Consider the following 230,686-nt stretch of genomic DNA (forward strand, 5'->3'; position numbering starts at 1 on the left):
AGATAGTGAAAAAGGCCGAGAATTACAAATTTTAGCAATTAAAATAAGGAGTATGTTTATATTGAATTTATTACAAAATGGTCACGACTGGGAAAAAGTGAACCAAGTCGGAAAGAAAAACCGTAGGGGGATCTACGATGAATTTAGGTGTAAGCACTGTGGGCTTAGAGGCAAAAGTTATACGCTCGGTTTGTTGGAGATAGCTGAGCGCGACAGGAAGAAAGCGGCTATGTGTAAAGGGGCTCGAAAGTGTGCTAAAAGTTATGTGAAGGTGATTCGATGCGATGCTTGTGGTAAAGCTTTCGCGAATTTGACCCCTGGTAGTATTCACAAGGTTGTTCCATCCCCAAACGGTAAAGATAATAGCCGGGGTGAATGGGTCATGGGTGTAGGAGAACCAGTATTGTTGTTGTTCGGCGAATTTAGCTATACGGATGAGATAGCCGAGGGTAAGAAGATTGAAGGATAACAAATGGAAGCCCCAGAGGCTGCACTGGATAGTCAGCCGCCGCACTGGATAGTCGGCAGGGTCGGCCTCGGATGACGGCGGGAAAGACCGCAGGAGTGGCAGGTTTGCCATGCGCTGGATAGCCATGTGGGGTTCGACTCCCCTACACTCCACGAACAAAAGTAATAACGAACTAAAAACAGCGGACAATGAAAAGAGTGATAACAGTAACCCGCTCCCAGCGGGAATTTTTGGCAAAGGCCTTCGGCGTGACGAAGGAGATGGTGAGCTACGCATTGAACTTTCACCCGGTGAAGGGTCAGAGCGACCTGGCAAAGAAGATACGCTGCCTTGCCGTTCAGCGTGGCGGTTTTGAGCTTGTTACGGCTCCTGCGAGCGAGGTGGTGCATGACGCGGACAACATGATGCGCCAGCACTTCGAGAACGGCTGGATGTGGGAAGGCGACAAGAACACGGGCGTACTGGAGTTGAAGGACGAGAAAGGCGACGTGGTGGAACGCATCGAGCACGCCTGGTTTACAGACATCAAGACCGTGCAGGAGAAGGTGGAAGCCATGTGCTGCGCCACTATGTAAGGAGAGAACCGCAAGAAGGAAAACAAAGACAAAAGGAAATGGAGTACTACAACAAGATATTGTGCGTGACGTTTGCCGAGCTGACCGGTGGTGTTGAGCCGGTGATGAAGGCGAGCACCTTGCGTCAAAACGTATGCAGGAGCAACATTGCTTGTGCGAGGCGTGGCGGCGGCGAGGGGACTCAGGCACTGTATGTGTGGAGCAGTATTCCGGAGAAGTACAGACGGCGGTTTGTGGCGACATACGGCGACCCAGAAGAAAAGATGCGAGAGGCTATGACGAAGGCAAGCATAAAGATAGATGCGAAGGCGCGTGAGTATTACGAAGCCTACACCTATATGGACAAGGACGGGCAAGAGCGTCACCTGACGGAGAAGATGATAGAGGAATATACCATCAACGCCTCGGTGCTTGGCGAGCTGGAGAAGATGGTGGCAAGACGCCAGGCCATCCGCAGCAGTCTGAACGCTCCGATGTCGGGTGCGTGGGACTTGATACTTGACAGTTCGGAACGTATGCGCGAGAGCTACGGCCACACGCTCCCGGGCACATTGGCGCGACTGAAGACGCGACTGAAGGCTTGGAAGGCCGATGGCTACCAGAGCGTGGTGAGCGGCAAGCTGGGCAACTCTTCGGCACTGAAGATAACCGGTGACTTTCTGAAACTGATTGTGGCTTTGAAGCGTAGCAAGGTTCCTGTGTACACCGACGCGCAGCTGTTTGAGAAGGCAAACGAGATAGCCGAGGAAAGAGGCTGGAAGCCGATAAGAAGCCTAAGCGGTATGAAGAAATGGCTGAACAGCCCGTCGGTTGAGCCTTTATGGTATGACGCCGTATATGGCGAGCAGGCAGCCCGTCAGCGTTACGGCAGAAAGCACAAGACGGCACTTCCGACCCGCAGGGACACGCTATGGTATGGTGACGGCACGAAGCTGAACCTTTACTATAGGGACGAACAGGGCAAGGTGCGGACGACCCAGGTGTATGAAGTGATCGACGCAATGAGCGAGGTGCTTCTGGGCTACTGCATCAGCGACACAGAGGACTATGAGGCTCAATATCACGCCTACCGCATGGCAATCCAGAAGAGCGGACACAAGCCTTATGAGATTGTTTATGACAACCAGGGCGGCCACAAGAAGCTGGACTCGGACGGCTTTATCGGGAAGATCTGCCGCGTACACAGACCGACACAGCCCTACAACGGCGAGTCGAAGACGATAGAGAGCGTGTTCGGACGGTTTCAGGCTCAGGTGCTGCACAAGGACTGGCGCTTCACGGGTCAGAACGTGACGGCGAAGAAGGCGTCGAGCAGGCCGAACGTGGAGTTTATCGAAGCCAACAAGGACAGTCTGTACACTCTGGAAGAGCTGAAAGATGCTTATGCCGCAGCCCGTAAGGAATGGAACGAGGGTGTGCACCCTGCGACGGGCGAGCGCAGGATAGACATGTATGAGAAGAGCGTGAACGAGGAGACCCAGGAAGTGACGCTGCACGACATGGTGGACATGTTCTGGGTGTTTACGAAACGCATGGCGACGTTCACGGACCAGGGTCTGCAGGTGACGATCAAAGGCGAGAAGCGCCAGTACGAAGTGTGCTCTTCGCCTGGCGTACCCGACCACGAGTGGCGAAGGAAGCACACCTACGAGCGTTTCATCGTGGCTTACGACCCTTACGACTTTGCAAGCATCAGACTCTATACAAAAGGCACAGACGGCTCGCTGCGCTTTGAGCGGACGGCAGAACCCTACATACTGATACACCGCGCCCTGCAAGACCAGCAGGGGACGGACGATGCGAAGTTCATCCGCCAGGAGCAGGAAGCCAACCTTCAGGACCGCATAGAGCGGACGGTGGCCGGCCGGACGATAGCCGCCGAGCATGGCACGGACGCGGAGCAGCAGGGTCTGCACAGTCCGAAGCTGAAGGGCACGACGGCAGCCGTGCAGCGGCAGATAGACCACCGCATGGAGCGTTACTCGCAGCCTCCTGAGCAGTACCAGCTGGGAAGACACACGAAATCGCTGAGCCTTGACGACTGGCTGGACGTGATGGAGGGCGGTGATGATGGCGACACGCCAAGAATACCGCTTCCGATGGAGAAGAAGATTGCATCAAAACTGTAGAATCAATAAAAACAAACGATATGAACGAGAAACAGAAAGAACAGATACGCGAGGCCCTGCGCCTCTATGTGATGAAATATCCGAGCCAAAACAAGGCAGCAGCCAGTCTGGACGGTACGAGTGCGGGCACGGTAAGCTCGGTGCTGAGCGGCAAGTGGGAGAACATCAGCGACGACATGTGGAGAAAGATAGCCTCGCAGGTGGGAACCGCCACCCCTGGTGCCTGGCAGATGGTGGAGACCACGGCAGCAAAGGAGATGGCCTATGCGATGACTGACGCCCAGGAATGGAAGAACGTGACCTGGGTGGTGGGCGAAGCCGGATGCGGCAAGACCACGGCAGCGCGGCTTTACGAGCGTGAGCACAGCGGTGCCTACTACGTTCTGTGCTCGGAAGACATGAAGCGCAGCGACTTTATCCGCGACATTGCGAAGAAGATAGGCTTGAGGACTGACGGCATGACGATAAGAGACATGCTTGACGCGATCATCGGCGCGCTGATACAGACGGAGAACCCGGTGCTGCTGTTCGATGAAGCTGACAAGCTGACGGAAAGGGTGTTCCACTACTTCATAGACCTGTATAACAGGCTTGAGGACAAATGCGGCATCGTGTTCTTCTCGACCTCTTATATCAAGCGCAGGATGAAGATGGGACTGCGTTATGACAAGAAAGGCTATAACGAGATACACTCCAGGATAGGACGCAAGTTCTTCGAGCTGGAGCAGACAAGTCCGAACGACGTTTATGCGATCTGCGTGGCTAACGGACTGACCGACCGCAAGAAGATAGCTGAGGTGGTGAAGGACGCCGAGCAGTATGACTTCGACCTGCGGAGGGTGAAGAAAGGTGTACACAGAGTGAAGCAGATGGACGCTTGAACGGTGTTCAAATAACATTCAAACGATATGAAAAGAGCGATAAGCGTGAGCGAGCTGCTTGCGATGAAGAAGCAGACCTACAAGCTGAGCGACGAGTGGCGCGAGGCTTTCGGCGAGCCTGAGCGGAACGGAGTGTGGTTCGTGTGGGGTCGAAGCGGAAGCGGCAAGACGAGTTTCGTGCTGAAGCTGTGCAAGGAGCTATGCCGATTCGGGCGAGTGGCTTATGACAGTCTGGAGGAAGGTTCGAGCCTGACGATGAAGAACGCCTTTATACGAGCCGGGATGCAGGACGTGGCGCGCCGAATGGTGCTGCTGGATGCCGAGAGCATGGAGGACCTTGACAAGCGGCTGTCGAAAAGGAAAAGCCCCGACACGGTGGTGATAGACTCCTACCAGTATACGGGCATGAGCTTTGAGGACTATCTGGCCTTCAAGTCCCGGCATCCGAACAAACTACTCGTCATCATCAGCCAAGCCGAGGGCACACGCCCGAAGGGGCGTACAGCGGTGAGCGTGATGTTTGATGCCTCGCTGAAGATATGGGTGGAGGGATATAGAGCCATATCGAAGGGGCGATATTTCGGGGACAAGGGCTACTACACCATCTGGGCGGAGCGAGCTGAAGAATATTGGGCTAAGGATTAGCCCGATTTTCGGCGGCACTCGGCAAAACCAAACGAGTTTGGCTTTGCACTCGCTTGCACGAAAATTGGACCAATAACGACAAGAAGCAATGAGTAAGGACATGAACGACTACCGGCAGGGTGACACGATATACATCCTGCTGAAGAAAAGCCAGGCGGAGAGCGTGATGGACGAATGGCTGGAGGGTAACTGGCAATGTGACCTGACGGCACACCGCAGCCAGAAGAACAAAGGGTGTGTGGTGCTGGAAACTACCGACCTGATGTTTGCGGCACGGATTATCCAGTGGCACACTTATGAGAGAGTAACATATAAACGCGAGAAACAATGAGCAGTAAGCATCGAATGATATGGCTGACGCCACCAGTTTACGGCAGCAAGGAAGAACGTATCGAGAGCCGAGGATATACTTGCGAATACTGTCATGGTCAGGGCGGTTTTTTAGGCGACCGGAGCAGCCCGAACGACAGCGAATGGAAAATCTGCCCCGTGTGTGAGGGCAGCGGCAAGATGGACGCCGAAGTGACTATAAAGTGGAAACCCAACAAACGAGAAAATGACAAACAAAGAACCCATAAATATTGACACAATGAAAGTTTTAGACGAGTTGAAAGCGTGGCTGAACGCAGAGCGCAAGGCCCGCAACGAGAAAAAGGCTGCGAAGAAAGCAGCAGCCTTGGTTAGAGAGAGCGAAGCGATAGTTCAGGCTCGCGAGTTTAGCGGTGAGGTGTATGTGTGTTTCAACAACGTGCCTATACTGCCAGCCGACGGGCTGACCTGGGACGTGCCGACGACACTTGCCGTGGCGAGAGAGGCGTGGCTGAAATGGAAAGAAAAGGAGGCGGAGCATGAACCACGTCGATAACTACGGGAAGTTCTACAAGCTGCTGAAGCTGCTTCCCGGCGCAGACAAGGAGACCTTGGTGCGGCAGTTTACCAACGAGAGAACAGAGCACCTGCGGCAGATGACCCAGACAGAGTATGAGCTGATGTGCAAGGAAATGGAACGTGTGGCGGGCTACGACGAACGTCGTGCCGCTCTGCTGAAGGCGAAGCGCAAGGCGCGTAGTGGCGTGCTACACCAGATGCAGCTGTGGGGTGTGAACACGGCAGACTGGAAAGCCGTGGACCGCTTCTGCGAGGACAAACGGATAGCGGGCAAGGCTTTCCGCTTCCTAAACAGCGAGGAACTGGCAACCCTGAACACTAAACTACGTGCCATGAACCGCAAGAAGAAAGAAAACGAGTAATGAACCCATAAAAAGAAAAGACAATGGAAACAAAGAACGAGACAGTGGACCCCTTGAAGGGTATGACAAAGGAGCAGCGTGCCGAGCTGTTAGCACGGCTGCAGACCGAGGCCAAGAACGACCGCATGGCGAAGCGCGAGAGCTACGAGGCACTGCGTGGGCAGTTTATGCATGACGTGCTGGGCAGAGTGGAGAACTTGGAGAGTGAGGTTTCGGGCTTCAAGAAATGGCTTGACGACGAGGTGACGGCTTTCACGAAACTCATGCGCGAGTATGGCGCTGTGAAGAACGAGAGCCAGCAGAGCTACACGATCACTGACGGGGACTTCAAGCTTGAGGTGAAGTTTAACAAGGTGAAGGGTTTTGACGAGCGTGCAGACCTTGCGGCCGAGCGTCTTGTGGACTACCTGAAGCGCTACATGGAGGCGAGCGAGAAGGGTGTGGAGGACCCGATGTACCAGATGGCGATGACGCTTCTGGAACGCAACAAGACGGGCGACCTGGACTACAAGAGCATCTCGAAGCTTTATGAGCTGGAGGACCGCTTTGACGAGGAGTATGCAGAAATCATGCGTCTGTTCAAGGAAGCCAATGTGGTTCAGACCACGGCGACGAACTACTACTTCTCTAAGCGCAATCCGGAGAACGGCGTGTGGAGCCGCATAGAGCCGAGCTTCTGCAGGTTGTGATGATGTGCTGGGCCTTTTTGAGCCTTTCTGAGCCTTTGGAGGGCGCAAGATGAATAAAGCCACCTAAATATGAGCGATTTAGGTGGCTTTTTGCTTGCGGTTTAAGGGGAAAAGTTTATTTTTGCAGACTATGAAAAAAGGAAGGAATAAAGAGCTGATAAAGCTGAGGGACGAGGCTCTGTACCGCCGTTACTATTACTGGACGGAGGTGCAGCGCCTACGTTTTGATGATGCCCTGAAGCTTCTTTCAGAACGTGAGTTCTTTATTTCGGAAGAGCGCATCATGAGCATCATCAGACGTAAGTGCAGGGAGGGCGGTATGGTAAACGTGAAGCCACTGCCGAAGGTGAAGGTCCCTCGGCTTACCGCGAGCCAGCTGGAGCTATTCCCGACGCTGTGAGAGAAGAGCAGACTCGTCGTGGATGGTGAACGAAAAGATGTACTCATAGACCTTTATGCCACCGGGCATAGAATAGAAACGCGACTTGGTGCGTATCATCGGCGACATATATCCGAATGGGCGGAAACACTGCAATGCGGTGTAGAGGCTGTTTGCCATTTGCAAACGCTCTGCCACCTTTGACTCGGTTCCCGATCCGTAGTGCGTGTCGTCATAGCAATCGACGGCGAGACGTACAGAGAACTGCACCTGCCCCTTCTGGGCTCCCATGCCGACATTGGTCCAATCGGCTTCGAGATTGCCGATGAGGACGCACGGAAAGGTGACCGGGTAGGCATCTTCCTCAATGCCTGCCTCCAACTGACCACAGTCTTCGTCAACGAGTGAGAGACCGGTCATTTTGTTAGTGATGAGTTCGATAATGAGTTTGAACAATTCTTCCATAATGATTTTATTTTTCAGAGTTTAATATCTTGATAATTTCCTGTTTAGTGCGTTCGTGTATCATGTCCTGCAGCTCGCGGCTATCTCCGAGGAACTGTCGCTGTGGGATATGTACGGAGAGTTTCTTCTTTTTTGTGAGAGCGAGGGCACGCCACTTCTGTGCGCGTGGATTTGCAGCAGCCTCGTCGGTACGTTTCTTTTTGCTTTTCTTGGAGGCGTTGCGCTTGATGCCCGCCTCGCGATAGAACATGGCCCATGCGAAGCGTCGCATCTTAGGCGTGACAGAGGGGTGGAGTGTTCCTCCCCAGTTGTGTATGGGAGCATATAGCAGGTCGTTTGCCACCTTGACGCGATAGTCTGACGGCGTGTATTTTATGGACGCGAACAGATGGTTGCGTGAGGAAAGTAGCGGTCCATAGCGCGATGCTGCCGTCTTGCCTCCTGCGAGCTGCCTCCCGGTAGTTTGCCAATGGTGGACCCCACCATTGACAAAGGCACTGATGCGGAAACTGTTCTGGAAGAAGTCCTTTGCCATACGCCCTGCAATGACGGGGAGGCGCCTTCGCATAAGATGGTCGATTTGCTTACTATGCGATTTTAGTTGTTTTGAGAAATCCTTTAATTCCATACCATTGGGAATAAGACGTAAAACATGAGTGCTGCGATGATGCCGCCGAGAACGGTGCAGAGCCAGTCTGTCCAGTCCCAGAGGTTGCCATTTAGGCGGTCTTTGAGTTCGAGGCACGATGCAGCGACGGCTGCGGCATATATGGCAGCATAGAAAGAACCGGCAAGTGTGGCGACGATGAAGCCACCGATGAGATGCTTGTATCGGTTAGACGCTGCGAAAAAAGAGAAAAATTTGTTCATAACGCTTGTTTATTAAATTATTATTATTAACTTTGCGACAGCTTCGATGAGAAGTTAGCATGTGCTACGGCACGTTGCATCGCGGGGAGGTCTGCAAAGGCTTCCCCGTAGTTATTTTTAGTTGTAGTAGAATTTACGGTCTTTATAGAACAATCTGACATTGCCTTTTTCGTAAATCCAAACCTCGTTGACTTCCTGTCCTGGCAAATGTATTCTTGCCATGACCGCTTTTCGTATGAAGCGGTCGGAGCATCCCTTTGTATTATTGATAACAACACGTGAGGACTGCTGTAGTCCATGGGATAGCATGTGTCCGACTTTCTTTTTGTTCCACGGCTTGACAAAGCCCTCATACTCGTAGAATACGCCATCGACAGAGAAGTCGGGGCATTTGTTTTCGTATTTTGTACCAATGAGCGAACCATAAATTTGTTTGTATTCCTCGGACTTGCAGTGTAATCGCGGAGTCATACGAACCTCGTGTCCCATTTTTGCGAGCTGTAGGCAGATGCGCTTCATGTCCTTGTAGTCGGCTTTGTCCTTGTCGATGTCGGGATGCACATATAGTTTGCCCCCATTTTTGAAATTATGCTCCAACTTAAAACCGTCCGATGACATACGACTTATGCAGGCGTTGATGTACGGGCAGTTATAGCAGTCCTTTGCCCTATTGGTAAAGACGCTGCGCAGTGTGTCCTTGAATCCCGGCTTGTAGAAACTACATGAGGCGCATGATTTTGGGAAGTAGGGATGCGACTGTGCGAACACAGCCCCGTCAGTTCCTGGATTGGAATCGAGTCCGGGCTGCGGATTGCTTGCCTTGTCGGAAGAAGGCGTAGCGGTGCATGGTTCGTCGGTGGATGTAAGCGAGCACTTGCAGTTCCATCGGTCGCCCGGTCGGTGTTCGTTCCAGAACGGGTCGTTGATGGGTCGGACCGTGTTCCAAAAGAGCTGATGGTCGGCGCCCGGATTGGGCGATGTGGATGGCATCCATTTGAGGTTGGGCAGTACGTCTGCCTCCCGTAGGAACTGCTGCCAGTCGGCTGCCTGGTGTGCCCGAATAACCGCCGTGTCGTATTCGGTGCGCAGCCATGCCCCACACTGATGCGAGGCGATGGGCAGAACATCGTTTGCCCACTGATTGAGCGGCTTTAAATCGCCGTTTGAATCGGTGAGAAGTCTTGCCATATCAGATTGCATACGGTGGACCTTGAAGGCAGAGAAGACCTCGTTGGAATGGCGGAGCGCCTGACGGAAGTCGTCATCCAGGTCGGGCACATCGGCTGCAGCCATGCCCTGGGTTGTAGCCTCATTGAATCTGCGCAGGATGGCACGGAACAGTTCGGGCGAAAGGTCGGCGTGAGACTGAGTCTTGCCCCGACGGTAGATGTCGTGGAGAACCTGCGCGATGAAATCGTCTGAGAACTCCATGGACGCAGCCACATCATCGGCCTTGGCCTGGTAGAGATTGTTGACTACCACTCTAAATCCGCCCCGCCCTGCTGCGGGGCTTTTGCGAAAAAAGAGCGCAGCCAGTTTTTGAAAGACCTTTTTTGTTTTGGCGACGGTTGGGAGTTGTTTTTGTCGTCGCTGTTTTCGGGTTCGTCATCATCATCGGCAGGGAACTGCTGCTTGGCAATGGAGGCAAGCGCCTCCTTTTTTTGTTGCTGTTCGGCTTTCAGTTTGTCGTAATCGGCAGGTTTTTCGACACCGAACTCCTCATAGAGATAGTCGTCGGAGACAGGCAGCTGAAAGTTGGCGCGCAGCTGCGTGAGTATGTTCATCTTTGTGGAAGGGTCGATGTCCTTCTGCTCGGGGAAACAGAACTCTCCGCCAAAGGTATTGATGCCCATGCGCTGGAATATGTCCGTCATGTCATAATTGAGCACATCGAGGATGTATCGTCTGTCGGCCTGCGCCACTCGGTCCTCCACCTTCTTATGTACCGTGCCGAGCGCCTGCGTTCCGTTTTCTGAGGACTCGGTGGTGAGCGTGTTTCCGAGTATGAGCTTTGAAATCTCGTTGTTGCAGCGCTCGCAGAGTCTCTCATAGACATCTGCCGACCCCGTCTTGTTGCCCGCCTCAACGAGGTTTAGCGTGGTGTCCTTGCCATGCACGAAAACTGCGAGCGAGCCGGCATTGTATGCATCGTCGATGGCTCGCTGTCGTGAGTCTTCGTCATCGGTCTCGTAAGTGTACTCCTGAATGGGCATGCCAAAGACCTCGGAGAACTGTGACCAGTCGCCCGTGGTGTTGCGCTTGTATATGACCCATGGTGCAGCCTTGGCGAGGAGTCCGAGGTCAGATGGCGATCCGATGAAAAGCAGGTCGGGGTATTCGTCCCATGAGGTGCCGGTGATGTCGGTCTGGTGTCGCAGTATGAGTCGGCGCACAGGGTCGGCGTGCTTTCTTGGGATGAGGTCGTAATCGACCCATTCGCCCTGGCGATAGAACTGGCAGAGGGAAAAGCCCCACATCTTTGCATCTATAATGTCGGTGACGAGTCGTGAGAACCATGGTGACTTTATCTGCTCGTTGACAGAGTCGTCAGGCTTTCCGTCTCTCCAGAACTCGATATCGGAACAGAGCACGGCATTGCGTCGCTTCTCGATGACGCAGGAGAGGTGTGTGTCCATGAGTATGTCAGAGTAAAGGTCGTAGAGTTTGTATCGTCGCGAGAAATCGACATCCTCTGCCGCCCGGACAGCCGAAGTGAAGTCGGCGATGTCGATGCCGAAGCGCTTTGGCTGCGTGAGCACAATGACATTGGGGCGCTGCTGTCCCTGCTGCGGAATGTTTCCGCCAATGGTGATTTTGCCCTTTGGGGCTTTGCTATACTTTCGTTTTGTCATAATCAGAATTTTTAATTGTCAGTTACCAGTGATTGACCCGTTTGGGGTTGCTTTTCAAGCGGAATGGCGCATGTGCAGCACGCACCTCCTCGGGCAGTAGCGGTGCCCCCTGGATGGAGATGTCCTCTGCGGCGACCGCCTTCATCCACTCGACTGCCCGGTCGTAGCGGTCCTTGCGCAACTGTGAGAGTTTCTGCGGGTTGTGAATACAGAAGATGTGGTATACGGCGATGTCTATGACCATCATGAGTACGAGCTGGAGTCGATCGGCCCCAGTGGCCGCGAAGATACGGTCGCAGTCGTATCGTTTGGAGAGATAGCACCTCATTTCGGCGATGGCCCGATCCTCACAAATCTCGATGACCGATTCGTCGGCTCTGGTGAGCGCATCGAGAATCTCTCGGTGAATGGAGGCATCGTAGTCGGAAAGTTGTACGAATTGGCTCATATATACATTGTTTAGAATTTATAATCTTCGTTTGTTGCGTGTGCGTATGTCGGCACGCGAGCGTGTGACCGGTGGTTCGGCCCTGTGCTGAATCTCGTCGATGATGCGATTGCCGCCCTCTACGGCATCAGGACCGTCGGCCGGATAGCGTAGGGAGAGGGTGAAGAGCGTGAACTGGTCGAGGAGTTCCTTCATGTGGGGATTGTCGCGTTCCGCCTCGTTGAGTATGAGATTACCGGCACGGTTCATCGGTTCCAGATTGGCCTCGATGCGTGTTGCCTTGTCGGTTTTCTTCTCCTCGTCTCCTCGTATGTAGAGCTGTACGCCCTGCTCGCGTCGCACCTTGGCGACGAGCGGCTTAAATACCTGCTGAAAGAACGGGTCCTGAAGTTTGTTGTTCTCCATGTAGCAATAGACAGGAGCACGCCCTCCGACAAATGCGAGCAGCTGCACATACCAGTCGATGAACTCGGCATTGAGCGCCTGAGCCAAAAACGTCTTTATGACGTACAGCTTGCCTGAGAGCTTGCCGAGGAGTGAGACCGTCTTGAACGACTTGCCTTTTTTGCCCTTGCCTTCGCCCGGAGCGGGGTCGCCGTAAGCCACGAGGAACTTGAACTTGGAGAGCGGCGGCACCTTTCCGAACGCCATCTCGGAGAATATCTCGCCCTCTGAGATGGGGTTGTTGAAGTACTCGCCCTGCGCTGACTTCTTGGAAATCTTGGCGAGAACACGGTCGATGTGCTCCTCAGAGTTTTTCTCGGGCCATGTGGAGTGTCCGTCCTTGTCGCGGATATTAACGATGTCCCAATGGTCGGCCATTGCTCCTGCGCGTACGACACAGCAGTCCTTGGCGATGATGTTGCCGCAGAAGAGCACCAGTGTAGGCTCAGAGACGGAGCGCGTTGGGTAAAGCGCCTTCTCCCACCAGTCCCATCGTTTCTGTATGATGTCGGGATTGAGCGTGTCCTGGTCGGTATCGAAGTCATCGACAATCAACACATCCGGGCGTACGGCATCCTTTCGGGAGCCACGTGGTGACTGTCCTGCACCGAGTGCCCGGAAAGCCACGCCCTGCTTGGTGATGAACTCGTCCTCCGTCCATGAGCCGAGCGACTGCTGCTTTCCGTAGTAGGCGATGATGCGCCCGTTGGCTTCGAGGTTGGCCCGGAACGGGTCGAGCAGTCGGACGGCATTGTCGAATGAATTGGATGTGAGTATGACATTTCGTTTAAGCCCTGTGAGTGTGAGGTACATGATGCAGAACATGGCACAAGTGGACTTGGCGAGCTCTCGGCTCCATGAGATTACCTCGAACCACTCGGGATTGGAGAGAATGCGTCGTATGGCCCTTTTCTGAAAAGGTGCGAACTCATACTGTGCGAAGTTCGGGAAAAAGAATTTTATCCATTCGAGCGGGCGTGCTTCAAGCCATGCACGGTGCTTCTGTATTTCGGCCTGTGACATGGATCGATCTACTGGCGTTGCGCGCGCGATGTTGTCCTTGAACTTTTCCCAGTTTTGTAGTGCTATACGGTCAGTCTGTTTCATACGCTGTTAGAGTTTGTCCTTGATGTAAGCGTCGAAAAGCGAGGTTAGCTCCTTTGCCTTGTCGAGGTCGGATGGTCGCATCCACTCGATGACATCAGTGAGCACAGCGATGCGGTCGGCGATGCCCACCTCTTGCTCCATGTTTCGTATTGCTGATGTGAGCTTCACGATAGTGTCAGCCTGCTTAGCATCAGGGTATCGTTGTCCCTCTGGTTTGAGCTGTATTGCGTTGTTGACTTCGGCTACCTGACGATAGAGGCTTTGTACCTGCTCACGTCGTGTTAGCGTGAGTCCGACCTTCTGTTCCTCCCATTTGCCGCCGCGGCACCAGTTTGAGACTGTGACGCGTGACACTCCCACACGGTCGGCAATCTCCTGCTGTGTGAGGTTTTCTCGGAGATAAAGCGTGCGAGCCCACTCTTTTTTCTGTGTATTGGTTAAATCTGCCATTGAAAAATCTGTTTATAATGTGAATAAATGCAGTGCAAAATTACCGTGAAAAGGAGTGAATCCGAGCGAGTGAAAAGCATGATGACAAGTTGCGGCGTTATGATGCCGGCATAACGTTTCATGATAAAACAGGGGGTATGGAATGAGGTTGGAAAGCCATTAACTTTGCAACCGCAACATGGGCAAACTGCCCGACAAAGAAGGAGACAATGAGCAAATATTTCAATATCAAGAAAGCGGCGAGCGTGAGCACCATCTACATGTATGGCGACATCGGCTACGAGGTGGCGAGCGGGCAGATAGCCGCCGAGCTGGCAGCCTGCGCCGAGGAGAGTGAGCGTATAGACATCCGCATCAACTCGAACGGCGGCGACGTGTTCAGCGGTATAGCCATCTACAACGCCATCCGCCAGAGCAATGCAGACATACGTCTTTACGTGGACGGTGTGGCGGCGAGCATGGCGAGCGTGATAGCGCTGTGCGGCAAGCCAGTGGAGATGAGCCGGTATGCGCGTCTGATGCTTCACAGCGTGAGCGGTGGCTGCTACGGCAACAAGCAAGAGATGGCGAAGTGCATCGCGGAGATAGAGAGCCTGGAGGACAGTCTGGGCGAGATGTACGCCCAACGCATGGGCATGAGCAAAGAAGAAGTGAAAGCCCAATACTTTGACGGGACAGACCACTGGCTGACGGCGCAGGAGGCCCTGCAGATGGGTCTGATAGACGGCATTTATGATGCGGACCCCGTGGCTGAGGACAGCACTCCAGAGGAGATATACACAACATTCAACAACCGGCTCAGGAACGAGCCACAAAAAGCGAACGATATGACATTAGAAGAACTGAAGAAACAGGCGCAGTTTAAGGACTGCAAGAGTGATGAAGAAGTGGTGGCGAGGGCTCAGCACTATGCGACCCTTGCCGGCAAGGCACAGACCTTGGAGGACGAGAACAAAGAGCTGAAGACGAAGCTGAAGGGCTTTGAGGACAAAGCCGAGGCAGACGCAGAGGCTGAGCGCAAGGAACTGTTGGACGCAGCTGAGCAGGACGGCCGCATCAATGCTGAAAGCCGCCCGACCTTCGAGAACATTCTGAAGGGAAACATGGCCGAGGGCAAGAAGGTGCTTTCCGCACTGACCCCGAAGCGCAAGGTGATGAACGACCTTCATGTGCAGCCCGGCGTGAGCGACGGCCCATGGGAGCAGCGCCAGAAGCAAATCAGGGAAGCGCGCATGAAGCGCCAGTTCCAGTAAAGGACGAGAGACAGAAGAACCATAAAAAGGAAAACAAATGGCAATAGTAGTAAAGAACACGAACTACAACGGCGAGGTGCTGGAGCGCATCCTGACCGTTGCGACCACGGGCAACGAGCTTGTGGACAAGGGACTCATCATGGTGATTCCCGGTGTGGAAAAGAAAATCAGCGTGCCACGCCTAAAGGCGGGCAAGATGCTGCAGAAGCGCAAGGAAGACCCTCAGAAGAGCGATGCCCAGGGCGACTTCAATTACAGCGAGCAGACCTTGGAGCCCCACGACTTCATGGCGTTCACGGTGTTTAACCCACGAGCTTTTGAGCAGATATGGAGAAAGTGGCAGCCTAAGGGCAACCTGGTGTTTGCGGAACTTCCTCCCGAGGCCCAGAACGCTCTTCTGGAGGCGCTGTCGAAGCAGGTGCAGTTTGAGCTTGGCAACCTGTTTGTGAACGGCGAGTATGTGAGCGGCGGCACCGACGACCAGCTGATGGACGGCATATTGACGCAAGCAGCCAAGGCAAGCGACGTAATTGTGGTGAACCCTGAGGGCCCCACCTCGATGATAGACCGCTTGTATGCTGTGCGCAACGCCATCCCCAAGGCGATGCGCGAGAACCCGAACCTGCGCATTCTGATGAGCGTTGACGACTTTGACCAGTACGACAAGGAACTGACAGAGCGCGAGCACAAGAACTCTAACGAGAGCGAGGTGAACAGCAAGCGCTTCAAGGGCATCGCCATCGAGACTGTGGCCGCCTGGCCTGACTCGCTCATCATGGCGACGCTGTGCTCGCCCGATGCGGACGGCAACTTCTTCGCTGCGGTGAACCTTCAGGACGACGAGAACGTGATCCAGATAGACAAGCTGAGCAACCCATCGGAGCTGTACTTCTTCAAGCTGCTGATGAAGGCCGACACGAACGTTGGCTTCGGCGAGGAGATTGTGGTGATGGACTGGAGAAAGACCAAGAAGTTCAATTACGTGCCCGAGGGATAGAAACTGGGAACGGCGGAGTGCGTGGAACCGCCTCCGCCCAGGTAACAAATACAACTAAAATAAAAAAAAGATTATGGCAGAGAAAAAGACAGTGAGTGTGAATGTCGTGGCAAAGTTTCGCGACAAGGAAGACCTGAGCGTGGTGCACGAGGCAGGTGAGGTGCTTGAATTTGAGCTGGATCGTGCCCATGACGTTGTGGAACGCGGTTTAGCAGAGTATGCTGACCCCATCGGCTAGGCTATGGCAAGGATGAAATATCTGGTGCTGCACTGCACAGCCACGCCAGAAGGTCGTGAGGTAAGCTCTAAAGAGATACGCCACTGGCACACTGACCCGGTGAAGAAGGGTGGCAGGGGCTGGAAGCAGGTGGGGTACACCGATTTGTTCCATCTGGACGGAACAGTGGAGCGTCTGGTGAAGAACAACGAGGATGCGGAGGTGGACCCCTGGGAGGTGACGAACGGTGCTGCGGGCTATAACTCGGTGAGCCGCCATGTGGTGTATGCCGGCGGTCTGGCAAAGGACGGCAAGACGGCCAAGGACACGCGCACGGCGGCACAGCTGAAGGCTATGACTGACTACGTGAGGAACTTTCATGAAAGGTTCCCACAGATCAAGATTGTGGGTCACCGTGACCTGCCAGGCGTGACTAAAGCCTGCCCGAGTTTTGACGTGAAGGCATGGTTAGAGAGCATCGGCATCAGGCAGTAAGGAGAGTGTGAAAACAGAGTAAATAACGAATAAAGAGAAAACAAGGATGGCGGACACAGTAATCATGCAAATCCTGCAGTGGGCTATACCCTCGGGCGGCATAGGTGCCGCCATCGCTTGGGTTGCGAACCGCAAGGTGAAGGAGGCCGAGACGGCGAAGAGCGTGCATGACACCTACAAGGTGATGTACGAAGACGTATCGACGCTGCTTGTTGAAACTCAGAAGAAATATGAAGAGACGACAAAGATCACTGAGAAACTGGTGGCAGAAAACAACCTCACGCGGCGTGCTGTCAACCGTCTGTCGCGTGCCATTGAGGCTATTCAGCTATGTCCTCACAGGGCTGCTTGTCCTGTCAGCAGCGAGCTGCAGCTCGACGAGACAGACGGTGAGGTCGGAAAACAAAGTGTCGGCAAGCGCAGTGCGAAAGGACAGCGCAAGCGCCGCAACGAGCGTGATGAAGGCGTGGTGGACGGCACCGGTGAAGGCGGACACGGCATTGCTGGAGATAGCGCTTGACTCCGGTCTGTGGCGACTGCCTGAAGGAGCGAGCTATGCTGCGAGCTCTGGCCGTGCGCACGTGAAGGCGAGTGTGAAGCAGAACACGGGCGGCAAGCCTCCTACCCTGGTGATAGAGAGCGGCTGCGACAGTTTGGCGCGTCTGTGTGCGTATTATGAGGCGGAGAACGAGCGCCTGAGCGTGAAGAACGCTCATCTTCAGGACAGTGCTCAAACGGCGGTTGAAGAACGTTCGAAAGAGCGAGGGCTGTGGTGGGTGGACTGGTGTGTATTTATTGCAGGCGGAATAGTCTGCACGGTAATAACAATTTTAACAATGAAGATTTATGAACGATTTTATGTACGGCCTGGCGGTCGTTAAGGTAGGCGAAAAAAAGCTTGGCTACATCGAGGAAAACAGCTTCAAGCTGAACGGTGCGAAGGGCGAGGTGACGAAGATCAACGCTGCCCAGAAGCATGGCGGCCCTGTGCTTGTGATTCCGAAGTCGAACGGCACGATAGCCCCGAGCTTTGACTTGATCCAGATGGACTACGAGAACATGGCAGCTCTGATGGGCGGTGTGGTGAAGAAGACGGCGGAGAAAGCGACGGGCTGGGAAGCTCCATCGGACCTGGTGCAGATAACGAGTCCACTAACGATACAGACGGACTCGTCGCACGAGATAAACATCCGGAAGGCTTTCATCTCGGCATACATTGACGGCGACCTGAACTTGGACAGTGTGTCGAAGGTGAAGGTTGAGGTTGAGGTGATGATTCCGGACGACGGTAGCAAGCCTTACAGCATTGATGATGTGGCTGGATAGATAAACACCGAGAGCGATGAAGGACAGCCATATTGAGAAGGAGGCAGCGGAGGCACTTTTGGACGTGGGTGTCTCCGTTCCTTTTAAGGAGTTGAAGCTGCCGTGGCGCAAGGAGGCGATACGTCTGCGTTTCAGGATGGGCCGTCCGCGTCTTGGCGGTCAGATACGTATAGCTCGTCTGTTTGCGGGCCTGAACGTGACTCACGCGGAGCTGGAGGCGATGACAGAGGCTGAGCGTCTGGCTTGGCTTGGGGAGCACGGGGGCACTGTGAGCCGGATTGTTGCTCTGACGATATGCAGGGGGAAGTGGAGCGGGCTGCTGCTGTCGGGCGTGGTGGCATGGTTGCTACGCTGGTGGGTGGATGACGTTTGGCTTGAGGCTGCTTTCCGACGTTGGACGCTTCTGCTGGGCACGCGGGGTTTCGAGAGTATTATCGCATTGTCGGCGGCGACGAATCCGCTGAAGCCGACGATAGCGAGCCATTAAAGGAAGGGGAGTTAAGAACTAAGTATGAGGGTTCACATAGCCTCTTCGGTATGCTTTGGCAGGTGGCTCAGGCGACAGGCTGGAGCGTGGACTATATGCTGTGGGGTGTGAACTGGGAGACTCTGGTGCTGATGCTTGCCGATGCTCCGCGTTATGTGAAGGTGAAGGGCAAGGAAGATTCTGGGCCGTCGCGTAAAGTGAAAGGGAAGCGTACCGCTCAGGAGATCCTGGAGTGTTTTCAAACAAGACTGAAGAAATGACATGAAAGCTGTAGAAGTAGAATTATTGATGAAAGGGAACCTTAGCCAGGGCATGTTAGATGCCCAGACTAAGGCTAATTTGCTTGATGAGTCCTTGAAACGAGTCGGCATGACCATTGGCGGTGTGTTCACGGCACAGAAGGCTGTGGAATTTGTGAAAACAATGATCGATGTGCGCCAGGAAGTGGAAAACCTCAGTATCTCGTTTGAAACATTGTTAGGCAGCAAGGACAAAGCTACGCAGTTCTTCGGTGAATTGCGTGAATATGCCGTGAACACACCGCTTATGCTCAATGATCTTGCAGGAGGAGCGCAAACTATGCTCGGATTCAACATCGAGGCGGAGAAGGTCATCCCGACACTAAAGCAGATTGGTGACATCTCCATGGGCGACCGTGACCGCTTCAACTCGCTTGTACTTGCATTTTCGCAAATGTCGGCTACGGGAAAACTGATGGGGCAAGATTTGCTCCAGATGATAAATGCCGGTTTCAATCCACTCGCTACCATATCGGAAAAAACTGGCAAAAGCATAGGACAACTCAAAGACGAAATGTCCGCTGGTGCTATCAGCTCTGAAATGGTGGCGCAAGCATTTGCAGACGCAACCGCAGAGGGTGGCAAATTTCATGGTATGCTGGATAAGCAAAGCAAAGGTTTGAAGGGACAAATCTCAAATTTGGAAGGTGCTATTGACAACATGTTCAATGCCATGGGCGAAAAGAGTGAGGGTATTTTAACTGGTAGCGTTGAAGTGGCTTCTGAACTTGTAAAGAACTATGAAGCGGTAGGAAAAGCCCTTATGTCGCTTGTTGCGGTATATGGCAGTTATAAAACAGCTTTGATTGCAACACTGGCAGTACAGAAGGCTGCTTCTTTTGTTGAAAACATTCGCCTTGTGGCTATGTTCCGTAAAGAATTGGGACTTGCAACAGCTGCACAGCAAGCCTTCAATATAACAGCAAATGCCAATCCTTATGTGTTACTTGCAACTGTTATTTTGTCTGCTGCCGCTGCGCTGGTTATATATTCAAAGAATTGCTCTGCTGCCGCTGACGAGGCTCAACGTGCGGCTGACCGTGAGAAAGAACAGACAGATGCAATCAATGACAAAAAAGAAGCGATTGAAAAATGTATAAGCACCATAACAGATGAGAATCTAGCGGAACAAGACAAACTAGAAGCTCTAGAAAAACTAAAGAAATTGATGCCGTCAGTCTTTGAGAAATACAGGACCGAAAAGGAACTTATTGGCAAACTGACGGAGGCGCGCCGGGAATATAACGAGGAACTTCGTGAAGAACGTAATCTTAAAGGCGAAGGTAATTTAAAGGCAGATCAACAACGAGTGGCTGACTTAAAAAAATACCTCGAACTACGCAAAGAATATTATAAGACGGGACGCTTGACTATGTCAGATTCTGATTATAATCTCTATCAGAACCTTGACAAGAAATATAATAAAGAAGTAAGGAACGTGCGTGGCACGTTTCAGACGTTCAACTCCGCTATAGAATCGTTGATTAAAGCTTCAGAGGGTACGGTGTGGAAAGATGTGCAGCAAGTGCGAACAGATAACCATAACAAGTTTATGGCAAAGTTGAATAGTATGAACGCAGAGACCGCTCAAAAGACTATCAACTTCTACAAAAATTGTATCTCCTCTGCGAACAAGCAAGGCAAGAAACTTGTAAAACTTCCAGGAGAGAGTGTTGCAACTAGTGTAGACGAATTGCAAAACCGCATCAAATCGGCCACTGCTCGTATGAAAAGCATACACGAGAATGCCTCTAAAGACTTCATGAAAGATGCAAAAACCGCATGGACTAATGCACAGAATGAAGTAAATAAAGTCATAAAGAATCGCAACAATCGTTCCCTTTATCCTGATGAAGCGTCCTATCTTGCAGCATTGCGCAAGGCACGCGATGAAGAAAAGAAGGCAAAGGCAAACTATGAGGCTGCAGGTGGTGACACATCAAAGAAAACAAAAAAGACAACAAAAAAGACAAAGAACACAGGTCTTACACCTCAAGAAAAAGCTAATATAAAGGCTGCAGAGCAAGAAGAGAAAGGGCGTCAGGTAGAAGCGGCACAACGTAAACAAGAAGCGTCAGAAAAGCAAACCGAATTTGATTTGAAACAAGCGGAGATTGACGGCTTGCAAGAGGGTTTTGACAAGGAACTTGAAACGATAAATCTCAATTACGATAAACTTATCGAAGCGAACCGTTTGCGCCAGCAAGAATGGGTTGATGAACTTCAGAATATATCAGACCTCTCATTTGAACAGGCTCATCCTGACTGGAAGAAACAAGGGTTGAAGCGCCCAACTGTTACTGTGGATGATTTGAGTGCTGACCAAAAAAACTATCTGAAACAATATACTGAAGCCGCAAACGCATACAAGCAAAATTCCGAAGCAAAGCTCTATCAGAATTTGCTCGCCAAGTACCAAGACTACGAGGAGCAGCGCAAGAGCATCCGCGAGAAGTTTGCTAAGGATCGTGCTCATATAGAGAAGGCTGTGGACGCAGAGGGGCGTCCTATAGGCGAGGATGTGAAGGAGCGTGCGTTGGCAGAGCTGGCGAAGCAGGAGCGTGCTGCGCTGAAGTCTGTGGACGAGGCTCAGCTGACGGAGCTGGGCAAGGAGAACAAGGTGCTTGTGGACTTGTTTGCTGACACTTCGGAGAAGAGTGTGGCTGAGGTGCAGAAGATAATAGACAGGACAAAGGTGCTGATGGACTATCTGCGTGGGACGAAGGACGCTGAGGGCACGGTTGTGATAAAGGACGGGAACGGAAAGACGGAGCGGAGGATTACGCAGAAGGATATGGCGGAGCTTGGTTTTTCGCCGGCTGAGCTGAAGGCTCTGGAGAAGAGCCCTGAGAAGCTGAAGGCTCTGACGGAGCAGTATGAGAAGCTGAAGAAGGAGGTGCTCGGTAAGAATCCGTTCAGGGCTCTGGCTGATGCGGTTGGGGAGCTGTTCAAGCACGGCGAGGATGGTGAGGAGAAGGGCCTTGAGGCTAAGCTGAAGCGCCTTGGTGAGTCTGCTGCGGCTTCTGCTGAGATGGTGGGCGACCTGGCCGGGAGGTTGAGCGAGATGTTTGAGGCGGCGGGTAACGATGGCATGGCTGAGGCGATGGATGCTGTGCAGGGTGTGATGACGAGTGTGAGCAACATAGGCCGTGGCTTTGCTGAGGGCGGCGTCGTTGGCGGCATAGCTGCTGCCGCGGGCGAGGCTATCGGCTGGGTGACGAAGGCTTTTCAGGCGAGTGCGCGTCATAAGGCTGCTTTGGAGAAAGTCATGGAGGAGGTGACGGCTCAGCAGCGTGAGTATAACCTGCTGCTGATGGAGCAGAACCTGGAGATGGAGAAGGCTCAGACGATATTCGGCACGGACACTTACGGGAAGGCTGCGAACGCTGTGAGGGTGATGAAGGATGCCTACGCTGGCCTGAAGGCGGAGATTGCGGGCACGGCTGAGCAGCAGCAGAAGTTCGGATACCTTGATACTGGGAATGCCTTCTGGAACAAGATTGTGAACAAGGGCTACTCGGAGCTGAAAGATGCTTACTCGGGACTGGCTGACATTGAGATAAAGACGGGACATAAGAAGACGGGGCTGTTCGGCTGGGGCAAGGGCAAGGATACGTACAGCAGCATACTGGACGTTTATCCTGAGCTGATAGACAGTGCGGGGAACTTTAACCGCGAGCTGGCTGAGAGCATCATGAACAGCCGTGAGTTTGCGAAGAATGACAAGGAGGCCCTGCAATATATCATAGACCTATATGACCAGGCTGAGGAGGCCTGGGAGTCTGTGAAGGACTACTTTGAGGGTGTGTTCGGCGACCTTGGGCAGACGCTGACGGACGCGCTGGTGGATGCCTTCAAGAACGGTACTGATGCGGGGAAGGCTTTTGCGGACTCGCTGACGGGTATGCTGGAGAAGCTGGCGGAGCAGATGATATACACGGTGACGATAGCCCCACTGCTGGAGAAGGCTCAGGAGGAGATGCTGGACGTGATGAAGCGCGAGGACCTGACGGACGAGGAGAAGTTTGGCAACTATGTGCGGATTCTGGACGACATGACGGACAATGCTCTGAGCCAGCAGGGTACCTTCAACGCGCTGCTGGAGAAGTATCGTCAGATGGCGAAGGAGAAGGGGTTGGACTTGTGGCAGGGGGACAGCACGACGCAGACGGGAAAGAGCGGTGCATACACGACGGCCTCGCAGGAGAGCATAACGAAACTGGAGGGTCTGTACACGGCGATGCTGGTGCACGAGACGAACATAGACACGAACGTGGAGAATGTGGCGGGGAGCATGCAGACGGCTCTGGGGCACCTGAAACGTATAGATACGAACACGGGCGAGTGCAGCGAGACGCTGAAACTGATGCGCAAGGACATGTGTGACATGAAGGACGACCTGACTACGCTACGTAGGGACGGCATTAAAACAAGGTAAGAAAAAAGGAGGAAAGAGCATGGAGATAACGAAAGGTCTGCTGTACATAAACGACAAGGATGCAGCCCAGGAATGGGGCGTGTTCCTGACGGAGAAGAAGGAGGGAGAATGGACTAACTATGAGGCTCTGCTGAAGCCGAGCACGACGAAGGAGCTGACGGTGGTGGACAACCCTGACGCTGACGGAGAGGAGCTGCCGGAAGAAATAGAGCTGCACCTTCAGGCGCGTGACGTGGAGCTGTACTTCTGCCTATGGGCTGAGTCGGCGCAGGCGTACTTCGTGAACTACGGCAGGTTCTTCACGATGCTGCGGACGGGCAAGGACGGATGGCTGGAGGTGAGGCTGCCGGAGATAGACCGCACGTTCAGACTGCGGTATCTGGGGGCAACGGAGACGGAGCAACTGACGCCGATAGGCGAAGGCGGCGTGTGCAGCAGGATGCGGCTGAAATTCAGGGAGCCTAAGCCTCTGTACTGAAACGGCGTTTGCAAGGTATTCAAACAACGATAAAACAACGATAAAAAGGACATCAAAGGACATGGAGCTGAAGATATATGACAAACGGAACCGGCTGAGGACAACGCTGGTGCCCGACAGTAGCAGCACTCACCACGAGGAGGTGGGCGGTGACGACTACCTGAGCGTGTCGCTGGACAGCCAGGAGTGCGTGACACTGGAGCTGAACGACTGGACGGTGTGGGAAGGGCGGAAGTTCTGGTGTGTGGAGACGTACACGCCGAAGCAGACGGGGCGCAGGAAATGGACGTACTCGGTGAAACTGTACGGTGCGGCGAGCCTTATCAAACAGGCGCTGATGCTGAACACGGAGGACTCGCCTGTATTCAGCTACACGGCGACGGCGCGTGAGCATGTGGCCCTGGTGGTGAAGAACCTGAACCGCTGGATGGGCGGCATAACGGACTGGAAGGTGGGCAAGGTGGAGGCTACGGGCAACATCGTGGTGGACTACTCGGAGGGTCTGTACGGGAACGACGCTCTGAAGAAGATAGCCGACGAGGCCGGGACGGAATGGTGGATAGAGGGCATGACGGTGAACGTGTGCCGCTGCGAGAGGGGCGACGAGGAGACGCTGGGCTACGGCAACGGTCTGTTGAGCATAGAGCGTGACTCGGCTGACAACGTGAAGTTCTTCACCCGACTGTTCCCGATAGGCAGCAGCCGCAACATAGACGCTGAGAAATACGGCAGCAGCCGACTGCTGCTGCCGAGCCGTGCGACGTATGTGGAACGGAACACGGAGCTGGGCATTGTGGAGCACTTCGAGCAGACGGCGTTCCAGGAGATATACCCGCGGCGCACGGGCAAGGTGAGCTCGGTGAGGAAGGAGACGAAAAAGGGCGATGACGGCAAGCCTTTCGACATATACTACTTCACGGACGGCGAGATGAACTTCGATCCGAACGAATATGAGATAGGAGGTCTGGTGAAGCGCGTGACGTTCCAGACGGGGCAGTTGGCCGGTCTGGGCAACGACGAGGACGGGGAGCACTACTTTGAGGTGAACTATAACAGTGCGACGCGGGAGTTTGAGCTGATAACGATATGGCCATACGATGACGACACGCAGGTGCCGGGCGGAGTGCTGGAGCCGAAAGCGGAGGACACCTATATACTGTGGAACGTGAGGATGCCGGACGAGTATTACCCGATAGCGGAGGAGGAGTATGCGACGGCGGTGGAAAAATACATGGACGAGCACTGCCTGGACAAAAGCGTGTACAAATGCTCGACTGACTATGTGGCGCTGAAGAAGCGCGGCGTTGTGCCGTGCATGGGGCAAAGGGTGCGGCTGGAGAGTGACCGCTTTTTTGCGAGCGGCTACCGTGAGAGCCGCATAACGGTGGTGGACCAGAAGCTGGCGCGCCCGACGGAGGCTGACATCGAGATAAGCGACGTGCTGTCGCAAACGACGCAGAGCCGCATGGCGGACGAGATAGAGAACGTGCGGAGCGAGGTGAAGGCGAACACTGTGGAGCTACCTGACGTGATACGCTCTTGGGACACGACTCTACCTACGGACAACAATCTGTTTTCGGCAAGAAGGAGCGAGCAGGAATTTCTGAGCAGGAAACGCAATGACCGCACGAAGGGGCGGATAACCTTTGAGCAGGGCGTGGTGTTCGGCGAGGAGGAGAACGGCTTTGTTGACGGCAAGGGCAACGCGGAGCTGCTGACGGCTGTGGTGAAGGAGCTGCTCAGCAGCGGGGACTATACCGGCGGGGGCTTGACGGACAGGGGCTGGAAACTGGGTATGGATGAGGACCGATTGTCGCACCTGATTGTGGACAAACTGACGGTGCGTCAGGTGATGAACGTGTTTGAGCTGCTGATAAACAAGGTGCGGAGCGTGGGCGGCCAGATATGCGTGAGCGCTGCGAACGGGAAGATAAAGGCTGTGGAGGAACAGGGCGACTACTACCTCATCAGCTTCGAGCAGGAGAACATGTTCGTGCGACATGACCTGGTGCGCTGCCAGACGTTCACGGGTACAGACCTGCGGAGCTACTGGGTGGAAGTGGCCGATGTTACGGAGGCCGGTATCGTGGTGGCGAAGGAGGAGTTTGAGGGCGTGGAACCGAAGGAGGGCGATGAGTGCGTGCTGATGGGCAACACGGCAAACACGGACCGCCAAAATATGGTGCTCATATCGGCCACCGAGGACGGCCAGCCGAGAGTGGATGTGATGGACGGCGTGAGTGGCAAGACCTTTGACAATGCTTTGCGTGCAAGGTTCGGTAACCTGGACGGCATCATGGACGACAAGTTTCCGGCAGATCGCCAGCCAAAGGGAAACGGACTATATGCGGACAATGCCTTTATGAAGGGAACTTTCGTGCTGGAGACTGGAGAAGACGTGAAGACTCGGTTTGAGATAACGGAGGGTAAGGTACAGAGTGCCATTGACAGTGTGAGGAACGATATCGTGAGTGATAAGAGCTACCTTAATAACCCGACGTTTGCATCGGGGCTGGCGAAGTGGGACTCGGTGGATGAGACGGTGTTCTTTCTCGTTGGCAACAAATGGGTGTGGGCCAACGGTGGGGCACTGAGCAAGAAGGGTGACGGGGCAAGCGTGGTGACTGACATGGGGCGCAAGGTGGTGCGGATACGCAACAAGTATATCCGCCAGAAGCATGAGAATCTGCGCTTTGTGCCGACCTTTCCGACAAACAGCGCCGGAAAGAAGGAAGCCTTGCCAGTGTATCTGAGTTTCTTTTATCGCTGTGCAAAGGCAGGCACGCTGAAGATAGGTTTTGAGAATGTTGACAAGACGGGGTTTGCGGACTTCAACAGTATGGAGGTAAGCGAGGAAATCGCTGCTACCGACGGCTATGTGCAATACACCTGCAGCGGACTGTGGAACGGCACGGGCGACTTCAAGCTGGCGTTTGGCGGAGACATCTATCTGTATATGCTTGTGCTGAGCACAGACAAGATTGAGGCGCTGACGTACAAGTACAAAACGCTGTTTGAGCAGTCGGAGCGACTGGTGAAAATATCGGCAGCCGTGTATGACAAGGATGAGCGGGCATTGGAAGAGACGGGACTGATGGTTCAACCCGAAGGTACGGGAATCTATATTAAGGATGCAAACGGCAAACTGGCTCTGATAGGAGTGGGCGTAGAGGAAACGGATGCAGGGGGCAATAAGAAAACCGTCATCAAGCTGACGGCTGACAATATCAAGCTGGAGGGACTGGTGACGGCCAACGGTAACTTTAAGATACTGGGGGACGGTAGCATGGAGGCTGTGAACGGAAAGTTCAGTGGCGAAATAAATGCAGCGAAGGGTAATATAGGAAAATTCGTAATCGATAATGGTAACATCATCACCAATGGAAAAGGTTCTTTGCAGATAGGTACAGATGACTTCAAGAATGTATTTTCCACAAACAGCGAAGAGCGTAAGCTGAAAGTACAAGCAGGTATAGGCGGATCGATAGTCGGGGAATATGCATTCAATTATAGGCAGAACAATCATTTTACCTTGAAGAATGAAACGAATAAGAAATATGACTGGCTGAATATTGCCGTAGCCAATGTGATGGATATGGATTATTTCAGTAGCACCAGTTCCACTATGAAAACTACCAATAGTTACGGCTTCCAGTTTGCTATGCTCGGCAGTGGACATGTGTGTCAAGACGGAATAGTGGAAGGTATGTGTCTTGATGTTGTCGATGATTTTAATGAAAATAATCAGGTACAATTAATTCAGCCGCCTTTATGGGGCAATAGGATATGTGTAAAGAGCAATTATGATGGATGCGCGATTATCCTGCCAGACAAGTATTCACTACTATCGTGCATTGGGTGTGGTATCATCAGGAAAGAAGAGCAGAGAAAGTTTTCGTTCCGTTTTGATGTGGTCAATTTCGGAAGCAAGCCAATTTATGTTGGCGGATATAGCACTGTGGTGTTTGACAACAATAAACAGCCTTTGAAAAATGATAGCTTTCCGCATATTTACCAGGGGGGAGCAGAAAAGACTGGAATACATGATGTAGGAATAGGAATCAATAGAAATCTTAGTTTCCTTTTAGTATATGATGGTAAAGACTATAAGGCCATTGTAATGAATTCTTAAATAATAAGGAGAATAATTATGACAGCAGAAGAAAAGAAAGAAATCAAGCGAGCCGTGCTTGATGAAATCAAGACCGAGAGCAACGATATTACGGAGATTGAGACCGTCTCCACTCTCGATGGTCTTACGGGTTTGCCTGCCATGCAGGGTAAAAAGCTCGTAACAGCTCCTTTGTCGCTTCTCTCAAAGCCTGCAACTGACGCAGCAGTTACGGCAAATTCAGCAGCAGTTACGGCAAATTCAGCAGCGGACACGGCAAACAAAGCAGCAAGCAAAGCCAATACGGCAGCTTCGATGATATCGCCCTATGCCGATTGTATCAACTTGGCAATGAATGGTTCTTCAGCTCGCTTTGATGGTTTTGTCGAAGGAGTTATAATAGAGTACTTATCCGTAATGTCGATTGATGGCGTATATTATGACATCAAGAACAAGCGTTTTTGCGCTAAGAAAGACGGTCACTACTATAATAATTGGGCTATAGGCGATAACACGCACGCTGCATCAATGTACCTTGATGATGGTCGTAAAATTCCACGTAAGGATAAAATATATGTATGTGGAACTAATCTCTATGTGTGGAGTGACGAAGAGGGTAATTTGGTTGTATATGGTGCCACAGCCCAAAATGGAGTTCAAGGCACAAGTAAGAATTATGTGTACTCATCGCCATCAGATAAGACTCGCACGGTATTGAGTGGCAAACTGTGGATATATCAGCACGGCGACTATAACCAGTTTCTCCGCTTCAAGCACTGGGGCGCTGCCAACGACACGGCCGAGACCGACTACAGTCAGGTGCAGCTGCCAAACGCATGGACGGGGGGCACAGGGCTGCTCCGCTATGACATATACCGCAGGCTTGACGGATTCAAACTGCGCGAGCAGAACTCTACCGCCACAGAGGTTAAGATTGTAACCCCGATTTTTACCACAGGCGGCACGAGAGAGCTAATTATATCACAAGCAACAACTGCTAAGGCAGGTGTGATGACGGCAGCTGACAAGACGAAGTTAGATGGATTAAGTGATATTTCTGCCGAGGGCGCACGCACTGCAAGAGCCTTGTACGCGGCCGCAGGAGACACAAAACTATTTGGTCCAAATAATATCTTCGATACAAATAACCTCACGTTAGGTGGCGCTGTTAATAAAGGTCTATATGACAGTTCGATTCCAACAGAGTACACAAAAGGGAGACCTTTTGAAGTGTTTTGCACGCAAGGCATAAAGTCTGGTGCAGACAGTAAGAAGTATATGATATGGTTCGGATTGCGCAAAAGTATGACCAACATAGAACGATATAGTTGTCAGCAAGTTATAGGGCAAACCGAGGAAGAGTTTTACGCGTATGGAACTCCTGTAGCATTTCGTCTGAACGATGGGAAAGTATATACCCCTTATAAAGGCAGTGGTGGGTTGGATATAGGTACATCTACACAATATATAGTGTCGCGAGAATGTGTTATTCCTTCGTATAGTGATTTGCACGATGCTGCAACAAGTGAAAAAGATGGGTTGATGTCTGCCTCCGATAAGGCACAGCTCGATGTGATTGCTGCTTCAATAGATTCCTTTGGCAATAGTATTACAGAACAGGCTAAGCGTATATATGACTTGGAGCAGTGTAAGCCTTTGGCTACGAAGAGTAGAAATGGCTTCATGAGTTCTGAAGACAAGACTCAACTACAGGGTGCGTTTGCTGATTTCAATGCCCGACGACAGGCACATGGCGTGGAAGGCTATATTGGCAAGTGTAATGTAATTAGTGTTCCAGGAACTGTTGGAAACACACAAATTGCTGCTGATCTTTATCGGAATGCTGAGGAACGTGATTACACCCCAGGTGCTTCTTTTGACGTGTATGTTTCGGCTGGGTATGATGAAAATAATCCAAACAAACAATGCGTTTGGTTTGGCTTATATATCGAACCGACCTTATTTGTGCGATATCGTCTTGATTATTGGCTGCATGGTACTGCCGATACACTTGTCGGCAAGTACTTATGCGACACAAGCGATAAATACTATGAGGTTCGTGAGGGTGCTGTTGGTGAATATATATATGAAGCCTCAGATGATACTCCTTGCATTATGACCATTGCCGATAGGCGCCTTCTTAATAAAATCAAACAGAAGTTGGGTTTATAATTTTGTAATTTGTGATAATTGTGAGGACGCAGGACTTGGCAGCGTGTATATTCTGCCTGAGGGCATCAGTTTCGGGCTGCGCAGCTCGCAAGGGGCGGGGAATCTGTTATTGTCTGTTTTCTTAGACCATTATCTGAAAGACAAGTGCGGCGTACGTTATTTTTACAGATATTGTGATGACGGCGTGGTACTCGGTAAAACGAAAGCGGAACTATGGATGATTCGTGACATCATACATGAACAGCTGCAGGAAAATGGCTGGAAGAATAAAGATGCAATAGATTTGAGCAAGTACAACGCTTAAAAAATCCTTTCGGGGGAGGATGTAAAAAAGCCCCCGGCCTGTTAATATAGACGCCAATCATTTATTAACACAACACCACGAGAGTGCACAACCGGGGGCTGATGTCTCCTGCTGCACTCTCGTGTTTTTTGTGTTATAAATGATTGGCGATACAAAGGTATATAAATTAGTTGAAAATGAAGGTATTTGAGATTTTGAATTTTAACCGCGAGCCGTTAAAAAGGCTACAACAGGCAGGGATACGCATCGAAGATGTGGAATATATAGACTTGTACAACGACTATCGCGTGATGCTCGGTGGTGGCGAAAAGGTCTCATACATTGTGGCGACACTTGCAGATCGCTATCATGTGAGCGAGCGCAAGGTGTACACGCTCATCAAGCGATATGGTCGAGAGTGTAGCACTCAGGTGCTCGAGGGATAAAGCATAAGGATTTTGAAAACGTGCTGTAAAAGGCTTGCAGTGTGATTTGCTCGTGGTGTTACTTTTTGATGCGGAAGCGTGGTAACTTTGCCGTATCGAAAGTAAAATACGATGAACAAATACTATTTATTATTGGGGAAGGTGCTTGCTGAAGGCAAGACCCAACAGAACAAAAAAGGCAAGATAAAATACTTGCTCAACGAGCAGCTGATGCTCACACCGGCTGACCTGCTCGACATATTTGAGAGCCACGGCATAGCGAGGAAGAAACTGAAAGAAGAGCTGAAACTGTTTATGCAAGGAGAGCGCAATGTGGAACGATACCGTGAGGCAGGCATAGCATGGTGGGACTACTGCGGCCAGACATTGGTAAACAGCTACCCGACCTACATGGAGAAACTGCCACCACTTATTGAGCGCATCAACAAGGAGAAACGCAACAGCAAAAACTATGTATTGTTTCTCGGAGCAACGGATGCAGAGAGCAACCAGGCACCGTGCCTGAGCCTTGTGCAGTTTCAAATAGAGGACGATGCATTGGTTGTGTCGGCATATCAGCGCAGCTCCGATGCAAACCTCGGACTGCCTTCAGACATTTACCACCTTTATCTGATGGCTCGACAGATAGACTTGCCGCTAAAGTCTATCACGCTGAACCTGGCGAATGTACACATCTATGAAAACAACATAAAGCCCACTGAACGACTTCTCGCTGGTGAGGATAATATAAAATTTGAACTGAACGTATGAGAGGGAAAATGCACATGGCAGCACCTCTGCCTTTTGTCGGACAGAAGCGCATGTTTGCAAAGGAGTATATCAAGATTCTGCCCCAGTTCAACGACAAAACAGTGTTTGTGGATTTGTTCGGTGGCAGCGGTTTGCTGTCCCATATAACGAAGCATTTGCGCCCAGAGGCAACTGTGGTATATAACGACTACGACAACTACCGCGAGAGATTGGCACATATACGTCCGACAAATACGCTGCTCGCTGATTTGCGAGAGATAGTTGGCAATACGCCAAAGCACAAGCGGATAGATGGTGTGATGCGTGAGAAGATGTTTGAACGTTTGAGACATGAGGAGCAAACGGTGGGCTATATTGATTTTATAACCATCTCGGCATCGGTGATGTTCTCGATGAAGTACGAACTGAGCATCGAGGAAATGGAGAAGCAGACATTATACAATAATATCCGAAAGAACGACTACCCGACAAGTGAGGACTATCTGGAAGGTTTGACGATTGAATCATGTGACTATCGTGAACTATACGAAAAATATAAAGACGAGCCGAATGTGGTGTTTATAGTGGACCCTCCTTATTTGTCCACAGAGGTCGGAACATACAAAATGTACTGGCATTTGTCTGACTATCTCGATGTGTTGAATGTGCTCAAAGGAAAGCCGTTTGTTTATTTTACATCAGATAAGTCGTCTATCATTGAGCTTTGTGAATGGTTAGGCAAGAATAAAACGCTCGGCAATCCGTTCGAAGGTTGTAAGCGTTTCGAGTTCAATGCGCATGTGAACTATGACGCAGATTACAAAGATATGATGCTCGTGAAGTCTAATGCCGCATAATTTGAACCTCGTTTGAACACTGTTTGTCCGCCGTTCAAAAACTATAAAAGCAGCCCGTTTTGGACTGCTTTTTTGTTGTTTTAAAGTGTCGTGTGCGCGAATTTTTTTGCACGTTTCGTTTTTCCCGATTTTTGCACGTTTCGTTTTTCAAATCGAGCACATTTCGTTTTGCCGGATTTACGTGGTGCTAAAGCACGCTGCACGAGCAAAAAAATCCGTGCGATCGGTGTGATCCGTGAGTATAATATCAGAATGGTTTATAAGATAGGCTGCACCTCAGCAGTGTAAAATGAAAAAAAGTATTCTTTCATTTTGCGCTGCATTCGGTTTGCACTATCTTTTGATAAGATAGGCTGCACCTCAGCAGTGTAAAATGAAAAAAAGTATTCTTTCATTTTGCACTGCATTCGGTTTGCACTATCTTTTGATAAGATAGGCTGCACCTCAGCAGTGTAAAATGAAAAAAAGTATTCTTTCATTTTGCACTGCATTCGGTTTGCACTATCTTTTGATAAGATAGGCTGCACCTCAGCAGTGCAAAATGAAAAAAAACTTTCTTTCATTTTGCACTGCATTCGGTTTGCACTATCTTTGTACACAAACAAAATATACGTATATGAAGAAATTGTTTATCATGCTCGCACTGGCTGTGGGCACACTGTCGGCTCATGCACAATTTGCAAAAGGTACAAAGTATGTGGGCGCCTCAATATCGGGTATTGGTTTGTCTTACAGTTCAAACCAAAAGTTCCGATTCGGACTTGATGCAACGGCAGGCTATTTCTTGGCAGACTGCTTTATGCTGCGTGGCAATGTGAGCTATGACCACACCAAGGAAATTAACGATGTGAGTGTGGGCGCTGGTGCACGTTACTACTTTGACCAATGTGGTGTGTTCCTTGGTGCCGGAGCAGAATATGTGCACTATACACCAAGTTCTAACGATGTGCAAATTCCGGTGGAGATTGGCTATGCCTTCTTTGTCAACCGCTATATTACCATCGAGCCTTCGGTGTACTATAAAATGTCGCTCGACTCTTTCTCAGAAAAGAGCACCGTGGGCGCACGCATAGGATTGGGTTTCTACTTTTAAGGAACAGTAAAGCAAGACGTTTAACTAAATTATGTTTTGGATCCAGCCCGCCCAGGTTAAATCCGAAACTTCAGTGACTAATATAATTGTTGGCGTAATAGGGAGCTGACTTGTCAGCTATTCTTGCCAACATGTTGATATTATATATAATGACAGAAATAGCAACTTTGGGAGAGTTTGGCCTGATAGACCACTTGACCGAAGGACTTAAAATGCAGAATGCCTCGACACTGCGCGGTGTGGGCGATGACTGTGCTGTGTTGCAGTATAGCACCGACCCCGCCGACAACCGACGTGTGCTCGTGACTACGGACATGCTGATGGAGGGCATTCATTTTGATTTGACTTACACCCCGCTCAAGCATCTGGGTTATAAGGCTGCTATGGTGAACCTGTCGGACGTGTATGCCATGAACGGCACACCGCGGCAGTTGCTGGTGAGCCTGGCTGTAGGTCGGCGCTTCAAGTTGGAGCACGTTGAGGAACTGTATGCCGGCATTCGTTTGGCATGCGAGCGTCATGGCGTGGATATTGTGGGGGGCGACACGACGTCTTCTCTCACAGGACTGGCCATCAGCATTACTTGTATTGGTGAGGCCAAGGCCGAGGATATCGTGTATCGCTCGGGAGCAAAGGACACTGATTTGCTCTGTGTGAGCGGTAACTTGGGTGCAGCTTACCTCGGATTGCAGTTGATGGAGCGCGAAAAACGCATATTCGAGTCGCAGAAAGGTAATGCCGAAACGGCTGCACAACCCGACTTTGCAGGACGTGAGTATTTGATAGAGCGCTTTTTGAAGCCTGAGGCTCGTCGCGATGTGATTGAACACTTGCGTGAGGCTGGCATACATCCCACGTCGATGATGGACATAAGTGACGGCCTGTCATCTGAGGCCATGCACATTTGCAAGCAGAGTCATACGGGATGCCGCATTTACGAGGAACGCATACCTATCGACTATCAAACTGCCGTGGCTGCCGAGGAGTTTAACATGAATGTGTACACGGCCGCATTGAATGGTGGCGAGGATTATGAATTGCTGTTTACTGTGCCATTGACCGGACACGAGCGCGTCTCGCAAATTGAGGGCGTGAAGGTTATCGGACACATGACAAAGCCCGAACTGGGTAACAAACTCGTGACACGCGACGGCAATGAGTTTGACCTCAAAGCACAAGGGTGGAACCCCTTGGCAGAATAAAAGGCTGACGGGGTGGCCAGACAGCTTGTCAACTGACTCCGACAATATATCTGTAATTCAACTTTCAGACCATACCCGTCTAAATCCGAAACTCGAATTTGTAACTTACTAAATACTAAATAAAGAATTATGAAGAGATTATTATATGTTATTCCTGCCACCATGCTGCTGTTGGCATCGTGCGCCACACAAAAGTCAACGTATGCCATCGGAGGCGAATGGAGTGTGACAAATATCGGCGGGCGCGCTATTACGCCCAGCGATGAAACGCCTTTCCTGGGTTTTGACCTTAACGAGGGAAATATTTATGGCTTTACGGGCTGCAACCGACTTACGGGTTCAATGAATTTGAAAAAGTTTGCGGCTGGCAAACCCGACTTCTCGCACATGGGCATGACGCGTATGCTCTGCCCCGACGATACCTACGAAAGCGACTTTATGGCTGCACTCGACAAGGTGCGCACATCGGAGGTGAACGGCAATGAAATGCTGCTCAAAGATGCCCACGGCAAGACGCTTATCACGCTCACGAAAAAGAAATAAAACAACGCCTAAACCCCTACAACATAGTGGCTACAGTAGACGATAAAAAAATCATTTTCTCGATGGTCGGTTTGTCAAAGACCATCAAGCAGAACAACAAACAGGTACTTAAAAACATTTACCTCAGTTTCTTTTATGGTGCCAAAATTGGTATCATAGGTCTTAATGGTGCCGGTAAGTCAACCCTTATGAAGATTATTGCCGGACTGGACAACGACTACCAGGGCGAGGTGGTATTCTCGCCGGGCTATTCGGTTGGCTATTTGCCGCAGGACCCCCATCTTGACGATAACAAGACGGTGAAGGAAATTGTACAGGAAGGTGTGCAGAATGTGGTAGACGCCTTGGCCGAGTATGAGGAGATTAACCAAAAGTTTGGTTTGCCCGAGTACTACGAGAATGAGGACAAGATGAATGCTTTGTTTGCCCGTCAGGGCGAGTTGCAGGACATTCTTGACGCCACCGATGCGTGGAACCTCGACAGCCGTTTGGAACGTGCCATGGACGCATTGCGCCTGCCGCCTGCTGACTGGAAGGCTGAACACCTGTCGGGAGGTGAACGCCGCCGCGTGGCATTGTGCCGCCTCTTGTTGCAAAAGCCTGATGTGCTGTTGCTCGATGAACCGACCAACCACCTTGACGCGGAGAGCATCGACTGGTTGGAACAGCACTTGAACCAGTATGAGGGCACGGTGATAGCCGTTACACACGACCGCTACTTCCTTGACGATGTGGCTGGCTGGATTTTGGAACTTGACCGTGGTGAGGGCATACCCTGGAAGGGCAACTACTCGTCGTGGCTCGAGCAAAAGAGCAAGCGCATGGAGCAGGAGGAGAAGGTGGCAAGCAAGCGCCGCAAAACGTTGGAACGCGAACTTGAATGGGTGCGCATGGCCCCCAAGGCACGTCAGGCTAAGGGTAAAGCGCGTTTGAACTCTTACGACAAACTGCTGAATGAAGACGTAAAGGAGAAGGAACAGAAGTTGGAGATATTCATACCTAACGGACCGCGACTTGGCAACAAGGTGATTGAGGCGCATGGTGTGTCGAAGGCTTTTGGCGACAAGGTGCTTTACAAAAACCTTGACTTTACGCTTCCTCCCGCTGGCATTGTGGGCGTGATTGGTCCTAATGGTGTGGGTAAAACTACGCTGTTCCGCCTTATCATGGGCTTGGACACCCCCGACAGCGGTACATTTGAAATGGGCGAGACCGTAAAATTGGCATACGTTGACCAGCAGCACACCGACATTGATCCCGACAAGAGTGTGTATGAGGTGATAAGCGGTGGCAGCGAACTGATGCGTATGGGCGGTCGCGACATCAACGCGCGTGCTTACCTGAGCCGTTTCAACTTTGCTGGAGCCGACCAGGAGAAGAAGTGTGGCGTGCTTTCGGGCGGTGAGCGTAACCGTTTGCAACTGGCCCTTGCCCTGAAGCAAGAGGGCAATGTGTTGTTGCTCGATGAGCCAACCAACGACATTGATGTCAACACGCTGCGTGCCCTGGAGGAGGGCTTGGAAGCCTTTGCCGGTTGTGCGGTGGTTATCAGCCACGACCGTTGGTTCCTCGACCGTATTTGTACGCACATATTGGCCTTTGAGGGTGATGGCAATGTGTTCTTCTTCGAAGGTTCGTACACAGACTATGAGGTGAACAAGGCCAAACGCCTTGGACTTGAAGAACCCAAGCGCATTCGCTACCGCAAGCTCGATGATTGACGGCATGGCGCTTTGTTGATATATAAATTGCAATAAAAGAAAGGACAGGATAGACGCATGTACAGCAAGCGTTAATCCTGTCCTTCTTTTGTCCTGACTTCGCCACTTTTCTGCGCCATTGAATGACGCGTATTGATATTGGGTGACGCATTAACGAAGTCTGAAAAAACGCTACCACTAAACGCAAGCACTAATGGGGGCGACGCGTCCCGCGTCGGGATTTTTAAGGCAAAGGCTCACAGACATGAGTGTAATTCGTGCTGTCTGTGAGCCTTTGTTTAGTATATAAGCATTGCATTTTCACGCGGGATGAGGCTGCTGAAAAAACCGACGCGGGACGCGTCGCCCCCATTAGTGATAGCGTTTGGTGCTTGCGTTTGGTGGCAGCGTCTTGTGCTTGCGTTTTGTGGTAGCATTTTGTGGTAGCGGTACCTTTACCATACTACAAAAACTTTACTTGCCGAGTATCTTACATCTTACACTAATACATCGTAAATTATTGATTATCAGCACTTTGACTAGTGTAAGATGATGTCAATGCCACCTACACGCAACCTACACACCCCACACGCTGCCACACGGCACAAGTACGGGAGGGTGATATCACAACATAGGGGAACAGAAAAGTCTGTTGCTCCGACAGATTTTCCTACGTCCCTGTGGCGTAAACCCCACCGCATACGACAAAACCGGCTGCGAGGCGGCGGGGTGGGGTGTGTAAGATGTATGCAAGGGAGTGTAAGATACTTTGAAATCATCTTACACTCTTGAAACCTCTGTGTGTCAACTTGTTATGTGTAAAAAGTGTAAGATGGCAGTAAAAACACACGCACTCATTTATAAGTAGGTAGACGGGGAGGGAGCAAATATTTGTGTACAAATTGTACACTTTTTTTGTTGGGTGCAATGCCTCGGTGTTACCTTTGCAGCACTTTAATTCAACTTTACTTTTGTACTAAACCAAATTGTATGATCATGAAACGAATGCTTAACAGAATGCTGCGCTATGCCGATGCCATTGTGAAACGTGGCGTTAACAAACTGATAGACGCTATCGGGCAAAGCGCGGAACCACAAACTAAAAACACTGAAACGCCCCAGCAAAAAAGCATGGGCAATGATATTAATTGCGCACCGCAAGCGACAGCCAGCACCACGAACTGCGGTCTGACCGAACAGGCCATCAGTCTTATGGACGAACTGTGCGACATGCGCTATAATGTGCTTGACCGCACGCCCGAAGTGCAACGGCGCGACCAGGCGGACAAAGGGCTTGTGCCCGTGAGCAAACTGGTGCGCAACACGATGGTGATTGACTTGCACAAACGGGGCTGCATGGTGTGGAACAATGATGTGGACCGCATTGTGGAGTCGGCCTACATGCCGCAGTATCACCCATTCAGCGCTTATTTGCAGTCACTGCCCCAATGGGACGGTACCGACCGCGTGGGTCCACTGGCCGAACGGGTGAGCACCGACGCGCTGTGGCGCATGGTGTTTGGGCGCTGGCTGCGCTGCATGGTGGCTGGTTGGGTGCAGGCCGCAGCGGGCGGCGCAAGCACCTGCGGCAATGCCATGATACCGCTGTTGGTGAGTGAGGAGCAGGGTGTGCGCAAAAGTACGTTTTGCCGCATGTTGCTGCCTCCCGAACTGCGCAATTACTATACTGACAAGTTTGAGCTGGCCGGCGACGAGCGTCTTGAACTGGCGCTGTCGCGCTTTGCGCTTGTCAATCTTGACGAGTTTGACCGCTACAACAAGTTGCACAACGCCAAACTTAAGAATTTGGTGCAGCTTGGCACCATGCAGGCGCGCCGCCCCTATGCTGCCGGGTTCAGCAAAATGGCACGTGTGGCCTCGTTTATAGGTACCAGCAACAGGTTCGACCTGCTGACCGACCCTACGGGCAGCCGCCGTTTTTACTGCCAGGAGGTGAAGCACGTCATAGACTGTGACACGCCGCTCGACTATGCGCAACTTTATGCACAGTTGCTGCACGAGGTGCAAAGTGGTGAGATTACGTACTCAAGTTCTGAACCTTTTCGTTAAGCCAGATGAGCAAAAGAGAGCTTGCTTTCATTTTGCCATGTCGAGAAAAGGTGCGCGAAAGCGAACGAAATACTGTACCAATTCATATCAACTAATTTTTAACACCTACTTATGTGCAAATCCCCAACAGAAGAATAGGGAGGTTACAAGAGCAAATGGTATCAGGTATTTTCGTGTTACGATTGATTTCATTGTTTGTTGAGACTTTGTTTATACCAATTAAAAAGTCGTTGTACGCCTTCTTCAATCTCGACTTTGTGTGTCCAGCCTAATGAATGGAGTTTACTTACGTCGATGAGTTTACGCATAGTGCCATCGGGCTTGGTGTTGTCAAACTCTATGGTGCCTTCAAATCCTACGGCTTTTGCAACTAATTCGGAGAGTTGACGGATGGTGAGTTCTATGCCTGTACCTACGTTGATGTGGCAATTACGTATCTCGCCTAACGTGGGTATGGCGCCTCCGCGACCTTCAGAGTTGTTGCGGTCTACTGTGCCATCGGTTTTGGCTCCATAAAACACGCTGCTGTATTTTTCTATTCCTATAATATCTTTGAAGTCAACGTTTAGGAGTATGTGTACACTGGCATCCGCCATGTCTTCGCTCCAAAGAAATTCGCGAAGTGGCGTTCCTGTTCCCCAAAGCACTACTTTATTGTCGTAGATGCCATAGAAGGCTAAGGCTTTTAAGATGCGGTCATGAGGGTTTGTGCCATCTACATTGCCTTCACCAATGAGCGCACGGAGTTTATCTGTGGGATTGATGGGGCGTTTGTTCATGTCTTCTTCTATGCTGTGCCAATCGCCTTCGTGTAGGAGTTTTGCCAAATAGATTTTGCGCATCATGGCGGGCATGACATGGCTGTTCTCTAAATGGAAATTATCGTTGGGACCATAGAGGTTGGTGGGCATTACGGCTATATAATTGGTGCCGTATTGCAGATTGTACGATTCGCACATCTTTAATCCTGCTATCTTGGCTATGGCATATTCCTCGTTGGTATATTCTAAGGGGGAGGTGAGCAGGCTGTATTCTTTCATGGGTTGGGGTGCGTTCTTGGGATAGATGCACGTTGAACCTAAAAAGAGGAGTTTTTTGACACCATGTTTGTAGGCATTTTCTATTACATTGCACTGCATCTTCATGTTTTGCATGATGAAGTCGGCACGATAGAGGGAGTTTGCCATGATGCCACCAACAAAGGCTGCTGCAAGAACTACGGCTTCGGGACGTTCTTCATCGAAGAAGCGTGTTACGGCTTGCTGGTCGGTTAGGTCTAACTCTTTATGGCTGCGACCTATTAAATTGTTATAGCCTCGTGCCTTTAGATTGTTCCAAATGGCTGAGCCTACAAGTCCGTGATGTCCTGCTATATAGATTTTACTATCTTTACTTAACATGGTGTTCTTTTATTTTACAATTCCCTTTTCAAGATATTCTGCCAAATTGGTACGTACTTGGGCTGCGGCTCCTTCTGCTGCTACTTTTGCCATGTCATGGTCTACCATGATTTTTACGAGTTGCTCGAAGGAGGTAGTATTGGGATCCCAACCGAGTTTTGCCTTGGCTTTGGTTGGGTCGCCCCAAAGGTTTACTACATCTGTGGGACGATAGAAGTCTGGGGAAACTTCTACTATTGTTTTTCCTTTTAAATGTTCGGGACCGCTTATGCAGATGCCTTTTTCGTTTTCTGCCTTGCCTTCCCATTTTAGTTCGATGCCTACATGATGAAAGGCGAGTTGGGCAAACTCACGTACGCTATGTTGTACACCTGTTGCGATGACGTAGTCTTCGGGTTTAGGGGCTTGAAGAATGAGCCACATGCACTCTACATAGTCTTTTGCATAGCCCCAATCGCGTAATGAATCAAGGTTGCCAAGGTAGAGTTTGTCTTGCAAGCCCTGTGCTATACGTGCAGCAGCAAGAGTAATCTTACGTGTCACGAAAGTCTCGCCACGACGCTCGCTTTCGTGATTGAAGAGGATGCCATTGCAGCAAAACATATTGTAGGCATCGCGATATTCTTTGATTATCCAATATCCATAGAGTTTGGCTACTGCATAGGGGCTGAATGGATGGAAGGGGGTGTTTTCGTTTTGTGGCACTTCTTCAGCTTTGCCATAGAGTTCGGAGGTTGATGCTTGGTAGATTTTACAACTGTGGGTAAGTCCTACTTTGCGTACTGCCTCAATTATACGTAGAACACCCACGGCATCAACGTCAGCGGTAAACTCAGGAGAGTCGAAGCTAACCTGCACATGGCTCTGTGCAGCAAGGTTGTAAATCTCAGTAGGTCGCACTTCTGACACCACGCCTACTATAGACATGGAGTCACCAAGGTCGGCATAGTGTAAATGGAAATGGGGTTTGCCTTCGAGATGTGCGATACGCTCGCGATAGTCTACGGATGAACGGCGAATGATGCCGTGTACATCATATCCTTTTTCAAGGAGCAATTCTGCTAAGTATGATCCATCTTGTCCTGTTACACCCGTTATTAGGGCTATGTTTTGTTTACTCATAATTGATATGTTTTTGTTCTTTAATTAAGGAAATTCCTTTTTACCATTCATACTCAAATCTTTCAATATATTCCTCCACGAGCGGATTACTTAATTGTACCTCAATAAAAGTCAAATCCGTTGTGGCCTTTATGGCATGATAATGTTCGACAGGAATATTCATGACGTCTCCACGTTTAACTAGTCTTCGTTCACCATCTAAAACAAAGATGCCTTCGCCATCAACACAAGTCCATATTTCACTACGATGATGATGCAACTGATAACTAATGTGTTTTCCTGCTTTCAAACGTATTGTTTTGAGTTTCTAAAATAAATGTCCTTTATGAGCCATTCAGTATGCTACTTTGTCGCCATTCTGACGCCAGGCGTTGAAAGGGGCGTCGGCCTCGTCGTGCATCATGGCTTCGGTGGGCAAGTGGCGTTCGTTGATGGGCAGTGGCAGTTCCTGGTATATAAAGGCGTCGTCAAATCCGGCCTCGGCAGCGTCAGTTTTTGTGCCGGCAAAGTATAGGTGGCTGAGGTGTGCCCAATAGATGGCCCCCAAACACATGGGGCAAGGTTCGCACGACGAGTAAATGTCGCAGCCGCTGAGGTCGAAAGTGCCCAGCTTGGTGCAAGCATTGCGAATGGCCTGCACCTCGGCATGGGCTGTAGGGTCGTGTTGCAAGGTAACGCGGTTGACGCCTTCGGCCACAATTTCGCCGTTGCGCGCTATGACGGCACCAAAGGGGCCGCCCCCTTGTCTTACGTTTTCGACGGCCAAAGCTATGGCGCGTCGCATCAGTTCTTGTTTTGTCATATTGTTGTCACGATTTATGGTTTTGTCTTACACAAAGGTAATCACTGGCACGCTTTTGTGCAATATTTAGTGGTCTGTTTTGTATGAAATGCTGGTAAAGTAGACTTTAACGCGTTGACGGAATTAGTAAACAAGTTGACAAGTTAACCTGAAATTCCGCCAACGCGTAGACGTTATTACTCGTGTCGCGTTGTTTTGGCGCACCCGACAAACCCTGTGGAGGGCTGTGCAGATGCTAACCCAAAAACTGAGTTGCCAAACGATACATGATTGCCCAAAAGTAGTACCTTTGCACTATGAATCAGAATGGCAATAAAAATATGTATGAGGGCCTCGCCTCATATTTCCTCCCCGAAGGAGTTCTTAAATATTTCGAGGTGACAGACTTTGCAACACAGCGTACTCTGGACAAGGATGTTCTTTACACAACAGAGCTTCACATCTATCTGGATGAGCGCGACAATCGCACACCAGACATGAAGGATTCCGTGAGCAATGGTTTTGGGGAAGAATCATGTTTACTTGACTATCCAGCCCGAGACAAGAAGGCGGTACTTCACATACGAAGAAGGCGTTGGACAATGCCGGATGGCACAACAAGAAGTGTTGACCTTGACAAGGAGTTTGAACTGAAGCATAAGGGCACTCGATACGCGAAGGACTTCGCGCTTTTTTTAAAGAGGGCGAATGGACTCTGAGACGATAACCGCTCGTCAGATTGGTTATACGTACATGATTAACAGCTCCACGTTTGCCAAAAGATACAAGGACGCCCTGAGTAACTTCGAGACGTGGGAGCAGAAGGATCACGCATCCAAGTGGATTCTTATTCCGCAAAACGTAGGTAAGGAGCAAGGCATAGACGAGACCTCCCTCCAGGGCGAACTGTACACTATCGTTCACAACAAGGATGCCCATGGTCGCAAGGGTGCAATCATAGCAGTAGTCAAGGGAACGAATCCTGCTGACGTACTGAAGGTTCTCATGCAACTACCTGCAGATAAGCGTGAAATGGTTGAGAATATCACGATGGATCTCTCAGATTGCATGCGTGTCATAGCCCGAGAGGCATTCCCTAAAGCCACAGTCATACGTGACTGCTTCCATGTCGTAAAACGCGGTGGAGAGGGCTGCGAAGAGATACGCCTGCGCCTGAAACGAAAAGCCGTAAAGGAGGCGAACAGACAGAAGGCAGAGTTTCGCAAATACCTCGAAAATCTGGCAGCGCAGAGAAAGGCTTACCGCGAGCGAATGAGGAAAAGGCATGGGAAGAACTGGAAGAAGAGCAAGCGCGGAAGAAAGCCTATGAGGCTGAACACTCGCTTTGAACCCAAAAGGCTTGAAAATGGCGAGACTCTTGTAGAGGCACAGACACGATGTCGCAAGCAATTGTCCATGAGCCGAGAGAAGTGGAGCGCAACGCAGAAAAAGCGTGCGAAGATACTTTTCGCACTCTACCCAAAACTTGAAGAAGCATACAATCTGATCAACTCCCTTAGAGCCATATTCAGAAACAAGAAACTCACAAAGGAGACTGCCAAACAGAATTTCAAGGGGTGGTATGAGAAAGTGGCTTCCTGCACTCTGCGTGAAATCAAGTCCGTACGCGATACCATCAGATTCTATGAGGATGAAATCCTGAACTACTTTGACGGACGTAAGACTAACGCTTCAGCTGAATCGTTGAACTCAAAGATCAAATGCTTTCGTGCACAAGTAAAAGGAGTCATAGACATACCATTCTTCATGTATCGTTTAGCAACAGTTTTGGGTTAGCATCTGCACGGCCTACTCCACAGGGTTTGTCGGGTGCGCCNNNNTGGCGCACCCGACAAACCCTGTGGAGGGCTGTGCAGATGCTAACCCAAAAACTGAGTTGCCAAACGATACATGATTGCCCAAAAGTAGTACCTTTGCACTATGAATCAGAATGGCAATAAAAATATGTATGAGGGCCTCGCCTCATATTTCCTCCCCGAAGGAGTTCTTAAATATTTCGAGGTGACAGACTTTGCAACACAGCGTACTCTGGACAAGGATGTTCTTTACACAACAGAGCTTCACATCTATCTGGATGAGCGCGACAATCGCACACCAGACATGAAGGATTCCGTGAGCAATGGTTTTGGGGAAGAATCATGTTTACTTGACTATCCAGCCCGAGACAAGAAGGCGGTACTTCACATACGAAGAAGGCGTTGGACAATGCCGGATGGCACAACAAGAAGTGTTGACCTTGACAAGGAGTTTGAACTGAAGCATAAGGGCACTCGATACGCGAAGGACTTCGCGCTTTTTTTAAAGAGGGCGAATGGACTCTGAGACGATAACCGCTCGTCAGATTGGTTATACGTACATGATTAACAGCTCCACGTTTGCCAAAAGATACAAGGACGCCCTGAGTAACTTCGAGACGTGGGAGCAGAAGGATCACGCATCCAAGTGGATTCTTATTCCGCAAAACGTAGGTAAGGAGCAAGGCATAGACGAGACCTCCCTCCAGGGCGAACTGTACACTATCGTTCACAACAAGGATGCCCATGGTCGCAAGGGTGCAATCATAGCAGTAGTCAAGGGAACGAATCCTGCTGACGTACTGAAGGTTCTCATGCAACTACCTGCAGATAAGCGTGAAATGGTTGAGAATATCACGATGGATCTCTCAGATTGCATGCGTGTCATAGCCCGAGAGGCATTCCCTAAAGCCACAGTCATACGTGACTGCTTCCATGTCGTAAAACGCGGTGGAGAGGGCTGCGAAGAGATACGCCTGCGCCTGAAACGAAAAGCCGTAAAGGAGGCGAACAGACAGAAGGCAGAGTTTCGCAAATACCTCGAAAATCTGGCAGCGCAGAGAAAGGCTTACCGCGAGCGAATGAGGAAAAGGCATGGGAAGAACTGGAAGAAGAGCAAGCGCGGAAGAAAGCCTATGAGGCTGAACACTCGCTTTGAACCCAAAAGGCTTGAAAATGGCGAGACTCTTGTAGAGGCACAGACACGATGTCGCAAGCAATTGTCCATGAGCCGAGAGAAGTGGAGCGCAACGCAGAAAAAGCGTGCGAAGATACTTTTCGCACTCTACCCAAAACTTGAAGAAGCATACAATCTGATCAACTCCCTTAGAGCCATATTCAGAAACAAGAAACTCACAAAGGAGACTGCCAAACAGAATTTCAAGGGGTGGTATGAGAAAGTGGCTTCCTGCACTCTGCGTGAAATCAAGTCCGTACGCGATACCATCAGATTCTATGAGGATGAAATCCTGAACTACTTTGACGGACGTAAGACTAACGCTTCAGCTGAATCGTTGAACTCAAAGATCAAATGCTTTCGTGCACAAGTAAAAGGAGTCATAGACATACCATTCTTCATGTATCGTTTAGCAACAGTTTTGGGTTAGCATCTGCACGGCCTACTCCACAGGGTTTGTCGGGTGCGCCGTTGTTTTGTGCATTTTGTTTCAGAAGTTTAGGTTTCCAGCAGCGGTAGTTGGGAAAAATATATGACACGGTTTTCATGTTTATGTGCAAACCAGAGAGCGAGATTGAAGCTGTGGAATGACGCACGTGCTTAAAAAATGCGAAATCTTTTGTGCAGTCAACTTTAATGCCTAACTTGCACCGCGAAATGCATGCCATTGAGGTGTGTATGCCTAACATGATTATAAATACGAAACAACCTGACAAATGAAAAATCTTAAACTATTTGTGCCGGCATTGGCGGTGTTGCTGATGACTGGCTGTGTGAGCAAAAAGAAACTTGCTGAGGTGCAAGGTAATTATGACAACCTGAAGACGGAGCATGCCGCTTTGCAAAAGGATTACAATGAGGCACAGGTGCGCATTGCCGAATACACTGCCGACTCAAAGAGCTTGGCTGCCCGCCTCAAAGAGGAGCAGGAACGCAATAAGGAGATGCGAGAGGCTTACAGCAAATTGCAATCGTCTTATCAGAGCAATGTGCAGCAAGGTAATGTGAATATATCGAAGTTGGTTGATGAAATCAATGCTTCAAACAAGTTTATCAAGCAATTGGTTGATGCCAAAACAAAGAGTGACTCTTTGAACCAGGCTCTGACCAACAAACTGACTCGTTCGCTCACTCGTCAGGAAATGAACGATGTGGACGTACAAGTGCTTAAAGGCGTGGTTTATATTTCGTTGGCCGACAACATGCTTTACAAGAGCGGTAGTTACGAAATTGGCGATCGTGCAGGCGAAACGCTTTCTAAGATTGCCAAAATCATTACCGATTACAAGGACTACGATGTGTTGGTTGAGGGTAACACCGACAATGTGCCTATTTCGCAAAAGAATATTCGCAACAACTGGGACCTCTCGGCGCTTCGTGCTTCTTCAGTAGTGCAGGCATTGCAAAACCAGTATGGCGTAGACCCCAAGCGCCTTTCAGCAGCTGGTCGAGGCGAGTATAACCCCGTGGCATCAAATGCTACCGCTGTGGGCAAGCAGCGCAACCGCCGCACACAAATCATCATCACGCCTAAGCTCGACCAGTTTATGGACTTGATTGATGAGGCTCCTGAGCAGCAGAATGATTAAGGCCTTCACGCATGTGACGAACTAATATATATGGGTGGTTCTAAAAACAGAATGATTAGAACCACCCATACGACTTAAGCAGCCCGACAAGTTACTCAACTTGTCGGGCTGCTTCAGTTATATTGATTATGTTTATCCGCACTGGCTTGCACCGCAGTGTTTGCATATCAGGCAGCCTTCTTCCTGACTTCATCACTTTTTTGCACCATTATATAGTGCGTATTGAAAATCAACGAGTTACGTAATTAAATTGGGTGACGCAAGCAAAGAAGCGAACCTTGTTTTGCTCTTTTAAGGGCTGTTCGCCCTTGTACCGCTTACCGCGAAGACATAAGTACATAAGCTACATAAGTAACATAAGGCTGACGCCGTGTTTTTTTACATAAGCTGAGGCAGGGCTTTCCGCCCTGCTTGTAAGAGACATAAGGCTGGCGCCGTGTCGTTGGCTCTAATGTAGTTTGTCGTGATAACAGAATGGAACACAATTAAAGCGTTCTCTTTATCAGGTGTCAGCCCTTATGTATCTTACAGGCTGGGCGGAAAGCCCTGCCTCAGCTTATGTAAAAACCACGGCGTCAGCCTTATGTTACTTATGTACTTATGTACCCCGCGGTAAGCGGCACAAGGGCGAACAGCCCTTAAAGCAAAGAACAAGGCTCGTTGCTCTCAATGTAGGATAAGACATATTCTACCTTGTCAGCTCGCTATAATTGATTTGGGTGACGCATTGACGAAGTCAGGACAGAATTATTAGAACCAGCCATACGACTAAAGCAGCCCGATAAGTTACTCAACTTGTCGGGCTGCTTCAGTTATATTGATTATGTTTATCCGCACCGGCTTGCACCGCAGTGTTTGCATATCAGGCAGCCTTCTTGGTAAACCAAAGTTTCGTGGCCGCAGTTCGGACATTTCTGTCCTTTGGCTTCAGTGCCGTCGATGACGTATTTTTTCAGCGCGCGGCTCACGCCCACTTTCCAGGTGTTGATGTTCTCGCTCTCAAGTTGCAGTGAGTTGACAAGCTTAATCACGTTCTCAATAGGCATGCGGTAGCGCAATACGCCAGAGATGAGTTTGGCATAGTTCCAATACTCCTTGTTAAACTTCTCCGACAAACCCTCGACCGTCATTTTATAGCCGCGCTTGTTTTGGAACTGGAAGTCATAACGCTTGGTGCCATCAGGCAAGACAGTCTTGATTATGCGTCCTTTCGTTACCGTCTTAGGCAGCACGATGCCCTCTTCGTCGTCTTGCAGACCGGTGAATATCTCGTAGGGGTGTCCGTCAAGCAACCCTACAAAAGCCACCCATTTCTCTTTGTTGTTTTGGAAGCGTACCACGTCGCATTCCAGCACGTCGGGCCGGCGTTCGGTCACCTCGGGCAGTTTCATGCCCTTAGTCAGCAAGTCCTCTTCTTGTTTCTTCTTCTTTTTGTCAGTCTTTTGCGTACTTACCAGCACCCCTGCACGTGAACCGTCGCGGTAGATCGTACAACCCTTGCAGCCACTCTTCCATGCTTCGACGTAGAGGCGGTTAACGAGTTCTTCGTCCACAGAGTTCGGCAAGTTCACTGTCACACTGATGCTGTGGTCTACCCACTTTTGTATGGCGCCCTGCATGCGCACCTTCATCAGCCAGTCTACATCGTTGGCAGTCGCTTTGTAGTAAGGCGAGCGTGCCACCAGTTCGTCAATCTCCTCTTGCGTATAACGCTTCTCTGTGTCAAGCCCCTGGGCCTTCATCCATGTAATAAACTTGGGGTGATATACAATATATTCCTCAAAAGAGTCCCCCGTCTCGTCCACAAAGTCAACGTGCACATTTGTGTCGTTAGGGTTCACCTTACGACGGCGTTTGTACACGGGCATGAACACAGGCTCAATGCCCGATGTTGTTTGCGTCATCAAGCTTGTGGTGCCTGTTGGTGCAATGGTCAGGCAGGCAATGTTGCGGCGGCCGTACTTAACCATGTCGTCATACAGGGCAGCATCGTGCTCCTTAATGCGCAAGACGAAGGGATTGTTCTCCTCGCGTTTGGCATCATATACGGGGAACGCGCCACGCTCTTTAGCCATGTTCACGCTCGAGGCGTATGCCGAAAGTGCTAAAGTCTGTTGCACTTTAACTGCCATTTCGGTAGCCTCTTCCGTACCATAGCGCAGGCCGAGGGCTGCCAACATGTCGCCTTCGGCTGTAATGCCCACTCCGGTGCGTCGGCCCTGGGCCGTTTTATGCTTAATCTTCTCCCAAAGGTGGCGTTCTGTATATTTCACCTCGTCACTCTGCGGGTCGTTTGCTACTTTGTTAAGAATGGCATCAATCTTCTCCTGCTCCAAGTCAATGATATCGTCCATAAAGCGTTGCGCCATGGCCACGTGCTTTTTGAACAGTTCGAAGTTGAACGTAGCTTGTGGCGTGAAGGGATTTTCAACGTAGCTATAAAGGTTTATGGCCAGCAATCGACAGCTGTCATAGGGGCAAAGCGGGATTTCGCCACAAGGGTTTGTGCTCACCGTGCGGAAGCCCAGGTCGGCATAACAGTCGGGAATGCTTTCGCGCAGAATGGTGTCCCAAAACAGCACGCCGGGCTCGGCACTCTTCCAGGCGTTGTGTACAATTTTATGCCAAAGGGCCGTAGCGTCAATGTCCTTTTCAACCAACGGACTGTTGCTGCTGATGGGAAACTGCTGGTGGTAGGGGCGTCCCTCGGTGGCGCAACGCATAAATTCATCGTCAACCTTCACACTCACATTAGCCCCTGTAATTTTGCCTTCAGTCATTTTAGCGTCAATAAAGGCCTCAGCTTCGGGGTGTCGTATGGCAATAGACAACATCAGTGCACCGCGTCGGCCGTCCTGTGCCACCTCGCGTGTAGAGTTGCTGTAACGCTCCATAAATGGCACAATGCCGGTCGAGGTTAATGCCGAGTTCTTAACAGGCGACCCTTTGGGGCGAATGCCCGACAAATCATGGCCCACACCGCCGCGCCGCTTCATCAGCTGCACTTGTTCCTCGTCCAGTTTCATGATGGAACCGTATGAGTCGGCATTGCCATCAATGCCAATGACAAAGCAGTTAGAGAGCGAAGCTATTTGGTGATGGTTACCAATCCCCGTCATGGGTGAGCCTGCAGGCACAAGGTAGCGAAAGTGGTCGAGTAGTGCAAAAACATCCTCTTCGCTCACCGGGTTGTTATATTTCTTCTCGATTCGTGCAATTTCGGCTGCAATGCGGTGGTGCATGTCACGTGGCGAACGTTCAAATATGTGCCCAAAGGAGTCCTTCATGGCATATTTGTTAACCCAAACACGTGCGGCCAGTTCATCGCCGCCAAAGTATTCAAGCGAGGCCTTGAAAGCCTCGTCGTATGTATAAGTGTTCTCCATTTATATGGTTTAATATGTTTATGGGTGTTTCTAATAATTCTGAAATAGGGATTTGTGCACTATCGGAAGTGTATTTTTGAAAGTTTGTGAGGGAGCATAGCGGGCTATGTGACCGAACAAACTTTCAAAAAGACACTTTCGAGAGTGTGCAAATCACATTTCAGAATAGCAGAACTCTAAAAACAGAATTTTTAGAACCACCCGATATAGGTCAAAGTCAGATTTTCAAGCTGCTGATGGCAGCACCATCAAGTGTGCGCACAGCCAGCATGCCGTCAGCATACGTGGCAAAGGTAGGCAGGTTGCCCCCTTTGGGAAATGTGGGCGACCCCGTGTTCAGTATTACAGGCCCGCCAGTTTCCTCCGCTGGTTTGAGCACCTGTCGGTGTGTGTGTCCATATACAAACACATCGCAGGCCGGTGCCTTGGGCATGTGGTCCTCGTTGTAGATGTGCCCGTGCGTCAGAAAGAAACGCTTGCCCTCGTCCACCAACATCATGTAAGTGCTTTGAATGGGGAAGTTGAGCAACATTTGGTCCACCTCTGAGTCGCAGTTGCCGCGCACCGCCACAATGTTGGCGGCCCGTTTGTTCAGCTCGTCGGCAATAGCTTGCGGGTCAAGTCCGTCGCACAAGCCATTGCGTGGGCCATAGTTCAGAATGTCGCCAAGCAACACCAGCAAATCATAGTGATGTGCATCGTAGTAGTTGAGCACCATGCGTAGCGTTGTGATGGAGCCATGTATGTCTGATAAAAATAAAATGCGCATAATCAGTGATTTAATAGCAATATAGAAATCAAGTTGGTGCTCAAAATAACTTCGAGCCCCAACTTAGCGGCAGTCGCCGCCTCGCAAAGTTAAAAAGATTATTGCATACAACCTCACTAACTAACGATAAAAAATGTACATTTGTACCTCAATACAAGTACTGTCTTATGAAGTTTTCTACACCTGTCGATTTGCCCGAAAAGACGGTGCAAATCACCCCGCATTCGCGTGTCATGTTCATTGGTTCATGCTTTGCCGACCACATTGGCGGGCGCATGTCCGACTGCTTGCCACAGGAGCAGGTCTGCATCAATCCGCATGGCACACTATACAATCCCGTCAGCATACGCAATACCCTCGTCACCTATTTGCCCGACACCATTGACCCGCCATATTCCCAAAAAGGCCTGTTCAAGACACCCGACGGACAATGGCGTCATTGGGACTATTCCACAAAGTTCTCGGCTCCGACACAGCAGGCGCTCGAGGCCGAACTGACGCAAGGGTGGGAGCGTGCCAATGCCCTGTTTGCCCAGCTCGATGTGCTGTTCATCACCCTGAGCACCGACCATGTGTATTGGCTAAACGAAGGGCCTTATGTGCACCATTGCGTGGCAAACTGTCACAAGCAGCCGGCCAGCATGTTCAGTGAGGAGGCTGTGCCGTGGCGCGACCTTGAGAGTTGGTGGCATTATTTCCTCTCGCACTTGTTGCAAGTAATGCCCCATCTGCGTGTAGTGTTCACCATCAGCCCCTATCGTTATGCCAAATATGGCATGCATGGCAATGCGCTCAGCAAGGCCCAGTTGCTGTTGCTCACCGACCATTTGTGTCGTGAGTTTGAGCGCGCATACTATTTCCCGGCCTACGAAATTGTGACAGACGAGTTGCGCGACTACCGCTTTTATGCCCCCGACATGTTGCACCCCTCAGAGCAAGCCATCGATTATGTGTGGGAGCGTTTTACCGAGTGGGCTTTTACTCCCGCCATGCACGATTATGCCCGTGAGCGTACAGCCCTGTTGCGTGCCATGGCCCACCGGCCTATCAATCCCGATACCGAGGCACACCGCAAATTTTTGCAAAAGCTCGATATGCGCAAGCAGGCATTCCGACAAAAGTGGGGAACCGATGCCTTAATAGGCTGATGTTTGAAAACTTGAAGAACTCTATAGATGCTCAATTAGAGTTAGATATAAACCGGTGGATTCTAATTATAGGCATATTGGTTCTCTTTATTTTGCATTTTGTACGAAGCTACTGAAGCAACAAGTATCTTGGTTAACAACAACTTTTATTATTGATATGTTATGAGCGTAGATTTGTCATTGATAATACCGAACAATTGCCAGTCATTGCGAGACACACAAAACGCCAAGAAATGTTTTGATGACACGATAGATTCTGTCATCAAGCATTTTCATGGACGTAAGCAGTTCGTCACAGATATTATTATAAGCACTAATGAAGAGGATCCCAATTATATAAAATATAGTTTTGAGATACCTCTTCTGAGTATAACAGCAGAGATGCATTCTGGATTTTGGGATATATGGCCGGTGGCAAGTTATAATCATTATTTTATCCCTTTCAATACGGATATTTTAGGGAAACCAAGAATATGGGCCAGAGAGGTTTGTTTTAATACACTGCTGGCATTTGGCCATACCGAAGGTTGGATTTGCGATGAATTCCATAGCTGGAACTGCGGACTCGATGACTATGACTCGACCTTTGAGGATTGGAAGGCTTATGGGAAAAACGATGAAGACAGCATCATACATGAATTTGATATTATGCGTTTTGCAGATGTTGATCCCCGAAAAGGAATATGGCCGGACTATGATCTAAAGTATCATGATTCTTATAAGGAATGTCATGACGTTTTGAATGCAATTCGTAGCCGTTTCCCTGAGTATGACATACTTTCTATTAGTAATCCACTTCCCAATTGTGCTTTCGCAGCTAAGAATGATGAACTGTTTATATTGGATTATAAAACTGGAAGTTGTCTGACAGGAAAACCCATAGACAACTGTCGAACGGATTTTTGTGGTGCAGGCATTCAAGTGTTTAAGGGAGAAAAGAGTGCATTTTTTAATATGGAAGGTAAGCAATTGACTGATTTCCGTGTCGGGAATTTCTCTTGGAAATGGGATACTCGTTGTATATATGCTTTCAGACAGATAATTATTGACGAGGCAACAGGTCGGAAATTTCTATCAGATGGCACTTCGTACGAGGAGTGAAGTGTGTAAGGCGTTGTGGTGTTAAACAAGAGATATGGAGCAATATTAAAGTTATGACACTGCCAATAATTTATGGTGTTACATAATGCTGCTCTCTTAACGCAATCCCAATCTCTAATGGGGGCGACATGTCCTGCGTACGGTGAAAAATGAAATGTTCAGATGCCGTTACTGCTGCCAGAAAAAATGTGGACACCATAAACGGCCACCTCGACAAGGTGATAAAGGAAGCCCCGACCAAGTTGGAGGTATCCGTGGAAGTTTCAGATACCGACTGGCAGAAGATGCAGCAGATGTTTGACGAGCACAACAAGCAGATGTTGGCCAAGATGCAGAAGTACTTGAAGGAAGTCAATGACATGTTTGCCAATGAGCGCAGGAAGGTCAACGAGCGTTACAAGGAATACGATGGAGTCTATCTCGGTCGCTACGCCCAGTGGTTCTTCTGGCTCTTCTTCGTCCTTGGTTTTTCGGCTTTTGTGGTGTTATTGCCGTAATGATAGCGCAGCACTATGGAAAGTGAAATCGCCTGACCTTAGGCTGAGGGCTTAAAGTCAGGCGGTTGACCTTTTTGTATTAAATAAAATCTGGGAAAAGGTAAAGTTGCGGTTGTGGTTTCCTAACTCCGTCCAAGACTTCTAATGCCTCTCTCACACTTTGAGCAATCTTTTTAGCAAACGCAACTGGAACAGCATTACCTATCTGCAATTGTATCTCACGTTGATTATGACCATAAAACACCCAATCATCAGGAAAGGTTTGTAAACGTGCATATTCTCGATGAGTGAATGCCCTTAGCTTACTTGCGGAAATCCTCCACAATTTTGCTTTTGATTCAGGATTTCGAACATATAATGCTCCTTCTCGCTCCTTGTCAATTCTTGTGGCTTTAACATTCCCTAGAGCCCAGCCCCATACTGTTGCAGTGTCAATTGCAGGAAAAGGAGCATCAAAAGTACGAATGGGATTACCTTCAGATGCGGTTCTACTAAACCGTACAGGTATAGCTATTTCTGTGTCATCAAAAGGTTCGCCTGTTTCCGTGTGTGCATAGCTCTTAAATCCCCAAGACGGATTATGATTTGGAAGTTTTATGGACAAGTCTTGTCCTAACTCATAGATGAAATCTCTGATACCCGTTTCTTTTGAGGATGGTTCGGGATATTGAAAATGACTAAGAGTATTATCTTTGTAAGCAATAAATATAAATCGCCGTCTAGTTTGTGGTGCTCCAAATTGTGATACCTTAAAGTACTGAAATACTGTTGTGTAGCCAATCGCTCGCATTTCTTCAGCAATTTGTATGGCAAAAGGTTTCTGTGTTTCAGGATGAACCATAGTCCTAAGATTTAACACATTCTCCATAACTACTACACGAGGTTTCATGATATTAGCTATTCTAACGACTTCTTTGTATAAGGAATTACGCTTGTCATTTGCGTCTCGATTACCCCCTAAAGAGAATCCTTGGCATGGGAATCCGGCTAACAACACATCAAGTCCTTCTCTAAAGTCTGGAGTGTATTCGCGTACATCACAATTTACGACATCCCATGTAGGTCTATTCATACGCATAGTCTGGACGGCATAATCTAATATGTCGCTTGACTGTGTATGAATAAAACCGGCTTTTTCAAAGCCAATATCCAACCCCCCTGCACCTGAGAATAGGCTAAGGAAAGTGTATGGGGACAATTTTTCTTGTTCGACAGTATACATTTATGCAGGAATTACTGGTATATATGCAACACGCTCCTTTACCTCCCTCAGTTTGCATGCATCAAAAATATTACTTAATGTGATGAGTTCTGCACCAGAATTACATGGCGCAATTTCATCTAGTAAGAAATAGTAGAAAGAGTTACCATATTTGTCTTCTCTTACTATCTGCTCATTTATATTCAAAGTTTCCCCTAACTGCTCAATGTCTTGTTTTTTCAACACAAGAACCATTCTTAAGTAAAATTCTTCCAACTTGGAATTTAAAGGATTAGGGTAAGTATACATTCTACGATGTCTTACCGAGCCTTCTCCATATGGTCCATGATTGTATTCGGAAGTATTTGCATATTTAGCTTCTTTATACAACTCGAAGTCGTAATTCAAGAAATCTCCATCTACAAGTATTAATGATACAATCTTTGTACTTGCCGGATTGAGTAATGCAAATAAGTAGAAACAAGGAATGATTCTTGTCTCAGCACCGACTTTAACAAAAGCTTTTCCACAGGGTAGGCAACTATTGTAATCAATAGTCATTCCACGAGGGTCTTTTCCATTGGTTTTCTGGATAAGTTTTTTAACCTCAATACCAATAATCAAACCTGACTTCTTATCTCTAACGACCAAGTCAGGCGTAGTTAAAGTGCCGGAGTGAAAGACTTCGAAATCTTTGGATGAGCTCTTTTGAATAACTTCTTCCACCCAACAATCAAATGGGTCATCTTGCACAGTCCCAACGACTGCTGCTGGCCGCAAGTGTACAGGAATTCCTTCTCCTTTCTTTAAGGAGATAAGTCCCCGGTATATCCTTAATATAATATCAGTTTCTGTCATTTCTTATATTTCTTAGAGTTTACGTATTCTTCTACCTTTTGCAGAACATCATCAAGATATTGAATTGTCTTATTCTTAATCTCTATCAATTCCCTAATAGTATAATCCTTGCCTATGTCTGAAAAAGTAAATTCGCCATGTGCCAAACTATTGCGTTTGTTTTTTACTGTCGCTAAATCACGTCCATCTTTTGTTCGTTCCCAACCGATTTGTTTTGCTATTTTTCTTATTTCCTGAGCATCAATATTGCCACTAATATGAACGCTACCAACAGTGATAGCAATAAACTCTTTTTTAAGAATACTATCAGTTAGTTTTGTGATAATATTAACAGTTTGGCTTATATCCTTTATGGTCTTTGCCTCTTGCCGTATCCATAGACGTTTAATTTCATCTGAAAATTGCTCGAAAGTAAGTTTTTCGCTCTCAATTGAATTGGTTATGGCCTTTATCGAATTGACTATTGTAGATTCTATCAAATTATATAAGAGTATAAAACAGTTCGCTTTTAATATCTTAGATAATTCATCATCAATAGACATAGATGAGTCATTTCCTAATATATCGGTACAAACAATTTTACATTCCCCTTTATCAAGATATCCTACAGCGTCTAAATACCTAGAGACTTCATGTTTGCGTTTGTTATATTCTACTTTAGTTGTGATCATAGGTTAAATCTTGTTGAACTCCTAGAAGGCAATCTCTTACGAATTCAATACGAGATTTTAGTCTTCCAGGGTTATTGCTTGCATCCGATGTTGTTTCCTTTTTGAATTCAACCGAATCTAACCAATCCATAGACCTCGGTTGTACGTCAGGATTTTCTTTTAAAGCAAGATAAACGCCAACTGAAATAGCCTCAAATCTCACTCTTGGTGTAACACTGTCATTCGGCTTTCTCGCAAAGAACTGTGGTGCAAAGTGGGTTTCGACAAAATTGCACATTGAAGTAAACTTAGAGAGCATGGCTTCCCTATCAAAACTTTTTTGGCATCGTTTTACGTATTCGTCCAAAAACGGAGCAACGTCGTGCTTAAATTTTAGATATCCTTCTGAAAATGCAAAAAAGCGTAACACAAGTTCTTCGTACTCTCCTCTGTCCTTTTTACTTTCAGACATAGGACAAAGCTCTTGGAACAACTCGTTATTAGAACACTCTATGATAAAGTTATAGAATTGCCCTTGGTATGCGCCCTTTCGTGTTTCACTATCAGTAAGTTTGTTAGAACTAGTATTGATTCTTTTAAATATGTCAGCCCGAACGTCTGCCGTTGCTTTTTCTGTTACTACGTGGAATCTAAAATCTCTTAGCATGAACTTATTCTGACGACTTGTTGACAAATCTGAGAATTTAGTTCCATTTAAAGACTTTAATTTTTCAAGTCCGTTGAGTTTCAATTCATCAGAACAATACTGAACAAGAGTTCGTATACGTTGTGAGCCATCTATTATCTCCAACTCAGCTTCTTCTCCTGAAATGGATACGAGGAAAGGCATAATTGGTACACCTAGAAAAACCGATTCGATGAATTTTGCTTGCTGTTTTTTCTTCCAAACAAAGTTCCGCTGATAATGCGGAACAAATAGTTGATCCTTCTTGTATTTCTGCACAATAACCTCAACAGGATATTCTTTTGTATCATAATCGTATGGAATGCTGGCTTGATTGATTTCCAATTCCATATTTTCGATATCCTGTGACGTGAATTTTATCTTTTTTGTCATTTGAATCTACTTTAAATCGTTTAAATGTTTAATAATGCTATCTGCTACCACTTCACCTAATTTGGGCGGTACTGCATTCCCTATATACCTAGAAACTTTTCCGAGCGAAACGTCTTTCTCTTTCTCAAAGAATCTATAATTCATTGGGAATGTTTGTAATAAGGCGGCTTCTCGTGCAGATATAGCCCTGTCTTGTTCGGGGTGCCCAAAACGTCCGCTTCCAAAGCCAGTGCATTGAGTAGTCATTGTCGGTGAAGGCAAATCCCACGACATTCTACCGTAGACGCTTCCATAAGTTTTGCCAGTTTCTGCCTTATGGCATTTTAATCTTAACGATTCTGGCCAGTCTTTCCAACTTCCTCCCATAGGGGTTGACTTTATCCTTTGCAAATTTATAGGGGTCAAACCAGCAGCTCTGTGAAGAGCGTCTGTAGCACTTGTTTCTCCTGCTTTTATTGGCGGTAATTTGCCAATAGTATCTCTTACTGTAACATAATGGTCAGGAGTGCAAGTTGCAGGGATGAGATTTATCTCTCCAAATTTCGAAGCTAGCAAGACTAGCCTTTTTCTTGTTTGAGGGATGCCATAGTCAGGACAGTATACGATTTTTACAGAGACGTAGTAATGTAAGTCCTCTAACAGCTTGACAAAGTCTTGAAGCACATTTTTGAGTTTAAATGTCAAAATTGCAGGAACATTTTCCATTGTTACAATATCAGGGCGAACAGTCTTTATTAATCTGCCGAATTCATACAGCAAGTCGTATTTGCTCTGGTCTTTCGTCTTGTTCTTAAATGCGTATGAGGAGAATGGTTGGCAAGGTGCACATCCTGCAAGCACTCTGATGCAATCGTTGCTATATAGCTTTACAACATCTTCCATTGTTACATCAAATATATTCTTATGAAAGAAATTTGCTTGATTATTGAATTTATAAGCGTATTCGCATGTTCCATCTATATCAAATCCCCCCCTTATATCTAACCCCTTGCACTTCATGCCATAGCTTAAGCCTCCTATTCCGCAGAACAGGTCAACTACTTCTATTGTCTTATATGTTTTCTTTATCTTGCGCATGGGTAAAATCTGCTTCAAAGTTACAAAAATATATCCGGATTTATGGCGCTTTGGTGGGTTTTTAAGAAAAACACACAAAATATTTGCTGACAATATTCATTTTTTTGCATAGGTGATAATTGCTTACAAAGAGAGTGTAAGCATTGTTGGGATAAGATTATTTCTATGATGCTATCGGATGTAAGTTTTTCAGATACACACATCGTTAAAATAGTTTCTAAATTAAGCTTTCTTTATATAGCAAGCCAATATATAGTTGCACACATTCTCTTACGCATCCCAAAATCGGAAAAATGCCTTTTATTTCCGTGTTAATTTATGTTTAGCAATGCTTTCGGATTGTGGCTTAGTAGTTTTCTTGTTTCTCGTTTGTTTCTTATGTCCTGTGACTATAAATATTGCAGTCCGCTAAAAGTTTTACCAAATCGCAATAAAAAAGTTTACGGGTTAACAAGTAAACGGGGAAGTACAAAGCAGATATGCTTGTCAACCTGTTAACTTGTTAACCCGTAATTTATAATTACACCCAAGGGTGAATGGCATGCCAAACTTCGGTTAAATTGAACTTCAGTCAAAGCAAACCTTTGTCAAACTAAAGTTTGGCGCAGAATTACTTCACCATCACCTTGGTACCGTTCACCACATAGATGCCGGCAGGAATGCCGTTGATGGTGGTTACGCCACTGCCCACCTGTGCATTGCGCACGAGCTGTCCGGCAATGTTGTAGATGCGTACCGATTGCGCCTTTCCAGTATTGACGGAGATACAGCCCACACCACCGAGTGCTGCGAAGTAAGCCTCGGCCTTGGCCTCGTTGATAGCTGTCACAGCAGCGTCAAATCCGTACTTTTGGTCAAGCCAGTTTACGCGGCGGCGTATCCAGCTTTCGGCGTATGTGGCACCGCCCTGAATGTCCTTGTGGCGCGAATGGTATGCTTTGCTCCACATGTCTTGTTCGCGCTGGTCGGCCAGACTGGCTTCAAAGAGGCTGGCGTAGTTGGCAAAGCGGTTGGCTATGCCGTCGCCCGAAATGACACCCTTTATGCGCAATTCGGCATAGCGGTCCTTTAGGTCTTGCTGCCATTCCGACCTGCTCTTAATGAGGTCAAATATGGCAAATTGTCCGTGCTCATAGTTCTTGATATAGGTGTCAAAGTCAAGCGTTACATCTTTGGTGTTTGTAATCACACCGTCCCAGTCCTGTCCAAAGGTGCCGTCCAAATCCCACGGTGCGAGGCTCAGTTTGTCGCCTTCGGGGCCTTGGGTGTCGTAAGCATACCAAAACAAGTTCTTGCCATGGTTGTCGGTGGCGAGCAGCAGGTCGATAAACAGGTAGTAGTCGCGCAGCATGGGGTAGTCAAAGCGGCTCTTCACACTGTCGATGTTCAGAATGAATGATGTTGCCACCATGTTGGCAGCGTCGTGCAGCGGACGCCATTCTACGGCTTCGTCCTCGTAGTCGGGGTATTTGAACTCGTATTCACACCATGTTTCCTGGCCCAAGATGTTCTTGTAGTCAGACACCTTTTTGTGAGGGTAGATAACTTGTTTGTAGTCATTATCGTCGTTGCTCTCGTGTCCCATAAACACTTCGTATGTCCATTGGTTCGACTTGTAGAGCACGCCATGCACCTCGTTCTCACCAGTAGTAGATTGGGCTGCCGGCACAAACTTTTTCAGTTTGAGCTGCTTGCGGTCCATCTTTTCAGTCATGCAGTACAAGCCCCACCATTGTCCGTTGAGTATCACCTCTACAAATTTGCCACGTGTGCCAGTGCGCACCTTCTTTTCGCGGTCGGCATAGTAAGGTTTGCATTCAAAGGCGTTCCACAAGTCGGTGGCCACGCGGTTGCGCATACATGCCAGGTCAATGTACATGGCATCGAGTATCCAGTTGTTGTCTGAGCGGTAGCCAAGCAGTTTGCGGTCAACCGAGTTGCCGTTCTCATCACGCAGTTTAATGGCGTATGAGCGTTTGGGGTAGTTGCTCGACGAGGCACCGCGATACTTGAATGCGGCAATCATCAGCGAGTCGTAGCCCAAAGAGGCCGGGTCGGTCACGCGCAGCGAACCAGTAGTATATGCCTTGCTGTTCACACTGCTGCAGTTAAGTTCGACAATGGGCAAGAAGGTAAACCGTATTTTGGCGCTGAGGTCTACGTTCTCGCTGGCATTGGTCAGTTCGATGGGGTAGAGTGTTTCGCAGTCCACATTATCAAATGTCACATAGCCATCAGCATCGAGTTCTTGTCCGTTCACCTTCAGTGTGTAGCCCTCGGCGTTGGTGGCCTTCAGTTTGTAGGTCACTTTGGCTGTGTAGTCGCCACCATTGCGCATGCCTTCGGGCAGTGTGGCAAAGTAGGCGTTGCCCTTGCCGTCGTACACCAATTGTTTGTCGTTAATGCGCAGTGAATCGAAGGCTTCGGCAAAGGCCTTTGGTGTTACATCAAGTCCAAAGTCGATGTCTTTGTTCTGCAAGTATTTAGCATGGCGCAAGTCGGCTGATGTAAACACAAACGACGAACCAGCATCGTCACCTTCGTAGAGTCCTACTTCGTGCACATTGCTACTGCCTGTGTTATTGTCCAGACTATAGTCGTTCCATGAGTTATATTTATATTGTGTGGCGTCGGTTGCGCTCAGATTATCAAGTTTTGTGATGGTATAACCCGGGTAGGTGTTGGTAGTCCAACCAAAGCCCCAAAGGTTGCCGTTGGGTGTGCCGTTCACCACACTGAGTCCTGCACGTTTGTCAGACACGCTGTTGTCGGGCGTGGGATAGTTGGTCGAAACGTACTGACCATCTTTTGTAAATATCTGCACGCCAGTGCCACTTTGCACAAAATAGAATTGCGTACGGTCTGATGCTGAGTACACCTCGGTCAGGCAAGTCGTCTTTGTATTCATGCTTGTGCCTACGCCCACATAACGTCCGGTGCGCAAATTGGCAATGCTGTAGAGCACAGGGTCTGCCACAGAGGTGGTATATACTATGGGCTGCTTCAGTTGAGTACGTTCCCAATATTCGCCATAGCTTGTTTTGCCGTATGTGGTTGCGTTAAAGTCGTCTGTGCCCTCACCGCCAGTTTCGCCACCGCTTCCGCCGCCAGTTTCGCCGCTGCTGCCACTGTTGTCGAGCAACACATTGTTGCCCTGCTCGTCATAGATTTTGAACAACTCATTTTCATCGTAGTAGTTCGCACGGTAGGCGCCAAACAAATTTGTGCCGTCAATGCGCACATTAAAGTGGTAGCCCGAACCATTGCCCTCGCTGGCACTGGCAATGCCTGCATAGCCGTCCTCGTTGATGTCGAAAATCCACTGGCTCTCGTTTCCCGACGCGGCGTTGGTCAGGGTGACATACTTGGTTCTGTAGTTTTTGGTTGTAGTAAAGGTCAGATACTGGCCGCTCTTTGCATTGACAATAACATAGCCGTTGCCACTTTTGTTGATGTACCACCAGCTGTCGTCGCTGTAAGAGTTGCCACTGTCGTAATACAATTCAACCAGTTTGCTATGGTTGCTGCCAATAACTACCGAACCATAACTATTGCTGCTGTTAAACTTTTTGCAACTGATGCGGTACTTTGTGTTGGCTTTGAAATTAGGGGCGGCTTGTGCCGTGCCGATAGCCAACAAGGAAAGGAAAAAGAGTAAAAACTTTTTCATGTAGAAAGGGTATGTAGTTGTAACTTATTGTCGTATTTTAATTGCAAAGGGGTAAACCAACCAATTTGACAGGCGAACCCTTTTGGGTATTTGGCTTGCATTGCTGACAAGAGAGAATAACGTATGCAGGGATTAACGTCAAGCCCGACCCGCTTTAATCTGTCAGTTTGTCAAGTTGTCAGTCAATTCCGCCAATGCGTAAGTATTTTTGTTTTTCAATAAAGCGCGGTAAAGTTACGAATAATTGTCAACTCCTTTTTGCAAAGCGCACTCTTTTTATACCAACAGCCAGTTTTTTTATGTCAATTCGTAATGTGTATAGATGTATCGGTATTTTCGACAATCGTGCAGATTCTCGCGCGCACGCGTCCGGCATTTTGAATGCGAAGTGTATGCACTCTACACTTTCTGCGTGTAACGCTTTGATTGTCAGTGCGTTAAGTAGTGTAGATGGTCAGCTCAAGAACCTACACGACCGTGTGCACTTGTCTGCACACCACACACCGCTTGACTTTCGTTATGTGCAAGCACATTTCGTGTGCCACCACCCGCGTTTTACGGCAATGGGGGAGCGGAATTTCTGTTGTTCCGACAGGAAAAACGCTCTCCCGTTGTGCGTTTGACGCCCTGCCGCAGGTGCAAAACGAGGCCCCCGTGTAGTCGGAGTGCAGATGGTAGTGCATACGGAATGTAGACGTGTCTACACGCTGCAATATGCTGATAATCAATATGAAAATAAGCATTAGTGCAGAGTGTAGACAGTTTTGTGGAAAAACCTTTTAGTGTAGAAAAACCGCTGCGAGCATGTTGGCTAAAAATCGATATGCGACATACTTCAGCCCTCATGGTGCCAATTTTGACTGTTGGAGGCCAGTTATTCGGCAAAAAATGGCATTCTTCGGCAGATTTGTCGTATCTTCGCTCTAAAATAACGCGTGTGCGGAATTAGCTGACATATTGGCGAGTAGGGGGCGGCCGGGTGGTGCTGCCATTTGGCCATCGTACCTTTCAGCTGACATATTGGCGAGTAGGGGGCGGCCGGGTGGTGCTGCCATTTGGCCATCGTGCCTTTCGTTCTGCTTTTACATGACAGGAAAACGGCGTGCTTGCCAACTTGTAACGTCGTCAGCTTATAATTCCGCCAACGGGTTAGAACAAGACATGTTTGTACAACAAAATCGAACCATAGCACATGACAGCATTAAAGGACCGATACATACGATTTGACTGGGCCATAAAGCGGCTGCTGCGGCAAAAGGCCAATTTTGATGTGCTCGAGGGCTTCCTCACCGTATTCATTGGCGAGAAGGTGAAAATTGTGGACATACTTGAGAGCGAGGGCAACCAGCAGGCACAGGACGACAAGTTTAACCGCGTCGACATAAAGGCCAAAAACTCCAAAGGCGAGATTATCATAGTTGAAATTCAGAATACAAGCGAACTTTATTACCTTGAACGCATACTCTACGGAGTGGCCAAGGCCATAACCGAGCACATCAACTTGGGTAATACCTATCAGGAGGTGAAGAAAGTCTACTCCATCAGCATACTCTATTTCGACCTCGGACAAGGGGCTGACTACTTGTATGTGGGGCAGAACGACTTTGTGGGCGTACACACCAAGGACCATCTTAAAATCAGCCGTAAGGAGGAGGGTGCCATTGTGCAGCGTTTCCCCTCGGAGATATTCCCTACTTACTATCTGGTAAGGGTCAACAACTTTAACGAGGTGGCCAAGTCGCCGCTCGAGGAGTGGATAAAGTATCTGAAAGATGGTGTGATAAGTGCCGAAACAACTGCTCCAGGATTGCGTGAGGCACGCCAAAAGTTGCAATATTACTCAATGGACGACGCTGAGCGCCATGCTTACGACGAGCACATCAATGCGGTAATGATACAGAACGATGTGCTTGGCAATGCACGACAAGAAGGACTTGAAGAGGGACTTGCCAAGGGGCTTGCCAAGGGTCGTGATGAGCGCTCGCTCGAAATAGCCAAGAGTCTGTTGGACATGGGGGTGGCAATAGACAAAATTATGAATGCCACCGGCCTTGATGAAGAGCAGATAAGAAGTTTGAAGTAGACTGAGAGGTGGTTAGGTTATTCGTTAACCTGTCAGTTCATTAACCTGCCAGCCCGTTAATCCAGAAAATAAAAGGCAGCCCGATAAACCAAGGTGCCTTTTTAACCTCCTAACCCCTTAACCCCCTAACCCCCTAACCCCTTAACCCCTTAACCCCCATCCCCCCGTCAACTAAACACAATGCTATTAGACTATACTTTTTTTCAGAACGCACTGTTAGGTGCATTGTTAGCGTCTGTGTTGTGCGCCATAGTGGGCACCTATGTTGTGACGCGACGCATGGTGATAGCCGGTGGCGGCATGGCACACGCCTCGTTAGGCGGAGTGGGCATGGCTGCCTATTGGGGCTTTCCGCCATTGCTTGGTGCGGCGGTGTTTGCCGTATTGTCCGGATTTGGCATAAAATGGCTCAGCAGCAAGCGCACCGTGCGTGAAGACTCAGCCATAGCCATGCTCTGGACCTTTGGCATGGCGCTTGGCATCATGTTTGCCTATCTTACGCCGGGATTTATGACCGACCTGCCGTCATATCTGTTTGGCGACATATTGAGCATATCGCACGCCGACATTGTCATGCTCGGCATACTCACGTTTATGGCTGTGCTGTTGTATGTATTGCTGCGGCGCTCCGTGATAAGTGTGGCTTGCGACCGCGGTTTTGCCCGCACACAGGGCTTGCCCGTTGGGGCCATTGAGGGGGCCATGACCCTGCTTATGGCGCTTGCTATTGTGGGGTGCCTGCACATGGTGGGCATTGTCATGGTCATATCGTTGCTCAGTGTGCCACAAATGACGGCCGCGCTCTTTGCATCAACCTATCAGCGCATGGTGTGGCTGTCGGCCGTGTTTGCCTATGCTGGCTGCGTGGGCGGACTGTTGCTGTCGTATTATGCCGATGTGCCGGGCGGCGCCTCCATCATATTGACCAGTATAGGCATTTATGCCGTGTGCCGTATAATAAAAAGCGTGTTGCGCCGTTCTTAAAATGTTAAGCAGACAAGTTGACGACGGGTTAACGAGTTGACAGATAAGTAAGTATGTCAAGCTTCTTACCATTCTGACTTTAACGTAATAAGTGGCGTATGGCAAACTTACTTGTAACCCGTCAACTCGTCAACCTGTCAACCAAGAAACCCGCCAACGGGTTATATAAACTAATTTCGAACACCTACTTATATACCAAACAAGAGTTCAATGTACATCAAACGCGCACTCTACATACTATTGGCTCTGACGGTTTGCGTCATGGCCTCAGTGTCGTGTTCAACTAAGAAGAACACGGCTGCCTCACGTTTTTGGCAGTCGTTCAACACTCGCTACAATGTGTATTATAACGGGTCGCAAGCATACATCGAAGGCGAGAAGTCAAAGGTACAAGGACATAAGGATAATTACACCGAATTTTTGCCCGTGTTCCTTGTGGGCAACGAAAAGTCGCGCACGTCAGGCAAGAGCAGTTTTGAAACTGCCATTACCAAATGTCAAAAGGCCATTGCTTTGCACAGCATCAAACGGCGGCCGGTGGTGAGTGCCAGCAAGCGTAAAACGCCCAAAATGAAAGCTTACTTGCAGCGCAAGGAGTATAACCCTTTTTTGAAGAATGCGTGGCTCATGATGGGACGTGCACAATTTGAAAAAGGAGATTTCCTTGAGGCTGCAGCCACCTTCTCGTACATAGCCCGCCTTTATGCGGCCGAACCCGCCGTGGCTGCCGAGGCCAACCAGTGGCTGGCGCGTTGTTACACACAAGTGAAATGGTATTATGACGCCGAGGACGCCTTGAAGCGCATGCGGCGCGACACCATTCAGCGTGCCACATTGCGTGAGGCCGATGCCACGCAGGCCGATTTGCTGCTGCGTCAGGAGCGTTTTGAAGAGGCCCTTCCTTATCTTGAACGTGCGGCACGCTATGCCAAGGGCAGTTTCAGACAAGCACGCTTGTACTATTTGTTAGGACAGGTGCAGCATCATTTGGGGCAGTCGCAGCAGGCTTACAAATCGTTGCAGAAGTGCATACGCAAGAGTCCGCCATTTGAACTGTCGTTTAATGCACGCATCTTGCAAACAGAGGTGCTGGCCGACCAGAAAGGCATGGGCAAAAAGATGATTGGCAAATTGCGCCGTATGGCCCGCTCGGACAATAATAAGGAGTATCTGGACCAAGTGTATTATGCCATAGGCAACATATATTTGACACAAGGTGACACAGCTGCCGCTATTGCTGCCTACGAAAAGGGACGTGCAGGCAGTACACGCAATGGCATAGAAAAGGGGGTGCTCTTGTCACGCTTGGGACAGGTGTATTGGGACCAGCGACGTTTTGACAAAGCACAGCCTTGTTACACCGAGGCTATCGGACTTTTAGACAAGACACGTGAGGATTATGAGGAGATAACGCGCCGCTCAAAGGTGCTCGACAAACTGGTGCCTTACACCTCGGCCGTATATCTTCAGGATAGTTTGCAGGCCCTTTCGCGTATGAGTGAGGCCGACCGCAATGCGGCAATCGACCGTGTGATAGAGGCTCTCAAAAAGAAAGAGGCTGAGGAACGCAAGGCGCGCCGTGACTCTGCGGCACAAGCACGGGCCGAGGAGAACGGACAGGCTGCCGGTGGTGGCAATATGAACAAGCCCAACAACAGCAACGCGCAGCAGGCTGCTACTGGCAACAAGGCATGGTATTTTTACAATCCCATGGTTGTGACACAAGGCAAGCAGGACTTTGTGCGGCTTTGGGGCAAACGTAAGAACGAGGATAACTGGCGGCGCTCAAACCACACGGTGGTGAAAATGGACGATCATGAGGGCTTTGACTATGCTGCCGACGATTCGCTGCAGAACGTAAGTGACTCGTTGCGCAACGCCGAGACAGATGAGTTGCAGACTGAGGCGGCCGATTCGCTGCAAGATGACCCGCATCAGCGTGAATATTACCTTAAGCAAATTCCGTTTACCGATGAGGCCCGGGCTGCGTCTGATGCCATCATTATGGACGGCCTTTACAATGCTGGTGTCATAGAGAAGGACGACCTTGAGGATTTCCCGTTGGCAGCAAGCACGCTCGAACGCCTTACCACGCATTATCCAACATACGAGCACATGGCTGATGCCTGGTATCAGTTGTTCTTGCTTTATTCGCGCTGGGGACGTACTGATAAGGCTGAGGAGGCTAAGGCATATATGGCACAACACTTTGCTGATGATGAGCGGACTAAGCTGATAAACGATCCCGACTTTGAATACAATGCACGTTATGGCAAACTCATAGAGGATTCGCTTTATACGGCTACTTACAATGCTTACCGGCAGCGCAACGTGCAAATGGTTGACCACAACTATGCGGTGTCGACCGACAAGTATCCTAACGGCATCAACCGCCCCAAGTTTATGTTTGTACATGTGCTGGCACATCTCAACACGTCTGCCACCAAGGACTTGACTGATGAGTTGCGACAGTTGCTGCAAAAGTACCCCGACAGCGATGTGAGCGAAATGGCTGGTATGATAGTCAAGGGGCTGGAGAGCGGGCGTAAGCCTGGCACTGGCACTTTTGACCTTGGTTCGCTTTGGGACCGTCGTACTGCTTCGGCCGACTCTGTGGCTACTGATGCGGCCAAGGCGCGCAAGTTCACGCCAGAACGTAACACGCCGTTTGTGTTTGTGCTGGCTTATCCTACCGATTCGGTGCAGACCAATGCGCTGCTTTACGAAATGGCGCACTTTAACTTTACCACTTTTGTGGTGCGTGGCTTCGACATGGAGGTGAGTCATGAAAAGGGGCTTAGCCAGCTTTGCATATCGGGCTTCAATTCGTTTGACGAGGCGCACGCATACGCCAGCCGTGTGTTTAAGGACAAAAATTTGGTGCCGTATTTGCGTAAGGGACGTGTGATGCTTATTTCAAAGCAGAACCTTGAGCTCATAGGCACAACCTTTAGCATAAACGACTATCAGAAGTTCTACGACAGCACATTTGCCCCTGTCAAGTTGCCTGCAGATTTGCCTCTCGAAACGGCGCCTGTTGAGCAGCACTATGAGGACGAGTATACGCCTGAACAACTTGAGCGTATCAACAGTGGCTCGGGTTCTGACGACAATACTACCGACGATGGCGGTGAATGGTATTGATGAGGGTGGTCCTGATAATTCTGATGGGGCGCAAGATTATAAACTGTTGTCCGGTAAAACGTAGCCCTGCGAACGGACTCAAGCATCAAACTCAAGCACCAAACGCAAGCACTAATGGGGGCGACGCGTCTCGCGTCGGGGCATTAAATAATAGCTGCATCTTTTCCCGACGCGGGACGCGTCGCCCCCATTAGAGGTAGCGTTTGGTGCTTGCGCCCGTTTGCATGTTTACGTTTTAATGGACAACGATAAATTAGAAACGCTCTTGAAGCTAAACGCAATTAAGGCCTTTAACAGCCAGGCGGACGTACAACGTCCAGCGGCTGTCAAAGGCCTTAATTGCGTTAGTTTGTTTGTATGATGCTATGCGGGTGGGGTGTTTACACACGCACAGCTTCGGTCACGTTTTCTATTTGCTTGAGTTGTGCGCACACGTTCTCTACATCTTCGGTGTCGTAGACAGATATGGTGAGCCGTCCCTCAAATATGCCGTCGTCGGTGTCGAGCGTTATGCGCTTGACTATAAAGTGGGTGAGTTTGTGCAGCACATCAGCAATGGCATAAAGCACGCCTTGTGAGTCGACACCGCGAATTTCAAGTTGCACGTCGAACAGCAGCACTTTGTGCGTGTCCCAGCGGCAGGCTATGATGTTGTTGCCATAGCGTGTCTTTAGCTTTACGGCCTCCTCGCAGCTGCGTTTGTGCAGTTGCAGCACGCCATCGTCGGTGATGTATCCCAACACATCGTCGCCAGGTATGGGCGAACAGCATGGCTCGATGGTGCATTTGCGCAACACTTCCTCGTCGAGCACCAGTATCTCCTTGCGGTTGAGGTTCTTAACCCAGTTGGGGTCTGCCACATTTGATGTGCCTTCCTTGGTGTTGGCCGCATCGTCGGCCTTTCCCATGAATGATGGCAGAAATCTGCGCCAGCCCCGGTTTTGGTTGCGTCCTTGCAGGAAGTTGATGGTGTCGTCGTTAAGCGTGATTTTGTCGTCGCCAATGTTGAAGAGCAACTCGTCATTTGACAGTGCGTGGTAGTGGCGGCGCAACTTGTCGATGATGCCACCCGAAAGTTTCATGTCGTTGTTGGCCAGGAAGTTGCGCAGCACTTCTTCGCCCCGTTTTTGCTTGTCGCGGCTTTCGCGGCGCAGATAGGCCTGTATTTTGGCACGTGCCTTGGCAGTTGTGGCAAAATTGAGCCATTCGGGCTGTACGTGCTGGTTGCGTGAGGTGAGCACTTCAACTTGGTCGCCACTACGCAGTACGTAGCTAAGCGGTACAAGACGGTGGTTAACCTTGGCACCGAGGCAGTGTGAGCCCAGGAAGGAGTGTATGGAGTAGGCAAAGTCGAGCGCGGTGGCACCCTTTGGCATGGTTTTCAAATCGCCCTTTGGGGTGAACACCATGATTTCGGACGCATACAGGTTGAGCTTGATGTTGTCGAGCAGGTCAAGTGTGTCGGGCTGCGGGTCGTCGAGTATTTCTTTAATCGAATCAAGCCACTTGTCGAGCTCATTCTCATCGTAGGCCGCATCTTTGTCCTTATACTTCCAATGTGCAGCAAAACCCACTTCGGCAATGTCGTCCATGCGGTCGGAGCGTATTTGCACTTCAATCCATTTGCCTTGTTTTGACATGAAGGTGTTGTGCAGTGCCTGATAGCCGTTTGTCTTGGGGTTTGAAAGCCAGTCGCGGAAGCGGGTGGGGTGGGGCTTGTATATTTCGGTCAGTGCCGAGTATATGCGGAAGCACTCGTCCTTTTCGTGTGTGCGGTCGGCCGGGGTAAACACTATGCGGATAGCCAGAATGTCGAACACCTCCTCAAATGGTATGTGCTTTTTCTGCATTTTGCACCAAATGGAATAGGGACTTTTGATGCGTGCCTTGATGGTGTATTTCACGCCCATTCTGTCAAGTTTCTCGCGTATGGCGGGGGTGAAATGGGCTATCACATCATCGCGCTCGACGTGGCTCTCGTCAAGTTTCTGCAATATGGTTTTGTAGTCGTCGGGGTGTTCGTATTTGAAACTGAGGTCTTCAAGTTCAGTCTTAATCTTGTTCAGTCCGAGACGGTCGGCAATGGGGGCGAATATGTAGAGCGTTTCGCCGGCTATTTTGTACTGCTTTGACGGCAACATGCTCGACAGAGTGCGCATGTTGTGCAGGCGGTCGGATATTTTTATGAGAATGACACGTATGTCATCGCTCATCATGAGCAACAACTTTTTGAAGGTTTCGGCCTGTAACGAAGCGCGGTCGCCAAATATGCCCCCCGATATTTTGGTGACGCCCTCGACGATGTTGGCAATTTTGGGCCCGAAGAGGTTGCTGAGGTCCTCGTTGGTATAGTCGGTATCCTCCTCAAAATCGTGTAGCAAGGCTGCACAGATTGATGTAGATCCAAGGCCAATTTCGCCACAGGCTATTTGTGCCACTGCTATGGGGTGTAAAATATAGGGTTCACCCGAGCGGCGGCGCACGCCCTTGTGTGCTTCTTTAGCAAAGTTGAATGCTTTGGTTATTAGTTCCACCTTACGGCGGTGGTTTGATGCCAGATAGGTGTCGAGCAAATGCTGGAAGGCAGCGTTGATCATAGCCTCATCTTGCTGCTCTTGCTGGCTCTTGGCGTTTGTCGTAGGTATATTGGGGGTATTCATAGGTCGTGTTTTATTGGGGGTTAGTCCCCACAAATATACAAATTATTCTGTAGATTGCTCCAGACTTCATCACTTTTTTGTGTTATGGAATAGCGCGTATTGAAATCAATGAGTTACGTCATTTGATAGGGTGACGCATTGACGAAGTCAGGAGGAGATAAGGCACAAAACGCAAGCACAAAACGCAAGCACCAAACGCTACCACTAATGGGGGCGACGCGTCCCGCGTCGGGATTTTTATGACAAAGGCTCACAGACATGAGTGTAATTCGTGCTGTCTATGAGCCTTTGCTTATAGTGTATGAGCATTGTATTTTCCCCGACGCGAGACGCGTCGCCCCCATTAGTGCTTGCGTTTTGTGCTTGCGTTTTGTGCTTGCATTTGACGGTAACGGTATCTTTACCATACTACAAAAGCTTTACTTACCGAGTATCTTACATCTTACACTAACACGTCGAAACTCATTGATTATCAATACTCTATTTAGTGTAAGATGCTACAAATTTCACCTACACGCAACCTACACAACCCTCACGCTGCCACACGGTACAAGCACGGGAGAACAGTATCACGGCATAGGGGAGCAGAAAAGTCTGTTGCTCCGACAGATTGTTCTACGTCCCTATGCCGTATAATCCACCGCATACGTCCAAACCGACTGTGCGGCAGCGAGGTGAGGTGTGTAAGATGTATGCAGGGGTGTGTAAGATACTTTGGAATCATCTTACACACTTGAAACCTCTGTGTATCAACTTGTTACGTGCAGAAAGTGTAAGATGGCAGTAAAAACACACGCACTCTTTTACATGAGGGATGACGGGGAGGAAACAAATATTTGTGTACAAATTGTACACTTTTTTTGATGGGTACAATGCCTTGGTGTTACCTTTGCAGCACTTTACTTTTGTACTAAACCAAATTGTATTGACTACCATGAAACGAATGCTTAACAGAATGCTGCGCTATGCTGATGCCATTGTGAAACGTGGCGTTGACAAACTGATAGACGCTATCGGACATAGTCCGGAGCCACAAAGTGGAAATACTGAAACGCCCCAACCGCAAAAACGCATGGGCAACGACACTGACTGCGCACCGCAAGCGACTGGCAGCACCACAAACTGCGGTCTGACAGAACAAACCATCACCCTGATGGACGAACTGTGCGACATGCGCTATAATGTGCTTGACCGCACGCCCGAAGTGCAACGGCGCGACCAGACGGACAAAGGAGAAGTTCACTGCCGTGGTTCTGGGGCGTGAACTGGTGCAGCTGCAAGTGCCGCGTCGACGTAGCAGCAAGGCTACATTGTACTGCGTGAGGTGCAAAATAATATATTGTTGTCTGGTAAAACCACTCTGATATTATAGCACACGGATCGCACCGATTGTACGGATTCTGTCACTCACGCAACGTGCTTTAGCACCACGGAGATGACGGATTTTACGGATTTTGTGAGCATTGCATGCTCACTTCGCTATTGGCCCGTAACGTACCCGTGGCGAAATATGTTAGCACAGATTATGTAGTAAGGGACCTGGTCGCGGCAACGAGCTAATGGCGAAGTGAGCATGCAATGCTCACAAAATCCGTAAAATCCGTCATCTCCGTGGTGCTAAAGCACGTTGCGTGAGCGAAAGAATCCGTGCAATCGGTGCGATCCGTGAGTGCTATAGTAATATATAGAAGCAATAAATATAATATTGGCGGCGCCAGGACGTGTGGTGTTTCACTTCTTGGCGCCGCCTTTCATAACGGTTGTATTTATTTGCTTGATTTGCAGATTGTGCTGGGCGTTGGGTGATTTCAGCAATATGTTTCGAGCGCTTTGAACCCGTGTGCCCCTGGCTCTATACGCACAAATGTGGTGGAGGCAGGGAACAGTATGGTATGGCCTGCACTGAGGTGTATGTCACCCTCATCATAATGCAGCAGGGCGTCGCCCTCGTAGGCTATGTATATGATGAACGAGTCAGTGGTTGCATAGTCCACATTGAGTGTGTGTTCAATCTCGTAAAGACGTACTACAAATTCGGGAATGTCAACCAGCAGCGAGGCTGTGTCTGGCTTGTGGTCGTAATGCACACGATGGGTGGGATATGCGTGGAAGTCGAGTGCCTCGCGTGCTTGTGCAATGTGCAGTTCGCGGCGTTGGCCTTGTGCATCGCGCCGGTCGAAGTCGTAGGCACGGAAGGTGTCGTTGCTCGACTGCTGAATTTCAATTAAGAAATTGCCCGAGCCTATGCAGTGAATGTGTCCTGCGGGAATGAGGAAACAGTCGCCGGCATGTGTGGCATGGCATTTGAGGTGTGCCATCAAGGAACCGTCTTGTACACTTTGGCTGTAGCCGTCGGCAGAAAAGTCGGCATTAAAGCCGGCATAGAAGCGTGACTCCGGCTGGGCGTGCAGTATGTACTGCATTTCGCTCTTGCCAAAGGGGTGACCCATGCGTTGCGCCATGGCGTCGTCGGGGTGTACCTGTATGCTGAGGTCCTTGGCCGTTGACATGAACTTGACGAGGAGCGGAAAGTTTGTGCCGTACTGCTCGTAATTGTGCTTGCCAACCAGACTGGCTCCGTGGGTTGCAATGAGTTGCGACAATGTCTGTCCCTTAAACTCTCCATCACTCACAAGTGTCTCGTCGCCAGGAAGTCCTGAAATTTCCCAACTTTCGCCTACTTGCAACGGGGCTTGCGACAGATGTTTGAGTTCTGTCACTTCCTCGCCGCCCCAAATGGTGGTCTTTAAGAGTGCATCAAATCGTATTGCTTTCATATATGTATGAGAGTCAGCCTTCGATATATTTGTTGTTATGGGAGCATGGGTGGCTTTTGACAAGTAGCGCATCTGCTCTCATTACGGCTCATGATGAGACAAGTTGTTTCTATTTAAGTGCTTGCAGCATTTGCTCGGCCATGTGTTCTTGTGTCTGGCCAAGGTTCATGAATTTGACGAGTGCTTTGCCGGCTGCACGTCCGACCATGCTTTGCGGTTGGTGCATGGCGGTTGCTGCCTGGTCTATAAACTCTTGGGCATCGCGATTGTTGGGCACGGAACCTTGCATGAACAGTCGCGAGAGTAGTAAGTAACCACAGAGTTGAAACATCTCGCTGTCGGAAGCAATCCACTCATAAGCCTTGACCGAAGCCCAAGCTTCGTGGCTGAACAAGTGGAGTACGGTGCATTCGGCCTCTTCGGCATATTGCATCTGCTCAACCCACAATGTGGCCAAGTCAGCGTCCATGCGCTCTGCTGGCATGAGCATGCCCGCCAACAGCCGGCATTCGCGTATGTTTTCCTTCCACAGAGCGGCTGCAAGTTCGTAGGTGTGTGGCAGGTCGGCAGCCATTTGCTGCAACCGTGGCAGTTCTACACCAAATATAACCTTGTAGGCTAAGCCCTTGTCGCGCATCGAGGCGCTGACAGGACCGTTCATCACACCGCGCAGAGAACGCTTGATGTGGCGCAACTGTTCGGCTAATTCGGTATCTTGAGTCATTATTTTGATAGTCTGAAAAAGGTAATGATTGTGCAAAGGTATGAATTTATAGCTTAACATTAGCCTTTGCAACGGACAGATATAACTTGCAATGGCGTTATTTCTCCTTTTTTACCTCTGCATCAATGCGCAATGTGGTGTATAGTTCTAAAAATACGGCTATGAGCAATGCTATTTTCCATTCGCCGCCACGAAATGGGGGCCAATGGTAGGCAGACATAAACATAAGTGCGGCCGTGATTACAAGCAACAGGGCACCCATCACCTGCTGACGGCGCAAACGGCGAATTATGATATTTCGCCCTTCATAGCGGTCGGCAATTTGTGCTGGTGCAAAAAGTAGTGCGCCTAAGGCAAACAAATAGGGGGCAACAGTTGGCAGGAACAAGGGCAGCAAGGCACCCGCTACGAGCAGTATGCCACCGGCGTATAATGCAAATTGTTTCATTCGTCAGTGTTTGTGTTGTCACTTTCGATGACGTAGACGTCTTCGTTGGCGGTTTTCATATAAAGGTTTACGCGTGCCACGCGCTCCACAGCCTCGGGGTTGTGCTCGAGTTCGTTAAGTTCGTGTGTGTCGGCATTGTAGCGGTCTTCAAAGTCCTTGATTTCGGCACGCAACTCTTCGTTCTGCTGGTGCATCTCATAGCGGTGCCAAAAGCTATTGGGATCGACAAATCCCACTACTACTATGAAGAAGAGTATTGTCCACAAGTACTTCTTATGTATCAGGCTCCAACAAAAGTTTTTCAGTCGTTGTCCCATAAAGCGATAGTTAAAAGTGTGAAGTGCAGCTGTGTCAGCTGGCGGATATATACGTGCAAAAGTACACAAAAAAATGGTTCTGCTGCCATTATTTGCCACAGAACCATTTAGTTGGTGCAACCTTTGCCGCAACTTTGCCATTACAGGTCGTGTTGCTGCAAACGGTATTCGGCCAGCTTCTCATATTTTGTGCCGGGGCGGCCGTAGTTGGCATAGGGGTAAATGCTGATGCCGCCACGAGGGGTGAACAAGCCTGTCACTTCAATGTATTTGGGGTTCATCAGTTTGATGAGATCCTTCATGATGATGTTCACGCAGTCCTCATGGAAGTCGCCATGATTGCGGAAACTGAACAAGTAAAGCTTGAGGCTTTTGCTTTCAACCATGAGTTCGTCGGGCAGGTATGAAATACGTATTTCGGCAAAATCGGGCTGTCCGGTGATGGGGCAGAGACTGGTAAATTCGGGACAGTTAAACCGCACCCAATAGTCGTTGCCAGGGTGTTTGTTTACAAATGTTTCAAGCACCTCGGGAGCGTAATCACTTTTATATTCTGTTTTGCGGCCAAGGGCGTTGAGTTGTAAGTCGTCGCGCATGATAAGTAGGTGTTCAAAATTATTTTATACAATCAGTAGGTGCCATTTTCACATTGAAAGCACGTTCTCGAGGCGCATCTGTCTCCTTCGTCCTCGGTCACATAGCCCGCTATGACCCCCTTCGGTTCCCCCGTTATCGGGGGACAGAAACCCTCAAACGAAGGAGACATCTGCGTCCCGATAACGCACTTTCAATGTAAAAATAATTTTGAACACCTACTTATGTGATTGTAGTGTGAGTTGTTAGTCTTTTGTAGAGTTGTTCTTTATGGCCAGATACTGCTCAAGACCTTCTCGGCGCAGTTTGCAGGCGGGGCAATGTCCGCAACCATCGCCTGGCACCCCGTTGTAGCATGTGAGGGTGCGGTGGCGCACGAGGTCGAGCACTCCCAGCTCATCGGCCAAGGCCCATGTCTCGCACTTGTCAATCCACATGAGCGGGGTGTGAATGACAAACTGCTCCTCCATGGCCAGGTTGATTGTGACGTTTAGCGAACGAATGAAGGCGTCGCGGCAGTCGGGGTAGCCCGAAAAGTCGGTTTGTGACACACCGGTCACAATGTGTCTGATGCCGTGCTCACGGGCGTAAACGGCAGCAATGCTCAGAAAGAAAAGGTTACGCCCCGGCACGAAAGTGTTGGGAGGGCCGTCGGCAGGTTTTACCTGGTCCATCACAATCGAACTGTCGGTGAGCGAATTGTGTGCGAGCGAACTGATAAAGCTGACGTTCATCTTGTCGAAATGTACACCTGCCTCATGTGCTATATCTTCGGCCATTTCTACTTCGTGGGCATGTTTCTGTCCGTAAACGAAACTAAGCGCATACACTTTGCTGAAGTGTTTTTTAGCCCAAAACAAACAGGTTGTTGAATCTTGCCCGCCGCTGAACACGACCAGGGCAGGCTCATGTGTTACACCGCCATCAACCGGCAAGTGTATTTGGTGTTTGCTATTCATTATGCTATGATAAGTAGGAGTTAAATATCAAATATTTTCCATACGCTGTACGATATACCCTTGTCGTAGGTGTCTTCGCCCTCATGCCTTTTGAGTGCTCGCACCACGCGTATGGTGATGGGCAGTACAACGATTTCGTAAGCGGTTTTAAGCACCACTTGGTTAAGCATTAGCAGGGGAATGACTGGCCAGGGCACTACACCACCGAGGGCAAGAGGGAAAAATACCAAAGAGTCGCCGGTTTCGCCCACAACTGTGGAGGCTATGGCACGATACGAAAAATGCTTGCCGCCATCGGAGCGCAGTTTCATGCGGCTCATGACATAAGCGTTCAAGAAAGAACCTACAAGGAACGCCACAAACGAGGCTGCGCAAATGCGCGGTGCCAAGCCAAAAATAGCGTGAAAGCCTTCTTCGCCATGCCAGTAAGGCGCTCCTGGCAACCAGTCGGCCAACATGCCGAACAGTACAAACAGAAAGTTCATGGCAAAGCCCAACCATATAACAAGGCGTGCGCGGCGGTAGCCCCACACCTCGACCATGCAGTCGTTGATGATATATGATACGGGAAATACGATCAGACCTGCTGTCAGGTCGATAGGGCCAAAAGCTATTTGTTTGGTTTCTAACAAATTGGCGGCTATCAAGCAAACGCAAAATAGCACACCGAGCATCATAAACGCGATGCTTACTGCCGGGCGCTGCTTGCGCTCCGGGGCACATGTAGTGTTGTTGTATGACATAAATCTTGTTTTTTACGAGGTTTATCAAGCACTCGGGGCAACAAAGGTTGTCCAGCTGTTATGAATATGAAAGATATGCTGCTTGCTGCCACTCTTAGCAGCTAAGCAACCGCAAAGTTACTATTTTACAATCATTTGGCGCAACTTTATCCGGTCTTATTTGAAAGAGATGTAGGGTGCAAGCCGTTTGAAGTCGTTCTGCGTAAACTCTTTGTAGAGTTGTAAGTCGCGCCATGAGCGTATGGCGCCATATTGGCGTATATGTGTAACGATGATTTTGGTCTGCTCATAGCTCAGATACGGGTGGCGCACCAGTTGCTTGAATGTGGCGTGGTTAATACGCAGTTGTCTGGGTTTGTCAGTCTTGTCAAGCACAAACCAACGTGTAATGCCGGCTGGCAAATCCTCAATTTCGCCAATTTGGCTGGTGCTCACAAAGCCGCCCAGACGTTCGCGGTAGTTCACAATCTTGCGTGCATAATACGAGCCAATGCCCGGTATGTGTTTCAAGGCCGTTGTGTCGGCAGTGTTGGCAGGCAAAGTTGCGCCTTCGGCAAATTTCTCAGTCTTTGGTCGCGGCTCGTGTTCATAGTTGCTTTGCCACTCAGCACGTTCATATACCTTGCGCTTGTCAGCTTCGGCTATGCGTACATACGGGCGTAACTGTTCAAATTGAGATTTTGACAGACCATAGAGCCTTTGCAGGTCGTCGGCTGAGCGCCAACGTCCCCCTTTGCGCCTGTACTTAAGCATGTTGCTCACTTGCCACGGTTTCAGGCCGAGACGGCATAATGTGGCCGAATCGGCATGGTTCGGGTCAAATGGAAAGGGAGTAAGTTCTATTTCATTGCCCCTTCGGTCGTGTGAGGTATGGGCGTTCCATTGGTGCTGAAGGGTTGTGAGAGCTTCGTTGTCGGCCTCGGGTAGCTCATCTTTGTCGTCGTGGCATCGTAATACCACGAGTGATATACACACACCGATGGCCAGCATCAGTGTACACAGAACCATGACACGTGCCTCCTCCTTGGATATAGACATACACAGAACTTACAAAGTTAAACAAACGGCCGGTCACTTGTGGCTGCCTCCGTAGCTGTACCACCACCAATAGGTTTCGCCATACGAGTAGCGCAGCATGTTAGTGCGAACGGTGCGGTCGGGTATAGAGTCGGCCATATCGGTATAATCGCGATAGTTCGCCTCAATGTTGCTGTCGGTATAGAACACCTTGGGCTGTGTGCGCGTGCGTTGGTACAGTATGAGCGCTTGTGCAAAATAGCGTGGCAGTTTGCTCTGCGCCACCTCGGTGGGGTAATAGTAGACAATCTCTTTGGCAAACAGGTCAAGTTTGCGTTCGAGCAATAAAGCACACAGGTAGTAGTCAGCAGCAGCGGTGTGCTTGCCATCTCCCATGAATGCTGACAGCCAGGCACAGCGGTGCAAATAGGCAAGGGCACCCTCGTTAGCATGGCGCCGGCTGCCCAATAGCCTTTCAAGTTTCGATGCGGGCAGCAACAGTTGTTGGTAATTGTCAGTTGGCAGCAGTAGCAGACTGGCGGCACCACCGGCTGGCACCATTTGGCTGAACACCTCGTCGCCCAACCCCTTTTTGTGTGTGGTGGCCATCAGGTAACAACGCATGGCAAACAAGCGGTGTGAGGTGGCATACGACTTGTCGCCCACCTTGTAAGCGCGTTTGGGGTGCTTGGATTGTAGCGCTTGTGCTGTACGCAATTCGTAATGCTGCAAGTCGGTCACGCCGTTGCCCACCCCCACATACAGGCAAAGCAGCAACATTTGCACTGCAAAGAATTGAAAGTTGACGCCGAACGTCTGTGGGGTGATGCGTGAACGGTGGCGCAGATGCTTGTCGGTTATCATCAGCAGCCATGCCAGCACAAGGCCCCCGGCAGCCAGCAGTAATTGATGCCATACTGTAGTAAAAGCCATACCAACCCCAGCTGTGGCCAGCCATGCCACGATGGCGTATGCCACGATGACAGGTTTGTGCCAGTGTGCCAACAGTTTTTCAGTCAAGCACAACACCAGCAACAGCACACCAGTTGCAACCAGGGCCATAGTCCAGGGCCATGGTTCGACAAAATGTCCGGCGACGAGGCTGAGCCAGTAGCCGCTGACGTCATACTGCGCAAATCTGAAGTAAAGCAGCAGATATATAGTAAATAGCAAGCGTTTCACAATCAAGCTGTTTAATTTGCAAAAAGAATTATGAGGTTATAAGCCCCCTTTGTGTAGAGAATAGGAAGGACATTATAACCTCATAGATTTATTTGTGCGTTCAGCAACTGTCAAGTAGTACACGTTACTGTGCAGGAGCAGCAGGTGTGCTGGCCGGAGCCTGTGCAGGAGCAGCAGGAGCGGCAGGTGTGGTGGTTGCGGCAGGAGCAGCAGATGTTACAACAGAGTCAACATCAGACTGACGCGGTGCAAAGAAAATGGTTGCTACTGAGATTACTACCAATAGGCCGGCAAGAGTCCAAGTGGCCTTTTCGATAACGTCGGTAGTTTTGCGCACACCCATAATTTGGTTAGAGGCTGCAAAGTTCGAAGCCAAACCACCGCCTTTTGATTCCTGAATAACAACGATGAACGTAAGCAAGATGGCTACTAACACAGCCAGGATTACGAGTACTGAATACATTGTCTTATTATTTTGTTTTGTTTTTATTGATTACTTGTTTCGTAGTCACCCACGTGTGCAGAACGTCCTGCGCATGTGCGGTGTACGTGTTACACCAGTTTGCGCAAATGCGTAGCCACAAGGCTGCATATAATGATAAATACAACAAACATACGCAACGGAGTTATGCTTTTTCGTGATTTTTATTGACTATCAGCTTCTGCAAGAATCTGATTTGGTCTGCAAAGTAACTATTTTTTTTCGGATTATTCAAGTTTACCTTGCGTATAATTTCGAGCGCCTTCTCATATCTCTGTTGTTTAATGTATATTTTGGCCAAAGTCATGGTCAGATAGCCGTCTTCTGACGCATTGTCGGTGTCGGCATTGTCGGCAGTTTGCTCGGGTGTGTATTCAGGCTCGTCTTGCAGTTGTATGCGTTCGGGCTTTTTGTCAATAAAGTCGTCAATGAGTTCGGCGCTGCGGTCGGTCGGTTTGCTTTCGTCAGCTGCATCAGGCACGGCATCGTCGAGCTGAAGCAGAAAGGCCGCATAGTCGCCCGTGGCATCGGCAGCAGTAGGCTGGTGGTGTGGTGCGCCCGTTGGCTTATCGTCACTTGTTGCGCTCGTCGTTCGCAGAAAGTTGTCAATGAGCGAAGCAGTGCGGTCGCCTTGTTGGGCTTGCCCCTCCTCGTCCTTGTGCAAGGGGGTAGGTTGAATTTCGTAGTTGCCGCCTTCAATCATCTTAAACAATACGCGTCTGTCGGGCAGGTACAAGGCAGCCCTGCGTAGTTCCTCGCCAAATTGAGGGTCGTGCAGTAAGAACAGATTTTTCAGGAACAAGAGCCGTGCAGCCTGATAGTACGGATATTTGGCCACGAGCTCGCGGAGCGCGTAGAGAGTATCCTTGTTCAGTTGTTCAGGGTGAGCTATGAGTTCGGCTATAGTTTCCATTGATGTGTAAAAAGAAGTGGTTCGTGAGGTGTGGAAATCCTTCGGGGGCGGTGGGGGTATCAAACATTGGCGTCAACAATGTGCGAGCCTGTTAAACAGCCAGTTTGTACCACTTGTTGGTTCGTGAGCCTGTTTACCAGTCAGCCACGGTGGCATTAAATATTTGGTCGCACAAGTCCTTAACCATTTCGGTTACAAGAGTTTCTTGCACTGCGGTCAACTGTTGCGTCGAGTCGTATTGGCTGGTGGCCGTAAACTGCTTTTCCCACTTTTGGTTCGTCTTGGCATTTTCAAAGCGGATATTCACCGTAATGCGCAGTTGCACTTGCGAGGCATAACCATCGGCCGATATGCCTTTGTTAAACTGGTCGTAGTTTACAATCTCGCCAGCCACGTGCAAGTCGCCTCCGCGTTTAACCAGTTTCAAGCGTGTTTGGTTGGCATAGACGTCCTGCAACTTGTTGTTGAGAATAGCCTCCATTGGTGCCCAACCATAAGGTGCACGATTGACTATTTTGTCAATCTGTATAGTCTTTATCACGTCGTAGTTGATGCTCGTCCCCGTAAACTTGTAACTGATGCTACAAGCCGTCAGTGCGCAAAGCAGCAACATCGGCACAATAATTTGCAGCGTTTTGCGTATCATTCTAATCCGTATTCCTTTATTTTGCGATAGAGTGTGCGTTCCGATATGCCCAGTTGGTCGGCAGCCACTTTGCGTCGGCCGTTGCTCATGTCGAGGGCGCGTTTTATCATGTCGCGTTCCAAGTCGTCGAGCGACTGCGGCATTTTAGCTTTGCCCGTATCAGTTTCGGCGGCAGGCACATTGCCATCGGCTGGTTTTGCCGGTTCGTCGTCTTTCACCTCCTCGGCCTCCCAATACGCTAAATCTTGTGCGCCGTCCTCAGCAAATTTTACAGTGTGGTCCTGGTCTTCAAGAATCAGGTTGTTAGGCTTAGCCACACAGTCCGCTGCAGCATGGTCACTTCCGTTGCGTTGTTCGCTGACGTAACGTTTGAGTTCGTTCACTTCGCGTCGCAGGTCAAACAATATTTGGTACAATATTTCGCGTTCGGCCTCAAAGCTGTGCGTGTCCTTAGCGGGCTCGCCCACCATGACTATTTGTTTGCTGTGTGACTCAGATGGCAAGTAGCGGCTCAGCACCTCAGGGGTTATTTCGCGTTCTTCGGCCGTTACGCTCATGTTCTCGGCCAGATTTTTGAGCTGTCGCACATTGCCGGGCCACGAGTAGCTAACGAGCATGCGTTGAGCCTCGGGCGTCAGTCGTACGGCGGGCATCTTATACCTTTCGCTCATGTCGAGCGCAAACTTTCTGAAGAGCAGTGCGGCATCGTCGCCACGTTCGCGCAGTGCGGGCACCGCAATCGACACCGTGTTAAGTCGGTAGTAAAGGTCTTCGCGGAATTTGCCTTCGGCTATGGCTTTCTCCATATTTACGTTTGTAGCCGCCACAATGCGCACATCAGTTTTGCGCACCTCGCTCGAGCCTACGCGTATGTATTCGCCTGTTTCGAGCACACGCAGCAAACGTGCTTGTGTTTGCAAGGGCAGTTCGCCCACTTCGTCAAGAAAGAGCGTACCGCCGTTTGCTGCGGCAAAATAACCTTCGCGTTGGTCCACAGCTCCGGTGAAAGCCCCCTTTTCGTGTCCGAACAACTCCGAGTCGATAGTACCTTCGGGTATGGCGCCACAGTTTACGGCAAAGTACTTCTTGTTCTTGCGCAAACTGTGGTCGTGAATGATGCGAGGAAAGGACTCTTTGCCCACACCATTCTCGCCCACCACCAACACCGAGAGGTCGACAGGGGCTATTTTCAGCGCTATTTCTATGGCACGGTTCAGTGCCTCACAGTTCCCCACTATGCCATAACGCTGTTTGACGCGTTGAACTGCAGAATTGTCCATTGTTGTTTTTAGTAAAAAATGAAATGCGGCCTATTTTGTGCAAAGATAGTGCAAACCGAGAGCAGAGATACAAGTTTACTTGTAATCTTTGCCGAGGTGCCGCCTATCTTATGCAAAGATAGTGCAAACCGAGCGAAGAAAGTCAAGCTTGCTTGAACTTTCTTCCGAGGTGCCGCCTATCTTATCTAAAGATAGTGCAAACTGAGCGAAGAAAGTCAAGCTTGCTTGAACTTTCTTCCGAGGTGCCGCCTATCTTGCAGCTAAAAAGTTGAAAAACGTTCACATCAGGTTACTCAGCGCAGTTCGTCAGCGCTGATACCCATGGCCGACATAAGCGAGTAACCCAAAATTTCAGTCTTAAAGCCCTGTCCCATTACGGGTTCCATGGCAAAGAGTGTGATATCTTTGCCATCGGTGTTTTGGCAGATGTCCACCATGCCTTTACCATACGACTGCGTGTCGCCAACCACTAAGAGCTTTTCAACCTCAGCAGCATCGGCTAGCATGGTGAGCGATTGCAGGAAAAACTCGTCGCTGCGCACCACATCCTCCACAGGAAATGCAAACAAGCTAAAATGCCCGAGATTGTCGTCGAACGAAAGGCCGTTCAAGTCCTCGTCAAAGCGCGAAGGCTGAAAATGCTCCAAAGCCGCTTTTTGTTTGGCGTGCAGCATGTGCACCTGCACCTCGTTATGCCCAGGGCGCAAAGCACCATCGAGCAACACGCAGTCAAGCCAGTGGCAAAGGTCGGCCTTGGCTATGCTGCGGCCAATCATGCGGCCAAAATTCAATGTCAAGTCAGCCGCCACCCGGTCAAGGTAGTCGGCGTCAACCAGCACCACCACAGGTGCCCATTTACTATTTTGCATAAGTGTGTAAAGTGTCAGTCTTCGTCAAAATCAAAATCATCGTCCATAAAGACAGGCGTGTCCTCGGCAAATTCGTCGAGTGCGCGGCGGTCTTTTTTGGTTGGGCGTCCGGTACCGCGTGCGCGGCCCACAAATCCGCTGATACGGCTCATCTCAAGCAGTTCGTACTGCTCGGGCTTTGTGATGTTTTCGAGCACATCGGGCAGGAGTTTTGCCCCCACACGCTTCTCAATGGCCTGCTTTACGCGGAAAGTGTAGGTAATGGGCGACTTCTTGACCGCCACCTCGTCGCCAGCCTTAACTGTGCGCGAGGGTTTGGCCTGAGCGCCATTGATGCTGACGCGCCCGTTCTTGCAGGCGTCGGCAGCCAGAGTGCGTGTTTTGTAAATGCGTGCGGCCCACAGCCATTTGTCCAATCGGGCTTCCATTGTCATTTGTTGTTAAACTGGTTCATGGCTATGTTGATGCCCGCCAGGCAGAAAGTCTTTACCGCCTCGCCAGCCACCTTCAAGCGCTCGTCCATGGTCTTCAAGTCGTCCTCGCCGAACTCGCCGAGCACGTAATCCACCTGTCCACCACGCGGAAACTCATTGCCTATGCCAAAACGCAGGCGTGCATACTTTTGGGTGCCGAGCACTGAGGCAATGTGTTTCAAACCGTTGTGGCCGCCATCGCTGCCGCTTGGCTTGAGACGCAAGTGCCCAAAGGGCAGTGAAAGGTCGTCCACCACCACGAGCACGCGCTCAACGGGCACTTTCAGCTCATTCATCCAGTAGCGCACGGCATTGCCCGACAGGTTCATATAAGTTGAGGGCTTGAGCAGGGTGAGCGTCTGGTTCTTTACCTTGAGTGTGCTGACAAAGCCGTAGCGCTTGTCGTCGAATGTTACGCCGCCTGCCGATGCAAGTGCGTCAACCACCATAAATCCTATGTTGTGACGGGTGCGGGCATATTCATCGCCAATGTTGCCCAGCCCAACTATCAAATAATTCACGTTTCAGATAAGTTATACCCATTGGCCGAATTATTGGTTAACGGGTTAACCAGTAGACAGGTTAACAAGTAAGTATGTCCTGCTCTATTTGTGGTGTTAATGACAAATAGATAAGGAATGTAAGAGCACTTGGTTAACCGACCTGTAAACCGGCTAAATCGTTAACAAATTCCGCCAGCGCGTTGGTTATATAAGGCCCAGTGTGCAGAATTTTAGGCGTGAGGCTTTTGGGGTAATATGATGAGGCTACCCATCGTTATTTAGTCGGCTAACCGTGCCCTCAGGGGGGCGCCATCAATAGCCTTGATGCCCAAAGCTTCAGAGCGTGTGTCGTACACAGAGCCAAAACGCATTAAGGGTCGAGCGCAGGCCAGCGGCCGAAACGAAAATTGCGGCACGTTATCACCTTTACGCTCAACCCTTAACGGTGTTGAATGTTATAAATTATTCAGCGGCGGCAGCGGCAGCAGCGGCAGCACCCATAGCGGCACGTGTCATCTTAACTGCGCATACGATAACTTCCTTCGGAGTTACCATTTCGAGGCCTTCGTAGTGCAGGTCACCAGCCTTGATAGTCTTGCCAAGGTGGAGTGAAGTTACGTCAACGTAGAGCTTCTCGGGGATTTGATCGTAGAGGGCGCGTACATTGAGCTTACGAACCATCATCATCAAGCGACCACCGGCGCGTACACCTTCGGCCAAGCCCTTAGCCTGAACGGGAACACCCATTACGATAGGCTTCTCAGCATGTACTTCGTAGAAGTCAACGTGCAGCACGTTATCCTTTACAGGGTGGAACTGAACTTCCTTGAGCACAGCCTTGTGGTCTTCGCCATCGATGTTGATGTCGATGAGGTAGATGTGGGGAGTGTAGATGAGCTTGTTGATTTCCTTCTCGCTAACTGAGAAGTGGATAGCTACGGGAGCGCCCTTCTCGTCCTTCTTCTCACCATAGATTACGCAAGGAACGTTGCCATTCTTACGGATTTCTTTAGTAGCCTTCTTGCCAAGGTCAGTACGTGCAGTACCGTTGATTGAAATTTGCTTCATTGTTTTGTTAATTAGTTGTGTTACTCTAAATTAAGTTTTAACCCTCATGGCATCGCGTCTGCGCACCAAACGCTGCAACGTCACGGGGCTTTTTATTTCGCTTAATTCGCCATCACACGTGAGGCATCATTATGCCTGTGCAGGACAAATCGGGTGCAAAATTACGTATTTTTTGCCTAACGGCCAAACTGCAAGTGGCTTAAAATTCAACATCGAGTTTGAAGCCGTTGTCACTTTCGCTTTCGCAGCCGGCAAAGTCGAGGCTGTTCTCCGTTTCTGTCCATTCTCTGCTGCGCCTGTTTTCGGGTGCGTTGGCCTTGGTGAACTCGGCTGCATCGTTAAGGGCAACCATAAACTTTTCGAGGTCCTCGCGATATAGAAAAATTTTATGTTTTTCGAATGTTGGGTGCAGTGCATTATTGTTGACATCTTTCAGCCTCTTGCTTTCGGTCATTGACAGGTAGAACTCTCCTTTGCGGTCGCGTTTTACGTCTATATAATATATGCGTTTGCCAGCTTTTACCGTTTTAGAAAAGAGTATTTCATTGTCTGCACCATCTTTGTAGTGTCGTTGTCTGTCGTCCATGGTATATTGAGTTTTATGGTATTATTGATATGTTTGGCTTCAAAATTGGCTATTTTTTTTGAATTTACAAAACATATAACACGAAAATTGCACATGTAGTTGTCAAATACAGTATTAAATTTGTCTCCTCGCACACGCGTACGCGTGCGCATCGGTATTTTGAACTCATTTTGTCTGCACTCTGCACTTTTGCTTTTAAGTGCATGGAAATCATATAGTTAGGAAGTGTAGACAGAGACTGATTCTGTCTGCACGCTTGTCTGCATTTGTCTGCACGGTTAGCAAGGTCGTGTAAATGTGCTTGTGTGGTATGTTGTACGGGTAATGGGGGAGCGGAATTTCTGTTGCTCTAATAGCAAATCCGCTCCCTCGTAACTGTGATGTCCGGGTGGCATAACCGTTTTGACGGGTAGCACGCGCATGACAAAATGTAGCGTGTAGAAGGCGTAATATTTTTCCGACGCGGGACGCGTCGCCCCCATTAGAGCTTGCGTTTCTTCAAGCACCAAACGCTATTACCAAGCGCTACCACCCAACGCTATCACAAAACGCTAACTCTAATGGGGGCGACGCGTCTCGCGTCGGGAAAATAAAAAGAAAAGACACACCACTAAATAACAGCTGTACTATCCCCGATGAACGCGGGACGCGTCGCCCCCATTAGAGGTAGCGTTTGGTGCTTGAGTCCGTTCGCGTTTTTGCGTTTTACCGGACAATAATAAAAGGAGCGCCCAAACGCGTGCAGAAAAGTGCGTGCGTTTGGGTGCTCCTCTTTTATGTAATTGCAAAATGAACTTTGGCGCGTGCAGACGGGTGACGGGTCGTGCAGACAATGTGTAGATGTGCCTGCACGCTGTAACGCGTTGATAATCAATGCGTAATAATTGAAAAGTGTAGAGTGTAGACAAAATGGCTTTTTTGTAAATATAGTGCTGTCTACACGCTTCGCTTGTCTGCACACGTGTCAGTTCATAACCTGTGCGTTGTGTGTTAGAGTTCGAGGTCGCCGTCGTGGATTTCGTGCCAGGGCAGTCCTTGCTTGTTGAGCTCGTCCATGAAAGGATCTGGGTCGAACTCCTCAACGTTCCACACGCCAGGCTTCTTCCACAAGCCGAGCATAAACATGCGTGCGCCAATGCAGGCAGGCACACCAGTTGTGTAGCTGACGCCCTGCATGCCCGTTTCGTTGTAGGCCGCCTGGTGCGAGCAGTTGTTGTAAACGTAGTAAGTGTGTTCCTTGCCGTCCTTGATACCACGTATGCGGCAGCCGATGCTTGTTTCGCCCTCGTAGTTCTCGCCAAGGTCCTGCGGGTTGGGCAGTACGGCCTTGAGGAATTGTAGCGGCACAATCTCCATACCTTGATACATAATGGGCTTGATAGAGTCCATGCCGATGTTTTGAATGACACGCAGGTGGGTGAGGTATTCCTGGCCAAATGTCATCCAAAAGCGGGCGCGCTTGATGGTGGGGTAGTTCTTTACAAGGCTTTCAATCTCCTCGTGGTGCAGCAAGTAGCTCTCCTTGGGGCCGATGTTGGGGTAGGTGAGCGGCTTGTGAATTTCGAGCGGCTCAGTTTCAACCCATCGTCCGTCTTCCCAGTAAAGACCTTTCTGAGTTATTTCGCGAATGTTGATTTCGGGATTGAAGTTGGTGGCGAAAGCCTTATGGTGGTTGCCGGCATTGCAGTCTACGATGTCGAGATACTGAATTTCGTCAAAGTGGTGCTTGGCAGCGTAGGCCGTGTAGATGCTTGTTACGCCCGGGTCGAAGCCACAGCCCAATATGGCTGTCAGTCCGGCCTTTTCAAAGCGGTCTTTGTAGGCCCATTGCCATGAGTACTCAAAGTGTGCTTCGTCCTTGGGTTCATAGTTGGCAGTGTCGAGATATGAGCAGCCGCATTGCAGGCAAGCCTCCATGATGGTGAGGTCCTGGTAGGGCAGGGCAAGGTTCATGACCAGGTCGGGCTTGAACTCGTTGAAGAGTGCTACGAGTTGCTCCACGCTGTCGGCGTCAACCTGGGCGGTTTTGATGTCATCGCGACCAATGGCCTTGACAATGGCGTCGCATTTCGACTTGGTGCGACTTGCTATCATGATTTCGCTAAACACATCAGTGTTCTTTGCCACCTTGTGGGCAGCTACGGTTGCGACGCCACCGGCGCCGATAATCAATACTTTTCCCATTTATACTATGTTGATATTATGTAGGTGTTGTTCGTTGTGGTTTGTGGGCCCAGAGGACCGCGGTGCAAGGTCTATAATTGCACACTGCCTTTTACAATGACCTTCTCGCCACACTTTATTTCAAACAGGTGACGGTCGGCATTTTTGCTGTCAATGTCGTGATACACCTCAAGTGTGTCGCCACAGTACGATTCGAGGCAGTATGCCATTTCGATGCGGTGGACGGGGTGCTCACGCAGCAGTTCGGCCGAGAAGTAGTCGAGCAGCAGTTCGATGTAGCGTATGGAGTTGACGTGCCCGTTGATGTCGAGGTCGGAGTAGGCCGCTTTGTGTGTGAGCACGAGTTCGGCATTTTTCATGCGAATGCGTCCCATTGGTGTAATAGGCGACGGACGTTCGGGTATGAGCACACTGGCAAATCCGCCATTGGGCAGTTGCTCAAGGTCGGCAGGCTGCCGTGTTTCGGTGTCAATCAAGGCCCAAATGCTTGTGGCGTGGCCATAGGGCGTGCCGTCGGGCCTTGTGATGCTGAAGTGCCGGTCGGTAAACTGCCGGTAGAGGCGGTCCACCCATGTTTCGATGCCAAAGTCCTCGCCCGTTTTGGGCAAGCTCTCCATCTCGATGACCAAGCGCGACAATACCCAGGCATGATGCAGCTTAATCATTTGTGGGTAGCCAAAACCATGCTCGCCGGCATGCAGCGAGGCGCAGCGCAAAATGAGGTTGCCCAGGTTGCCCCAAGCCAGATTGCCGCAGATGTCCTCGGTAAAAGGCTCGACGTTGTAGTTATATGTGCTTGACTTTTCCATAATGGTACTTCTTTAGTGGTGTGGCAGGCCGTCTGTTAGGCGCATCAAAGTTTTATGCTGATGTGATGTGCCAGTTTGTGCCTGCTATTTTCGGAGCACCGGCTAACAGTCGGAGCGATGCTTAATGCAAAGGTATGTAATTTGCCCGTAATTAAGAAATAAATGTGTGGTTTTTCAGTATGTGACATTTTTGCGAACATTTTTGGTGCAGATGTTCTTTTGCTTTTTCATAATTAGAGTAAATTTGCAACCGCAAACACCATCACAAACACAAGGGCGGTTCTAAAAATTCTGATTTTAGAGTTCTCCTATTCTGAAATGTGATTTGTCCTCTCTCGAAAGCGTCTTTTTGTAAGCAAACTCAGTCGCATAGCCCGCTATGCTCCTTCGCTTGCTTACAAAAATACACTTCCGAGAGAGAACAAATCCCTATTTCAGAATTATTAGAACCGCCCATAACAGACAGACAATACAACATGGGAGGTTTTTTTGGCACCGTGTCACGCATTGAATGTGTGGCAGACCTGTTTTATGGCACCGACTACAATTCGCATTTAGGCACCCGCCGTGGCGGTATGGCCACTTACAACGCGTCGGACCGTACGTTTACACGCTCGATACACAACCTTGAGAGCTCGTATTTCCGCACCAAGTTTGAACCGACATTGTCGCGCTTTGCAGGTGCTACATCCGGCATAGGTGTGATTAGCGACACCGATGCACAGCCACTTGTGCTGAACTCCCACTTGGGACGTTTTGCCATTGTGACTGTGGCTAAGATACAGAATATGGACGAGCTCGAGCAGCATTTGCTTGGTCAGAACATGCACTTCACCGAGTTGTCGTCGGGCAAGACAAATCAGACGGAGTTGGTAGCCCTGCTCATCATTCAGGGCAAGACTTTTGAGGACGGCATAGACAATGTGTTCCGCCACATCAAGGGGTCGTGCTCCATGCTCCTGCTAACCGAGGACGGCATCATAGCAGCCCGCGACTCGTGGGGCCGCACCCCCATTGTTATTGGTAAGAAAGATGGTGCTTATGCTGCCACGAGCGAGAGCACAGCTTTCCCCAACCTGGATTATGTGACCGACCGTTATCTCGGTCCGGGCGAGGTAGTGCGCTTGCGTGCCGACGGCATAGAGCAGCTGCGCGCTCCGCGTGAGCAAATGCAGATATGCTCATTCCTGTGGGTGTACTACGGATTTCCCACCTCAACCTATGAGGGCCGTAATGTGGAGGAAATGCGCTATGACAATGGTTGCATGATGGCTGCCGAGGACGATACCGAGATAGACTGCGTGTGCGGTATCCCCGATTCGGGCGTGGGCATGGCTTTGGGTTATGCCGCCGGTATGCGCAAGCCTTACCAGCGTGCCATATCAAAGTATACCCCCACATGGCCGCGCAGCTTTACGCCCGCCAACCAGTCGATGCGTTCGCTCGTGGCCAAGATGAAGCTCATACCCAACCGCGATATGCTCAAGGGCAAGCGCGTGCTCTTTTGTGACGACTCGATTGTGCGCGGCACCCAGTTGCGCGACAATGTGGGCGTGCTGTTTGACGATGGGGCGCGCGAGGTGCACATGCGCATAGCTTGTCCGCCGCTTATTTATGGCTGCCCATACATAGGCTTTACGTCGTCGAAAAGCGACATGGAACTCATTACACGCCGCATCATTGGCGACTTTGAGGGCGATCCGAACAAAGACCTTGCGCTTTATGCCACAACCGACTCGCCGCAGTATAAGCGTCTGGTGGAGGAAATACGCAAGCGCCTCGGCTTGACCTCGTTGCGTTTCAACAAACTCGAAACTTTGGTCAAGGCCATAGGGCTGCCCAAGTGCAAACTTTGCACCCATTGCTTTGATGGCACAGGTTGCTGCGGCCATTAAGATGCGCTTTTGCACGCCTAAGCCAGACGCGAAGTTTTAGTAAGTTTAGTGCTATATCAATACGGACGTTGCGGCTTGTAAGTTAGGGTGCAACTGTTCCAACACGCGGTAACCCAGGGTTAAGGGGAAGTCGCGCCATGTAAAGGCGTTCTTCTGACATATTAGGATCGTCTTTTTGTTTCAGAATATTAAAATCACGTTCAAAGGTGGCCATAAGCCACCTTTGAACGTGATTTTAACATAATTCTCTATATGGAAGATGTAGCAAATACATACCAGTTTCCATCTTTCCCCTGACGTTGTATGTATCCTTTGCTTGTCATCTGTTGCAACTGCTTCTTTACCTTTGCACTTCAAAATTAGCAATAAAAAGACCAAATTACCAAATATCAGAGGGCTATAGTTGAATGGAAGCCTAAGCCTTTAATGGGCAGAGTTATGCGAATGTCAATTATTTTCGCTATATTTGCATCGATATCACATTATGGAAACAGATACTGTAAATACAAAAGCAGAGCCTGCTTATCGCAGCAGGTTGAACACCGAGAAGGCAAACGAACTGTACATACAAATATTAGAAAAGCTGACGCGCGAGAAACTGTATCGTGACCCGCAGTACAACACCAAGCGGCTTGCGGCCGATTTGCACACAAACACACGCTACATATCGGCGGCCGTGGCTTTGTGTACAGGCAATAATTACAGTGCATTGGTCAATAGCCTGCGTTTGCGTGATGTGTGTAAAATGATGCGCTCGCCCAAGCATAAGGACATGACGGTTGAAGAGATTGGCTTGTTGTCGGGCTTTTCGTCGCGACAGGCTTTTTATTTAGCCTTTCATCGCATATATGCCTGCACGCCGCGGGCCTATCGTTTGCAAATCAAGAAAGAACTTGGATTTTAACCTATTACGGCTCCATGTTAAACGAAACAGAGAAACAACAAATTACGCAACTCGTGCATCACTGGGTGGTGCCGGCCATAGGGTGTACTGAACCAATATGTGTGGCGCTTGCAGCCAGCAAGGCCGCCGAGGTGCTTGGTGGTGTGCCCGACCGCATAGAGGCACGCCTCAGTGCCAACATACTAAAGAATGCCATGGGGGTGGGCATACCCGGCACAGGCATGGTGGGGCTGCCCATAGCCATAGCGTTGGGCGTGCTTGTGGGCAAGTCGGAGTACGGACTTGAAGTGCTTCGCGACAGCACTCCCGCCATGGTGGAACAGGGCAAGGCATACATCGATGCCGGACGTATAAACATTGCGCTCAAAACAGATGCCCCCGAAAAACTATACGTTGAGGTGGTGGCGCACGATGCCGACGGTCATAAGGCAACGGTGGTGATAGCGCGTGAACATACACATTATATATATGTGGCCAAGGACGATGAAGTGCTGTGCAATGAACCTTTGCAACTGAATGCCCATGCCGGAGCCTGTGGCGCGGATATACCGACGGCGAAATCGTCGTTGCAACTGACGCTGCGCAAGGTGTGGGAGTACGCCACGACCATGCCTTTGGACGAAATCAACTTTATAAATGAGGCACGCCGATTAAACGGTGAGGCTGCCCGCTTATCGCTTCAGGGTAACTACGGACACTGCTTGGGCAAGGTGCTGAGCCGTCCGCTCGGTCGCGGCATAATGGGCGACAGCATTTACTCGCACATCATATCGTCGACGGCTTGTGCTTGTGACGCCCGCATGGCTGGTGCCATGATACCTGTTATGAGTAATTCGGGGTCGGGCAACCAGGGCATCTGTGCCACCAATCCGGTGGTGGTGTTTGCAGAGGAAAACCATAATACGGCAGAGGAAATGACACGCGCCCTCATGCTGTCGCACCTTACGGCCATTTACATCAAGCAAAACCTTGGCACACTGTCGGCCTTGTGTGGCTGTGTGGTGGCTGCTACAGGGTCGAGCTGCGGCATTACCTACCTGATGGGGGGCGGCTACGAGCAAGTGACCTTTGCTGTGAAAAACATGATAGCCAACCTGACCGGCATGATATGTGATGGTGCGAAGCCAAGTTGTGCCATGAAACTGACTACAGGGGTGAGTACCGCAGTGCTTTCGGCCATGCTGGCCATGCAGGGAAACTGTGTGACAAGTGTGGAGGGCATCATTGATGATGATGTGGACCAAAGCATACGCAACCTTGTGAGCATTGGGGCCGATGCCATGAACGAAACAGACCATTGTGTGCTCGACATCATGACGCACAAGCATTGAATGGTGCTCGTATAAACTTAGAACATATGCGTTGGCGGAATTAGTAAACAAGTTGACAAGTTAACGGGTTAACAGGTAAGTTTGCCAAGCTTTTTTTAAGCTTCTTGCCAGTCTTACTTTAACATAATAAGTAGTATGTAGCATACTTACTTGTTAACCTGTCAACGCGTTAACCCGTTAACCTGAAATTCCGCCAAAGGGTTAGAATATCTACTTATCTTTTTATCTATAAACAATTTCAATGAAGAGAATTCTTGCTACATCACTGCTGCTTGCCACACTGAGTGCAGGCACTGCAACAGCTCAAATAAGCTTGGTAAACCCAGTGCCGCAAAAGGTGACGGCATCGGGTAAAGGCATTGTGGCTGCACCTGCCGCATGGCGTGTAATATGCGACAAAAATCGCACAGGCTGTATAGCCGATCAAGCCTTGGTCAAGGCTACAACAGTAAAGCAACAACCCAAGGCTGCATACAGCGTAACAATAGGTGTGAAGGGTGACAAGGCTGTAAGCAAAGTGGCCAAACTCATACCAGCTAAAGCCGAGGGCTACTATCTGTCTATCACCGACAAAGGTGCCGTAGTGGCTGGTGCCGACGAAGAGGGCCTGTACTATGGTGTGCAGACATTGCTCGCCTCGGTGGCCGAGGGCAAACTTGAGTGTTGCACCATTACCGACTGGCCCGATGTGCCGTTCCGTGGCACAGTGGAGGGTTTCTATGGTACGCCATGGAGCCACAAGGCACGCTTGAGCCAGATAGAGTTTTATGGCCGTAACAAGATGAATGTGTACATTTATGGTCCTAAGGACGATCCCTATCACCGCAACCATTGGCGTGTGCCTTATCCCGACGAGGAGGCACGCCGCATACAGGAACTCAATGAGTATGCCAAGCAGTGTGGCGTGAACTTTTATTGGGCCATTCACCCGGGCGTGGATATCAAATGGAATGATGCCGACCGCGATGCTCTGATGGCAAAGCTCGAAAAGATGTACCAACTTGGCATACGCTCGTTTGCGGTGTTCTTTGATGATATTTGGGGCGAAGGAACCAAGGCCGACAAGCAGGCTGCTTTGCTCAACTATGTGGACGACAATTTCATAAAGAGCCACAAAGATGTGAAACCGCTCATTATGTGCCCCACAGAGTACAACCGTTCGTGGGCAAATGATGCCGGTGGTTATTTGCGCACTTTGGGCACAAAGATGAACAAGGACATACAGATAATGTGGACGGGCAACTCGGTGGTGCACTGCATAGACAAGGAGAGTATGGAGTGGATTAACCAGCGCATCGACCGCAAGGCATACATTTGGTGGAATTTCCCTGTGTCAGACTTCGTGCGCGACCACATCTTGCTTGGTCCGGCATACGGCAACGGACTTGACATAGCCAACGATATGTCGGGCTTTGTGTCAAACCCCATGGAGCACGCTGAGGCTTCGAAAATATCGCTTTACGGCATTGCCGATTATACTTGGAACATGAAGGCCTACGATTATAAGGCCGACTGGGAGAAAGGTTTGAAGGCTGTGTTGCCCGACAACTACGAGGCATTGCGCACCTTTGCGCTCTATAATAAAGACCTTGGACCTAATGGCCATGGTTTCCGCCGCGAGGAGGGTGATGAACTCAAGCCTGTGGCAGATGCCGCACTTAGTGGCGACCTTAAAGGCGTGCAGAGCTTGCTCGGCAAGTGCTACGAGTTGCGCATGGCTGTTGACGTGTTGTTGGCCGACAACAGCAATCCAGAGTTGAGGCGTGAATTGCGCCCATGGTTGTTGCAAGGTAAAAATGTGGCAGACTATGGTGTGGCCGTTTGTGCCATGGCTGGTAACCGTAAGTACCCCAATGCCTTCCCAAGCTTTGAACAGGCTTACAAGCAGGCGCGTGCCTTGCAGGTGCAGATGTATGAGCTCGAAAACTCAGATGTGCGTCATGCGTTGCAGCCCGGCATCAAGGTGGCAACCAAGGTGCTGCTCCCCACGCTCAACAAGCTGTTTACCCTGACGGTTGAGGCTTATAACAAAGAGAATGGCACTTCGTTCGTTAGCGAGGCAGAGTATAATCCTTACAAGATAGAGTCTACTGTGCCACAGTTGGCCTTGCTCCCCGTTAGTGTGCGCGGCAACGATGTGACGGTGGCTCCCTCGCTCGAGGTGATAAAATGGGCCAAGGGTGCATCATTCACTATTGAGAGCGACCGCAATGTCACCTTCGCTGGTATGGAATTTAATTTGGGCGTGCCAGGTGTGGCCAAGAATTTCAAGCTCGAACTGTATGACAATGGCGTGTGGAAGGAAGTAAGCTTGCTGCACTATCGTGACAATGACCCTGTTATACACACGGGTAACGAACTGGGCGGCATGCAGGCATCGAAACTCCGTATCACCAACGTGAGTGGCGCTGACCAAGAAGTGTACTTCAAGAACTTTAAGTTTGTCAAGCAGTAAAGGCTTGCCGGGCTACTTAGGTTTTGCCCCATGTGTATAGAGCGACCTTTGGCAAATGTATTGCGTTTTGCCAAAGGTCGCTTTGTTTTTGGTCTGTGCCAAGGAGGTGTAAACGAAAGTTTTAAGACTTTCGTTTTGCACTTCGCTCACCTTGCACTTTGGCTGACGCCCAAGTTAGGCTGCGGTTCGGAATTGAAAACGAAAGTTTTAAGACTTTCGTTTTGCACTTCGCTCACCTTGCACTAACTTTGCACCAAAATAACAAAAATATAACTGAATGAACGTTTTAGATCTTAGCGAACAAGAAATACAGCGTCGTAATTCGCTTGACGAATTGCGCAAGATGGGTATAAACCCTTATCCCGCAGCCGAATATAAGGTGACTGCTTATAGTGACGACATCAAAGCGAACTTTAACGAAGAAGAGAAGCGTGAGGTTTGCATAGCAGGCCGTCTGATGGGCCGTCGTGTGATGGGTAAAGCCAGTTTTGCCGAGTTGATGGACTCTAAAGGACGCATTCAGGTGTATGTGACACGTGACGATGTGTGTCCGTGCGAGGATAAGACGCTTTACAACACCGTGTTTAAGAAATTGCTCGACTTGGGCGACTTCATAGGTGTGAAAGGTTTTGTGTTCCGCACACAGACTGGCGAAATATCAGTACATGCGCAGGAATTGGTACTCCTGTCGAAGAGTCTGAAACCGCTGCCTGTGGTAAAGGAAAAGGACGGCGTGACGTATGACGCCTTTAACGATCCCGAATTGCGCTATCGTCAGCGCTATGTTGACTTGTTGGTAAATCCGGGCGTGAAGGACATCTTTATGAAACGTACGCAGGTGATCAAGACCATGCGCGAGTACTTTGACGAGGCTGGTTATACTGAGGTTGAAACACCTATATTGCAGCCAATTCCTGGTGGCGCAAGCGCACGTCCGTTTATTACGCATCACAACTCGCTTGACGTGGACTTGTATCTGCGTATCGCTACCGAACTCTATCTGAAACGCTTAATTGTAGGCGGATTTGAGGGCGTGTACGAAATTGGCAAGAATTTCCGCAATGAGGGTATGGACCGCAACCATAATCCGGAATTTACTTGTATGGAACTTTATGTGCAGTACAAGGACTATAACTGGATGATGTCGTTTACCGAAAAACTGCTGGAACGCATCTGTGTGGCTGTAAATGGCAAACCCGAAAGCGTGATTGACGGCAAGACTATCAGTTTCAAAGCACCGTTCCGCCGTCTGCCCATACTCGAGGCTATCAAGGAAAAGACTGGCTACGACCTTAATGGTAAGAGCGAAGACGAAATCCGCGAGATTTGCAAGAAACTCAACATGGAAATTGACGACACCATGGGCAAGGGCAAACTCATTGACGAGATGTTCGGCGAGTTCTGCGAGGGCACTTATATCCAGCCAACCTTCATCACGGATTATCCTATCGAGATGTCGCCGCTCACAAAGAAGCACCGCGACAATCCGGCACTCACCGAGCGCTTTGAATTGATGGTTAACGGTAAGGAACTGGCAAATGCCTACTCGGAGCTCAACGACCCGATAGACCAGGAGGAGCGTTTCCAAGATCAGTTGCGCCTCTCTGAAAAGGGTGACGACGAAGCAATGTTCATTGACCAAGACTTCTTGCGCGCACTGCAGTATGGCATGCCGCCCACATCGGGTATCGGCATCGGCATAGACCGATTGGTTATGCTTATGACTGGCCAGACACAAATTCAGGAAGTGCTCTTCTTCCCGCAGATGCGTCCTGAAAAGAAGGCACCGCGCGACAAGGCCGACAAGTATGTGGCTGCTGGTATAGCCGAAGAGCTTGTTCCAGTGTTGCAAAAGGTGGGTTACTACCTTGTGAGCGACTTGAAAGATGTGAAGGCTCAGAAAATACAGCAGCAGATTGGTGAGGTAATCAAGAAGTATAAACTTGATATAACCAAACCAAGTGTGCAGGATATCGAAGCCTGGAACGTTTAAGGGTGGTTCATATATTTCTGATATTTAACATGCAAAATACTTGATTGTGTGTTGAATATCAGAGTAGTCACCTGTAATCCTTCCAAATAGTTTTGCTAACAAGCATAAGTTCTTTCTATTGTGTATGATTTAGGTAACATAGCCGTTATGGGTAGTGGCAGTTGGGCCACGGCCATTGCAAAGATGCTCCTCGAAAAAGTTGAGCATCTGCATTGGTATGTACGCCGACAAGATGCCATAGATGACTTTATACGTATGGAGCATAATCCTTCGTATTTGACGAGTGTGCATTTCGACCCTCGGCGTATTACCTTCTCAACCGACATAAACGAAATAGTGCGCTCATGCCGCACGTTGGTTTTTGTCACGCCATCGCCGTATCTTAAAAATCATTTGAAGAAGCTTAAGGTAAAGCTGCACGACAAGTTTATCATTACTGCCATCAAGGGTATTGTGCCAGACGAGAATTTGGTCTGTTCCGAGTTCTTCAGGGTGGTATATAATGTACCCGATGAAAATTTGGCTGTGCTTGGCGGTCCGAGTCATGCTGAGGAAGTGGCGCTGGGACGTTTGACGTATCTGACCGTAGGGTGTGCCGACAACAACAAGGCACGCGCCTTTGCCGAGACATTGGCCTCGGGATATGTCAAGACCAAAACATCTTCCGACGTTATAGGCATAGAATATGCCTCGGTGTTGAAAAATGTGTATGCCATAGCGGCAGGCATTTGCAACGGACTGAAGTATGGCGACAATTTCCAGAGCGTGTTGATGTCGAATGCCGTGCAGGAGATGAACCGTTTTCTGCGTGCAGTATATCCCATAGACCGCTGTGTGTATGACAGTGTCTATTTGGGCGACTTGTTGGTTACGGGGTATTCAAACTTTTCGCGTAACCGCGTGTTTGGCACCATGATAGGCAAGGGATACAGCGTGAAGTCGGCACAAATTGAAATGGAAATGATTGCCGAGGGGTACTATGGTACCAAATGTATGAAAGACGTAAATCGCCACTATCATGTCAATATGCCGATACTTGATGCGGTGTACAACATATTGTATGAACGCATATCGCCAAGTATCGAGATAAAACTGTTGACAGACTCGTTCAGATAGTGGGATATTCGCTTCAATAAAGTTTCATAATGTGAACACATGGCGGAATTGATGTCAGGCATTAACTCCGCCATGTGTGTGTTATATAAATAAGTGATGTCATTGTTTGAAATACATAAATATACCGCAGCCGACAAGGAGACTTGGAATGCCTTTGTGGCGGAGTCGAAAAATGGTACATTCTTGTTCGACCGCAATTATATGGACTATCACCATGACCGGTTCGACGACAACTCGCTGATGTTCTATGCCAAGGACAAGTTGTATGCTATTTTGCCCGCCAACAGATGTGGCGATTGTTTGTGCTCACATGGCGGTTTGACGTATGGCGGGTTGGTGATGACGAACAAAGCCACTGCCTCAGAGGTGCTTGCTTTGTTTGAAGAACTCAACGTCTACTTGCGCGGTACGGGTATTGGAAAGGTGCGCTACAAGGCTATACCATGGATATACCACCATGTGCCAGCTGAAGAGGACCTCTATGCTATATTCAAGACATGTAATGCCCAGCTCGTGGGTCGAGACATCTCATCAAGCATCATTATGAGCAATAAGCCAAAGTGGCATCATGGGCGAAAGTATGGCATAACGAGATGTCGTAAAAATGGTGTGACCATACAGCAGAGTGACGATTATGCAGCCTTCTGGCAAATACTGCAGGGTAATTTGCAAGCACGTTATGGTGTACGTCCGGTGCATACGCTTGACGAGATGCTTCTGCTCAAATCGCGTTTTCCCGATAACATACAACTTTATACTGCGCAGTTAGACGGCAGAGTGATAGGCGGCACCGTGTTGTACTTGACAGGCAAGGTGCTGCATACGCAATATATATCTTCAACATCAGAGGGGAAGCATCTTGGTGCGGTTGATGCCCTGTTTGACTGCATACTGAACAAGGATTATGCCAACTATCCCATATTTGACTTTGGCAAATCGACTGAAGGTGATGCCAGCACACTCAACGAATCGCTCATTTATCAAAAAGAAGGCTTTGGAGGGCGTGGCGTGTGTTACGACACCTATGAGTGGCGTGTGTGACATGCGCCACAAGGGCGAAAAGTAGTTGGCGCAGATACAAAAGCCTGGTCGGGGGGGGCTTTCCGCAACAGTCTTCGCAACACTCCCCGCACCGCTGTATTGTAATGACAAATGTGCATTATGAGTGATAAATAAAGACTTGTGATGTTTTTTATACTCCAAAACTTGGTCCGCCCCATAAAAAAGCAGTAATTTTGTAACCGATATGCTGCATATCAGGCATTTTAGAATGTCCATTTTGGGCGTTTTGATGCGTGTGCAGCTATAAAACGTATTTTGATAACTCATAAAACAAGCAATATGTCCTCTACAAAGAAAATCAAGACAGCTCTGGTATCAGTGTTCCACAAAGATGGTTTGGAAGCTCTGCTTGCCAAACTGCACGAAGAAGGTGTGCATTTCCTTTCAACAGGTGGTACACAACAATTTATTGAATCTTTGGGCTACCCTTGCCAAAAGGTTGAAGAAGTTACAACTTATCCCTCAATTTTGGGCGGCCGTGTAAAGACTCTCCATCCCAAAATCTTCGGTGGCATTTTGGGTCGTCGCGAACTTGATGAGGACAAGCAGCAGATGGCACAATACGAAATACCTGAAATTGACCTCGTGATAGTAGACCTCTATCCGTTTGAGCAAACCGTTGCAAGCGGTGCAAGCGAGGCTGACATCATCGAAAAGATTGATATAGGTGGTATTTCACTCATTCGTGCAGGCGCCAAGAATTTCAAGGACGTGGTGATTGTGCCTTCAAAGGCCGAGTATAAGCCATTGCTGGACATCATCAGCAAAAACGGTGCACAAACCACTCTCGAAGACCGTCGTTGGTTTGCAACACGCGCTTTCGGCGTGAGCAGCCATTACGATACCGCAATCCATAATTGGTTTGAAAAATAATAGGACACATGGGTATATTTTCAAAGTTCTTTTCTTTCACGCAGGAGTTGGCCATCGACCTCGGTACTGCTAACACCATCATTATTTCAGATGGTGAAATAGCCGTAAACGAGCCTTCGGTCGTGGCACTCGACACACACAGCGAAAAAATGATCGCTGTGGGCGAGGAAGCCAAGCGCATGTATGAAAAGACAAACAATAAGATACGTGTAATCCGTCCGCTCCGCGATGGTGTGATAGCCGACTTTAATGCTTGCGAGCAGATGATGCGCGGCCTCATCAAAAAGGTACATTCAGGCAAGCGCCTGTTCTCTCCCTCGTTGCGCATGGTTATTGGTGTGCCGAGTGGTTCGACCGAGGTTGAATTGCGTGCTGTGCGCGACTCTGCCGAGCATGCTGGTGGTCGCGACGTATTTTTGCTCTACGAACCTATGGCCGCTGCTATAGGTATAGGCATTGATGTCAATGCGCCTGAGGGCAACATGATTGTCGACATAGGTGGCGGTACCACCGAAATCGCTGTCATATCGTTAGGCGGCATTGTGTCGAACAACTCTATCAAAATGGCTGGTGACGACTTTACCAGCGATATTCAAGAGTACATGAGCCGTCAGCACAATGTGCGTGTGAGCGAGCGTATGGCTGAGCGTATCAAAATAAATGTAGGCGCAGCTTTGACCGACCTGCCAAATCCGCCAAAGGATTATTTGATACATGGCCCAAACCGTATTACAACCATGCCGATGGAGGTGCCCGTATGCTATCAGGAAATAGCACACTGCCTCGAAACTTCTATTGCCAAGATAGAGCAGGCCGTTGTAAACGCATTGGCCAACACACCGCCCGAACTCTATGCCGACATTGTTAAGAATGGTATCTATCTTACTGGTGGTGGTGCCTTGCTTCGTGGCTTGGACAAGCGCTTGAGCGATAAGATTAACATTCCGTTCCATGTGGCAGAAGACCCCTTGCTCTGTGTGGCCAAGGGCACAGGCATTGCATTGAAGAATGTGGAGAACTTCACATTCCTGATGCGTTAATGAAAACAAGACGGCAGTAATGCTGCAGCGCATGCGGTGTAGCTATGCTGATGCACAATTATATAATAAAAGGACGAGTGGCCTCACCCTCTCGGTCCCCATCTCCAAGGGGAGGGGGTAGCCGAGTGGGTGAGGCCCGCGTTTTATGACGGCATAGCATGCGTGCTTGCAGCCCTTGCGGGCACAAGGTTACGCGCCAACTTGTTCTGTCTCATTTCTACAACTTCATTAAGTGAGTGCCCCCTCTCTCTCCAAAAAAAAAGGCACTTGTTTATATCTATAATAAATTATATGAGTGAAAGTAACGGCAAGGGCGGTTTGGTCGACTTTGTTGGGAAATACAATTTCTATCTGCTGTTTATCGTGCTTGAGGCAGCAAGCCTTACATTATTGTTCAAGTTCAACAGCTATCAGGGCAGTGTATGGTTCAGCGCAGCCAATTCGGTGGTGAGCCGCATCAACGGTGCTTATACCGACATGGTAAGTTTCTTCCAACTCAAGGAAGTCAACAGCCAGCTTACAGCGCAAAACATAGCCCTTCAGCGTGAAACCGACAATTTGCGCCAGGCTTTGATAACAGTTACAAAGGACACGACACTGACCGAGAAGTTGATGCGCGACAAACTTGCGGGCTACAACCTGATGCCAGCCACCGTGGTGTCGAACAGTGCCGAGCGCACCAACAACTATATTGTGATAGACCGTGGCACACTCGATGGCGTACGACCCGAAATGGGAGTCGTTGGTGGTGGTGGCGTAGTAGGTATAGTTTACCTTACGGGGCCGCACCATTCGCTGGTGATACCCGTCACCAACCGCAAGTCGAGCATCAGTTGCCGTGTGCGTGGCCAGAACTATTTTGGCTACTTGCAGTGGGACGGCTCAAGCATGCTAAGTGCTTATCTTGACGATGTGCCCCGTTATGCCAAGGTCAAAGTAGGGCAGGCCGTCGAGACGAGTGGTTACTCAGCTGTATTCCCGCCGGGCATATTTGTGGGCAGAGTGCGTGCCATAAGCAACTCTGCCGACGGGCAGTCATACCGATTAGACGTAACACTCGGCACAAACTTTGCCAACTTGCGCGATGTGTTGGTCGTGACAACTCCCTACAAGGCCGAAATAGACACCTTACAGGTGCATGCTTTACAGGTTGACGATGCTGCGCAAGCCGGCAAGTAGTCATATCAGAGCAGCGAAAGTGCTTCGAGGCCCTCTCCACATATCATCAACAAAAACTTAAAACATACGTAACTGTGTTTCAAACCTTTATATCGCGCATAGTGTGGTTCGTCATGCTATTGTTGTTGCAAGCATTAGTGTTCAACCATGTACACATCTTTGGCTATGCCACCCCTATGCCATACATTTACTTCCTGCTCATTTTGCCAAGCGTCACACCGCGTTGGCTGTATGTGCTTTTAGGCTTTTTGCTTGGCCTGAGTGTCGACCTCTTCACCAACACCCCAGGCATGGCAGCTGGTGCCCTGTGCCTTTCGGGGTTGGTAACGCCATGGTTGCTCAAGGCCTTTGCACCCAAAGATGATAACGACAGCTTTGTGCCATCGCATAAAATTATGGAGTGGAGTTCATTTATGAAATACGTGTTCTTCAGTGTACTGATTTACTGCGTAGCCTTCTTTGTGCTCGAGGCCTTCTCCTTCTTCGATTGGCAGATATTGCTCATCAACATTGCAGGTAGCACGCTTTTGACCACATTATTCATTGTGGCTATGGAGCTGATACGAACAAAATAGTACATTATATTGAGAGTGGGTTTAGATGGTTGGAGTGCCATGTGCAAGCATTGCAAAGTTCAGCCCTCTAAATCCATTTTGGGTGGTTCTAATAATTCTGAAATAGGGATTTGTGCGTTATCGGGAGTGTATTTTTGAAAGTTTGTGAGGGAGCATAGCGGGCTATGTGACCGAACAAACTTTCAAAAAGACACTTTCGAGAGCGTACAAATCACATTTCAGAATAGCAGGACTCTAAAAACAGAATTTTTAGAACCACCCTTTTGTTATACAAATGCATAATGAGAACCTCCAATAACTTCGAAATACGCAAGTTCGTCATCGGAGGCGTGGCCATAGGCATAATTCTTATTTACATGATCAGGCTCTTCACACTACAGTTGTGGAGTGACGATTACAAAAAGAATGCCGACTCCAACGCCTTCCGCAAGGACATACAATACCCCTCGCGCGGACTGATACTCGACCGCAAGGGCCGGTTGCTCGTCTACAACGAACCATCGTATAACATAATGGTTGTGATGAACGACCAACGGGGCGTCGACACACTCGACTTTTGCCAGACAATAGGCATCACCAAGGAGTACTACATCAAACGCATGGCCGACATTAAAGACCCGGCCAAAAATCCTGGCTACTCGCGCTACACCCCACAGTTGTTCATGGCCCAAATTCCCGCCCAGGAATTTTCGCTATTCCGCGAAAAGCTGTTCCGTTTCAAGGGTTTCAGCGTCGAGAAACGCACAACCCGGCAGTACACCAGCAACATAGGCGCCCATCTGCTTGGCGATGTGGGCGAAATCAGCGAGCGTGAGCTTGAAAAAGACTCTACCAAGTACTACGCCTCGGGCGACTACATAGGCAAACTCGGTGTGGAGCGTGCATACGAAACGCAGCTGCGTGGCGAAAAAGGCATGCGCATCATGTTGCGCGACGTACACGGCCGCACACAAGGTCATTACCAAAATGGCAAATACGACAAAAAGGCACAACCCGGCAAAAATATCACCCTCGGCATAGACAAGGACCTGCAAACCCTTGCCGAGCGATTGCTCGAGGGGAAAAAAGGCGCCATCGTAGCCATCGAACCTTCCACCGGCGAGGTGCTTTGCATGGCATCAGCCCCAACCTACGACCCACGAACAATGATAGGCCGCGATCGTGGCAAGAACCACATGCTGCTCGAAAAAGACCCCAAGCGCCCCCTGCTCAACCGTGCCATAATGGGTACCTACCCGCCAGGTTCTACATTCAAAATCACACAAGCACTCACCGGACTGCAAGAGGGGTCCATCGACACCCATATCGCATTCCCCTGCCACCACGGATTTAACTACAAGGGCTTGCACGTAGGCTGCCACGGACATGCCTCTCCCATCAATCTTGTGCCGGCCATCGGTACATCGTGCAACTCCTACTTCTGTTGGAACCTCTTCCGCTTGCTCAGCAACAAGCGCAAATACGGGTCAGTGCAAAAGGCCATGACCGTGTGGAAAGATTACATGGTGCGCATGGGCTATGGCTACAAACTTGGCATCGACCTACCTGGCGAAAAGCGTGGTATGATACCCAATGCACAATATTACGACAAGGCATACAAAGGCTCATGGAACGGCCTCACCGTCATATCCATAGCCATAGGGCAGGGTGAGGTAACGGCCACCCCGTTGCAAATATGCAATTTGGCAGCCACTGTAGCCAACCGCGGTTACTTCTACACCCCCCATGTGGTGCACGCCATACAAAATGGTAGCATCGACCCCATTTACCGTACAAAGCATTACACAGGCGTCGACCGCAGGTGGTACGAATACTGTGTGGCGGGCATGCGCAAGGCTGTGCTCGACGGCACATGTCGCGCCGCCAATTTACCGGGCTACGAAGTGTGCGGCAAGACTGGTACGGCACAAAACCGTGGTCACGACCACTCCGTGTTTATGGGTTTTGCCCCGATGTCGAACCCCCGCATTGCCGTTTCGGTATATGTTGAGAATGGTGGTTTTGGCAATGTGTATGGTGTGCCAATAGGCGCCCTCATTATGGAGCAATACCTCAATGGCCACTTGTCAAAGTCGTCTGAAATTAAAGCACAACATTTTCAAAACATGCACATAAAGTATGGTGATTGACCCCATGCTTGGCATTAGCTGAAACACTTCTTATGTTAAACGAAAACGAAAAATACCCGCTCTTCAACATCGACTGGGTTGTGCTCTCACTCTACCTCATACTCCTGGTGTGCGGTTGGTTCAGCATTTGCGGAGCCAGTCACGAGTTGGGCGACACCAATTTCTTTGAGTGGAGCACACGCACCGGCAAGCAGCTCGTGTGGATAGCCTGCGCGTTAGCCTTGGGCTTCGTCATCATGATGACGTCCGACCGTTATTACGACACCCTGGCCGGTTTCTTTTATTGGCTCATGATGCTCGTGCTGCTCGTCACACCATTCATAGCCAAGGACATCAAAGGCTCGCGCTCGTGGGTGAGTTTGGGCTTTTGCAACATACAGCCAGCCGAGTTTGCCAAGTGCGCCACGGCCTTGGCGGTGGCCAAACTTATTGATGAGTATGGCTTTACCCTCGACAAGATGCGCAACTTCTTCAAGGCCGCAGGCCTCGTGCTGCTGCCCATGGTGCTTATTGTCTTGCAGCGCGAAACGGGGTCGGCACTGGTCTACCTGGCTTTCTTCCTTATGTTCTACCGCGAGGGCATGCCTGGCAGCATACTCTTTATAGCTGTTGCCGCGGTAGTCTATTTCGTTGTAGGCATACGCTTTGGCACCACCGAGCTGCCTGGCACACTCTCGTCGGTAGGCGAGTTCGTTGTGCTCACCCTGATATGGTTGTTCACCATAGGCATGTTGCACGTTTACGTCCCCCGCAACAAGTCAGCCCACCTATTCACTCTGGTGGGTGCGGGTGCCATAATATTGTCACTACTCGTGTCGGAGTTTATAATCCCCTTCGACATATCGTGGGTGCTGCTCGCCCTGTGCATCTTCATGGCCGGCTATTTGGCATGGCAGTCGTTAGGCCAGCGTGTCAACACCTGTCTGCTCATAGCCGTATTCACACTGGGCAGCACGGCCTTCCTCTACACTGCAGACTTTGCCCTCAACAATGTGCTTGAGCCCCACCAGCGCGTGCGCATACAAGTGCTGCTTGGCATGAACGAGGACAACCGTGATGCAGGCTACAACGTAAACCAGAGCAAAATAGCCATAGGCTCGGGCGGACTCGAAGGCAAGGGCTTTATGAATGGTACACAAACCAAGCTCAAGTATGTGCCCGAGCAAGACACCGACTTCATCTTCTGCACCGTGGGCGAGGAACAAGGTTTCTTAGGCTCCGCCGGTGTGCTCCTGCTCTTTTTGTGCATGATATTGCGACTGATATATCTCAGCGAGCGGCAAGTCACAACCTTTGCCCGTGTCTACGGCTATTCTGTCACCAGCATACTATTATTTCATGTGTTCATCAATGTAGGTATGGTTATGGGCGTCACGCCAGTTATTGGCATACCATTGCCTTTCTTCAGTTACGGCGGCTCATCATTGTGGGGCTTCACCCTCATGCTCTTCATATTCCTGCGCATGGACGCCAGTCGCAAGCGTCCCATACTTGGTGCGTGATGAGCTATGCAGAACTTTAATACAGAACGAACACAAACATATAATCGAAAATGAATTACAACAAATATCCCCAATCGCCCAACCGCTGGCGCGCGGTATCCATCGTATTGTTTTGCCTGCTCGTAGTGATTGGCATTATTTATATGAAACATTCGTCGGGCGAGCAAAAGCTCCTCGTGCCTTCTGGCACCTCCGACACCGCCCACCAAGTAGCTGTGCCCGACACCACCATAGCCCCCGAGGTCATGCCGCAAACCTCCGACACGGTGCAGCCCACACAGTTGCCCGACACCATTTTGGGGCGCGACACCCGCAGCCCCTACGAGGCCGGTTACGACGACGGCTATGCAGCCGGTTGTGACGATGGTGCTGCCAAGGCTGACCATGCCACCTACGACGAGACCAACAACTTTGCCACCAAGCCAGAGCAGCAAAATTACGTGCGCGGCTACCGCGAAGGATATGCCAAGGGCTACGACAACGGCCGCCAGGGCAAGCAATTCAATATTTGAACATCTGCTTAAGATACATTGCAACACACACTAAAGGCTTGAAACCCTACTCCTTCATGAGGAGGGGCTTCAAGCCTTTAGTGTGTTGTAAGCTTCCCGTGTAGGTCGTATAGTCTTATATAAGAGTGTTGCTGTTCGATGAAACGTAAATATGCGAACGGACTCAAGCACCAAACGCTACCATCAAACGCAACCATCAAACGCTAGCTCTAATGGGGGCGACGCGTCTCGCGTCGGGAAAAGATGCAGCCATTATTTAGCAGAGTTCGTATTTTCCTCCTATCTCTATCCCGACGCGAGACGCGTCGCCCCCATTAGAGCTTGCGTTTGGTGATAGAATCCATTCGCTTGTTTACGTTTCACCTAACAGCCTATCTCCAATTATTACTGCCCGGTAAATCTTTTTCCGTATTTTGTCTGCACTCTGCACTTTTGTCTACACTCATACTGATTATCAATGAGTTACGGCGTGTAGACAAAGCGAAATTTTGTCTGCACTATTACCTACACTCATGGCAGGTGACTGTGTGCACTTGCAGCATCAGGGGAGCATCGATCGGGCATAGGGAGGGCGGATATTCGATTGCTCCGACAAGTTTAACGCCCTCCCTATGCCGAAATACCATGTTGGCACGACCTGTGTGATGCTTGCGTATGTAAGCTTGTGCAGATAGTGCAGACAGTGCAGATAAAAAGTGCAGCGTGCAGACGGTAGTGCATACAAAAAACAGACTTGTCTACACGCCGTAACTCATTGATAATCAGTGTGAGTGTAGACAAAAGTGCAGAGTGCAGACAGTTTGCCAAAAAAGTGCTGTGAGGGGTGTGCAGGGTGTTTGTTACGGGTGCATTAGTTTGGGCGCTTACGTGTTCAAGGCAGATATTTATATGTCGGGTAACATTTAACCGGACGGCGATTATGCCAAATCAGTGTAATCGGGAATATCCTGCAAGTATTCCACTTTCATGCTTTGATAGTTAACATGGCAACAATAGTGTTTGATGCCATTGCTCACAATCAAATAGTCAGCCCTTAACACACTGTTGTAAGCATATATTTGCTGAAATACGTGCTGCGTGATGGCAATGTGTGGTGCTTTATATTCAATTATAACGCGAGGCACTCCCCCCGTGCGGTGGTATAGCACACTGTCGCAGCGGCGTGCCACGCCCCCCACGTTGATGGTCACCTCGTTGGCCAACAAAGCGGCCGGGTAACCCTTATGCTCCACCAGGTAATGCGTAAAGTGCTGCCGCACCCACTCCTCGGGCGTGAGCCGCAAGTAGCAGTGGCGCAAAAAATCATATATGGCAGGTTGCCCGTTGCGGTTGCTGAGTTTCACCTCGTAGGCGGGCAGGTTGAGTGATTGCATGATTATAATAAGAAACGTTTAATGGAAAGGCAAAATTACAATTATATTGTGATAGCAAGCGGCTTGCTTGCATATAATGTGGCATACCATGTTGATGTTTGATGATGTTTGCCGATGTCTGCCGCCAAAAGAGATAAATTAGATTTTTTAACACCTTGACAAGCACTTTCTTAGTTTCTTTGTGTATTTTTGTGCATGATATTTAGCTCCGCCGCTATATATGTGGCCATGTTGTCTAAAAAATATTATCGAGGTTGTTAACCTTTTGATGCTTTCCGGCATAAAGAGAAGAACATCATTATTAAAACCATATTTATTATGAAAAAGTTGCTACAAAATTCTGGGCTCGCACTGATGCTGGCCCTTGGCATGAGTTCATGTTCAATATCGTCAGAATGGTACTATCAAGTCTGCAATATGCAGGCCGACCAGTCGTGGGTGGAACCTGGCACGGAAAATGACACCGATCAACCATTCTCGGGTGCCAATGCCGACTGCCGTGTAGAGTACGATTTGTGGGGTGAAGGTGGTAACCTCAATTCTGACATTACGAATAACACCGAACGCAACATTTACGTGTATCTGCCAGAGTGCTTTGTGATAACAAACGGCTATTCGAATGATTATTACAGAGACGAAGAGGTGCAAGTGGGCGCTAAACGTGTGCGCAGCCCCAAGGTGGTGTGCATTCCTCCCCATACTACTAAGAGCTTACAATGCAAGTATGCAATAAACAATGGTTTGTTTGCTGATTGCAATTTCGACATGTTCCCCAAAAAGCAGTCTGCACCTGTAAAATTTTACGAAACGAATTCGCCGCTTGTTGTAGAGAATCTTATTGCTTACAGCTATACACCCGACTGCAAGGAGTTGATACGCTGGAACCACAAATTCTGGCTTGAAAGTATCACCAACTATTCGAAGCGCGCATTGTCGAAGAAGTACGAATACGAGGACTGCCTGCACAAAGACTCTTTTGGAGAGTATGTCTCTGGAACATGGACCTTTAGGGAAAAGATTTCACCGCGTGTATTCTATAATACTTACGAAAAGGAGAACACCCACTTGTGGCGTCTGAAGGTGAAGAATACTGATAAGGACAAGTCCTTTACGGTAAAAAAGTGAAAGACAGAACGCGAAGATTGGCATTACGAGGGCGATTGTGCCAAAATGTAATGATAATCGGAACGTCTGAATTGACGCAGGTATTTTAATTATTGGCGTCTGGTAGAACGTAAACAGGCAACGGACTCAAGCATCAGACGCTACAATCAAGCGCTACTACTAAGCGCTACTACTAAGCGCTAGCTCTAATGGGGGCGACGCGTCTCGCGTCGGGAAAAGATGCAGCCATTATTTAGCAGAGTTCGTATTTTCTTCCTATCTCTATCCCGACGCGAGACGCGTCGCCCCCATTAGAGTTAGCGTTTGGTGATAGCGCTTAATGATAGCGTTTGGGGCTTGGTAGTGTTTGGTGCTTGAGCCCGTTCACATGTTTACGTTTTACCAGACGGCAATAATATACAACTATATACAATACAGAAAATCCGCGATGCTGAACTTTAGGCATCGCGGATTTTCTGTATATACAGTTAGCTCTTAGTCAATAGCTACAAATGCGGCCCAATAATAGGGGTCGGTAGCTCCTTGCTCAATGAGGTAGGTGCGGGCGCGTTTAAGTGCTTGACGTGTGTTGAGGCCATTGGCAAGCTGACGGTAAAATTCGGTCATGAACATACACGTTGTTTCGTCTGATACCTTCCAAAGCGTCATGACAATGGTGCCGGCACCGGCTTGCTTGAATGCCCGTTGCAGTCCCCATACGCCATCGGTGTTTTCAATGTGGCCGCGTGCCGTTTCGCAGGCAGAGAGAACCACGAGCCGGGTGTGCGACAGGTCGAGACGCGAAATTTCGTCTGCTGTCAGTATGCCATCTTCCACCCCCCTTGGCAAAGGCTTGCACTGCCAGGCATTATTGCCACCAGCAAGCACAAGGCCGCTCCACATCATATAGTTGCCATTGGGCGTAAATGCCGTGCGCGATTGTGCAAATGGCGAATTGTCGTATTGCTGCATGGTGCTTATGGCAAATCCGTGCGTGGCAATGTGCAGTGCGTCAGGTGCATGTCCGTCCAGGGCTTTGAAAGCCTCTTCGGTGGCTTGGGCGTCGGTAAATGTGCAAACTTTGGCGCCATGGGCCCGGACTATGGCCGCAATGTTGGCCACTTCGTTGCGTGTGGCAGGAATGGTGTGCCAGTTTCCGCGTGTGTCGTCGCCTCGCATAGCCAATTTGCTGCTGATGTCCTCGTGTTGAATGACATGGTGGGGAGAGGTAGCTTTGACCATTTGCTGGGGCGTCATGTCGTAGTCGGGGCAGCCCATGGCCACAACATTCTTGATGGGGGTGACGTTGGTGGCACTTTTTATTTTAAGCGGAGATGAAAGCAGTGTGAGTTCTGTTACATCGCCTAACCGCTTGTTGTTGTGCTGCATGAGTGCATCGAAGTTAAGCGTGGCTAAATTGCCTGTGGTGGAGTAGTAAATGCGCTTGGCCCCCCTTAGGTGTGGCATAAGTGGAGCCCACAATTTGTCGTATAAAAGCTGCGCATTGCCGGCGGCATAAGTTTCGGCGGCATACTCTGCTGTGGGCGTGGCGGTAAAAAACAGACTGTCGATGTCCTCGTATGGCCCCAAGTCTACCATGGTTGGGCCATCATTTTGTTGGGAACGTACAATATAGGCAGCATAGTGGAGCGTTTTTGCCAGCTCGCCGTCCTCAACATCAAATGTTGGCAAATTGCAATAAAGCACGTATGCCTCGTCGGCCTTCAGCATCTGTTTGGTGCTTTCGTATGTGGCGGTTTGTGCTTTCAGTGTCAGCTCAAATTGATTGTCGGCACGCAGCAAGTTCTGTTCTATATCAATGATAGCATGGTGAATGGAGTCGTATTGCGCAGTCGAAATGTGTCCTTTGGCAAGCATCTGCCTGAGGTGTGCCAGCTCGTTGCATTTGCTGCTTTTGTTGGCAAAGTCTTTAACCATACGGTTTACTGACAGTGAAGCAGAGCGCATGAGCAGATTGATGTCGAACGCCTCTACCGCAGCCTGCGGCACATATCTGACCACAAAATTGTTGCAATCGGACATCTCCTGCGACAGCTTCTTCAGCATGGCCTCGCGGTCTATTTCAGAGAACTTTGAAATAATGGCAAGTGCCTGTTCATAGCCTTCGGTATTAAATTGTCTGAGATTTTCGAGTGCCTTTTTATCGTTTTCTGTCAGTGCATAGTCTATGGACAGGTTTTGGCTTACGGTGTAGGCCAGGGTGGGCGTGGCTTTTTTAACGGTCTCAAGCAGGGGAATGGCTTTGTCGAGTTGGTTCATTATGAAATAGCAGGTTGACAGATTGTTGGCTGCCAGATAATAGACCGAAGCCAAGGTGTCGGGCGAGGCGTTGTCTACAATGTCCTTAAAGCATTCAATGGCCTTTTCGTACATGCCAAGGGTTTGGTACACATATCCGCGCTGGTTTTGAACAGGGTAGTAGCCCATGTATTTTGACAGGTTGAACTGGGCGGTGAGTTTTTGTTGGCAGTTAAATGCCTCGTCAATATATTGTATGGCGTGTTGTGCATCGTCTTGCTCAACATACGCCAAATTGGTGTTGCAACACAATATGCAGTAGTCAACGCCATGGTCGCCGGCAGCGTTGTACATGTTGAGTGCCTTATTGGCGTAACCGAGAAGGGCATCGTAGTTTTTCTTGTCAAACTGCACGCGCGTCTGCATTGTGTGTAGTGCGCGTGTTTGCGGATTGTTGGTTATGCTGTCGCGTGTGTTGTACAAGGCTATGGCGTGGTTGAGCAGTTCTTCCTCGTTGGTGTAGCGCTTTTGCATGCTGTAATATTCAAGCAGCGACTGAATGGCGAATAAGTTGTTTTGCCTTATTTCTTCGGTCCATGCTTTTGAAGCTTCTACTTGTGCTTTGTATGTCAGGCATATTTTGGCACCCTCGTTGTGCCCTTGTTGAATGTTGTAGGCCGCTTGGGTCAGTTCAGCCTTTGTATACGTTTGGGCATGTACTGCAAATGATGTGGCAAACAGTGCAAGTATTATTGATAATATCTTCATGTGGTTGGGATAGACGCGTTTGTTACAACAGGCCAAATATCTTTTTGCGGTTCTTGATTTTGTGGCGTAGCTCTATGGCTTTGGTTTGTACGAGCGATTGCGGTGCAGTCAGCTCTATCAGTTTGTCAAGCGTATGCAGTGCATTCAGCTCGTCGTGATTTATTAAATAGACATTTGCCAAAGCCCAACCGATGAGCGGGGCTTGATTGGTATACTCGTTGTAGGTGTCGCTTTGGGCTTTTTGCCACAATGCCTTTAATTGGCTAAGGGTGGCGGCTGCTGTTTTTTCGTCTAACTGTTGGTATGTATATGCTGCGTTGTAAAGTTTGGCTACCTCTGTGGCGGCATGGGTGTCGGCAACATCGGCACGCATTATGCCAGACTCTGTTTGTGGCAAAAATAGGACAATATATTCGTTGCCCATTTGGCTCAAACTCTGTGCATCGTAATACTTTAATCCGCCCCAGAAGGCTGCGGCCATTACGGCAACGGCCGAAAGTGGCGTGGCTATGCGGCGCAATTTGCCTTTGTGCGGACGGTGGAAAGGCACTTGCATTTCGTTGGGGCGATTGGCATTGCTGGGGCTGTTGGTATTGTTGGCGCATGTGGCGCTGTTTTCCTCCATCTCGTGGCATTGAGTTAAGGCACGCACGAACTTTATGACGTTATCCCTTTTCATGTGTTCCAGCGTATGCACTATTTGTGCGTCCTTTTCGCGTCCTACTTGGTCCATCGCCTTTACGAGCTGCACCATGGCCTCTGTTCTGTTACGCAGGTCTTTGTTGTGGGCAAGGTCGTGTGCAAAAGCGTGTTGCTCTGCTTCGGTCATTTTGCCCTGCAGGTAGCGGTCTATGCGGTCGTATTGTAAATCGGCTTGTGAGGCGGGCGTGTGATGGGGTGTGGTCATATATGGCTATCGGGTTTGGTTAATGGTTGTTTCGTATTGCTTCTTAAACTTTTCGCAGCACCGGTGCTTTATTACTTTTACAGCCCCCTCGCTGTAGTGGTGCATGTGTGCTAATGCCTTCATGGACATGCCGTCGCGGTAGAAACCCCATAACAGTTCTTTGCATGGTGATGGCAGCCGTTTTACTATCTGTTCGACAAGTGTCAGTTTGTATTCCTTTTCGTTGGCCAATGTTGGGTCGAATGATGCCAGTTTGCTGGCTTGTTGGGCAAGCGTTGCGCTGTTGGTACCGTTGTCTGTGGCAAGATTGGTGTAGTCTGTCGTTATCGAACGGTTGTTGTGGCGCAGTAGTTCCAAAGCCTTGTAGCGGCAAATGCTTGTAAAGTAGGTAGATAGCGAGCATTTGAGCGGAGTAAGTCTGCCTTCGTTTATTTGGTCGTAAAGCACGATGAAGGCATCTTGAAACACATCTTGGCAATCCTCGCGCGGCAGATTGAACGTTCGGCCTAAATAATTCAGCACCTTGTGCCATTGCTCCTCGGCAAATGTGCTTAGTTCTACATAGTCGGTGTCGCTAATGGTATGGTTCATCGGTCAGTTTCAATTACGGGATTTTGCTTAATCAGTCGTTTGTCGTGCTGCATGGCTTCTACCACCTTATGCACCCACTGCAGGTTGTGGGTGAGGGGCGTGTGTTGCAGGGTCTGGCTAATGTAGAACGATAGCGGACCATAGTATTGCCCTTGTTCGTAAATCTCGGTGTTGGTTTGGTAGGCACGGCATAACTCTATGTAGCACACACCAGCCATTCGGGGTGAGGCTTTAACCGTGAAGTGGCCGCGGCGGTCGATGCGTGGTATGTATGTGCGGCCGTTGGGCGAGAACCCTACGTTGGTGCCACGCGCACAGGCGGCGGAGTCGGTTTCGCTTTCGTCGCGACTGGCTCCTCCCATGTGGCAGGCATCGAGCACCACGTATACAAAGCCACGGGGGCCAACCGTGGTGCGCAGACTGTTGATGTAGCGCTCGAGTTCGTCGTCAATGATGTGGCATCGTCCGGTGTATGTACGGCTGTAGCATTTCTTCGCATCGTAGGGTACAATGGCTTCGTCCCAACCATCGGCTTCATCGCCCGAGAGGTCCTCAAATGGTTGGCCGTGTCCTGAAAAGTGTATAACTACCATGTCGCCTTTGGCTGCTTGCTGGCAGAGTCGCTTGAGTGCGCGTCTTATGTGTGAGGCGGTGGCTTGGGCATTGGTAAGGGTGGTGATGCGGAAACCTTGCTTTTGCAGTGTGCCTCGTAGCAGACGCACATCGTTGCTGCCATGGATATTGGTCCAGGTGCATGGATTGCTTTTCGTTGTCTGTGGGTAGTGGGAGATGCCGATGAGCAAAGCCCGTTTCTTGGCCATTGACGCCAGTGGCCATGAAAGGCAAAGAACTGATAGTATGACGAAGAGGATTGTGCAGACTCTTCTTACACAGTAAGTGGCTTTGGCTATATTCATATATATATTGTTAGTAGTATTGAAGTTGTATCGGAGCGCGTCGGCCGAATGGGTTGACAGAAACCCGCGAGTGGGGTAACGTAGATACGTTGTTGCTTACATATTGTTGTGGCATAATATTTTGTAAGGCAAAAGGTGGGCTTGTGTGACTATTTGTTATCCCGCAATCCGTTATCTCGCTATTCCACTATCCCGTTATTCCACTATCCCGTTATTCCGCTATTCCGCTATCCCGTTATTTCTACAGACTGTCAACGAATAGTTGATAGAGTGCTCTTCTTATATGTGGGGACGGCGATTGCTAATTTCGGCATTTCTTGAGATATGGGCAAGTGTTTGTGCTAAAATAGAGGGCAGAGTTGGTTGACAGATTTGCTGACAAGTTAACGGACTGACGGGGTAACTAATTCCGTCAACGGGTTAGCTAAGAGCAAAATATTACTTACCTTTGTGTGCTCCAATATGGGGCAGAAAAGTCGATTCGATGTGAAAATGACACTTACTGATTGTATAAAATAACTTTGAACACATACTTAAAATGGCTGGAGGATACACCGGATTTAAGAAGAAGGCAACAGGCCCGACCTACGAGCAAATTGTGCGCGATGTGCAGGCAGGCAACCTTAAACCCATTTATTACTTGATGGGACAGGAGAGCTATTACATTGACCATGTGGCAGACTTCATAGTTAATGCTGTGCTGAAACCTGAAGAGCGTGATTTCAACTTGATGACTTTCTTCGGGGCTGAGGCTGATATTGATAATATCATTACCGCAGCACAGGCATTTCCCATGGCGGCGCAGCATCTCGTGATAGTGGTGAAGGAGGCGCAAAACTTGAAGCATATTGAGCATTTGGAGTATTATTTGCGCAAAATTCAACCCAGTACGATACTCGTATTTTGTCATAAAAATGGAACGCTCGACCGCCGTACCAAGGTGGCAACCCTTATAAATAAAGAGGGTGTGCTGTTTGAATCGGCCAAACTGCGCGACGCACAGTTGCCGCCATTTGTTCGTGCGTATTTGCAGCGTAAAAGGGTGGTGCCACAGGCGGGGGTTCCCGAGCTGATGAGCGAGTATGTGGGGGCTGATCTTAACCGCATGGCTTCGGAGCTTGACAAACTGGTGTTGTCGCTGCCCGAGGGCGAAAAGCAGATAAGCATAGAATTGGTGCAGAGGCATATCGGCATATCTAAGAATTATAACATCTTTGAACTGCAGGACGCCATAGGCTGCAAGGACGTGCTAAAGGTGAATAGAATTGTGAAATATTTTGACGAAAATGAGAAAGATAATCCCATTCAACGCACACTGGCTTCGCTGTTCAAATATTTTGCAAATTTGATGGTGGCCTTTTATGCTCCAACCAAAACGAAGCAAGGTATTGCCACTTGGCTTGGCTTGACCGAGTGGCAGGTTGAGAAAAATGTGTTGCCTGCCATGCGTAGCTATTCGGGAGTGAAGGTGATGCAAATCCTGGCCGAAATACGACGGACTGATGCGCGGTCGAAAGGGGCAGAAGGATCGCATACGTCGAATGGTGACTTGATGAAGGAGTTAATATATTTTATACTACACTAACAAGCAGTAGTTCTTGAAATGAAAGCTTGTCAGGGCGGCAGTTGTGGAATTAAATGTTCCATGGCTGCCGCCCTGTTTTGTATGTATGCAGCAGGGGGTAGGGTAGGCTCGTGTTTGCTAAAGTGTGGGCATGTGTGCTTGGCGGTAAGGGAAGAGGGGAGGGGACTTCTATAAGTATGGGAGATTTTTCTTGTCAGTAGGGCCTCGGGGGCAGCTGGAAACATGAGATGTTGGAATGAGTCCTATAATTGTTCTGTTTTTCAATATGCCTGATTTTCCAGATTGCGCCCGATTTGCGCACGTGGTGTAGAGTGGGCTATGGTGATGGTGCTTTTCAATATTTTTGAAGGAGTATAATCAGGTTCTGCGCACCAGAAAAACAAATACCCAACTATGCCAAATTGGGCGTTCAAACGGCCTGTTAATGGCATGGCGTGCGGGCGTGTTGCGTAGAAAATGTAAATTTTGACCATTTGAGCGAAAGAAAAGGCTTGTTTGGCGCTCAAAAAACGCACTAATAGCGCAATTTGTAATATGTGTATAGCAATATGTGTTATCTGTAAATCTAAATGGAATGATGCGTTGTGTAGACAAAAATACGCGTAACTCATTGTAAATCAAGTGTTTGTGTTGAAATTAACTCGCTGTGGTTGCGTCAAAACTGCGAAAATGGCCATTGGTGCAGATATGGAAATATGGTGGATTTCTCGGCTTTGTTCGTGCTCGATAATTTACATTAAACCAAAATTAGTATTTATCGGTGTAGATATAATTTGTAAACATTCGTAATGTAAACCGCAAAGCAAAATATTTAGTTTTGTAAGTGTGTTCGATTTTTCGTTTGTTACAATCATAAATATATACGTCTATAAACATTGGAATGTAAAGTGGTTTTGTAGATTTATAAAAATGCAAGTCTTTACTCTAAGTGTAACTTGTTGAAAACCAATAAAAACACGCGTATGCTTTCGAAATGCTTGATTAAATAGAAGTGATTTGTTGCATGTATAGTATATAGCCAGCTGTATTGGGGGTATGTCTGTGTGAAATCTGTTGTAAGTCAATAAGTTAAGAAAAAATGCGATATAATTACTTTAGCTTGCTAAATAGTGCGTGGTGTGTTCTTGATATTACAATGTAAAACGCAATATTAAGGTGTAAATTTGTAGATATAGTAACGTGAATAAAGAATTATGTAATGTAAATTGACGATTGTGCACCAGATCTATTGCTTAATTGACCCTTATTTTTTATCTTTGTAAATGAATTAGTTGAAGCGAGTGTGATGCCAACGCTTCTGCACACCATGTTAGATAAGCCATTTTGGGCCTCAAGGCTTGATGGCGGGTGCCGATTTGTTAAGTACGAATTTTGGACTACATGTTAGCTTACTGAGTCATTGTACTTGTGCCTCCTCCTTCACCTGGCTTTGAGTCCTTGCTCGGAGGTGTGTCTTGCAGCGCATAAAAAATGTGGTGCAATATTGTTCAATTTTTCAGACACCGAAATGGTTAATTGTGCAGCTAAAGTCTAAAACTTCGAGGTAGATAAGCCGGGACCTCGCTCCATGTAACGATTAAACACATTATATATATGAACGAAACAATGATTGAACGCATAAGATCTATTATGGATTATGCCAAATTGTCGCAACAGGATTTTGCCGCTCGGCTTGGTATTTCACCTGCATCATTGTCAAGCATACTGACAGGGCGCACCAATCCAACGAACAAACACGTAATGGGAGTGCATGTAGCATTCCCCGAAATAAATGTTAATTGGTTGATGTTTGGCGAGGGCGAGATGTTGGTAAATGGCGCCCCAAGTCATGCCCTATCTGGCGATGAGGATGGGGCATTGGGCACAGCGAGCGAAATTGTTCAGCTCGAGTCTGCTACCTCTAATGTCGAAGGGGTATCAAGTACTGATGCACCCTTTGCGATGGCTCCTGATGTGGTTGATGTGCATAATCGTGCCGCAGTAGAACCTCGTGCGGGTATCGTTTCTCCTCGTCGCGAGCAGCGCATCACTTCGCGCGGTAATGGCAATATGGCTACAATGGGCATAAATATTGACAAAGATGAGCGTAAAATAAAAGAGATACGTGTGTTTTACAGCAATGGTACTTATGAATCGTTTGTACCATCAAATAAATAATGGATATGTGACCTGTTGGGTACTGCTTACGTGTGCGGAGAAATGTGTAGCGGTGTAAGGAATATGACAGGTGATATTATGCAGAAAAGAAAGATGAACACCTATATACAAATGTGTCGTGCGTGTGGCTTTTTTACAGGTGCGTGTCTGCTTGCCACAGCCCTCTCGGCCATGGCGTGTAAACAAACAAATAAGTCTGGCGAGGAGACTTGTCGTGTTGCAAAAGTAATTGTTCGCACTCCGTGTGATTTGTCAATAGAAAGTCATATAAAACTGTTGCGCCAATGGCGTGCTGGCTGCGAGGTAAGTGAGGCGGCAGTGCAGGCCTATGGTTTGCAGAAATGCTTTGAGGCGTGTGCAGTTGACAGCGTGGTGGCCAAGCGTATGTCGGGGTTGTCGTATAAGGCTGATTGCCCCATTCCATTGTCGAGTTTGCGCTACCTGCGTTTGTTGCATTATAACGGCAATGGCAAGCCGCAAATTGGTGAAATGGTTTGCCATCAGTCTGTGGCAAATGATTTAGTTTCTATTTTCAAACAGTTGTATGAAGCGCACTATCCTATAGAACGCATGGTGCTGATTGACAATTATGGAGCCGACGATGAGCGGTCTATGTCGGCCAACAATACGGCCTGCTTCAATTACCGTCGTGTGGCAGGCTCGTCAAAACTGTCAAACCATAGTTGGGGGCGAGCGGTCGATGTAAATCCGCTTTACAACCCATATGTGTGGCACCGTAAGGATGGCACCCTGGTGGTAAGTCCGGCTAAGGGACGGCCCTATGCCAACAGGCAGCGTAGTTTTAAGTATAAGATAACGACCGATGACCTATGTTGTCGTTTGTTCCGTCAGCATGGCTTTGTATGGGGTGGCGCATGGAAGCACCGCAAAGATTTTCAGCATTTTGAAAAACGTGTTCAATGAAAAGTGCAGCGCAAATATTTACGCAGCCGTATCATTCGCCATGTGGTGAGATGGTACTTGGCGATTATGCAGGCAAGTTATGCTTGTGCGATTGGGCTAATGGCAAGCATCGTCGGCGTAACGACCAGCGCATACAGCACTTTTTTAATGCACGTTATGTTTGTGGAAGCACCCCGTTGCTTCAAGCAACAGCCAAAGAGCTTGACGCCTGGTTTGCGGGTGCCCTTGTACAGTTTAATTTGCCTTTGGCCATGGCCGGCACACCATTTCAGCAACGTGTGTGGAACGCGCTGCTTGCCACTCCGTATGGTCAGACCACCTCATATACAGATGTGGCGCGTGCAGCGGGTTGCTCCAATGGCGTGCGTGCAGTAGCACAGGCCATTGGAGCTAATTCCATTTGTATTATAGTGCCGTGTCATCGTGTTATTGGATTGGACGGCACGCTGACGGGATTTGCTGCAGGGGTTAGTACAAAACGTTTCCTCTTACGCATTGAAGGTGTTGATGTGTAGTTGTTGCTTTTATAATTCGTGTGCTAATCGTCTGCTACGTATTCAGCCATGGTCTGTTGTATTGTTGGCGTAGGCTTGCAGTGCCTTTCCGTCGCCGCGCTCAAAGGCATCTTGCCGCTTGAGGCGTGCCTGCTCCAGCCGGCGGTTGATGTCGTCGAGCTTGCGTTGTGACTGCTCCGAGTTGATGGTGAGGGTTATGGTTTTAATGTCGTTGTTATTCATAAAAAAAGCGTGTTACTTTTGGTGTGTGATGATCCAAAAGTAACACGGCTTAACCGGGTGTTAAAAGACACGCAGGGCGGTTAGAGGTGCTTGTCTATGTAGGCTTTCCTTTTTCTGTAATTGGCGCGGCCGGGGTATTTGGCAATGGCTTGGCTTTCAATGCTCCTATATAGTCGTTTGCTCTCCTTCCTTTGCTTTTTCTCCATTCGGTAGTTCTCCAAAAACTCTTTTTGCTCCTCGGGAGTCTGGCTGAGGGCTTTGACTATACCTGTGATGATGGCGCAGAGAAAGAACAAGACTATAGCTGATAATATTATGACAAAGAGTGTGAGCATACTGCGTAGTGTGTATATATTCTTTTTGCAAAGATATGGCTTTAATCACTTCCGCGCAACAAACTGGGGGCTTAAAGTGCCCAAGGGCCACCCCCTCTCGCGCTCCGTCAGCGTGTCGAAGGCACCGCTGAACTCGTCGCCCATGATGCGCGCCATGTGGTCTTTCAGCACCTCGATGCTGATGTACCACGACTTGTTGAACCACGGCCTGCGCTTTCATGAAAATAGCCCCTGGGGGTTGTGTTAAAACTCCCAGGGGCTATTGTGGGTTCAGCAGCCAAATAGTAGAAACAGTAATTGTATTTAGTTATCTATGCTGCGCAAGGTTCCGACAGCAGATTAGGGTGTTTAATTTCCTATCAGACTTTCAACTTCGTTTGTGGTTAATCCGGTAGCAATTGCTATGGTATTGGTGTCTGCACCAATAGCTAAAAGTCTTTTTGCTGTTTCAATCTTTTCCTTTTGTGCGCCTTCAGATCTACCTTCAGCTCTACCTTCAGCTCTACCTTCAGCTCTACCTTCAGCTCTACCTTCGGCTATACCTTGTGCTCTGCCTTGTGCTCTACCTTCGGCTATACCTTGTGCTCTGCCTTCCGCCAGCCCGTCTAATTTAGCACCTTCAAGCACTGATAGTGTATCGCGGTATTTTCTCAATCCCACGTCATATTTCATACGCTCTTGTCTTGAAAGAGAAGCAACGTCGGCAATTTGCTCCAGTTTTTTGAACACGGCGCTTTTTGCAGCCCATGGCAATCTTGTTAATGTCTCCATGTTTTTCAGAACGTAAATCCATTTATCAAAGTTTGTTTCACACTCATTTGCCTCCATCTTGAATAAAGGCAACTGCATAAATGTCATTCTAATTTTGTCTGAGAAGATTTCATTGCTTTTTAAGTCAGTCAGTCCCACATCGGTTCTGAACTCCTTCTTAAAATCCATCGGACAGAAATTCAAGAAAGCAACAAGATACACAGCATCTATATTGTATTTCCAATCAGCCCCTTTTTCGCCTTGCCTTGCAATGGCTTCGGAGACATAATATATGCTCCGGTTTTTGAAATAAGGCTGAGACTTGTTCTGCATTTCGACAATGATATTCTCATTCTTGTCGGTTTCGCAATATATGTCGTATATGAGCGATCGGTCATCTTCAAATAGGGCCGGTTGCTCCTTGTCAAGGAATGTGATGCTTGTGATGTGTTCCTTGCCGAGCAGCAGGCTGTTCAGAAAATCAATAATCAGAGGTTTGGATACCTCTTGTCCGAAGATTCTCTTGAAACCGATATCAGTGAAGGGGTTGATGAATCTTGCCATAAGTATTTCCTTGTATATTATATTTGCAAAGGTAATGTTTTTTCTTAATATTCTTTGTATAGGGGAGCAAGATGTAGCGGGCGACCAATGTCCTTAATCGCGTTTAGTGTAATTTTCGGAATACCAAACTGTCCATGTCTGAGCACAGAATGAGCGAACTTGAATTGATGCGCACAATGCGAAATTTGGCCTCGTGGCCTCTGATGCCTACACTTTCTAATGAAATGTTGGGGTCGGTAATGGGAATATCGTGATCGTAAAGGTGGGCATAGGGGCTATACACAGCCAATTTGTCGCCCTCATAGTTAAAGCGGGCAAAGGTTTTGTTAGTTTGTCCGTTATGTGCCAGGGCAGAGGTTATTTGTAGCAAATCGAGCTGAAATGACCAGTATATGCGGTCATTAAGCACATACTTCTTCTGTGCCGTATAGTAGGCGTCTGTTGGTGTGACTTTGCTGTGAATTTCGTGTAGGCGCCATCTTCCGTCAATCAGCCCATTGCGGCTCACGTGCGAGCAGGCTGTGGTGAGCAGCAGGCCAATCGCTGTGATGGCAAGTGTGCTGCATTTGTTATATAATAATGTGTGTAAGTGCATGAGGCTATTTTGTAATCAATCCGTTCTTTGTAATGGTGAGTTGTGCACCAGTGTTGTGGCCAATCAAGCTGCCACGGTCAAGTCCGAAAGCCAGTTTGGCGGTCCAGCCACTGGTGTTGATGCGTCCGAGGCGTTGGGGCGACCATGCAGCTTCGAGCAGCAGACTGTTCAGTGTGCGTGCCTCGGTCCAATCGCTGCTGCAATTGCCCAAGTTACGTTCGTGGGTAATCATGATGCGGTAGTGCAGGCAGGGGAGTGGGTCGCCGCTAAAGCCCAGATGGTGCGCCTTGAAACGTGTGCCAATAAAGCTCAAATTTCGTGTGCCCTTGTAAAGCGGGCTTACGTAGAGCGGGTTGCCAATGGCCATGCCCCAATGTTGCCAGCCCGTGTACAGTCCGTGGTTGTAGTAGTTGTCACTACCGCTCACTTGGTCGGGAATTTCGGGTGTATGGTCGTGGTAGATGGGGCCACTTTGGTCGGTGGTCTTGATGTATTCGTACACGAATTTTCCAAGTATGGGATTTTTGGGCAAGTGTGCCTCAAGTCCCCACATGCCGTCGCGCCAGCCATAATTGTAGAACATCTGCGAGTGGTCTTCAAAGTAATGGTCGTAGTAAAGGCTGACCCCCCAGCCGTGTCCGTGGTAGTTGAGGCGGTACACCCAACTGCCTAATGTGTTGCCAAGGGCGTTGCTATAAACCTCATCGGTGACATCGGCTCCGCCGCCATAAAGTACGGTGAAAAAGTCCTTCAGATGGTGTCCCGCCTTAATGGGAGTTTGCCTTGCGTTGTATATTGTGCCGCCAAATTGGGTGGCCCATTCAAGTCCGCCTTCGTAGGTGATGGGAAACTTTTGGGCATTTCCAGCTCGCAAATAGAATGCCTTTGTGTGCAGCAATACCCGTGTGGCATAACGATTCTTGGTGCCTCTGAGATAGTCCTGCATAAAATTGTCGTCGGTCATCAGTCCATACGAGATGTGGCCGCGTATGCCCAACCAATTTCCACGTCCAGAAATATTCCAGTAGCGTGGCAAGGACAGGCGTACGGCAGGCACAGGGTGTGCATTGATGCCCAGCGTTTGCGATCCGCTGCTCAGTTCATTGTCTTTAAGTTGCATGGGGTGCTGCTTGGCACCTATGGTGAGGCGCACCAGCCGACAATCGATGTCGGCATAGAGCTGTTGAACGAAACCGCTGCTCGGATAGTGCGCGCCAACTGCTATGTCGGCCCCATAGCCAAAGCGCCAATGGCAGGCCGAGTCAGCATCAGCCTGGCGTTCGATGGCCATGCGCAAATAGTCGTTCTTGGTGTCTACCGACGACATGCCGTATTTGTTGGCTGTGAGCCACAAGGGTGTTTTGTTATGCGAATAGCTTGCTTGTGCTTCGGCCGTGTAAGTAACGTGTTGGCCTGCGCGCTGCAGCGCATTTTGTGCAGAGGCCTGCGGCAGGGTAGTAGCTGCTATGGCAAGCATTGTGCCTATGTGTTTGATTTGCATATATATGATAGGGGTCGTTGTTCTAAATAAGTTTGTGTGTTGATGGTTTGACGGGCGTGGCAAGTGTGTTCTGCGCATATCGAGCAGTGTGTGAATGGAATTTCAGCAAATGGTGTTAAATAACTCGTCACTCTGTCCGCCTCATCAATTCGTTAAGGACTTAACAGTGTGGCAAAATTACGTAAATAAAATGGTATAAAGCGCTAAAGCAGGTTCTTACTTGTGCTCTGTTGTGAGATTTGCTAATCAATTTTAGACATAAATGCGGCAGATGTGTGACAAAACTCAGGTATGTGGCACATGAAGCCCGTGCAAAGTCCGTGTGTGGGGGCGCTGGGGGCGGTAAGGTGCACGCAATATTGCATAAATGTGCATGCTTGTGGCGCGCAATCGGTTTTTCTCGACATTTTTCCGAACTTTTTCTTACATTTTGTATTGTTGTATCGTATTATTGGTTACATTTGCAAAACAAAATAACAACAAGAGTAGTAAACTGTAAAGCTTCTGCATGATAATGTGTGTTATGCAACAAAGCTAATAAATATCCTGAAAGAGTTATGAAAATACAGTTGCGCAGTGCATTCAGCACCGAAGGACGAAGAATGGCGGGCGCACGTGCCTTGTGGATAGCTACAGGCATGAAGCGTGAGCATTTTGGCAAGCCTATTATTGCCATAGCCAACTCGTTCACCCAGTTTGTACCAGGCCACACCCATCTGCACGAGGCCGGGCAGCTCGTAAAGCAAGAGATTGAAAAACTTGGTTGCTATGCTGCAGAGTTCAACACCATAGCCATTGACGATGGCATAGCCATGGGTCACGATGGCATGCTGTACTCGTTGCCCTCGCGCGACATTATTGCCGACTCTGTAGAATATATGGTGCAGGCACACAAGGCCGATGCGCTGGTGTGCATATCAAACTGCGACAAAATTACACCGGGCATGCTGATGGCGGCCATGCGCTTGAATATACCAACCGTGTTTGTGAGTGGTGGCCCCATGGAGGCCGGCCGCTATCAGGGGCAGAATGTCGACCTTATCACTGCCATGGTAAAGGGAGCTGACACCTCGGTGAGCGATGATGAATTGGCACAAATCGAACAGCGTGCTTGTCCTGGTTGCGGTAGTTGCTCGGGTATGTTTACAGCCAACTCAATGAACTGCTTGACAGAAGCGCTTGGCTTGTCGTTGCCTGGCAATGGCACCATAGTGGCCACACACGTTAACCGCCGCCGCTTGTTTGAAGATGCAGCCAAGCTCATTGTGAGCAATGCTATGAAATATTATGGTGAGGGCGACACCTCGGTGCTGCCGCGCTCAATAGCCACCCGTCAGGCTTTTCTTAACGCCATGACATTGGATATAGCCATGGGCGGCTCTACCAACACCGTGCTCCACTTGTTGGCTGTGGCCAATGAGGCTGGTGTCGACTTCAAAATGCAGGACATTGACCAATTGAGCCGTCATGTGCCATGTCTTTGTAAATTGTCGCCCAACACGCAGCGCTACTCTGTGCAGGAGTGTAACCGCGCTGGTGGTGTGCTTGGCATATTGGGCGAATTGGCCAAGGGCGATTTGCTCGACTTGACAGCACATCGTGTCAATGGCGCCACATTGGGCGAGGACGTTAAACATTACAGCATAACAGGTCCCGAGGTTGATGCCGAGGCTGCACGCATATATGGTAGTGCGCCTGGCGGCAAGTTTGCCACCAAGATGGGTGTGCAGAACCGTCAATGGCCGTCGCTTGATGCCGACCGTGCCACAGGTTGCATTCGCGACATGGAACATGCCTATACAAAAGATGGCGGACTGGCCGTGTTGTTTGGCAACATAGCGCTCGATGGCTGTGTGGTGAAAACCGCCGGTGTGGACGAGAGTTTGTGGCACTTTGAAGGGCCAGCTCGTGTGTTCGACTCGCAGGACGAGGCTTGCAAGGGCATACTTGGCGGCAAGGTGCAGGCTGGCGATGTAGTAGTTATAACCCACGAGGGGCCAAAGGGCGGCCCGGGTATGCAGGAGATGCTCTACCCCACGTCGTACATCAAGAGCCGCCATTTGGGCAAGGCTTGTGCGCTGATAACCGATGGCCGTTTTTCAGGCGGCACGTCAGGCTTGAGCATTGGCCACATATCCCCCGAGGCCGCAGCAGGCGGTGCTATTGGCAAGATAATTGATGGCGACATCATTGAGATAGACATACCGTCGCGCAGCATATCAGTTCACCTCAGCGATGAGGAACTGGCCGCACGTCCCATGCGCCCCTTGCAACGCAAACGTACGGTGAGCAAGGCCTTGAGGGCTTATGCCAGCATGGTGAGCAGTGCCGACAAAGGCGGTGTGCGCGAAATATAAATATAAGAGGATGTTCAAAATAATATTGAACACCGACGACGTTATCTCCTAACGTAAGAAATGTAGGTTGATGGGGGCGAAGGCATACTTGCCTCACGCTACGACCATTAAGCGAACTACCTTAACAGACAACTATGACCGAAAACAAGAATACACAAATTAGCGGTGCTGAAATACTGATGCGTACCCTCCTCGATGAGGGGGTTACCACATTGTTTGGTTATCCGGGCGGTGCTATCATGCCCGTGTACGATGCCTTGTATGATTATCGCGACCGCTTAAATCACATATTGGTGCGCCACGAACAGGCTGCCGCCCATGCAGCCGAGGGCTATGCCCGTGTGAGCGGGCGCACGGGGGTGTGCCTCGTGACAAGTGGCCCTGGTGCCACTAATACGATAACAGGCATTGCCGATGCCATGATGGACAGTACGCCCATGGTGGTCATCACCGGACAGGTGGGTGCACAGATGCTTGGCACAGATGCCTTTCAGGAGTGTGACGTGGTAGACATCACCCAGCCTATTAGCAAATGGGCCTATCAAATTCGCTCGGCCAAGGATGTGGCATGGGCTGTACACCGTGCCTTTTACATTGCAGCAAGCGGACGTCCAGGACCTGTGGTGCTTGACTTTGCCAAGAATGCACAAATCGAAAAGGCCGACTATATGCCAGGCACCATAGACTTTATACGCAGCTACGTGCCCGTGCCGCCAACAGACAAGCAGAGCCTTGCCGAGGCTGCAGCCTTGATTAACGAGGCTAAGCGTCCGCTCGTGTTGGTAGGGCAGGGTGTCGAACTGGGTAATGCTGGCGAGGAACTCCGTGCATTTATCGAGAAGGCAGGTTTGCCCGCAGGCTGCACGCTGTTAGGTTTGTCCGCCTTGCCAACCAATCACCCGCTGAATGTGGGCATGCTTGGCATGCATGGTTCGCTGGGTGCAAACAAAAAGACACAAGAGTGCGACTTGCTCATAGCCGTCGGCATGCGTTTTGACGACCGTATTACGGGCAAGTTGGACACCTATGCCAAACAAGCACGCAAGATACATTTCGATATCGACCCCTCAGAAATAAACAAGAATGTGACGGTTGATGTGGCTGTATTGGGCGACTGTAAAGAGACGCTTCCGGCTGTTACAGCCTTGCTCGAGCAGAAAGCGCATACCGAATGGCGTGAGAGTTTCCGGCAATGGGACTCTAAAGAGCACGAGGTGGTTATAGAACCGCAAATTCATCCAGCCGATGGCCCATTGCGCATGGGCGAGGTAGTGCGTCGTGTAACCGAACTCAGTCAGGACAAGGCGGTGCTGGTAACCGATGTGGGACAGAATCAAATGATGGCGGCACGCTATTTCCGCTTTACCGAAAAGCGCAGCATCATAACCTCGGGCGGTATGGGCACCATGGGATTTGGATTGCCGGCTGCCATTGGTGCCACATTCGGTGCGCCCGACCGCACTGTGTGCTTGTTCCTTGGCGATGGCGGATTGCAAATGACCATCGAAGAGTTTGGCACCATCATGGAGCAGCATGCTCCAGTCAAAATCATATTGCTCAACAACAATTTCTTGGGCAATGTGCGACAGTGGCAGCAGCTGTTCTTCCGCCACCGCTATTCGTTCACACCCATGATGAACCCCGACTACGAGAAGATAGCAGAGGCTTACAACATACCGGCACTGACCGTCACCGACCGAAGCAAGCTTGATGAGGCTATCAGCCAAATGCTTGCCACCCCCGGCCCCTTCTTGCTGCAAGCCGCAGTGCTTGAAGAGGACAATGTGCTGCCCATGTGCTGTCCGGGACATGACGTAGATGATATGATGCTTGAGGCGTGAAACTTAATAAAAACGACTAAGTAGGTGGTCAAAATTATTTTTACATTGAAAGTGCATTATCGTGGCGCAGATGTTTCCTTTGGGTGAGGGAACATAGCGGGCTATGTGACCGAGGCCGAAGGGAACAGATGCGTCTCGAGAATGTGCTTTCAATGTGAAAATGACACCTACTGATTGTATAAAATAATTTTGAACACCTACTTATTGTATGAACGAAGATAAAAAGGACACTACGCTTTACACGATTATCGTGTTCTCTGAAAATTTGGCCGGTGTGCTGAACCTCGTGACCAATGTGTTCACACGCCGACAACTCAATATTGAAAGTCTTAATGTGTCGGCGTCGGGCATTGAACATGTGCACCGCTACACGATAACTTGCTATACCGACGAGCACACGGTGCAGACATTGGTAAAGCAGCTTGAAAAGAAAATCGACGTAATCCAGGCGCAGTATTTCACAAACGACGAAATATATGTGATGGATCAGGCCCTTTACAAAATAGCCACGGCGCGTTTGATTGAAAACCGCAACATATCAAAGGCCATTCGCCAGTATGATGGCAAAATAGTGGAGGTAAACTCAACCTATGCCATCGTGTCGAAAGAGGGGCTGCCTGAGGAAACTCTCGAACTCTATCACAAACTGAAGGGATATGGCTGCATATTGCAGTATGTAAGTTCGGGCGTGGTGGCTGTAACCAAGAGCCGCCGCGAGGAACTTAACGAATTCCTCGAACTGCGTGAGGAGGAGAAACGTGCGCAACAAGCCAATACGGTTTTCTGACGAGGCTATTAGCACGATAGATATTTGATTTATAGACATTTATATTATAACCTTATAGGTAATGTGCAGCTGATTGTGCAAACGGTTGCCGCAACCTACACAAAAACTTAAATATTATGGCACAATTGAATTTTGGCGGAGTTGTAGAAGAAGTAATCACCCGCGAAGAGTTTCCCTTGGAAAAGGCACGTGAAGTATTGAAAAACGAGACCATTGCCGTGCTCGGCTATGGTGTACAAGGTCCTGGTCAGGCTTGCAACCTGCGCGATAATGGTTTCAACGTGATTGTAGGCCAGCGTCAAGGCAAGACATACGAAAAGGCTGTGGCCGATGGTTGGGTGCCAGGCGAAACACTCTTCTCGCTTGAGGAGGCTGCCGAAAAGGGTACAATCGTTTGCATGTTGCTTTCAGATGCCGCACAGATGCAGCTTTGGCCTTCTATCAAGAAGCACCTCACTCCGGGCAAGACACTCTACTTCTCACATGGTTTTGCCATCACCTGGAACGACCGCACCGGTGTAGTGCCTTCCGCAGACATTGATGTCATCATGGTAGCTCCTAAGGGTTCGGGCACATCGCTCCGCACCATGTTCCTCGAGGGTCGTGGTCTTAACTCATCATACGCTGTATATCAGGACGCTTCGGGCCATGCTACCGAAAAAGTGCTTGCCTTTGGTGTGGGCATAGGTTCGGGCTACATGTTCAAGACCGACTTCAAGCGCGAGGCTACCAGCGACCTTACTGGTGAGCGTGGCTCTTTGATGGGTGCTATCCAGGGACTTTTCTTGGCTCAATACGAAACTCTCCGCGAACACGGACACACCCCCTCTGAGGCTTTTAACGAGACTATCGAAGAGTTCACCCAGTCACTTCTCCCCATGGTGGGCAAGAATGGTATGGACTGGATGTATGCCAACTGCTCAACAACGGCCCAGCGTGGTGCCTTGGATTGGATGACTCCCTTCCACGATGCCATCAAGCCTGTGATGGAAAAACTCTACCAGAGCGTGGCAAGTGGCAACGAAGCTCAAATTTCAATCGACGCCAACTCTAAGCCCGATTACCGTGCAGGACTTGAACAGGAACTCAAGGCACTCCACGAAAGCGAAATGTGGCGTGCTGGTGAAACCGTGCGCAAACTCCGTCCTGAGAATAACTAAAAATCTCTATATGCTGTACGTTGGCTAAATAGGGCCATACAGTATATATCAACTTAAAGTAAAACTCCCCGTTGTGCGATCTTGTTAAGCAAGGTCAGGCAGCGGGGAGTTTTGTACTTTGTAAAAAGTGGAAAACTTATTCAGCCTAAGTGCTCTTTCCATACTTCGTCAATGCGTTATTTGATTGGGTGACGCATTGACAAAGTCTGCAAAAACGCAAGCACAAAACGCTACCACTGAGCGCAAGCACAAAACGCAAGCACTAATGGGGGCGACGCATCCCGCGGGCATAAAAGCAAAGGTTCACAGGCAGACATGTAATTAGTGTTTAACCTTTGTGTTTAGTGTATTAGCCTTTGCTTTTATGCCCGACGCGGGACGCGTCGCCCCCATTAGTGCTTGAGTTTTGTGTTAGCGTTTAGTGCTTGCGTTTAGTGGTAGCGGGACCTTTACTATACTACAAAAACTTTACATACCGAGTATCTTACATCTTACACTAACATACTGCAACTCATTGATTGTCAATACTTTACTTAGTGTAAGATGCTGCAAATTTTACCTACACGCAACCTACACAACCCACACACTGCCACACGACACAAGCACGGGAGGACGATATCATGGTATAGGGGAGTAGGAAAGTCTGTTGCTCCGACAGATTTATCTACGTCCCTATGGCGTATAACCCACCGCATACGACAAAACCGACTGCGTAGCAGCGGGGTGTGATGTGTAAGATGTATGCAGGAGAGTGTAAGATACTTTGAAATCATCTTACACTCTTGAAATCTCTGTATATCAACTTGTTACGCACAAAAAGTGTAAGATGGCAGTAAAAACACACGCACTCTTTTACAAGAGGAATGACGGGGAGGGAGCAAATATTTGTGTACAAATTGTACACTTTTTTTGATGGGTGCAATGTCTTGGTGTTACCTTTGCAGCACTTTACTTTTATATCAAACCAAATTGTATGATCATGAAACGAATGCTTAACAGAATGCTGCGCTATGCCGATGCCATTGTGAAACGTGGTGTTGACAAATTGATCGACGCTATCGCGCATAACCCGGAACCACAAACTAAAAACGCTGAAACACCCCAGCCGCAAAAAAGCATGGGCAACGACACTGACTGCGTACCGCAAACAACTGGCAACACTATGAACTGTGGTCTGACGGAGCAAACCATTACCCTGATGGACGAACTGTACGACATACGCTATAATGTGCTTGACCGCACGCCCGAAGTGCAACGGTACGACCCGGCGGACAAAGGGCTTGTGTCCGTGAGCAAACCGTATTTGAAGCTGCTGAAAAATGCCCCGACGCGGGACGCGTCGCCCCCATTAGTGCTTGCGTTTCCTATCTGACTGACAGGTTAAAAAGCATATTTGAAGCCATGGGAAGAACTGTTATGCCAGGAAATTGCGCTCTAATGGGGGCGACGCGTCTCGCGTCGGGCATTTTTCAGCAGCCTCGGGACGCGTCGCCTCCATTAGTGCTTGCGTTTTTGCAGTGCGTTTCAGGCAACTTTTCCCAAAACGTTCTCTCTAAAAAGTCTATTTTGAACACCCAACCTTGCGGGAGTGTTTTTGAGTTTGCACCCACAGACAACAGGCATGAGGTGACGGTTATAGGGGTGTGTGCCCTGCACGTTTTTAGTCCGTCAGTTCCATGTGGTAGCCCAAGCGTTTGAGCTGTACCGCCATGCCCATCAGGTATAGTTGGTGCAAGCAAGCCACATAGGCTTTGAAGGCTTCGGGTGTACCTGGCTCAAGGTGGGCATGAATGAGCGCGTTGTTAGTGCGCGAGGCACACTCAGCCACAAGGTCGTTAAGCTGCTTGAGGCCATCGCCCTTCATGTGCAGCACGTCCTCGAGAATGTATTCGTCCAAGCAATCAAAACCGCGTTGGTTGCGCATTTGCTCGTATATGTTGGGCGTCTGACCATAGCGTTCCCAATCTTTGTCCCAATAGGTGGCCATCGCCATGCCGATAAACATCACCCAACCCAATGACACGGTGGGGTAGGCATTGAACTCACGTATGCCGTCGGGCAAATAGGCTTGTGCCAGTTCGGGCCACTTGTCTTCCAAATCGGGGCATTCGGGCATGCGCTCATCTATTTTGCCACGGCTTAGCAAGTATTGGTAAAGGTCTTGTCTTATTTTTTCTTCCATAATAGATGCGTTGACGGAATTAGTAAACAAGTTGACGGGTTAACAGGCAAGTCTGCCAAGCTTTTTAAGCTTCTCACCATTAAAACTTTAGCATAATGAGATAGCATACTTACTTGTTAACCCGTTAACTGGGTGTTGTTTGTACGGGATTTTGATTATCTGCGTCGGGTCCATATAATCACCAGCACGGCAGGAATAATGAGTGCGATGCCAGCAAGAACCTGCCAAGTGATGGGCTCGCCAAACACGGTGCAACCTATCACAACGGCTGTCAGCGGTTCGAGTGCGCCAAGCACGGCCACCATGGTGCTGCCAATGCGCTTGACGCTGAACACCAGGCAGGTGTTGGTGACGAAAGTACAAATAATGGCGAGGGCGGCAAGGTGGGTGAATTGCGAGGTTGTGGTGATGGGCTTGAAATTGCCCTGTCGTAAAGCTTCGGCACCAAATATGATGGCACCGATAAACATGACGTAGAATACCAGTTTCGTGCCGTCCATGGTGGCTGCGCGTGAGCGGTTGACGCGAATGATGTAGAGCGCATAGCACACGGCCGAAATAAGCACGATGATAACGCCTTGTATTGACGTATTGCCCGTGGGGTCCCACGACAGTATGCCAACACCTACAACTGCCATGATAACGGCAAATATGGTGCTGAAACGGCGGGCCTCGTTGTAGAAGGCCATCATGATGATGGCGGTGACAACGGGGTACATAAAGTGAAGCGTGGTAGCCACGCCGCTCGACATGTAATTGTAACCATCAATCAAGAAGAGTGCCGAGCCATCGCTGATGAACGAAAGGTAAATGAGTGTGACCAGTTCGCCGCGGCTTACTTTGAAACTTTTGCGCTGCATCAGCATGATGGCTGCTACGATGAGGCTGGCAAAGCCAAAGCGGTAGAACAAGATTGTAGGGTCGGCCATGAAATCGGCCTTTGCGCCACTCTTGATGGGGAGCGTAAAGAAGGGAATAAAACCATAGCACACGGCTGCAAGCAGGCCTAATAAAAAGCCGATTGTCACACCCTTGTTTGAGGTGCTTTCTTGTGCTGGTTGTGGTTGTTTGTTTTCAGATGTAGATGTCATAGAAAGGTTGGTGTTGATGCGTTCTTTTCAGGAAATAGTGTGGCAGATTGGCGGGCTGTCAGCAAGGAGATGGTTGTGTCAGCTTGCCCGCCAGGTGTTCACCATTTGTTGTAATGAATATTGTCCTTATTATATTTGTCTTTGGGTTGTGGGTCACCTTTAGGGTAGCCAATGGGTATGAGGTTTAGCGGAATGATGTGATCGGGCAGCGAAAGGGCCGATTTGATGGCCTCCATGCGGTCGGGGTAGGGGTAACCTGCTGTCCACACAGCTCCGAGGCCCATGGCTTCGGCTTGCAACAGCAAATTCTCGGTAGCTGCCGAGCAGTCGAGCATCCAGTTGCGCGAGGGCTTTCCGTCCTTACTCAGCACACTCATGTCGCCGCACACGGCAATGGCAGCTTGTGCTTCAGCCAGCATTTTGGCACGTGGTAGTTTGGCTGCAAGTTGTTGCATGGCGTTTTTGTCGTCGATTACAACAAATTTCCATGGACGGGTGTCCATGCCTGTGGGAGCTGCCATTGCAGCGCGCACAAGGGTGTCAAGTTGTGCACGGCTGACAGGGCGATTGGTGTATGAGCGCACACTTTTGCGCGAAAGAATGTTTTGCATGACAATCTCTGCCGCTCGTTTGTGCTCAGGTTGAGTGGCCTGTTTTTGTGAGACCACAAGATGTATCAGTGATGCCAGCAGACCTATGGCCAGTACAAGTGATACAATTTTGTATTTCAATGCGTCGTTCATTGTAAGGAAATTGAGAGGGTTCTTTATGTTTAATATCGCATTGCACCGCAGGTGTGTGCAGCAGCTATTTTTCGGACAGGTTGAGTAATTGTCCCATGGGACACAGACATTTGCACCACACGTTTGGCACAAAGCAACTTGCTACTACAAACACGCAGGCGAGCACCATGACTATTGGCGCGGCAGAATTTACCATGAATGCGCTGAATGGTTCGTAATTGAGCACCTGAATGTCCCAAAACGCAGTCCAGAGCAGCAGCATGATGATGGCAAAAACGGTGATGCGTATGCGGCTCATTGTTTTATACACTTTGGGCGAGCAATGCACTTTTGGGAAAGGCAGTCGGCCTGCCAACTCTTGCAGACTGCCGTAGGGGCATACCCATGAGCAGTAGTGGTGCGGCCGTTTAATGAATGGCATGATTACAGCCACTCCCAGCACCAGCACTGTTGGCAGGCTGGTTACAGGGTCAAGTCCGTTAGCCACCCAACCGCGAAGCAATGATAGTGACAGAAATTGCCCGCACCAAAAGCCCAATACGCCTACGTTGAGCAGCAGCTGCACCATGCGCAGCCATTTGTGTCCGCGCCACTTAAAGGTGATAAGTATGCCTGTGAGCAGCACCATGGCCACAATAATGGTGCGTGCCCAGCCAATAGCCGGTATGGGGGCTGCCGCGCTCTCAGCCCTACTGCGTGCCGCCAGGGTGTTTTGCACATTGGCTATGATGGCCTTGCTCGAATAGGTGGCACCGCTTACGGCATCAACATTGGCGTGTGACGCCTCGACCACAGATTTCCTCGTCCATTGAGGGGCAGTGCCTTCAAAGGCGCGTTTGAAAAAATCGGGTGTTTCGGCATTTTCGGCAGCAGCAATCTGCGAAATATGTCCCTGAGTGTTGATGTATAGATAGAGTGGGGTGGTGCCGGCAAAGCCCTTTATGTGGCGTGCGTATGGCGCAGTGCTCACCACAACGCCGAGGTCGGTGCCATCGTGGGCGGTAACCGTCCACGAGGCGCTGTCACGTTGGGTCAGTTCGCAATCATTGTTGGCCGGCAGTCCCAATGTGCGCATCTGTTCGTTGTCGGGGCGCACCAAGGTGGCCTTAGCATTGTTACCGGGGCTGGCATTGCTGCCAATGTCGTGACCAAATAGTTTGCCAGACCATAGTGCGGTCGCCACAAGCATCAAAAAGACAACGAGCAGCGACACCACGTGTTCGAGATGTTTTATGATGTAGGGCATAAAGTGTTTGATATTCATAATCGCAGACCTTTTAATTCTTACGCATAAATGTCATAGGTTGGCGGGTTGACGGGGAAGTTCGTTAGGGCTTCAATTTCTTTGTATTCCTGTATTTAGCATAGTGAATCACACAAAGCATACTTGCCTGTCAACCCGTCAACCTAACCTGTTAACCTGTCAACTTGTAACGTCGAGGCTCAGTTATCCTTCGCGCATAAAGTCGAAACTCTCAAATACGTCCTCCTTTGTAAGGTGTTGGTTGAGTTTGATGTCTCCAATGCCGCCCATCAGGGTGAAGTTGATAACCCCGTTCACATTCTTCTTGTCGTGCAACATCAAGTTGTATAGATGCTCGTAATCGTCGCATGTAAAGGCAAACATACCATAGTTTTGACGTATGAACTGCACCGTTTGGCGCATTTGTTGTGTGGGAAAACCTGTATGTGCTGCGCTGAGGAACAGTTCGCACAGCAGGCCATAGGCCACGGCATAGCCATGCAGAATGGGGCGCTCCTGTTCAAGGGCAAAACTTTCAAAGGCGTGACCTACGGTGTGTCCCAAATTGAGCGCCTTGCGTATGCCATGCTCGTGTGGGTCTTCCGTCACGATACGTTCCTTGCATCGAATGCTTTGTTCAACAAGTTGCTGCAGATGGGCATAGTCGGGTGCGTCAAGGTCAAACTTCAGGTGGTCGCTCCACATAGCCTCGTTTTCGAGCAAGGCGTGTTTCAGCATTTCGGCATAGCCCGAACGCAGATTTTGCTCGTCAAGTGTGCGCAGAAATTCGGTGTCGATAATAACGGCACGACTTTCTTGAAACGCACCGATTTCGTTCTTTAATCCATTAAAGTTTATGCCAGTCTTGCCACCTACGGCCGCGTCAACCATCGACAGCAGGGTAGTAGGAATGTTGATAAAGTCGATACCGCGTTTGAACGTGGCTGCGGCAAAACCGCCAAGGTCTGTCACCATGCCGCCGCCAAGATTTATCAACAGTGAACGGCGTGAGGCTTTGCCATCGCTAAGCGCCTTCCACACCGAGGCCAAGGTGTCGAGTGTCTTGTACACATCGGTAGCTCCAATCACAATGCCTTGTGCGCCAACTACGGCCTTGCAGCTTTGTACCAACGGACGGCAAAGTTCTTCTGTCGTTTGGTCGGTGAGTAAAAATATGCGGTCTGCACCACTCTCGCTGCAAAGGCGGTCAAGTTCGGTGGTAATGTCTTTTGAAAATATGATTTGTTGCATGATACGTAAACTATTTAAGAAAGCAGGTGCTCGAAATTAGTTGATACGAGTTGGCGAACACCTACTTGCTACTGTTTTCGTAGGCTTCAAAGGCCTTGCGGTAGGGTTCGGGTAGTTCGGCCGACTGTTGAGTTTTGAGGTTGAAACACACCATCACGGTGCTACATTGGCACACCTCGAGTCCCGTCTTTTGATTGATGGCCCGCTGTTTGAGCGTAAAGCTTTTATGTCCGATGTGCGACACACGCGTCTCAATTACGATGTTGTCGCCATAAAAAATGGGCAATATAAAGTCGGCATTGATGTTGGCGATGACCGGAACCACATCGGCCCGTCGGTAATCTACCTTTAGCACATTGCGCAGGTACTCTTCTTTGCCAAGGTCGTAGTATGCAAAGTAGGCATTGTTGTTAACATGCCCATAGCGGTCCACGTCGTTAAAGCGTATTTGTATAGGCAGACTGTGGTGGTAAACCTCATCACTTGTCTGCGCGGTTTGTAAGTTTTCCATATAAAAAGTTGGTGTTCAAAGATAATTTACGTAAACAGCAGGTGCCGTTTCCACATTGAGTATCTACTCATGTCCAATCGTCAATTCCGTAAACCTGTTACCCCGTTATCCAAAGTAACCTTTGGCAATCGCCTTGAATTTCATACGGTTGGGTATGGTTTCCATTGTTGCCTCGTCCACGCAACATAAGTCGCGAATGGCATAAATGTTCAACTCCTCGTCGGTAGTTTGCCGTCCCACATTCCGAAACAGATGATTGCGGGCATCAATAATCTCGATGGCCTCGTTGTTGTAGTCGGCGGGTTCCATGCTTGCACGCAGTTCCGCCTTAACAAACTGTTCCATAGCTTCGACAAAGTCTTCAGTCTCGTTTAGCATCATGTGGTGATATAAATATTATTACTGAAGTTTCGGATTTAGGTTCGCACGGCCTGAATCATCGTGCAAGGCCATACCCGTCTAAATCCGAAACTTGAGTTATTACGGAAAATCGTTGTGTGGCTTACCAGCCCAGGTTGCTCATGCCACAAGCCTTGTACCATGCCGTTTGGCCAAAGGCTGCATTCAGATTGCCATAGGAGCAAGAGCTGGCATTTGCCTCGTACACTTGTTGTGGCACAAACATGCTCATGCAACAATAGTTTGAGGCATCGCGCGGCATGCTTTGAAAAGTGTTGTAGCCTGGCCCCACATAAATGCGGTTCGTGGCATAGTGGCACACCACAACTTTGGCCAGCAAAGGTTGAATAGTCTGAAAGTCTTCCTTTGGCAGAATTCGTTGCAACACCTGTTGCGCGTCATAATTATGTGGCCGGTAGTAGTAGATGGCTGAGTAGGCTTGATATGGCAGCACACCTGTCATGTCAGGCCAGTTATTGCTTAGCCTGTTGCGTGCGTCATACCGTGCCCACACCGTTTTGAGCGCATCAGCCAAAGGTTGCAGCAAGTCGGTTCGCACGCAAGATATGGCTATGCCCATGCCGGCAAACATGGTGTTGGCCATTTGGGGGTTCGACACGTCCTCGTAGTAGGTGCGGGCAATAGTGCCCGGGTCGTTGGCAAACAAGCCGTTTTGTAACTGATGTGTGTAATAAGCCCCAGCCGATGGTATCGACATGGGCGAGGCCACCACATAGTCAGTCACTTGCCGCAGGGCGTACGCTACTTCCACGTTCTGCATCAAGCAGGCGTCAAACAGTATGTATTTGCTATGCCAGCCGGCTTGCTGCATGGCTCGCGCCATATCGTCAATGTCCATTTGCGCGCCATGGTCGTTAACAACTCCTGGCCCGTCGTCAATGCCAAATGCCGATGGGCGCTTGGCACTGCACACATTATATACATTATAGTTGCTATTGGTTGATGGCACCCAGCCCGTGGCATGTGACCACATAACCAACCCATATTCCTGGGCTTCATAGTCGTGTCGCACCATCGAGAGCACTTCACGCAGTTGTTCCGGGTCGGTAGAGCAAATGTCCTTATCCCATCGCTTCAGCAGCACGGGCTCCTTGCAGCGCCGTGTCACGCGGTAAAGGCGCGGGGCTCTTTCGTCATCAACAAACATGAGCAACCGGTCGTTGTCGGCAATGTATTGACGGCCGTTCATAATCTCCGCCGAGTCGCTTTGTGCGTTTTTATGCAGCGAATTCTGTGCAGCCATATATATCAGCACAGTGCGGCGCACGGGCGCCTTGTCGGGCTCATCGTTAGTGGCATTGTCATGGCACGCTGTCACAATGGGTAACAGCGGCAGTGTGCAAAGGCAGACTTTGACGTATGATGATGAAATGTGCAACTTCACTTGTGTGTGCTTTATGCTGTGATTTACGTGCAAAAGTAAAGAAAAGTAAGGAAAAACTTTGCGTCTGTCGTACTTCTTTCTTCTCATTTCTTGCTTTTGTGCATAAAGTTTTGTTATTTTGCTCCTACAAAACAAATACTATCAATGAAAAAGATACTGATAATGGCTTGTGCGGCAGGCATGCTCACATTGCTCCCTGCTTGTGGAGGCCAAAAAACATCTGATGCCGATTCAAAGCAGGATACCGTGCAAACTGCCACCAACAGCAATGCGCCTTATGCCGATCCGTCGCAAGAAAATTCGTACAATGCCAAGTTAGGTGGAAAGGACTTTGTTATCACCATCAAACGTGCTGCCGACAAATCACTTCCCACCGTAACAGACGATTTGGGAAAGAGTTTCTACGACAACCGCGTTGAGGTAACCATTACTTGCAACGGCCAGCCATTCTTCTCAAAGTCATACACCAAAGAGGCTTTTGCCTCGTTCCTGACAACAAAGTCCGAAACACAGGGCACCATTTTGCTTGGCATGGCATACGACAGTGCCAAAAGTGACGGGCATGCCATACGCCTTGGTGCACAAGTTGGCCAGGTTGGCATTGAAGAGGGCCCGGCCTTCTGTGTCGAAATCCCCCTCGATGGCAGTGCCTCAAGCATTGTGCGCGATACCAACCAAGACACTACGGGCGATGATGGCGTAGAGTAGGGCAGAATAAAGCGAACAAACATAGGCAGGTGCTTTCAGTGTGAAAATGCCACCTGCTAACCTAAACCGCAAACAGCCCTTGGCAGTGATGCCAAGGGCTGTTTGCGGTTTAATATCCGAAGATTGTTACCTTACAAAGAAGGTTTCGACCAACGAACACAACTGTTCATTAGTTAAATTGTCAATACCTACTTTATCAATAAAGGTGTATTCTTCTTTCTTGCTGGTAATCACGAATTTGCGTTCTTTTCCTTCCACTTCACATAAAAGGTGATAGTTACCTTTGTACGCCTTTTCTACACGCACATTCTCAAAAATAGTATCACCAATTCTGAACGAAACATTCTTTCTTTGTTCTAACAATCTCCACTCTGCGAGATGATTGTTAAGGGTGGTTTCTACAGCACCTATCCAACGCTGACTAACTTCGCATTCTTCTGCAAAGTGTCTGAATTGGCGAATGGCAGAAGCAACCTCATCAATGATGGTTTTTGCCTTTCTGATACCGTTATCCTTGCCAAGAGCCAAAGTATCTTCAAGAGTCTGACCTTGAAGTTTACCCCGCATCATCAGACAATGCATCTTCTCAGGAAGAAAACCACCGACATTGAAGATATAAGTCATATCGTATGCCGGAGAAAGTTGCCAATAGCCGCTTTCGTCCATCAGGAACGAGAAGTTCTTGTTGTGATCATCAGTATTGTTGGCAAGAATATTGAATACCATTCTGCGAAAGACTTCCTCCTGGGTGCTTTCTGGCAGGCGCATCTTGCGACAAACCATCATCAACTTTTCGTAGCTGTCGGCATCAGGATATAGAGCTGCCAATGTCTGCATGTGCAATTTGCGTTCTTCATCACGATCAAAACGATGTGTAATGAAATGCTTCTGACCTTCCACCTCTATAATCCTGCAAGGCATCATGTTTATACCTGCAGCCATAGCCATTTTATAGTAAGCCATTTCCAATTCTGCTGACGAGCGTTCAGCATCGCCAAACTTCAGTATGCAATAATCAAAGCCCTTGTGACCGGCAATCTGTCCGCTTCTTATTTCTCCCGTTTTCGGATTTATCGCTATGATTGCCTTAGGTTGGCGACCGCCTGCTGATGTTCCGACAGCTATCAGCGACTGCATGGTCAGCGATTCGTCAGGCATAAGTCTTACATTCTCACGCTCAACGAATATTCTCTGGGCCAAATCTGTCAATGCTTTCATATTCAGCTTTTCCGACTTTCTGATGCCTGATGATTCGGGGATAAACTCCAAAGCTCCCATACCTCGCTTACCTATAAACGACAGAATTTCAAGCGGAGTAATCTCCTGATTGCGAATGCCTTTCTGTATGCGCCAGCACTCAAACACCTGGTCACCCCAAGCGTCAGGCAAAGAGTCTGCAAGAAAAGGAGGCAGTTTGCGGTAAAGCTTAGTTTCCTTGTCACCCATGATGGGACGTCGGCTAGCAGGTGACTTGACAGAAGCCACAAGTGGGAACGGATCAAGTCCTCCACCAAGGAAAGCTGGATTATACTCGAAAAACGAAATGCCTCTCCTTGCATCCCAGGACAAGCGGCCGATTTCCTTGTCCCAAAGCATTATTTTCAAAGAACTTGCTATCATGATTTCTTATGTCTAATTCGTTGAACTTTCTTTTCTTTCTTCACAAGGTATGCAGATGGCGGTAAATCCGGCATCAGTTCGTCAAGCGCATCTATCAGACCGATTGCCTTCAGCAGCAAAAGGAAGGTGCCGAGCGATACATTGCCCGATGTACCATTCTCAAACTTATGAATGGTAGTGATTGTAATACCCGATTGTTCAGATACCTCTTTCTGCGTCATATTGCTACGCAGACGGTAATCCTTGAATCTTGCACCAAGAAGTTTTACCAATTCCGGTATAGAATACTCGTAATAATCAATCATGATTCGTTGCTTTAATTTACACTGCAATATAAGTTAGATGAATAATATGAGGTTATATTATATTCTGCTTATACTTATGAATGCAAAAATACTCATTTTTTTTCAATATCTATCAACTACCATGAAGTTAACAGGTAGTTTTGTCAAGTATTTCCATACTTCATCACTTTTTTGCGCTATGTGATGGCGCAGAAGGTGATGTATACGTGTTGGCGGAATTAGTAAACAAGTTGATTAGTTAACCTGTTAACTGAAATTCCGCCAACGGGTATTACTAACATATCGACACTCATTCATTGTAGGATATGCTTGTTTTGTGCACGAAAAGTAATTTTATATAGAAATAATATAACAAAATGTTTGCTGTTTAGAGAAATATGTCTACTTTTGTCAGCGAAACAAGATTACACAACTAAAATAACGCGCCATATACCTAACACACAGCGTATGTCGTCATTTGTTTTACTTGTATCTTAGAATTATCAACCTAACATAACACCTATTTGTTTATGAAAAAAACACACAAATGGTTAGGAGTCGCCCTGTGCGCCATGGCCTTCGGTGGTAGTGCACAAGCACAAAAACTGATGGTAGTGGAAATGCAGGACCGTGCCGATAACTGGTCTTGCGCATTGAGCAAGATTTCGGCTGCCACTTTCCTCAATGGCCAAATCAGTTTTGGGGCCGATGAAGGCGAAACTACAACCACTCTCAAGGCCATCGACCTGAAGGGTATCGAAAAAATCACCTTTGTCGACGATCCCACAGCCGTCAAATCCGTAGTAGCAAGTCCTGCAGCAAAGTTGCGTGCCGTGGTAATGGGCAACACACTGCGTGTAAAGGGCTATTCGGGCCCGGCCACCCGTTTGACTATTGTGGCTGCTACAGGCCAGACCATACAGAATTATGGCACATGGCGTGGAGGTGACATCAATATTGCCACACTCACTCCGGGCGTCTATATTGCAAAGGTAGGCAACCAAACATTCAAGTTCAGCAAGTAACTAAAAACACATTCACCCAAGTGTCACCGCACACATGTAGCGGCGCACAGGTATAAAAAGTATAATCAGTCTATGAAAAAAGTATACATCACCCTTCTTTCGGCCCTCTTTGCCGGTAGTGCATTTGCACAAACTTTGTCAAACGACCGTATGGTCATTTTCGATGCAGCAGGCAACACACACCCCTTTGCTGTAGATCGCATACAGCAAATCACTTTCCCAACAGTTGATGGCGAAGCAAGTGCAGCTATTACGGTCAAGGGCATTGACCGCGACAGTGTGACGTTTGTCGTAACACGTAACGACTTCTGTATGAACTTCAAACTCGACATTCTGCCCACAACCACTGCCGACATGCTGAGCGATGCCGCAGCAGCTGCCTATGTTGACAAAAATAACAAGACTGTTTACTCAATGGACTTTACCAATGGCAAGGTAGAGTTGGCAAGTTTTGGTGCTACACCACTTACCGACTATACTGCTATCACCGTAGGTCTCGACCAATATGGCACACCCTGTGGCGTAAGTCGTGCCAACTTCCAAACACTGCCTGCAGTGTTGGTTGGCGACCCCAAGGTTGAGACTGTGGCCGACAGCACAGTGATAGGTCAGCGCGAGTTCTCAATTGGTACTTTGGCCAATGCCGACGTCAAGGGTTATGCACTCCTTGCTGGCGAGAAAGGATCTATCCAGAAGCAGTACAAGCAGTTCGCTCCCATGTTTGGTTACAAAAACTTTGGCGAAATGGTGAAAGGTTGGGGCTTTAACCATACATTGGAGGAAGGTCAAACAACTTGGAAGCCTATAAAGGATTCTTGGACCTCTATGGATCCCGGTACCGAATACGAAGTATTTGTTCAGGCATGGGACGCCAACGACAACTTCACACCTTGCGACACCATCACCATTACCACACAGACAAAGGGTGGCCAGGGCGCAGCTTCGGTTGACATCGCTCTTGGCGATTACAGGTTGACCGATTGGGAAGGTGAGCAAAAGTACAGCCAGTTTATCACCTTCACTCCCAACGATCAGACAAGCGTTTACCGTTTCAATGTGTACAAGGCTGAGCAATATGATGCCGATCCCGAAGGTGCAAACAGCTACGTAGCTCAGGATCCTCCCATGCCCGTGGCTAAATGGTTCTTCTATGAGCCTATAACAACCGATTTCCAGATCGATCCCAATACCGAGGCTGTAGCAGTAGCTGCTGCCAAGAATGCCAATGGCGAGTGGGGTACAGTTTGCGTTAAGCGTTTCACTACTCCTTCTGCCACTGCACCGGCCGCTGCACCTGCCATGAAGGCTAATGCCAAGACAGGCTTTGTAGCTCGTCAGCGTCACAACTTCACCGTAACCATGCCTCAGGCTGGCCGTTTGCCCAAGTTTGGCAAGGTAAGCACTGGTGTCATCATGAAGTAATTCAACGTTCCGATACACCGCGTAGTATTTATAAAGTTTTACTGCCCGTCCGCTGTTCTCACACAGTATGGACGGGCAGTTTGCGTTGTTAGGTAGGTTGTGGGGGATATGAATTGTTGCAGTGATTGTATCTTACACAAAAAGCAGCCCCGTGCCACTCTATGTATCGGAATATATCGTTACCTTTGTGTTCAAACCCAAACAAAACAAATTATGACAAGACGTTCAATACGCAAATATAGTACACGTGATATAGATGATGCGTTACTCAACAGCTTGCTTGCCGAGGCCGAACATACTCAAACCATGGGTAACTTGCAGTTGTATTCGGTGGTGGTGACACGCAGCAGCGAAATGAAGCAAAAACTCGCACCAGCACATTTCAATCAGCCCATGGTGACGCAGGCTCCTGTTGTGCTCACATTCTGTGCCGACTATAACCGCACAACACAATGGGGATTGCAGCGCAAGGGGCACCCCGGTTACGACAACTTCCTTTCATACCAAAATGCGGCAACCGATGCACTGCTCTATTGTCAGCGTTTTTGCGATTTGGCTGAGGCTGCAGGTCTTGGCTTGTGCTTTCTTGGTACAACCATTTATCAGCCGCAACTTATTGTCGATGTACTCAAACTGCCGCGTTTGGTAATGCCTGTGGCTACCATTACGCTTGGCTGGCCCGACGAAAATCCGCCGGTAAGCGATCGCTTGCCGCTCACCGCCATTCGTCACGACGAAACATATCAGCCTGTTACGCCCGATACAATAAACCGCGATTACGCAGCAAAAGAGGCTTTACCCGAAAACAAAGAGTTGGTACAAGTAAACGGCACCGAAACATTGGCGCAAATATTTACCGACATTCGTTATACTGCTGCCGATTGCCGTGCCATGTCCCAAACATTGCTCGACACCTTGCGCAAACAGGGCTTTGCTTGCTAATTATTGTCCGGTAAAACGTAAACATACGAACGGACTCAAGCACCAAACGCAAGCACTAATGGGGGCGACGCGTCCCGCGTCGGAAATCAGGGCAAAGGCTCACAGCCAGTCGTGTAATTAGCGCTGTCTGTGAGCCTTTATATTTAGTGTATGAACATGGCTTTTTCCCCGACGCGAGACGCGTCGCCCCCATTAGTGCTTGCGTTTAGTGCTTGCGCTTTCGTGCTTGAAGAAACGCAAGCACTAATGGGGGCGACGCGTCCCGCGTCGGAAATCAAGGCAAAGGCTCACAGCCAGTCGTGTAATTAGCGCTGTCTGTGAGCCTTTATATTTAGTGTATGAACATGGCTTTTTCCCCGACGCGAGACGCGTCGCCCCCATTAGTGGTAGCGTTTTGTGGTTGCGCTTAGTGGTAGCGTTTTCGTGCTTGAAGAAACGCAAGCACTAATGGGGGCGACGCGTCCCGCGTCGGGAAAATCAAGGCAAAGGCTCACAGCTAGTCGTGTAATTAGCGCTGTCTGTGAGCCTTTATTTAGTGTATGAGCAGCGCATTTTTCCCGCGGCGCGCGTCCATCAGCGAGCACCGCTCGCTGTGGCATCTTGCATAATCAGTCCTGCAATAGTAAAGCCAAATATGGCCGTGATGTGCGAAAGGCTTCCGTTGATTTGAGCCTTCGAACTGCACCATTCATGGTTAAGCAAGTCTGGGTCGCCGGGACCGTTTTCAGCTTTCGGACACAGACATGCTGCTGTGCCGCAGGCATGACTCTGTCCAAGGTTGGGCAACAACTCCTCGCTGTACACACACTTAAACTTGTGGGCAGGAAAAATATGCTGCTTCTTGAATTTGCGGCGTAGTGCGGCACCTAACGGGCAGCCCTTCACTTTCCAAAATTCTGCCACCGCCACTTTGGTTGGGTCCATTTTCAGCGCAGCGCCCATCGACGAGAAAAATTTCGCTTTCGTGCGGCAGGCGTTAAGAATAAGCAGCGCTTTGTCCTGTAACGAGTCAATCGCATCGACAATGTAGTCATAGTTCTCAATGCCAAATTCGTTGGCAGTGCTTTCCGTGTATATCTTTTGCATGGCCGTGATGTCAGCCTTTGGGTTGATGCTGAGCAAACGCTCTTTCAGAGCCTCAACCTTCACCATGCCAATCGTCTTCATGGTGGCCATGATCTGACGGTTCACGTTAGTTATGCACACACGGTCCGAATCAACAATGGTCAGGTGTTTGATGCCTGACCGCACTAAACTTTCGGCACACCAACTACCCACGCCGCCCACGCCAAAGATAATGACGCGCTTTTCGGCCAGCAAATCCATTGTGTCGGCCCCAAGCAAACGTTCAGAGCGGTTATATATAGCTTTCTCTATGCTTCCCATTCAGTATTCAGTGTATTAAAGTTTTGAGCCAATGCAGTCATCGAGTCGAACAGCACGTTGGCACCTTCGTCTGTCAGCACCTTTTCGGGCAGAGGGCCAGTATTTACTGCAATAGTAAAAATGCCAGCGGCCACACCAGCGCGCACGCCGAGCGGTGCATTCTCAACCACCAGGGCCTCGTCAGCACCAACGCCAGCCTTTTCAAGTCCCATAAGGTAAGGCTCAGGGTTAGGCTTGCCATGCTTCACGTCCTTGCTCGACACAATGAGTTCGGGGGTGAAAAATCCAGGGTAGTTATGGTCAAGCCGGTCGAGCAACGACTTTTGTCCGCTGCCTGTCACAACCACAATGGTCAGTCCTGCGGCCTTTACCTCTTGCAGCACCTGCAGTGCGCCAGGCATTTTGGGCGCTTCAGGACAAGCGTTGAACAAACGGCACTTCTCCTTGTATATCTGTTCAATCTCCTCGGCCGTGGCGTCGCGTTTCCAATAGCGGTTAGCCAATATGTTGATAGTTGATGCACCAGTGCGTCCCTCGTGCATATAAGCCTCTTCAGGCTCCATGTCAAGGCCGAACTCCGTGCATACTTTGGCCCATGAGGCAGCATGATTGGGCATGGAGTCGAACAGCACACCGTCCATGTCGAACAGTACAGCACGCAACTTTCGTGCAGGTTTACCTTTGCGGTAAGCGTCAATTTGCGACTTAAACGTCATGTGAATATGATCTTTTTTAGCTACAAAACGGCAGACACGGCTATGGCATTCCCCTCTTCGTTCAGGAGGGCGGTGCCATGGTCGTGTCTGCTTCGTAATAATCCTTGGTTGACAGGTTAACAAGTAAGTATGTTATACACTTTATTATGTTAAAGTTAGAATGGTTAGAAACCTTTGGCAAATCTACCAATGTTAACCCGTTATCTTGTCAACTAATTCCGCCAACGCGTTATTATAGTCTGGCCTTGATGGCTTCAGTCTCCTTTTCATAGCCAGGTTTGCCGAGCAAAGCAAACATGTTCTTCTTGTATGCCTCAACGCCCGGTTGGTTGAACGGGTTAACCTCGAGCAGCAAACCGCTGATGCCGCAGGCACGCTCAAAGAAGTAAATCATCTGGCCGAGGTGGTACTCGTCAAGTCGTTCAACCACCAGTCGCATATTAGGCACACCGCCATCAACGTGGGCCAGCTGCGTGCCAAGTTCGGCCATCTTGTTCACCTCGTCTACGCGCTTGCCTTCAAGGAAGTTAAGTCCGTCAAGGTTCTCATCGTCGTGGGGGAAGAGTACGGTGTGCTCAGGAGTCTCCACCGAAACAACCGTTTCAAATATGGTGCGTTCGCCCTCTTGAATCCATTGGCCCATTGAGTGCAAGTCAGTAGTAAAGTCAACAGCTGCGGGGAAAATGCCCTTGCCGTCCTTACCCTCGCTCTCGCCATAGAGCTGCTTCCACCATTCGTTCATGTAGTGGAGCTTAGGTTGGAAGTTAACCAATATTTCAGTCTTCTTGCCATTGGCATAGAGAGCGTTGCGCACGGCAGCGTATTGTTCAGCAGGGTTTTCTGCAAAAGGCACTTCAGGTGCAGTGAGTTTCTCCATGTCGGCAGCACCCTTCACAAGTGCTTCAATGTCAAAACCGGCACAAGCAATGGGCAGCAAACCTACAGGTGTGAGCACTGAGAAACGGCCGCCTACATTGTCGGGAATGATAAAACTCTTATAGCCTTCCTTGTCAGCGGTCACGCGTGCGGCACCCTTCTTGGCATCAGTAACGGCCACAATCACCTTGCGTGCCATTTCAATGCCGCGTTGCTCCTCGCATTGCTTGCGCAGCAAGCGGAAAGCCAAAGCTGTCTCGGTAGTAGTACCACTCTTCGAGATGTTGATCACGCCAAATTTGCGACCCTTCAAGTAGGTTGTCAACTCGTAAAGATAGTCCTCGCCAATATTGTTACCAGCAAAGAGCATGATGGGATTTTTGCCATCATTGGCAAGCCATTCAAAGCTGTTGCCGAGTGCTTCGATCACGGCACGTGCACCCAGGTAGCTACCGCCGATACCGGCCACTACAATGGTGTCGCAGTTTTCGCGCAGCACCTTGGCGGTCTCTTTCAGGTCTGCCAAATGTTCGGGTGTGATTGACGATGCCAAGTGCATCCAGCCCAAAAAGTCATTGCCAGCGCATGTGCTATCTTCGAGTGCCTTTTGTGCTGCTTTAACGCGGGGTTCGAGTGCCTCAACGGCACCAGCTGCTAAAAATTGTGCAGCCTTGCTTACTTCTAAACGAATATTCTTGCTCATAATACAATATAAGTATGTACTAATTTAGTTTGTGGGGGCAAAGTTAGTGCAAGGCGAGCGCAATACAAAGCGAAAGTCTTAAAACTTTTGTTTCGTATTGCCGAGCCGCCGCCTAACTTGGCGAAACAAAGTTAGTGCAAGGCGAGCGCAATACAAAGCGAAAGTCTTAAAACTTTCGTTTAGTATTGCCGAGCCGCCGCCTAACTTGGCGAAACAAAGTTAGTGCAAGGCGAGCGCAATACAAAGCGAAAGTCTTAAAACTTTCGTTTAGTATTGCCGAACCGCCGCCTAACTTGGCGAAGCAAAGTTAGTGCAAACCGAATGCCCTGCAAAGCAAAAAATGTATTTTTTGTATTGTCCGGTAAAACCATTCTGATATCATGGCTCACGGATCGCACCGATTGCACGGATTCTTTCACTCATGCAACGTGCTTTAGCACCACGGAGATGACGGATTTGACGGATTTTGTGAGCATTGCATGCTCACTTCGCTATTGGCCCGTAACGTACCCGTGGCGAAATATGTTAGCACAGATTGTATAGTAAGGGGACCTGGTCGCAGCAACGAGCTAATGGCGAAGTGAGCATGCAATGCTCACAAAATCCGTAAAATCCGTCATCTCCGTGGTGCTAAAGCACGTTGCGTGAGCGAAAGAATCCGTGCAATCGGTGCGATCCGTGAGCATTATATTGCTTTTTGGTAAAACTTCAAAGCATAAACAGCTTGTCACCAAAATAGGCATCAAGAACGAGACCGTTTTGAGGGCATTTTACGTTGCCTGAAACGCGCTGCAAAAAAACGCTACCTCTAATGGGGGCGACGCGTCTCGCGTCGGGATAGAGAAAGGACGGAAATACGAACTCGGCTAAATAAAAGTTGCATATTTTCCCGATGCGAGACGCGTCGCCCCCATTAGTGCTAGCGTTTAGAGGTAGCGCTTAGTGCAAGCGCTTGGTGCTTGAGTCCGTTCGCATGTTTACGTTTTACCTACCAGCAATAGCATTCAAAGGAACACAAGTCCGCCACAAACGATGCTTGCAAATATGCACATCTGCGAGCAGAACGAGTGTCTAACGCATCTCGTACAGATATTTATACAGCGGTGCCAGCATCAGTGCCTGAAATATGCGCCCGTCATGCATCATCTCCACCACCTCATCGCGTGTGGCAGTAAACACAGCCAAGTCTTCGGTAGCATCAAGGTGCTGCGTGCCAGTAGGCTCAACCCCCGTAGCCAAAAAACAATGCTGCATGTTCGACATCGAGCCAGGATTAGGTGCAGCCTCCATCAGCAACTGCCATTCGCCGCCAGTATACCCCGTCTCTTCAAGCAATTCGCGTTTCGCCGCCTCAAGCGGTGTCTCGCCCTTTTCCATCACCCCGCAGGGCAACTCGTAGCTCATGCGTTGCATACCATGGCGGTACTGCTTCTCCATAATAAAGCGTCCAGCCTTGTCAATAGCTATCACATTCACCCAGTCGGGGTATTCAAGCACATAATATTCGGGAATCTCGCGGCCGTCGGGCAACTCCACCACATCGCGCCGGGCAGTGAGCCAGGGGCGCTTGACGAGATATTCCGAGCGCTTAATCTTCCAAGGTTTAATATCTTCAGGTTTCATTGCGCTTTATTCTTATCAAACACATGTTTGCCATAGTTCACACCAGCCGCCTTATAAAATGCCGGTTCGGCCTGCAAACGCTGTTCAAAGTTGGTGTAGCTGCGCTCCGATTGCGGTGTCCAGCCAGCTTCGGCCACGGCAGCCAAACGAGGGAACGTGAGATACTGCACCGTGCTGGCGTCCTCCACCCATTCTGTCCAGAAGTTAGCCTGCACACCCAAGTATTTTGACTGTAAAGCATCGGGCACATCCTTCATGGGCACATAGTTGTAAACAGCCTCCACCGTTTCGGTGCCCCAACCCTGTGAGCGCGGTTCCCACACATCTTTGCTCTGTCGGCGGTTGATGTAGTAGGGTATTTGTGGCGACAGAATAGTGTTCATGCCACGCTTAGCCGCATCTTGTGCCGCAGCGTCAGCACCAATCCATGCCATGATGGTAATGTCCTTGCCGAGCGGAGCCGTGTTGCCATGCAGCACCTCGTTCCAAAATATGAGTTTGCGCTGCTCGTGCTGCGGCTTCTGGGCCATGTGTTGCTGCAACTGGTGGTAGAAGTTAATTTGCAAGTCGCGATAGTTGTCCGACCCCAATTCCTTCAGTTGCTTCTGACAGTCAGCGTTGTTCTGCCACTTGTAAACGGGGCATTCGTCACCCCCCAGGTGGATATAGCTAAAGGGGAAGATGCCTGTGAGTTCGTCAATCACATCGTTGGCAAACTGCACGGCGCGAGGGTTCGACACATTTATTACATCGGCCGACACGCCTTGGTACAGCCACACCTGGTGTGGGTTCTGCGGGTCGCAGGCTAAAAATTCGGGGTACGATGCCACCGCGGCCTGTGAGTGGCCGGGTATGTCCACTTCGGGCACAATCTCGATAAAACGGTCGCGTGCGTATTTCACAATTTCGCGTGCGTCAGCTTGGGTGTAATAGCCGCCATAGCGTTCGCCATCGGGCACCGTCTCGCCGTAGCCCAAGGTGCGGCTGTGACGCCATGCACCCACCTCGGTTAATTTGGGGTATTTCTTTATCTCGATACGCCACCCTTGGTCCTCTGTCAGGTGCCAGTGAAAGCGGTTCATCTTGTATGCCGCCATCATGTCAATGATTTTCATCACCTCGCGTTTGCCATAAAAGTGGCGACCCTCGTCGAGCATAAAACCACGCCAGCCAAAACGTGGCGCATCGGCAATGCTCACTGCGGGCAGTGTCCAGCTTGCAATGGTCGAGTCGGGCACACCTGCCATGGCGTTGCGCGAGGGCAGCAACTGTTGCAGTGTTTGCAAAGCATAAAAGAAACCTGCCGGTTTGGCAGCCTCTATCACAATCTGTTTCGGGGTCACATTTAGTGTGTAAGCCTCGTTGCCAAGGTGCTTGTTGCAGCGCAGTTGCATGGTGGCACTTTTGCCGCCATACTTAAAGTGTGTGCCTGTGGCAGGTGTGAATTTCTGCTCAAACTGTTGCAACACAAGTTTGATGCTGTCACCATCGTAAGCATCGGCCCACACCTTGAGGGTGGGGGAAAAGGTAAATGTGCCATCGCCCTGCACCACTTTGGCAGGTTGCGGAATGAGTGGCAGATTATTTTGCTGGGCAAAAATCGCAGGGGCCGCACACAGACAAAGGGCGGTTATAGTGGCTTTGATATTTTTCATGTAAGAAATAAAAAGATACGCGTTGGCGGAATTAGTAAACAAGTTGACAAGTTAACGGGTTAACAGGTAAGTTTGCATAGCCTTTTCTGATTTTCCGCCATACAATAAGCAGATTATGGCATACTTACTTGTTAACCTGTCAGCTTGTTAACCCGTTAACCAAGAATTTTGCCAACGGGTAAAGATTGTCTTAAAGCTTATTCAGCAGAGAGTTTGTTCCAAAAGTTGTCAAGGTCATTGCCAAGTCCTTTCATCAGGTCGCCGCTAATAAGTATGGTATCGTCGTCCACCAAATGCAGTTCGGCTATTGTTTCATGGTCCTCGCCAATGAGCACATAAGAGTAGGGCTTCAGTATGGCCACATTTTCAGTTACATCTTTGATGCGTTTGATACACTCTCTCAAAATGGGTTGTACGGCAGTGTAGAAATCTTCGTCGTGGTTGTCAATCCACTCTTCCACCACACAGCGAGTGAGTTCATTATCGTCGTCATCATAAATGCGCAGTTCGCCGCCCTCCTGTCTCACTTGCAGGTAAATGTCGGTCAGTGGCATACATTCGGCCTGTGGGTCAAACTTCGAGGCCGCTTTGCGCAGTGCGCGTTCTATTTGTTGATAGGTTTGTTCGCTTGCAGTCATGGCATCTGTATCTTAGTGGTTTACTCAGCAAATGTACAACTTTTTATGCAATGGTCGTGCAAACTGGTCGTATAAACTTTGATTGCGCTTTATTTGCTTGCTGACGCTCGCAGCGCTAATATGTCAATATGCTAATGTGTCAATGTGCTAATATGCTAATGGGCTGCCGCCGTAGCGTGGCTTGGCAGCCGCTAACGCGGGAAACAAAAGGACATAAGAACATAAGAACAAAAGATAAACGTTTGTGTTAGCCGCTTACCGCGGGAACATAAGAACACAAGTTTTCTCTAAAAAAGGATTATGAGTATCCTAAGTAACACACGAAATCCCAATATTCGTTTTCTATACAGCGCAAATATCCAGTCTCTCCAAAATTGAAGAGACGACACGTATGTAAAAAGGTATTTTTCTCTTCTAGCTCGAAGCTATACGTGGGCATCCACAAGTATCCAAGGCTTTGGCTAATTTACAAGGACGGAGTCGAACTACCAGAAACTTAATAGCCTTGCAATGGAAACTTATTGTTACAGCTTGCACTAAGCAAGCTGAGTACAATCTTTAGCAACAGACTTTTGGGGTTCAAAGTCCTTGTATGAAACATTGAATTTCAGAATGTGCCAAATGCACACAAGTATTTTTCTGGCCACAGCTACCACTACTTTCAACTTGAATTTCTTCCTCACTTGTGTGTGAAATGCGTAAAACTTAGAGAAGTAACAATCTTTCGTTCTTGATGCAGCCCATGCGCATTGAACACTGGCAATTCTGATGAATCTGTTCCCGTGAGTAATCTTGTTCGATTTGATTTTCTTGTTACTTTCGTCATTTCTTGGGTTGAAACCGCACCAAGAGACGAGATGTTTGGCACTCGGGAACGCATTTACGTCTGGACCTATCTCGGCAAGGACTGTCAGGGCGGAACGCTCGCTTACACCTGGGATTGTCTGAAGGTTCTTCATCTGTTCCTCAAACTCCCTGTTGCAGATTTCCCGCATTTTTTCAATGCATTTGTTCTTGTTATCCTCCAATAAGGCTGATTCTGCAACATATTGTGCAAGCATGTCTATTTCAGCTTCGGAAACGACACCTGTAAGTGCTGCCAGTATCGTATCCTCGCCATGCTTGTTTATAATGCGTTTGTGTACGAGCATAAGTAGTTCTTGCGGTGAAGTTACACCTTCAGATATACGCTTGACAACATTTTTGTAACTCTTGCAATCTGTATTGGACACATAGTTACTCAAACGAATATTACAGCGCTGCAATATCGCATCAATCTTGGAATACTTTCTTACTAATTCCGCATTCAACTCGAATATTCGTCTGTCGTACAAGCGGAGTTGTTGGATTAAAGGAGGTGGAATAAAGCTTCCACGAATTAGTTCCTTCATGACGCATTCCGCAATCCATTGAGCATCCTTGACATCACTTTTACGCCCAGGAAGTTGCTTAATAAAGTAAGGATTAACCAACTTGAGTTCAAATGAATCAACAAGTACGCGCCAGATGGGAATCCAATACACACTTGTGCTTTCCATTGCGACTTCGCTGACTTCGTTTTCTGCCATAAAATCGCGCATGGAATCGAGTTGTGGAGTCAAAACGCCGTATACGCGTTCTATTTTCTCCCCGTTTTCTCGCAAAATACAGAGATATACACTATCTTTGTGCACATCAAGCCCTGCTACAGTTTTCATAAGCTTTTAATTTAATTAGGCGTTAGAGCCTGTTTTCCCACAAATATACGGGATATTGGCAACATTTGCCAATATAGGAAACTGAAGCGGGCTTGATTTATGTTTTGCTGCGGTCCCTTTTTTATCTCGTGGGCATGTGATTGGAAATTCTCATCTTAATTTACATAAGATACACAAAAGGCCGCTGCGCAGCTGACGGCCACGGACTAACGTCCGGGTGGCCTCAAGAGACATAAGGGCTGACGCCGTAGCGTAACAACTGGGTTACTATTTGCTTTCGGTAAAACGTAAATATGCGAACGGCTTCAAGCACAAAACTCAATCTCTAATGGGGGCATTCTATGTTATTGACCAAATTTTTGGCAAGTTTTTTTGTTAAAGGATCTGTTGGATACCGATGTTAGCATACAACTATTGAGCTAGTAGTTGTGGTCGTATGAGGATCCTTTGATACGTCCATATCTGAATAGATTTTGGAGTCACGTACCATTGCAACAAGAATCTTGAGCATTTTGTTCTTGCAATTGTTAAGTACTATACCGATCGCTTTCCCTCGTGCCATAAGCCTATCATGATAAGCTTTTATGCGTGAGTTATACCTAATTGCACAAAGCGTGGCTTCGGTCAAAAGCGCTTTCAGCCAAGAGTTGCATTTGGGGCTTACATGTGTACCTCTCCTGACGGAAGTACCAGATTCGTTCTTAAAGGGAACAACCCCCCAATATGTAGCAATCTTGCGGTGGTTAAAGTTGAACTTGGTGAAGTTGTCTGTATAGACTATGAGCGCGACTGCATTAATCAAACCGATACCTTTCATGGAAGTCAGGATATTGAAGTTTTTTGCGTATTCAGAGCAGCTCATGACAACATCGAGAATCATTCGCTCAAGTTCCTTGAGTTCTTTCCGTAAGGATTCTTCTAGGCGTTTGAAAAACTCGTTTATGCTACTTGCTATGTTGGAGTCCTGCAGCATTAAAGGATTCTCCTTTGTGTTAGTAATTTCCGCTTTTAAGAAGGATTTGAGTCTATCTCGCTTAGCAAGGAGTGTCTTAAGTACACGCGTTTCGTCCTTGGGACGTACGTAAGGTTTCATCTTATCATAGAAACGTGCAGCGTAAGAGGCAATACGCAGAGAGTCTGTCTTGTCGTCTTTCCCTCTTACATCACCCATGCCACGTACGATATTCATGCTATGCTCAATCCATATGATAAAGCCACGATCTGTCAATTCATCACTGAAGAGTGTGCTATATGTACCAGTGTTTTCACCACAGAAGATGATTTCTCCGTCTTGTGCAACCTTTGACTTGGCCCAAGCAATCAGTCCATCAACTCCTTTCAGGTTGTTTCTAAACTTCTTGTACGCAATGAGAGTTTCTGGTTGTTCTTTCTGTACGATACTAGCATCTACTGTTTCTTTGGAAAAATCGATTCCAATAATGAACTTTTTCATATCTTTGTATGGTTTTTTAAAGGTAGCGAAAGCTGTGATGACTGCCACTCTAACTATTTTTATGAGCATTCTATTTAGTCTTTGCAGCTTGGTTGGGAGGGGTCTTAATGCCCCCAATAGTCTCTACGGACTGGCGACGGTGTATTTTTCCTCCCAACCAGCTATTCCTTTACTTTACTACGACAAAAGTAATAGAAAAAGCTTCTAACTACAAAGTCTTATTTAACAATGTTTACAGGTTAGCGGCTGCGCCGCTTAACTGCTGCAAACTTAGAGCGACGCGTCTCGCGTCGGAAATGATTTGCAACGCTACGCGGCGTCAGCCCTTATGTCTCTTGAGGCCACCCGGACGTTAGTCCGTGGCCGTCCGCCGTGCAGCGGCCTTTTGTGTATCTTATGTAGACTTATGTTCTTATGTTCCCGCGGTAAGCGGCCAATACACGCAAAGCCTTCTGTTCTTATGCTCTTATGTCCTTCTGTTTTCCGCGTTAGCGGCTAATTAGCTCCCGCGTCAGCGTGCTTTCACCCAATACATCACCCCGCGGTTGCACCTCTTGCGCGGCACACCGAGCTGCATCAGTTCACGCCCCAAAGTGTTAGGCGTAGCATTGCGCACCATGCCACGCAAGTCACGCTTGAGCGTGCGGAATATGGCCGTGGCCGTCTGCCACTCGCCGCCATCAACCAGCTTGCCCTCATCAGCCACCTCGAAACGGCGCACAAAACACTCGCGCAAGGGCGACGACTGGTAAAACAATCGGTTGTGATGCTGAATGGCAGCCTCCTCGGTGTGCGTGAAATAAGTCAGCTCACCTGACAGCACCTCGTGCAACAGTTGCGCATAAAGCTGCGCATAGTCAAGCGGTGTGTCGCAGTCTATCACCCCGTGCACCTCCTGACAAAAGAAACGGCGGCTGCCCGTGGGGTCGTTCAACAAGTCGTAGCGGTTGCTCGTACCAATAAACGAGGCCACGCGCGGCATCTCGGAAAAACCGCTCGCATACGGACGACGCGACTGCATAGTGCCGAGCTGCACCAAATTCTTAAGTTTGGCCGCATGGTGCTGGCTGTAACGGTCAAACTCATCGAGGTTGACAAGTGCAAAGCGCGACAGAGCCAGTTCGAGCCGCTCCGTGCCCGAGAGTTCAAACTTTTCGGAGTAGTAGTTGCGCAGTTCGGGCGGCAGCAACATGCGGCAGAAGGTGCTCTTGCGCAGGCCCTGCTCCTCGCTCACCAACAAGGGTATCATGGCATTGCCACCCGTCTGCGAGGCGGCGCCGCCCTCAGCACCATGCCACCCGGCCACCATGGCGCGCAGCCAGCGGTGGAACACGGTGGTCCACAGCGGATCGCGGCTCACACGGGCGGCGAGGGGCGTCACGCGGTCGGTGCCGTCCCATGCGGGCAATGATTTCAAATAACTTGTAAAGGGGTGGTATTGCGGCATATAGTCCGACTCCAAAATGCGGTCCACATCGTTGTTCCACACCATGCACCCGCGTTTGTGCAAGTCGATAACAATGGTGTTGCGCACCAGTTTGTTCACTGGCACAAACTGGGCAGAGGCCCCATTGTGTCGGCGTATTTCGGCCACGCGGTCAAGCACGTTATAGCGCGTGTCGTACATCTCGTCAACTAATAGCATGGCTTGTTCAGTGAGAGAGGGTGTGTCGGGTTGCTCATTGTATGCTTTTTCTGGTTGCGGCTCGATAGGTTGCGACTCCGTTGGTTGTGGCTCGGTAACTTGCGGCTCAGTTGCTTGCGGCTCGGTAACATTATTCGGTTGTGGCTTAACAACGTCTTTCGGTTGTGGTAGTACTTCGTCATTCTCCGCCGCCGTTTGTGGCATGGACATTCGGGCTTCGTCAAGTTTTTCAATCACGCGCTTGGCGATACGGTCAATCAGTGCATCGATGCCCTCGTGCATAATTTGCTGCACAAATTGCAGCAAGGCTTGTTTGGTATTCATGATAATATACAATTTAGTTAGTAGTGGGTGCAAAGATATAAAACCTCAAGGCTTGCAAACAAAAAAAGTGTACAAGTTGTACACAAATAATGTTTCCCGTGCTAAGCAACCAACAAGCAACACTACGGCGTAGCCCTTATGTTCTTGAGGGCACGTGGACGTCAGTCCGTGGCCTTCTGCCGCGAAGCGGCCTTATGTCCTTATGTCCTTATGTCCTTTTGTTCTTATGTTTACCGCGTTAGCGGCTGCCAAGCCACGCTACGGCGTTAGTTCTGTTTGCATATCTGTATATCTGCGGGCATTGCTCGCCTTGGCCGCTAACGCGGTAACCATAAGAACAAAAGAACATAAGTACATAAGGCCGCTGCGCGGCTTTAGGCCACGAACTAACGTCCGCGTGGCCTAAAGAACATAAGGGCTGACGCCGTAGTGTTACAAGTGGTAATGCTACGGCGTCAGTTCATTAGCATATTACCACATTAACAAACTTGCTACACTCTACACTTTTACAATGTGAGCAGTTGATAATCAACATATAAAAGCGTGTAGACGCCATCATTATTTGTCTGCACTACCGTCTGCACGCATCAGATTTGCCACAGCGCAACAACAGTTATGGGGGCAAGACTTTTCTGTCGGAGCAACAGAAAATTCTTGTCCCCATAACATAAATGACCGAGGCACAAAACGGATTGACCTACTGCCCCAAATAGTGCAAACATTGTGCTGAAGTTGTGTAGACGCAGTGTAGATACTGTGCAGACGTGTCTACACGCCTAAAACGATTGATTATCAAATACTTTGTGCAGAAAAGTGCAGAGTGCAGACATTTCTTGACTTCGTCAATGTGTCGCCCAAATCAAAGGACATAACTCATGGTTTGTGAGTTATGAGATTTGCCGCTAACGCGGAACCATAAGACCAAAAGGACATAAGAACACAAGAACTTCAAAACATACGGGCATGGACTTTTGTCCTTATGTCCTCCGCGTTAGCGGAATGGGTGATTGGGGGTATCTGCATTGTAACCTTGCAACAAAACTACTGCCCACGTATTGTATTATGACTGCAACATTGGCGTTTTAAGGGTTGTATTGAACAATATACCGAAATTTGCAATCGTAATAAAGAACATATTTAATTAAAATCTTTTCATCATGATAAATCTCGAAAAAGGACAGCGTATAAATATGGACAAAGGTCTTACCCTTGTTGGTGTAGGACTTGGTTGGGATCCGAATGAAGGTACGGGTTATGATTTTGATTTGGACGCTTCGGCATTTATGTTAGGAGATAACGGGCAGGTTCCCAAGCAGGAGTTTTTCGTATTTTATGGTAATCAGAAATCACCTGATGGTTCGGTAGAATCAACCGGTGATGACTTGACAGGGCGCAACAGCAGTGGCGGAGATGACGAGACACTGAATGTGGACTTGACAAAGGTAAGTTCCAATATTCAAGAGATAATCTTCACGGCTACTATTTATAAAGCAGACGAACGCCGCCAGAATTTCGGACAAGTTCGTAATTCGTATATCCGCATATATGATGCCAAGACCAATACGGAAATTGCCCGTTATGATTTGGACGAGGACTTCTCTGTTGAAACTGCAGTAGAGTTTGGTCGCTTGTACCGTCATAATGGTGAGTGGAAGTTTGAGGCTATCGGCAATGGTAACAAAGGTGGACTTCAAACCCTGGTAAACAAATACGCTAAACAATTTGCATAACGGCTTATGATTAATTTGATAAAGGGACAGCGCGTAGAAATAGAAGCTGGACTTACCCGCCTGAGGGTGGAGATGGGGTGGAAGGTAAATCCTAACGCCAAACCTCCATACGACTTGGATGCCTCAACTTTTTTGTTGGGAAGCAATGGACAGATAGAAAATGAGTATGATTTTGTTTTCTATGGATCAGGCAACCAGACACCGGTGTTGGACAACAGTGGAAAACAGCTTTATGACGAAGAAGGCAACCCTGTGATGCGTCCGATCTCTGTAGACAAAAGCGTTCTTGGTTCGGTAGACGACCTTGGCGATGATGACGACAATACTGGTGAGGGAAATGAAGAAATTGATGTTGATTTGACCAAGACATCTTCTCGCGTCAATGAAATTCTTTTCACGGCAAGCATCTATTGGAGCCCGTCCGACGCAAATAACCCTAAACTCGCTCCACGAATGCACTATAATTTCGGTCAAGTGCGTGACGCCTACATACAGATAAAGAATGCAGTAAATGGCGAGGTAATATGCCGATACGACCTTGATGAGGATTTCTCTACTGACAAGGGCGTTGAGTTCGGCCGTTTGTATCGCCGCGGCTCGGAGTGGAAATTTCAGGCTGTAGGCGAAGCACATAAAGATGGGTTGGAGCCTATTTGCCGCAAGTATGCATCTAAATTTATGTAGTGATGGCAATAAATATATACTACACCTAAAGATTAGAGTCTATGATTAGCTTAGAAAAATATGGTGACACAACTTATGTTGATTGGTCAAAGTCTACGCCCAATTCACTGTCAAACGGAATTGTCATTGAGCTGAGATGGACGTTTATCGAGATGCGAGAAAGGAGAAACTTCTTTCGAACTAAATATGATAAACTTGCCCATTTCATGAAAAGCATCTTTATAGGTGACGAAGATTTAGATTTAGGCATCTACTATGAGATGAAGGACGGCACGAAAAGTTTGATTGACCCTGTACAATTCAACAAACGTGGTGGAGCCCAGAATATGCAGACGAAGCAAGGGTGTTTTACCCAATTCCCGTATGTTTGGCATCAGGGCGACGATCGTGGAGCTACAGAAACGTCAAGCGAGAGAATCTATGTGAATCCGAAAGGACTAAAGGATATAAAGAAATTGTATGTGTATGCGTTTATATGGCGGGGTGTTCCGCATTGGTACAAAACAGACGCAAAACTGGAGATTAAGGTGGGCGGCCAATCATGTGTGTTGGTAAACCTTGATCAAACAGAGCAAAAAGAACGTTTCTGTGTGGCTGCTGAAATTAGTACCAACGGAAATATGTTAGAAGTAAAGAAATTATCAACGTTTCATAAGAACCATTCAGCATGCGACAGTGCGTATGGGTGGAATTTCAAGTGGACATCTGGTACAAAATAAATACGCTTATGGCTATAAGACTTGAAAAAGGACAACGCATCAATCTTGAAAAAGAGAGCGGAACAAAGTTGACAAACTTCTGTGTAGGTTGCAACTGGGGGGCTATCATCGAGAAGAAATTCTTCGGCCTTTCAACTCACGTAGTGGACGTAGACTTGGATCTTAGTTGTATGATGTTTGATGCTGCAGGAAATGTGGTAGATCATATATGGTCACCATTGTACAACTTTAGAGGCAAACTACCACAGGGAAAATTGGACTCCAATGACCACGCTTTGCATCACACAGGCGACGACCTCACTGGTGACCAAAATGGTGATGATGGTCTTGACAATGAGATTATAACGGTTGACTTGAATCGTGTGAACCCGAATGTAAACTCTATCGTATTCTTCCTCAATATATATAACAACAGTGAGTATAGTGGAGATTTCTCGGGAATACCGTATGCTTCAATTCGCATGTTTGAGGGAACACCTAATCGCCCGCCCAAGCAAGTTTTTGCACAATACAACGTGGCAACGAAAACGGAATGTGCAGGCAAACGAGCTTTGGTTATGGGCAAACTTTACAGGCACAATGGCGATTGGAAATTTGCCGCTATCGGTGATGCTTTTGAAGATCGAATGATCACTTTAACCATAGCCCGTGTGGCAAGAGATTATTCAAAATGAATAAGAACCTAAACATGTGCTAAATATAAACAGATAGGTGGACAATGGGATATTATCATGAAATAGTAGAATACCTTGGTACACGTGACGCCCGATTTACAGTTTATGGCACAGTGCTCGGTATATTTGTACTTTATCTAATACGAGTTGTATATCGTGCATTTGTCATTTGGAAGAAACTCTTAATTGAAGGAAGTCAACGTTCATTCAACCATTTCTTGATATGGATGCTTTATCATTATCGTCAGTGTCCGCGTTGGCTACGTTTTCTGTCGGTTAGGGTGGCAAGGGTTTTGGCATTGTTCAATATCAATTTGCTTAAGACTGCCAGGAGCGCCAGAAGCAAACAACGTTATGTGGCGAGCAAGAAGAAGCCCATAAGTCAATCAAAAGCCCATAAGAGATAAAGGCAGATAATATTACCAACAGAAAAATCATAAATCAATGAGAAGACTTCCAGTATATCTACTCCTCGACACCAGTGGCTCCATGTATGGTGAGCCTATCGAGGCAGTGAAAAATGGCGTGCAGACGCTTATCTCCACTCTGCGTAGCGATCCGTATGCGCTCGAAACAGCATACATCAGTATTATAACATTCAACAGCTCGGCCCAGCAAATAACTCCGCTTACTGACCTGGCAACTTTCCAGCAGCCTAACATCGACGCAAGCGGGTGCACGGCATTAGGCGGTGCCTTGGAACTCCTGTCACAGAAAATAGACACAGAGATAGTCAGGACAACGGCTGAGGTAAAAGGCGACTGGCGCCCATTGGTGTTTGTCATGACAGATGGCGAACCTACCGACTCCATGACAAAGGGCTTGGAAGAGTTCAAGAAACGTAAGTGCGGAATGGTTGTAGCCTGTGCTGCAGGACAAGGTGCCAACACCAACACGTTGAAGCAAATCACCGAGAATGTGGTTCAGCTCGACACTGCTGACAGTGCCACTATCAAGGCTTTCTTCAAGTGGGTGTCAGCTTCGATAAGCACGAGCAGCAAGTCTGTGGAAGAAACTGCTGCTGAGGCCACTACCATGAGCGAACTTCCGCCTCCACCACCAGAGGTGAATATCGTGGTATAAAGATATAGCCATTGGCAAAATTCTTGGTTGACGGGTTAACAAGTTGACGGGTTAACAAGTAGGTATGCCATTCACTACTTATTATGTTAAAGTCAAAATGCTAAGAAGCTCAAAAAAACTTGGCAAAACTATCTGTTAACCCGTTACCCCGATAACCCGTTAACTTGTTATAATAACATACAATAATGAGCAGAAGATTACCTGTATACATACTGATTGATACATCGGGCTCCATGAAGGGCGAACCAATTGAGTCTGTCAAAGTAGGCCTTTCTGATATGATAGCCTCCTTGCGCCTTGACCCCTATGCTTTGGAAACGGCATGTATCAGCATCATTACATACGACAAGGACGTGAAGCAGATATTGCCTCTGACGGAACTTGAAAATCTGCAACTACCAGACATAGCGTGTCCCGACTCAGGCCCCACGCATACCGGTGCAGCTCTAAACATGTTGTGCGACTGCTATGACCATGAGGTGAATATGGGTTCCAAAGAGCAAAAGGGTGATTGGATGCCGTTGCTGTTTGTGCTTACAGATGGCAAGCCGTCGGACTTGATGGTATATGATGAGGCTATCAAAAATGTAAAGCGCCATCAATTCACCAATATAGTAGCCTGTGCTGCAGGGCCAAAGGCAAAAACAGATCCATTGAAGAAACTCACAGACAATGTGTTCACACTCGACACAATGGATAGCAGCACGTTCAAGAAATTCTTCCAGTGGGTGACAATCAATGTGCAACAAGGAGGACGGACTATGGGAGTGACAGATAGTGTGGAACTTCCACCAGCTCCAGCAGAGGTTAACGTCGTAATATAAGAGTAAGTATGAATTGCAAGATTGTAGGTTATGAGTATAAGACCCTTGAGGTGGTACTTTCACCTGGGGAGTCGTTTTATGCGGAGCGTGGCAGCATTGTGTATGTAGACGAAGCTCTGCAACGTGAAGCTGAATGGAACGGTAGCGGTGCGGGTAGCGGACTCGGCAACCTTATTGGCGGTGTGTTGCGCTCAGCCTTGTCGGGAGAGTCGGTGCTGATAATACATTTCTATAACCCTACCAACACCGACAGGAAAATGGTGCTGTCGGGCAGTATGTGTTCACTCGTTCCGATACGTTTGCAAGGCGAGAATATGATTTGCCGCCGTGGACACTATGTGGCATCTACAAACAAGGTAAAGCTTAATCTCAACCTCAATCTGCAAGGCTTGTTGGGTGGGGTAGGCTTGTTCCAAAAAGTAGAAGGCAATGCCACCGTGTTCCTTGACTCGCTCGGTACACCCATAGAAAAGATATTGGCAAAAGGCGAGACCATAGAAGTGGACGAAAACCATATCGTGGCATTGCAAGGCTTTCAGACATCACAAATACAGGCTGGTTGGTCGTTTGGCAATGTGCTGAGAGGTGAAGGGCTGAGCCTGATGAAGATAACGGGGCCAGGGAAAGCTTATCTGAGTCCTATCCCAATGATAATTCCTAAACAATAACAATTAAAAACATGAGACGATTACCTATATACTTCCTCGTAGACGTGTCAGAGTCGATGGTGGGAGAACCCATTCAACAAGTAGAGAACGGTATGCGGCAGATTGTGCAAGAACTGCGCACCGACCCTTACGCCCTTGAAACAGCTTTTATTTCTGTAATAGCGTTTGCGGGCAAAGCCAAGAGCTTGTCGCCTTTGACAGAACTCTACAAGTTCTATCCACCAACATTCCCTATTGGCGGCGGTACTTCACTTGGTTGCGCTCTTGACTTCTTGATGGACGACATTGACCATAATGTGGTGAAGACTACGGAAGAACGTAAAGGCGACTGGAAACCCATCATATTCCTTTTTACTGATGGCACGCCGACCGACAACCCTTCAGCAGCCTTTGCACGATGGAACAACAAATACCGCCGCAAGGCCAACCTCGTGGCTATTTCCATCGGCAATAATGTTAACACCCAGTTGTTGGGGCAGATTTCGGACAATGTGCTCAGGCTGAACGACACGGACGAGATGTCTTTCAAGGCTTTCTTCAAATGGGTTACCGCTTCCATTCAGGCAACAAGTGTTTCGGTCACTGATATGGGTGACGATAGTGTGGCATTGGCACCTACCACCGGCATCAATCTTGAGAAAGTAGATACGTCAAGACCTTGCGTTGTGGACGAGAACTATACTGTGCTCTTAGGCAAGTGCTCCAACACCAAGAAGACCTATCTTGTAAAATATGCCAAACATATCTCTCCCATTGAAGGGCTGGAAACCCTGGATATTAAAGGCACGGATTTCAAACTCGTGGGGGCTTATCCTGTGGATGACGAGACCTATAACAGCTTGAGCGATGGCAAATCGAACAGCCATATCAATACGATGTCGCTTCGTGGTATGCCGACATGTCCTTGCTGCGGTGCACAACTTGGCGTAGTAATTTGCGAATGTGGAAATATCATGTGCTCTGATGGCAATACTACTGCTTGCCCGTGGTGTGGCTTGGAAGGCTCACTCGGCGAAATAGCAGAAGGAGGTATGGATATAACAAGAGGTAGAGGGTAGGCTTTATTTGTTTACGCAAGAACTTACCCCCACTGTCCACCGAAGCTTATTTATTAACTTAAAGATATGTTAGACGACGTAGTACTAAAAGTAATAAGAGAAATTTTACATTGGCTAAACACGAATTATCACATAATGCTATATAAACGGCGAGGAAAAATCAATGGCTCCTTTGTAGATTATGCAATGGCTTTGGCCTATGAGAATGAATACGTTGCTCATTGTCGAAGAAGCAAAAGTGGACAAGGAGAAGTTATTTTGGAAACTATTGACGGCAATGTGTATGTAAGGTCTAATTATAAAGGAACTTACACCATAGCGTTATTAGATGCTTACCATGCTGAGCATTATCAAGAGCCAATAGTTAAGGCTACTTATGAAGAGCTAAGCCAAAATGATAAAGAAGTAACCTATTATGTTGTTGACAAGGGCGCCCAAGGGCTGTATCTAAATATTGAAACAGAAATAAAAGCTGACCCTAAAGAAAAGGATGCCCAATACTACATAACAGGGTATATCGAAAGTGTTTTGGTAGAAAAACAAAAAAAGCTGGCATCTACATTTAGAAAGTATAAGGAGGTTATTCCCTGTTCAACGTATGATTCGTTAAATAAAAAGTAGGAGTGAACCATATTATGACATTAGACAAAGCTTTACAAATTCTCATAGGTAATCGAGATGACGACAAGGCGGAGAAAATCCTTCATTTCTTGTCAGACAAATTATGGGAACTATATAATACAGACGTTATGGACAAAGTGAAAATGGCTGACGGTGGGTTGAAATGGAACCTCAACATGCCTAATGCCAAAGAAAATATAGAATACAACCAAACCGTAGTAATGCCACAAGTAAACTCTGACATACTTAATAATGTGGAACTGGAACTTGTGGACGTTAAGGGACTGGACGAGGATAACCACGGACTAAAACTGACGGTTGCGCCAGATGGCAAAAGTTTTACCATAACCGGCACGCCTTCTTTGGAAAGCTTCCGCAAAGATGGTGCCGTGGCAGAATCTACTTTTGAATTGACATTGGTATATAAGTTCTGTGGCGGAATAGAGATGCCTGAAAACATGCCTACACTGGAACGTAAAATACCATTTGTCATCAATCAAGACCCGCGCAAACTATGGCGCAACTTGCCTGTGGATTGGGAGAATATGCCCGAACCAAAATACAAGAACGACGACACGCAGGTGGAGTATGTAAAGGTTGAGGCCTTGGCTGACGGCACGCCACAAAAGGACATTGTGGCTGCAAGCAAACGCGGCCGCAGCCATGCGCAGGAGGGAAAACCGCGTGACGACTATTTCCGCATGGAGCACATGGACAACGGGTGGTACATCATGGCTGTTGCCGATGGAGCGGGCTCTGCTAAATATTCGCGTCAAGGTTCAAAGATTGCTTGTGATGAGGCGGTAAGTTATTGTATGTCGAAACTCGGACAGAGCAAGGCTTTTGAAGACGCTATCGAAATTTATAGCCATCTGCATGATATAACGGAAGAAGATGCCCGTAAAACTGTGGGCAATCACATCTATAATATTGTAGGGAAAGCTGCTTTTGATGCTCACAAGGCCATACAGACAGAAGCGTCTCTGACAAAACAGCCCATAAAGTATTATGCCACGACTCTGCTGCTTGCCATTTGCAAGAAGTTCAGTTTCGGTTGGTTTGTGGCTTCGTTCTGGGTGGGCGATGGTGCAATCTGTCTTTACGACAGAAAAGCTCACACTGCCAAAATACTTGGTGTGCCCGACGAGGGTGAGTATGCAGGGCAGACACGTTTCCTTACCATGTCTGAAATATTTGAGGACACTACGGCTCTGTATCAGCGTCTGCGTTTCAATATAGTCGATGATTTCACAGCTTTGTTCTTGATGAGTGATGGCGTGAGCGACCCGAAGTTTGAAACAGATGCCAATCTTAACAATCCCGACAAATGGGACGCGCTATGGGACGACCTGAAAGAGAATGGCGTTGAACTGACTGACGACAACGAAGCTTCGAAAGACCAATTACTGGACTGGCTCGATTTTTGGTCGCCCGGCAATCATGATGACCGCACAATAGCCATTCTTTATGAGGGAGAAGATAATAATCTTGTCGAGAAGAATGCAGCAGAGAACCAAACTTCGGAAAAAGAACTTGAGGAACAACAAAACGAATAGGTTATGGCAAACAAGGTAACATTAAAAGCACAAGATGGCAGCACCGTTGAGTTTTACGATGAGATAAAGGCTCAAGGTGGTGTCAAGGACGTGTATTTCTCTACGGACAAGACGTATGTTGTGGCCTTCTACCGCAAGCCTGTCAATGCCAATGACAAGGCTCGAATCAACGACATTGTCAACGTTCATAGAAATCGTATTTTTACCAATGATGCCGCAGGGCAGTATTGGAGTCAGTTCTTTGCATGGCCAACCAAAATTGTTGAGTGGAAAGGGCTGACGGGCATCGTGATACCTTTCTACGACAAGAAGTTTTTCTTCAGCGGTGTGGCCGACTCTTGGCCATTCATCAAGAACGGACAGGAGAAAAACGGCAAATGGTTCTCGTCGGCCAAGCTTATCAACCGTTTTGTCCCCACTGACCAAAAAGGTACTTTTTTGAACCGTCTGCACATGTGCCTGAAGATAGCCCGTGCCATGCGACGGCTTCATGCTGCAGGTCTCGCTCACTCCGACCTTTCATATAACAATGTGTTGGTTGACCCATTGAGTGGCAATGCCTGTATCATCGATTGCGACGGTCTTGTTGTGCCACACAAGTTTCCGCCCGAGGTTGTGGGCACCCCCGGTTTCATAGCTCCAGAGGTGCTTGCTACGAAAGCTCTCAAGGTTGACGATCCGAAAAAGAACCTTCCTAAAATAGAAACCGACCGTCATGCGCTTGCCGTCCTTATCTACACATTTCTGCTCAACCGCGATCCGTTAGATGGAGGCAAGGTGTGGAACGTAGATGATCCGCAAAAGGACGATGACATGCGCTATGGTTCAAAGGCTTTGTTCATAGAGCACCCAACAGACAAAACCAATCGTGTAAAGGCAGACCAATTGCTAAAGTCGCAGCTTCCGCAAGGTGACCCTGCAAAAATGCCTTATACAATATGCGGACCAAACCTGAAAGATCTGTTCGACAAGGCTTTCATTGATGGTTTGCATAATCCTGCAGCCCGTCCCTCTGCTTTGCAATGGGAGGAGGCTTTAGTCAAGACTTGTGACTTGGTGCAACCATGCCAAAACCCGAAGTGTGAGGCACACTGGTATGTGTTCGACAACACTACCAAACCGCGCTGCCCGTTTTGTGGAACAGAGTATAAAGGGCAACTGCCAATTCTCAATTTCTACTATGCCCCTTCGCACGGAAAGTATATATCTGAGAATTACCGCCTTATGGTATACGACAAGCAGACCCTGTACAAATGGCATGCCAACAACCTCGTGCCTTGCAACGAGAAGACAAGCGCAGATGACAAGAAACCTGTTGGCGACTTTCATTTCTACAATGGCCAATGGATCCTCATCAACCGCCGCTTGCCGGATATGTATGATGTCACAGACAAAAAGCCCATAGGCATCGGCCAGTACGTGCCGCTCACCGAGGGCAGACAAATACTCCTTGACAAAGGGCAGGGAGGAAGATTAATTGTTGTTCAACTTGTAAAAAACTGAGTACAACTCGATCCGTAACCAGCAAACTATTTTTGTGTTGCAAGTTAGTTGTTTGTTGGTACGGTTTGTGCTATCTTTGTATAAGTAATATGGTGTAAATTAAGATGAGAATTTCCAATCACATGCCCACGAGATAAAAAAGGGACCGCAGCAAAACATAAATCAAGCCCGCTTCAGTTTCCTATATTGGCAAATGTTGCCAATATCCCGTATATTTGTGGGAAAACAGGCTCTAACGCCTAATTAAATTAAAAGCTTATGAAAACTGTAGCAGGGCTTGATGTGCACAAAGATAGTGTATATCTCTGTATTTTGCGAGAAAACGGGGAGAAAATAGAACGCGTATACGGCGTTTTGACTCCACAACTCGATTCCATGCGCGATTTTATGGCAGAAAACGAAGTCAGCGAAGTCGCAATGGAAAGCACAAGTGTGTATTGGATTCCCATCTGGCGCGTACTTGTTGATTCATTTGAACTCAAGTTGGTTAATCCTTACTTTATTAAGCAACTTCCTGGGCGTAAAAGTGATGTCAAGGATGCTCAATGGATTGCGGAATGCGTCATGAAGGAACTAATTCGTGGAAGCTTTATTCCACCTCCTTTAATCCAACAACTCCGCTTGTACGACAGACGAATATTCGAGTTGAATGCGGAATTAGTAAGAAAGTATTCCAAGATTGATGCGATATTGCAGCGCTGTAATATTCGTTTGAGTAACTATGTGTCCAATACAGATTGCAAGAGTTACAAAAATGTTGTCAAGCGTATATCTGAAGGTGTAACTTCACCGCAAGAACTACTTATGCTCGTACACAAACGCATTATAAACAAGCATGGCGAGGATACGATACTGGCAGCACTTACAGGTGTCGTTTCCGAAGCTGAAATAGACATGCTTGCACAATATGTTGCAGAATCAGCCTTATTGGAGGATAACAAGAACAAATGCATTGAAAAAATGCGGGAAATCTGCAACAGGGAGTTTGAGGAACAGATGAAGAACCTTCAGACAATCCCAGGTGTAAGCGAGCGTTCCGCCCTGACAGTCCTTGCCGAGATAGGTCCAGACGTAAATGCGTTCCCGAGTGCCAAACATCTCGTCTCTTGGTGCGGTTTCAACCCAAGAAATGACGAAAGTAACAAGAAAATCAAATCGAACAAGATTACTCACGGGAACAGATTCATCAGAATTGCCAGTGTTCAATGCGCATGGGCTGCATCAAGAACGAAAGATTGTTACTTCTCTAAGTTTTACGCATTTCACACACAAGTGAGGAAGAAATTCAAGTTGAAAGTAGTGGTAGCTGTGGCCAGAAAAATACTTGTGTGCATTTGGCACATTCTGAAATTCAATGTTTCATACAAGGACTTTGAACCCCAAAAGTCTGTTGCTAAAGATTGTACTCAGCTTGCTTAGTGCAAGCTGTAACAATAAGTTTCCATTGCAAGGCTATTAAGTTTCTGGTAGTTCGACTCCGTCCTTGTAAATTAGCCAAAGCCTTGGATACTTGTGGATGCCCACGTATAGCTTCGAGCTAGAAGAGAAAAATACCTTTTTACATACGTGTCGTCTCTTCAATTTTGGAGAGACTGGATATTTGCGCTGTATAGAAAACGAATATTGGGATTTCGTGTGTTACTTAGGATACTCATAATCCTTTTTTAGAGAAAACTTTAGAAAACTAATATAGTTGTCATATAATTTATGAATCTACTAAGCACTTTCGCAAAATTATCGGCCAATCTCCCCTGTATCTTTATTAAGAGTCGTTTTGCTGATGTAAACACAGGAGTTCCTTGGAATAAAGAACGCGAAGAATTGATAGGTCGTGCGCGTTGGCTTTGTCAGGAGGTAATTGTTCCTCCCAAAGAGCTGATGAGTAAAATGCCAAAGGAACTCGGGTCCTTTTATGGCGGGCAGTGGGCTATCTATTCATGTTGCTATACAGCCGTAGCGTTGGCCAATCTATGTCGCATATACCCTGACATTAAGGACGAAATGCTGCCCAAAATAGAGGCAATCATCGGGTTAATCGACACACCTGTCATTCGCTACTACGACACCATGATGTGGAAAGAAGATGCAATGAAAGGCTTAGATGGCCCCAACGACCACATGACATATCTCAGCTTGTTGGCTTGGACCATTACGCACTACAAGTTTGCAGGGGGCGATTCTCGGTTTGACAATTTGCTCGAAGCGTGTTGTCAATCGCTTCATCGCAATATGCTTCTTAGTCCCGACCTGAACCTGCGCTCTTTTCCCGACACGCCGATATTCTTGCCCGATATGCTCTACACCATCGTGGCGCTTCATAACTACGAACAGCTTTATGGCAGTGGAAAGTATCAAGACGCCCTTAGCCGCTGGTTAGAGAAAGTACAAACAGTATGGCTTGACAAAAAAACGGGACTACTCGCATCTATGCTAACAAAAAAGCTGCGCAAACCAACGAGCAAAGTGCGTGGTTCGTACACAGCACTGAACTGCTCGCTACTGGCATTTTGTGTTGAAGATGCCTTTGCCCATGACCAATACAAACTGTTCAAGAAACTTTTTATAAAGAAAACTCCTGTCTTTGGCATTCGTGAATTTCTCGATAAATCCCCCATGTTCTCTTTCGATGTTGATGCGGGGCCTATCGTGTTTGGGCTTAGTCCGTCGGGCACCACCTTTGCCTTGGGAGCAGCCACTTGGTTGGGCGATTGGGAAATGCGTAGCAGACTATTGCAAACAGCCTCTACTGCTGGCGATACAATCGTAGATAAGGCACAAAACACATGCCATTATCGTTTAGGCGAGGTGGCCCTTTGCGGCGAAGCCGTGGCCTTGGGCATGCGTACCATGGTTAATCCACAGACATTAAAGCAGTAACGCTCAACGTTTCAGATTCTACAATACTGGGGGGCCATACAGAATAACGACACGTCTTAATCTCATACAACAATGAAAGAATTTATACTAACCCTTTTCCTGCTATTCAACTTTGCAGTCGTATGTCATGCCCAAACGGACGATTCTGCAGCCACACTTTCGCCCAAAGAACTCAAGCAATTTACAAAGAAAGCTAACAAGGGAGACGTAGAGAGCATGGTAAAGCTATGGCAATATTATGCAAACGAGGAACACGAAGACACCCTGCTCCTTGTGAAATATCTTGAGTTGGCTGCAGATGCGGGAGATGCAGAGGCACAGACATCGATGGGAGCAAGCATCATACAAGGCTTGTACGGACTGCCCATAGATGTTGATAAGGCACTCTACTATACCCGCAAGGCTGCCAATCAAGGATACGATGGTGCCATCTACAACCTTGGATTATTCTATCTTAACGGCATGGGCGTAGAAAAAGATACAGACAAGGCTCGCAGCTATTTCGAGCAGGCGGCCATGCAAGGCGTTGCTGCAGCTCAGTTTTATTATGGTGCATGCCTTTCTACAGATAGCGCCACTATCGATCAAGCCTACTTTTGGATACAGAAAGCAGCAGACCAAGGATATATTCCGGCCTTTGCCGTTGTGGCAGAGCATGCGTTAACTGAACATGCAGACTATGCCAAAGCACTGAAATATGCTCAAATGGCTGCAGATGAAGGCGACGTACGAGGTATGGAATGGTTGGGTTGGATGTACTATCAGGGCTGCGGAGTAGACAAGGACTTGGACCAAGTACGTTACTGGGCACAGCAAGCTGCTGACAGAGAGAGTGATGTGGGCTACACCCTCTTGGGACAACTTTACTATGATGAAGAAAGCTACATCTTTGCCAAAATCTATCTGGAAAAGGGCGCAATTCTTGGCAATAATCAGGCACGCTTATTGTTGGCCGATATGTATCATGAGGGAAAAGGTGTAGAGAAAGATACAGAGAAAGCCCGTGCCCTTCTGCAAGATGCTATTGCTGATGGTAGTGATGACGCAAAACTTGCACTTAGCATGTATAACTTATTGGACAATCATAACGATCTCGACGCCGTTGCCCACGACGAGCAAACTGCCGAAGGCAATGATCCTGCAGCCTTATTTATTCTTTCTAATAGATACGAAGTCGGAAAAGGTGTGGAGAAAGACCTAAATAAATCTTTTTCGCTCTGTAAGAGGGCAGCAGATATGGGATATGCTCCAGCACAGTATACGGTAGCAATGTATTATGGAAGAGGCCAAGGAACGGCTAAAGATGATAAGGAGGCTTTCAACTATCTGCTCAAATCGGCTAAGCAAGACTTCGATATGGCTTACGGAGCGCTTGCAAATTGCTATTATTGGGGAAAAGGTACGGCAGTTAACTATCCCGAAGCCCGCTATTGGGGTGAAAAGGGTGTTGAGAAAGACGATTCCACAGCCTGCTACATCATGGGTTGTTACTACTATAAAGGCAATGCCAATTCGCCTGACTATGTCAAAGCGCTGAATTATTTTCAAAAAAGCGCGGAGTTAGGCAGTCCCGATGGATTGTATGGTTGTTCCCTCTGTCATAAATTCGGAGGCCCTTCCATACGCGATTACAACTTAGCATTCAAAGAATTAAGACAAGCTGTAGATTTATATAAAAAGGACGGAACAGATAACGAGAATATCCCCTTAGCCCAATACAATTTAGCCATTTGCTATCAAAATGGCGTAGGTACTGCCAAAGACTATAAGAAAGCGTTCTATTGGTTCAGCCAAGCTGCAAAGAATCAAAATAATGATGCCCCCGAAGCAAGGAAGGCCATCGGCTTTGCTCAGTACAATGTGGCTTATTATTATTACCAAGGCATGGGCACGGCTGTCAACGTGACAAAAGCTAAGTATTGGTTGCGAAAGTCTGCTGCCAATGGTTGTCAAAAGGCCAAAGAGTGGTTAAGAGAAATGAAATAATGCACACTGCCTGCGATATGAAGCAGATTATTGCAGTTTGGCGAAATACAAAATAACATAGAACGTCTATCCGCAATGCCCATAAACAGGTGTTGCGGATAATTTTTTGAAAAAGCAAGCCTCCATTAGTGCTTGCGTTTGGTGTTTGAGTCCGTTCGCATGTTTACGTTTTACCGGACTGTAATAAAAAGAATTCAGATTTCACCACTCGTGCAGCCCACCAATAATTTATATTGTAAATTGTCTGCACTCTGCACTTTTTGTATGCACTGCGCTGATTATCAGTGCGTTACGGAGTGTAGACAACCTTGCTTTCTGTCTGCACGCTGTCTACACTTATCTACACTCGTCTACACTTGTCTACACTCGTCTGCACGCCCCTCATTACACAAGTCAGCACCTAACTGCTCGATGGTCATGCCACCTGCACAATTCGGCATAGGGGGAGCGATTTTTTGATTAGAGCGACCGATAAAACTACCTCCCTTTATTGTTCTAACCGCTTTCTCACGGGCATTGCGTCATGCTGCCGTGGCGGAAGTGCAGAGGAATAATTAGTGTGCAGACAAGTGTAGACAGTGTAGATAAAAAACGAAGTCGTCTACACTCCGTAACACGCTGATAATCAACGTAGTGCAGACAAATAGTGTAGAGTGCAGACAAATTGTGCACTTAAAAGAATAAGTAGGTATTCAAAATTATTGCAGTCCGGTAAAACGTAAACATGCGAACGGACTCAAGCATCAAACGCTAGCTCTAAACGCTAGCTCTAATGGGGGCGACGCGTCTCGCGTCGGAGAATTTTTCAGCAGCCTCGTCGGGATAGAGAAAGGGGAGAGAAATACGAACTCTGCTAAATAATAGCTGCATCTTTTCGCGCGTCCCGAGGCTGCTGAAAAATTCTCCGACGCGAGACGCGTCGCCCCCATTAGAGCTAGCGTTTAGAGTTAGCGTTTAGAGTTAGCGTTTAGAGTTAGCGCTTGGTAGTAGCTTTTGTTTAGAGTTAGCTTTTTTTGCAGCACGTTTCAGTCAACTTGCAATTCCCCCCAAAACGATTTAGCAAAAAAGTCAATTGTGAACGCCTTGCCTGTAAGGGCAAAAGCATTCGATCGATATAAAATTATATTGCTTCTATATAACAAAGTTCAAATATCATCTTTGTTATTATATCAACTTGTTTGCCATTTTGGCAAAGGGAACTGTCTGGTAAAACCATTCTGATATTATCGCTCACGGATCACACTGATCGCACGGATTTTTTTGCTCGCGCAACGTGCTTTAGCACCACGGAGATGACGGATTTGACGGATTTTGTGAGCATTGCATGCTCACTTCGCCATTAGCCCGTAACGTACCCGTATACGTTAGCACAAATTATGTAGTAAGGTACCTATCCGCAGCAACGAGCCAATAGCGAAGTGAGCATGCAATGCTCACAAAATCCGTAAAATCCGTCATCTCCGTGGTGCTAAAGCACGTTGCATGAGCGAAAGAATCCGTGCAATCGGTGCGATCTGTGTGCTATAATATCAGAATGGTTCCACCGGACAGCAATAATAGTAATAAAGCACCTTCGCATTTCTGCGAAGGTGCTTTATCGTGGTACGCTCGGCATGAGCTTTGTCTAACGGGTGCAAGTCCTGAGCAAGCCCTAATAGGTAGGGTGTTCAAAATCGGCTCAAAAATGAGACTGGTTTTGTTGCAAAAAACGCAAGCTCTAATGGGGGCGACGCGTCTCGCGTCGGGATAGAGAAAGGAGGGATGATACGAACTCTACTAAATAATAGCTGTATCTTTTCCGACGCGAGACGCGTCGCCCCCATTAGAGCTTGCGTTTGGTGCTTGAGTCCGTTCGCATGTTTACTTTTCACCGAATAGCAACAACAACGAATAGTATTCCAAAAACGGTCTCATTTTTGATGCCAATTTTGAACACCCTACCTAATAGGGGATTTTTTCTTCACCTATTTTCATCTCACCTTAATCTTCACCGTTTTCTCCATTCTATCTTCCGTGGTCGCCTTTACAATATATAGCCCCGTAGCCACTTGTTTATGCCATGTTGTGGCATTGATGCCAGAGGCCGAAGTAAGGAGTTTGCCATCGATGGAGTAGATGCTCACAGAGGTAAGTTTGCTGCCCAGAGAGGTTACCATGATAGTGCCACTCTGAGGCGAGAAGCAGCGTATTGGGTTATCGTTGCCACGGCTCGCGGTGTTGTAGATGGCGGTAGTGATATAATATCTGCCATGCTCGTTGGCAGCAATCTCTATGGCATGGTCGGCTGGGGTATAGGTGCCTGTTTTGGCGTCGAGAATATAGAGTGGGGTGTCGAGATATTTATTTGCCTCCAACTCCACAGCCACCATCTTATTTTCCTTTGCAATCACGCCAAAAGGCAATATTCCGATATTGGGCAAGGCATTGAGCGCTGCAGCCTGAGTGCCAGCTATGGTGTAAACCTGCGGAATATCCTCCAGTTCGGTGTTGTTGAGCAGCTCTATATCCTCATCGTTGCAGAAGTCTTCGTTGGCATCATCTTTCACTATGACCTTGGCAGTAGCCATTTCTTTGCCACCCTCAATAACGTGGATGTTCATCTTTGCCTTCGTCTCAGCAATTCTTCCTCCACCCGCCTTCCAGCGGTCAGTGGTCATGAGTAGGGTAAAAGTTGCATAGCTTATGCTTTCGTTTGCCTTAGCCTTTACGAAGAAAGCTTGCATAGGCTCAATCAGCAAATCTTCTTTACGATTGTATGTACCTTCTTTAATGAGATACGCTTTAAGCACACCATCTTGAATAGTCCATACTTTTCGTTCAAACTTTGGGTTACCATTGAGAAAGCTATACATACTCAGCGTTGCTGTATACGGATTACCAACCATATAATAGCAGTTCTTGCTATGTGTGTTTGTGGTTAGTTGCTGCTTTATAGTTCCTAATTCATTCGCCGCAGTAACAGAAGCCACATTAAACTTATATATGTCCGTTTTATTCACTGGAACTACCTTGATTAATGTGCTGCCGTCCGAATTGAACGGATTGTTATCAACAGTAGTATAGAAATATTCTTTATCCTCCTTTGGTAAACGGAAAAGCCACGTTGGTGTTACATCTTTATAATCGTCACCAGCCTTAATGGCAAATCCTCTGCCATCGGCATACTTCTCGTCCAGCTTGTTGAACACATGGCTCCAATATAGCGACTCGATATTCATTGCGCCATCTGTTATAGTATCAATGCGATTATAACCATTAAAATAGTCATCTGCATTGTAGCTCGTTATACCATTGATTACCTGTTCGCCGTTGCTGTCCCAATTGCGCTGGTATACTGGTGCTTCCACACGGCTGTTATTTGTAAGAGCATACTCCATGCGTGTGAAAGCTTCCTTGTTTTCTCTACCACGCGACCCATACGTGGGATTGTTTTTAACCGGCACAAAGAAGTCGCCTGCATACGTATCCTTCAAAGGTGATGAAATGATATTCCATTTATTTTGAGTCATCTCCTTTTCTACGTAAGCCTTATTATACACAAGGTAAGCTTGATTGAGTAATTCAGCTTGTGGCTTGAAGTATATTTCATCACAAATGTTGCCTTTGAAAGTCTCACAAGTAAACCAACCTTCGCCTGTGTCTGAATGGTCGATAGTGTTATAGTTCCATGTTGTTAGCATATCGTAAGCAATAGCCGCTGTAGCCTCCTCGCCCTTATAGTTAGTAAGTTTAAGGGCGATGTTGTTTCCTTCGCGGTATACGATATTGCCGAGTGCGGGATACACCTTGCCCGTTTGGTCAGGTATAGTAACCTTCGAGAATTTCATTGGTGTATATGCCTGATTACTGTTTAGCTTGTCGTAAATTCCTGTACCATAATCAGTATAGTCAGTTTTATACAATTCAGCCGCAGTAGACCGTTTCCAGTTTAGGTCGTTGTTCCAGTTTGCATTAAGTTTGTTGGCAAGTGTAGAATTCCACGTCAGATATTCTGGCACCACCTTGAATGTGATGAAGACTTCTCCTGGACACGACATTGTAGACCCCTCGACATCTTGTTCGTACGAGAAGTTCAGCTCATACCAATAGCCTTCGTGTAGAATATCCAAAGCATTGTCGTTGTCGAAGAGTAAACTTATATAGCCTTTACCTCCTGTCAGCGAAGTTCCCTCAAGAGTTGTTTCCTTTAGTTTTCCTACAATCTGCTTTGTAGTAGAACCAAGGTTGAATGTTGGATCGTTTGAATTGGCAACAAACACATTTGAGCCATTCTGAAACTTAATCTTGGCAGCATCTTCAAGGTTTGCTACAGGCAATCTCAGTTCCTTTCCTGCTGCCAACATGGCCTTTATTTGTGGCAAGCCTATACGCACGCTGCGGTCGTCTGTAGGGTAAGCAACACTTGCATCACCCATAGTAAGTTTCGGACCATCTTTGACGATACGCAGAGTAAAGTACATGGGGTCGGGGCAGATTTCGTATTTTACTGTACCCTCTGTAAATGTTGTTGTTACAGGGATTGCAGCCACCTTGTATACCCCAGTCTTTTCTGAGTTATATTGGTAGTCGTCAAGATTGTTGCTTGCCGAAAGCAGTAATTGCCCGTTGTCCACATACTTTTTCAATAGTGCATAGCCAGTAGGATTAATGCTTTTGTATTCCGCAGCCAGACCTTTCACTTCGGTAAACTCGGCTCTGATGCGATATTTAGCCAGCGTTTCTTGTAACTCGGGGATGGAGGCAAAATTGTTCTCCTTGTCGGGCTCGCTGAAGAACCAGTCTAATTTAACCTTATGCAATGTAATTGTACCACCATTCACTACGTCGGTAGTCACCAACTTTCCGCTAATGTTAACGTTAGGCTTATTAGATCCATCGCACGACACACGTACCGTTGATACGGTATTTCCGGTAGCGTCCGAAACAGTAAACTTTTGCTGTACAAACTCAAAGTCCTCACTATACGAAGAGCAAGCATCAGTAGGTTTACCCCATTCACCAGGCTTGTCAGGATCGTCTTCGTTAGGGATAGCTACCGAAATGTAATATTTAGTACCAAAAGCCAAGTTGAAATGGCGATAGGCAAGCAACAGCAGTATATTCCCGTCCACGTCCTTTGTAAACATTGGCGAATCGGTGCTGCCTCCTGCTGCATAGCTTGGCAGCATCTTGCTTGCGTTGTATTCAGCAGGCACTTCTGCCACACCATATTCATCAGCTTTTCCGTCGCCATCATAGTCGATACCTGCAACAGGATTGCCCTCCAAGTCGCATATACGGTAAAACAACTTTGAAGCCACTCCCACACCTACAACAGCCTGTATGTTCTCGTAGTGAGAGGCTATCATGAGCTTAACGTCGTCGGTATTGCCCGAACCTTTGAGCTGACTTGGACACACTGCTTTGTTCTGTATCACGTCTATCTTGGCATGCTGTATATATAGTCGCAAGTCGTCAATAGCATAGTCGGCACCATTGGTGTTGTCGCACATATTGTCCACCACAATACGGAAGTCGGAATAGTTTTCCACTCCTGCCTTCTTTCGTATCACCAGTCGGCTATACACCTGGAACCACTTGCCCTGTTGTATGCCGCCTGCAGTATTGTTGGCAAGGTCGCCCGAGCTAAACGACGACAGCAATCGTTGATAGGTCACCTTGCCCTGCTCGTCCTTTATGATGCCATATAGTTTGAACATCAACTGAGGTTGTGTCTTTCCAGACGTAAAGTCTGCCACTGCTCCTGCAAAGATAAGACGTGCTCCCGAACACAAGTCGGCCTTGAAGTCGATAGTTGCAATCTGTCGGCTCTCATCTGAAGCATCTACATACAAGAAGTATCCATACTGCTTGCCGCCCGTAAGCTCATAGGTGCGGTCGTAAAGTACTTCAGAAGCCCACCATTGGTACATCTTTTTTCCACCAGCACTCTCTTGGTTCGCGTCCGACACACCCGGCACGTTCGCACTCTTGTACAATCCATACTCGCCGTGTATAACACCATAACCATCAGGCCAACTTAGGTCGCGCAGTTGTGGATAAGCGTAACAATACGCACGTTTGTCCCATTGTGAAGACAGCGTAGAGATGTTGTTAGCTGCTGTAGGTGCGTCCAATGTCAGCGTATTATTGTCATCGTCAAACGATATAGGCTTTGTAGCTTGCTGATAGTGGGTGTTGAGGTAGTCATAAGTGCGGTCGTTATCGCCATCAGCTAAAATCTGCTCACGCGTCTTTGGATAAGTATTATTATACAATATCTCGTAATTGGCTATCGGAGCCATGTCGTTGCCATTCTTGGCATAGCACACAATATACACCACATCTCCAAAAGTAATGGTTGGTTCTGAAGTTTTCTTTCCGTCCAATGTCCACCACCCATTACTATTTGTCATAATGGTATTCATGCTTGTAGCCGACCATATCTGATAACCCTCATTAGCATCTCTTGCCAGAATGGTATATTTAGTCTTGGTCTTATCATAAGCACGCCATTGATAACGCGTAGCCTGCACCATTTTGGTCTTATCAAAGTCGGCACGTTTTATCAGATGTGCATCATCTGCTGCATATACGTGATGATTGGTTTCCTTAAGGGGATAAAAATAGTAGTTGCTTGGCAACATATTTACACGTATTGCCATTGAGGAATTCGCGTCTTTAGCACCAAATAATATTTGGCGGTTGTCCTCAATCGTCAAGTCGGAGTTAGCCGCACGCTTGTCTGTCGGAAACGCATTGACAATATTCTCTGCTATACTCTTTGCCGACCTTATGTGGAAGATATATCGTATTTGCAGTGTAGGCTCACGCTGGAAGTATCGTTCTTTGAAGAGGCCACCAGCCTCAAAGGGTTCAAAGTCGATATATTTACTCACATCACATGCTATTTCCTCTCCTTCCCAATTAGCGTTTGCCGCCTCGGTTGGTGCAGTATACTTTACACCCTGTCTTATTCTACTCGGTCCATACTTTTCACCACGTATAGACTTTTTCCAAGCAAACAGACCACGCACATGGTTAGCAGCATCGCTAACCTCTTCCAAATAGCTGTTATATCTGTCGTATTCTGAGAGCCTGCTGCTTTTCATGTCTGTCTTATAGTCATACCATCTGATGTAGCCCTTTGGCTCGTCTGAGCGACTCTGCCGTGCACCGTCCGTTGTATATCCTTCAAACGGCAATAGCAAGTCTACAGCCTTTCCCGGCTCTACATAATAGGTATATTCATACTCATGCACCTGCTGCATCATCTGTCCATAAGGATTGGCCAGAAGCGGTCTGCCAGTCACGCCCTCCCAATGTTTGAACACACTCTGTTGTGCATGAATGGTGGTGGTGGCACAGCATGCCAACACCATAAAGCATAAATAGATGTATTTGTATTTGTTCATAATACACTACTCTTTTATAATTTCCACTTTATACGGAATGTCATACCCTAACTGATTGATACCTATCAGCACCTTGTGTATGGCATATCCATTGCGGTTGCCAATTACGCCCTCTATGGTGTGTCGCGATGGCACTGGTGTGGGCATACGGTCGTATATACATACCCCATCGCCGTCGGGTTGCAACGTCAATGTCTGCCAACCGGCAAACACCCAACCGTCGGCTGCATCGACACCTGGTTTGAGTTCTACACCATCGCTTATGCGCACTACATAGGGTATGAGATGAAACTCGCCGTAACTCTTAAATCTTACGGTAAGCATCTCGTCGTTCTGCTCAACAGTAGGCAGCACGCCAATGGGGGTAAACTGCTCTACCTTGAATCTTACACGATAGTCGTTTAGCTTTATTGGTATCTCAAGATAGTCGTTACGCGATATTGTGTTCCAGTTTGACAATGCACCACGATGGTTCATTGTGGCATGGTCGGTCTTAACGCTCACTACAAAGTAGTTTGGCATTTGAGCTATCGACTCATTGACGTAGAAACTTATTATCGTTGGTGTCGTAGTATTGGCCTTTACCACCACTTCAGGGTCGAGATTTATAGTAAACATCTCTTTCGCTGCCGAAGCATTGATATGTGGTTCAACAGCTGTGCCATTGTCCTTGCCAGGCAGCAGATACAGATTGTTAGCCTCGTTCTTGGTAATATCTGTAAGCGCCACTTTCTTTAGCGTGATGTCGTTTGGTGTGTCGTTGGTTATCTTCAGCTTCACCTTAGCCACCATTCTTATCACTTCGAGATCTACATCAGAAGTATTCTTCTTTATCTCTATGGTCTGCTTGTTGCTCATAGGTATGCCGCCAGGAAAGTCGGCTGCCGTAAGCACATTGCCATTTACGGTATATAGCTTATTGTCGAAGTCGGCAGGGAGCGGCGTATTAGATGTAGAATAGTCTATATTCGGGTCGAGCCCCACAGCCTCAGGTTTGATATTTGCGAAAGAATAGAATGTAGTCTTGCCTGGCTCAATCTTTGCCGTAAGCGTGCCCACCCAGCTCTTCTCCTCAGCATAATCCTCACTAACAAGCAGGTGCTTGATGATGCCATGCTGTACAACGATGGTGAAGCAGTTGTTCATCATCTCGCCTTTTTCTGCATTGGCGTCGGTCCATTCCAGCGAACCGCTACTACGTGATGCAGTGCTTCCTGTCGGGGTTGAAATATTTATGCGCACAGTTACAGGCTCGCTATCAATTGTCGGCTCGGTAGTAGGGTCTGACGAGCAACAACATAGAGCAAGTGATGCAATGAGTGAGACTATCAAAAGCGATATTTTCTTCATATATATTATGTCACTTTTAGTGGTACTGTATGATTTACCTGTTAACCCGTTAACTTGTAAACTTGTTTACTAATTCCGCCAACGCGTTTACATTATTATTTCTTCGTCGTATTCTCGCTTGTTCCATCTTCTTACGTGCAGGTTTACGATGAGCTTTCCGCCCTCCTTGTAAACCATGAATGTATAGAAGTGGTTGCGCTGTATATCGTACGGCGTGCCTGTAGGTTCTCCGGCAGTGTCGTAGTTGCGAAAATACAGGGTATATGTACCTTCGTGTTTGCCGTTTCTGTTCAGGTTTATTGTTATAGTAGCAGGTGTGGCACCACTACTGGTATTGTCGTATTCTGGTATGTATGTTGCTCTCTCCTCCACCAAGTCAATACTTGCCTCCCTGCTGTCAAACACATGCAGCGAATTGTTGAAGCGTATATCCTGCGTTCTGTTAGCCAGCTTATAGTTGTTGGGCAGACAATAGCCTTTGGTATTATAGTTGTTGATGTGCATGCTGCCTATAGAGTAGCCGTACGACGGCATATCCGAGCGCATACCAACTCTCACCTTGGCCATAGCTCTTAGCAAATATATTGGCTCTGTCATATCTGTTTGTGTGCCGAGGGTTAGTGCAGGCAGCGAAGCCACCCCCCACATTGGTATATATTTTCGTGTGCCCGTATCAAGGTTGTATGTCAAGTCGGATAGTGAAATGGTGCTATGTTTTGAAACGTTGCAGTTAGCCACAATCATTATCTTCTTAGCCTTGGCAATATTGTCTTTAGCATTCTTCCACACTCCGGTTATGGCATATTTATTGCCCGAAGGGTCGCTCATAGGTACAACCTTTATCGTCTTCACATCTCCGATGATGTTGCCCCCTTTGTCGCAGATGGCTATATACAAGTCGTCGGGGTTAATCATATTTTCCTTTTCAATGCCGGGCAGCGGATGATCGTAGTTGTCCCAGCCCTCGTTGGCGGCACGAGTTGTCCTGACATCTGCCACCGCCAGCGTAAAGGCTACACGCACATCGTCCATACCGATAGCGTCTTCTGCGTTGCTATCTGAACAAGCTGCCATTGCCATGCATAGCATTATGCCGACAACCGCTATAAGGGTAATATGTTTAATATGATATAGCATCAAGTATTACACTGTTATTTATTGAAGCTTCGGATTTAACAAGGGCGGGCTGAAAGCCCAATGGAGCACATAGCCCAGGGCAAGCGAAGCGACACCCTGGGGCTTCCGCATAGTAGAGTCTCCGCGCCCTGAAAGGGCAAAAGCATTAACCCTTTATGTTGTCATTCTTACTTGACAGCTGATATAGCGGTCTTTAAGTGGAACATCGTATGTATATTTTTTCAACAGCTGCGCCATGTCTTAAAGCTTTTGCCCTTACAGGGCGCGACTGCTCCGACACGCGATACCCAGGGTGCCGCTTCGCTTGCCCTGGGCTAAGTGCTGTTGGCCTTTCAGGCCGTACCCGCCTAAATTCGAAACTTGAGTTATTTCTCTTTCTCTACATTTCAGTATTTTGCAACACCACTCGCCAAGAGTTTATGTATATATTGGCGTTTAGCCAATTCAAGCGGTCGTCTACAAAGAAGATGAAGTTATAGTCGTCCTGCCGGTCTAAGTATTCTTGGTCAGTCATTGCCTTGTTGTAGTTTCCTTTCACAAGCAATGCATAGTCTATGAGAGGTATGTTGAACACCATTTTCCCGTTGTTCGTATTATAAACCTTAAGTTGTGGGTGTTTTGTAGCAAACAGTCTGTTTACGGTCATCTCAGCCACTACTGCCGACACCTGTGTTCCGTTCTCGTTCGCAGCTCTGACGCTACCGTCGTATTGCGCCCATGGGCGATAAGTTATCGAGTCGTCCATTACAGGTGTGTTGTCGTAGGCAAGCCAACCGTTATCGTCGTCTATCTTGAAGTCAAAGTCGCTGGCTTTTAGTCTCTTGCCAGATGTGTTCTGTATCACCACTTTGACGTTGTTAGTATTCTTAGTTAGTGGCACCGTTATGGTTTTTGTTCCATAGTCTTCCATACGCATGTCTACATTTTTAGAGTATCCGTGGTATAGGGCTGTCAGGTCGTGCTGTATATCTCTGGTCGTTCTATTGATCTTACAATCGAGTTTAGCGATGTCGTTTGTTGCATCGCCGCTTGTTGTGTATATGTATGAGTTTGGCTGTCGTTCTTCGCCTTCAGCCCATACATGAAGGGTGTATATGCCTGGTTTGATATCGAGTTTCATATAGCCTCCAGCGGCAGCTATATCGCTCACTTCCTCAGTCTTATTGAATACCAGGTCGCCATTGGGATTATAGGCATGCAGGGTCACCGTCTTCACTGGTGAGTTGAAGATGTCTATAAAATCCATGTTCATATCGTAGCAGAACCTTACTCTCAAGTCTTTTTTACATCCGTCCATGTCATCGTGCATCATAGAGCAAGAAGATATGGCTAATGACGATATAAGAGCGAGTGTTATCTTGCTTGTTGTGTTCAAGATAGACCTTAAGTATCTCATATAAGTAGAATGTAATGTATGTACTATTGTTTTCTTTGATACCTTATGTTATAGTTGGTACGACACTGAGCCGTACCAACTATGTGTATAGAGATATATTATGCTTACGCGTTGGCGGAATTAGTAAACAAGTTGACAAGTTAACGGGTAAGTTTGCCAAGCTTTTTAAGCTTCTTACCATTATGACGTAGTGTATTGCATACTTACTTGTCAACTCGTTAACCTGTTAACCTGTCAACCCGTTAACCTGAAATTCCGCCAACGGGTAATGCTTAGTTACCAAGACTTGCGTTTTGGTTTACCACACGCCACTGCAGTACCTGAACGCGTGCTGCAAGGTAGGTGTCTTGGTATGTAGGCACAGCAGGTTTAACCACCTTGCTGGGGTCGTATACAGGTGTGCCAAAGCCTTTGATACCTGACAAAGTAATCTTGTAGAAGTGGTTGCGCACAATACCATATTCGGCAAGTTTGCCATTACTTCCAAGGTGCTTGATAGGAACATAGTAGTAAGCTCTACCATCCTTTCTGACTTCAGCCTTATCTGCCTCAATGGCTGCCAATACTGTAGCCTTTGGTACTTCTGAGAAAGTAGGAGTGGTGCCTGTAGTTGTCTTGGTGTAATACTTAGTACCAGTAGCGCCGTCTGCCAATGTCGGAGTTACGAGATATTGTTGCGTAGTAGCATCAGGATCCTTAAAGTCGATGTCATCTTTTGAAAGCTGAGTATAAGTTGTGGCATCAGTACTTGTGTAATACTGCGAGAATGTCAATGCCACCTGCCTCTTAAGATTGTCAATTCCAAGAATAGACACACCATTATATCTACAAATTTCGGCATTATGCCAGTTGTTGTCAGCATCTTTATATTTAAGAGTGGCTGCAACTGCCAACTTTGTCAGGTCATTGTTATTCAAATCAGTGACTTTACTTTCAGGCGTGTTAGGCAATGTGTACAATACGTCCCGCATCTTGGCATTCAATTGGTTAAACGTAGGATTAACAGGCGGATTGGCGCCCAAGCCTGCATCAAATCCAACTGATTTTTCCCAGAAACAACGGTGATAGTCGGATGTTGTCCAAGGAGTAAAACCTAAAGTTCCATCGGCCCATGTCTTATTTACCTGCTTTTCTATCTCAGCCTTGCCATTCTCACTTGCCAGGCCCCAGCCTTCGATAACAGCATAAACATCATAATCGCCGGATTTTCCAACAGCAGTTTTTGTACCATATTTGTCGGCTTCCCAGTTCGTACCATTGCCAAGCTCAAAGGCGTTATTGTCAACATCGGCAGTAACCTTAGCCACAACACGCTCTACATAGAGGTCTACAGGTTTTGCCTTGGCAGTTTCTGCCGAAGTTGTTACATGACCTGCAACAAGCGATGCACAAACATCTTCACCTGCATTAACATATACAGAGTTGCTCATTACAAACTCAGACACAGCACCGTTATCCGCATCCTTTTTGTAGAAATTGCGACCTACTGCAGAATAACGAAGTTCGCTCAATCTCATTACATCACCACCTTCTTCATTTTGGAGTGTTGTAGCCTCAACAGTTTCTGGATTAACAATAGCCACAATAGCAGCAGGAGCCGCAGACTGAATACCATTGATTACGAGCACGGTTTGCGTAATCTTTTCTATCTGTGATGGTGTGCCTGAAGTTGGGGTGTCGTCAGCAGGAGAAGCCTCAAGCCAGTTTTTGTCTCCGCCACCATCTATACCCGTCTTAATAAGATATGGCGAACCATCACCGTTGAAGAAGTAGAAACGCACCTTTTTGATAGCGCTTTCCCCCGCAGTTCCGTTCTCATAGTCAGTAGTACGTGTTGTAGGAGTAGCTCCCACATTCACAATGTTCACAGCGAGATACTGCGGATCACTACCAGGTTTTGTGCCGCTACCAATCTCTTCTTTGTCTGAAGCACATGCGGACATCATCAATGCCACACATGCAAAAGGGAATAATTTAGAAATCTTCATAACAGGAAATTAAGTTGTTATTAATAATGTTGCTATTTACTTAAGTAGGTGTTCAAAATTATTTTTACATTGAAAGTGCATTATCGGGGTGCAGATGTTTCCTTCGGGCGAGAGAGCATAGCGGGCTATGTGACCGAGGCCGAAGGGAACAGATGTACCTCGAGAATGTGCTTTCAATGTGAAAATGGCACCTACTGATTGTATAAAATAATTTTGAACGCCTACTTAATAATCTCTTCATATATTTTCCGTGCCGCCTCTGCCTCAGGGCTGTTGCCAGCCTTGTCGAGATATGGCTTGGCACTCTCTGCGTCGCCAGCATTCAAACGCGTGCAAGCAGCATTAAGGTTGGCAGTAGGGTCGTTAGGAAACATGCGCACCGCAATTTCCATCACCTCGTTAAACTCCTTCGAGCCAGGCTCGTAGGTTTGTGCCACCATAAACATCTCGTTTTGCGATAGCAGCTGCGGACGAGTTGTTATCAGTTTCTTTGCCTCTTCCACATTGAATGGTCGAATCTTGTATTTTATGTGATAGTCAGAGCGGCGCAATGCAGGATAGCATGTTGCATGCAAAAACTTGTATTCCTCGGTATATTCAGCCTTTATCCGTGCCTCGCGTTCGTCTTCCTTCAGTGATGTGTCGTTGGCAATGCTGAGTATCTGCAGCTTGTGCTCCATGTTGCTTCCGGCAATATATTTGCACAGCCCCTCCCAGTCTTCGGCGGTATGCGACACTGTGAATATCTCTTTGTCGAGTTTCACCATGCGCTGCACATATTCCGTCAGCGTTTTCGCACGTGCTTGCGCCAAATAGTTGTTGCTCTCGTATCTTCCTTCAGGTGATGCAAAGCCATGAATATTGATGCCCACCACGGTGATATTATTGTCAGCCTTCAGCGCCTCGATGGTTCTCACTATGCTGTCCAGCTGTTCGGGGTTTCTGCGATATTGTGGATTCAGCTCTGTGCGGTTCACGGGGAAATCGATGTATGCCGTTTTGCTCAGCTCCTGAATTTTCTCTGCCACCACCTCTGGACGCACATACATTGCCGTAGGTCGTCGATATTCAGCCAGCTCATAGTGCTTGTTGCCAATGTTGTCGCCACACCCGCAAAGGTCTTCGCTTATGCTCACCCTGTAGTCGCCCAACCTTTTGTCGTAGCTCACCGATTGCAGATATTCTATCTGCTGCGGCTTGCCGTTTTCTCTCCTCACCACATACGCCTCGTCGTTTTTCGCCTTTCGCTTGTTGCGTTGCTGCATGATGTGCTGTCGTTTGCCGTTTATCACCATCTTTGGCATCACCACCTCGCCATCGCTGGTAGCTATGGTTGGCGTGAACACAAACTGGTTGTTGGCACCCATCTTCAGTTTGTCCAGGTTCACAGTCATGGCAAGAGTCACCTTTTTGCCCATGCTCTTAACCCTCACATTCTCTATCGTTATGCTTTCGTTGGCTATATGCACACGCTTGCAGCCTTGCCCATAGCATGGAGCTGCGGCAAGGGTAAGTAGCGGCAATATGAATAGAATGTTGTGTTTCATATCTTTGCTCTTATATATATACTTAGGAAAAGATAGGGGGGAGTATTCTCCGTATTAGTCTACTGAAGTTTCGGATTTAATAAGGGCGGGCTGAATCCGAAACTTGAGTTAGTTTATCACATATATCAATGATATAGCGGCTTTGGTAGGGCCAAAATAGTTCTTGTGGCTACTCTCTAATTTCTTGCCACAAGTTCCGCATTTCATCTCGTCATATTTGATATAATCATATCCCACGCCCAGCGAAGCTTCAAGGTTCAAATGGCGAGATATTGGCCATTGGTAGCCACACGAAATGCCACCGCCTGCATACCAACCCTCGTAGCGATGGCTCTTCAGGTTAGGTAGCAAACCCAATGGCAAGTCTACACCTCCCAAGTTAAATTCGCCACCCATCACATGGGGGCCAACAAACCAACCATTGAAACTCTGGCAAAACCAATGTCTGTACTCAGCCATTGTACTCCAATGTCTGAGCTTAGAGTGGTCGCCACCAGATTGCTCCCATGGATTCAGTCCATAAAACAGTTGTGCGGTATGCTTGTTGTTCAACGATAATTCTACACCGATATTTGGCGTGGTGGTTGCCCAATAAAGCGCGTTAGTTTTTATAGCTACAGTTTGAGCATATAGTAGGGTATTCGTCAATGACAAGAATACACATAGTAATAGTTTCGTAATTCTCATAAGATATCTGTTTTATACAGCAGCTGTGTTCTGCTTTATATCAGTTCTACTTAAAGTTTGGGCTTTTCCCCGTTTTTTTGAGGGTGGGGTATTTAGCTCTTTCTCTAATTTCTTGAGTTCTTACTGAGTGTTTTTTGCGGTTCTTTGTTATTATGCCTTTGGGCATGTGTTCGAAATGTCATATATTTTGGTGCAAATATAACACTTTTTATTGGGGGGGTAATTTGCTTTATAAAATTTTTTCTTAATACCGCCATTTTATTCACCGCTCTATATAATAGAGACAAGTTGCACTCTGGAACATTCAAGTATGCTTGACGCGTTGGCAGAATTAGTAAACAAGTTGACAAGTTAACAAGTTGACGGGTTAACAGGTAAGTTTGCCAAACTTGAAGGCACGCCGGCGGCAAACATCAGGCCAGACGTGCAGAAACTTCATACGAGGCATATACTTTCATCGGTAAATTGTCTGCACTCTGCACTTTTTGTCTGCACTGCGCTGATTATCAGTGTGTTACGAAGTGTAGACAACCTTGCTTTCTGTCTGCACGCTGTCTACACTTATCTACACGCTGCCTACACTTATCTACACTCGTCTACACTTGTCTGCACTCGTCAGCACGTCCCCTCATTACACCTGTCAGCACCTAACTGCACGATGGTCATGCCACCTGCACAATTCGGCATAGGGGGAGCGATTTTTTGATTAGAGCGACCGAAAAAACTACTTCCCTTTATTGTTCTAACCGCCTTCTCACGGGCATTGCGTCATGCTGCTGTGACAGAAGTGCAGAGGAAGAATTAGTGTGCAGACGGCGTGCAGACAAGTGTAGACAGTGTAGATAAAAAACGAAGTTGTCTACACTCCGTAACACGCTGATAATCAACGCAGTGCAGGCAAATAGTGTAGAGTGCAGACAAATTGTGCACTTAAAAGAATAAGTAGGTATTCAAAATTATTGCAGTCCGGTAAAACGTAAACTTGCGAACGGATTCAAGCATCAAACGCTATCTCTAAACGCTATCTCTAAACGCTATCTCTAAACGCAAGCTCTAAACGCAAGCTCTAATGGGGGCGACGCGTCTCGCGTCGGGGATAGAGATAGAGGAGGAAAATACGAACTCTGCTAAATAATAGCTGCATATTTCTCCGACGCGAGACGCGTCGCTCTAAGTTTGCAGCAGTTAAGCGGCGCAGCCGCTAACCTGTAAACATTGTTAAATAAGACTTTGTAGTTAGAAGCTTTTTCTATTACTTTTGTCGTAGTAAAGTAAAGGAATAGCTGGTTGGGAGGAAAAATACACCGTCGCCAGTCCGTAGAGACTATTGGGGGCATTAAGACCCCTCCCAACCAAGCTGCAAAGACTAAATAGAATGCTCATAAAAATAGTTAGAGTGGCAGTCATCACAGCTTTCGCTACCTTTAAAAAACCATACAAAGATATGAAAAAGTTCATTATTGGAATCGATTTTTCCAAAGAAACAGTAGATGCTAGTATCGTACAGAAAGAACAACCAGAAACTCTCATTGCGTACAAGAAGTTTAGAAACAACCTGAAAGGAGTTGATGGACTGATTGCTTGGGCCAAGTCAAAGGTTGCACAAGACGGAGAAATCATCTTCTGTGGTGAAAACACTGGTACATATAGCACACTCTTCAGTGATGAATTGACAGATCGTGGCTTTATCATATGGATTGAGCATAGCATGAATATCGTACGTGGCATGGGTGATGTAAGAGGGAAAGACGACAAGACAGACTCTCTGCGTATTGCCTCTTACGCTGCACGTTTCTATGATAAGATGAAACCTTACGTACGTCCCAAGGACGAAACGCGTGTACTTAAGACACTCCTTGCTAAGCGAGATAGACTCAAATCCTTCTTAAAAGCGGAAATTACTAACACAAAGGAGAATCCTTTAATGCTGCAGGACTCCAACATAGCAAGTAGCATAAACGAGTTTTTCAAACGCCTAGAAGAATCCTTACGGAAAGAACTCAAGGAACTTGAGCGAATGATTCTCGATGTTGTCATGAGCTGCTCTGAATACGCAAAAAACTTCAATATCCTGACTTCCATGAAAGGTATCGGTTTGATTAATGCAGTCGCGCTCATAGTCTATACAGACAACTTCACCAAGTTCAACTTTAACCACCGCAAGATTGCTACATATTGGGGGGTTGTTCCCTTTAAGAACGAATCTGGTACTTCCGTCAGGAGAGGTACACATGTAAGCCCCAAATGCAACTCTTGGCTGAAAGCGCTTTTGACCGAAGCCACGCTTTGTGCAATTAGGTATAACTCACGCATAAAAGCTTATCATGATAGGCTTATGGCACGAGGGAAAGCGATCGGTATAGTACTTAACAATTGCAAGAACAAAATGCTCAAGATTCTTGTTGCAATGGTACGTGACTCCAAAATCTATTCAGATATGGACGTATCAAAGGATCCTCATACGACCACAACTACTAGCTCAATAGTTGTATGCTAACATCGGTATCCAACAGATCCTTTAACAAAAAAACTTGCCAAAAATTTGGTCAATAACATAGAATGCCCCCATTAGAGTTAGCGTTTGGAGTTAGCGTTTAGAGTTAGCGTTTAGAGGTAGCGCTTGGTAGTAGCTTTCGTTTAGAGGCAGCTTTTTTTGCAGCACGTTTCAGTCAACTTGCAATTCCACCCAAAATGATTTAGCAAAAAAGTCAATTGTGAACGCCTTGCCTGTAAGGGCAAAAGCATTCGATCGATATAAAATCAGGGCTGAATTCCTCGGTTGGAATTCAGCCCTTAAAGTTTTTTGAAAGATGTTCGGTAACTATGAACAAAGGTACACACATTACCGGACAGCAATAATTTTATTCAAGGTAAGTGTAGCCATACAGGCCAGAGCGGTAGTTGGAGATGAACTCCTTGCCCTCCTCGGTGGTTATCTTGCCCTCCTTGACGGCCTTGCTGACCCATGTTTCGAGACGGCGCACAAGGCGCTTGGGGTCGTATTGCACATACTCGAGCACATCGGCCACGGTTTCACCATCAATGGTCTTGTCGATGCTGTAACCATCTTCGTCGACGGTGACGTGCACGGCGTTGGTGTCGCCAAAGAGGTTGTGCATGTTGCCCAAAATCTCTTGGTAGGCTCCTACAAGGAACACGCCAATGTAGTAGTGCTCGCCCTCGCGGAAGGCATGCAACGGCAGGTAGGACGTTTGTTGGTTGTAGTTGACGTAGGCCGATATTTTGCCGTCAGAGTCGCAGGTGATGTCCTGTAGTGTGGCTGACACGGTGGGACGCTCGTTGAGGCGCTCAATGGGCATGATGGGGAACAGTTGGTCGATGCCCCACGAGTCGGGCAGTGACTGGAAGAGCGAAAAGTTGCAGAAGTATTTGTCGGCCATCATCTTGTCGAGTGTGCGCAGTTCGTCGGGCACATGCTTTTGGTGGTGGGCCAGTTCGCTGATTTCGCGTGTGATGCTCCAGTACAGACTTTCGATCTGTGCACGCGTTTTGAGGTCGATGATGCCGTGGCGGAAGAGGTCGAGCGCCTCGTCGCGAATGTCCTGCGCATCGTGCCAGTCCTCAAGCATGGAGCGGGGCGAGAGTTTGTCCCATATCTCGGTAAGGTCGTGTACAAGCTGGTGGTCCTGTTCGGTGGGGTGGAAATCCTCGCTCATGTGGGGCATGCTCACGCTCTCCATTACGTCGACAATGAGCACAGAGTGGTGTGCGGTGAGCGAGCGTCCGCCCTCGGTGATGAGGTTGGGGTGGGGTATGTTGTTTTTGTTGGCCGCATCGACAAATGTGTAGACGCAGTCGTTGACATACTCCTGAATGGAATAGTTAACCGAACTTTCGGAGTTGCTTGAGCGTGTGCCATCGTAGTCAACGCCAAGTCCGCCGCCACAGTCGACAAACTCGATGTTGAAGCCCATGGCGTGCAGCTGCACATAGAATTGGGCAGCCTCGCGCAGGGCTGTGGAGATGCGGCGAATTTTGGTTATTTGTGAGCCGATGTGGAAGTGTATGAGCTTGAGGCAGTCGTGCATGCCCATTTCGTCGAGCATGCGCAAGGCGTCGAGCAGTTCGGAAGAGTTAAGGCCGAACTTTGAGGCGTCGCCGCCGCTCTCTTGCCATTTGCCGGTGCCGCTGGCTGCTAACTTGATGCGTATGCCGAGGTTGGGGCGCACGCCAAGTTTTTCGGCTGTGCGGGCAATGGTGATGAGTTCGGGCAGCTTTTCAACTACCAGAAACACGCGTTTGCCCATTTTCTGACCGAGCAGGGCCAGTTCGATAAAGTTTTGGTCTTTGTGGCCGTTGCAGATGATAAGGCTGTCAGAGTCCATGTTGGTGGCGAGCACAGCGTGCAACTCGGGTTTGGAGCCGGCTTCAAGACCAAGGTTATATTTCTTGCCGTGGCTGATAATTTCTTCGACCACGGGGCGCATTTGGTTGACCTTGATGGGGTAGATTATAAAGTGTTCGGCTTTGTAGTCATACTCTTTGGCTGCCTGGTTGAAACAGTCAGAGGTCTTTTCGATACGGTTATCCAATATGTCGGGGAAACGCAGAAGTACGGGGGCTGTGATGTCGCGTGAGTTGAGTTCGTCAACTATCTCTTTGAGGTCGACGCGTACATCGTTTTTGCGTGGTGACACGTAGGCGTGGCCTTTTTCGTTGATACCGAAGTAGTTGACTCCCCAACCTTTGATGTTGTAGAGCTCCTCAGAATCTTCAATTCTCCATTTACGCATAGCGGGCAAGGTGATATTATATTAAGTAGGGATTTTAATATGTTGCGCAGGTGTTGTTTTTACACTGTGTCATGATAGGTGCACCTGCTTGTAGGTTTATTATTGTAGTGGGTTCGTGTGTCAGCGAGGGGCGTCAGCCAATGGCATTGGCAATGTCCTGTGTAACGAACTTGATTTTGTCGAAAGAGTCGAGCACGTTGACATCGACTATGTGGCGTGCCTTGCTGTAGAACGGTTCGCGTTGTGCCAACTGTTCTGTGACGAACTGTTGCAGTTGTTCGGGTGTTTTGTCCTTGAGCAGCGGACGCTCGCCCCGACTCATTGACAGGTGCTGCAAGATGGTTTCGGGCGAGGCTTTGAGGTAGAATACTTCGCCCACTTGGTTCATGTAGTCAATGTTGTCGAAGAAGCAGGGTGTACCCCCGCCGCACGAAAGCACGACATTTTCGAACTCTGCCACTTCGTGCAGCATGCGGCGCTCGAGGTCGCGGAAGTGTGCTTCGCCCTTTTCGGCAAATATTTGGCTCACCTTGGTGTGGTAGCGCTCCTCGATGTACCAGTCAAGGTCGTAGAAGGTGCGGTTCATCAGTTTGGCAAGGTCGCGTCCGATGGTGGTTTTCCCCACGCACATGTAGCCTACTAAAATGATGCTTTTGTTCATGACAGTTGCTTATTTTTTAGTGGCTCGTGAACGTGTGCGTGTGGCAGGCTTTTTACTTTCAGATGCAATGATTTGCTTGCACTCGTCGAGGGAGAGTTCGGCGGCGCGGTCGGCATCTTTTTTGGGTATTTTGTAGTTTTTGCCTTGGTAGCTGATGTAGGGGCCCCAACGGCCGGCGCGCACTTCGAGTTCGGGCTCTTCGGCAAATTGTTTGAGGTGGCTTTTAGCCTCCTTGTCGCGTTTGTCCTTTATAAGCTCGATGGCACGGTCGAGTGTGATGTCCATGGGGTCCTCGCCCTTTGGAATGGACACAAACAGTTTGCCAATTTGCACGTAGGGGCCGAAGCGTCCTACGTTGGCTTTGACAGTCTGCTCTTCAAACTCACCCAAGGTGCGTGGCAACTTGAACAGGTCGAGTGCCTCGTCGAGTGTGATGGTTTCGATGCTTTGGCCTTTGTTGAGGTTGGCAAAGCGTGGCTTCTCGTCGTCGCTTGGTGTGCCAATTTGCACTACGGGACCAAAACGTCCGATCTTTACGCTCACGGGTTTGCCCGTTTGCGGGTCGGTACCGAGTTCGCGTTCGCCCACACGGTGCTCAGTCTTTTCGTTGAGTGTGCGTTCAACCTGCGGGTCAAAATCCTTGTAGAAGTCACTGATCATTTGTGTCCAGTTCTCCTTGCCTTCTGCCACCTCGTCGAATTGTTTTTCAACGTTGGCGGTGAAGTTGTAGTCCATGATTTCGGGGAAGTATTCCATCAGGAAGTCATTGACTACGAGCCCTGTGTCGGTGGGCACCAGTTTGCCGCGGTTGCTGCCCACGTTTTCGGTGAGCGTTTGTTCGGTTATGTTGTTGCCGGCCAGTGTGAGTTGGCAGTAGTTGCGTGGTTGTCCCTCGTTGTCGCCCTTGACCACATATTCGCGGTTTTGAATGGTAGATATGGTGGGGGCGTAGGTTGACGGGCGGCCGATGCCTAACTCCTCGAGTTTGTGCACGAGCGAAGCCTCGGTGTAGCGCGGTGGTTGTTGTGTAAAGCGCTGTTGGGCTACAATCTCTTGGTTTTGCAGGTTCTGTCCCTCGCTCATGGGGGGCAGCAGACGTGACTCGTCGGCGGTATTGGCGTTGTCATCATCGCCTTGGCTCTCACGATAGACGCGCAGGAAACCGTCGAACTTTACAACTTCGCCGGTGGCCTGGAAGTAGTAGCCGTTGTGGTTGTCCGTGGCACTTGTAACGCTGATGTTGACCGTGGTGCGCTCAAGTTGCGCATTGGCCATTTGGCAAGCGATGGTACGTTTCCAAATCAGTTCGTACAGGCGTTGCTCGCGGCTGTCGCCGGTGATGGTCTGTCGTGCCATGTCGGTGGGGCGTATGGCTTCGTGTGCCTCCTGTGCCCCTTTGGCATGGGTGTGGTAGGTGCGGCGTTGGTGGTAGTTGGCCCCCATGATGTTGGTAATGACCGGTGCGCAACTGTTGAGGCAGAGGTCGGAGAGGTTCATAGAGTCGGTACGCATGTAGGTGATGAGTCCTGACTCGTAAAGGCTCTGTGCCACGCGCATGGTCACGGCAACGGGGAAACCGAGTTTGCGTGCGGCCTCTTGTTGCAGTGTGGACGTGGTAAATGGGGGTGCCGGTGTGCGCTGGGTAGGGCGCTTGCTGATGCTGTCGATGGTGTAGCTGGCCTGCTTGCATGACTCGAGGAAAGCCTCGGCCTGCTCCTTGCTGCTGAACCGTTTGTTGAGTTCGGCACGCAATGGGGTGGTGTGTCCTTTGTCGTCGGGAACATCAAAAAGTGCTGTGACGCGGTAGCTCTCTTCGGGCTTGAACTGTTGTATTTCGCGTTCACGCTCAACGATGAGTCGCACGGCCACACTTTGTACACGGCCTGCCGAGAGACTCGGGCGCACTTTGCGCCACAATACGGGTGACAGTTTGAAGCCCACCAGGCGGTCGAGCACACGGCGAGCTTGTTGTGCATCGACCAGATTGAGGTCGATGTGTCGCGGATGCTCGATGGCTGCGAGAATGGCCGGCTTTGTGATTTCGTGAAAGACGATGCGCTTGGTCTCTTTGGGGTCGAGGCCGAGCACTTCGGCCAGGTGCCATGATATGGCTTCCCCCTCGCGGTCCTCATCGGACGCGAGCCACACAGCCTCCGATTTTTTGGCTTGTGCACGCAAGTCGCTCACTACTTTCTTTTTGTCGGCGGGTATTTCGTATTGCGGTTCGAAGGTGTCGAGGTCAACGCCAAAATTTTTCTTTTTCAAGTCGCGGATATGTCCGTAACTTGACATGACTTTATAGTCTGATCCAAGAAACTTTTCGATGGTTTTGGCCTTGGCAGGAGACTCGACTATTACCAAATTCTTTTGCATAGTTTTCTGTTTTATGGTGCAAAAGTAGTGCAAGGTGAGCGAAGTGCAAAACAAAAAAGTCTTTTTTTGTTTTCAGTTCCGAACCGCCGCCTACTTTGGCGGTGAAAAGTAGTGCAAGGTGAGCGAAGTGCAAAACAAAAAAGTCTTTTTTTGTTTTCAGTTCCGAACCGCCGCCTACTTTGACGGTGAAAAGTAGTGCAAGGTGAGCGAAGTGCAAAACAAAAAAGTAAACCTACGAACAGACTCAAGCACCAAACGCTACCACTAAACGCTACCTCTAATGGGGGCGACGCGTCTCGCGTCGGGAAAATATGCTGCTATTATTTAGCAGAGTTCGTATGCCTTTCCTTTCTCTGTCCGACGCGAGACGCGTCGCCCCCATTAGTGCTTGCGTTTGTTGCTTGCGTTTGTTGCTTGCGTTTGTTGCTTGCGTTTGTTGCTTGCGTTTGTTGTTTGCATTTGTTGTTTGCGTTTGTAGTTTGGCTCCGTTCGCATGGCTCCGTTTTACCATACAATATATGAAACAAAACAAGGGCTGCACCAACTTGGCGCAGCCCTTGATAAGAGATATATGAACCGTTAAGTGTTCAAATAAGGATTACTGAATCTTAACAGTAGCACGACGGTTGTATGAGAACGGCTCGAGGTTCATTACACCACCCTTAGCTTCGGTGATGATGTTGTCGCGGTTAACGCCCATCTTAACGAGTTCGTTAGCAACAGTCTCGGCACGCTTCTGAGAGAGCTTCTGGTTGTATTCGGCAGAACCAGTCTTGCTATCAGCGTAACCAGTAACAACGATCTTAGAGTTGTTAGCCTTAGCATACTCGGCAACTTCCTTCACGTTAACGAGATCCTTGCGGCTGGCAACCTTAGCAGAGTTGATGTTGAAGAATACGCTTGAAGTAGTACCAACGAATTCCTTGCTGTTAACAACAGGCTGGTTCTTGGCGTTAGCAAGCATATCGCGCAGACGTGCATTTTCGTCCTGCTGCTCCTTGAGTGACTGGTTGAGAGCGTCCATCTGCTCTTTGTTCATAGCCATGAGGGCGTCAACATCAGGCACCTTGTCCCAAGTGCACTTGCCGAGGTTGTAAGTAACACCTACATCGAGACGGAGATCCTTGTCCCAGTGCTTCATCTTGTTCTTCTTGTAGCCTGCCCAGTTGTCGTTGGCAGCCTGGTCAAGAGAACCTTCAGTAGCACCTACGCTGAGGTCAGCAAAAATTTGAACGTGCTTGCTTACGCGGAAGTTGTTCAACAAACCAGCAGTGTAGTAGATGTCAGCATTCTTGCCGTTGTTCAGCTTAGTTGATACACCGATACCTACATAAGGAATGAAGTTCCAAACGCGCTTTTCGTTGTAACCGCAGAACATGTTAGAGAGGTTGAACATAACGTCCTCGTGAACGTTGAGTGCGGTATAGAGAGGGTGGCTCGTTTCAGAGTTAACCTGCTTACCCTTGATAGCGTCGAACTTAGTACGAAGACCGATGCCCGGAGTAAACCACTTACCTACAGCTACAGTGAATCCGATAGTACCACGCTTGTCGCTGAATGGGTTGTTGCTAACACCATGCTCCTGTGAAGTGTAGTAAGCTGTACCAGATACACCAGCGCTTACAAACCAGTTAGCCCAGAATGAGTTGGTGGCCACACTGTACTTCTTGGTAGGAACTTCAGTGTCTTGAGCCATAGCCGTTGTGGTCGATGCAAGACCTACAAAGGCGAGTGCAATCATTAATTTTTTCATAATTAGATGATTTGAAACTATTAATAATATTGTATTTGTTTTGTTGTCGTTATGTATTGCATGGCATTCGTAGGGGGCTACTTTTGCCTGCAACTTGTTGCAAAGTTAAGTATACTTGTGTGTTTGACGCAACTTTTTGCGTGAAAAATAGCTTTTATACCGTGATTTAGACTTATTTTGTAAGGTGTATTGTGCGTTTTGGTGGCTTATGATACCTAAAGGCGCGTCTAAAACATTTTTTCGGGATTGATAATAATCATTGTGGGCGCTCCGTCGGGTGTGATGGCCGGTGACTCGCAGCTGAAAAGTTGGCCAATGAGTTCGCTCATTTCGGTGGTGGTGAGGTATTGGCCCACAGGCATGGCCACCTTGCGGGCGAGGGCCAGCGCAATGATGTGTCCGATGGTGGCGGCGGCATCAGCTTGCCCGGCAATGGCATCGGTCAGGATAGAGGTGACGAGGGCGGTAGGCGACAGGCCTTCAGTGCCGACGGGGGTGCCTGATATTTCGTAGGTGTTGGGGGCAGTGGTGGTGATGTCAAATCCCACCTCCTTGAGCTGCGGCATAATTTGTTCAAGCACAATGCCCTCAGAGGGTGACGTGGTGAATGGTTCGGGAAAGAGCATTTGCTGTGAGGGCGCTTTGTGTGCCTGCTGTTGCTTGATGTATCGCTCGTACAAGATGCGCATGTGCGCTTTGTGCTGGTCGATAAGTGCCAGCCCCGAGCTGATGCCCGTCACAATGTAGCGGCCGTTATATTGCAACAGGTCGGCGGCACTTTTGGCTTGCCACTCGTTTTGGTCGGGCAACGGCAGATTGTTGTAGAGTGCGTTGTCTGACGGTTGTGGGAGGGCATCGGGCGTGGCAGACATGGTGTCACTTGCAGGGGACTCGTTGTTGTAATGACTCTCAATCTCAATGGTCGCATCACCTTGGTTGGCAGCTTGTGGTTGCTGGGCAGCCTGCCTTTGTGCGTTTTCGTAAATCTGCTGCCAGTCGAGTGGGGCAGGTGCGGGGTGGTGTGTGCGGTATGCTGCCGCAGAAGAGTTGTCGCTGCCATGTGGCGCAAAGTCATTGCTGCTGGCTTCGGCCTGGCTGCCTGTGTCGAAGGGGTTGAATGCCGTGTTGACATGAATGGTTGGCGGCGTAATGGGGGCAGACGACGCATTGAACTCGTTGTTGAACGTTGGTATGTCGGGACGCCCCTCGGTGTTGAAATCGATGGCTGGCACGGCGCCATATTTGCCCAACGACTCGCGGACAGCTGCCAGCAGAATTTGGAATATGGCGCTGTCGTCCTCAAACTTTATTTCAGTTTTTGTAGGGTGAATGTTGACATCAATGCGTGCGGGGTCAACCTCAAAGTTGATAAAGAACGGCACTTGTTGCCCGTCGGGAATTAGACGTTCGTAGGCTGTGAGTATGGCCTTGGCAAAATAAGGGTGGCGCATGAAACGTCCGTTGACGAAGAGATATTGGTGTGCATTCTTGCGTCGTGCTGCAGCGGGCATGCCCACAAAACCGCTGATGTGTGCCAGTGTGGTGTCAACCTCAACCGGCACGAGGTGTTTGTCGATGCGGCGGCCGAATATGCCCACGATGCGTTGGCGGAAGTTGCCACCGGGCAAATCGAGCATGACACTGCCGCCAGAGTGGAGCGTGAAGGCAATGTCGGGGTGGGCGAGTGCTATGCGTTCAAACTCGCTTGTGATGTTGGCCAACTCTGTTTGGTTGGACTTTAAGAACTTGCGGCGCGCCGGTATGTTGAAAAACAAATTGCGCACAGCAAAGTTGGCTCCGGCCGGACAGGCCACAGGCTCTTGGCAAGTGACCTTTGACCCCTCGATGCAGATGCTCGTGCCAAGGTCTTTACCCTGCTGCTTGGTGCGCAGCTCAACTTGGGCCACAGCGGCTATTGAGGCAAGCGCTTCGCCGCGAAAGCCCATGGTGCGCAGTGCAAACAGGTCGGTGGCCTGCTGAATTTTAGATGTGGCATGACGTTCAAATGACAAGCGTGCATCGGTGTCGCTCATGCCACAGCCGTTGTCAACCACCTGCACGAGTGTCTTGCCGGCATCTTCAACCACCACTTGTATGTGAGTGGCGCCGGCGTCGAGAGCGTTCTCAACCAACTCCTTTATGACAGATGCAGGACGCTGTATCACCTCGCCTGCAGCAATTTGGTTGGCCACAGAGTCGGGCAGCAGATGTATGATATCACTCATATAAATATATATAAGTAGGCGAAATTAGTAAACAGGCTGACGGGTAAGCAAGTAAGTTAGTCAAGTTTTTATACTCCTTATATATTCTGTCATTTAATACTATAAATACTCCAGAATATATTTACCTGTTAACTTGTCAACTTGTCACCCTGTTAACTCGTTTACTTATTCCGCCAACGTGGTTGTTATAATTTTTGAAGAGGAGCCTCGCGCCTTATGCTTGGCTTCAGAGTTGTGCCCTCTTTTTTGCCACGCCAGTTGAACACGTCGTCAGGCGACAGAGGGCGTATGTAGTCAAACCACGCAAAGCCCGGGAGCTTTGTGCGGTCGGCAGGTGCCAGTCCGATGGGGTAAAAGTAGCCGTGCGAGGCTGGCGCCCATATTTTGTACAGCTTGCGGTTGCGCATAAACATGCGAGCCTGTGCGGTTTCGACATAGTTTTGGTAAAGGATTGTGCTATCCTTTTCGAGCGGGTAGTTCACCACCATTACGTTGCCTATGGCGCGGTTTTCCTTCACCTCGCCCTGCGTGTCGAAGTAGGTGCGCATTTGTTGTGATGCCACCTGGTTAAAGTGTGTAGAGTCCACCCGTTCGATGGTAAGTGCCTGGCGGTCAACGTAAATAGAGTCGAGCGTGGAATCATTCATATAGGCATTGATTTCCTCGCCCACTATTTGCTTGTTGTCACTCCACACAATGGGGTCGCGGTAGAGCGTCACCTTTTTGGTACGCGATGAGAACACCAGCGAGTCAGCCACCATTTGCATGTCGGTGCGGAAAGCGCGAGCGTGGAAATAGCCGTGCAGCACACGGTATACAGAGTCCGTTTTAAGGTTGTACGAAAACATGCGCAAAGTGTCGGCATGCACATAGAGCGTATCCTTACCCTGTGAATAATCGCGTGCCAAAGCCCGTTTGGTGGCCATGGCCTCGCCAGTCAGTTCGTTGTAGCGGGCGTAACCGCCGGTGAGAATGTTCTTGTTTTTGGTGTCCTCGCACGACACGTTGCCGAGCCCCTCCATCACGCCCGTTTTCTTGTCGTAGTAAACCGTGTCACCCTGCATGATGCGGTCCTTGCCAAATGCTTTAGTCCCCTTGTACAGACGCACTTTTTCAGAAACCGTGTTATAAAAGCCATGCTCGGTGTAGATGCGGTCCTGTCCGGAATAGATGTTAGACTTGCCTACAATTTCAGCCCATTTAGTGATGGTGTTGTAATGCAGTGTGTCGGTTATCAGTTTGAATTTAGGGTTCTTCAGCTCCACATTGTAATTAAACGTGGCCTTGCGTGTATCAGTGTGATATTCACCCCAGTCAGATGTCAGGTGGTTGTTGCCGTCAATCAGTTCGCCGCCTTCAAAGTAATATCCCACATTATACATGCGGTCGTAGTTGAGGCTGTCCGTGCGCATTATTTGGTTGCGGTGCGTCATGACCACGTTTTTGCGCATCTCGGCCATTTGGGTGCTGCCGTCGTAGTGCAGTTTGTCACCTTTAAGTGTGAGAGTGTCGCCCTGCACGATGCGTACCCGTCCGAAAGCGTCAAACGTTTGTGAGTCATCATTCAGCACAGCGCTGTCGCAGTGCATCACCATGCCCGCGTGTGCCAGTATCACGTTGCCGCTGAGTCGTTGCGCCTTGTTCATTTCGTATTCAGAGAAGCGCAAATTATCGGCATGTCGCAGCACAATGCGTTCATTGTTATGAGTTTGTTTCTTTCGGTGTTGGTTGACATTGGGCAATGCGTATGCTGCACAGCCTGCCAATACTAATATATATAGGAGTATTTTTCTCACAATCATTTCTTTTGGGTGCAAAGTTAGTGCAAGGCGAGCGAAATGCAAAATGAAAGTCCCGAGACTTTCAATTTTGTATTTCCGAGCCGCTGCCTAACTTGCGCGAAGCGAAAGTGCAAGGCGAGCGAAATGCAAAATGAAAGTCCCGCGACTTTCAATTTTGCATTTCCGAGCCGCCGCCTAACTTGCGCGAAAGCGAAAAGAAAGGCGCGAAAGTTGTAACAATGGTGAAAAAGTCATACATTTGCGTTATGATAGTATAGAGAAGTTTAATGGCGCACCCGACAAACCCTGTGGAGTAGGCCGTGCAGATGCTAACCCAAAACTGTTGCTAAACGATACATGAAGAATGGTATGTCTATGACTCCTTTTACTTGTGCACGAAAGCATTTGATCTTTGAGTTCAACGATTCAGCTGAAGCGTTAGTCTTACGTCCGTCAAAGTAGTTCAGGATTTCATCCTCATAGAATCTGATGGTATCGCGTACGGACTTGATTTCACGCAGAGTGCAGGAAGCCACTTTCTCATACCACCCCTTGAAATTCTGTTTGGCAGTCTCCTTTGTGAGTTTCTTGTTTCTGAATATGGCTCTAAGGGAGTTGATCAGATTGTATGCTTCTTCAAGTTTTGGGTAGAGTGCGAAAAGTATCTTCGCACGCTTTTTCTGCGTTGCGCTCCACTTCTCTCGGCTCATGGACAATTGCTTGCGACATCGTGTCTGTGCCTCTACAAGAGTCTCGCCATTTTCAAGCCTTTTGGGTTCAAAGCGAGTGTTCAGCCTCATAGGCTTTCTTCCGCGCTTGCTCTTCTTCCAGTTCTTCCCATGCCTTTTCCTCATTCGCTCGCGGTAAGCCTTTCTCTGCGCTGCCAGATTTTCGAGGTATTTGCGAAACTCTGCCTTCTGTCTGTTCGCCTCCTTTACGGCTTTTCGTTTCAGGCGCAGGCGTATCTCTTCGCAGCCCTCTCCACCGCGTTTTACGACATGGAAGCAGTCACGTATGACTGTGGCTTTAGGGAATGCCTCTCGGGCTATGACACGCATGCAATCTGAGAGATCCATCGTGATATTCTCAACCATTTCACGCTTATCTGCAGGTAGTTGCATGAGAACCTTCAGTACGTCAGCAGGATTCGTTCCCTTGACTACTGCTATGATTGCACCCTTGCGACCATGGGCATCCTTGTTGTGAACGATAGTGTACAGTTCGCCCTGGAGGGAGGTCTCGTCTATGCCTTGCTCCTTACCTACGTTTTGCGGAATAAGAATCCACTTGGATGCGTGATCCTTCTGCTCCCACGTCTCGAAGTTACTCAGGGCGTCCTTGTATCTTTTGGCAAACGTGGAGCTGTTAATCATGTACGTATAACCAATCTGACGAGCGGTTATCGTCTCAGAGTCCATTCGCCCTCTTTAAAAAAAGCGCGAAGTCCTTCGCGTATCGAGTGCCCTTATGCTTCAGTTCAAACTCCTTGTCAAGGTCAACACTTCTTGTTGTGCCATCCGGCATTGTCCAACGCCTTCTTCGTATGTGAAGTACCGCCTTCTTGTCTCGGGCTGGATAGTCAAGTAAACATGATTCTTCCCCAAAACCATTGCTCACGGAATCCTTCATGTCTGGTGTGCGATTGTCGCGCTCATCCAGATAGATGTGAAGCTCTGTTGTGTAAAGAACATCCTTGTCCAGAGTACGCTGTGTTGCAAAGTCTGTCACCTCGAAATATTTAAGAACTCCTTCGGGGAGGAAATATGAGGCGAGGCCCTCATACATATTTTTATTGCCATTCTGATTCATAGTGCAAAGGTACTACTTTTGGGCAATCATGTATCGTTTGGCAACTCAGTTTTTGGGTTAGCATCTGCACAGCCCTCCACAGGGTTTGTCGGGTGCGCCANNNTGGCGCACCCGACAAACCCTGTGGAGTAGGCCGTGCAGATGCTAACCCAAAACTGTTGCTAAACGATACATGAAGAATGGTATGTCTATGACTCCTTTTACTTGTGCACGAAAGCATTTGATCTTTGAGTTCAACGATTCAGCTGAAGCGTTAGTCTTACGTCCGTCAAAGTAGTTCAGGATTTCATCCTCATAGAATCTGATGGTATCGCGTACGGACTTGATTTCACGCAGAGTGCAGGAAGCCACTTTCTCATACCACCCCTTGAAATTCTGTTTGGCAGTCTCCTTTGTGAGTTTCTTGTTTCTGAATATGGCTCTAAGGGAGTTGATCAGATTGTATGCTTCTTCAAGTTTTGGGTAGAGTGCGAAAAGTATCTTCGCACGCTTTTTCTGCGTTGCGCTCCACTTCTCTCGGCTCATGGACAATTGCTTGCGACATCGTGTCTGTGCCTCTACAAGAGTCTCGCCATTTTCAAGCCTTTTGGGTTCAAAGCGAGTGTTCAGCCTCATAGGCTTTCTTCCGCGCTTGCTCTTCTTCCAGTTCTTCCCATGCCTTTTCCTCATTCGCTCGCGGTAAGCCTTTCTCTGCGCTGCCAGATTTTCGAGGTATTTGCGAAACTCTGCCTTCTGTCTGTTCGCCTCCTTTACGGCTTTTCGTTTCAGGCGCAGGCGTATCTCTTCGCAGCCCTCTCCACCGCGTTTTACGACATGGAAGCAGTCACGTATGACTGTGGCTTTAGGGAATGCCTCTCGGGCTATGACACGCATGCAATCTGAGAGATCCATCGTGATATTCTCAACCATTTCACGCTTATCTGCAGGTAGTTGCATGAGAACCTTCAGTACGTCAGCAGGATTCGTTCCCTTGACTACTGCTATGATTGCACCCTTGCGACCATGGGCATCCTTGTTGTGAACGATAGTGTACAGTTCGCCCTGGAGGGAGGTCTCGTCTATGCCTTGCTCCTTACCTACGTTTTGCGGAATAAGAATCCACTTGGATGCGTGATCCTTCTGCTCCCACGTCTCGAAGTTACTCAGGGCGTCCTTGTATCTTTTGGCAAACGTGGAGCTGTTAATCATGTACGTATAACCAATCTGACGAGCGGTTATCGTCTCAGAGTCCATTCGCCCTCTTTAAAAAAAGCGCGAAGTCCTTCGCGTATCGAGTGCCCTTATGCTTCAGTTCAAACTCCTTGTCAAGGTCAACACTTCTTGTTGTGCCATCCGGCATTGTCCAACGCCTTCTTCGTATGTGAAGTACCGCCTTCTTGTCTCGGGCTGGATAGTCAAGTAAACATGATTCTTCCCCAAAACCATTGCTCACGGAATCCTTCATGTCTGGTGTGCGATTGTCGCGCTCATCCAGATAGATGTGAAGCTCTGTTGTGTAAAGAACATCCTTGTCCAGAGTACGCTGTGTTGCAAAGTCTGTCACCTCGAAATATTTAAGAACTCCTTCGGGGAGGAAATATGAGGCGAGGCCCTCATACATATTTTTATTGCCATTCTGATTCATAGTGCAAAGGTACTACTTTTGGGCAATCATGTATCGTTTGGCAACTCAGTTTTTGGGTTAGCATCTGCACAGCCCTCCACAGGGTTTGTCGGGTGCGCCAGTTTAATCCAAACCCCAAAGAACCATGAATATGAGAAAACACACACTTCTGTTATTCCTGCTATTGATGGCAATGCCAGTGTTGGCAGAGAACCGTTCGTTTCGGCAAGCTCGCGAGATAGCCGAAAGACATGCTGCAAAGAATGGGGCGCATATAGGGCAGCAATCGGTAAAGCGTGCCAAGGTGCTGAACAAGCAACAATCAACCACCAGTAGCCGAGGATATTACGTATTTCCACATGATGGTAATTGTGGTTATACCATCGTGTCGGGCGATGACCGAATGCCCGAAATAATGGGTTATTCAACCACAGACACGTATAGTGAAGAAAACATGCCAGATGGCATGAAGCACTTAATGCAGGCCTATGAAACCATGGCGACAGCATTGGCCAACGGCGATGCCAAAGCTGAGAGATGTTTGGCCGAGAAAGAAGCACTCGCGGCCGACTCCACATACCGGCAGCCCCGTGTGTAGCCATTGCTTGCCGATATAGCTTGGGGGCAAACAGAACCTTACAATACCTGTGTCCGATGTATGATGGTCAACGGCGTACGGTAACAGGTTGCGTGGCCACAGCCATGGCGCAGCTGATGATGTATTACAAATACCCCCAAACGCTCAAGAGCGACATACCTGCTTATCAAACCAGCTCTTATCAGTTGGACATGCCGTCGGTGTCTGCAGGTGATCGTTATGATTGGGACAATATGCTGCCGCAATATTCGGGCAGCGCGTATACGGCAGCGCAAGCCAATGCCGTGGCCAAACTCATGTACCATTGCGGACTTTCGGCAAAGGCCGATTACGGGCCGTCGACAGGCACAAATTGTACGCCTGACGTGTTGGTGAAATATTGGGGGTATGACCCTGATGTGATAAAGCAGCTAAATAGAGAAGGCTTCAGTCTGCGAGAGTGGACCGCCATACTCGATGCAGAGCTGCGGGCGTCGCGTCCAGTGTACTACAGCGGTGTGTCGTTCACATCAGGAGGCCATGCCTTTCTGTGCGACGGCGCCGATGGCGACGGGCTGTACCATATAAACTGGGGCTGGAGCGGCTGGAGCAACGGCTATTTTGACATAACCATACTAAACAGTGACTATAGTGGCACCGAATCGGCTACTGCCCCAGCAGACGGTTTTAATTATTCTTGCAGCATGATAGTGGGCATCATGCCCGATAATGGTGTGACAGATGCGCCATTGATAGTAACTCCGCTGCTAGCAGCTATTGAAGGTGAAGGGGTTGGTTGTGAATTACTCACCACCGAACGCGCTGATACAAGCGGGTCGTTCAGATTAAGCATTGCTGCAGCGTTTGGAAATGAAGAGAAAACGGCATTCGACGGCTATGCCGGTGTGGGTTTGAAAGATGAGAGTGGCATGTATTTGCCTTTGAGTACAAGCAAAATCTACCTTGATGGTATGGAGGAAGATGGCACATGTTATATCGAGCCGTTAACATTTGAGATAGACTATTCTTTCCCCAAAGGACGTACCCGCATATACCAGATATATTCAACAGACGGCAATACGTGGCAACAATGTGGCAATTATGGCAAATTGTGCTACAAATTATATGGCAAATTGTTCTACGAATTTGACGCCACAGATACCACGTTGCGTATGGCTGAAGATACCTTGTCGGCAAGTTTGGCAAGTGTAGATGAGTTTGTAGAGGGCTATGATGCCAGTTTCAATCTGACAACCAGCACAACGGCATGCAGCGAGCAAAATGTTATGCTGTATGTGTATGGCAGTCAAACCCCCGACAAACCATCAGAGTACGCACAAAGCCTCTATGTAAACATTCCAGCCAAAGGCCATGTGGCCCGGCGCTTCGCGTTGCGTCCCCCTTCGGCCGGTGACTTGTACGTGTGGGTGTGTGATGAAAATGGTCACGAACTTGTGTCAGCTCAAAAGTTTGAGGTGGCAGAAAGCCAAGCACCAATACTGACTTTGGCCAGTAAACATGTAAACACCACAGCAGGCGATCTTGAAACAGAAAACGCCTATTTATGGGGCAATCGTACGGCTGTGCCAAAAGTGAATGCCGATAAGGCTGTTTTGACTTATAATGTACGCAATGATGGTGGCATGTGTTATGCGTATGCCGAATTGTTGTCTATTGCTTTTAACAAATCAACTCCAGATGGCGTATATTCGAGCCAGGTTAAGCGTGTAAAGCTTTCATGCAACGGAGCGGTTACCACCTTGACTTTCACTCTGCCTTTAGCTGATTATGAAGATATGAGGTCGCTGAGATGTTACTTGACTCTGTATAATTCTTCTGAAAGTGCGGAAATAATGGATTTAGACGTGTCAGAGATACCAGAAGTGAAATACTACATGGTCGATAGTCCAAACCGATATTGGATACAGATAGGTCCAGCTCTTATTTTTTACATTGCTGGGGCCCCCGTTGGTGTACACCACATTCATACAAGTGGCAACAGCCTCACCTTGCAAGGTGGGCATGGCTGCATGATGCTGATGTCGGAAATGCCCCGAAAGGTAGGCATCTACAATTTGCAGGGCCAGTGTGTAAAACACGTTGCAGTTGAGGCAGGTCAGCAGCAAAATATAAGCTTGCCTTCAGGCATTTATGTGGTCGAAGGTAAAAAGGTAATAGTGTATTGATCTAAGTTCGAGCAAAAAAATGATGTGCAAACGTGTGCGTGGTAAATAAAAACGCACACGTTTGCTCCGTTTATGCACGAAAAGTTGTAAATTTGCAGCACAAACATATAACTATCTCATTAAAATGAAGATAAAGGACGTCGCTGTGACCCTTGAACGGTTCGCGCCCCTGCCGCTGCAAGAGAGCTATGATAATGCTGGCTTGCAGATTGGATTAACAGAGGCCGAAGATGTGTCAGGGGTCTTATTGTGTCTTGACGTGACAGAGGAAGTGATATGCGAAGCCGAGCGTCAAGGGTGCAACCTTATCGTGTCGCATCACCCGCTCATATTTCGCCCGTTGCGCCACATCACGGGGCAGACACAGGTGGAGCGTTGCGTGGCCATGGCCCTGCAAAAGGGAATAGCCATATATTCAGCACACACCAATCTTGACAACGCACCGGGTGGAGTCAACTTTATGATAGCCGAAAAGCTTGGGCTCGACAACGTGCGCTTTCTGCAACCTGCAGCAAATGGTGCCGGTGGCAGTGGGGTGATAGGCAACCTGCCGAGTGCAGTGTCCCCCGCCGAGTTTGTCAAAACATTGGCCTCAACCTTCAACGTCGAAGGCGTGATGCACAACACCCCCACCATGAGCCAGGTCCACACCGTGGCGTTGTGTGGCGGGGCGGGCGACTTCTTGCTCGACGAAGCGGTCAAGCAAGGGGCAGATGCCTTTTTGACGGGTGAAATGAGCTACCACCGTTATTTTGGCCATGAGCACGAATTGCTCATCGCAGTGCTCGGGCACTACCAGAGCGAGCAATACACCATAGAGTTGTTGCACCGCATACTGCACGAGGCACACCCCACGCTGCGTGTGCTCGAAACAACCATAAATACCAATCCGATAACAATAAACTAAAACATACAATAAAGACTATGGCAAAGAAAGACGTTGCGGACATGTCCGTTGAACAGAAGTTGAAGAACCTTTACCAGTTGCAAACCACCCTGTCGGAGGTTGACCGCATCAAAACGCTTCGCGGTGAACTCCCCCTTGAAGTGCAGGACCTTGAGGACGAAATTGAAGGTTTGACACACCGCATTGGCAAGTATAACGAGGATATCGAAGGCTTGCAAACTGACATTGCAGTCAAAAAAAATAAGATAAAAGAGGCACAGGAAGCCATCGACCGTTATAAGAACCAACTTAACGATGTGAAGAACAACCGTGAGTATGATATGCTCTCAAAGGAAATAGAATTCCAGGGTCTTGAGGTTGAACTTCAGAACAAGAAGATTGGCGAAGCTCAGCGTGCCATCGACAGCCGCAAGGCCGACGTTGAAAATGCCAAGCATCAACTTGAGGAGCGTCGTGCCGACCTTGACATGAAAAAGTCTGAACTCGACGACATTACAGCCGAGACTAAGGCCGAGGAAGAGAAGCTCCGCGAAAAGGCCAAGAACCTTGAACAGACCATCGAGCCCCGTTTGCTCGCAGCCTTCAAGCGCATTCGCAAAAATTCGCGCAATGGTTTGGGCATCGTTTATGTACAGCGTGATGCCTGTGGTGGTTGCTTCAACAAAATCCCGCCCCAGCGTCAGCTCGACATTCGTATGCGCAAAAAAATCATCGTATGCGAATACTGCGGCCGTATCATGATCGACCCCGAATTGGCTGGTGTAAAGATTGTAAAACCCGCAGACGAAAAGCCCAAGCGCCGTTCGCGCCGCACTGCTACAAAGTAAGTAGTGCCAAGGGGGGGCAAAGCAGTGCTACCCCTCGTCATAAAAATAAATAACCATTAAGCCGTTGGCGCTAAATTGGCCCAACGCGTAATAACAGGCAGTAACTCAAGGCGATGGGGCACAGGTGATGTACAACACTTGTACTCCGTCGCCTTGAATGCTTTTTAGTAATTCACTACATGAAAATACAGTCAGCCGATTTCTTGGTGAGCAACAGCCGCGCCGACCAATGTCCGCAGTCCGATTTTCCAGAGTATGCCTTCATTGGCCGAAGCAACGTGGGCAAAAGCAGTTTGATAAATATGCTCACCGGTCGCAAAGCATTGGCCATGACATCGTCAACGCCAGGCAAGACCATGCTCATCAACCACTTTGTTATAAACAATGAGTGGTACCTTGTCGACCTTCCAGGTTATGGCTATGCCAAACGTGGACGTTACGAGGTTGAAAAACTCAAAAAGCTAATCAACTATTATGTACTTCAGCGCCAGCAGCTCACCTGCTTGTTTGTGCTGATAGACTCGCGTCTTGAACCACAAAAAATAGACCTTGAATTTATACGTTTCCTTGGCGAAAACGGCGTGCCGTTCGGCATCATCTTTACCAAGGCCGACAAGCCGAAGCGTGGCGAGCTCAAAAAGAATGTGGAAAGATTTTTACAAACCCTGCACGAGGAGTGGGAAGAACTGCCTCCCTATTTCATAACCAGCAGCGACACCGGGCAGGGGCGCGACGAATTTCTTGATTACATAGAGCAAATCAATCAAAGTTTGAAGTGAAGTTGTATCTCTTCTCGTCAATCAAAGCACAAAAGTTCAGGGTGGCACTCATCGTGTCAGCCCTGTTCATTTCGGCCGCATCGCTCATTTATTCGCACTATCTCACGCGTGCCCTTTATGTGGAGGAGGTGGGCAAAATGGACGTGTGGGCACAAGCCATGCGCTCACTTGCCACGGCCGATGAACACACCGACCTCAACCTCGTGCTCAAGGTCATTAACAGCAACCACACCATACCCGTGGTAGTGACCGATGCGCATGGCACCATACTCACCCAGCGCAATCTGCACCCCGAGCCTTCGGGACCCGACTCCCTGCAGCAACTCCAACATGCTGCAGCCCGAATGCGGCAGCAAGGTGAGGTGTTGCGCATGGACCTTGCCGCCACCGACAACGCACCGCACGAGTATATATACATAGCCTATCAAGAATCCGTACTTTTGCGCCAACTCACCATCTACCCGTATGTGCAGTTAGTGGTAGTAGCCATCTTCTTCGGTGTGGCGGTTGCAGCCTTGTTGGCAGCCAAGCGTGCAGAGCAAAACCGTGTGTGGGTAGGGCTGTCGCGCGAAACGGCGCACCAGCTTGGCACCCCCATATCTTCGCTCATGGCGTGGAGTGAAGTGCTGCGCGAGAGCTATCCTGATGATGAACTGCTGCCCGAAATGGACAAGGACATACGCCGGTTGCAACTTATAGCCGAACGATTCTCAAAAATAGGTTCGGCCCCCGAACTGCAGCGTCAGGACGTGCGCCCCATTGTGCAACAAGTGGCAGCCTATTACGACCGTCGCAGTTCGGCGCGTGTGCATGTACATGTCGACCTGCCTGCGGTCAAGGTTGAGGCAGCGGTCAATGCTCCCTTGTTTGAGTGGGTTATCGAAAATCTGTGCAAAAATGCCATTGACGCCATGCAGAGCGGTGGTGAACTGACCCTTGCGCTGCGTCGCAATGTGGTGATGCACCACGGCCACCCCTATATGCAAATATTGGTGTCCGACACAGGCAAGGGCATTCCGCACAAACGTTTCAAAACCGTGTTCACCCCCGGCTTCACTACCAAGCGGCGAGGGTGGGGGCTTGGCCTCTCATTGGCCAAACGCATCGTCGAAGTGTACCACCACGGACGTATTTATGTGTACGACAGCCAGGTGGGCAAGGGCACAACCTTTGCCATTGAATTGCGAGAAGATGTGGGGTAGGGAGCGAAAGGAGGGGCGTTCAAAATAGGCATCAAAAACGAGACCATTTTTTGGGGGGGATTGTAAATTACAACGCGTTTCAAGCAATTTACAATCCCCCCCAAATGCTCTTGCTAAAGAATCTATTTTGAACTATTGTTGTCCGGTGGAACCATTCTGATATTATAGCACACGGATCGCACCGATTGCACGGATTCTTTCGCTCATGCAACGTGCTTTAGCACCACGGAGATGACGGATTTTACGGATTTTGTGAGCATTGCATGCTCACTTCGCTATTGGCCCGTAACGTGCCCGTAGCGAAATACGTTAGCACAGATTATGTAGTAAGGTATTGGGTCGCAGCAACGAGCTAATGGCGAAGTGAGCATGCAATGCTCACAAAATCCGTAAAATCCGTCATCTCCGTGGTATTAAAGCGCGTTGCACGAGCGAAAAATCCGTGCGATCAGTGTGATCCGTGAGATATAATATCAGAAAGGTTTTACCGGGCAGTAATAATCGTTAATAAACAGAAATTGTGTTATAAAACATACGTTTGCTACTTTGAGTTGTCAGAATAAAGGTGTAATTTGCGCCCGAAACGTCGGAGAAACGCTCCGAATGTGTGTTCAAACAACAGAAAAGTCCATGTTGCAGCATACATAATTACGTGTTATGCGCAGATTGTGGCAAGGGCTTTTTCTTAAATCCCGCAAAAACACCATGAAAGTCTACAATTCGCACGAGATCAAAAACATTGCCCTCCTTGGTAACGATGGCTCAGGCAAGACCACGCTCACTGAAGCCTTGCTTTTTGAATGTGGTCAAATAAAACGTCGTGGACGCATTACGGCTAAAAATACGGTGTCGGACTATTTTCCCGTTGAGCAGGACTATGGTTATTCCGTTTTCTCTACAGTGTTCCACACCGAGTGGAAAGGCAAAAAACTCAACATTATCGACTGTCCGGGTTCGGACGACTTTGTAGGTGCAGCACTTACTGCCTTAAATGTAACCGATACAGCATTGCTGCTCATCAATGGCCAGTTTGGGCCAGAGGTGGGTACGCAAAACCACTTCCGTTACACCGAAAAACTGCACAAGCCCGTCATATTCTTGGTTAACCAGCTTGACTCTGACAGCTGTGACTACGATACCGTAGTTGACGACCTTCAGAGCATTTATGGCCAAAAGGTAGTGCCCGTGCAATATCCAGTCAAGACAGGGCCTGACTTCAACGCCTTGATTGATGTGATATTGATGAAAAAACTCACTTGGGGCCCCGATGGCGGCGAACCACAGCTTGAGGACATACCGGCCGAAGAGAAAGACAAGGCAGAGGCCATGCACAAAGCCTTGGTTGAGGCCGCAGCCGAAAATGATGAGGGACTGATGGAGAAGTTCTTCGAGACAGAACATCTCACCGAGGACGAAATGCGCGAAGGCATACGCAAGGGCATGGTTACGCGCAGCATCTTCCCCGTATTCTGCGTTTGTGCGTCGAAAAATATGGGCGTAGGCCGACTCATGGAATTCCTTGGCAATGTAGTGCCTTTTGTAGACGAAATGCCCGCAGTGCATAATACACGTGGCGAGGAGGTGAAACCCGACCCCGCCGGTCCCACTTCTATCTATTTCTTCAAGACAGGTGTCGAACCCCATATTGGCGAGGTGCAGTACTTCAAGGTGATGAGCGGCACCGTGCACGAGGGCGACGACCTGGCCAATGCCGACCGCGGCTCGAAGGAGCGCATGGCACAGATATTTGTGTGCTCGGGCGCCTCGCGCGAAAAGGTTGAGCAACTCCAGGCTGGCGACATCGGTTGCACGGTCAAGCTCAAAGATGTGCGTACCGGCAACACACTCAATGGCAGGGACTGCGAGAACCGTTTCAACTTCATTAAATACCCCAATCCAAAATACACCCGTGCCATTAAGGCCGCCAACGAGGCCGACACAGAAAAGATGATGGCTGCCCTCAACCGCATGCGGCAGGAGGACCCCACTTGGGAGGTGGAGCAAAGCAAAGAGTTGCGCCAGATATTGGTGCATGGCCAAGGCGAATTCCACTTGCGCACACTGAAATGGCGTTTGGAGAACCTTGACAAAATTCCCGTAGAGTTTTATGAGCCGCGCATACCCTACCGCGAAACCATCACCAAGGCCGCACGTGCCGACTATCGACACAAAAAGCAGAGTGGCGGTGCTGGTCAGTTTGGCGAGGTACACCTCGTGGTAGAACCTTATAGCGACGGCATGCCCGACCCCACAGTCTACAAGTTTGGCGGTCAGGAAATTCGTGTCACCATCAAGGGCAAGGAAGAGATACCCTTGGAGTGGGGTGGTAAACTCGTGTTCATCAATTCAGTAGTAGGTGGTGCCATCGATGCACGCTTTATGCCGGCCATACTGAAGGGCATCATGAGCCGTATGGAGCAAGGACCGCTTACAGGCAGCTATGCCCGCGATGTACGTGTGGTAGTGTATGATGGCAAGATGCACCCGGTTGACTCTAACGAACTCTCATTCATGCTTGCAGGCCGCAATGCCTTTAGCCTGGCATTCAAGGAGGCCGGGCCAAAGATTCTTGAACCCATCTACGATGTAGAAGTGTTCGTGCCGGCCGACAAGATGGGCGATGTCATGAGCGACCTCCAGGGCCGCCGCGGCCTGATTGTGGGCATGAGCAGCGAAAACGGTTACGAAAAGCTCCAAGCCAAGGTGCCGCTCAAGGAAATGTCAAACTATTCTACCTCACTCAGTTCGCTCACAGGTGGCCGTGCTTCGTTCATCATGAAGTTTGCCAGCTACGAACTTGTGCCGGGCGACTTGCAGAAGAAACTCATCGAGGCACACGAGGCCGAAGGCTGATCAGTCATTGGTTCGCAAGAGTTGTTTAAGAACAACTCTGTCATATAACAAAACGACATAAACGACAATAGAGACAATGGTGACAATATAGTCAATCGTTGTCTCTATTGTCGTTATAATAAATTATTGCTTCTATATAACAAAGTTCAAATATCATCTTTGTTATTATCTCTACTTGTTTGCCATTCTGGCAAAGGGAACTGTCCGGTAACAAGCACCAAACGCTACCTCTAATGGCGACGCGTCCCGCGTCGGTTTTTTCCAGCAGCCTCGTCCCGCGTTTCCTTATATTATTTTGTGCTTTACGGGACACCTGTTTTTCACAACAGCTTTACTGGAAAGAGATAAATATAATTTGTCTGCACTCTGCACTTTTTGTCTGCACTGCGTTGATAATCAGCGTGTTTTGGCGTGTATACAAACGTGTAAAGTGTCTGCACTCATCTGCACTCGTCTACACTCATCTGCACTCGTCTGCACTCGTCTGCAGTCATCTGCACTCGTCTGCACGAAACGGGAGTCAGATCTTGAGGGGAAGGCGCCGTTTTCTGTAATGGGAGGGGGAGTTTATGGTAACGGGAGGTAGAAGAATCAAATTCTCCGACAAGAAATCCGCTCGCCTTGTACTCAATTTTGTGAGTGACAGAGTGCAGCCAACTGCGGGTGCAAGTGCACGGGTAAGTGCATTGGCGTGCAGACAGTGTGTATATTAAAAGTGATGTTGTCTACACTCTTGAAATAGCTGATTTATAATGATTTATGTGCAATTAGTGCAGAGTGTAGACAAAAATGCTTTTTATAGTTTTTATTGCTGTACGGTGAAACAAGCAATAAAAATAATGTTGATATCCTTTTTATTGCCGATTATTTTGTATCTTTGTACATATCAAGTCCGCATACAATTTTCATAAGCCTAACTTTTGAGGTTAAACATTTGTTTAGAAACTCAACTATACAACTATTGTGACGAAAGAGCACGTTTATAGGACAAGGAATTGTGGCGGACTTTACTTTATATTTTCGTCTTAGTGAACACTCGAGGAATTTGTATTTGGTTCTTTATCTCGACTGGCTTATAAATCAAATTTTTATGTAGATTTGTTGTATTCCACATTATGCTTGCAACAATACGAGCTGTTTCGTGTTTTTATCTAATTGCAACTGGATTAAGGTGATTGTAATATTTCCTGTAGGGCAACGGTTGCAAAAGTCATAGGTGATAGGAAAGAAATGAGGTTATTTCAAAAGACACCAAACATACAATAGTCGGATATAAAAGGTAAACAAATAGTTTTATGGCAAAGAAATTTGAAATACGAAACAGTACGGCGGAGTTTTTGACTTTTGTGGCAGAAGGTAAAGAACAAGGTATACAAGTGCTATATAAAGATGAAACAGTGTGGGCTACGCAAAAGGCCATGGCCGTGCTTTTTGATTGTTCTGCTGACAACATCGGTTTGCATCTGAAGAATATATATGATACGAATGAATTGAACAAGGAGGCAACTACCGAGAAAATCTCGGTAGTTCAACAGGAAGGTGCGAGAGAGGTTCGGCGCAACACGTTGTTCTATAACCTCGATGCCATCATCTCCGTGGGCTATCGTGTCAACTCCATTCGTGCCACACAGTTCCGCCAATGGTGTACCTATGTTATCCGGCAGTTCTCGCTCCGGGGCTATATCATAGACAAGAAGCGTATGGAGAACGGTTCGTTCATAGGTGAGGACTATTTTGAGCATTTGTTAGCAGAAATACGTGAGATTAGATTGAGTGAACGAAGATTTTACCAAAAGCTCACAGATATATATGCTACAGCTGTTGACTACAATAAGGATGCACCTACCACACGTCTGTTTTATAAAAAAGTTCAGAATAAGATGCATTATGCAGTGCATGGGCATACTGCGGCAGAACTTATCGTAGAAAGAGCCAATGCGGAGAAAGAGCATATGGGACTGACCACTTGGGAGAATGCGCCTGATGGAAAGATTGTCAAGCCAGATGTGAGTATCGCCAAGAACTATCTAAAACAAGTGGAACTTGAAGATATGGGAAAACTTGTCAACTCTGTGCTTGACTTAGCAGAACGTATGGCAAATCGACATATACCAATGACTATGGAAGATTGGGCTAAACGTATTGATATTATTCTTGAAGCTGGAGGTGATGCCGTATTACATGATGCAGGAAAGGTTTCTGCTGAATTTGCCAAGAGCTTTGCAGAGTCAGAGTTTGAGAAGTATCGTGTGATACAAGACAAATTATTCAACTCTGATTTTGATAAATTCAATTCTTCTTTACCGTTTGACGATGATAAGAATTGAAAGCCAAAAGGGGATGAGGTGACTCAACATCACCCCATCCTCAGCTTACTTGTCTATGTATGATGCAATAAAATATACAATCGAAATGACCGTATAAAGGGAACACGGCAAAAAAACAAAGCAAAGCCTTTACCCAACCATTCGACAACCAAGCTCCTTCATTTCTTGACATCATATTAGACATGTCATAGAAATGGCGAGTGAGGATTTCCTTATTTTCCTTTCGGTGGTCTTCAAGAAGTTTGGAGACTCATCGCCAAGGATTTTCTTTCTGTTATCTGTCAGAACGGTGTCGTTTTTAATGCCGATTTTGAACACCCTGCCTGTAAGGGCAAAAGCATTAAAACGTGCTTCGGAGTTTTACTGGACAACAATAATCGTAAAACTATAACTCTACCTCTGTTTCTGATGAAGCTTACCCATACTTGTGGGGCCTTTATCGAAAGTTAAATACGGTAATCATTGTTAAGCTAATCATATTTTACCTCTCATGTTTATACCTTTGTGCGCATTTATGACAATCTAAAGGATAACAAGGATAACACTGTTAGAATAAACATGAGAGAAGTTATAGGAAATTCAGTAGCTTGCAATCATCATAAAGTAGGTTTCGTGGGATTGCTCGTTACACTGGGTATCGTGTTTGGCGATATCGGTACATCACCCCTCTATGTGATGAAGGCAATATTACATACAGGCGAAACCATTGACGAGAACACCATATTGGGCGCCTTGTCCTGCATCATTTGGACTCTCACCCTACAAACCACCATCAAATATGTATGTGTGGCGCTGCGTGCCGACAACAAAGGCGAGGGAGGTATCTTTGCCCTCTATGCCTTGCTGCGTCGACTCAAGAGTAAGTGGATTTACATATTGGCGATCATTGGCGCCAGCACTTTGCTGGCAGATGGTATCATCACCCCTGCCATCACGGTTACCACAGCCATCGAAGGACTCGAAAGTATTAGTCCCGATCTGCCTGTCATTCCTATCACGATTGCCATCGTCACCATTATATTCTTCGTGCAGCGCTTTGGCACAGAGAGCATTGGCAAGTCGTTTGGCGTGTTCATGCTGCTATGGTTCTTGTTGTTAGGTGTGGTGGGAGTTTTTAGCATAACTTCTTATCCGTTGATACTGAAAGCTGTCAACCCATATTATGCTGTAATGTTGCTGGTTAAATCGCCACAATGGTTCTTAATACTGGGTGCAGTATTTCTCTGTACCACTGGTGCTGAGGCTCTGTACTCCGACTTGGGACATTGTGGCCGGAAGAATATCGCTGTCAGCTGGGCTTTTGTGAAGACCATGCTCATTCTTAACTATCTGGGACAGGGAGCATGGGTGTTGAACCATGTGGACACGGCATTGTCCGTGAACCCGTTCTTTTCCATCATGCCGCGCGGCATGTTGTTTTTCGCCATTATCATGGCCACAGGTGCAGCAATTGTTGCGAGTCAGGCACTTATCAGTGGCACCTTCTCCATATTGAGCGAAGCCATGAACCTGCACTTCTGGCCACGTATGCGAATCAAGCACCCCACCCAGGTAAAGGGGCAGATTTATATTCCTACGATCAACCTTGCCATGTACATCGGTGTGGTTCTTATCATTCTACTGTTTCGCGACTCCTCACACATGGAAGCTGCCTACGGACTCGCTATCACCATCACCATGCTGATGACCACCTTGCTGCTTGGTTTTTACTTGCACAGCAAGAGAGTGGCGTGGGGATTTACGCTATTGTTTATGGGTATATACTGCACCCTCGAAGCCATCTTCCTGGTAGCCAATCTGTCGAAGTTTCTTGCAGGAGGCTGGTGCACGATGCTTATTGGCGGAATTCTCTTCCTGATGATGTATGTATGGTTCAGAGCCATAAAAATACGCGGTAATTATATCAGTTCTAAACCGCTGGTTGACTATTATCAGATTATCTCCGACATCAAAGCCGACGAAAGCATTCCAAAGTATGCGTCCAACCTTGTTTATATAAACCATGCCGAAAAGGAGGGATCCGTAGATGACAAGTTGCTCTATTCCATCATCAACAAGCAGCCTAAGCGTGCCGATCATTACTGGCTTGTCAATATGGTCTTTGTTGATACTCCTGACACGCTGGAATACAGCTGTGAAACTTTGATACCAAACACCCTGTACAGCATAACGATGTACATAGGTTTCCGCATAGAACCCCGGGTGAGTCTCTATCTGAGACAGGTGGTAGAAGATTTGGTAGATAGCAAAAAGGTGGATCTGACCAGTACGTACGCCTCGCTTCGCAAGAATGGAATTCCTGGTGATTTCCGATTTGTTATCATTCATCGTGTGTATTACCCGGAGAGTTTCGGCAATCGCCAGCAGAATTTACTGATGAGCATCTATGCCATCATCAGCAAGATCGGTGTTGGCGAACCTAAGGCGTTGGGGCTTGACACGTCGATGGTGGTGGTAGAACGTGTGCCGCTCATCATAAACCAACGTAACCGGCGCATCAGGCGCATCTCGCAGATTGTGGAAGAGTAAGAAACAAAAACGACTGACTTTAGGCGTTGAGCCTAAAATCAGTCGTTTTCGTGTTTTTAGAATATTGCTTCTATATAACAAAGTTCAAATATCATCTTTGTTATTATCTCTGCTTGTTTGCCATTCTGGCAAAGGGAACTATCCGGTGAAACGTAAACATGCGAACGGACTCAAGCACCCAACGCTACCTCTAATGGGGGCGACGCGTCCCGCGTCGGTTTTTTAGCAGCTTCGTCCCGTGGGAAAATGCGATGTTCATACACGAAATAAAGGCTCACAGTCAGCGGTACACGTCTGTCTGTGAGCCTTTGTCTTGAAATCCGACGCGGGACGCGTCGCCCCCATTAGTGCTTGCGTTTAGTGGTAGCGTTTAATAGCGTTTGGTGGTAGCACTTAGTAGTAGCGTTTGGAGTTTGAGTCCGTTCGCATGTTTGCGTTTTATGAGCTTTATTTTGGGGGTATCTCCAAAAGGTGTTGCCTCGTTGCTGGCCTTGATGTCAGCCAAGCTTGTTGTGAGCGCCTTCGGGGAAGATGACCTGTGGACGGAAGTCCTTGGCTTCGGCCGGCTCCATCTGTGCGTATGACATGATGATGACCTCGTCGCCCACCTGGAACATGCGGGCAGCCGCACCATTCAAGCAGATGCAACCCGAACCGCGCGGACCAGCTATGACGTAGGTAACCACGCGTTCGCCATTCATGTTGTTGACCACATGCACTTGCTCACCGGCTATGATGCCGCTGGCGTCCATAAGGTCTTGGTCGATGGTGATGCTGCCCATGTAGTGAAGGTTTGCCTCGGTTACGATGGCACAGTGTATTTTTGATTTCAGCAGTGTGAGCAGCATGTCTTATTCTCCTCCTTTATATTTAATGTTGTCAATCAGTCGCACGGGGCGTGCACCGCAATAAACGGTGATGCAACCTACAATGTATTCAGCCTCGTCCCATGAGGTCACGGGCTGCAGCGTGATGCCGTTAACAATCTCAAAGTATTCCACCTCGAGGCCATTTGTGGCATTGAGTGCGCCACACACAAGGTCGTGTGTCTCCTTAACGCTATGGCTCTTGGCAAACTCCACGCTCGTTTTCAGTGCTTGCGATATGCACACCGCAATGCGCTTTTCGCTTTCGCTCAGCAGGGCATTGCGCGAGCTCAGTGCCAGTCCGCTCTCCTCGCGCACGATGGGGCAGGGGCGAATTTCGACGGGAATTTTCAAATCCTTTACCATGGCACGAATGACAGCAATCTGCTGGAAATCCTTCTCGCCAAAGTAAGCGTGGTCGGGGCGCACCATGTAGAAGAGTTTGCTCACAATTTGGCAAACACCATTAAAGTGGCCAGGACGGCGCGGGCCCTCCATCACGGTGTCGATGGGCGGGTATGAAAAAGTGCGTGTGTCGGGTTCGGGGTAGACCTCCTCCACGGTAGGTGCAAAAACGTAGGTGGCACCTAACGACTCGAGCAACTTGCAGTCGGCATCGAGTGTGCGGGGGTAGTTTTTCAGGTCGTTTTTATCGTTGAATTGGGTAGGGTTGACAAAAACGCTCACCACCGTGATGTCGTTTTCGGCAACTGCGCGTTTAACAAGTGATGCGTGTCCGGCATGCAGTGCGCCCATGGTGGGCACCAGACCAATCTTCTTACCTTCGGCCCGCGCTGTGTCGAGTGCGGCCTCAAGCTCTTTTTGTGTGTTGAAGACTTTCATTGTTGTGTTGAAATATTATTATGGGCAAAGCGAGCCCCTTTCATTGGAGGTGCAAAATAACACATTTATTGTCAAATATGCCCTATGTTTGGCCATGAATTGTGTGATATTTAACACGTTAAGTCTTAAAACCATTGGTACATAGCGCGTTTTCCTGATTTTTTTGCTAACTTTGCACTTGTAGACTTAGTGTGCCAATACAAATTAAGCTCCACAAGAGGCAAAGAGGCAAGTTGCATGGCGGCTTGCGCAGCTTTATCAAACTAAACGGACGCGTGTTGGCAGTTAGATATAAAACGAAGTTATAATGAAGTCAAAGAAAGTATTGTTCATTACACAAGAGATGACACCCTATGTGCCCGAGAGCCCTGTGGCTCTTGATGGTCGCAAAATGCCGCAGGCCCTGCAGGAGCTGGGCTGCGAAATCCGCACGTTCATGCCCCGGTGGGGTATTATCAACGAGCGTCGCAACCAGTTGCACGAGGTTATCCGCTTGTCGGGCATGAACATTATCATCGATGACACGGACCACCCGCTCATTATCAAGGTGGCTTCAATACAGGCTGCCCGCATGCAGGTGTATTTCATCGACAACGACGACTATTTTCACAAGCGTGCCATGTTTGCCGACGAGAGCGGCAAGGAATATGACGACAACATAGAGCGTGCCATATTCTATGCACGTGGCGTGCTCGAAACGGTTAAGAAGTTGCGTTGGTGTCCTGATGTGATTTATTGCCAGGGCTGGATGTCGGCAGTCGTTCCGTTCTATATTAAAACGGCTTATCGCGAAGAACCGCCTTTTGCTGCTGCAAAGGTTGTCAGCTCGTTGTATGGCGAGATGCCCGATGCCACGCAGACAGAGCGATTTGCCGAGTGCTTGGAGTTTCGTGATGCCACACCTGATGCCATCAAGCAGGCAGGTGTTGACCTTACATTGCCCGATAGCTTAGGACGTTTGGCTGTAGCTTTCAGCGATGGCGTGATAGAGGGCGAGGCCGGAAAGCAAGACGAATTGTTGGCTTATGCCAAGAGCTTGAATGTGCCGACACTTGCCATGCCCGCCGACGATGAGAAGGCCGCTGCCTACAAGGCTTTTATTGACCAAATAGCAGGTGGCGAGGAAGCGTAAGCTGCTTGCCGGTGTTTGGCTTTAGCCGGGGAGGGCATTTGCTTTGCGCAGAGTGAAGGTTGCTGCTCCGTGGTACGCTCACACAAATACTACACGATTTTTTGTATAATACATAGCATATAGGCCCATGTACGTTAAGGCACACAGATAATGTCATTGCTGAAACACACATGGGCTTTATTTTTGATAGCTTGGCGCAAACAATGACGCAGCAAGATGCTGTAGCATGGCCTTTGATGCCAACGAAACATGGTTTTATTTTATGAAGAATATCACTTTGTCAATGCTGTTGGGCGCTTTCGCTTTGATTGCGTGTGATGATGATACTGCAATGGTGGGGTACGACGTGATACCCAAGAAAGATGAGGTTTCGGCCATCGACTCGGTGTTTACAGTCAGTTCGCGCACCATTAAGGTAGATTCGGTGTTGTCCAACACAAGCACTTGCTATTTGGGCAGTATTGTCGACCCCGACATGCACATCAAAACCACTTCGGGATTTTTGGCACAATTCTATCTGCCGGCCGACTTCAAGCTGCCTGCAAAGAGCAAACTCGCACTGTCGCCGATAAAGGCAGACTCGTGTGACCTGCGCTTGTACATAGACAGCTATTATGGCGACTCGCTCACTACAATGAAACTGCACGTGCAGGAACTTGAGGGGGGCGACAAGGCTTTGAACGACAAAACAAATTACTATACCGACCTTCGTGCAGACGACTACATCAAGCAAGGTGGGGTGAGCAAGACCATCAGCTATGCGGTGAAGGACTTGACCCGTCCCGACAACGAAACGAACGGTAAGACATATTACCGGCAGATTGTGGTGAAATTGCCAGAGGATTTTGGCACCAAAATCATGCGCAGTTATTATGCCGACCCAAACAGCCCGAATTTCAAGAGCTCGTATGACTTTATACGTAATGTGTGTGCCGGTTTCAGCTTTAAGAGTGCGGGCGGTACGGACGTGTTGTTGAAAACGGCCAAAATGTCGCTCAATGTATACTTTAGCTATCATAGCAAAACGACTGCTGGTGCCGACACCATTGTGGGCGGAGCCGTGTCGTTTGGTGGTACTGAGGAGGTGCTGCAGACTACGTATGTTGACAATACCTATCCGGGCAGTGTCAGCAATGAGACGTTGGCCGGGCAGCCATGCACTTATCTCAAGTCGCCCGCGGGCTATTTTACCGAAATGACAATACCCGTAGACGATGTGGTAGATGGCAAGAACAAGAATGGCGAGCACTATAACGACAGCATCAATTCTGCTCAAATCATCATTCGCCGCAAAACCAACGAGCATGCTGAGGGGGCATTTGCCATGCCGGTGCCGCAGCAAATATTGTTGTTGCGCAAGGCTGATATGACTTCATTCTTTGAAAGGAACAAGTTGCCCGACAGCCAGTTGAGCTACTTGAGCAGCCAGACAACTGAGGCCAAGAATTATTACGCTTTCAGCAACATTGCTCCGCTTGTAACGTATATGAAGGTGATGCGCGACAAGGCTGCTGGTGTGTCGCGTACCGATGATGCGGCCACACGCCGTAACAAGTATGCCGCATGGGAGGCGTCGGACAAGTATGATGCAGACTGGAACAAGGTGGTGCTGATACCGGTTGATGCCGTTTATACCCAAACTACCAGCCCAACGGGCACAGCCGTATCGGTGTTGCGCAGCGTAAAAGCGCAACTCGGTTTGACCTCGGTGCAGCTTGAGGGTGGAGCTGATGAAGAAAACCCGGTGAAGATGCAAATCATTTATAGCCGGTATAACAAATAAGATATTTTAGAAACGTATATATGAAAGTAATGCTCTTTGCAGCAGGACTTGGTACACGGTTGCGCCCGCTTACTGACACCATGCCAAAAGCCATGGTACCGGTGGCGGGCCGTCCGCTTATAGACATTGTCCTGAGGCATTTGATAGCGCAAGGTGCTACCGAGGTGGTGGTGAATGTGCACCACTTTGCACAACAAATTGTTGACTTTGTGATGCAACACGAGTGGCCTGTGCCAGTGCGTATATCTGACGAAACTGACGAACTGCTCAACACGGGTGGCGGATTGCGTCATGCTGCACCATTATTTGCACAAGATGGTGCGCCTATCCTTATTCATAATGTCGACATATTGAGCAATGCGCCGATAGCTGCCTTTTACAAGCAGAACTTGCAGGCTGATGCCACGCTGATGGTGAGCCAGCGCGATACGCAGCGCTATTTGCTGTTTGATGACGACATGCGCTTGCGTGGGTGGACAAACATTGCTACTGGCGAAGTAAAGAGCCCGTTTGACCACATTGAAGTGGACAAACTGCAGCGTTATGCCTTTTCGGGCATTCACATGTTCTCGCCGCGTTTGTTTGATTTGATGGCGGAACGGCCTGCGGCATTCCCCATCATGGATTTTTATTTGGAGGCGTGTGCCAAGGCTGATATTCGCGGATATGTGCAGCCTGATTTGCATCTGCTCGACGTGGGTAAGCTTAATACCCTGCATGAGGCCGAAAGCTTTGTACGCGAACTCGGGTTGTAACACTTAATTGCAAGAATAGTATTTAGTAATGGGACGTAACAAATATGCGCAGAGCGAAATAAACGACATACGCCGCCTGCTGCACTTGAAGAATAAGGCCAACCGCTTTGGGCAGAAACAGATACGCCACGAATTGCGTACAAAATATGAGTTCAACATATCGGACTTTAACGAGCCTGGCAAGGCTTTTGGTCCGGAAGAACTTGACGAGGCCATAAAACGCCGTGCTATTGTGATACTTGATGATGCCACCATAGCTGACATGTTGGCCAAGCGGGCGCGTGACCGCGAACGTGATGCGGCAGAACAGGCGGCCGAACGGCCCTCGGCAGCACCAGGTGCAGATTGGCAAGAGGCCATGAAGCAGTGGGAGGCATGGGAACAGTCTGAAAAGGAAAAGTAGCTGGGGCTTGGAGGCGCGTCATGCGTTTGTGCAACCCTCAGGTGCGCTTATGGGTGCGTGATATCTAAACGAGCAAACCGCTTGCAGCATAATTCTGCAAGCGGTTTGCTCGTTTGGCTTGTGCGTGTATATTGTGCGTCAGCCTTGTGTGGCTTTGTCCTCTTCCCACTTTCGCAGTACGGCATCGCGCATTTGGTAGATGTGGTGTATTTGTGCGGCATAGGTGGGGTTGTCCTTATGCTTGGCCACGATGTCGTAGTAGAGTGTGACGGTGTGTTTGAGGTCGGCAATGTAGGTGGCTTTGTCTATATGGATAGATTGGGGCAGCTCGTCAAAGTGTTCCTTAAACCAATTGACAACTTCGGCCAGTTCTTCGTCGGTATAATGCTTTTTGTATTCCATGTTGGGTACAAATATAAAAGTCGACAAACAAAGTGGGTTACCCCTCTGTTTGCCGACAGAAATATAATGTGGATGTTATTTGTGCAAGATTAGTCCTCTTCATTGCGTGCCTTCAAGGCCTCGGCAATTTTGCCTTCAAGCTCTTCGGATAGTTCGGGATTGTCCTTGATAATCTTTTTCACCGCATCGCGTCCCTGGCCTAAGCGGCTCTCGCCATAGCTGAACCATGAACCGCTCTTCTTGATAATGCCCAATTCTACACCGAGGTCGACAATCTCGCCCACGTGTGAGATGCCCTCGCCAAATGTAATTTCAAATTCGGCCTTGCGGAAGGGGGGTGCTACCTTGTTCTTGACAATTTTGACGCGAACCTGGTTGCCAATCGGTGTGTCACCGTCCTTAAGGGTTGTTACGCGGCGAATGTCGAGGCGCACCGATGCGTAGAACTTCAGTGCGTTACCACCGGTGGTGGTTTCGGGATTGCCGAACATGACGCCAATCTTTTCACGCAACTGGTTGATGAAGATGCAGGTGGTGTTGGTTTTGCTGATGGTAGAGGTGAGCTTGCGCAAGGCCTGGCTCATCAAGCGTGCCTGCAGGCCCACTTTGTTGTCGCCCATGTCGCCTTCGATTTCGGCTTTTGGGGTGAGTGCTGCCACAGAGTCGATGACGATGATGTCGATGGCAGATGAGCGGATAAGCTGGTCGGCAATTTCGAGTGCCTGCTCGCCATTGTCGGGTTGCGAAATAAGCAATTCGTCAACGTCGACGCCCAATTTCTTGGCATAGAAACGGTCGAATGCATGTTCTGCATCAATAAAGGCTGCTATGCCGCCACGCTTTTGTGCCTCGGCAATGGCATGAATGGCCAAAGTGGTTTTTCCTGACGACTCGGGGCCGTATATTTCGATGATGCGTCCTTTGGGGTAGCCTCCTACGCCTAAAGCGGCATTAAGGGCCAAACTGCCTGTGGGGATAACTTCAACGTCCTCAATTTGTTCGTCGCCAAGTTTCATGACAGAGCCACGACCGAAGTCCTTCTCTATTTTTGACATGGCGGCTTGTAGCGCCTTGAGCTTTTCGCTCATGGGGGTAGTATTTTCTTCTGCTGTTTTTGCCATTATGTGTAGTGTGTGTTATTGTAGTTGCAAACTTACTCAAATTTGATGGAATAACCTACATAAAACTTGAGAAATGGTCTGCACTGTGTCATTGATTGTATGTTTGCGGCACCTGTTTAGTTAGCTTGTCGGGCCATTTTGATTTCTAATACTCCACCTTTGAGCAGTTGTGTGTGTGTGAGGTATTGGTTGTTCTTTAGAGGTTGGTGCATGAGTTTGGCCTGGGCAATGTACAGGTTCTGCCTGTTGTTATTTTTTGTGTGAAGTATGAGGCGACGGCCGCGTGGCAGATGCAGTGTGACAACGTTAAAGAGCGGGCGTACTAATTTGTAGCCGTCCTGCCCGTCGTCGTTGTGTGGCACCAGGCCCATGGCGTTGAACACGAACCATGCAGCTTGTGTGTCAGACAAATTGCCGCTTTGTCCGGTGAACAATGATTGGGCATATTGTCTTAGCAGCGAATCGGTGAGCACGGCGTTGTCGTCGGTTTTTGTTGCGTCACAGTTGTAGAGAGGGGCAATGGCATTAAGCAATTCTGTGGCATTGGCAGCCTTTCGGCAGTTGGCGTTGTGCATGAGTTGCGAAAGTGCTGCGGCAAAGGCTGCTTGCATCTGTGCATCGCGTGTAGATATCTCGATGTAGCGTACGGGCAAGGTGCTGGCGGCTGTCATACTGCTATTGGACTGTGCCGGCCTTGACGTGGCTGCTGTGGTGGGGCACTTGGTTGTGTGGCTTGCCTGTGTTTGCCGTTGTGCCGTTAAGGGCTGTCCATTGGTGGAGAGTTGCGGCTGCGCTTTGCGTTGGTCGCTGAAGTGGCGTTTGGTGAGTGGCTTGCCTATTGCGGCATAGGCGCCATCGGTGCTGACGGCCGACACGGCCGATTGTACGGTAAGCTCTTCGCCAGGCTTGAGGTCGAACACAAAGGCGGCTTTGCAGCGCTGTTCGCGTTGCCCGTTTTCGGTGCGCACAACTTCGCGGCGTACATTCCACTTGTTGAAGGGGTGGGAGAAGTGGGCCACGTAGTAAAGTGCGGGGGCATTGCTGCTGTTGAGGGTGCTGCGCTTGTAGGCTCGTATGGTGCGTTTGTCAATAAAAACGATGTCCATGTCCTCATTGGCGGCACCTGTCATGGCATTGTCAATGTCTACGAGAAAGCCTTTTTCAGCCGTTGTGTCGGGATAGGCATAACGCTGCACGCAATAGGCGGGCATGGCAGCAATGTTGGCAGTAATGTCGTAGCGTGTATAGCGTAATTGGTAATTTTGGGGGGCGCGCTCCTCAAATATGTACCCCGATGCGTATGCTGTGAATTGTGTGCTGTCTTTTTCGCCTACATATACCAGTAAGGGGTCGCCCACAAATGGCATTTGCAAAAAGCCATTGTCGGCTGTTTGTTGTGATGCTGATTGCATAAACCCGCTTATGAAATTGTCATTGTAGGGCATGTATGGACTGTTGTTGGCGTGAAAATGTGTGATGGGAGTGAGGCATTGTGCCTTCGCTCCCATTACAATAATCAAACCGCCAACAACCAATGTTGTCAGTTTGTATAGTTTCATGTTTCGTGTTTATTCGGGCTTGCGTCCAGTACCATTCTTGGGCGGGCGTTTTTGGGCAGCAGGTCTGTTGTCGGATTTGCCATGTGGCTTGCTGCTTTGTGCTTGCCGTTTGTCGTTGCGGCGATGGTTGTTACGTCCTTTGCCTTGGGCCTCTTCGCCTCCTCTTTTGCCATGGTTGTTGCGCTGTTCTCTGCTGCCACCGTTGCGTCCTCTGCCGTTGCCATTTCCGCCGCTTCTTCCGCCACGTCCGTGTTGGGGCTCGG

194 protein-coding genes and 2 pseudogenes (2 of these 196 only partly in view) are annotated in these 230,686 nt (G+C 48.5%); 101 read left to right on the plus strand and 95 right to left on the minus strand.

Features of this window, described 5'->3' with window-relative positions:
• The 11 genes from BQ5453_RS07715 to BQ5453_RS07765 form a co-directional block, all read left to right on the plus strand.
• Window positions 1–469, plus strand: partial view of a hypothetical protein gene (locus BQ5453_RS07715; RefSeq protein WP_071122736.1) — the 3' portion only. It extends 26 nt beyond the left edge of the window; 469 of the gene's 495 nt are visible here — the last part of the coding sequence; the start codon falls outside the window, past its left edge; the stop codon is at window positions 467–469.
• Window positions 470–657: 188 nt separating this feature from the next.
• Entirely contained in the window at window positions 658–1,044 is a 387-nt protein-coding gene (locus BQ5453_RS07720) for a hypothetical protein (protein WP_071122737.1), read from the plus strand.
• Window positions 1,045–1,082: 38 nt separating this feature from the next.
• The gene (locus BQ5453_RS07725) at window positions 1,083–3,173 is read left to right on the plus strand and encodes a DDE-type integrase/transposase/recombinase (RefSeq protein ID WP_071122738.1); all 2,091 of its coding nucleotides are present in this window, start codon (window positions 1,083–1,085) and stop codon (window positions 3,171–3,173) included.
• 20 nt (window positions 3,174–3,193) lie between these two features.
• The gene (locus BQ5453_RS07730; protein ID WP_071122739.1) at window positions 3,194–4,054 is read left to right on the plus strand and encodes an AAA family ATPase; all 861 of its coding nucleotides are present in this window, start codon (window positions 3,194–3,196) and stop codon (window positions 4,052–4,054) included.
• A 27-nt stretch (window positions 4,055–4,081) separates the two neighbouring features.
• Window positions 4,082–4,699, plus strand: coding sequence for an ATP-binding protein (locus tag BQ5453_RS07735; protein WP_071122740.1), 618 nt, complete (start codon window positions 4,082–4,084; stop codon window positions 4,697–4,699).
• A gap of 88 nt (window positions 4,700–4,787) precedes the next feature.
• Window positions 4,788–5,030, plus strand: coding sequence for a hypothetical protein (locus BQ5453_RS07740; protein WP_071122741.1), 243 nt, complete (start codon window positions 4,788–4,790; stop codon window positions 5,028–5,030).
• A complete protein-coding gene (locus BQ5453_RS07745; protein WP_071122742.1) occupies window positions 5,027–5,284 on the plus strand; it encodes a hypothetical protein in 258 nt (85 codons plus the stop codon). Before BQ5453_RS07740 ends, BQ5453_RS07745 begins: the two co-directional genes overlap by 4 nt.
• 4 nt (window positions 5,285–5,288) lie before the next feature.
• Window positions 5,289–5,564, plus strand: coding sequence for a hypothetical protein (locus BQ5453_RS07750; RefSeq protein WP_071122743.1), 276 nt, complete (start codon window positions 5,289–5,291; stop codon window positions 5,562–5,564).
• Window positions 5,548–5,949: a hypothetical protein gene (locus BQ5453_RS07755; RefSeq protein ID WP_071122744.1), complete on the plus strand. Its 402-nt coding sequence runs from the start codon at window positions 5,548–5,550 to the stop codon at window positions 5,947–5,949. The genes BQ5453_RS07750 and BQ5453_RS07755 overlap by 17 nt, the downstream gene beginning before the upstream one ends.
• 23 nt (window positions 5,950–5,972) lie before the next feature.
• Window positions 5,973–6,638 carry a DUF3164 family protein gene (locus BQ5453_RS07760; protein ID WP_071122745.1) on the plus strand — a complete coding sequence of 222 codons (666 nt, stop codon included), beginning with the start codon at window positions 5,973–5,975 and terminating at the stop codon, window positions 6,636–6,638.
• Between the two features lie 130 nt (window positions 6,639–6,768).
• On the plus strand, window positions 6,769–7,038 hold the full coding sequence (locus BQ5453_RS07765; protein WP_071122746.1) for a transposase: 270 nt from the start codon (window positions 6,769–6,771) through the stop codon (window positions 7,036–7,038).
• On the opposite strand, the gene BQ5453_RS07770 is transcribed toward BQ5453_RS07765, so the two are convergent.
• From BQ5453_RS07770 to BQ5453_RS07805, 8 genes are all read right to left on the minus strand, one after another.
• The gene (locus BQ5453_RS07770) at window positions 7,021–7,482 is read right to left on the minus strand and encodes a hypothetical protein (RefSeq protein ID WP_071122747.1); all 462 of its coding nucleotides are present in this window, start codon (window positions 7,480–7,482) and stop codon (window positions 7,021–7,023) included. The genes BQ5453_RS07765 and BQ5453_RS07770 overlap by 18 nt on opposite strands.
• Window positions 7,483–7,489: 7 nt before the next feature.
• Window positions 7,490–8,110 (minus strand): phage virion morphogenesis family protein, encoded by a 621-nt coding sequence (locus tag BQ5453_RS07775; protein ID WP_071122748.1) that lies wholly within the window; start codon window positions 8,108–8,110, stop codon window positions 7,490–7,492.
• Window positions 8,101–8,352 carry a hypothetical protein gene (locus BQ5453_RS07780; RefSeq protein WP_071122749.1) on the minus strand — a complete coding sequence of 84 codons (252 nt, stop codon included), beginning with the start codon at window positions 8,350–8,352 and terminating at the stop codon, window positions 8,101–8,103. Before BQ5453_RS07780 ends, BQ5453_RS07775 begins: the two co-directional genes overlap by 10 nt.
• Before the next feature lie 117 nt (window positions 8,353–8,469).
• A complete protein-coding gene (locus tag BQ5453_RS07785) occupies window positions 8,470–9,834 on the minus strand; it encodes a hypothetical protein (protein WP_394365347.1) in 1,365 nt (454 codons plus the stop codon).
• Window positions 9,828–11,204, minus strand: a complete 1,377-nt coding sequence (locus BQ5453_RS07790) for a phage portal protein family protein (RefSeq protein WP_071122750.1) — start codon at window positions 11,202–11,204, stop codon at window positions 9,828–9,830. The genes BQ5453_RS07785 and BQ5453_RS07790 overlap by 7 nt, the downstream gene beginning before the upstream one ends.
• A 22-nt stretch (window positions 11,205–11,226) precedes the next feature.
• Window positions 11,227–11,652 carry a phage protein Gp36 family protein gene (locus tag BQ5453_RS07795; RefSeq protein ID WP_071122751.1) on the minus strand — a complete coding sequence of 142 codons (426 nt, stop codon included), beginning with the start codon at window positions 11,650–11,652 and terminating at the stop codon, window positions 11,227–11,229.
• A gap of 18 nt (window positions 11,653–11,670) precedes the next feature.
• Window positions 11,671–13,203, minus strand: a complete 1,533-nt coding sequence (locus BQ5453_RS07800; protein ID WP_071122752.1) for a hypothetical protein — start codon at window positions 13,201–13,203, stop codon at window positions 11,671–11,673.
• 6 nt (window positions 13,204–13,209) lie between these two features.
• A complete protein-coding gene (locus BQ5453_RS07805; protein ID WP_071122753.1) occupies window positions 13,210–13,653 on the minus strand; it encodes a helix-turn-helix domain-containing protein in 444 nt (147 codons plus the stop codon).
• Window positions 13,654–13,862: 209 nt separating this feature from the next.
• Here BQ5453_RS07805 and BQ5453_RS07810 point away from each other — a divergent pair, with 209 nt between their 5' ends.
• The 16 genes and pseudogenes from BQ5453_RS07810 to BQ5453_RS07880 all read left to right on the plus strand — a co-directional run bounded on the left by BQ5453_RS07810 (window position 13,863) and on the right by BQ5453_RS07880 (window position 32,241).
• Window positions 13,863–14,906 carry a head maturation protease, ClpP-related gene (locus BQ5453_RS07810; protein ID WP_071122754.1) on the plus strand — a complete coding sequence of 348 codons (1,044 nt, stop codon included), beginning with the start codon at window positions 13,863–13,865 and terminating at the stop codon, window positions 14,904–14,906.
• 37 nt (window positions 14,907–14,943) lie between these two features.
• Window positions 14,944–15,891, plus strand: a pseudogene (locus tag BQ5453_RS07815) (hypothetical protein); the annotation flags it as partial.
• Window positions 15,892–15,976: 85 nt separating this feature from the next.
• Entirely contained in the window at window positions 15,977–16,141 is a 165-nt protein-coding gene (locus BQ5453_RS14475; RefSeq protein ID WP_202614966.1) for a hypothetical protein, read from the plus strand.
• Window positions 16,142–16,144: 3 nt separating this feature from the next.
• The gene (locus tag BQ5453_RS07820; RefSeq protein ID WP_071122756.1) at window positions 16,145–16,615 is read left to right on the plus strand and encodes an N-acetylmuramoyl-L-alanine amidase; all 471 of its coding nucleotides are present in this window, start codon (window positions 16,145–16,147) and stop codon (window positions 16,613–16,615) included.
• A 46-nt stretch (window positions 16,616–16,661) separates the two neighbouring features.
• The gene (locus BQ5453_RS07825; RefSeq protein ID WP_235860055.1) at window positions 16,662–17,135 is read left to right on the plus strand and encodes a hypothetical protein; all 474 of its coding nucleotides are present in this window, start codon (window positions 16,662–16,664) and stop codon (window positions 17,133–17,135) included.
• Between the two features lie 326 nt (window positions 17,136–17,461).
• A complete protein-coding gene (locus BQ5453_RS07830) occupies window positions 17,462–17,941 on the plus strand; it encodes a hypothetical protein (RefSeq protein WP_071122757.1) in 480 nt (159 codons plus the stop codon).
• Window positions 17,942–17,957: 16 nt separating this feature from the next.
• The gene (locus tag BQ5453_RS07835) at window positions 17,958–18,428 is read left to right on the plus strand and encodes a hypothetical protein (protein WP_071122758.1); all 471 of its coding nucleotides are present in this window, start codon (window positions 17,958–17,960) and stop codon (window positions 18,426–18,428) included.
• A 50-nt stretch (window positions 18,429–18,478) separates the two neighbouring features.
• Window positions 18,479–18,688, plus strand: a complete 210-nt coding sequence (locus BQ5453_RS07840; protein ID WP_071122759.1) for a hypothetical protein — start codon at window positions 18,479–18,481, stop codon at window positions 18,686–18,688.
• A gap of 1 nt (window position 18,689) precedes the next feature.
• Complete coding sequence (locus BQ5453_RS07845; protein WP_071122760.1) at window positions 18,690–23,165, plus strand: tape measure protein; 4,476 nt, start codon at window positions 18,690–18,692, stop codon at window positions 23,163–23,165.
• Between the two features lie 19 nt (window positions 23,166–23,184).
• Window positions 23,185–23,643, plus strand: coding sequence for a hypothetical protein (locus tag BQ5453_RS07850; protein WP_071122761.1), 459 nt, complete (start codon window positions 23,185–23,187; stop codon window positions 23,641–23,643).
• Between the two features lie 61 nt (window positions 23,644–23,704).
• Window positions 23,705–27,775: a hypothetical protein gene (locus tag BQ5453_RS07855; RefSeq protein WP_071122762.1), complete on the plus strand. Its 4,071-nt coding sequence runs from the start codon at window positions 23,705–23,707 to the stop codon at window positions 27,773–27,775.
• Between the two features lie 18 nt (window positions 27,776–27,793).
• Window positions 27,794–29,926 carry a hypothetical protein gene (locus BQ5453_RS07860; RefSeq protein ID WP_071122763.1) on the plus strand — a complete coding sequence of 711 codons (2,133 nt, stop codon included), beginning with the start codon at window positions 27,794–27,796 and terminating at the stop codon, window positions 29,924–29,926.
• A gap of 43 nt (window positions 29,927–29,969) precedes the next feature.
• Window positions 29,970–30,173 (plus strand): annotated as a pseudogene (locus BQ5453_RS07865) (RNA-dependent RNA polymerase family protein); the annotation flags it as partial.
• A gap of 233 nt (window positions 30,174–30,406) precedes the next feature.
• Complete coding sequence (locus BQ5453_RS07870) at window positions 30,407–30,655, plus strand: hypothetical protein (protein WP_071122765.1); 249 nt, start codon at window positions 30,407–30,409, stop codon at window positions 30,653–30,655.
• 111 nt (window positions 30,656–30,766) lie between these two features.
• Window positions 30,767–31,405 carry a thymidylate synthase gene (locus tag BQ5453_RS07875; protein ID WP_071122766.1) on the plus strand — a complete coding sequence of 213 codons (639 nt, stop codon included), beginning with the start codon at window positions 30,767–30,769 and terminating at the stop codon, window positions 31,403–31,405.
• On the plus strand, window positions 31,402–32,241 hold the full coding sequence (locus BQ5453_RS07880) for a DNA adenine methylase (RefSeq protein WP_071122767.1): 840 nt from the start codon (window positions 31,402–31,404) through the stop codon (window positions 32,239–32,241). Before BQ5453_RS07875 ends, BQ5453_RS07880 begins: the two co-directional genes overlap by 4 nt.
• A gap of 257 nt (window positions 32,242–32,498) precedes the next feature.
• On the opposite strand, the gene BQ5453_RS07885 is transcribed toward BQ5453_RS07880, so the two are convergent.
• Window positions 32,499–32,804, minus strand: a complete 306-nt coding sequence (locus BQ5453_RS07885; RefSeq protein WP_143033335.1) for a hypothetical protein — start codon at window positions 32,802–32,804, stop codon at window positions 32,499–32,501.
• Window positions 32,805–32,857: 53 nt separating this feature from the next.
• Between BQ5453_RS07885 and BQ5453_RS07890 the strand changes: the two genes are divergently transcribed.
• The 5 genes from BQ5453_RS07890 (at window position 32,858) to BQ5453_RS07910 (ending at window position 38,849) form a co-directional block, all read left to right on the plus strand.
• Window positions 32,858–33,334 (plus strand): outer membrane beta-barrel protein, encoded by a 477-nt coding sequence (locus BQ5453_RS07890; protein WP_071122769.1) that lies wholly within the window; start codon window positions 32,858–32,860, stop codon window positions 33,332–33,334.
• 146 nt (window positions 33,335–33,480) lie between these two features.
• Window positions 33,481–34,536: a thiamine-phosphate kinase gene (gene thiL / locus BQ5453_RS07895; protein WP_071122925.1), complete on the plus strand. Its 1,056-nt coding sequence runs from the start codon at window positions 33,481–33,483 to the stop codon at window positions 34,534–34,536.
• Window positions 34,537–34,665: 129 nt separating this feature from the next.
• Entirely contained in the window at window positions 34,666–35,079 is a 414-nt protein-coding gene (locus BQ5453_RS07900; RefSeq protein ID WP_071122770.1) for an META domain-containing protein, read from the plus strand.
• Between the two features lie 26 nt (window positions 35,080–35,105).
• A complete protein-coding gene (gene ettA / locus BQ5453_RS07905; RefSeq protein ID WP_022101143.1) occupies window positions 35,106–36,800 on the plus strand; it encodes an energy-dependent translational throttle protein EttA in 1,695 nt (564 codons plus the stop codon).
• 975 nt (window positions 36,801–37,775) lie between these two features.
• The gene (locus BQ5453_RS07910) at window positions 37,776–38,849 is read left to right on the plus strand and encodes a VapE domain-containing protein (RefSeq protein ID WP_161942406.1); all 1,074 of its coding nucleotides are present in this window, start codon (window positions 37,776–37,778) and stop codon (window positions 38,847–38,849) included.
• Between the two features lie 188 nt (window positions 38,850–39,037).
• On the opposite strand, the gene BQ5453_RS07915 is transcribed toward BQ5453_RS07910, so the two are convergent.
• From BQ5453_RS07915 to BQ5453_RS07930, 4 genes are read right to left on the minus strand one after another with little or no spacing between them, the layout of a single operon-like run.
• Window positions 39,038–40,249, minus strand: coding sequence for a GDP-L-fucose synthase family protein (locus tag BQ5453_RS07915; protein WP_071122773.1), 1,212 nt, complete (start codon window positions 40,247–40,249; stop codon window positions 39,038–39,040).
• A 9-nt stretch (window positions 40,250–40,258) separates the two neighbouring features.
• A complete protein-coding gene (gmd, locus tag BQ5453_RS07920) occupies window positions 40,259–41,371 on the minus strand; it encodes a GDP-mannose 4,6-dehydratase (protein WP_071122774.1) in 1,113 nt (370 codons plus the stop codon).
• A 40-nt stretch (window positions 41,372–41,411) separates the two neighbouring features.
• Complete coding sequence (locus BQ5453_RS07925) at window positions 41,412–41,666, minus strand: cupin domain-containing protein (RefSeq protein WP_083361164.1); 255 nt, start codon at window positions 41,664–41,666, stop codon at window positions 41,412–41,414.
• Window positions 41,667–41,705: 39 nt separating this feature from the next.
• Window positions 41,706–42,173 carry a nucleoside deaminase gene (locus BQ5453_RS07930; RefSeq protein WP_071122776.1) on the minus strand — a complete coding sequence of 156 codons (468 nt, stop codon included), beginning with the start codon at window positions 42,171–42,173 and terminating at the stop codon, window positions 41,706–41,708.
• A 320-nt stretch (window positions 42,174–42,493) separates the two neighbouring features.
• Here BQ5453_RS07930 and BQ5453_RS07935 point away from each other — a divergent pair, with 320 nt between their 5' ends.
• From BQ5453_RS07935 to BQ5453_RS07960, 5 genes are all read left to right on the plus strand, one after another.
• Complete coding sequence (locus tag BQ5453_RS07935; protein WP_143033257.1) at window positions 42,494–42,871, plus strand: ISAon1 family transposase N-terminal region protein; 378 nt, start codon at window positions 42,494–42,496, stop codon at window positions 42,869–42,871.
• A gap of 34 nt (window positions 42,872–42,905) precedes the next feature.
• Window positions 42,906–43,949 carry a transposase gene (locus BQ5453_RS07940; protein ID WP_074027632.1) on the plus strand — a complete coding sequence of 348 codons (1,044 nt, stop codon included), beginning with the start codon at window positions 42,906–42,908 and terminating at the stop codon, window positions 43,947–43,949.
• A 168-nt stretch (window positions 43,950–44,117) separates the two neighbouring features.
• Window positions 44,118–44,495, plus strand: coding sequence for an ISAon1 family transposase N-terminal region protein (locus BQ5453_RS07945; protein ID WP_143033257.1), 378 nt, complete (start codon window positions 44,118–44,120; stop codon window positions 44,493–44,495).
• A 34-nt stretch (window positions 44,496–44,529) separates the two neighbouring features.
• A complete protein-coding gene (locus tag BQ5453_RS07950) occupies window positions 44,530–45,573 on the plus strand; it encodes a transposase (protein ID WP_074027632.1) in 1,044 nt (347 codons plus the stop codon).
• A gap of 286 nt (window positions 45,574–45,859) precedes the next feature.
• Window positions 45,860–46,732 (plus strand): OmpA/MotB family protein, encoded by an 873-nt coding sequence (locus tag BQ5453_RS07960; protein WP_022101444.1) that lies wholly within the window; start codon window positions 45,860–45,862, stop codon window positions 46,730–46,732.
• Between the two features lie 827 nt (window positions 46,733–47,559).
• Here BQ5453_RS07960 and BQ5453_RS07965 read toward each other — a convergent pair.
• Entirely contained in the window at window positions 47,560–50,118 is a 2,559-nt protein-coding gene (locus BQ5453_RS07965) for an adenosylcobalamin-dependent ribonucleoside-diphosphate reductase (protein WP_071122778.1), read from the minus strand.
• 217 nt (window positions 50,119–50,335) lie between these two features.
• Entirely contained in the window at window positions 50,336–50,887 is a 552-nt protein-coding gene (yfcE, locus tag BQ5453_RS07970) for a phosphodiesterase (RefSeq protein WP_022101357.1), read from the minus strand.
• 167 nt (window positions 50,888–51,054) lie between these two features.
• Here yfcE and BQ5453_RS07975 point away from each other — a divergent pair, with 167 nt between their 5' ends.
• From BQ5453_RS07975 to BQ5453_RS07985, 3 genes are all read left to right on the plus strand, one after another.
• Window positions 51,055–52,035, plus strand: a complete 981-nt coding sequence (locus BQ5453_RS07975; protein WP_071122779.1) for a GSCFA domain-containing protein — start codon at window positions 51,055–51,057, stop codon at window positions 52,033–52,035.
• Window positions 52,036–52,242: 207 nt separating this feature from the next.
• Window positions 52,243–53,136 carry a hypothetical protein gene (locus tag BQ5453_RS07980; RefSeq protein WP_143033337.1) on the plus strand — a complete coding sequence of 298 codons (894 nt, stop codon included), beginning with the start codon at window positions 52,243–52,245 and terminating at the stop codon, window positions 53,134–53,136.
• A 149-nt stretch (window positions 53,137–53,285) separates the two neighbouring features.
• Window positions 53,286–53,633: a hypothetical protein gene (locus BQ5453_RS07985; RefSeq protein WP_071122781.1), complete on the plus strand. Its 348-nt coding sequence runs from the start codon at window positions 53,286–53,288 to the stop codon at window positions 53,631–53,633.
• A 79-nt stretch (window positions 53,634–53,712) separates the two neighbouring features.
• On the opposite strand, the gene BQ5453_RS07990 is transcribed toward BQ5453_RS07985, so the two are convergent.
• The 6 genes from BQ5453_RS07990 to BQ5453_RS08015 form a co-directional block, all read right to left on the minus strand.
• Window positions 53,713–54,855 carry a DNA cytosine methyltransferase gene (locus BQ5453_RS07990; protein ID WP_071122782.1) on the minus strand — a complete coding sequence of 381 codons (1,143 nt, stop codon included), beginning with the start codon at window positions 54,853–54,855 and terminating at the stop codon, window positions 53,713–53,715.
• Window positions 54,856–55,692 (minus strand): hypothetical protein, encoded by an 837-nt coding sequence (locus tag BQ5453_RS07995; protein WP_071122783.1) that lies wholly within the window; start codon window positions 55,690–55,692, stop codon window positions 54,856–54,858.
• Complete coding sequence (locus tag BQ5453_RS08000) at window positions 55,689–56,363, minus strand: MAE_28990/MAE_18760 family HEPN-like nuclease (protein WP_071122784.1); 675 nt, start codon at window positions 56,361–56,363, stop codon at window positions 55,689–55,691. Before BQ5453_RS08000 ends, BQ5453_RS07995 begins: the two co-directional genes overlap by 4 nt.
• On the minus strand, window positions 56,350–57,420 hold the full coding sequence (locus tag BQ5453_RS08005) for a DUF262 domain-containing protein (RefSeq protein WP_071122785.1): 1,071 nt from the start codon (window positions 57,418–57,420) through the stop codon (window positions 56,350–56,352). Before BQ5453_RS08005 ends, BQ5453_RS08000 begins: the two co-directional genes overlap by 14 nt.
• 6 nt (window positions 57,421–57,426) lie before the next feature.
• On the minus strand, window positions 57,427–58,497 hold the full coding sequence (locus BQ5453_RS08010; RefSeq protein ID WP_071122786.1) for a DNA cytosine methyltransferase: 1,071 nt from the start codon (window positions 58,495–58,497) through the stop codon (window positions 57,427–57,429).
• A gap of 610 nt (window positions 58,498–59,107) precedes the next feature.
• Entirely contained in the window at window positions 59,108–62,167 is a 3,060-nt protein-coding gene (locus tag BQ5453_RS08015; protein WP_071122787.1) for a CotH kinase family protein, read from the minus strand.
• Window positions 62,168–63,359: 1,192 nt separating this feature from the next.
• On the opposite strand from BQ5453_RS08015, the gene BQ5453_RS08020 reads away from it, so the two are divergent.
• The 3 genes from BQ5453_RS08020 (at window position 63,360) to porW (ending at window position 68,378) form a co-directional block, all read left to right on the plus strand.
• On the plus strand, window positions 63,360–64,250 hold the full coding sequence (locus tag BQ5453_RS08020; RefSeq protein ID WP_071122788.1) for an Rpn family recombination-promoting nuclease/putative transposase: 891 nt from the start codon (window positions 63,360–63,362) through the stop codon (window positions 64,248–64,250).
• Window positions 64,251–64,430: 180 nt separating this feature from the next.
• Entirely contained in the window at window positions 64,431–65,234 is an 804-nt protein-coding gene (locus BQ5453_RS08025; RefSeq protein WP_071122789.1) for a metal ABC transporter permease, read from the plus strand.
• A 210-nt stretch (window positions 65,235–65,444) separates the two neighbouring features.
• Window positions 65,445–68,378 carry a type IX secretion system periplasmic lipoprotein PorW/SprE gene (gene porW / locus BQ5453_RS08030; protein WP_071122790.1) on the plus strand — a complete coding sequence of 978 codons (2,934 nt, stop codon included), beginning with the start codon at window positions 65,445–65,447 and terminating at the stop codon, window positions 68,376–68,378.
• Window positions 68,379–68,758: 380 nt separating this feature from the next.
• Here the strand turns inward: porW and BQ5453_RS08035 are convergent, their stop codons facing one another.
• Window positions 68,759–71,038, minus strand: coding sequence for a RelA/SpoT family protein (locus BQ5453_RS08035; protein WP_071122791.1), 2,280 nt, complete (start codon window positions 71,036–71,038; stop codon window positions 68,759–68,761).
• Window positions 71,039–71,972: 934 nt separating this feature from the next.
• Here BQ5453_RS08035 and BQ5453_RS08040 point away from each other — a divergent pair.
• Window positions 71,973–72,302, plus strand: coding sequence for a hypothetical protein (locus BQ5453_RS08040; protein WP_143033338.1), 330 nt, complete (start codon window positions 71,973–71,975; stop codon window positions 72,300–72,302).
• A 544-nt stretch (window positions 72,303–72,846) separates the two neighbouring features.
• Here the strand turns inward: BQ5453_RS08040 and BQ5453_RS08045 are convergent.
• The 20 genes from BQ5453_RS08045 to BQ5453_RS08140 form a co-directional block, all read right to left on the minus strand.
• Window positions 72,847–73,815: a type I phosphomannose isomerase catalytic subunit gene (locus BQ5453_RS08045; protein WP_071122926.1), complete on the minus strand. Its 969-nt coding sequence runs from the start codon at window positions 73,813–73,815 to the stop codon at window positions 72,847–72,849.
• Between the two features lie 109 nt (window positions 73,816–73,924).
• Window positions 73,925–74,539, minus strand: a complete 615-nt coding sequence (locus tag BQ5453_RS08050; RefSeq protein WP_071122793.1) for a DNA alkylation repair protein — start codon at window positions 74,537–74,539, stop codon at window positions 73,925–73,927.
• A gap of 97 nt (window positions 74,540–74,636) precedes the next feature.
• On the minus strand, window positions 74,637–74,987 hold the full coding sequence (locus tag BQ5453_RS08055; protein WP_071122794.1) for a hypothetical protein: 351 nt from the start codon (window positions 74,985–74,987) through the stop codon (window positions 74,637–74,639).
• Window positions 74,984–75,304, minus strand: coding sequence for an FtsB family cell division protein (locus BQ5453_RS08060; RefSeq protein ID WP_022102247.1), 321 nt, complete (start codon window positions 75,302–75,304; stop codon window positions 74,984–74,986). The genes BQ5453_RS08055 and BQ5453_RS08060 overlap by 4 nt, the downstream gene beginning before the upstream one ends.
• 140 nt (window positions 75,305–75,444) lie before the next feature.
• A complete protein-coding gene (queF, locus tag BQ5453_RS08065; protein ID WP_022102246.1) occupies window positions 75,445–75,900 on the minus strand; it encodes a preQ(1) synthase in 456 nt (151 codons plus the stop codon).
• 243 nt (window positions 75,901–76,143) lie between these two features.
• Window positions 76,144–76,857 (minus strand): 7-cyano-7-deazaguanine synthase QueC, encoded by a 714-nt coding sequence (gene queC / locus BQ5453_RS08070; protein ID WP_071122795.1) that lies wholly within the window; start codon window positions 76,855–76,857, stop codon window positions 76,144–76,146.
• Window positions 76,858–76,877: 20 nt separating this feature from the next.
• Entirely contained in the window at window positions 76,878–77,600 is a 723-nt protein-coding gene (locus BQ5453_RS08075) for a queuosine precursor transporter (RefSeq protein ID WP_071122796.1), read from the minus strand.
• Window positions 77,601–77,756: 156 nt separating this feature from the next.
• On the minus strand, window positions 77,757–78,638 hold the full coding sequence (locus tag BQ5453_RS08080; RefSeq protein ID WP_071122797.1) for a ComEA family DNA-binding protein: 882 nt from the start codon (window positions 78,636–78,638) through the stop codon (window positions 77,757–77,759).
• 33 nt (window positions 78,639–78,671) lie between these two features.
• A complete protein-coding gene (locus BQ5453_RS08085; protein ID WP_143033339.1) occupies window positions 78,672–79,799 on the minus strand; it encodes a DUF6057 family protein in 1,128 nt (375 codons plus the stop codon).
• Window positions 79,800–79,923: 124 nt separating this feature from the next.
• A complete protein-coding gene (gene secG / locus BQ5453_RS08090; protein ID WP_022102241.1) occupies window positions 79,924–80,262 on the minus strand; it encodes a preprotein translocase subunit SecG in 339 nt (112 codons plus the stop codon).
• A gap of 163 nt (window positions 80,263–80,425) precedes the next feature.
• Window positions 80,426–81,193: a hypothetical protein gene (locus BQ5453_RS08095; protein WP_071122799.1), complete on the minus strand. Its 768-nt coding sequence runs from the start codon at window positions 81,191–81,193 to the stop codon at window positions 80,426–80,428.
• A gap of 133 nt (window positions 81,194–81,326) precedes the next feature.
• Window positions 81,327–81,839 carry an LPS assembly lipoprotein LptE gene (gene lptE, locus BQ5453_RS08100; protein ID WP_022102239.1) on the minus strand — a complete coding sequence of 171 codons (513 nt, stop codon included), beginning with the start codon at window positions 81,837–81,839 and terminating at the stop codon, window positions 81,327–81,329.
• Window positions 81,836–83,119 carry a sigma-54 interaction domain-containing protein gene (locus tag BQ5453_RS08105; RefSeq protein ID WP_071122800.1) on the minus strand — a complete coding sequence of 428 codons (1,284 nt, stop codon included), beginning with the start codon at window positions 83,117–83,119 and terminating at the stop codon, window positions 81,836–81,838. The genes lptE and BQ5453_RS08105 overlap by 4 nt, the downstream gene beginning before the upstream one ends.
• Before the next feature lie 293 nt (window positions 83,120–83,412).
• The gene (locus tag BQ5453_RS08110; protein ID WP_071122801.1) at window positions 83,413–83,988 is read right to left on the minus strand and encodes a DUF6621 family protein; all 576 of its coding nucleotides are present in this window, start codon (window positions 83,986–83,988) and stop codon (window positions 83,413–83,415) included.
• A 14-nt stretch (window positions 83,989–84,002) separates the two neighbouring features.
• A complete protein-coding gene (locus tag BQ5453_RS08115; RefSeq protein WP_083361166.1) occupies window positions 84,003–84,422 on the minus strand; it encodes an RNA-binding S4 domain-containing protein in 420 nt (139 codons plus the stop codon).
• Window positions 84,419–84,982 carry an aminoacyl-tRNA hydrolase gene (gene pth, locus BQ5453_RS08120; RefSeq protein WP_022103111.1) on the minus strand — a complete coding sequence of 188 codons (564 nt, stop codon included), beginning with the start codon at window positions 84,980–84,982 and terminating at the stop codon, window positions 84,419–84,421. Before pth ends, BQ5453_RS08115 begins: the two co-directional genes overlap by 4 nt.
• Window positions 84,983–85,426: 444 nt before the next feature.
• Window positions 85,427–86,032 carry a 50S ribosomal protein L25/general stress protein Ctc gene (locus BQ5453_RS08125; RefSeq protein ID WP_071122802.1) on the minus strand — a complete coding sequence of 202 codons (606 nt, stop codon included), beginning with the start codon at window positions 86,030–86,032 and terminating at the stop codon, window positions 85,427–85,429.
• 199 nt (window positions 86,033–86,231) lie between these two features.
• Window positions 86,232–86,618 carry a PUR family DNA/RNA-binding protein gene (locus BQ5453_RS08130; protein ID WP_071122803.1) on the minus strand — a complete coding sequence of 129 codons (387 nt, stop codon included), beginning with the start codon at window positions 86,616–86,618 and terminating at the stop codon, window positions 86,232–86,234.
• 990 nt (window positions 86,619–87,608) lie between these two features.
• The gene (locus tag BQ5453_RS08135) at window positions 87,609–88,802 is read right to left on the minus strand and encodes a saccharopine dehydrogenase family protein (protein WP_022102736.1); all 1,194 of its coding nucleotides are present in this window, start codon (window positions 88,800–88,802) and stop codon (window positions 87,609–87,611) included.
• A 71-nt stretch (window positions 88,803–88,873) separates the two neighbouring features.
• Window positions 88,874–89,611, minus strand: a complete 738-nt coding sequence (locus BQ5453_RS08140; RefSeq protein WP_071122804.1) for an acyl-[acyl-carrier-protein] thioesterase — start codon at window positions 89,609–89,611, stop codon at window positions 88,874–88,876.
• Window positions 89,612–90,087: 476 nt separating this feature from the next.
• Here BQ5453_RS08140 and BQ5453_RS08145 point away from each other — a divergent pair, with 476 nt between their 5' ends.
• From BQ5453_RS08145 to BQ5453_RS08215, 14 genes are all read left to right on the plus strand, one after another.
• The gene (locus BQ5453_RS08145; RefSeq protein WP_071122805.1) at window positions 90,088–91,506 is read left to right on the plus strand and encodes an amidophosphoribosyltransferase; all 1,419 of its coding nucleotides are present in this window, start codon (window positions 90,088–90,090) and stop codon (window positions 91,504–91,506) included.
• A 484-nt stretch (window positions 91,507–91,990) separates the two neighbouring features.
• Window positions 91,991–92,410: a helix-turn-helix domain-containing protein gene (locus tag BQ5453_RS08150; RefSeq protein WP_071122806.1), complete on the plus strand. Its 420-nt coding sequence runs from the start codon at window positions 91,991–91,993 to the stop codon at window positions 92,408–92,410.
• Window positions 92,411–92,424: 14 nt separating this feature from the next.
• Window positions 92,425–93,741: an L-cysteine desulfidase family protein gene (locus BQ5453_RS08155; protein ID WP_071122807.1), complete on the plus strand. Its 1,317-nt coding sequence runs from the start codon at window positions 92,425–92,427 to the stop codon at window positions 93,739–93,741.
• Window positions 93,742–93,982: 241 nt separating this feature from the next.
• Window positions 93,983–96,196 (plus strand): beta-N-acetylglucosaminidase, encoded by a 2,214-nt coding sequence (locus BQ5453_RS08160; RefSeq protein ID WP_071122808.1) that lies wholly within the window; start codon window positions 93,983–93,985, stop codon window positions 96,194–96,196.
• A 277-nt stretch (window positions 96,197–96,473) separates the two neighbouring features.
• Entirely contained in the window at window positions 96,474–98,189 is a 1,716-nt protein-coding gene (gene lysS / locus BQ5453_RS08170) for a lysine--tRNA ligase (RefSeq protein ID WP_071122810.1), read from the plus strand.
• Window positions 98,190–98,336: 147 nt separating this feature from the next.
• The gene (locus tag BQ5453_RS08175; RefSeq protein WP_394365348.1) at window positions 98,337–99,305 is read left to right on the plus strand and encodes an NAD(P)H-dependent glycerol-3-phosphate dehydrogenase; all 969 of its coding nucleotides are present in this window, start codon (window positions 98,337–98,339) and stop codon (window positions 99,303–99,305) included.
• Between the two features lie 102 nt (window positions 99,306–99,407).
• On the plus strand, window positions 99,408–100,346 hold the full coding sequence (locus BQ5453_RS08180; protein ID WP_071122927.1) for a GNAT family N-acetyltransferase: 939 nt from the start codon (window positions 99,408–99,410) through the stop codon (window positions 100,344–100,346).
• A 300-nt stretch (window positions 100,347–100,646) separates the two neighbouring features.
• Window positions 100,647–101,240 (plus strand): bifunctional phosphoribosylaminoimidazolecarboxamide formyltransferase/IMP cyclohydrolase, encoded by a 594-nt coding sequence (locus BQ5453_RS08185; protein WP_022102745.1) that lies wholly within the window; start codon window positions 100,647–100,649, stop codon window positions 101,238–101,240.
• Window positions 101,241–101,248: 8 nt separating this feature from the next.
• The gene (locus BQ5453_RS08190) at window positions 101,249–102,280 is read left to right on the plus strand and encodes a rod shape-determining protein (protein WP_022102746.1); all 1,032 of its coding nucleotides are present in this window, start codon (window positions 101,249–101,251) and stop codon (window positions 102,278–102,280) included.
• Between the two features lie 291 nt (window positions 102,281–102,571).
• A complete protein-coding gene (gene mreC / locus BQ5453_RS08195) occupies window positions 102,572–103,459 on the plus strand; it encodes a rod shape-determining protein MreC (protein ID WP_071122811.1) in 888 nt (295 codons plus the stop codon).
• A 74-nt stretch (window positions 103,460–103,533) separates the two neighbouring features.
• Window positions 103,534–104,034: a rod shape-determining protein MreD gene (gene mreD, locus BQ5453_RS08200; protein WP_022102748.1), complete on the plus strand. Its 501-nt coding sequence runs from the start codon at window positions 103,534–103,536 to the stop codon at window positions 104,032–104,034.
• A gap of 281 nt (window positions 104,035–104,315) precedes the next feature.
• A complete protein-coding gene (mrdA, locus tag BQ5453_RS08205) occupies window positions 104,316–106,163 on the plus strand; it encodes a penicillin-binding protein 2 (protein ID WP_071122813.1) in 1,848 nt (615 codons plus the stop codon).
• Between the two features lie 32 nt (window positions 106,164–106,195).
• Complete coding sequence (gene rodA / locus BQ5453_RS08210; RefSeq protein ID WP_022102750.1) at window positions 106,196–107,665, plus strand: rod shape-determining protein RodA; 1,470 nt, start codon at window positions 106,196–106,198, stop codon at window positions 107,663–107,665.
• A gap of 50 nt (window positions 107,666–107,715) precedes the next feature.
• Window positions 107,716–108,177: a hypothetical protein gene (locus tag BQ5453_RS08215; protein ID WP_022102751.1), complete on the plus strand. Its 462-nt coding sequence runs from the start codon at window positions 107,716–107,718 to the stop codon at window positions 108,175–108,177.
• A 917-nt stretch (window positions 108,178–109,094) separates the two neighbouring features.
• Here BQ5453_RS08215 and BQ5453_RS08220 read toward each other — a convergent pair.
• A complete protein-coding gene (locus BQ5453_RS08220; protein ID WP_071122814.1) occupies window positions 109,095–109,550 on the minus strand; it encodes a type I restriction enzyme HsdR N-terminal domain-containing protein in 456 nt (151 codons plus the stop codon).
• 318 nt (window positions 109,551–109,868) lie between these two features.
• On the opposite strand from BQ5453_RS08220, the gene BQ5453_RS08225 reads away from it, so the two are divergent.
• Window positions 109,869–110,675: a hypothetical protein gene (locus tag BQ5453_RS08225; RefSeq protein WP_071122815.1), complete on the plus strand. Its 807-nt coding sequence runs from the start codon at window positions 109,869–109,871 to the stop codon at window positions 110,673–110,675.
• Between the two features lie 474 nt (window positions 110,676–111,149).
• On the opposite strand, the gene BQ5453_RS08230 is transcribed toward BQ5453_RS08225, so the two are convergent.
• The 4 genes from BQ5453_RS08230 to BQ5453_RS08245 are packed head-to-tail and all read right to left on the minus strand — an operon-like array spanning window position 111,150 to window position 116,096.
• A complete protein-coding gene (locus BQ5453_RS08230; RefSeq protein WP_071122816.1) occupies window positions 111,150–113,681 on the minus strand; it encodes a CHAT domain-containing protein in 2,532 nt (843 codons plus the stop codon).
• A gap of 22 nt (window positions 113,682–113,703) precedes the next feature.
• Window positions 113,704–114,588, minus strand: a complete 885-nt coding sequence (locus BQ5453_RS08235) for a hypothetical protein (RefSeq protein ID WP_071122817.1) — start codon at window positions 114,586–114,588, stop codon at window positions 113,704–113,706.
• 6 nt (window positions 114,589–114,594) lie between these two features.
• On the minus strand, window positions 114,595–115,179 hold the full coding sequence (locus BQ5453_RS08240) for a sigma-70 family RNA polymerase sigma factor (protein ID WP_071122818.1): 585 nt from the start codon (window positions 115,177–115,179) through the stop codon (window positions 114,595–114,597).
• Window positions 115,176–116,096: a caspase family protein gene (locus BQ5453_RS08245; protein WP_083361167.1), complete on the minus strand. Its 921-nt coding sequence runs from the start codon at window positions 116,094–116,096 to the stop codon at window positions 115,176–115,178. The genes BQ5453_RS08240 and BQ5453_RS08245 overlap by 4 nt, the downstream gene beginning before the upstream one ends.
• 538 nt (window positions 116,097–116,634) lie before the next feature.
• On the opposite strand from BQ5453_RS08245, the gene holA reads away from it, so the two are divergent.
• The gene (holA, locus tag BQ5453_RS08250) at window positions 116,635–117,681 is read left to right on the plus strand and encodes a DNA polymerase III subunit delta (protein ID WP_071122820.1); all 1,047 of its coding nucleotides are present in this window, start codon (window positions 116,635–116,637) and stop codon (window positions 117,679–117,681) included.
• 260 nt (window positions 117,682–117,941) lie between these two features.
• Here the strand turns inward: holA and BQ5453_RS08255 are convergent, their stop codons facing one another.
• Window positions 117,942–118,292 (minus strand): hypothetical protein, encoded by a 351-nt coding sequence (locus BQ5453_RS08255; RefSeq protein WP_071122821.1) that lies wholly within the window; start codon window positions 118,290–118,292, stop codon window positions 117,942–117,944.
• A gap of 982 nt (window positions 118,293–119,274) precedes the next feature.
• On the opposite strand from BQ5453_RS08255, the gene BQ5453_RS08260 reads away from it, so the two are divergent.
• The 3 genes from BQ5453_RS08260 (at window position 119,275) to BQ5453_RS08270 (ending at window position 121,277) form a co-directional block, all read left to right on the plus strand.
• Window positions 119,275–119,838: a helix-turn-helix domain-containing protein gene (locus tag BQ5453_RS08260; protein ID WP_071122822.1), complete on the plus strand. Its 564-nt coding sequence runs from the start codon at window positions 119,275–119,277 to the stop codon at window positions 119,836–119,838.
• Between the two features lie 249 nt (window positions 119,839–120,087).
• Window positions 120,088–120,762: a M15 family metallopeptidase gene (locus tag BQ5453_RS08265; RefSeq protein WP_235860056.1), complete on the plus strand. Its 675-nt coding sequence runs from the start codon at window positions 120,088–120,090 to the stop codon at window positions 120,760–120,762.
• A complete protein-coding gene (locus BQ5453_RS08270) occupies window positions 120,759–121,277 on the plus strand; it encodes a methylated-DNA--[protein]-cysteine S-methyltransferase (RefSeq protein WP_022101157.1) in 519 nt (172 codons plus the stop codon). Before BQ5453_RS08265 ends, BQ5453_RS08270 begins: the two co-directional genes overlap by 4 nt.
• 42 nt (window positions 121,278–121,319) lie before the next feature.
• Here BQ5453_RS08270 and BQ5453_RS08275 read toward each other — a convergent pair whose 3' ends face one another.
• Both BQ5453_RS08275 and BQ5453_RS08280 read right to left on the minus strand, forming a co-directional pair.
• On the minus strand, window positions 121,320–121,499 hold the full coding sequence (locus BQ5453_RS08275) for a hypothetical protein (protein WP_071122824.1): 180 nt from the start codon (window positions 121,497–121,499) through the stop codon (window positions 121,320–121,322).
• 80 nt (window positions 121,500–121,579) lie between these two features.
• Complete coding sequence (locus BQ5453_RS08280) at window positions 121,580–121,834, minus strand: hypothetical protein (protein ID WP_071122825.1); 255 nt, start codon at window positions 121,832–121,834, stop codon at window positions 121,580–121,582.
• Between the two features lie 76 nt (window positions 121,835–121,910).
• Between BQ5453_RS08280 and BQ5453_RS08285 the strand changes: the two genes are divergently transcribed.
• A complete protein-coding gene (locus BQ5453_RS08285; protein WP_161942407.1) occupies window positions 121,911–122,081 on the plus strand; it encodes a hypothetical protein in 171 nt (56 codons plus the stop codon).
• A 101-nt stretch (window positions 122,082–122,182) separates the two neighbouring features.
• Here BQ5453_RS08285 and BQ5453_RS08290 read toward each other — a convergent pair whose 3' ends face one another.
• From BQ5453_RS08290 to BQ5453_RS08300, 3 genes are all read right to left on the minus strand, one after another.
• On the minus strand, window positions 122,183–123,148 hold the full coding sequence (locus BQ5453_RS08290; RefSeq protein ID WP_071122827.1) for an Rpn family recombination-promoting nuclease/putative transposase: 966 nt from the start codon (window positions 123,146–123,148) through the stop codon (window positions 122,183–122,185).
• A 103-nt stretch (window positions 123,149–123,251) separates the two neighbouring features.
• Entirely contained in the window at window positions 123,252–123,743 is a 492-nt protein-coding gene (locus tag BQ5453_RS08295) for a lipocalin-like domain-containing protein (protein WP_071122828.1), read from the minus strand.
• Between the two features lie 4 nt (window positions 123,744–123,747).
• Window positions 123,748–125,244, minus strand: a complete 1,497-nt coding sequence (locus BQ5453_RS08300) for a capsule assembly Wzi family protein (RefSeq protein WP_161942408.1) — start codon at window positions 125,242–125,244, stop codon at window positions 123,748–123,750.
• 557 nt (window positions 125,245–125,801) lie between these two features.
• Here BQ5453_RS08300 and ilvD point away from each other — a divergent pair.
• The 5 genes from ilvD (at window position 125,802) to BQ5453_RS08325 (ending at window position 132,761) form a co-directional block, all read left to right on the plus strand.
• Window positions 125,802–127,601 (plus strand): dihydroxy-acid dehydratase, encoded by a 1,800-nt coding sequence (gene ilvD / locus BQ5453_RS08305; protein ID WP_071122829.1) that lies wholly within the window; start codon window positions 125,802–125,804, stop codon window positions 127,599–127,601.
• Between the two features lie 134 nt (window positions 127,602–127,735).
• Entirely contained in the window at window positions 127,736–129,442 is a 1,707-nt protein-coding gene (ilvB, locus tag BQ5453_RS08310; RefSeq protein WP_071122830.1) for a biosynthetic-type acetolactate synthase large subunit, read from the plus strand.
• 208 nt (window positions 129,443–129,650) lie between these two features.
• Window positions 129,651–130,229: an acetolactate synthase small subunit gene (gene ilvN / locus BQ5453_RS08315; protein WP_071122831.1), complete on the plus strand. Its 579-nt coding sequence runs from the start codon at window positions 129,651–129,653 to the stop codon at window positions 130,227–130,229.
• A gap of 116 nt (window positions 130,230–130,345) precedes the next feature.
• Window positions 130,346–131,389: a ketol-acid reductoisomerase gene (gene ilvC / locus BQ5453_RS08320; protein ID WP_071122832.1), complete on the plus strand. Its 1,044-nt coding sequence runs from the start codon at window positions 130,346–130,348 to the stop codon at window positions 131,387–131,389.
• A 979-nt stretch (window positions 131,390–132,368) separates the two neighbouring features.
• Window positions 132,369–132,761 carry a hypothetical protein gene (locus BQ5453_RS08325; protein ID WP_143033341.1) on the plus strand — a complete coding sequence of 131 codons (393 nt, stop codon included), beginning with the start codon at window positions 132,369–132,371 and terminating at the stop codon, window positions 132,759–132,761.
• Between the two features lie 288 nt (window positions 132,762–133,049).
• Here BQ5453_RS08325 and BQ5453_RS08330 read toward each other — a convergent pair whose 3' ends face one another.
• The 8 genes from BQ5453_RS08330 to BQ5453_RS08365 all read right to left on the minus strand — a co-directional run bounded on the left by BQ5453_RS08330 (window position 133,050) and on the right by BQ5453_RS08365 (window position 140,301).
• Window positions 133,050–133,571, minus strand: coding sequence for a hypothetical protein (locus BQ5453_RS08330; protein WP_071122834.1), 522 nt, complete (start codon window positions 133,569–133,571; stop codon window positions 133,050–133,052).
• 155 nt (window positions 133,572–133,726) lie between these two features.
• Window positions 133,727–134,662 carry a DMT family transporter gene (locus BQ5453_RS08335; protein ID WP_083361169.1) on the minus strand — a complete coding sequence of 312 codons (936 nt, stop codon included), beginning with the start codon at window positions 134,660–134,662 and terminating at the stop codon, window positions 133,727–133,729.
• Between the two features lie 98 nt (window positions 134,663–134,760).
• Complete coding sequence (locus BQ5453_RS08340; RefSeq protein ID WP_071122835.1) at window positions 134,761–135,405, minus strand: nitroreductase family protein; 645 nt, start codon at window positions 135,403–135,405, stop codon at window positions 134,761–134,763.
• Between the two features lie 64 nt (window positions 135,406–135,469).
• A complete protein-coding gene (locus BQ5453_RS08345; RefSeq protein WP_071122836.1) occupies window positions 135,470–136,669 on the minus strand; it encodes an FMN-binding protein in 1,200 nt (399 codons plus the stop codon).
• A gap of 183 nt (window positions 136,670–136,852) precedes the next feature.
• Window positions 136,853–137,899 carry a 3-dehydroquinate synthase gene (gene aroB, locus BQ5453_RS08350; protein ID WP_071122837.1) on the minus strand — a complete coding sequence of 349 codons (1,047 nt, stop codon included), beginning with the start codon at window positions 137,897–137,899 and terminating at the stop codon, window positions 136,853–136,855.
• Between the two features lie 61 nt (window positions 137,900–137,960).
• Entirely contained in the window at window positions 137,961–138,410 is a 450-nt protein-coding gene (locus BQ5453_RS08355) for an acyl-CoA thioesterase (RefSeq protein WP_022101813.1), read from the minus strand.
• Window positions 138,411–138,515: 105 nt separating this feature from the next.
• Window positions 138,516–138,791 (minus strand): hypothetical protein, encoded by a 276-nt coding sequence (locus tag BQ5453_RS08360; protein WP_022101812.1) that lies wholly within the window; start codon window positions 138,789–138,791, stop codon window positions 138,516–138,518.
• 121 nt (window positions 138,792–138,912) lie between these two features.
• Window positions 138,913–140,301 carry a clostripain-related cysteine peptidase gene (locus BQ5453_RS08365; RefSeq protein WP_071122838.1) on the minus strand — a complete coding sequence of 463 codons (1,389 nt, stop codon included), beginning with the start codon at window positions 140,299–140,301 and terminating at the stop codon, window positions 138,913–138,915.
• Between the two features lie 57 nt (window positions 140,302–140,358).
• On the opposite strand from BQ5453_RS08365, the gene BQ5453_RS08370 reads away from it, so the two are divergent.
• On the plus strand, window positions 140,359–140,922 hold the full coding sequence (locus BQ5453_RS08370) for a DUF4738 domain-containing protein (protein WP_071122839.1): 564 nt from the start codon (window positions 140,359–140,361) through the stop codon (window positions 140,920–140,922).
• A gap of 126 nt (window positions 140,923–141,048) precedes the next feature.
• On the opposite strand, the gene BQ5453_RS08375 is transcribed toward BQ5453_RS08370, so the two are convergent.
• On the minus strand, window positions 141,049–142,542 hold the full coding sequence (locus tag BQ5453_RS08375) for a type II toxin-antitoxin system HipA family toxin (RefSeq protein ID WP_071122840.1): 1,494 nt from the start codon (window positions 142,540–142,542) through the stop codon (window positions 141,049–141,051).
• Window positions 142,539–142,847 carry a helix-turn-helix domain-containing protein gene (locus BQ5453_RS08380; RefSeq protein WP_071122841.1) on the minus strand — a complete coding sequence of 103 codons (309 nt, stop codon included), beginning with the start codon at window positions 142,845–142,847 and terminating at the stop codon, window positions 142,539–142,541. Before BQ5453_RS08380 ends, BQ5453_RS08375 begins: the two co-directional genes overlap by 4 nt.
• Before the next feature lie 509 nt (window positions 142,848–143,356).
• On the opposite strand from BQ5453_RS08380, the gene BQ5453_RS08385 reads away from it, so the two are divergent.
• The 3 genes from BQ5453_RS08385 (at window position 143,357) to BQ5453_RS08395 (ending at window position 146,215) form a co-directional block, all read left to right on the plus strand.
• The gene (locus tag BQ5453_RS08385; protein ID WP_071122842.1) at window positions 143,357–143,851 is read left to right on the plus strand and encodes a T9SS type A sorting domain-containing protein; all 495 of its coding nucleotides are present in this window, start codon (window positions 143,357–143,359) and stop codon (window positions 143,849–143,851) included.
• 72 nt (window positions 143,852–143,923) lie between these two features.
• Entirely contained in the window at window positions 143,924–145,273 is a 1,350-nt protein-coding gene (locus tag BQ5453_RS08390) for a hypothetical protein (protein WP_071122843.1), read from the plus strand.
• Between the two features lie 213 nt (window positions 145,274–145,486).
• A complete protein-coding gene (locus tag BQ5453_RS08395; RefSeq protein WP_071122844.1) occupies window positions 145,487–146,215 on the plus strand; it encodes a nitroreductase family protein in 729 nt (242 codons plus the stop codon).
• Window positions 146,216–146,788: 573 nt separating this feature from the next.
• Here BQ5453_RS08395 and BQ5453_RS08400 read toward each other — a convergent pair.
• The 9 genes from BQ5453_RS08400 to BQ5453_RS08440 form a co-directional block, all read right to left on the minus strand.
• Window positions 146,789–147,601 carry a tRNA threonylcarbamoyladenosine dehydratase gene (locus tag BQ5453_RS08400; protein ID WP_071122845.1) on the minus strand — a complete coding sequence of 271 codons (813 nt, stop codon included), beginning with the start codon at window positions 147,599–147,601 and terminating at the stop codon, window positions 146,789–146,791.
• Window positions 147,589–148,317 (minus strand): inorganic diphosphatase, encoded by a 729-nt coding sequence (locus tag BQ5453_RS08405; protein WP_071122846.1) that lies wholly within the window; start codon window positions 148,315–148,317, stop codon window positions 147,589–147,591. The genes BQ5453_RS08400 and BQ5453_RS08405 overlap by 13 nt, the downstream gene beginning before the upstream one ends.
• A 232-nt stretch (window positions 148,318–148,549) precedes the next feature.
• A complete protein-coding gene (locus BQ5453_RS08410) occupies window positions 148,550–149,896 on the minus strand; it encodes a glucose-6-phosphate isomerase (RefSeq protein WP_071122847.1) in 1,347 nt (448 codons plus the stop codon).
• A gap of 1,071 nt (window positions 149,897–150,967) precedes the next feature.
• On the minus strand, window positions 150,968–151,519 hold the full coding sequence (locus BQ5453_RS08415; RefSeq protein WP_071122848.1) for an NUDIX hydrolase: 552 nt from the start codon (window positions 151,517–151,519) through the stop codon (window positions 150,968–150,970).
• On the minus strand, window positions 151,516–153,174 hold the full coding sequence (locus BQ5453_RS08420; protein WP_071122849.1) for a beta-N-acetylhexosaminidase: 1,659 nt from the start codon (window positions 153,172–153,174) through the stop codon (window positions 151,516–151,518). The genes BQ5453_RS08415 and BQ5453_RS08420 overlap by 4 nt, the downstream gene beginning before the upstream one ends.
• A 197-nt stretch (window positions 153,175–153,371) precedes the next feature.
• Entirely contained in the window at window positions 153,372–153,812 is a 441-nt protein-coding gene (locus BQ5453_RS08425; RefSeq protein ID WP_071122850.1) for a hypothetical protein, read from the minus strand.
• Window positions 153,813–154,348: 536 nt separating this feature from the next.
• Complete coding sequence (locus tag BQ5453_RS08430) at window positions 154,349–155,509, minus strand: IS110 family RNA-guided transposase (protein ID WP_071122046.1); 1,161 nt, start codon at window positions 155,507–155,509, stop codon at window positions 154,349–154,351.
• A gap of 400 nt (window positions 155,510–155,909) precedes the next feature.
• On the minus strand, window positions 155,910–156,962 hold the full coding sequence (locus BQ5453_RS08435; RefSeq protein WP_161942409.1) for an IS110 family RNA-guided transposase: 1,053 nt from the start codon (window positions 156,960–156,962) through the stop codon (window positions 155,910–155,912).
• 511 nt (window positions 156,963–157,473) lie between these two features.
• On the minus strand, window positions 157,474–158,931 hold the full coding sequence (locus BQ5453_RS08440; RefSeq protein WP_071122852.1) for a VapE domain-containing protein: 1,458 nt from the start codon (window positions 158,929–158,931) through the stop codon (window positions 157,474–157,476).
• Between the two features lie 1,157 nt (window positions 158,932–160,088).
• Between BQ5453_RS08440 and BQ5453_RS08445 the strand changes: the two genes are divergently transcribed.
• From BQ5453_RS08445 to BQ5453_RS08510, 14 genes are all read left to right on the plus strand, one after another.
• A complete protein-coding gene (locus BQ5453_RS08445; RefSeq protein WP_317039454.1) occupies window positions 160,089–160,661 on the plus strand; it encodes a TerD family protein in 573 nt (190 codons plus the stop codon).
• A gap of 6 nt (window positions 160,662–160,667) precedes the next feature.
• Complete coding sequence (locus BQ5453_RS08450) at window positions 160,668–161,345, plus strand: TerD family protein (RefSeq protein ID WP_071122854.1); 678 nt, start codon at window positions 160,668–160,670, stop codon at window positions 161,343–161,345.
• A gap of 41 nt (window positions 161,346–161,386) precedes the next feature.
• On the plus strand, window positions 161,387–162,064 hold the full coding sequence (locus BQ5453_RS08455; protein WP_083361170.1) for a hypothetical protein: 678 nt from the start codon (window positions 161,387–161,389) through the stop codon (window positions 162,062–162,064).
• 8 nt (window positions 162,065–162,072) lie between these two features.
• Window positions 162,073–162,738, plus strand: coding sequence for a TerD family protein (locus BQ5453_RS08460; RefSeq protein ID WP_071122855.1), 666 nt, complete (start codon window positions 162,073–162,075; stop codon window positions 162,736–162,738).
• A gap of 444 nt (window positions 162,739–163,182) precedes the next feature.
• Window positions 163,183–163,821, plus strand: a complete 639-nt coding sequence (locus BQ5453_RS08465) for a vWA domain-containing protein (RefSeq protein WP_071122856.1) — start codon at window positions 163,183–163,185, stop codon at window positions 163,819–163,821.
• Between the two features lie 185 nt (window positions 163,822–164,006).
• Window positions 164,007–164,645 carry a vWA domain-containing protein gene (locus BQ5453_RS08470; RefSeq protein ID WP_074027657.1) on the plus strand — a complete coding sequence of 213 codons (639 nt, stop codon included), beginning with the start codon at window positions 164,007–164,009 and terminating at the stop codon, window positions 164,643–164,645.
• Between the two features lie 8 nt (window positions 164,646–164,653).
• Window positions 164,654–165,313, plus strand: a complete 660-nt coding sequence (locus tag BQ5453_RS08475; RefSeq protein ID WP_071122858.1) for an AIM24 family protein — start codon at window positions 164,654–164,656, stop codon at window positions 165,311–165,313.
• 11 nt (window positions 165,314–165,324) lie between these two features.
• The gene (locus tag BQ5453_RS08480; protein ID WP_071122859.1) at window positions 165,325–166,371 is read left to right on the plus strand and encodes a TerY-C metal binding domain-containing protein; all 1,047 of its coding nucleotides are present in this window, start codon (window positions 165,325–165,327) and stop codon (window positions 166,369–166,371) included.
• Between the two features lie 66 nt (window positions 166,372–166,437).
• Window positions 166,438–166,992 carry a hypothetical protein gene (locus BQ5453_RS08485; RefSeq protein WP_143033342.1) on the plus strand — a complete coding sequence of 185 codons (555 nt, stop codon included), beginning with the start codon at window positions 166,438–166,440 and terminating at the stop codon, window positions 166,990–166,992.
• A gap of 14 nt (window positions 166,993–167,006) precedes the next feature.
• On the plus strand, window positions 167,007–168,548 hold the full coding sequence (locus BQ5453_RS08490; protein WP_071122861.1) for a PP2C family serine/threonine-protein phosphatase: 1,542 nt from the start codon (window positions 167,007–167,009) through the stop codon (window positions 168,546–168,548).
• 3 nt (window positions 168,549–168,551) lie between these two features.
• A complete protein-coding gene (locus BQ5453_RS08495) occupies window positions 168,552–170,051 on the plus strand; it encodes a helix-hairpin-helix domain-containing protein (RefSeq protein ID WP_071122862.1) in 1,500 nt (499 codons plus the stop codon).
• A 258-nt stretch (window positions 170,052–170,309) separates the two neighbouring features.
• On the plus strand, window positions 170,310–171,470 hold the full coding sequence (locus BQ5453_RS08500) for an IS110 family RNA-guided transposase (protein ID WP_071122046.1): 1,161 nt from the start codon (window positions 170,310–170,312) through the stop codon (window positions 171,468–171,470).
• 288 nt (window positions 171,471–171,758) lie between these two features.
• Entirely contained in the window at window positions 171,759–172,928 is a 1,170-nt protein-coding gene (locus tag BQ5453_RS08505) for a hypothetical protein (RefSeq protein ID WP_143033343.1), read from the plus strand.
• A 72-nt stretch (window positions 172,929–173,000) separates the two neighbouring features.
• Entirely contained in the window at window positions 173,001–174,914 is a 1,914-nt protein-coding gene (locus tag BQ5453_RS08510; RefSeq protein ID WP_071122864.1) for a tetratricopeptide repeat protein, read from the plus strand.
• A 1,970-nt stretch (window positions 174,915–176,884) separates the two neighbouring features.
• On the opposite strand, the gene BQ5453_RS08515 is transcribed toward BQ5453_RS08510, so the two are convergent.
• From BQ5453_RS08515 to BQ5453_RS08545, 7 genes are all read right to left on the minus strand, one after another.
• Complete coding sequence (locus tag BQ5453_RS08515; protein WP_071122865.1) at window positions 176,885–182,308, minus strand: T9SS type A sorting domain-containing protein; 5,424 nt, start codon at window positions 182,306–182,308, stop codon at window positions 176,885–176,887.
• Between the two features lie 6 nt (window positions 182,309–182,314).
• Window positions 182,315–183,658 carry a hypothetical protein gene (locus BQ5453_RS08520; RefSeq protein WP_071122866.1) on the minus strand — a complete coding sequence of 448 codons (1,344 nt, stop codon included), beginning with the start codon at window positions 183,656–183,658 and terminating at the stop codon, window positions 182,315–182,317.
• A gap of 87 nt (window positions 183,659–183,745) precedes the next feature.
• Entirely contained in the window at window positions 183,746–184,732 is a 987-nt protein-coding gene (locus BQ5453_RS08525; RefSeq protein WP_071122867.1) for a DUF4906 domain-containing protein, read from the minus strand.
• Window positions 184,733–185,174: 442 nt separating this feature from the next.
• Complete coding sequence (locus BQ5453_RS08530) at window positions 185,175–186,092, minus strand: FimB/Mfa2 family fimbrial subunit (RefSeq protein ID WP_161942410.1); 918 nt, start codon at window positions 186,090–186,092, stop codon at window positions 185,175–185,177.
• A gap of 371 nt (window positions 186,093–186,463) precedes the next feature.
• Complete coding sequence (locus BQ5453_RS08535; RefSeq protein WP_083361171.1) at window positions 186,464–188,179, minus strand: Mfa1 family fimbria major subunit; 1,716 nt, start codon at window positions 188,177–188,179, stop codon at window positions 186,464–186,466.
• A 221-nt stretch (window positions 188,180–188,400) separates the two neighbouring features.
• Window positions 188,401–189,726, minus strand: a complete 1,326-nt coding sequence (locus tag BQ5453_RS08540; protein WP_071122870.1) for a DUF3868 domain-containing protein — start codon at window positions 189,724–189,726, stop codon at window positions 188,401–188,403.
• Window positions 189,727–189,834: 108 nt separating this feature from the next.
• Window positions 189,835–190,413 carry a DUF3575 domain-containing protein gene (locus tag BQ5453_RS08545; protein WP_071122871.1) on the minus strand — a complete coding sequence of 193 codons (579 nt, stop codon included), beginning with the start codon at window positions 190,411–190,413 and terminating at the stop codon, window positions 189,835–189,837.
• Window positions 190,414–191,857: 1,444 nt separating this feature from the next.
• On the opposite strand from BQ5453_RS08545, the gene BQ5453_RS08550 reads away from it, so the two are divergent.
• Window positions 191,858–192,910 (plus strand): IS110 family RNA-guided transposase, encoded by a 1,053-nt coding sequence (locus BQ5453_RS08550; RefSeq protein ID WP_161942409.1) that lies wholly within the window; start codon window positions 191,858–191,860, stop codon window positions 192,908–192,910.
• A gap of 364 nt (window positions 192,911–193,274) precedes the next feature.
• On the opposite strand, the gene speA is transcribed toward BQ5453_RS08550, so the two are convergent.
• The 10 genes from speA to BQ5453_RS08600 form a co-directional block, all read right to left on the minus strand.
• Window positions 193,275–195,167: a biosynthetic arginine decarboxylase gene (speA, locus tag BQ5453_RS08555; protein WP_071122872.1), complete on the minus strand. Its 1,893-nt coding sequence runs from the start codon at window positions 195,165–195,167 to the stop codon at window positions 193,275–193,277.
• A 133-nt stretch (window positions 195,168–195,300) separates the two neighbouring features.
• The gene (locus BQ5453_RS08560; protein ID WP_071122873.1) at window positions 195,301–195,828 is read right to left on the minus strand and encodes a shikimate kinase; all 528 of its coding nucleotides are present in this window, start codon (window positions 195,826–195,828) and stop codon (window positions 195,301–195,303) included.
• A gap of 9 nt (window positions 195,829–195,837) precedes the next feature.
• The gene (gene topA, locus BQ5453_RS08565) at window positions 195,838–198,201 is read right to left on the minus strand and encodes a type I DNA topoisomerase (protein ID WP_071122874.1); all 2,364 of its coding nucleotides are present in this window, start codon (window positions 198,199–198,201) and stop codon (window positions 195,838–195,840) included.
• A 598-nt stretch (window positions 198,202–198,799) separates the two neighbouring features.
• Complete coding sequence (locus tag BQ5453_RS08570; RefSeq protein WP_071122875.1) at window positions 198,800–199,954, minus strand: OmpA family protein; 1,155 nt, start codon at window positions 199,952–199,954, stop codon at window positions 198,800–198,802.
• A 227-nt stretch (window positions 199,955–200,181) separates the two neighbouring features.
• Complete coding sequence (gene mutL / locus BQ5453_RS08575; RefSeq protein WP_071122876.1) at window positions 200,182–202,179, minus strand: DNA mismatch repair endonuclease MutL; 1,998 nt, start codon at window positions 202,177–202,179, stop codon at window positions 200,182–200,184.
• A 185-nt stretch (window positions 202,180–202,364) separates the two neighbouring features.
• Window positions 202,365–203,981, minus strand: coding sequence for an OstA-like protein (locus tag BQ5453_RS08580; protein WP_071122877.1), 1,617 nt, complete (start codon window positions 203,979–203,981; stop codon window positions 202,365–202,367).
• 308 nt (window positions 203,982–204,289) lie between these two features.
• Window positions 204,290–205,333, minus strand: a complete 1,044-nt coding sequence (locus BQ5453_RS08585) for a transposase (protein WP_074027632.1) — start codon at window positions 205,331–205,333, stop codon at window positions 204,290–204,292.
• 34 nt (window positions 205,334–205,367) lie between these two features.
• Window positions 205,368–205,745: an ISAon1 family transposase N-terminal region protein gene (locus BQ5453_RS08590; protein WP_143033257.1), complete on the minus strand. Its 378-nt coding sequence runs from the start codon at window positions 205,743–205,745 to the stop codon at window positions 205,368–205,370.
• Window positions 205,746–205,913: 168 nt separating this feature from the next.
• Window positions 205,914–206,957: a transposase gene (locus BQ5453_RS08595; RefSeq protein WP_074027632.1), complete on the minus strand. Its 1,044-nt coding sequence runs from the start codon at window positions 206,955–206,957 to the stop codon at window positions 205,914–205,916.
• Window positions 206,958–206,991: 34 nt separating this feature from the next.
• Window positions 206,992–207,369 (minus strand): ISAon1 family transposase N-terminal region protein, encoded by a 378-nt coding sequence (locus tag BQ5453_RS08600; RefSeq protein ID WP_143033257.1) that lies wholly within the window; start codon window positions 207,367–207,369, stop codon window positions 206,992–206,994.
• Window positions 207,370–207,523: 154 nt separating this feature from the next.
• Here BQ5453_RS08600 and BQ5453_RS08605 point away from each other — a divergent pair, with 154 nt between their 5' ends.
• The 9 genes from BQ5453_RS08605 to BQ5453_RS08645 all read left to right on the plus strand — a co-directional run bounded on the left by BQ5453_RS08605 (window position 207,524) and on the right by BQ5453_RS08645 (window position 221,559).
• Window positions 207,524–207,970 carry a Spi family protease inhibitor gene (locus BQ5453_RS08605; protein WP_161942411.1) on the plus strand — a complete coding sequence of 149 codons (447 nt, stop codon included), beginning with the start codon at window positions 207,524–207,526 and terminating at the stop codon, window positions 207,968–207,970.
• A 56-nt stretch (window positions 207,971–208,026) separates the two neighbouring features.
• Complete coding sequence (locus tag BQ5453_RS08610) at window positions 208,027–210,135, plus strand: C10 family peptidase (RefSeq protein ID WP_071122879.1); 2,109 nt, start codon at window positions 208,027–208,029, stop codon at window positions 210,133–210,135.
• A gap of 124 nt (window positions 210,136–210,259) precedes the next feature.
• The gene (locus BQ5453_RS08615) at window positions 210,260–211,042 is read left to right on the plus strand and encodes a Nif3-like dinuclear metal center hexameric protein (RefSeq protein WP_071122880.1); all 783 of its coding nucleotides are present in this window, start codon (window positions 210,260–210,262) and stop codon (window positions 211,040–211,042) included.
• Between the two features lie 17 nt (window positions 211,043–211,059).
• Complete coding sequence (locus BQ5453_RS08620; RefSeq protein WP_071122881.1) at window positions 211,060–211,869, plus strand: zinc ribbon domain-containing protein; 810 nt, start codon at window positions 211,060–211,062, stop codon at window positions 211,867–211,869.
• Between the two features lie 179 nt (window positions 211,870–212,048).
• Window positions 212,049–212,648 carry a ribosome biogenesis GTP-binding protein YihA/YsxC gene (gene yihA, locus BQ5453_RS08625; RefSeq protein ID WP_022102609.1) on the plus strand — a complete coding sequence of 200 codons (600 nt, stop codon included), beginning with the start codon at window positions 212,049–212,051 and terminating at the stop codon, window positions 212,646–212,648.
• Window positions 212,645–213,850, plus strand: a complete 1,206-nt coding sequence (locus BQ5453_RS08630) for a sensor histidine kinase (protein ID WP_083361173.1) — start codon at window positions 212,645–212,647, stop codon at window positions 213,848–213,850. The genes yihA and BQ5453_RS08630 overlap by 4 nt, the downstream gene beginning before the upstream one ends.
• Before the next feature lie 705 nt (window positions 213,851–214,555).
• Window positions 214,556–216,703, plus strand: coding sequence for an elongation factor G (locus BQ5453_RS08635; protein WP_071122931.1), 2,148 nt, complete (start codon window positions 214,556–214,558; stop codon window positions 216,701–216,703).
• 1,295 nt (window positions 216,704–217,998) lie between these two features.
• Window positions 217,999–219,030, plus strand: a complete 1,032-nt coding sequence (locus tag BQ5453_RS08640) for a virulence RhuM family protein (protein WP_071122883.1) — start codon at window positions 217,999–218,001, stop codon at window positions 219,028–219,030.
• Window positions 219,031–219,588: 558 nt separating this feature from the next.
• On the plus strand, window positions 219,589–221,559 hold the full coding sequence (locus BQ5453_RS08645) for a KUP/HAK/KT family potassium transporter (RefSeq protein ID WP_071122884.1): 1,971 nt from the start codon (window positions 219,589–219,591) through the stop codon (window positions 221,557–221,559).
• Window positions 221,560–222,056: 497 nt separating this feature from the next.
• On the opposite strand, the gene panD is transcribed toward BQ5453_RS08645, so the two are convergent.
• Both panD and panC read right to left on the minus strand, forming a co-directional pair.
• On the minus strand, window positions 222,057–222,407 hold the full coding sequence (gene panD / locus BQ5453_RS08650; protein ID WP_022102527.1) for an aspartate 1-decarboxylase: 351 nt from the start codon (window positions 222,405–222,407) through the stop codon (window positions 222,057–222,059).
• 3 nt (window positions 222,408–222,410) lie between these two features.
• A complete protein-coding gene (panC, locus tag BQ5453_RS08655; RefSeq protein WP_071122885.1) occupies window positions 222,411–223,268 on the minus strand; it encodes a pantoate--beta-alanine ligase in 858 nt (285 codons plus the stop codon).
• 307 nt (window positions 223,269–223,575) lie between these two features.
• Between panC and BQ5453_RS08660 the strand changes: the two genes are divergently transcribed.
• The 4 genes from BQ5453_RS08660 to BQ5453_RS08675 all read left to right on the plus strand — a co-directional run bounded on the left by BQ5453_RS08660 (window position 223,576) and on the right by BQ5453_RS08675 (window position 227,341).
• Window positions 223,576–224,400, plus strand: coding sequence for a glycogen/starch synthase (locus tag BQ5453_RS08660; protein ID WP_071122886.1), 825 nt, complete (start codon window positions 223,576–223,578; stop codon window positions 224,398–224,400).
• A 262-nt stretch (window positions 224,401–224,662) separates the two neighbouring features.
• On the plus strand, window positions 224,663–226,183 hold the full coding sequence (locus BQ5453_RS08665) for a DUF4270 domain-containing protein (RefSeq protein WP_071122932.1): 1,521 nt from the start codon (window positions 224,663–224,665) through the stop codon (window positions 226,181–226,183).
• A gap of 20 nt (window positions 226,184–226,203) precedes the next feature.
• On the plus strand, window positions 226,204–226,938 hold the full coding sequence (locus tag BQ5453_RS08670) for a nucleotidyltransferase family protein (RefSeq protein WP_071122887.1): 735 nt from the start codon (window positions 226,204–226,206) through the stop codon (window positions 226,936–226,938).
• 28 nt (window positions 226,939–226,966) lie between these two features.
• Window positions 226,967–227,341 carry a hypothetical protein gene (locus BQ5453_RS08675; protein WP_071122888.1) on the plus strand — a complete coding sequence of 125 codons (375 nt, stop codon included), beginning with the start codon at window positions 226,967–226,969 and terminating at the stop codon, window positions 227,339–227,341.
• Between the two features lie 138 nt (window positions 227,342–227,479).
• Here the strand turns inward: BQ5453_RS08675 and BQ5453_RS08680 are convergent, their stop codons facing one another.
• The 4 genes from BQ5453_RS08680 to BQ5453_RS08695 form a co-directional block, all read right to left on the minus strand.
• Complete coding sequence (locus BQ5453_RS08680) at window positions 227,480–227,743, minus strand: DUF6965 family protein (RefSeq protein ID WP_022102533.1); 264 nt, start codon at window positions 227,741–227,743, stop codon at window positions 227,480–227,482.
• 89 nt (window positions 227,744–227,832) lie between these two features.
• Window positions 227,833–228,864, minus strand: a complete 1,032-nt coding sequence (gene recA / locus BQ5453_RS08685; protein WP_022102534.1) for a recombinase RecA — start codon at window positions 228,862–228,864, stop codon at window positions 227,833–227,835.
• A 116-nt stretch (window positions 228,865–228,980) separates the two neighbouring features.
• A complete protein-coding gene (locus tag BQ5453_RS08690; RefSeq protein ID WP_071122889.1) occupies window positions 228,981–230,423 on the minus strand; it encodes a glycoside hydrolase domain-containing protein in 1,443 nt (480 codons plus the stop codon).
• Between the two features lie 9 nt (window positions 230,424–230,432).
• Window positions 230,433–230,686: the final stretch of a DEAD/DEAH box helicase gene (locus tag BQ5453_RS08695; protein ID WP_317039455.1), read on the minus strand. 1,216 nt of this gene lie beyond the right edge of the window; the window shows 254 of its 1,470 coding nt (coding positions 1,217–1,470); the start codon falls outside the window, past its right edge; its stop codon occupies window positions 230,433–230,435.

The organism is Prevotellamassilia timonensis (assembly GCF_900106785.1).
In the GTDB taxonomy this organism is placed as follows: Bacteria; Bacteroidota; Bacteroidia; order Bacteroidales; family Bacteroidaceae; genus Alloprevotella; species Alloprevotella timonensis.

Coding starts and splice junctions, on each gene's coding strand:
- BQ5453_RS07720 (WP_071122737.1), top strand. CDS start 658: ATGAAAAGAGTGATAACAGTAACCCGCTCCCAGCGGGAATTTTTGGCA.
- BQ5453_RS07725 (WP_071122738.1), top strand. CDS start 1,083: ATGGAGTACTACAACAAGATATTGTGCGTGACGTTTGCCGAGCTGACC.
- BQ5453_RS07730 (WP_071122739.1), top strand. CDS start 3,194: ATGAACGAGAAACAGAAAGAACAGATACGCGAGGCCCTGCGCCTCTAT.
- BQ5453_RS07735 (WP_071122740.1), top strand. CDS start 4,082: ATGAAAAGAGCGATAAGCGTGAGCGAGCTGCTTGCGATGAAGAAGCAG.
- BQ5453_RS07740 (WP_071122741.1), top strand. CDS start 4,788: ATGAGTAAGGACATGAACGACTACCGGCAGGGTGACACGATATACATC.
- BQ5453_RS07745 (WP_071122742.1), top strand. CDS start 5,027: ATGAGCAGTAAGCATCGAATGATATGGCTGACGCCACCAGTTTACGGC.
- BQ5453_RS07750 (WP_071122743.1), top strand. CDS start 5,289: ATGAAAGTTTTAGACGAGTTGAAAGCGTGGCTGAACGCAGAGCGCAAG.
- BQ5453_RS07755 (WP_071122744.1), top strand. CDS start 5,548: ATGAACCACGTCGATAACTACGGGAAGTTCTACAAGCTGCTGAAGCTG.
- BQ5453_RS07760 (WP_071122745.1), top strand. CDS start 5,973: ATGGAAACAAAGAACGAGACAGTGGACCCCTTGAAGGGTATGACAAAG.
- BQ5453_RS07765 (WP_071122746.1), top strand. CDS start 6,769: ATGAAAAAAGGAAGGAATAAAGAGCTGATAAAGCTGAGGGACGAGGCT.
- BQ5453_RS07770 (WP_071122747.1), bottom strand. CDS start 7,482: ATGGAAGAATTGTTCAAACTCATTATCGAACTCATCACTAACAAAATG.
- BQ5453_RS07775 (WP_071122748.1), bottom strand. CDS start 8,110: ATGGAATTAAAGGATTTCTCAAAACAACTAAAATCGCATAGTAAGCAA.
- BQ5453_RS07780 (WP_071122749.1), bottom strand. CDS start 8,352: ATGAACAAATTTTTCTCTTTTTTCGCAGCGTCTAACCGATACAAGCAT.
- BQ5453_RS07790 (WP_071122750.1), bottom strand. CDS start 11,204: ATGACAAAACGAAAGTATAGCAAAGCCCCAAAGGGCAAAATCACCATT.
- BQ5453_RS07795 (WP_071122751.1), bottom strand. CDS start 11,652: ATGAGCCAATTCGTACAACTTTCCGACTACGATGCCTCCATTCACCGA.
- BQ5453_RS07800 (WP_071122752.1), bottom strand. CDS start 13,203: ATGAAACAGACTGACCGTATAGCACTACAAAACTGGGAAAAGTTCAAG.
- BQ5453_RS07805 (WP_071122753.1), bottom strand. CDS start 13,653: ATGGCAGATTTAACCAATACACAGAAAAAAGAGTGGGCTCGCACGCTT.
- BQ5453_RS07810 (WP_071122754.1), top strand. CDS start 13,863: ATGAGCAAATATTTCAATATCAAGAAAGCGGCGAGCGTGAGCACCATC.
- BQ5453_RS14475 (WP_202614966.1), top strand. CDS start 15,977: ATGGCAGAGAAAAAGACAGTGAGTGTGAATGTCGTGGCAAAGTTTCGC.
- BQ5453_RS07820 (WP_071122756.1), top strand. CDS start 16,145: ATGGCAAGGATGAAATATCTGGTGCTGCACTGCACAGCCACGCCAGAA.
- BQ5453_RS07825 (WP_235860055.1), top strand. CDS start 16,662: ATGGCGGACACAGTAATCATGCAAATCCTGCAGTGGGCTATACCCTCG.
- BQ5453_RS07830 (WP_071122757.1), top strand. CDS start 17,462: ATGAACGATTTTATGTACGGCCTGGCGGTCGTTAAGGTAGGCGAAAAA.
- BQ5453_RS07835 (WP_071122758.1), top strand. CDS start 17,958: ATGAAGGACAGCCATATTGAGAAGGAGGCAGCGGAGGCACTTTTGGAC.
- BQ5453_RS07840 (WP_071122759.1), top strand. CDS start 18,479: ATGCTTTGGCAGGTGGCTCAGGCGACAGGCTGGAGCGTGGACTATATG.
- BQ5453_RS07845 (WP_071122760.1), top strand. CDS start 18,690: ATGAAAGCTGTAGAAGTAGAATTATTGATGAAAGGGAACCTTAGCCAG.
- BQ5453_RS07850 (WP_071122761.1), top strand. CDS start 23,185: ATGGAGATAACGAAAGGTCTGCTGTACATAAACGACAAGGATGCAGCC.
- BQ5453_RS07855 (WP_071122762.1), top strand. CDS start 23,705: ATGGAGCTGAAGATATATGACAAACGGAACCGGCTGAGGACAACGCTG.
- BQ5453_RS07860 (WP_071122763.1), top strand. CDS start 27,794: ATGACAGCAGAAGAAAAGAAAGAAATCAAGCGAGCCGTGCTTGATGAA.
- BQ5453_RS07870 (WP_071122765.1), top strand. CDS start 30,407: ATGAAGGTATTTGAGATTTTGAATTTTAACCGCGAGCCGTTAAAAAGG.
- BQ5453_RS07875 (WP_071122766.1), top strand. CDS start 30,767: ATGAACAAATACTATTTATTATTGGGGAAGGTGCTTGCTGAAGGCAAG.
- BQ5453_RS07880 (WP_071122767.1), top strand. CDS start 31,402: ATGAGAGGGAAAATGCACATGGCAGCACCTCTGCCTTTTGTCGGACAG.
- BQ5453_RS07885 (WP_143033335.1), bottom strand. CDS start 32,804: ATGAAAGAAAGTTTTTTTTCATTTTGCACTGCTGAGGTGCAGCCTATC.
- BQ5453_RS07890 (WP_071122769.1), top strand. CDS start 32,858: ATGAAGAAATTGTTTATCATGCTCGCACTGGCTGTGGGCACACTGTCG.
- BQ5453_RS07900 (WP_071122770.1), top strand. CDS start 34,666: ATGAAGAGATTATTATATGTTATTCCTGCCACCATGCTGCTGTTGGCA.
- BQ5453_RS07910 (WP_161942406.1), top strand. CDS start 37,776: ATGAAACGAATGCTTAACAGAATGCTGCGCTATGCCGATGCCATTGTG.
- BQ5453_RS07915 (WP_071122773.1), bottom strand. CDS start 40,249: ATGTTAAGTAAAGATAGTAAAATCTATATAGCAGGACATCACGGACTT.
- gmd (WP_071122774.1), bottom strand. CDS start 41,371: ATGAGTAAACAAAACATAGCCCTAATAACGGGTGTAACAGGACAAGAT.
- BQ5453_RS07930 (WP_071122776.1), bottom strand. CDS start 42,173: ATGACAAAACAAGAACTGATGCGACGCGCCATAGCTTTGGCCGTCGAA.
- BQ5453_RS07935 (WP_143033257.1), top strand. CDS start 42,494: ATGTATGAGGGCCTCGCCTCATATTTCCTCCCCGAAGGAGTTCTTAAA.
- BQ5453_RS07940 (WP_074027632.1), top strand. CDS start 42,906: ATGATTAACAGCTCCACGTTTGCCAAAAGATACAAGGACGCCCTGAGT.
- BQ5453_RS07945 (WP_143033257.1), top strand. CDS start 44,118: ATGTATGAGGGCCTCGCCTCATATTTCCTCCCCGAAGGAGTTCTTAAA.
- BQ5453_RS07950 (WP_074027632.1), top strand. CDS start 44,530: ATGATTAACAGCTCCACGTTTGCCAAAAGATACAAGGACGCCCTGAGT.
- BQ5453_RS07960 (WP_022101444.1), top strand. CDS start 45,860: ATGAAAAATCTTAAACTATTTGTGCCGGCATTGGCGGTGTTGCTGATG.
- BQ5453_RS07965 (WP_071122778.1), bottom strand. CDS start 50,118: ATGGAGAACACTTATACATACGACGAGGCTTTCAAGGCCTCGCTTGAA.
- yfcE (WP_022101357.1), bottom strand. CDS start 50,887: ATGCGCATTTTATTTTTATCAGACATACATGGCTCCATCACAACGCTA.
- BQ5453_RS07975 (WP_071122779.1), top strand. CDS start 51,055: ATGAAGTTTTCTACACCTGTCGATTTGCCCGAAAAGACGGTGCAAATC.
- BQ5453_RS07985 (WP_071122781.1), top strand. CDS start 53,286: ATGAAATGTTCAGATGCCGTTACTGCTGCCAGAAAAAATGTGGACACC.
- BQ5453_RS07990 (WP_071122782.1), bottom strand. CDS start 54,855: ATGTATACTGTCGAACAAGAAAAATTGTCCCCATACACTTTCCTTAGC.
- BQ5453_RS07995 (WP_071122783.1), bottom strand. CDS start 55,692: ATGACAGAAACTGATATTATATTAAGGATATACCGGGGACTTATCTCC.
- BQ5453_RS08000 (WP_071122784.1), bottom strand. CDS start 56,363: ATGATCACAACTAAAGTAGAATATAACAAACGCAAACATGAAGTCTCT.
- BQ5453_RS08005 (WP_071122785.1), bottom strand. CDS start 57,420: ATGACAAAAAAGATAAAATTCACGTCACAGGATATCGAAAATATGGAA.
- BQ5453_RS08010 (WP_071122786.1), bottom strand. CDS start 58,497: ATGCGCAAGATAAAGAAAACATATAAGACAATAGAAGTAGTTGACCTG.
- BQ5453_RS08015 (WP_071122787.1), bottom strand. CDS start 62,167: ATGAAAAAGTTTTTACTCTTTTTCCTTTCCTTGTTGGCTATCGGCACG.
- BQ5453_RS08020 (WP_071122788.1), top strand. CDS start 63,360: ATGACAGCATTAAAGGACCGATACATACGATTTGACTGGGCCATAAAG.
- BQ5453_RS08025 (WP_071122789.1), top strand. CDS start 64,431: ATGCTATTAGACTATACTTTTTTTCAGAACGCACTGTTAGGTGCATTG.
- porW (WP_071122790.1), top strand. CDS start 65,445: ATGTACATCAAACGCGCACTCTACATACTATTGGCTCTGACGGTTTGC.
- BQ5453_RS08035 (WP_071122791.1), bottom strand. CDS start 71,038: ATGAATACCCCCAATATACCTACGACAAACGCCAAGAGCCAGCAAGAG.
- BQ5453_RS08040 (WP_143033338.1), top strand. CDS start 71,973: ATGAAACGAATGCTTAACAGAATGCTGCGCTATGCTGATGCCATTGTG.
- BQ5453_RS08045 (WP_071122926.1), bottom strand. CDS start 73,815: ATGAAAGCAATACGATTTGATGCACTCTTAAAGACCACCATTTGGGGC.
- BQ5453_RS08050 (WP_071122793.1), bottom strand. CDS start 74,539: ATGACTCAAGATACCGAATTAGCCGAACAGTTGCGCCACATCAAGCGT.
- BQ5453_RS08055 (WP_071122794.1), bottom strand. CDS start 74,987: ATGAAACAATTTGCATTATACGCCGGTGGCATACTGCTCGTAGCGGGT.
- BQ5453_RS08060 (WP_022102247.1), bottom strand. CDS start 75,304: ATGGGACAACGACTGAAAAACTTTTGTTGGAGCCTGATACATAAGAAG.
- queF (WP_022102246.1), bottom strand. CDS start 75,900: ATGCGCGACGACTTACAACTCAACGCCCTTGGCCGCAAAACAGAATAT.
- queC (WP_071122795.1), bottom strand. CDS start 76,857: ATGAATAGCAAACACCAAATACACTTGCCGGTTGATGGCGGTGTAACA.
- BQ5453_RS08075 (WP_071122796.1), bottom strand. CDS start 77,600: ATGTCATACAACAACACTACATGTGCCCCGGAGCGCAAGCAGCGCCCG.
- BQ5453_RS08080 (WP_071122797.1), bottom strand. CDS start 78,638: ATGTCTATATCCAAGGAGGAGGCACGTGTCATGGTTCTGTGTACACTG.
- secG (WP_022102241.1), bottom strand. CDS start 80,262: ATGTATTCAGTACTCGTAATCCTGGCTGTGTTAGTAGCCATCTTGCTT.
- BQ5453_RS08095 (WP_071122799.1), bottom strand. CDS start 81,193: ATGGAAACTATAGCCGAACTCATAGCTCACCCTGAACAACTGAACAAG.
- lptE (WP_022102239.1), bottom strand. CDS start 81,839: ATGATACGCAAAACGCTGCAAATTATTGTGCCGATGTTGCTGCTTTGC.
- BQ5453_RS08105 (WP_071122800.1), bottom strand. CDS start 83,119: ATGGACAATTCTGCAGTTCAACGCGTCAAACAGCGTTATGGCATAGTG.
- BQ5453_RS08110 (WP_071122801.1), bottom strand. CDS start 83,988: ATGCAAAATAGTAAATGGGCACCTGTGGTGGTGCTGGTTGACGCCGAC.
- BQ5453_RS08115 (WP_083361166.1), bottom strand. CDS start 84,422: ATGACAATGGAAGCCCGATTGGACAAATGGCTGTGGGCCGCACGCATT.
- BQ5453_RS08125 (WP_071122802.1), bottom strand. CDS start 86,032: ATGAAGCAAATTTCAATCAACGGTACTGCACGTACTGACCTTGGCAAG.
- BQ5453_RS08130 (WP_071122803.1), bottom strand. CDS start 86,618: ATGGACGACAGACAACGACACTACAAAGATGGTGCAGACAATGAAATA.
- BQ5453_RS08135 (WP_022102736.1), bottom strand. CDS start 88,802: ATGGGAAAAGTATTGATTATCGGCGCCGGTGGCGTCGCAACCGTAGCT.
- BQ5453_RS08140 (WP_071122804.1), bottom strand. CDS start 89,611: ATGGAAAAGTCAAGCACATATAACTACAACGTCGAGCCTTTTACCGAG.
- BQ5453_RS08145 (WP_071122805.1), top strand. CDS start 90,088: ATGGGAGGTTTTTTTGGCACCGTGTCACGCATTGAATGTGTGGCAGAC.
- BQ5453_RS08150 (WP_071122806.1), top strand. CDS start 91,991: ATGGAAACAGATACTGTAAATACAAAAGCAGAGCCTGCTTATCGCAGC.
- BQ5453_RS08155 (WP_071122807.1), top strand. CDS start 92,425: ATGTTAAACGAAACAGAGAAACAACAAATTACGCAACTCGTGCATCAC.
- BQ5453_RS08160 (WP_071122808.1), top strand. CDS start 93,983: ATGAAGAGAATTCTTGCTACATCACTGCTGCTTGCCACACTGAGTGCA.
- lysS (WP_071122810.1), top strand. CDS start 96,474: ATGAACGTTTTAGATCTTAGCGAACAAGAAATACAGCGTCGTAATTCG.
- BQ5453_RS08175 (WP_394365348.1), top strand. CDS start 98,337: ATGGGTAGTGGCAGTTGGGCCACGGCCATTGCAAAGATGCTCCTCGAA.
- BQ5453_RS08185 (WP_022102745.1), top strand. CDS start 100,647: ATGTCCTCTACAAAGAAAATCAAGACAGCTCTGGTATCAGTGTTCCAC.
- BQ5453_RS08190 (WP_022102746.1), top strand. CDS start 101,249: ATGGGTATATTTTCAAAGTTCTTTTCTTTCACGCAGGAGTTGGCCATC.
- mreC (WP_071122811.1), top strand. CDS start 102,572: ATGAGTGAAAGTAACGGCAAGGGCGGTTTGGTCGACTTTGTTGGGAAA.
- mrdA (WP_071122813.1), top strand. CDS start 104,316: ATGAGAACCTCCAATAACTTCGAAATACGCAAGTTCGTCATCGGAGGC.
- rodA (WP_022102750.1), top strand. CDS start 106,196: ATGTTAAACGAAAACGAAAAATACCCGCTCTTCAACATCGACTGGGTT.
- BQ5453_RS08215 (WP_022102751.1), top strand. CDS start 107,716: ATGAATTACAACAAATATCCCCAATCGCCCAACCGCTGGCGCGCGGTA.
- BQ5453_RS08220 (WP_071122814.1), bottom strand. CDS start 109,550: ATGCAATCACTCAACCTGCCCGCCTACGAGGTGAAACTCAGCAACCGC.
- BQ5453_RS08225 (WP_071122815.1), top strand. CDS start 109,869: ATGAAAAAGTTGCTACAAAATTCTGGGCTCGCACTGATGCTGGCCCTT.
- BQ5453_RS08230 (WP_071122816.1), bottom strand. CDS start 113,681: ATGAAGATATTATCAATAATACTTGCACTGTTTGCCACATCATTTGCA.
- BQ5453_RS08235 (WP_071122817.1), bottom strand. CDS start 114,588: ATGACCACACCCCATCACACGCCCGCCTCACAAGCCGATTTACAATAC.
- BQ5453_RS08240 (WP_071122818.1), bottom strand. CDS start 115,179: ATGAACCATACCATTAGCGACACCGACTATGTAGAACTAAGCACATTT.
- BQ5453_RS08245 (WP_083361167.1), bottom strand. CDS start 116,096: ATGAATATAGCCAAAGCCACTTACTGTGTAAGAAGAGTCTGCACAATC.
- holA (WP_071122820.1), top strand. CDS start 116,635: ATGGCTGGAGGATACACCGGATTTAAGAAGAAGGCAACAGGCCCGACC.
- BQ5453_RS08255 (WP_071122821.1), bottom strand. CDS start 118,292: ATGAGTTACGCGTATTTTTGTCTACACAACGCATCATTCCATTTAGAT.
- BQ5453_RS08260 (WP_071122822.1), top strand. CDS start 119,275: ATGAACGAAACAATGATTGAACGCATAAGATCTATTATGGATTATGCC.
- BQ5453_RS08270 (WP_022101157.1), top strand. CDS start 120,759: ATGAAAAGTGCAGCGCAAATATTTACGCAGCCGTATCATTCGCCATGT.
- BQ5453_RS08275 (WP_071122824.1), bottom strand. CDS start 121,499: ATGAATAACAACGACATTAAAACCATAACCCTCACCATCAACTCGGAG.
- BQ5453_RS08280 (WP_071122825.1), bottom strand. CDS start 121,834: ATGCTCACACTCTTTGTCATAATATTATCAGCTATAGTCTTGTTCTTT.
- BQ5453_RS08290 (WP_071122827.1), bottom strand. CDS start 123,148: ATGGCAAGATTCATCAACCCCTTCACTGATATCGGTTTCAAGAGAATC.
- BQ5453_RS08295 (WP_071122828.1), bottom strand. CDS start 123,743: ATGCACTTACACACATTATTATATAACAAATGCAGCACACTTGCCATC.
- BQ5453_RS08300 (WP_161942408.1), bottom strand. CDS start 125,244: ATGCAAATCAAACACATAGGCACAATGCTTGCCATAGCAGCTACTACC.
- ilvD (WP_071122829.1), top strand. CDS start 125,802: ATGAAAATACAGTTGCGCAGTGCATTCAGCACCGAAGGACGAAGAATG.
- ilvB (WP_071122830.1), top strand. CDS start 127,736: ATGACCGAAAACAAGAATACACAAATTAGCGGTGCTGAAATACTGATG.
- ilvN (WP_071122831.1), top strand. CDS start 129,651: ATGAACGAAGATAAAAAGGACACTACGCTTTACACGATTATCGTGTTC.
- ilvC (WP_071122832.1), top strand. CDS start 130,346: ATGGCACAATTGAATTTTGGCGGAGTTGTAGAAGAAGTAATCACCCGC.
- BQ5453_RS08325 (WP_143033341.1), top strand. CDS start 132,369: ATGAAACGAATGCTTAACAGAATGCTGCGCTATGCCGATGCCATTGTG.
- BQ5453_RS08330 (WP_071122834.1), bottom strand. CDS start 133,571: ATGGAAGAAAAAATAAGACAAGACCTTTACCAATACTTGCTAAGCCGT.
- BQ5453_RS08335 (WP_083361169.1), bottom strand. CDS start 134,662: ATGACATCTACATCTGAAAACAAACAACCACAACCAGCACAAGAAAGC.
- BQ5453_RS08340 (WP_071122835.1), bottom strand. CDS start 135,405: ATGAACGACGCATTGAAATACAAAATTGTATCACTTGTACTGGCCATA.
- BQ5453_RS08345 (WP_071122836.1), bottom strand. CDS start 136,669: ATGAATATCAAACACTTTATGCCCTACATCATAAAACATCTCGAACAC.
- aroB (WP_071122837.1), bottom strand. CDS start 137,899: ATGCAACAAATCATATTTTCAAAAGACATTACCACCGAACTTGACCGC.
- BQ5453_RS08355 (WP_022101813.1), bottom strand. CDS start 138,410: ATGGAAAACTTACAAACCGCGCAGACAAGTGATGAGGTTTACCACCAC.
- BQ5453_RS08360 (WP_022101812.1), bottom strand. CDS start 138,791: ATGATGCTAAACGAGACTGAAGACTTTGTCGAAGCTATGGAACAGTTT.
- BQ5453_RS08365 (WP_071122838.1), bottom strand. CDS start 140,301: ATGAGAAGAAAGAAGTACGACAGACGCAAAGTTTTTCCTTACTTTTCT.
- BQ5453_RS08370 (WP_071122839.1), top strand. CDS start 140,359: ATGAAAAAGATACTGATAATGGCTTGTGCGGCAGGCATGCTCACATTG.
- BQ5453_RS08375 (WP_071122840.1), bottom strand. CDS start 142,542: ATGATAGCAAGTTCTTTGAAAATAATGCTTTGGGACAAGGAAATCGGC.
- BQ5453_RS08380 (WP_071122841.1), bottom strand. CDS start 142,847: ATGATTGATTATTACGAGTATTCTATACCGGAATTGGTAAAACTTCTT.
- BQ5453_RS08385 (WP_071122842.1), top strand. CDS start 143,357: ATGAAAAAAACACACAAATGGTTAGGAGTCGCCCTGTGCGCCATGGCC.
- BQ5453_RS08390 (WP_071122843.1), top strand. CDS start 143,924: ATGAAAAAAGTATACATCACCCTTCTTTCGGCCCTCTTTGCCGGTAGT.
- BQ5453_RS08395 (WP_071122844.1), top strand. CDS start 145,487: ATGACAAGACGTTCAATACGCAAATATAGTACACGTGATATAGATGAT.
- BQ5453_RS08400 (WP_071122845.1), bottom strand. CDS start 147,601: ATGGGAAGCATAGAGAAAGCTATATATAACCGCTCTGAACGTTTGCTT.
- BQ5453_RS08405 (WP_071122846.1), bottom strand. CDS start 148,317: ATGACGTTTAAGTCGCAAATTGACGCTTACCGCAAAGGTAAACCTGCA.
- BQ5453_RS08410 (WP_071122847.1), bottom strand. CDS start 149,896: ATGAGCAAGAATATTCGTTTAGAAGTAAGCAAGGCTGCACAATTTTTA.
- BQ5453_RS08415 (WP_071122848.1), bottom strand. CDS start 151,519: ATGAAACCTGAAGATATTAAACCTTGGAAGATTAAGCGCTCGGAATAT.
- BQ5453_RS08420 (WP_071122849.1), bottom strand. CDS start 153,174: ATGAAAAATATCAAAGCCACTATAACCGCCCTTTGTCTGTGTGCGGCC.
- BQ5453_RS08425 (WP_071122850.1), bottom strand. CDS start 153,812: ATGACTGCAAGCGAACAAACCTATCAACAAATAGAACGCGCACTGCGC.
- BQ5453_RS08430 (WP_071122046.1), bottom strand. CDS start 155,509: ATGAAAACTGTAGCAGGGCTTGATGTGCACAAAGATAGTGTATATCTC.
- BQ5453_RS08435 (WP_161942409.1), bottom strand. CDS start 156,962: ATGAAAAAGTTCATTATTGGAATCGATTTTTCCAAAGAAACAGTAGAT.
- BQ5453_RS08440 (WP_071122852.1), bottom strand. CDS start 158,931: ATGAATACCAAACAAGCCTTGCTGCAATTTGTGCAGCAAATTATGCAC.
- BQ5453_RS08445 (WP_317039454.1), top strand. CDS start 160,089: ATGATAAATCTCGAAAAAGGACAGCGTATAAATATGGACAAAGGTCTT.
- BQ5453_RS08450 (WP_071122854.1), top strand. CDS start 160,668: ATGATTAATTTGATAAAGGGACAGCGCGTAGAAATAGAAGCTGGACTT.
- BQ5453_RS08455 (WP_083361170.1), top strand. CDS start 161,387: ATGATTAGCTTAGAAAAATATGGTGACACAACTTATGTTGATTGGTCA.
- BQ5453_RS08460 (WP_071122855.1), top strand. CDS start 162,073: ATGGCTATAAGACTTGAAAAAGGACAACGCATCAATCTTGAAAAAGAG.
- BQ5453_RS08465 (WP_071122856.1), top strand. CDS start 163,183: ATGAGAAGACTTCCAGTATATCTACTCCTCGACACCAGTGGCTCCATG.
- BQ5453_RS08470 (WP_074027657.1), top strand. CDS start 164,007: ATGAGCAGAAGATTACCTGTATACATACTGATTGATACATCGGGCTCC.
- BQ5453_RS08475 (WP_071122858.1), top strand. CDS start 164,654: ATGAATTGCAAGATTGTAGGTTATGAGTATAAGACCCTTGAGGTGGTA.
- BQ5453_RS08480 (WP_071122859.1), top strand. CDS start 165,325: ATGAGACGATTACCTATATACTTCCTCGTAGACGTGTCAGAGTCGATG.
- BQ5453_RS08485 (WP_143033342.1), top strand. CDS start 166,438: ATGTTAGACGACGTAGTACTAAAAGTAATAAGAGAAATTTTACATTGG.
- BQ5453_RS08490 (WP_071122861.1), top strand. CDS start 167,007: ATGACATTAGACAAAGCTTTACAAATTCTCATAGGTAATCGAGATGAC.
- BQ5453_RS08495 (WP_071122862.1), top strand. CDS start 168,552: ATGGCAAACAAGGTAACATTAAAAGCACAAGATGGCAGCACCGTTGAG.
- BQ5453_RS08500 (WP_071122046.1), top strand. CDS start 170,310: ATGAAAACTGTAGCAGGGCTTGATGTGCACAAAGATAGTGTATATCTC.
- BQ5453_RS08505 (WP_143033343.1), top strand. CDS start 171,759: ATGAATCTACTAAGCACTTTCGCAAAATTATCGGCCAATCTCCCCTGT.
- BQ5453_RS08510 (WP_071122864.1), top strand. CDS start 173,001: ATGAAAGAATTTATACTAACCCTTTTCCTGCTATTCAACTTTGCAGTC.
- BQ5453_RS08515 (WP_071122865.1), bottom strand. CDS start 182,308: ATGAACAAATACAAATACATCTATTTATGCTTTATGGTGTTGGCATGC.
- BQ5453_RS08520 (WP_071122866.1), bottom strand. CDS start 183,658: ATGAAGAAAATATCGCTTTTGATAGTCTCACTCATTGCATCACTTGCT.
- BQ5453_RS08525 (WP_071122867.1), bottom strand. CDS start 184,732: ATGGCAGCTTGTTCAGATAGCAACGCAGAAGACGCTATCGGTATGGAC.
- BQ5453_RS08530 (WP_161942410.1), bottom strand. CDS start 186,092: ATGGACGGATGTAAAAAAGACTTGAGAGTAAGGTTCTGCTACGATATG.
- BQ5453_RS08535 (WP_083361171.1), bottom strand. CDS start 188,179: ATGAAGATTTCTAAATTATTCCCTTTTGCATGTGTGGCATTGATGATG.
- BQ5453_RS08540 (WP_071122870.1), bottom strand. CDS start 189,726: ATGAAACACAACATTCTATTCATATTGCCGCTACTTACCCTTGCCGCA.
- BQ5453_RS08545 (WP_071122871.1), bottom strand. CDS start 190,413: ATGAGAATTACGAAACTATTACTATGTGTATTCTTGTCATTGACGAAT.
- BQ5453_RS08550 (WP_161942409.1), top strand. CDS start 191,858: ATGAAAAAGTTCATTATTGGAATCGATTTTTCCAAAGAAACAGTAGAT.
- speA (WP_071122872.1), bottom strand. CDS start 195,167: ATGCGTAAATGGAGAATTGAAGATTCTGAGGAGCTCTACAACATCAAA.
- BQ5453_RS08560 (WP_071122873.1), bottom strand. CDS start 195,828: ATGAACAAAAGCATCATTTTAGTAGGCTACATGTGCGTGGGGAAAACC.
- topA (WP_071122874.1), bottom strand. CDS start 198,201: ATGCAAAAGAATTTGGTAATAGTCGAGTCTCCTGCCAAGGCCAAAACC.
- BQ5453_RS08570 (WP_071122875.1), bottom strand. CDS start 199,954: ATGAAAAAATTAATGATTGCACTCGCCTTTGTAGGTCTTGCATCGACC.
- mutL (WP_071122876.1), bottom strand. CDS start 202,179: ATGAGTGATATCATACATCTGCTGCCCGACTCTGTGGCCAACCAAATT.
- BQ5453_RS08580 (WP_071122877.1), bottom strand. CDS start 203,981: ATGATTGTGAGAAAAATACTCCTATATATATTAGTATTGGCAGGCTGT.
- BQ5453_RS08585 (WP_074027632.1), bottom strand. CDS start 205,333: ATGATTAACAGCTCCACGTTTGCCAAAAGATACAAGGACGCCCTGAGT.
- BQ5453_RS08590 (WP_143033257.1), bottom strand. CDS start 205,745: ATGTATGAGGGCCTCGCCTCATATTTCCTCCCCGAAGGAGTTCTTAAA.
- BQ5453_RS08595 (WP_074027632.1), bottom strand. CDS start 206,957: ATGATTAACAGCTCCACGTTTGCCAAAAGATACAAGGACGCCCTGAGT.
- BQ5453_RS08600 (WP_143033257.1), bottom strand. CDS start 207,369: ATGTATGAGGGCCTCGCCTCATATTTCCTCCCCGAAGGAGTTCTTAAA.
- BQ5453_RS08605 (WP_161942411.1), top strand. CDS start 207,524: ATGAGAAAACACACACTTCTGTTATTCCTGCTATTGATGGCAATGCCA.
- BQ5453_RS08610 (WP_071122879.1), top strand. CDS start 208,027: ATGTATGATGGTCAACGGCGTACGGTAACAGGTTGCGTGGCCACAGCC.
- BQ5453_RS08615 (WP_071122880.1), top strand. CDS start 210,260: ATGAAGATAAAGGACGTCGCTGTGACCCTTGAACGGTTCGCGCCCCTG.
- BQ5453_RS08620 (WP_071122881.1), top strand. CDS start 211,060: ATGGCAAAGAAAGACGTTGCGGACATGTCCGTTGAACAGAAGTTGAAG.
- yihA (WP_022102609.1), top strand. CDS start 212,049: ATGAAAATACAGTCAGCCGATTTCTTGGTGAGCAACAGCCGCGCCGAC.
- BQ5453_RS08635 (WP_071122931.1), top strand. CDS start 214,556: ATGAAAGTCTACAATTCGCACGAGATCAAAAACATTGCCCTCCTTGGT.
- BQ5453_RS08640 (WP_071122883.1), top strand. CDS start 217,999: ATGGCAAAGAAATTTGAAATACGAAACAGTACGGCGGAGTTTTTGACT.
- BQ5453_RS08645 (WP_071122884.1), top strand. CDS start 219,589: ATGAGAGAAGTTATAGGAAATTCAGTAGCTTGCAATCATCATAAAGTA.
- panD (WP_022102527.1), bottom strand. CDS start 222,407: ATGCTGCTCACACTGCTGAAATCAAAAATACACTGTGCCATCGTAACC.
- panC (WP_071122885.1), bottom strand. CDS start 223,268: ATGAAAGTCTTCAACACACAAAAAGAGCTTGAGGCCGCACTCGACACA.
- BQ5453_RS08660 (WP_071122886.1), top strand. CDS start 223,576: ATGAAGTCAAAGAAAGTATTGTTCATTACACAAGAGATGACACCCTAT.
- BQ5453_RS08665 (WP_071122932.1), top strand. CDS start 224,663: ATGAAGAATATCACTTTGTCAATGCTGTTGGGCGCTTTCGCTTTGATT.
- BQ5453_RS08670 (WP_071122887.1), top strand. CDS start 226,204: ATGAAAGTAATGCTCTTTGCAGCAGGACTTGGTACACGGTTGCGCCCG.
- BQ5453_RS08675 (WP_071122888.1), top strand. CDS start 226,967: ATGGGACGTAACAAATATGCGCAGAGCGAAATAAACGACATACGCCGC.
- BQ5453_RS08680 (WP_022102533.1), bottom strand. CDS start 227,743: ATGGAATACAAAAAGCATTATACCGACGAAGAACTGGCCGAAGTTGTC.
- recA (WP_022102534.1), bottom strand. CDS start 228,864: ATGGCAAAAACAGCAGAAGAAAATACTACCCCCATGAGCGAAAAGCTC.
- BQ5453_RS08690 (WP_071122889.1), bottom strand. CDS start 230,423: ATGAAACTATACAAACTGACAACATTGGTTGTTGGCGGTTTGATTATT.